The sequence below is a fragment of the Methylobacterium brachythecii genome, assembly GCF_014196345.1.
In the GTDB taxonomy this organism is placed as follows: Bacteria; Pseudomonadota; Alphaproteobacteria; order Rhizobiales; family Beijerinckiaceae; genus Methylobacterium; species Methylobacterium brachythecii.
In genome coordinates, this window is record NZ_JACIDN010000003.1 from 395,185 (window position 1) to 618,298 (window position 223,114).

The 223,114-nt window shown below is 67.2% G+C and carries 224 protein-coding genes, 4 tRNA genes and 1 pseudogene (2 of these 229 running past the window's edge); 118 read left to right on the forward strand and 111 right to left on the reverse strand.

Features of this window, described 5'->3' with window-relative positions; all coding sequences use genetic code 11:
• Together GGR33_RS09490 and glgX are read left to right on the forward strand one after the other, a co-directional pair.
• Positions 1-225 carry the 3' end of an alpha,alpha-trehalose-phosphate synthase (UDP-forming) gene (locus GGR33_RS09490; RefSeq protein ID WP_183504346.1) on the forward strand. 1,197 nt of this gene lie to the left of the window's left edge, so 225 of the gene's 1,422 nt are visible here — the last part of the coding sequence; its start codon lies off the left edge, out of view; the stop codon is at positions 223-225.
• 80 nt (positions 226-305) lie between these two features.
• Entirely contained in the window at positions 306-2,423 is a 2,118-nt protein-coding gene (gene glgX, locus GGR33_RS09495; RefSeq protein WP_183504347.1) for a glycogen debranching protein GlgX, read from the forward strand.
• Positions 2,424-2,435: 12 nt separating this feature from the next.
• On the opposite strand, the gene GGR33_RS09500 is transcribed toward glgX, so the two are convergent.
• Positions 2,436-2,849, reverse strand: coding sequence for a flagellar biosynthesis repressor FlbT (locus GGR33_RS09500; protein ID WP_183504348.1), 414 nt, complete (start codon positions 2,847-2,849; stop codon positions 2,436-2,438).
• Between the two features lie 187 nt (positions 2,850-3,036).
• Between GGR33_RS09500 and GGR33_RS09505 the strand changes: the two genes are divergently transcribed.
• From GGR33_RS09505 to GGR33_RS09530, 6 genes are all read left to right on the forward strand, one after another.
• Entirely contained in the window at positions 3,037-4,155 is a 1,119-nt protein-coding gene (locus GGR33_RS09505; protein ID WP_183504349.1) for a flagellin N-terminal helical domain-containing protein, read from the forward strand.
• A gap of 172 nt (positions 4,156-4,327) precedes the next feature.
• Complete coding sequence (locus tag GGR33_RS09510) at positions 4,328-5,545, forward strand: flagellin N-terminal helical domain-containing protein (protein WP_183504350.1); 1,218 nt, start codon at positions 4,328-4,330, stop codon at positions 5,543-5,545.
• Positions 5,546-5,679: 134 nt separating this feature from the next.
• A complete protein-coding gene (locus tag GGR33_RS09515) occupies positions 5,680-6,030 on the forward strand; it encodes a PilZ domain-containing protein (protein ID WP_183504351.1) in 351 nt (116 codons plus the stop codon).
• Between the two features lie 82 nt (positions 6,031-6,112).
• Positions 6,113-6,745 (forward strand): uracil phosphoribosyltransferase, encoded by a 633-nt coding sequence (gene upp / locus GGR33_RS09520; protein WP_183504353.1) that lies wholly within the window; start codon positions 6,113-6,115, stop codon positions 6,743-6,745.
• A 65-nt stretch (positions 6,746-6,810) separates the two neighbouring features.
• Entirely contained in the window at positions 6,811-7,815 is a 1,005-nt protein-coding gene (locus tag GGR33_RS09525) for an NAD(P)H-quinone oxidoreductase (RefSeq protein WP_183504355.1), read from the forward strand.
• A 190-nt stretch (positions 7,816-8,005) separates the two neighbouring features.
• On the forward strand, positions 8,006-8,272 hold the full coding sequence (locus tag GGR33_RS09530) for a flagellar basal body-associated FliL family protein (protein ID WP_183504357.1): 267 nt from the start codon (positions 8,006-8,008) through the stop codon (positions 8,270-8,272).
• Positions 8,273-8,345: 73 nt separating this feature from the next.
• Here the strand turns inward: GGR33_RS09530 and GGR33_RS09535 are convergent, their stop codons facing one another.
• From GGR33_RS09535 to GGR33_RS25725, 4 genes are all read right to left on the reverse strand, one after another.
• A complete protein-coding gene (locus GGR33_RS09535; protein ID WP_183504360.1) occupies positions 8,346-9,227 on the reverse strand; it encodes a 3-hydroxybutyryl-CoA dehydrogenase in 882 nt (293 codons plus the stop codon).
• A gap of 184 nt (positions 9,228-9,411) precedes the next feature.
• A complete protein-coding gene (locus GGR33_RS09540; protein WP_183504362.1) occupies positions 9,412-10,362 on the reverse strand; it encodes an electron transfer flavoprotein subunit alpha/FixB family protein in 951 nt (316 codons plus the stop codon).
• Positions 10,363-10,437: 75 nt separating this feature from the next.
• Positions 10,438-11,187, reverse strand: coding sequence for an electron transfer flavoprotein subunit beta/FixA family protein (locus GGR33_RS09545; protein WP_183504364.1), 750 nt, complete (start codon positions 11,185-11,187; stop codon positions 10,438-10,440).
• A 204-nt stretch (positions 11,188-11,391) separates the two neighbouring features.
• Positions 11,392-13,584: a hypothetical protein gene (locus tag GGR33_RS25725; protein WP_246412933.1), complete on the reverse strand. Its 2,193-nt coding sequence runs from the start codon at positions 13,582-13,584 to the stop codon at positions 11,392-11,394.
• 164 nt (positions 13,585-13,748) lie between these two features.
• On the opposite strand from GGR33_RS25725, the gene GGR33_RS09555 reads away from it, so the two are divergent.
• Positions 13,749-13,997, forward strand: a complete 249-nt coding sequence (locus GGR33_RS09555; RefSeq protein ID WP_183504366.1) for a hypothetical protein — start codon at positions 13,749-13,751, stop codon at positions 13,995-13,997.
• Positions 13,998-14,017: 20 nt separating this feature from the next.
• On the opposite strand, the gene GGR33_RS09560 is transcribed toward GGR33_RS09555, so the two are convergent.
• The 4 genes from GGR33_RS09560 to GGR33_RS09575 all read right to left on the reverse strand — a co-directional run bounded on the left by GGR33_RS09560 (position 14,018) and on the right by GGR33_RS09575 (position 18,477).
• Positions 14,018-14,590, reverse strand: a complete 573-nt coding sequence (locus GGR33_RS09560) for a cob(I)yrinic acid a,c-diamide adenosyltransferase (protein ID WP_183504368.1) — start codon at positions 14,588-14,590, stop codon at positions 14,018-14,020.
• A 115-nt stretch (positions 14,591-14,705) separates the two neighbouring features.
• The gene (locus tag GGR33_RS09565) at positions 14,706-15,344 is read right to left on the reverse strand and encodes an acyloxyacyl hydrolase (RefSeq protein WP_183504370.1); all 639 of its coding nucleotides are present in this window, start codon (positions 15,342-15,344) and stop codon (positions 14,706-14,708) included.
• A gap of 136 nt (positions 15,345-15,480) precedes the next feature.
• Positions 15,481-15,666 carry a twin transmembrane helix small protein gene (locus tag GGR33_RS09570; protein WP_183504372.1) on the reverse strand — a complete coding sequence of 62 codons (186 nt, stop codon included), beginning with the start codon at positions 15,664-15,666 and terminating at the stop codon, positions 15,481-15,483.
• Between the two features lie 114 nt (positions 15,667-15,780).
• On the reverse strand, positions 15,781-18,477 hold the full coding sequence (locus GGR33_RS09575) for a TIGR02302 family protein (protein WP_183505056.1): 2,697 nt from the start codon (positions 18,475-18,477) through the stop codon (positions 15,781-15,783).
• A 206-nt stretch (positions 18,478-18,683) separates the two neighbouring features.
• On the opposite strand from GGR33_RS09575, the gene GGR33_RS09580 reads away from it, so the two are divergent.
• The gene (locus GGR33_RS09580) at positions 18,684-18,932 is read left to right on the forward strand and encodes a hypothetical protein (RefSeq protein ID WP_183504374.1); all 249 of its coding nucleotides are present in this window, start codon (positions 18,684-18,686) and stop codon (positions 18,930-18,932) included.
• Positions 18,933-18,989: 57 nt separating this feature from the next.
• On the opposite strand, the gene lysA is transcribed toward GGR33_RS09580, so the two are convergent.
• The 6 genes from lysA to GGR33_RS09610 all read right to left on the reverse strand — a co-directional run bounded on the left by lysA (position 18,990) and on the right by GGR33_RS09610 (position 23,802).
• Positions 18,990-20,255, reverse strand: coding sequence for a diaminopimelate decarboxylase (gene lysA / locus GGR33_RS09585; RefSeq protein ID WP_183504376.1), 1,266 nt, complete (start codon positions 20,253-20,255; stop codon positions 18,990-18,992).
• Between the two features lie 49 nt (positions 20,256-20,304).
• Positions 20,305-20,670, reverse strand: a complete 366-nt coding sequence (locus GGR33_RS09590; protein WP_246412934.1) for a hypothetical protein — start codon at positions 20,668-20,670, stop codon at positions 20,305-20,307.
• Between the two features lie 90 nt (positions 20,671-20,760).
• Complete coding sequence (locus GGR33_RS09595; RefSeq protein WP_183504378.1) at positions 20,761-21,030, reverse strand: 3',5'-cyclic-nucleotide phosphodiesterase; 270 nt, start codon at positions 21,028-21,030, stop codon at positions 20,761-20,763.
• Between the two features lie 163 nt (positions 21,031-21,193).
• Positions 21,194-22,033, reverse strand: a complete 840-nt coding sequence (locus tag GGR33_RS09600) for a hypothetical protein (protein ID WP_284210750.1) — start codon at positions 22,031-22,033, stop codon at positions 21,194-21,196.
• A 123-nt stretch (positions 22,034-22,156) separates the two neighbouring features.
• Positions 22,157-22,768 carry a DUF1134 domain-containing protein gene (locus GGR33_RS09605; RefSeq protein WP_183504380.1) on the reverse strand — a complete coding sequence of 204 codons (612 nt, stop codon included), beginning with the start codon at positions 22,766-22,768 and terminating at the stop codon, positions 22,157-22,159.
• An 89-nt stretch (positions 22,769-22,857) separates the two neighbouring features.
• On the reverse strand, positions 22,858-23,802 hold the full coding sequence (locus tag GGR33_RS09610) for a 3'(2'),5'-bisphosphate nucleotidase CysQ family protein (RefSeq protein ID WP_246412935.1): 945 nt from the start codon (positions 23,800-23,802) through the stop codon (positions 22,858-22,860).
• A 163-nt stretch (positions 23,803-23,965) separates the two neighbouring features.
• Here GGR33_RS09610 and chpT point away from each other — a divergent pair, with 163 nt between their 5' ends.
• The gene (gene chpT / locus GGR33_RS09615) at positions 23,966-24,697 is read left to right on the forward strand and encodes a histidine phosphotransferase ChpT (protein WP_183504384.1); all 732 of its coding nucleotides are present in this window, start codon (positions 23,966-23,968) and stop codon (positions 24,695-24,697) included.
• A 128-nt stretch (positions 24,698-24,825) separates the two neighbouring features.
• Here the strand turns inward: chpT and GGR33_RS09620 are convergent, their stop codons facing one another.
• Positions 24,826-25,416 (reverse strand): PilZ domain-containing protein, encoded by a 591-nt coding sequence (locus tag GGR33_RS09620; protein ID WP_183504386.1) that lies wholly within the window; start codon positions 25,414-25,416, stop codon positions 24,826-24,828.
• Positions 25,417-25,687: 271 nt separating this feature from the next.
• On the opposite strand from GGR33_RS09620, the gene GGR33_RS09625 reads away from it, so the two are divergent.
• The 5 genes from GGR33_RS09625 to GGR33_RS09645 all read left to right on the forward strand — a co-directional run bounded on the left by GGR33_RS09625 (position 25,688) and on the right by GGR33_RS09645 (position 31,430).
• The gene (locus GGR33_RS09625; RefSeq protein WP_183504388.1) at positions 25,688-28,390 is read left to right on the forward strand and encodes a hybrid sensor histidine kinase/response regulator; all 2,703 of its coding nucleotides are present in this window, start codon (positions 25,688-25,690) and stop codon (positions 28,388-28,390) included.
• 26 nt (positions 28,391-28,416) lie between these two features.
• Positions 28,417-28,896 carry a chemotaxis protein CheW gene (locus GGR33_RS09630; RefSeq protein ID WP_183505062.1) on the forward strand — a complete coding sequence of 160 codons (480 nt, stop codon included), beginning with the start codon at positions 28,417-28,419 and terminating at the stop codon, positions 28,894-28,896.
• Between the two features lie 31 nt (positions 28,897-28,927).
• A complete protein-coding gene (locus GGR33_RS09635) occupies positions 28,928-29,311 on the forward strand; it encodes a response regulator (RefSeq protein WP_183504390.1) in 384 nt (127 codons plus the stop codon).
• A 104-nt stretch (positions 29,312-29,415) separates the two neighbouring features.
• A complete protein-coding gene (locus GGR33_RS09640; RefSeq protein WP_183504391.1) occupies positions 29,416-30,576 on the forward strand; it encodes a protein-glutamate methylesterase/protein-glutamine glutaminase in 1,161 nt (386 codons plus the stop codon).
• Positions 30,573-31,430, forward strand: coding sequence for a CheR family methyltransferase (locus tag GGR33_RS09645; RefSeq protein WP_183504394.1), 858 nt, complete (start codon positions 30,573-30,575; stop codon positions 31,428-31,430). The genes GGR33_RS09640 and GGR33_RS09645 overlap by 4 nt, the downstream gene beginning before the upstream one ends.
• Before the next feature lie 127 nt (positions 31,431-31,557).
• Here the strand turns inward: GGR33_RS09645 and GGR33_RS09650 are convergent, their stop codons facing one another.
• From GGR33_RS09650 to GGR33_RS09675, 6 genes are all read right to left on the reverse strand, one after another.
• Positions 31,558-32,223 carry a response regulator gene (locus GGR33_RS09650; RefSeq protein WP_425488761.1) on the reverse strand — a complete coding sequence of 222 codons (666 nt, stop codon included), beginning with the start codon at positions 32,221-32,223 and terminating at the stop codon, positions 31,558-31,560.
• A gap of 233 nt (positions 32,224-32,456) precedes the next feature.
• Positions 32,457-34,259, reverse strand: coding sequence for a PQQ-dependent methanol/ethanol family dehydrogenase (locus GGR33_RS09655; RefSeq protein ID WP_183504396.1), 1,803 nt, complete (start codon positions 34,257-34,259; stop codon positions 32,457-32,459).
• 247 nt (positions 34,260-34,506) lie between these two features.
• Positions 34,507-35,376: a substrate-binding periplasmic protein gene (locus tag GGR33_RS09660; RefSeq protein WP_246412936.1), complete on the reverse strand. Its 870-nt coding sequence runs from the start codon at positions 35,374-35,376 to the stop codon at positions 34,507-34,509.
• A 14-nt stretch (positions 35,377-35,390) separates the two neighbouring features.
• Positions 35,391-35,816, reverse strand: a complete 426-nt coding sequence (pedF, locus tag GGR33_RS09665) for a cytochrome c-550 PedF (protein ID WP_183504398.1) — start codon at positions 35,814-35,816, stop codon at positions 35,391-35,393.
• Positions 35,817-35,999: 183 nt separating this feature from the next.
• The gene (locus GGR33_RS09670) at positions 36,000-36,320 is read right to left on the reverse strand and encodes a c-type cytochrome (protein ID WP_183505068.1); all 321 of its coding nucleotides are present in this window, start codon (positions 36,318-36,320) and stop codon (positions 36,000-36,002) included.
• A 23-nt stretch (positions 36,321-36,343) separates the two neighbouring features.
• The gene (locus tag GGR33_RS09675) at positions 36,344-37,627 is read right to left on the reverse strand and encodes a PQQ-dependent sugar dehydrogenase (RefSeq protein ID WP_183504400.1); all 1,284 of its coding nucleotides are present in this window, start codon (positions 37,625-37,627) and stop codon (positions 36,344-36,346) included.
• Positions 37,628-37,897: 270 nt separating this feature from the next.
• Here GGR33_RS09675 and GGR33_RS09680 point away from each other — a divergent pair, with 270 nt between their 5' ends.
• Entirely contained in the window at positions 37,898-39,109 is a 1,212-nt protein-coding gene (locus GGR33_RS09680) for an ABC transporter substrate-binding protein (protein WP_183504402.1), read from the forward strand.
• Position 39,110: 1 nt separating this feature from the next.
• Entirely contained in the window at positions 39,111-40,118 is a 1,008-nt protein-coding gene (locus GGR33_RS09685) for a YVTN family beta-propeller repeat protein (RefSeq protein WP_183504404.1), read from the forward strand.
• Positions 40,119-40,146: 28 nt separating this feature from the next.
• On the opposite strand, the gene GGR33_RS09690 is transcribed toward GGR33_RS09685, so the two are convergent.
• On the reverse strand, positions 40,147-41,667 hold the full coding sequence (locus GGR33_RS09690; protein WP_306483832.1) for a putative bifunctional diguanylate cyclase/phosphodiesterase: 1,521 nt from the start codon (positions 41,665-41,667) through the stop codon (positions 40,147-40,149).
• Positions 41,668-42,039: 372 nt separating this feature from the next.
• Here GGR33_RS09690 and GGR33_RS09695 point away from each other — a divergent pair, with 372 nt between their 5' ends.
• From GGR33_RS09695 to GGR33_RS09720, 6 genes are all read left to right on the forward strand, one after another.
• On the forward strand, positions 42,040-43,209 hold the full coding sequence (locus tag GGR33_RS09695) for an FIST N-terminal domain-containing protein (protein ID WP_183504408.1): 1,170 nt from the start codon (positions 42,040-42,042) through the stop codon (positions 43,207-43,209).
• A 99-nt stretch (positions 43,210-43,308) separates the two neighbouring features.
• On the forward strand, positions 43,309-44,670 hold the full coding sequence (locus GGR33_RS09700) for an ATP-binding response regulator (protein WP_183504410.1): 1,362 nt from the start codon (positions 43,309-43,311) through the stop codon (positions 44,668-44,670).
• Between the two features lie 87 nt (positions 44,671-44,757).
• Positions 44,758-44,842, forward strand: a tRNA-Leu gene (locus GGR33_RS09705).
• A 154-nt stretch (positions 44,843-44,996) separates the two neighbouring features.
• The gene (chlG, locus tag GGR33_RS09710) at positions 44,997-45,899 is read left to right on the forward strand and encodes a chlorophyll synthase ChlG (protein ID WP_246412937.1); all 903 of its coding nucleotides are present in this window, start codon (positions 44,997-44,999) and stop codon (positions 45,897-45,899) included.
• 74 nt (positions 45,900-45,973) lie between these two features.
• Entirely contained in the window at positions 45,974-46,285 is a 312-nt protein-coding gene (locus tag GGR33_RS09715; RefSeq protein WP_183504414.1) for an EthD family reductase, read from the forward strand.
• 16 nt (positions 46,286-46,301) lie between these two features.
• Positions 46,302-46,604, forward strand: a complete 303-nt coding sequence (locus GGR33_RS09720; protein WP_183504416.1) for a hypothetical protein — start codon at positions 46,302-46,304, stop codon at positions 46,602-46,604.
• A gap of 23 nt (positions 46,605-46,627) precedes the next feature.
• On the opposite strand, the gene GGR33_RS09725 is transcribed toward GGR33_RS09720, so the two are convergent.
• Together GGR33_RS09725 and GGR33_RS09730 are read right to left on the reverse strand one after the other, a co-directional pair.
• On the reverse strand, positions 46,628-49,987 hold the full coding sequence (locus GGR33_RS09725; protein WP_183504417.1) for a PAS domain-containing protein: 3,360 nt from the start codon (positions 49,985-49,987) through the stop codon (positions 46,628-46,630).
• An 84-nt stretch (positions 49,988-50,071) separates the two neighbouring features.
• Positions 50,072-51,364 (reverse strand): O-antigen ligase family protein, encoded by a 1,293-nt coding sequence (locus GGR33_RS09730; protein WP_183504418.1) that lies wholly within the window; start codon positions 51,362-51,364, stop codon positions 50,072-50,074.
• A gap of 190 nt (positions 51,365-51,554) precedes the next feature.
• Here GGR33_RS09730 and GGR33_RS09735 point away from each other — a divergent pair, with 190 nt between their 5' ends.
• Positions 51,555-51,749, forward strand: coding sequence for a hypothetical protein (locus tag GGR33_RS09735; protein WP_183504419.1), 195 nt, complete (start codon positions 51,555-51,557; stop codon positions 51,747-51,749).
• Here the strand turns inward: GGR33_RS09735 and GGR33_RS09740 are convergent.
• The gene (locus GGR33_RS09740; RefSeq protein ID WP_183504420.1) at positions 51,743-52,489 is read right to left on the reverse strand and encodes a CDP-diacylglycerol diphosphatase; all 747 of its coding nucleotides are present in this window, start codon (positions 52,487-52,489) and stop codon (positions 51,743-51,745) included. The two genes, GGR33_RS09735 and GGR33_RS09740, sit on opposite strands and share 7 nt — an antisense overlap.
• A gap of 221 nt (positions 52,490-52,710) precedes the next feature.
• On the opposite strand from GGR33_RS09740, the gene GGR33_RS09745 reads away from it, so the two are divergent.
• Positions 52,711-53,052: a hypothetical protein gene (locus GGR33_RS09745; RefSeq protein ID WP_183504421.1), complete on the forward strand. Its 342-nt coding sequence runs from the start codon at positions 52,711-52,713 to the stop codon at positions 53,050-53,052.
• 25 nt (positions 53,053-53,077) lie between these two features.
• Here the strand turns inward: GGR33_RS09745 and GGR33_RS09750 are convergent, their stop codons facing one another.
• Both GGR33_RS09750 and GGR33_RS09755 read right to left on the reverse strand, forming a co-directional pair.
• Positions 53,078-53,302, reverse strand: a complete 225-nt coding sequence (locus GGR33_RS09750) for a hypothetical protein (protein WP_183504422.1) — start codon at positions 53,300-53,302, stop codon at positions 53,078-53,080.
• A gap of 181 nt (positions 53,303-53,483) precedes the next feature.
• Complete coding sequence (locus GGR33_RS09755; RefSeq protein ID WP_183504423.1) at positions 53,484-54,467, reverse strand: CobW family GTP-binding protein; 984 nt, start codon at positions 54,465-54,467, stop codon at positions 53,484-53,486.
• Positions 54,468-54,805: 338 nt separating this feature from the next.
• Between GGR33_RS09755 and GGR33_RS09760 the strand changes: the two genes are divergently transcribed.
• The 3 genes from GGR33_RS09760 (at position 54,806) to GGR33_RS09770 (ending at position 61,013) form a co-directional block, all read left to right on the forward strand.
• Positions 54,806-56,164, forward strand: a complete 1,359-nt coding sequence (locus GGR33_RS09760) for an efflux RND transporter periplasmic adaptor subunit (protein WP_246412938.1) — start codon at positions 54,806-54,808, stop codon at positions 56,162-56,164.
• A gap of 21 nt (positions 56,165-56,185) precedes the next feature.
• Positions 56,186-59,338 carry an efflux RND transporter permease subunit gene (locus GGR33_RS09765; protein ID WP_183504424.1) on the forward strand — a complete coding sequence of 1,051 codons (3,153 nt, stop codon included), beginning with the start codon at positions 56,186-56,188 and terminating at the stop codon, positions 59,336-59,338.
• A gap of 133 nt (positions 59,339-59,471) precedes the next feature.
• Positions 59,472-61,013, forward strand: a complete 1,542-nt coding sequence (locus GGR33_RS09770; protein ID WP_183504425.1) for an efflux transporter outer membrane subunit — start codon at positions 59,472-59,474, stop codon at positions 61,011-61,013.
• On the opposite strand, the gene GGR33_RS09775 is transcribed toward GGR33_RS09770, so the two are convergent.
• Complete coding sequence (locus GGR33_RS09775) at positions 61,008-61,580, reverse strand: TetR/AcrR family transcriptional regulator (protein WP_183504426.1); 573 nt, start codon at positions 61,578-61,580, stop codon at positions 61,008-61,010. The two genes, GGR33_RS09770 and GGR33_RS09775, sit on opposite strands and share 6 nt — an antisense overlap.
• A 252-nt stretch (positions 61,581-61,832) precedes the next feature.
• Here GGR33_RS09775 and GGR33_RS09780 point away from each other — a divergent pair, with 252 nt between their 5' ends.
• The 4 genes from GGR33_RS09780 to GGR33_RS09795 all read left to right on the forward strand — a co-directional run bounded on the left by GGR33_RS09780 (position 61,833) and on the right by GGR33_RS09795 (position 64,674).
• Positions 61,833-62,765, forward strand: coding sequence for a quinoprotein relay system zinc metallohydrolase 2 (locus GGR33_RS09780; protein ID WP_183504427.1), 933 nt, complete (start codon positions 61,833-61,835; stop codon positions 62,763-62,765).
• Between the two features lie 67 nt (positions 62,766-62,832).
• Positions 62,833-63,648: a quinoprotein dehydrogenase-associated SoxYZ-like carrier gene (locus tag GGR33_RS09785; protein ID WP_183504441.1), complete on the forward strand. Its 816-nt coding sequence runs from the start codon at positions 62,833-62,835 to the stop codon at positions 63,646-63,648.
• 7 nt (positions 63,649-63,655) lie between these two features.
• A complete protein-coding gene (locus GGR33_RS09790; protein WP_183504443.1) occupies positions 63,656-64,267 on the forward strand; it encodes a rhodanese-like domain-containing protein in 612 nt (203 codons plus the stop codon).
• 20 nt (positions 64,268-64,287) lie between these two features.
• Complete coding sequence (locus tag GGR33_RS09795; protein ID WP_183504445.1) at positions 64,288-64,674, forward strand: thioredoxin family protein; 387 nt, start codon at positions 64,288-64,290, stop codon at positions 64,672-64,674.
• A gap of 23 nt (positions 64,675-64,697) precedes the next feature.
• Here GGR33_RS09795 and GGR33_RS09800 read toward each other — a convergent pair whose 3' ends face one another.
• Positions 64,698-64,880 carry a hypothetical protein gene (locus GGR33_RS09800; RefSeq protein ID WP_183504448.1) on the reverse strand — a complete coding sequence of 61 codons (183 nt, stop codon included), beginning with the start codon at positions 64,878-64,880 and terminating at the stop codon, positions 64,698-64,700.
• Positions 64,881-65,033: 153 nt separating this feature from the next.
• Between GGR33_RS09800 and panB the strand changes: the two genes are divergently transcribed.
• The gene (gene panB / locus GGR33_RS09805; RefSeq protein WP_183504450.1) at positions 65,034-65,861 is read left to right on the forward strand and encodes a 3-methyl-2-oxobutanoate hydroxymethyltransferase; all 828 of its coding nucleotides are present in this window, start codon (positions 65,034-65,036) and stop codon (positions 65,859-65,861) included.
• On the opposite strand, the gene GGR33_RS09810 is transcribed toward panB, so the two are convergent.
• The gene (locus GGR33_RS09810) at positions 65,843-66,457 is read right to left on the reverse strand and encodes a cytochrome b (protein WP_183504452.1); all 615 of its coding nucleotides are present in this window, start codon (positions 66,455-66,457) and stop codon (positions 65,843-65,845) included. The genes panB and GGR33_RS09810 overlap by 19 nt on opposite strands.
• A gap of 239 nt (positions 66,458-66,696) precedes the next feature.
• Between GGR33_RS09810 and rpmG the strand changes: the two genes are divergently transcribed.
• The 7 genes from rpmG (at position 66,697) to GGR33_RS09845 (ending at position 72,509) form a co-directional block, all read left to right on the forward strand.
• Positions 66,697-66,864, forward strand: coding sequence for a 50S ribosomal protein L33 (gene rpmG / locus GGR33_RS09815; protein WP_183504454.1), 168 nt, complete (start codon positions 66,697-66,699; stop codon positions 66,862-66,864).
• A 286-nt stretch (positions 66,865-67,150) separates the two neighbouring features.
• Entirely contained in the window at positions 67,151-67,771 is a 621-nt protein-coding gene (locus GGR33_RS09820) for a CvpA family protein (protein ID WP_183504456.1), read from the forward strand.
• A gap of 102 nt (positions 67,772-67,873) precedes the next feature.
• Complete coding sequence (purF, locus tag GGR33_RS09825) at positions 67,874-69,364, forward strand: amidophosphoribosyltransferase (RefSeq protein WP_183504458.1); 1,491 nt, start codon at positions 67,874-67,876, stop codon at positions 69,362-69,364.
• Positions 69,365-69,543: 179 nt separating this feature from the next.
• On the forward strand, positions 69,544-70,305 hold the full coding sequence (locus GGR33_RS09830; RefSeq protein ID WP_183504460.1) for an SDR family NAD(P)-dependent oxidoreductase: 762 nt from the start codon (positions 69,544-69,546) through the stop codon (positions 70,303-70,305).
• On the forward strand, positions 70,302-70,718 hold the full coding sequence (locus GGR33_RS09835) for a dihydrofolate reductase (protein WP_183504463.1): 417 nt from the start codon (positions 70,302-70,304) through the stop codon (positions 70,716-70,718). Before GGR33_RS09830 ends, GGR33_RS09835 begins: the two co-directional genes overlap by 4 nt.
• A 69-nt stretch (positions 70,719-70,787) precedes the next feature.
• Positions 70,788-71,912: a carboxylate-amine ligase gene (locus GGR33_RS09840; protein ID WP_183504465.1), complete on the forward strand. Its 1,125-nt coding sequence runs from the start codon at positions 70,788-70,790 to the stop codon at positions 71,910-71,912.
• Positions 71,913-72,080: 168 nt separating this feature from the next.
• Entirely contained in the window at positions 72,081-72,509 is a 429-nt protein-coding gene (locus GGR33_RS09845) for a DUF805 domain-containing protein (RefSeq protein ID WP_183504467.1), read from the forward strand.
• A 36-nt stretch (positions 72,510-72,545) separates the two neighbouring features.
• On the opposite strand, the gene der is transcribed toward GGR33_RS09845, so the two are convergent.
• The 3 genes from der to GGR33_RS09860 all read right to left on the reverse strand — a co-directional run bounded on the left by der (position 72,546) and on the right by GGR33_RS09860 (position 75,344).
• Positions 72,546-73,892 carry a ribosome biogenesis GTPase Der gene (der, locus tag GGR33_RS09850; RefSeq protein ID WP_183504469.1) on the reverse strand — a complete coding sequence of 449 codons (1,347 nt, stop codon included), beginning with the start codon at positions 73,890-73,892 and terminating at the stop codon, positions 72,546-72,548.
• 28 nt (positions 73,893-73,920) lie between these two features.
• Positions 73,921-74,631, reverse strand: coding sequence for a tetratricopeptide repeat protein (locus tag GGR33_RS09855; RefSeq protein ID WP_183504471.1), 711 nt, complete (start codon positions 74,629-74,631; stop codon positions 73,921-73,923).
• 116 nt (positions 74,632-74,747) lie between these two features.
• Positions 74,748-75,344, reverse strand: coding sequence for an NnrU family protein (locus GGR33_RS09860; RefSeq protein WP_183504473.1), 597 nt, complete (start codon positions 75,342-75,344; stop codon positions 74,748-74,750).
• A 113-nt stretch (positions 75,345-75,457) separates the two neighbouring features.
• Here GGR33_RS09860 and GGR33_RS09865 point away from each other — a divergent pair, with 113 nt between their 5' ends.
• Entirely contained in the window at positions 75,458-76,633 is a 1,176-nt protein-coding gene (locus GGR33_RS09865) for a hypothetical protein (protein WP_183504475.1), read from the forward strand.
• Positions 76,634-76,645: 12 nt separating this feature from the next.
• Here GGR33_RS09865 and GGR33_RS09870 read toward each other — a convergent pair whose 3' ends face one another.
• Positions 76,646-79,090: a PAS domain-containing protein gene (locus tag GGR33_RS09870; protein ID WP_210301967.1), complete on the reverse strand. Its 2,445-nt coding sequence runs from the start codon at positions 79,088-79,090 to the stop codon at positions 76,646-76,648.
• 348 nt (positions 79,091-79,438) lie between these two features.
• Here GGR33_RS09870 and GGR33_RS09875 point away from each other — a divergent pair, with 348 nt between their 5' ends.
• The 4 genes from GGR33_RS09875 (at position 79,439) to GGR33_RS09890 (ending at position 87,408) form a co-directional block, all read left to right on the forward strand.
• Positions 79,439-82,594: a hypothetical protein gene (locus GGR33_RS09875; RefSeq protein WP_183504479.1), complete on the forward strand. Its 3,156-nt coding sequence runs from the start codon at positions 79,439-79,441 to the stop codon at positions 82,592-82,594.
• Positions 82,594-84,246: an SWIM zinc finger family protein gene (locus GGR33_RS09880; protein ID WP_183504481.1), complete on the forward strand. Its 1,653-nt coding sequence runs from the start codon at positions 82,594-82,596 to the stop codon at positions 84,244-84,246. The genes GGR33_RS09875 and GGR33_RS09880 overlap by 1 nt, the downstream gene beginning before the upstream one ends.
• Positions 84,247-84,580: 334 nt before the next feature.
• The gene (locus GGR33_RS09885) at positions 84,581-86,413 is read left to right on the forward strand and encodes a reverse transcriptase family protein (protein ID WP_183504482.1); all 1,833 of its coding nucleotides are present in this window, start codon (positions 84,581-84,583) and stop codon (positions 86,411-86,413) included.
• 221 nt (positions 86,414-86,634) lie between these two features.
• Positions 86,635-87,408, forward strand: coding sequence for a lysophospholipid acyltransferase family protein (locus GGR33_RS09890; RefSeq protein WP_183504484.1), 774 nt, complete (start codon positions 86,635-86,637; stop codon positions 87,406-87,408).
• A gap of 9 nt (positions 87,409-87,417) precedes the next feature.
• Here the strand turns inward: GGR33_RS09890 and GGR33_RS09895 are convergent, their stop codons facing one another.
• Complete coding sequence (locus GGR33_RS09895) at positions 87,418-88,335, reverse strand: LysR family transcriptional regulator (protein ID WP_183504486.1); 918 nt, start codon at positions 88,333-88,335, stop codon at positions 87,418-87,420.
• 93 nt (positions 88,336-88,428) lie between these two features.
• On the opposite strand from GGR33_RS09895, the gene GGR33_RS09900 reads away from it, so the two are divergent.
• Positions 88,429-89,679 (forward strand): MFS transporter, encoded by a 1,251-nt coding sequence (locus tag GGR33_RS09900; protein WP_246412939.1) that lies wholly within the window; start codon positions 88,429-88,431, stop codon positions 89,677-89,679.
• Positions 89,680-89,727: 48 nt separating this feature from the next.
• Positions 89,728-91,059, forward strand: a complete 1,332-nt coding sequence (locus tag GGR33_RS09905; protein ID WP_183504488.1) for an MATE family efflux transporter — start codon at positions 89,728-89,730, stop codon at positions 91,057-91,059.
• Between the two features lie 63 nt (positions 91,060-91,122).
• Here the strand turns inward: GGR33_RS09905 and GGR33_RS09910 are convergent, their stop codons facing one another.
• The 4 genes from GGR33_RS09910 to GGR33_RS09925 all read right to left on the reverse strand — a co-directional run bounded on the left by GGR33_RS09910 (position 91,123) and on the right by GGR33_RS09925 (position 93,505).
• Positions 91,123-91,407: a hypothetical protein gene (locus GGR33_RS09910; RefSeq protein ID WP_183504490.1), complete on the reverse strand. Its 285-nt coding sequence runs from the start codon at positions 91,405-91,407 to the stop codon at positions 91,123-91,125.
• A 1-nt stretch (position 91,408) separates the two neighbouring features.
• Positions 91,409-91,648: a hypothetical protein gene (locus GGR33_RS09915; protein WP_183504492.1), complete on the reverse strand. Its 240-nt coding sequence runs from the start codon at positions 91,646-91,648 to the stop codon at positions 91,409-91,411.
• Positions 91,649-91,780: 132 nt separating this feature from the next.
• A complete protein-coding gene (locus GGR33_RS25890; protein WP_246412940.1) occupies positions 91,781-92,146 on the reverse strand; it encodes a hypothetical protein in 366 nt (121 codons plus the stop codon).
• 135 nt (positions 92,147-92,281) lie between these two features.
• Entirely contained in the window at positions 92,282-93,505 is a 1,224-nt protein-coding gene (locus GGR33_RS09925; protein ID WP_425488762.1) for an MFS transporter, read from the reverse strand.
• Positions 93,506-93,649: 144 nt separating this feature from the next.
• On the opposite strand from GGR33_RS09925, the gene GGR33_RS09930 reads away from it, so the two are divergent.
• Positions 93,650-94,546, forward strand: a complete 897-nt coding sequence (locus GGR33_RS09930; protein WP_183504494.1) for a LysR substrate-binding domain-containing protein — start codon at positions 93,650-93,652, stop codon at positions 94,544-94,546.
• Here GGR33_RS09930 and GGR33_RS09935 read toward each other — a convergent pair.
• Positions 94,530-94,919 (reverse strand): tautomerase family protein, encoded by a 390-nt coding sequence (locus GGR33_RS09935; RefSeq protein ID WP_183504496.1) that lies wholly within the window; start codon positions 94,917-94,919, stop codon positions 94,530-94,532. The genes GGR33_RS09930 and GGR33_RS09935 overlap by 17 nt on opposite strands.
• A 318-nt stretch (positions 94,920-95,237) precedes the next feature.
• Between GGR33_RS09935 and GGR33_RS09940 the strand changes: the two genes are divergently transcribed.
• Positions 95,238-96,134: an HpcH/HpaI aldolase/citrate lyase family protein gene (locus GGR33_RS09940; protein ID WP_183504498.1), complete on the forward strand. Its 897-nt coding sequence runs from the start codon at positions 95,238-95,240 to the stop codon at positions 96,132-96,134.
• An 80-nt stretch (positions 96,135-96,214) separates the two neighbouring features.
• Here the strand turns inward: GGR33_RS09940 and GGR33_RS09945 are convergent, their stop codons facing one another.
• Complete coding sequence (locus GGR33_RS09945) at positions 96,215-96,520, reverse strand: hypothetical protein (protein ID WP_183504500.1); 306 nt, start codon at positions 96,518-96,520, stop codon at positions 96,215-96,217.
• 335 nt (positions 96,521-96,855) lie between these two features.
• Here GGR33_RS09945 and GGR33_RS09950 point away from each other — a divergent pair, with 335 nt between their 5' ends.
• The 4 genes from GGR33_RS09950 to GGR33_RS09965 all read left to right on the forward strand — a co-directional run bounded on the left by GGR33_RS09950 (position 96,856) and on the right by GGR33_RS09965 (position 100,093).
• Positions 96,856-98,235: a Wadjet anti-phage system protein JetA family protein gene (locus GGR33_RS09950; RefSeq protein ID WP_183505076.1), complete on the forward strand. Its 1,380-nt coding sequence runs from the start codon at positions 96,856-96,858 to the stop codon at positions 98,233-98,235.
• Positions 98,228-98,863 (forward strand): DUF4194 domain-containing protein, encoded by a 636-nt coding sequence (locus tag GGR33_RS09955; protein ID WP_183504502.1) that lies wholly within the window; start codon positions 98,228-98,230, stop codon positions 98,861-98,863. The genes GGR33_RS09950 and GGR33_RS09955 overlap by 8 nt, the downstream gene beginning before the upstream one ends.
• 89 nt (positions 98,864-98,952) lie before the next feature.
• A complete protein-coding gene (locus GGR33_RS09960) occupies positions 98,953-99,225 on the forward strand; it encodes a hypothetical protein (protein WP_183504504.1) in 273 nt (90 codons plus the stop codon).
• Positions 99,226-99,397: 172 nt separating this feature from the next.
• Complete coding sequence (locus GGR33_RS09965) at positions 99,398-100,093, forward strand: GntR family transcriptional regulator (RefSeq protein ID WP_183504505.1); 696 nt, start codon at positions 99,398-99,400, stop codon at positions 100,091-100,093.
• A 42-nt stretch (positions 100,094-100,135) separates the two neighbouring features.
• Here the strand turns inward: GGR33_RS09965 and GGR33_RS09970 are convergent, their stop codons facing one another.
• Positions 100,136-100,951, reverse strand: a complete 816-nt coding sequence (locus GGR33_RS09970) for an enoyl-CoA hydratase/isomerase family protein (protein ID WP_183504507.1) — start codon at positions 100,949-100,951, stop codon at positions 100,136-100,138.
• 178 nt (positions 100,952-101,129) lie between these two features.
• On the opposite strand from GGR33_RS09970, the gene GGR33_RS09975 reads away from it, so the two are divergent.
• Entirely contained in the window at positions 101,130-101,594 is a 465-nt protein-coding gene (locus tag GGR33_RS09975) for a hypothetical protein (RefSeq protein WP_425488763.1), read from the forward strand.
• A 46-nt stretch (positions 101,595-101,640) separates the two neighbouring features.
• Here GGR33_RS09975 and tenA read toward each other — a convergent pair whose 3' ends face one another.
• Positions 101,641-102,300 (reverse strand): thiaminase II, encoded by a 660-nt coding sequence (gene tenA, locus GGR33_RS09980; RefSeq protein ID WP_183504516.1) that lies wholly within the window; start codon positions 102,298-102,300, stop codon positions 101,641-101,643.
• 188 nt (positions 102,301-102,488) lie between these two features.
• On the opposite strand from tenA, the gene GGR33_RS09985 reads away from it, so the two are divergent.
• Both GGR33_RS09985 and GGR33_RS09990 read left to right on the forward strand, forming a co-directional pair.
• Positions 102,489-102,641 carry a hypothetical protein gene (locus GGR33_RS09985; RefSeq protein WP_183504518.1) on the forward strand — a complete coding sequence of 51 codons (153 nt, stop codon included), beginning with the start codon at positions 102,489-102,491 and terminating at the stop codon, positions 102,639-102,641.
• Positions 102,642-102,739: 98 nt separating this feature from the next.
• Complete coding sequence (locus GGR33_RS09990) at positions 102,740-103,156, forward strand: FKBP-type peptidyl-prolyl cis-trans isomerase (protein ID WP_183504520.1); 417 nt, start codon at positions 102,740-102,742, stop codon at positions 103,154-103,156.
• Between the two features lie 2 nt (positions 103,157-103,158).
• On the opposite strand, the gene GGR33_RS09995 is transcribed toward GGR33_RS09990, so the two are convergent.
• Entirely contained in the window at positions 103,159-103,656 is a 498-nt protein-coding gene (locus GGR33_RS09995; RefSeq protein ID WP_183504522.1) for a DUF427 domain-containing protein, read from the reverse strand.
• Between the two features lie 66 nt (positions 103,657-103,722).
• On the opposite strand from GGR33_RS09995, the gene otsB reads away from it, so the two are divergent.
• Both otsB and GGR33_RS10005 read left to right on the forward strand, forming a co-directional pair.
• Positions 103,723-104,478, forward strand: a complete 756-nt coding sequence (gene otsB, locus GGR33_RS10000) for a trehalose-phosphatase (protein WP_183504530.1) — start codon at positions 103,723-103,725, stop codon at positions 104,476-104,478.
• Between the two features lie 76 nt (positions 104,479-104,554).
• Positions 104,555-105,550, forward strand: a complete 996-nt coding sequence (locus tag GGR33_RS10005) for a glucokinase (RefSeq protein ID WP_183504532.1) — start codon at positions 104,555-104,557, stop codon at positions 105,548-105,550.
• 48 nt (positions 105,551-105,598) lie between these two features.
• Here the strand turns inward: GGR33_RS10005 and GGR33_RS10010 are convergent, their stop codons facing one another.
• Entirely contained in the window at positions 105,599-106,084 is a 486-nt protein-coding gene (locus GGR33_RS10010; RefSeq protein ID WP_183504535.1) for an MmcB family DNA repair protein, read from the reverse strand.
• A 276-nt stretch (positions 106,085-106,360) separates the two neighbouring features.
• Between GGR33_RS10010 and GGR33_RS10015 the strand changes: the two genes are divergently transcribed.
• Positions 106,361-106,780, forward strand: coding sequence for a DUF1801 domain-containing protein (locus tag GGR33_RS10015; RefSeq protein WP_183504537.1), 420 nt, complete (start codon positions 106,361-106,363; stop codon positions 106,778-106,780).
• Here GGR33_RS10015 and GGR33_RS10020 read toward each other — a convergent pair.
• The 3 genes from GGR33_RS10020 to GGR33_RS10030 form a co-directional block, all read right to left on the reverse strand.
• Entirely contained in the window at positions 106,777-107,568 is a 792-nt protein-coding gene (locus GGR33_RS10020) for a cobalamin-binding protein (RefSeq protein WP_183504539.1), read from the reverse strand. The genes GGR33_RS10015 and GGR33_RS10020 overlap by 4 nt on opposite strands.
• 4 nt (positions 107,569-107,572) lie before the next feature.
• Positions 107,573-108,094 (reverse strand): DedA family protein, encoded by a 522-nt coding sequence (locus tag GGR33_RS10025; protein ID WP_183504541.1) that lies wholly within the window; start codon positions 108,092-108,094, stop codon positions 107,573-107,575.
• 68 nt (positions 108,095-108,162) lie between these two features.
• Complete coding sequence (locus GGR33_RS10030; RefSeq protein WP_183504543.1) at positions 108,163-109,287, reverse strand: acyltransferase family protein; 1,125 nt, start codon at positions 109,285-109,287, stop codon at positions 108,163-108,165.
• Between the two features lie 228 nt (positions 109,288-109,515).
• Between GGR33_RS10030 and pdxY the strand changes: the two genes are divergently transcribed.
• From pdxY to GGR33_RS10050, 4 genes are all read left to right on the forward strand, one after another.
• Entirely contained in the window at positions 109,516-110,367 is an 852-nt protein-coding gene (pdxY, locus tag GGR33_RS10035) for a pyridoxal kinase PdxY (RefSeq protein WP_183504545.1), read from the forward strand.
• A gap of 91 nt (positions 110,368-110,458) precedes the next feature.
• Entirely contained in the window at positions 110,459-110,962 is a 504-nt protein-coding gene (locus GGR33_RS10040; RefSeq protein ID WP_183504547.1) for a YegJ family protein, read from the forward strand.
• A 75-nt stretch (positions 110,963-111,037) separates the two neighbouring features.
• The gene (locus GGR33_RS10045) at positions 111,038-111,958 is read left to right on the forward strand and encodes a PhzF family phenazine biosynthesis protein (protein ID WP_183504549.1); all 921 of its coding nucleotides are present in this window, start codon (positions 111,038-111,040) and stop codon (positions 111,956-111,958) included.
• Entirely contained in the window at positions 111,951-112,691 is a 741-nt protein-coding gene (locus GGR33_RS10050; RefSeq protein ID WP_183504552.1) for an NUDIX hydrolase, read from the forward strand. The genes GGR33_RS10045 and GGR33_RS10050 overlap by 8 nt, the downstream gene beginning before the upstream one ends.
• Here GGR33_RS10050 and GGR33_RS10055 read toward each other — a convergent pair.
• Positions 112,646-113,611 (reverse strand): TAXI family TRAP transporter solute-binding subunit, encoded by a 966-nt coding sequence (locus GGR33_RS10055; RefSeq protein ID WP_183504554.1) that lies wholly within the window; start codon positions 113,609-113,611, stop codon positions 112,646-112,648. The two genes, GGR33_RS10050 and GGR33_RS10055, sit on opposite strands and share 46 nt — an antisense overlap.
• A 243-nt stretch (positions 113,612-113,854) precedes the next feature.
• Complete coding sequence (locus GGR33_RS10060) at positions 113,855-114,199, reverse strand: hypothetical protein (protein ID WP_183504556.1); 345 nt, start codon at positions 114,197-114,199, stop codon at positions 113,855-113,857.
• Positions 114,200-114,669: 470 nt separating this feature from the next.
• On the opposite strand from GGR33_RS10060, the gene GGR33_RS10065 reads away from it, so the two are divergent.
• From GGR33_RS10065 to GGR33_RS10085, 5 genes are all read left to right on the forward strand, one after another.
• A complete protein-coding gene (locus GGR33_RS10065; protein WP_183504559.1) occupies positions 114,670-116,226 on the forward strand; it encodes a 2-isopropylmalate synthase in 1,557 nt (518 codons plus the stop codon).
• Positions 116,227-116,325: 99 nt separating this feature from the next.
• Positions 116,326-116,401, forward strand: a tRNA-Lys gene (locus tag GGR33_RS10070).
• Between the two features lie 186 nt (positions 116,402-116,587).
• Positions 116,588-116,755, forward strand: a complete 168-nt coding sequence (locus GGR33_RS10075) for a DUF3309 domain-containing protein (RefSeq protein WP_183504561.1) — start codon at positions 116,588-116,590, stop codon at positions 116,753-116,755.
• Between the two features lie 238 nt (positions 116,756-116,993).
• On the forward strand, positions 116,994-117,470 hold the full coding sequence (locus GGR33_RS10080; RefSeq protein ID WP_183504563.1) for a MarR family winged helix-turn-helix transcriptional regulator: 477 nt from the start codon (positions 116,994-116,996) through the stop codon (positions 117,468-117,470).
• 249 nt (positions 117,471-117,719) lie between these two features.
• Positions 117,720-118,163, forward strand: coding sequence for an NUDIX hydrolase (locus GGR33_RS10085; protein ID WP_425488764.1), 444 nt, complete (start codon positions 117,720-117,722; stop codon positions 118,161-118,163).
• 8 nt (positions 118,164-118,171) lie between these two features.
• Here the strand turns inward: GGR33_RS10085 and GGR33_RS10090 are convergent, their stop codons facing one another.
• Both GGR33_RS10090 and GGR33_RS10095 read right to left on the reverse strand, forming a co-directional pair.
• On the reverse strand, positions 118,172-119,140 hold the full coding sequence (locus tag GGR33_RS10090) for an ABC transporter ATP-binding protein (RefSeq protein ID WP_183504567.1): 969 nt from the start codon (positions 119,138-119,140) through the stop codon (positions 118,172-118,174).
• Positions 119,141-119,170: 30 nt separating this feature from the next.
• Positions 119,171-119,503, reverse strand: coding sequence for a hypothetical protein (locus GGR33_RS10095; RefSeq protein WP_183504569.1), 333 nt, complete (start codon positions 119,501-119,503; stop codon positions 119,171-119,173).
• A 161-nt stretch (positions 119,504-119,664) separates the two neighbouring features.
• Between GGR33_RS10095 and GGR33_RS10100 the strand changes: the two genes are divergently transcribed.
• From GGR33_RS10100 to GGR33_RS10110, 3 genes are all read left to right on the forward strand, one after another.
• The gene (locus GGR33_RS10100; protein WP_246412942.1) at positions 119,665-119,997 is read left to right on the forward strand and encodes a DUF2293 domain-containing protein; all 333 of its coding nucleotides are present in this window, start codon (positions 119,665-119,667) and stop codon (positions 119,995-119,997) included.
• Between the two features lie 65 nt (positions 119,998-120,062).
• Entirely contained in the window at positions 120,063-120,272 is a 210-nt protein-coding gene (locus tag GGR33_RS10105) for a TOBE domain-containing protein (protein WP_183505078.1), read from the forward strand.
• 5 nt (positions 120,273-120,277) lie between these two features.
• On the forward strand, positions 120,278-120,805 hold the full coding sequence (locus GGR33_RS10110; protein ID WP_183504573.1) for a hypothetical protein: 528 nt from the start codon (positions 120,278-120,280) through the stop codon (positions 120,803-120,805).
• Positions 120,806-120,816: 11 nt separating this feature from the next.
• On the opposite strand, the gene GGR33_RS10115 is transcribed toward GGR33_RS10110, so the two are convergent.
• The 3 genes from GGR33_RS10115 to GGR33_RS10125 all read right to left on the reverse strand — a co-directional run bounded on the left by GGR33_RS10115 (position 120,817) and on the right by GGR33_RS10125 (position 123,423).
• Complete coding sequence (locus tag GGR33_RS10115; RefSeq protein WP_183504575.1) at positions 120,817-121,695, reverse strand: aldose 1-epimerase family protein; 879 nt, start codon at positions 121,693-121,695, stop codon at positions 120,817-120,819.
• Between the two features lie 181 nt (positions 121,696-121,876).
• A complete protein-coding gene (locus tag GGR33_RS10120) occupies positions 121,877-122,917 on the reverse strand; it encodes a flippase-like domain-containing protein (RefSeq protein ID WP_183505080.1) in 1,041 nt (346 codons plus the stop codon).
• A gap of 11 nt (positions 122,918-122,928) precedes the next feature.
• On the reverse strand, positions 122,929-123,423 hold the full coding sequence (locus tag GGR33_RS10125; protein WP_183504577.1) for a hypothetical protein: 495 nt from the start codon (positions 123,421-123,423) through the stop codon (positions 122,929-122,931).
• Positions 123,424-123,558: 135 nt separating this feature from the next.
• Between GGR33_RS10125 and GGR33_RS10130 the strand changes: the two genes are divergently transcribed.
• Positions 123,559-124,896 carry a KpsE/RkpR family capsule polysaccharide export protein gene (locus tag GGR33_RS10130; RefSeq protein ID WP_183504579.1) on the forward strand — a complete coding sequence of 446 codons (1,338 nt, stop codon included), beginning with the start codon at positions 123,559-123,561 and terminating at the stop codon, positions 124,894-124,896.
• Positions 124,897-125,009: 113 nt separating this feature from the next.
• Entirely contained in the window at positions 125,010-125,288 is a 279-nt protein-coding gene (locus tag GGR33_RS10135) for a hypothetical protein (protein WP_183504581.1), read from the forward strand.
• Between the two features lie 7 nt (positions 125,289-125,295).
• Here the strand turns inward: GGR33_RS10135 and flbD are convergent, their stop codons facing one another.
• From flbD to GGR33_RS10175, 8 genes are all read right to left on the reverse strand, one after another.
• Complete coding sequence (gene flbD, locus GGR33_RS10140; RefSeq protein ID WP_183504583.1) at positions 125,296-126,660, reverse strand: sigma-54-dependent transcriptional regulator FlbD; 1,365 nt, start codon at positions 126,658-126,660, stop codon at positions 125,296-125,298.
• Positions 126,661-126,705: 45 nt separating this feature from the next.
• Complete coding sequence (gene fliN, locus GGR33_RS10145; protein WP_183504585.1) at positions 126,706-127,053, reverse strand: flagellar motor switch protein FliN; 348 nt, start codon at positions 127,051-127,053, stop codon at positions 126,706-126,708.
• Positions 127,054-127,065: 12 nt separating this feature from the next.
• Positions 127,066-127,662, reverse strand: a complete 597-nt coding sequence (locus tag GGR33_RS10150; protein WP_183504587.1) for a FliH/SctL family protein — start codon at positions 127,660-127,662, stop codon at positions 127,066-127,068.
• Positions 127,659-128,708 carry a flagellar motor switch protein FliG gene (fliG, locus tag GGR33_RS10155; RefSeq protein ID WP_183504589.1) on the reverse strand — a complete coding sequence of 350 codons (1,050 nt, stop codon included), beginning with the start codon at positions 128,706-128,708 and terminating at the stop codon, positions 127,659-127,661. Before fliG ends, GGR33_RS10150 begins: the two co-directional genes overlap by 4 nt.
• 42 nt (positions 128,709-128,750) lie before the next feature.
• Positions 128,751-130,364: a flagellar basal-body MS-ring/collar protein FliF gene (fliF, locus tag GGR33_RS10160; RefSeq protein ID WP_183505082.1), complete on the reverse strand. Its 1,614-nt coding sequence runs from the start codon at positions 130,362-130,364 to the stop codon at positions 128,751-128,753.
• Positions 130,365-130,550: 186 nt separating this feature from the next.
• Positions 130,551-130,826, reverse strand: a complete 276-nt coding sequence (gene sciP / locus GGR33_RS10165) for a CtrA inhibitor SciP (RefSeq protein WP_147045024.1) — start codon at positions 130,824-130,826, stop codon at positions 130,551-130,553.
• Positions 130,827-130,944: 118 nt separating this feature from the next.
• Positions 130,945-131,616, reverse strand: a complete 672-nt coding sequence (locus tag GGR33_RS10170; protein ID WP_183504591.1) for a flagellar hook assembly protein FlgD — start codon at positions 131,614-131,616, stop codon at positions 130,945-130,947.
• Between the two features lie 12 nt (positions 131,617-131,628).
• A complete protein-coding gene (locus GGR33_RS10175) occupies positions 131,629-132,915 on the reverse strand; it encodes a flagellar hook-length control protein FliK (protein ID WP_183504593.1) in 1,287 nt (428 codons plus the stop codon).
• 298 nt (positions 132,916-133,213) lie between these two features.
• On the opposite strand from GGR33_RS10175, the gene mnmA reads away from it, so the two are divergent.
• The 4 genes from mnmA to GGR33_RS10195 all read left to right on the forward strand — a co-directional run bounded on the left by mnmA (position 133,214) and on the right by GGR33_RS10195 (position 137,623).
• The gene (gene mnmA, locus GGR33_RS10180; protein WP_183505084.1) at positions 133,214-134,374 is read left to right on the forward strand and encodes a tRNA 2-thiouridine(34) synthase MnmA; all 1,161 of its coding nucleotides are present in this window, start codon (positions 133,214-133,216) and stop codon (positions 134,372-134,374) included.
• Positions 134,375-134,407: 33 nt separating this feature from the next.
• Positions 134,408-135,073 carry a methyltransferase domain-containing protein gene (locus GGR33_RS10185; RefSeq protein WP_183504595.1) on the forward strand — a complete coding sequence of 222 codons (666 nt, stop codon included), beginning with the start codon at positions 134,408-134,410 and terminating at the stop codon, positions 135,071-135,073.
• Positions 135,074-135,091: 18 nt separating this feature from the next.
• Positions 135,092-135,883, forward strand: a complete 792-nt coding sequence (locus tag GGR33_RS10190) for a TVP38/TMEM64 family protein (RefSeq protein ID WP_183504597.1) — start codon at positions 135,092-135,094, stop codon at positions 135,881-135,883.
• A gap of 252 nt (positions 135,884-136,135) precedes the next feature.
• Positions 136,136-137,623, forward strand: coding sequence for a sensor histidine kinase (locus GGR33_RS10195; RefSeq protein ID WP_183504598.1), 1,488 nt, complete (start codon positions 136,136-136,138; stop codon positions 137,621-137,623).
• 3 nt (positions 137,624-137,626) lie between these two features.
• Here GGR33_RS10195 and bioB read toward each other — a convergent pair whose 3' ends face one another.
• The gene (gene bioB, locus GGR33_RS10200) at positions 137,627-138,634 is read right to left on the reverse strand and encodes a biotin synthase BioB (RefSeq protein WP_183504600.1); all 1,008 of its coding nucleotides are present in this window, start codon (positions 138,632-138,634) and stop codon (positions 137,627-137,629) included.
• 422 nt (positions 138,635-139,056) lie between these two features.
• Here bioB and GGR33_RS10205 point away from each other — a divergent pair, with 422 nt between their 5' ends.
• Positions 139,057-139,353 (forward strand): hypothetical protein, encoded by a 297-nt coding sequence (locus GGR33_RS10205; RefSeq protein WP_183504602.1) that lies wholly within the window; start codon positions 139,057-139,059, stop codon positions 139,351-139,353.
• A 6-nt stretch (positions 139,354-139,359) separates the two neighbouring features.
• Here GGR33_RS10205 and GGR33_RS10210 read toward each other — a convergent pair whose 3' ends face one another.
• Genes GGR33_RS10210 through GGR33_RS10240 form a run of 7 tightly spaced genes read right to left on the reverse strand, consistent with a single transcriptional unit; the run spans position 139,360 to position 145,949 of the window.
• Positions 139,360-140,613 carry a hypothetical protein gene (locus tag GGR33_RS10210; protein ID WP_246412943.1) on the reverse strand — a complete coding sequence of 418 codons (1,254 nt, stop codon included), beginning with the start codon at positions 140,611-140,613 and terminating at the stop codon, positions 139,360-139,362.
• 56 nt (positions 140,614-140,669) lie between these two features.
• Complete coding sequence (locus tag GGR33_RS10215; RefSeq protein ID WP_183504604.1) at positions 140,670-141,584, reverse strand: tetratricopeptide repeat protein; 915 nt, start codon at positions 141,582-141,584, stop codon at positions 140,670-140,672.
• Positions 141,584-142,510, reverse strand: a complete 927-nt coding sequence (locus tag GGR33_RS10220; protein ID WP_183504606.1) for a VWA domain-containing protein — start codon at positions 142,508-142,510, stop codon at positions 141,584-141,586. Before GGR33_RS10220 ends, GGR33_RS10215 begins: the two co-directional genes overlap by 1 nt.
• Positions 142,507-143,529 carry a VWA domain-containing protein gene (locus GGR33_RS10225; protein ID WP_183504608.1) on the reverse strand — a complete coding sequence of 341 codons (1,023 nt, stop codon included), beginning with the start codon at positions 143,527-143,529 and terminating at the stop codon, positions 142,507-142,509. The genes GGR33_RS10220 and GGR33_RS10225 overlap by 4 nt, the downstream gene beginning before the upstream one ends.
• 1 nt (position 143,530) lies before the next feature.
• Entirely contained in the window at positions 143,531-143,983 is a 453-nt protein-coding gene (locus GGR33_RS10230) for a DUF4381 domain-containing protein (protein WP_183504609.1), read from the reverse strand.
• Between the two features lie 12 nt (positions 143,984-143,995).
• Positions 143,996-144,922, reverse strand: a complete 927-nt coding sequence (locus tag GGR33_RS10235; RefSeq protein WP_183504611.1) for a DUF58 domain-containing protein — start codon at positions 144,920-144,922, stop codon at positions 143,996-143,998.
• A 19-nt stretch (positions 144,923-144,941) separates the two neighbouring features.
• Positions 144,942-145,949 carry an AAA family ATPase gene (locus tag GGR33_RS10240; RefSeq protein WP_183504613.1) on the reverse strand — a complete coding sequence of 336 codons (1,008 nt, stop codon included), beginning with the start codon at positions 145,947-145,949 and terminating at the stop codon, positions 144,942-144,944.
• Between the two features lie 226 nt (positions 145,950-146,175).
• On the opposite strand from GGR33_RS10240, the gene GGR33_RS10245 reads away from it, so the two are divergent.
• The 5 genes from GGR33_RS10245 (at position 146,176) to xoxJ (ending at position 151,760) form a co-directional block, all read left to right on the forward strand.
• On the forward strand, positions 146,176-146,892 hold the full coding sequence (locus tag GGR33_RS10245) for an MgtC/SapB family protein (protein ID WP_183504615.1): 717 nt from the start codon (positions 146,176-146,178) through the stop codon (positions 146,890-146,892).
• 116 nt (positions 146,893-147,008) lie between these two features.
• On the forward strand, positions 147,009-147,695 hold the full coding sequence (locus tag GGR33_RS10250) for an SDR family oxidoreductase (RefSeq protein ID WP_183504617.1): 687 nt from the start codon (positions 147,009-147,011) through the stop codon (positions 147,693-147,695).
• A 701-nt stretch (positions 147,696-148,396) separates the two neighbouring features.
• A complete protein-coding gene (xoxF1, locus tag GGR33_RS10255) occupies positions 148,397-150,187 on the forward strand; it encodes a lanthanide-dependent methanol dehydrogenase XoxF1 (RefSeq protein WP_183504619.1) in 1,791 nt (596 codons plus the stop codon).
• Between the two features lie 188 nt (positions 150,188-150,375).
• Positions 150,376-150,909 carry a c-type cytochrome, methanol metabolism-related gene (locus GGR33_RS10260; protein WP_183504621.1) on the forward strand — a complete coding sequence of 178 codons (534 nt, stop codon included), beginning with the start codon at positions 150,376-150,378 and terminating at the stop codon, positions 150,907-150,909.
• Positions 150,909-151,760, forward strand: a complete 852-nt coding sequence (xoxJ, locus tag GGR33_RS10265; protein ID WP_183504623.1) for a rare earth element methanol dehydrogenase accessory protein XoxJ — start codon at positions 150,909-150,911, stop codon at positions 151,758-151,760. Before GGR33_RS10260 ends, xoxJ begins: the two co-directional genes overlap by 1 nt.
• 80 nt (positions 151,761-151,840) lie before the next feature.
• Here the strand turns inward: xoxJ and folK are convergent, their stop codons facing one another.
• The 16 genes from folK to GGR33_RS10345 all read right to left on the reverse strand — a co-directional run bounded on the left by folK (position 151,841) and on the right by GGR33_RS10345 (position 165,662).
• Positions 151,841-152,317 (reverse strand): 2-amino-4-hydroxy-6-hydroxymethyldihydropteridine diphosphokinase, encoded by a 477-nt coding sequence (folK, locus tag GGR33_RS10270; protein WP_183504625.1) that lies wholly within the window; start codon positions 152,315-152,317, stop codon positions 151,841-151,843.
• Positions 152,314-152,691: a dihydroneopterin aldolase gene (folB, locus tag GGR33_RS10275; protein ID WP_183504627.1), complete on the reverse strand. Its 378-nt coding sequence runs from the start codon at positions 152,689-152,691 to the stop codon at positions 152,314-152,316. Before folB ends, folK begins: the two co-directional genes overlap by 4 nt.
• Entirely contained in the window at positions 152,684-153,466 is a 783-nt protein-coding gene (folP, locus tag GGR33_RS10280; RefSeq protein WP_246413009.1) for a dihydropteroate synthase, read from the reverse strand. Before folP ends, folB begins: the two co-directional genes overlap by 8 nt.
• Before the next feature lie 257 nt (positions 153,467-153,723).
• A complete protein-coding gene (locus tag GGR33_RS10285) occupies positions 153,724-154,095 on the reverse strand; it encodes a hypothetical protein (protein ID WP_183504631.1) in 372 nt (123 codons plus the stop codon).
• Complete coding sequence (locus GGR33_RS10290) at positions 154,076-154,732, reverse strand: hypothetical protein (protein ID WP_284210842.1); 657 nt, start codon at positions 154,730-154,732, stop codon at positions 154,076-154,078. Before GGR33_RS10290 ends, GGR33_RS10285 begins: the two co-directional genes overlap by 20 nt.
• Positions 154,733-154,782: 50 nt before the next feature.
• Positions 154,783-155,937 carry a pyrroloquinoline quinone biosynthesis protein PqqE gene (gene pqqE / locus GGR33_RS10295; protein WP_183504635.1) on the reverse strand — a complete coding sequence of 385 codons (1,155 nt, stop codon included), beginning with the start codon at positions 155,935-155,937 and terminating at the stop codon, positions 154,783-154,785.
• Positions 155,934-157,016 (reverse strand): pyrroloquinoline-quinone synthase PqqC, encoded by a 1,083-nt coding sequence (gene pqqC, locus GGR33_RS10300; protein ID WP_183504637.1) that lies wholly within the window; start codon positions 157,014-157,016, stop codon positions 155,934-155,936. Before pqqC ends, pqqE begins: the two co-directional genes overlap by 4 nt.
• 232 nt (positions 157,017-157,248) lie before the next feature.
• A complete protein-coding gene (gene pqqB, locus GGR33_RS10305) occupies positions 157,249-158,148 on the reverse strand; it encodes a pyrroloquinoline quinone biosynthesis protein PqqB (RefSeq protein ID WP_183504639.1) in 900 nt (299 codons plus the stop codon).
• A 41-nt stretch (positions 158,149-158,189) separates the two neighbouring features.
• Positions 158,190-158,279: a pyrroloquinoline quinone precursor peptide PqqA gene (gene pqqA / locus GGR33_RS10310; protein WP_007564431.1), complete on the reverse strand. Its 90-nt coding sequence runs from the start codon at positions 158,277-158,279 to the stop codon at positions 158,190-158,192.
• A gap of 178 nt (positions 158,280-158,457) precedes the next feature.
• Positions 158,458-159,162 carry a response regulator transcription factor gene (locus GGR33_RS10315; RefSeq protein WP_183504641.1) on the reverse strand — a complete coding sequence of 235 codons (705 nt, stop codon included), beginning with the start codon at positions 159,160-159,162 and terminating at the stop codon, positions 158,458-158,460.
• Entirely contained in the window at positions 159,159-160,778 is a 1,620-nt protein-coding gene (locus GGR33_RS10320; protein ID WP_183504643.1) for a sensor histidine kinase, read from the reverse strand. The genes GGR33_RS10315 and GGR33_RS10320 overlap by 4 nt, the downstream gene beginning before the upstream one ends.
• Positions 160,779-160,870: 92 nt before the next feature.
• Complete coding sequence (locus GGR33_RS10325; RefSeq protein WP_183504645.1) at positions 160,871-161,077, reverse strand: hypothetical protein; 207 nt, start codon at positions 161,075-161,077, stop codon at positions 160,871-160,873.
• A 108-nt stretch (positions 161,078-161,185) separates the two neighbouring features.
• On the reverse strand, positions 161,186-161,983 hold the full coding sequence (locus GGR33_RS10330) for a formylmethanofuran dehydrogenase subunit C (RefSeq protein WP_183504647.1): 798 nt from the start codon (positions 161,981-161,983) through the stop codon (positions 161,186-161,188).
• The gene (gene fhcD / locus GGR33_RS10335) at positions 161,980-162,918 is read right to left on the reverse strand and encodes a formylmethanofuran--tetrahydromethanopterin N-formyltransferase (protein ID WP_183504649.1); all 939 of its coding nucleotides are present in this window, start codon (positions 162,916-162,918) and stop codon (positions 161,980-161,982) included. Before fhcD ends, GGR33_RS10330 begins: the two co-directional genes overlap by 4 nt.
• 30 nt (positions 162,919-162,948) lie before the next feature.
• Entirely contained in the window at positions 162,949-164,592 is a 1,644-nt protein-coding gene (locus tag GGR33_RS10340; RefSeq protein ID WP_183504651.1) for a formylmethanofuran dehydrogenase subunit A, read from the reverse strand.
• A complete protein-coding gene (locus tag GGR33_RS10345) occupies positions 164,586-165,662 on the reverse strand; it encodes a molybdopterin-binding domain-containing protein (protein ID WP_183504653.1) in 1,077 nt (358 codons plus the stop codon). Before GGR33_RS10345 ends, GGR33_RS10340 begins: the two co-directional genes overlap by 7 nt.
• Positions 165,663-166,053: 391 nt before the next feature.
• Here GGR33_RS10345 and GGR33_RS10350 point away from each other — a divergent pair, with 391 nt between their 5' ends.
• From GGR33_RS10350 to fae, 7 genes are all read left to right on the forward strand, one after another.
• Entirely contained in the window at positions 166,054-167,031 is a 978-nt protein-coding gene (locus GGR33_RS10350; RefSeq protein ID WP_183505089.1) for a beta-ribofuranosylaminobenzene 5'-phosphate synthase family protein, read from the forward strand.
• Between the two features lie 117 nt (positions 167,032-167,148).
• A complete protein-coding gene (locus tag GGR33_RS10355; protein ID WP_183504655.1) occupies positions 167,149-168,042 on the forward strand; it encodes an NAD(P)-dependent methylenetetrahydromethanopterin dehydrogenase in 894 nt (297 codons plus the stop codon).
• Positions 168,043-168,056: 14 nt separating this feature from the next.
• A complete protein-coding gene (locus GGR33_RS10360; protein WP_183504657.1) occupies positions 168,057-169,265 on the forward strand; it encodes an ATP-grasp domain-containing protein in 1,209 nt (402 codons plus the stop codon).
• Positions 169,195-170,166 carry a methenyltetrahydromethanopterin cyclohydrolase gene (gene mch, locus GGR33_RS10365; protein WP_183504659.1) on the forward strand — a complete coding sequence of 324 codons (972 nt, stop codon included), beginning with the start codon at positions 169,195-169,197 and terminating at the stop codon, positions 170,164-170,166. Before GGR33_RS10360 ends, mch begins: the two co-directional genes overlap by 71 nt.
• Before the next feature lie 15 nt (positions 170,167-170,181).
• Positions 170,182-171,096: an ATP-grasp domain-containing protein gene (locus tag GGR33_RS10370; protein ID WP_183504661.1), complete on the forward strand. Its 915-nt coding sequence runs from the start codon at positions 170,182-170,184 to the stop codon at positions 171,094-171,096.
• Positions 171,093-171,947 carry a triphosphoribosyl-dephospho-CoA synthase gene (locus GGR33_RS10375; RefSeq protein ID WP_183504663.1) on the forward strand — a complete coding sequence of 285 codons (855 nt, stop codon included), beginning with the start codon at positions 171,093-171,095 and terminating at the stop codon, positions 171,945-171,947. Before GGR33_RS10370 ends, GGR33_RS10375 begins: the two co-directional genes overlap by 4 nt.
• Before the next feature lie 237 nt (positions 171,948-172,184).
• Complete coding sequence (fae, locus tag GGR33_RS10380; RefSeq protein ID WP_183504665.1) at positions 172,185-172,697, forward strand: 5,6,7,8-tetrahydromethanopterin hydro-lyase; 513 nt, start codon at positions 172,185-172,187, stop codon at positions 172,695-172,697.
• Positions 172,698-172,833: 136 nt separating this feature from the next.
• On the opposite strand, the gene GGR33_RS10385 is transcribed toward fae, so the two are convergent.
• Positions 172,834-173,511, reverse strand: coding sequence for a HisA/HisF-related TIM barrel protein (locus GGR33_RS10385; protein WP_183504667.1), 678 nt, complete (start codon positions 173,509-173,511; stop codon positions 172,834-172,836).
• A gap of 26 nt (positions 173,512-173,537) precedes the next feature.
• On the opposite strand from GGR33_RS10385, the gene GGR33_RS10390 reads away from it, so the two are divergent.
• Together GGR33_RS10390 and GGR33_RS10395 are read left to right on the forward strand one after the other, a co-directional pair.
• Positions 173,538-174,584 (forward strand): hydantoinase/oxoprolinase family protein, encoded by a 1,047-nt coding sequence (locus GGR33_RS10390; protein WP_183504669.1) that lies wholly within the window; start codon positions 173,538-173,540, stop codon positions 174,582-174,584.
• Between the two features lie 24 nt (positions 174,585-174,608).
• A complete protein-coding gene (locus tag GGR33_RS10395) occupies positions 174,609-175,088 on the forward strand; it encodes an SMI1/KNR4 family protein (protein WP_183504671.1) in 480 nt (159 codons plus the stop codon).
• 18 nt (positions 175,089-175,106) lie between these two features.
• On the opposite strand, the gene GGR33_RS10400 is transcribed toward GGR33_RS10395, so the two are convergent.
• A complete protein-coding gene (locus GGR33_RS10400; protein WP_183505091.1) occupies positions 175,107-175,682 on the reverse strand; it encodes a phospholipase A2 family protein in 576 nt (191 codons plus the stop codon).
• On the opposite strand from GGR33_RS10400, the gene GGR33_RS10405 reads away from it, so the two are divergent.
• Positions 175,681-175,986: a hypothetical protein gene (locus GGR33_RS10405; RefSeq protein ID WP_183505136.1), complete on the forward strand. Its 306-nt coding sequence runs from the start codon at positions 175,681-175,683 to the stop codon at positions 175,984-175,986. The genes GGR33_RS10400 and GGR33_RS10405 overlap by 2 nt on opposite strands.
• 30 nt (positions 175,987-176,016) lie before the next feature.
• Here the strand turns inward: GGR33_RS10405 and GGR33_RS10410 are convergent, their stop codons facing one another.
• From GGR33_RS10410 to GGR33_RS10440, 8 genes and pseudogenes are all read right to left on the reverse strand, one after another.
• The gene (locus tag GGR33_RS10410; protein WP_183505093.1) at positions 176,017-176,982 is read right to left on the reverse strand and encodes a beta-propeller fold lactonase family protein; all 966 of its coding nucleotides are present in this window, start codon (positions 176,980-176,982) and stop codon (positions 176,017-176,019) included.
• A gap of 17 nt (positions 176,983-176,999) precedes the next feature.
• The gene (locus tag GGR33_RS10415) at positions 177,000-177,530 is read right to left on the reverse strand and encodes an SRPBCC family protein (protein ID WP_183504673.1); all 531 of its coding nucleotides are present in this window, start codon (positions 177,528-177,530) and stop codon (positions 177,000-177,002) included.
• 78 nt (positions 177,531-177,608) lie between these two features.
• Positions 177,609-178,163, reverse strand: a complete 555-nt coding sequence (locus GGR33_RS10420) for an SRPBCC family protein (protein WP_425488765.1) — start codon at positions 178,161-178,163, stop codon at positions 177,609-177,611.
• Between the two features lie 24 nt (positions 178,164-178,187).
• Positions 178,188-178,784, reverse strand: a complete 597-nt coding sequence (locus tag GGR33_RS10425) for a DUF447 domain-containing protein (protein WP_183504675.1) — start codon at positions 178,782-178,784, stop codon at positions 178,188-178,190.
• A 6-nt stretch (positions 178,785-178,790) separates the two neighbouring features.
• Positions 178,791-180,281 carry a DUF6513 domain-containing protein gene (locus GGR33_RS10430; protein ID WP_246412945.1) on the reverse strand — a complete coding sequence of 497 codons (1,491 nt, stop codon included), beginning with the start codon at positions 180,279-180,281 and terminating at the stop codon, positions 178,791-178,793.
• 179 nt (positions 180,282-180,460) lie between these two features.
• Positions 180,461-181,009 (reverse strand): annotated as a pseudogene (locus GGR33_RS25895) (amino acid kinase family protein); the annotation flags it as partial.
• A 2-nt stretch (positions 181,010-181,011) separates the two neighbouring features.
• Positions 181,012-181,728: a (5-formylfuran-3-yl)methyl phosphate synthase gene (locus GGR33_RS25900; protein WP_246412946.1), complete on the reverse strand. Its 717-nt coding sequence runs from the start codon at positions 181,726-181,728 to the stop codon at positions 181,012-181,014.
• 35 nt (positions 181,729-181,763) lie between these two features.
• Entirely contained in the window at positions 181,764-182,222 is a 459-nt protein-coding gene (locus GGR33_RS10440; protein WP_425488771.1) for a DUF3280 domain-containing protein, read from the reverse strand.
• Positions 182,223-182,522: 300 nt separating this feature from the next.
• On the opposite strand from GGR33_RS10440, the gene GGR33_RS10445 reads away from it, so the two are divergent.
• The 9 genes from GGR33_RS10445 to lanM all read left to right on the forward strand — a co-directional run bounded on the left by GGR33_RS10445 (position 182,523) and on the right by lanM (position 191,643).
• On the forward strand, positions 182,523-183,782 hold the full coding sequence (locus GGR33_RS10445) for an ABC transporter substrate-binding protein (protein ID WP_183504677.1): 1,260 nt from the start codon (positions 182,523-182,525) through the stop codon (positions 183,780-183,782).
• Positions 183,783-183,916: 134 nt separating this feature from the next.
• Positions 183,917-184,903, forward strand: coding sequence for a YVTN family beta-propeller repeat protein (locus GGR33_RS10450; RefSeq protein ID WP_183504679.1), 987 nt, complete (start codon positions 183,917-183,919; stop codon positions 184,901-184,903).
• A 159-nt stretch (positions 184,904-185,062) separates the two neighbouring features.
• Entirely contained in the window at positions 185,063-185,494 is a 432-nt protein-coding gene (locus tag GGR33_RS10455) for a cupredoxin domain-containing protein (protein WP_183504681.1), read from the forward strand.
• A gap of 53 nt (positions 185,495-185,547) precedes the next feature.
• The gene (locus tag GGR33_RS10460) at positions 185,548-185,784 is read left to right on the forward strand and encodes a hypothetical protein (protein ID WP_183504683.1); all 237 of its coding nucleotides are present in this window, start codon (positions 185,548-185,550) and stop codon (positions 185,782-185,784) included.
• The gene (locus tag GGR33_RS10465) at positions 185,781-186,551 is read left to right on the forward strand and encodes an ABC transporter ATP-binding protein (RefSeq protein ID WP_183504685.1); all 771 of its coding nucleotides are present in this window, start codon (positions 185,781-185,783) and stop codon (positions 186,549-186,551) included. The genes GGR33_RS10460 and GGR33_RS10465 overlap by 4 nt, the downstream gene beginning before the upstream one ends.
• Entirely contained in the window at positions 186,548-187,447 is a 900-nt protein-coding gene (locus GGR33_RS10470; protein ID WP_183504687.1) for an ABC transporter permease, read from the forward strand. Before GGR33_RS10465 ends, GGR33_RS10470 begins: the two co-directional genes overlap by 4 nt.
• Before the next feature lie 21 nt (positions 187,448-187,468).
• Complete coding sequence (locus GGR33_RS10475; RefSeq protein WP_183504689.1) at positions 187,469-188,095, forward strand: hypothetical protein; 627 nt, start codon at positions 187,469-187,471, stop codon at positions 188,093-188,095.
• A 342-nt stretch (positions 188,096-188,437) separates the two neighbouring features.
• Positions 188,438-190,978, forward strand: a complete 2,541-nt coding sequence (locus GGR33_RS10480) for a TonB-dependent receptor (protein ID WP_425488766.1) — start codon at positions 188,438-188,440, stop codon at positions 190,976-190,978.
• Between the two features lie 254 nt (positions 190,979-191,232).
• A complete protein-coding gene (gene lanM, locus GGR33_RS10485; RefSeq protein ID WP_183504693.1) occupies positions 191,233-191,643 on the forward strand; it encodes a lanmodulin LanM in 411 nt (136 codons plus the stop codon).
• Positions 191,644-191,802: 159 nt separating this feature from the next.
• Here the strand turns inward: lanM and GGR33_RS10490 are convergent, their stop codons facing one another.
• A complete protein-coding gene (locus GGR33_RS10490; RefSeq protein ID WP_183504703.1) occupies positions 191,803-193,362 on the reverse strand; it encodes an undecaprenyl-phosphate glucose phosphotransferase in 1,560 nt (519 codons plus the stop codon).
• Between the two features lie 94 nt (positions 193,363-193,456).
• Positions 193,457-194,677 (reverse strand): glycosyltransferase family 4 protein, encoded by a 1,221-nt coding sequence (locus GGR33_RS10495; protein WP_183504705.1) that lies wholly within the window; start codon positions 194,675-194,677, stop codon positions 193,457-193,459.
• Positions 194,678-194,974: 297 nt separating this feature from the next.
• Here GGR33_RS10495 and GGR33_RS10500 point away from each other — a divergent pair, with 297 nt between their 5' ends.
• Positions 194,975-195,208, forward strand: coding sequence for a hypothetical protein (locus GGR33_RS10500; protein WP_183504707.1), 234 nt, complete (start codon positions 194,975-194,977; stop codon positions 195,206-195,208).
• A 12-nt stretch (positions 195,209-195,220) separates the two neighbouring features.
• Here the strand turns inward: GGR33_RS10500 and gyrB are convergent, their stop codons facing one another.
• The 3 genes from gyrB to GGR33_RS10515 all read right to left on the reverse strand — a co-directional run bounded on the left by gyrB (position 195,221) and on the right by GGR33_RS10515 (position 200,394).
• Positions 195,221-197,668, reverse strand: coding sequence for a DNA topoisomerase (ATP-hydrolyzing) subunit B (gene gyrB, locus GGR33_RS10505; RefSeq protein WP_183504709.1), 2,448 nt, complete (start codon positions 197,666-197,668; stop codon positions 195,221-195,223).
• Positions 197,669-198,001: 333 nt separating this feature from the next.
• On the reverse strand, positions 198,002-198,649 hold the full coding sequence (locus GGR33_RS10510) for an MBL fold metallo-hydrolase (RefSeq protein ID WP_183504711.1): 648 nt from the start codon (positions 198,647-198,649) through the stop codon (positions 198,002-198,004).
• Positions 198,650-198,726: 77 nt separating this feature from the next.
• Positions 198,727-200,394, reverse strand: a complete 1,668-nt coding sequence (locus GGR33_RS10515) for an alpha-amylase family protein (RefSeq protein ID WP_183505101.1) — start codon at positions 200,392-200,394, stop codon at positions 198,727-198,729.
• Between the two features lie 851 nt (positions 200,395-201,245).
• Between GGR33_RS10515 and GGR33_RS10520 the strand changes: the two genes are divergently transcribed.
• Complete coding sequence (locus GGR33_RS10520) at positions 201,246-204,266, forward strand: penicillin-binding protein 1A (protein ID WP_183504712.1); 3,021 nt, start codon at positions 201,246-201,248, stop codon at positions 204,264-204,266.
• A 43-nt stretch (positions 204,267-204,309) separates the two neighbouring features.
• Complete coding sequence (locus GGR33_RS10525) at positions 204,310-205,380, forward strand: hypothetical protein (protein ID WP_183504713.1); 1,071 nt, start codon at positions 204,310-204,312, stop codon at positions 205,378-205,380.
• A gap of 7 nt (positions 205,381-205,387) precedes the next feature.
• On the opposite strand, the gene GGR33_RS10530 is transcribed toward GGR33_RS10525, so the two are convergent.
• Together GGR33_RS10530 and GGR33_RS10535 are read right to left on the reverse strand one after the other, a co-directional pair.
• Positions 205,388-205,921 (reverse strand): hypothetical protein, encoded by a 534-nt coding sequence (locus GGR33_RS10530; RefSeq protein WP_183504714.1) that lies wholly within the window; start codon positions 205,919-205,921, stop codon positions 205,388-205,390.
• A 28-nt stretch (positions 205,922-205,949) separates the two neighbouring features.
• Positions 205,950-206,171, reverse strand: a complete 222-nt coding sequence (locus GGR33_RS10535) for a hypothetical protein (RefSeq protein ID WP_183504715.1) — start codon at positions 206,169-206,171, stop codon at positions 205,950-205,952.
• Positions 206,172-206,479: 308 nt separating this feature from the next.
• Here GGR33_RS10535 and GGR33_RS10540 point away from each other — a divergent pair, with 308 nt between their 5' ends.
• Positions 206,480-206,728: a hypothetical protein gene (locus GGR33_RS10540; RefSeq protein ID WP_183504716.1), complete on the forward strand. Its 249-nt coding sequence runs from the start codon at positions 206,480-206,482 to the stop codon at positions 206,726-206,728.
• Between the two features lie 8 nt (positions 206,729-206,736).
• Here the strand turns inward: GGR33_RS10540 and trhA are convergent, their stop codons facing one another.
• Positions 206,737-207,417 (reverse strand): PAQR family membrane homeostasis protein TrhA, encoded by a 681-nt coding sequence (gene trhA / locus GGR33_RS10545; protein ID WP_183504717.1) that lies wholly within the window; start codon positions 207,415-207,417, stop codon positions 206,737-206,739.
• A 260-nt stretch (positions 207,418-207,677) separates the two neighbouring features.
• Positions 207,678-208,811 carry a COX15/CtaA family protein gene (locus GGR33_RS10550; RefSeq protein ID WP_183504718.1) on the reverse strand — a complete coding sequence of 378 codons (1,134 nt, stop codon included), beginning with the start codon at positions 208,809-208,811 and terminating at the stop codon, positions 207,678-207,680.
• A 179-nt stretch (positions 208,812-208,990) separates the two neighbouring features.
• Here GGR33_RS10550 and GGR33_RS10555 point away from each other — a divergent pair, with 179 nt between their 5' ends.
• Together GGR33_RS10555 and GGR33_RS10560 are read left to right on the forward strand one after the other, a co-directional pair.
• Positions 208,991-209,203 carry a DUF2842 domain-containing protein gene (locus GGR33_RS10555; protein WP_183504719.1) on the forward strand — a complete coding sequence of 71 codons (213 nt, stop codon included), beginning with the start codon at positions 208,991-208,993 and terminating at the stop codon, positions 209,201-209,203.
• Between the two features lie 176 nt (positions 209,204-209,379).
• A complete protein-coding gene (locus tag GGR33_RS10560; protein WP_343068465.1) occupies positions 209,380-209,688 on the forward strand; it encodes a hypothetical protein in 309 nt (102 codons plus the stop codon).
• 58 nt (positions 209,689-209,746) lie between these two features.
• On the opposite strand, the gene GGR33_RS10565 is transcribed toward GGR33_RS10560, so the two are convergent.
• Positions 209,747-210,817, reverse strand: a complete 1,071-nt coding sequence (locus GGR33_RS10565; RefSeq protein WP_183504722.1) for a polysaccharide deacetylase family protein — start codon at positions 210,815-210,817, stop codon at positions 209,747-209,749.
• A gap of 186 nt (positions 210,818-211,003) precedes the next feature.
• Between GGR33_RS10565 and GGR33_RS10570 the strand changes: the two genes are divergently transcribed.
• On the forward strand, positions 211,004-212,197 hold the full coding sequence (locus GGR33_RS10570) for a GNAT family N-acetyltransferase (protein WP_183504724.1): 1,194 nt from the start codon (positions 211,004-211,006) through the stop codon (positions 212,195-212,197).
• Positions 212,198-212,305: 108 nt separating this feature from the next.
• On the opposite strand, the gene GGR33_RS10575 is transcribed toward GGR33_RS10570, so the two are convergent.
• Positions 212,306-214,597, reverse strand: coding sequence for a GumC family protein (locus tag GGR33_RS10575; protein ID WP_183504726.1), 2,292 nt, complete (start codon positions 214,595-214,597; stop codon positions 212,306-212,308).
• Positions 214,598-214,784: 187 nt separating this feature from the next.
• Between GGR33_RS10575 and GGR33_RS10580 the strand changes: the two genes are divergently transcribed.
• The 3 genes from GGR33_RS10580 (at position 214,785) to GGR33_RS10590 (ending at position 216,447) form a co-directional block, all read left to right on the forward strand.
• Positions 214,785-215,357, forward strand: a complete 573-nt coding sequence (locus GGR33_RS10580; RefSeq protein ID WP_183504728.1) for a polysaccharide biosynthesis/export family protein — start codon at positions 214,785-214,787, stop codon at positions 215,355-215,357.
• A 73-nt stretch (positions 215,358-215,430) separates the two neighbouring features.
• Positions 215,431-215,823, forward strand: a complete 393-nt coding sequence (locus GGR33_RS10585) for an acyl-CoA thioesterase (protein ID WP_183504730.1) — start codon at positions 215,431-215,433, stop codon at positions 215,821-215,823.
• A gap of 228 nt (positions 215,824-216,051) precedes the next feature.
• Positions 216,052-216,447: a hypothetical protein gene (locus GGR33_RS10590; RefSeq protein ID WP_183504732.1), complete on the forward strand. Its 396-nt coding sequence runs from the start codon at positions 216,052-216,054 to the stop codon at positions 216,445-216,447.
• 105 nt (positions 216,448-216,552) lie between these two features.
• Here the strand turns inward: GGR33_RS10590 and GGR33_RS10595 are convergent, their stop codons facing one another.
• Both GGR33_RS10595 and GGR33_RS10600 read right to left on the reverse strand, forming a co-directional pair.
• Positions 216,553-216,855, reverse strand: a complete 303-nt coding sequence (locus GGR33_RS10595; RefSeq protein ID WP_183504733.1) for a hypothetical protein — start codon at positions 216,853-216,855, stop codon at positions 216,553-216,555.
• 210 nt (positions 216,856-217,065) lie between these two features.
• Positions 217,066-217,141: transfer RNA gene (locus tag GGR33_RS10600), tRNA-Asn, on the reverse strand.
• Positions 217,142-217,406: 265 nt separating this feature from the next.
• On the opposite strand from GGR33_RS10600, the gene GGR33_RS10605 reads away from it, so the two are divergent.
• From GGR33_RS10605 to GGR33_RS10625, 5 genes are all read left to right on the forward strand, one after another.
• Positions 217,407-217,480, forward strand: a tRNA-Cys gene (locus GGR33_RS10605).
• 281 nt (positions 217,481-217,761) lie between these two features.
• Entirely contained in the window at positions 217,762-218,415 is a 654-nt protein-coding gene (locus tag GGR33_RS10610) for a protein-L-isoaspartate O-methyltransferase family protein (RefSeq protein WP_183504735.1), read from the forward strand.
• A 207-nt stretch (positions 218,416-218,622) separates the two neighbouring features.
• Positions 218,623-220,017 (forward strand): TolC family outer membrane protein, encoded by a 1,395-nt coding sequence (locus GGR33_RS10615; RefSeq protein ID WP_183504737.1) that lies wholly within the window; start codon positions 218,623-218,625, stop codon positions 220,015-220,017.
• Positions 220,018-220,183: 166 nt separating this feature from the next.
• The gene (locus GGR33_RS26240; RefSeq protein ID WP_281381142.1) at positions 220,184-220,732 is read left to right on the forward strand and encodes a PopZ family protein; all 549 of its coding nucleotides are present in this window, start codon (positions 220,184-220,186) and stop codon (positions 220,730-220,732) included.
• A gap of 105 nt (positions 220,733-220,837) precedes the next feature.
• Positions 220,838-223,114 carry the 5' portion of a valine--tRNA ligase gene (locus GGR33_RS10625; protein ID WP_183504745.1) on the forward strand. 444 nt of this gene lie beyond the right edge of the window, so 2,277 of the gene's 2,721 nt are visible here — the first part of the coding sequence; the start codon lies at positions 220,838-220,840; the stop codon falls past the right edge of the window.

Sequence of the window (223,114 nt, forward strand, 5' to 3'; positions counted from 1 at the left end):
CAGGAAGCGTTGCTGGTCAATCCCTACGATCGCTTCGAGATGTCGGAGGCGATACGCGAGGCACTCTACATGCCGCGCGACGAGCGGCTGGCGCGCTGGAAGCCGATGAACGAGCGCATGATCCGCGAAGACGTCGACTGGTGGGCCCGCAACTTCATGACGGAGTTGGAGAACTTTCGCGTCCTCGACCGTTCGCCACCGACGACTGCGGCGGCTGCGGAGTAGTCTGGCCGGGTTTCGCAGGGCCTGCGAATCGGGCAAGGCTCGGTTCCCGCTTTGTATGAGAGCCGACCTTTAGGGATCCGATGATCGTCATCGAGGAGGGCGTGCCTGCGCCGCTCGGCGCGCACTTCGATGGCAGAGGCGTCAACTTCGCCCTCTTCTCGCAGAACGCCACCGCCGTCGATCTTTGCCTGTTCGATCCGAACGAGCGGCATGAGCGGCACGTCATCCGGCTGCCCTGCAGGACCGACGACGTCTTCCACGGCTACCTGCACGGCCTGCTGCCGGGCCAGCAATACGGCTACCGGGTGCACGGCCCCTGGGAGCCCTCGCACGGGCACCGGTTCAATCCCGCCAAGCTGGTCATCGACCCCTATGCCCGCGAGATCGCCGGTCGCATCCGCTGGAACGACTCCGTCTACGGGTTTCGCCGGGGCCTGCAGCGCGACGACGCCATCGACCGCCGCGACAGCGCACCCTCGATGCCGCGCGGTGTCGTCACCCGCACGGATACGCCGGACTTCACGCCGAGCCAGAACGCTCGTCAGCTCTCTGAGACGGTGATTTACGAAGCGCACGTCAAGGCGCTGACCATGACCCACCCGGCGCTGTCGGAAGCCGAGCGCGGCACCTATCTCGGTCTGGCGCACCCCGCGATCATCGACCACCTGATCAAGCTCGGGGTCACCGCGCTGGAATTGCTGCCGATCCAGGCCTTCGTCGACGACCGCTTTCTGGTCGAGAAAGGGCTCGTGAACTTCTGGGGCTACCAACCCTACAACTACTTCGCCCCCGAGCCCCGCTATCTCGGCGACGGCGGCACGGGCGGATTGCGTTTCGCGATCCGCGAACTCGCCGCAGCGGGCATCGAAACCATCCTCGACGTGGTCTACAACCACACCGCCGAGGGCGGCCCGACGGGGCCGACCTTGTCGTTCCGTGGCATCGACAACTACAGCTACTACAAGCTCAAGCCCGAGAGCTTGCGCGAAGACGTCGATTGCACCGGCTGTGGCAACACGCTGGACGTCGCCAATCCTCGCGTCATGCAGATGGTGCTCGATAGCCTGCGGTACTGGGTGCGGTCCTACGGTGTCGCCGGCTTTCGCTTCGATCTGGCGACGAGCCTCGGTCGTGCGCCCTACGACTTCTGGCACCGGGCCGCCTTCTTCCAGGCGCTTCGGCAGGACCCGGTGCTCGCCCGCGTCAAGCTCATTGCCGAGCCATGGGACGTCGGCCATGGCGGCTACCGCCTCGGCGGCTATCCTTACGGCTGGAGCGAGTGGAACGACCAGTTCCGCGACAACCTGCGTGGTTTCTGGCGTGGCGACCACGGCATGGTCGGCAAGCTGACCCAAGGCCTCTCGGGCTCGCGGGAGATCTTCAACCCGTCGGGCCGGGCGCCGCAGGCCAGTATCAACTACGCTGCGTCGCATGACGGCTACACGCTCGCCGACGTCGTTGCTTATGAGCAGAAGCACAACCACGCCAACGGCGAAGAGAACCGCGACGGCCACGGCCACAACCTGTCGCGCAACTACGGCGTCGAGGGGCCGACGGACGACCGCGCGATCCTGTCCCTGCGGGCCCGTCAGACCCGCAACATGCTGGCCACCGTCTTTCTCGCCCAGGGCGTGCCGATGCTGCTGATGGGCGACGAGCGCGGCCGCTCGCAGGGCGGCAACAACAACGCCTACTGCCAGGATAATGCGGTGAGCTGGATGGACTGGGCGCACGACCCGGACCCGGAGCTCGCAGCCTTCGTCGGCAATCTCTCGGCATTGCGCCGCCGCTGCCCGTCCCTGCGCCGCCGCCACTTCCTGAGCGGCGCCCGCGTGGACGGCACGGAGCTGCGCGACGTGCACTGGCTCTCGCCCGACGGCACAGAGATGGACGGTGCCGCCTGGGACGATGCCGGCCGCCAGGCCTTCGGCATGCAGATCGGCAACGATATCGAGGGAGCACAGCGCGTGCTCGTGCTGATGAACGCGGCCGAGACCCCGTGCGAGTTCCGGCTAGCCGATGCGATTGGCGGCCCCTGGCGGAGGGTCTTCGACACGACCCTGGCGGCAGGAAGCGTTCCGCCGAACACGGTTCCGCTCGTCAAAGAAGGCGGCAGCGTGCCGGTAGCACCGCGAAGCGTTCTCGTGCTCAAGGCGCCGCCCGTCCCCATCACCGACGAGTGCGGTGGGACGGCCTGAGCCGGCCGATCGTTAGACCGGCATGGCTTCGTCCGCCGCTGGGGCGATCCGTGAGAGAAGGTCGCGCTCGTAGGCGATGAGTTCGCGGCCGAGCTTCAAGGCGCGATAGCGTTCTCCGGACGTCATCGAATCGTGGATGGCGGCGATGCGCGGCGCCATGCTCGGGGCCGCTTCCATGATCTGTGTCGCCAGGGCCGTGAAGCCGTTCTCAGCCTCGAAGGTCTCGTCCACGAGGTAGATCACCTGCAGGAGCACGTAGAGCTTCTTGCAGGGCGTATCCGCGTCGCTCTCGGTGATGATCTCGGTCTCGCGCAGAAACTTGGTGTTCGTCTCGAGGACGAAGCTCGCCCGGCGGTCGCCGTTCCGGATCGCGGCATTGCCGATGATCAGCCGCTCGTTGGGCTTCAGGTCGATCTTGAGGGGCATGATTCGCTCCCGTTCCATTTCGGCCGGACAGTCGCCCGGACGCGTTAAGAAAGCGTCGACCAAGCCGGCAATGACAAGGCGAAGAAGGCGAATCTGATCGATCGAAGTAAGATTTCGGAAGGAGGCCGGGGCGCTTGTTGGGGTCACTCCAAAACGGGGTGCATCAGATCAAAAGGATCTCACGACCATGACCTCCAGCGTTACCCTTTCCTCGGCCGTTCGTTCCAACCTGCTCTCGCTGCAGGACACCGCTTCGCTGACGGCCACGACGCAGAATCGTCTGTCGACTGGCAAGAAGGTCGCGTCGGCTCTGGATAACCCGGTCAACTTCTTCACGTCGCAGGCTCTCAGCGCTCGTTCTGGTGACATCGGCGGTCTCCTCGACGGCATCTCGAATGGCGTTCAGACCATTCAGGCTGCCAACCAGGGCATCACCTCGATCCAGAAGCTCGTCGACTCCGCCAAGTCCATCGCGTCTCAGGCTCTCGCGAGCAAGAACACGCAGACGAACGGCACCGCGGCTACTGCGTTCGCTGCTCCGGCTGCCAACACCACGGTTGCCTTCACGCTCGATGGCTCGGCAAAGTCAATCAACCTGACGACGACGGATACGATCGCCACCACCGTTGACAAGCTCAACACGGCTGCTGGCAGCTCGCTGTTCAGCGTCAGCGGCGGCAAGATCGCCGTCGGCGGCGCAGGCAACGTTGCCTTCGCCGATGCAGAGGGCGCCAAGCTCGGCTTCGCCGCTGCCGGTGCCGACCTAACCGTCGAGGACAAGACCCGCACCGCTCTGACGTCGCAGTTCAATTCGCTGCTGACCCAGATCGACCAGCTGGCCAAGGACTCAAGCTACAACGGCGTGAACCTGATCAACAGCAGCGCAACGACCAACAAGCTGCACATCTCGTTCAACGAAAAGGACTCTTCGAGCCTCGACGTTCAGGGTGTGGATCTGACCTCCTCGGGCCTCGGCCTGTCGGCGGTTGCCACCACCGGCGCCAACTCGAACTTCCAGGCTGACAGTGACGTCAACGCTGCCGTCAGCAAGCTCACCACCGCCAGCAACACGCTGCGCACCCAGTCCTCGACCTTCGGCTCGAACCTCTCGGTCGTGCAGAACCGCCAGGACTTCTCCAAGCAGCTGATCAACGTTCTCGACACCGGCGCCGCGAACCTCACGAGCGCCGACCTGAACGAAGAAGCCGCCAACTCCCAGGCGCTGTCGACCCGTCAGTCGCTCGGTATCTCGGCTCTCTCGCTCGCCAACCAGGCTCAGCAGGGCATCCTGCAGCTCCTGCGCTGATCGAAGCGACAGCTTAGAACACGACTTAGGAGCGGCCGGGGTTTCCCCGGCCGCTTCGTCGTGCTCATTTTTGGGAATGCTTGTTTTCATTAACCAAAACGCAAGTACCGGCATGGTTGATTAACCCTAATACCGGCTTATCCGGTCAACTTTCCGGTTGGGGTCCGAGTCCATGCCTTCCGATATCACCCTCTCGGCCGCCACGCGGCAGAACCTGCTCTCACTGCAGGACACCGCTTCTCTGACGCAGACGACGCAGAACCGTCTGGCCACGGGCCTCAAGGTGTCCTCAGCGCTCGACAACCCGGTGAACTTCTTCACGGCGCAGAGCTTCACGAGCCGCTCGGGCGATCTCAGCGCGCTGCTCGACTCCATCTCGAACGGCGTCCAAACGATCCAGGCGGCCAACCAGGGCATTACCTCGATCCAGAAGCTGATCGACTCGGCCAAGTCGACCGCCAACCAGGCTCTGACCACCCAGCTCTCCACGACCGGCACGGCCAAGACCGCCTACACGGCGCCGGGCGCCGGCGGCGCGACCGTCGATTTCTACGTCAACGGCACCAGCGGCAGCGCCACCATTCCTGCCGGCAGCACGATCGATGCCGCGATCACGGCGCTCAACGGCGCTGCCACCACTGCAGGCGCCGGCAACGTGTTCTCCAAGGATACGACCGGAACGAAGATCGTGCTCAACGCCAGCGCCGACTTCGAGTTCAAGGATACGGCCTCACAGACCGCGCTCGGCTTCCAGGCCGGCACCGTGCCGACCCCGGCGACGAACGCGACCTACGGCACTGGCAACGACACGGTCGGCCAGAGCGCCGACATCACGGTCGCCGGCGTCTCGACCCGCAACTCGCTAGCGCAGCAGTACAACAGCCTGCTCGTCCAGATCACGCAGCTCGCCAAGGATTCGAGCTTCAACGGCGTGAACCTGATCAGCAGCAACGCCACCACCAACAAGCTGCACATCGCCTTCAACGAGAAGGACACGTCGAACATCGACATCCAGGGCCAGGATCTGACCTCGGACGGCCTCAAGCTTAAGGCGATCGGCCCGAACTCGGGTGCCGCCGTGAACGGACAGGGCAACTTCCTGCTCGACGCCGACATCAAGGGCACGCTCGCCGGCCTCGGCACCGCCTCCGACACGCTCCGCGCGTCGAGCTCGACCTTCGGTTCGAACCTCTCGGTGGTGCAGAACCGGCAGGACTTCACCAAGAAGATCGTCAACGTGCTCGATACCGGCTCGGCGAACCTCACCCAGGCCGACCTCAACGCGGAAGCTGCCAACTCGCAGGCGCTCTCGACCCGCCAGTCGCTCGGCATCTCGGCGCTGTCGCTCGCCAACCAGGCGCAGCAGGGCATCCTGCAGCTCCTGCGGTAAGCTCCTCGACCCATTCGACGAAAGCGGCCGGGGCGAGAGCTCCGGCCGTCTTCGTTTTGAGACCGCGTCATTAGAGATCGCGTAACCGATGCCGGGATACACATTTCCGTGAACTGCAAAGTGCAGGAACCGGCATGTCCGACACCACGCTCGATTGGGGTGATGAAAGCCCGGACCTTCCGGCCGCCATCGGCCTCTCCGAGGTCAAAAGTCTGGTGGATCGTCGCGAGGAACGCAGCGAAGCCAACCTGATCGCCGTGATCCGCCTCCCATCCGGCGAGGACATCCGCTGCATCGTCCGGGACGTCTCGAAATCCGGTGCGAGGCTGGGAATTCCACGCGGATGCGTTCTCCCCGAGCGCTTCATGTTCAAGGTGAACGGGCGAAGCTTCGTCTTCCGGGTCCGGCTCGCCTGGCAACGGGATTGCTACGCCGGAGTGCGCATCGAGCGCATCGCACGACTGCCCGCCAAAGCCGCACACTGACGTTTCCTTCGAAGCGGCTTCGCCCGATGGCGCATTCTGCGCATAAGAGGCGGCAGCGCGCAGAATGAAGGAGCCCGCCGACATGGCAGCCAACGTCACGGTGGTGGATCACCCGCTCGTCCAGCACAAACTGACGCTGATGCGCGACGTCACGCGCTCGACGAAGGGATTTCGCGAGCTCCTGAACGAGATCGGCATGCTGTTGGCCTACGAGGTCACACGCGACCTGCCCCTCGAACCCGTGACCATCGAGACGCCGCTGCAGGCGATGGAAGGCCGGCAGATTGCCGGCAAGAAGCTGGTGCTCGCTCCGATCCTGCGGGCCGGCGTCGGCTTCCTCGACGGCATGCTGTCGCTGATGCCGGCCGCGCGCGTGGCCCATATCGGCATCTACCGCGATCCCGGGTCTCTCCGGGCGGTGGAGTATTACTTCAAGAGCCCATCGGACCTCGCCGACCGGACCGTTCTGGTGCTTGATCCGATGCTCGCCACGGGGAATTCGGCCGTGGCGGCCATCGAGCAATTGAAGACGCGCGGCGCGCGCGACCTGCGCTTCGTCTGCCTGCTCGCGGCGCCTGAGGGCATTACCCACCTGCAGCAGGTTCACCCGGACGTGCCGGTATGGACGGCGGCAATCGACAGCCACCTGAACGATCACGGCTACATCGTTCCGGGCCTCGGCGATGCCGGAGACCGGATGTACGGGACGCGCTGACGCGAAACCCCTTGCCGCGGCGGCCAACCTTCGCAACTAGGGGAGACGTTCCGAGGAGTTCGCCGATGCCCGTGCCCGACACCATGCGCCAGATCCGCTTCGAGGGCTCGGGCGCCCCTGAGGTCATCGCCGTGGAGACGGTGCCGGTGCCGAAGCCCGCCCCAGGACAGGTTCTGATCGAGGTGACCGCCGCCGGTGTGAACCGGCCTGACGTGATGCAGCGCCAGGGTCTCTACCCGCCGCCGAAGGGCGCCACCGAGATCCCCGGCCTCGAGATCGGCGGCCGCATCGCGGCCCTGGGGGAGGGCGTCTCGGGCTTCTCGGTGGGCGACGAGGTCTGCGCGCTGGTGATCAGCGGCGGCTATGCCGAATTCGCCGTGGCGGAAGCGGGCCAAGTGCTCCCAAAGCCGAGCCCACTCTCGCTGATCGAGGCGGCGGCGCTGCCGGAGACGGTCTTCACGGTCTACAGCACGGTGATTCAGCGCGGTCGCCTGCAGAAGGGCGAAAGCTTCCTGGTCCATGGTGGTTCGAGCGGGATCGGCACCACGGCGATCCAGATCGCCAAGCAGCAGGGCGCGACCGTGTACGCCACCGCCGGCTCGGCCGAGAAATGCCGGTTCTGCGAAGAGCTCGGCGCCGACGCCGCGATCGACTACCGCGAGGCGGACTTCGCAGAGGAGATCAAGCGGCTCACCGACGGCAAGGGCGTCGACGTGATCCTTGACATGGTCGGCGCGGCCTATCTCGCCAAGAACATCGCATCGCTGGCGGTGGAAGGGCGCCTCGTCCAGATCGCCTTCATGAAGGGCTACAAGGCCGAGAGCGTGAACCTGACGCCGATCATGCTCAAGCGTCTGACCATCACCGGCGCGACGCTCCGGGCGCAGCCGAAGGAGAACAAGGCGGCGATCGCGGACGAACTGCGCCGCAATGTCTGGCCCTTGATCGAGGGCGGCAAGATCAAGCCGATCATCCACGAGACCTTCCCGATGGAAGAGGCGGCCAAGGCTCACGCGCTCATGGAGTCGAGTGCGCATCTCGGGAAGATCATGCTGGTGACCGGCCGGTAATACGGCTGGGCATCTGGTTCACTCATCGGATCGCGCGATTCGCTTCCATTCCAGAGTTCATGTTCTGAGGAAGCGCGCGTCTGCCTCACGACCAGGGCTTATGGCCGCGTCGCGGGATTAGGAACACGCACCTGCAACCAGCGTTTGCCGGCCGTCACCAGGGAATGGTGTCGCGCGAATTGAGGGAACGATGGCCAAGGTCGAGACGGAAACCCAGGCACGCCAAGGCGAGAAGGGGAGGCCAGTTCTCTACATCCTGATTGCCGCCGTACTGCTGGCAGTGGTCGCTGGTGCCGGCGCCTTAACGTGGCAGGGCAAGGTCTCGCCGGCGGATCACGCGAGCCAAAGCCAGGATGCCGCCCAAAAGACGGCTCCGAACCCGAGCGTGCCTCCGGCAGCGCAGGAGCCAGCCACCAATCCGACAAACCCCTCGCCGGCGCAGCCAAAAGCGAACTGATCGGTGCATCGAAGGGTAGGGCGGTTCCTCGGAAGACCGCCCAACCCGCCCGTCGCTGCGAACGCGGCGTCGCTTACCGCGTGGGGACCGGCGTCTCGCCGCGGTAGTCGTAGAAGCCGCGCTTGGTCTTGCGGCCGAGCCAGCCTGCCTCGACGTATTTCACGAGGAGCGGGCACGGGCGGTACTTCGAATCCGCGAGGCCTTCGTAGAGCACCTGCATCACCGAGAGGCACGTATCGAGGCCGATGAAGTCGGCGAGTTGCAGCGGACCCATCGGATGGTTCGCGCCGAGCTTCATCGCCGTGTCGATCGATTCCACCGAGCCGACGCCCTCATAGAGGGTGTAGATCGCCTCGTTGATCATCGGCAGCAGGATGCGATTGACGATGAAGGCCGGAAAATCTTCCGACATCGTCGAGATCTTGCCGAGCTTGGCAATGAAATGCTTGGCCGCCTCGTAGGTCGGATCTTCCGTCGCGATGCCGCGGATCAGCTCCACGAGCTGCATCAGCGGCACGGGGTTCATGAAGTGGATGCCGATGAAGCGCTCGGGCCGATCCGTGGAGGCGGCAAGCCGCGTGATCGAGATCGACGAGGTATTGGTGGCAACCAGCGTATCGGGCCGCAGCGACGGGCAGAGCGACTGGAAGATCTGCCGTTTGGTGGCTTCGTTCTCGGTTGCCGCCTCGATGACCAGATCGCAGGCTTCGAGATCCGCAAAGCTGCGGGCGGTGACGATGCGTCCCAGCGCGCTGCGGCTCTGCTCGTCAGTGAGCGTTCCCTTCTGGACCTGCCGGACCAGGTTGCCCTCGATCGCAGCGAGACCCGCGCCGATGCGGTCGGGGTCGCGGTCGTTCAAGCGGACGTCGAGGCCTGCTGCCGCACAGACATGGGCGATGCCGTTGCCCATCTGCCCGGCACCGATGATGCCGACCGTCCTGATATCGAGGGCCATTGCCGTTCCCGAATCCCCAGACACCGCAAGATCGAAGCGTGATCCGCTGATCAACATGCGGCAGCGCAACAATCACGTCAAACGCGCTCCCTAGACCATTTTTGGTTTCCGGGAAGCCCCTTTTCCGTTTGGACGGTATACGAAATTTGTCCGGCCCGCGTCACGGGCCGGAGACGATTTCGGCTCAGCCTTTGATCTTGGCGACCGCGGCCTGCAGTTCGGGCACGACCTGGAAGAGATCGCCGACCAGCCCGTAATCCGCCACCTGGAAGATCGGCGCGTCCTCGTCCTTATTGATCGCGACGATGACCTTCGAGTCCTTCATGCCGGCGAGATGCTGGATAGCGCCCGAGATGCCGACGGCGACGTAGAGATCGGGAGCCACGACCTTGCCGGTCTGGCCGACCTGCCAATCGTTGGGCGCATAGCCTGCATCCACTGCAGCGCGCGAGGCGCCGACACCGGCGCCGAAGGCATCGGCCAGCGGCTCGATCACTTCCTTGAACTTGTCGGAAGAGCCGAGTGCCCGGCCGCCCGAGACGATGATCTTGGCCGAAGCCAGTTCGGGACGATCGGACTTGGCAATCTCCTCGCTCTTGTAGGCCGAGCCGCCGGCCTCCTGCGCACCTTCCGACACGGCCTCGACGGCAGCCGGGGAGCCGCCTTCGCCGGTCGCCTTGAAGGAGGCGCCGCGCACGGTGATGACCTTCTTGCCGTCCGGCACCTGCACGGTCTGGATGGCATTACCGGCGTAGATCGGCCGCTCGAAAGTGTCGGGCGAGACGACTTTGATGATGTCGGAGACCTGGGCGACGTCGAGCAGTGCCGCGACACGCGGCAGGACGTTCTTGCCGGTGGTCGAGGCCGAGGCGACGATCGCGTCGTAGGGGCCGGCGATCTTGGCGATGAGCGCGGCGATCGGCTCGGCCATGTCGTGGTCGTAGACGGCGTCTTCGGCGTTCAGCACCTTCTCGACGCCATCGAGCTTGCCGGCAGCCTCGGCGGCAGCCTTGCTACCGGCGCCGAGTACCAGGGCGTGGATGGGCGCGCCGAGTTCCTTGGCGGCGGTGAGCGCCTTAAGCGTGCCGTCCTTGATCTCGGAATTGGCATGCTCGACGTAGAGGAGCGTGGTCATCGGTCGGATCTCACAAATCTGGGGAGGCGACGCCGCTCGACCGCCGGGGCGGGAGCGGCGGGGAATGAGCGAGCGTCAGATGACCCCGGCTTCGTCCTTGAGCTTCGAAACCAGCTCGGCGACCGAGCCGACCTTGACGCCTGCCGAGCGGCCCGGCGGCTCGGTGGTCTTCAGCACCTTGAGGCGCGGCGTGACGTCGACGCCGAGCTCTTCGGCCGACAGCGTGTCGAGCGGCTTCTTCTTCGCCTTCATGATGTTGGGCAGAGACGCGTAGCGCGGCTCGTTGAGGCGCAGATCGGTGGTGACGATCGCCGGAAGCTTCAGCGTCACGGTCTGCAGGCCGCCATCGACCTCTCGGGTCACGTCGATCGACTCGCCCTCGAAGGTGAGCTTGTAGGCAAAGGTGCCCTGCGGCCAGCCGAGCAGCGCGCCCAGCATCTGGCCGGTCTGATTGCAATCGTCGTCGATCGCCTGCTTGCCGAGGATGACGAGGTTCGGCGTCTCCTTTACGACCACGGCCTTCAGGAGCTTGGCCACGGCCAGCGGCTCGGTGGTCACGTCGGTCTTCACCAGGATGGCGCGGTCGGCACCCATGGCGAGAGCGGTGCGCAGGGTTTCCTGGGCCTTGTCCGGGCCGATCGAGACGGCGACCACCTCGGTGACCTTGCCCGCTTCCTTCAGCTTGATCGCCTCCTCGACGGCGATCTCGTCGAAGGGGTTCATCGACATCTTGACGTTGGCGAGCTCGACGCCGGAGCCGTCGGCCTTCACGCGGATCTTGACGTTGTAGTCGACAACCCGCTTGACGGGCACGAGAACCTTCATGGGTGCAGCTTCCTCCGGCACGTCGCGGCGGGCCTCAAGCCCTAGGAGCGGGCGGCCCGCAACGGCGACAGTCATCGATCAGGGATGAATTAGGGTACGGACCGTAACGAGCCGATTTCAGGCTTGTCAACGCAGCCAAACGTACGGGAGGTGCCTGCCAGGCTTGCGATTTTGCCGTGTATCCACGAGCCCTGCCGTCCGACGTCACCGCATGGTGCTGATCATGTCCTGTGGCACGCCGGTGATGTCGTCGATCACCAACTGATGCACCGCGCAGATGAACGAGGTCAGCCGGTAGCCGTCGTGGCGCGCGAGGGCATTGTCGAAGGCGCGCATGTTCCAGAACGGGTCGTTGGCGGCGGTGATCGGAGCGATGCCGGCGAACTGAAGGCCATGCAGGAATTCGACTGTGGGAACGCCCTGACCGCGCACGCCGCGCTCGGCGGGACCGAGATTCTCGCTGTCCCAGTACAGGCCGAACTGGTCGTCCTGCCGGCCCCTGGCCCGGGTGAGCCAGCGGTTCGTCGGCTGACAATCGATCGGCGCGTCCGCGAGGGTCGCGTAGGGATGATGCCTCTCCTCACCGGACGCGTGAAGACCGAGCAGCTCGTGGGTCGTGCCGAACGGGGCCGCCGAGGGTTGGGCATCCGCCAGCACGCCTGCGGCCGGCCGTGGCGGATCGAGATTGCCGATCGTGTGGGACGTTTCTCGAGAGGAGTCCTGGAACGGAAACGTTTCCGCGAGAAGGGCCAGGCCGTGGATCGGAAGGGCTTCGAGTCCGGAGAGCCAATCGCCCGGCTCGGTTCGGGCACAGCTCTCGCCATCAGGCCGGCGGTGCTCGATGCGGCCCGCGGCCCGGCGGAGCCAGCCGGCAGCGGGGCGAAAGTCGAACTTGAAGGTCGGAAACAGATCGTGCGTCGCCCAATCGTAGTCGACGCCGGCATCGAACATCGCGTCCGTGCTCTTCAGACGGTCCCGGATCCTGGACCTGGCATCCTGATAGCCGTCGTCTGCATCGAGGCCGATCCAGGCGCAGTCGCCGGCCCGCAAGCCGCCCGCCGGGAAGGCGAGGGCCGCGGTCATCGAGACCATCACCGGCCGCTGTACGGCGGGAAAGAACCCGGTATCGCGCTGAACCTCCGAGAGTGGCGTGTTCGAGTCGGCATGCGTCGCGACCCTGCTCCAGACCTCGCGCTGGATCGCCGTCCACTTCGTCGCCTCCGAAGCGGGGTTGATCAGCAGGACGAGGTTGCCGAGCACCGGTGGCATCACTTGGCCGAGCTTGTGCCGCCGCACCGCCTTGACGACATCGTCCTTCAGGCCCGTGGCGAGCATGTTGCCACCGAGGCTATGTCCGACGACCAGCATCTTGTTGCGCGCACGCGGGTCGTCGGGCTTGTGGCCGAGCGGCGGTGCCAGCACGCTCTCCAGCGTTCGTAACGCCGAGACCGCCGCCGGCGCGATGGCCTCGCTCACGGGCTTGCGGTCGAACAGGGTCGCACCCGCGGAGAGGTTTCCGAGGAAACCACCGACCGTTTTTCCGAAACTCTCCTCCAGGCCCCGTTCGTCGACCCGGGCGCCGCGCCAGCCGACATAGATCGCGGTGACCTTCGTGTCGCAGGCGGTCGGTTCGATCAGGCAGCGCTCCTGGAGGAAGCGCGCGGCATGGGCCGCGTAGAGCCTTAGGTCGGCCACGTTGCCGTCGCCGATCCGCGCGTCATGGCGCCAGCCGTGAATGAACACGATGACGTAGTGCGAGCCTGTCGCGAGATGCTGCTTCAGGGCGTCGAGCTGCGTGATGACCGGCTGCGCCTCTCCATCCTCCCCCGGGGGATGGCCGCCGGCCTGCATCTTGTCCTTCAGCATTGCCGAGGTCATCGCTTCGTCGCGACCCCGAGCGTTCCGGGAGATCAACGCGTAGGGTTCGCCGGTCTCCTGGAACTCGAGAAAGCCGAGATGATAGTCGAGGGGCTTCCCACCCGGCTTGGTCGACGGGACCAGGTGACGTTGCAGCGAGCAACGCAGCCGCGTTCCCCAATTCGCATCCTGGGCGACGGCGGCCCGCTCGTCGTTGCTCGCATCCTCCCAGCCCCCGCTCTCCGGCTTCCGCTCGTCGCCGAGTGCCTTGCGACCGAGATCCGCCAAGATGGACCAGCCCTTGGCGAGCCCATCGCGGCATGGCGGTAAGGACGGATCGAGGTTTCGATACGCGGTCGCGTTTGGGGTTGAAAGGACGACGTAATTGACGAAGAGCACACCGAGGCAGAGCAGCACGATCCCGCCGACCAACGTCGTCAACAACCGGACCAGCCGGCCATAGGCTCGCCACAGCCAGACGAGCGCCGCGCCGACTCGCGACCGTCGAGGATGCTCCCCATCGACTGACTGGACGTCCAAGCGTCACCTCTCTCGGCTCGATACCGAAGGTTCGGCCGGAAGGGCGACGCGGTTACAGGGCTGCCGCCGAATTCGGTCTGCGTAGCTTTTGCAGGTGCGCCAGGAGTTCAGCGTGCTATCATATTGCGATGCACAATGATCGCGAATGCTGCTTTGGACCTGCCATGTATGGTCCTCTGCATGGCCTGATGATGCTCGGCCTCGAAGCCCAGAAGGTGGTCGAGCTCCGCCTCGTGCGGATCGCCTGGGGCGGGGTCGAAGGCCAAGCCGAAATGGCCTCCATGGTCACCGAGAAGATCAGCGCATCCATCGAGGCATTCGGAATGCTGATGACCGGCGGATCGCCCGACGCCGTCGTCGCGCGCTACCGCGAGCACGTGGCCGCGAACACGGAGCGCCTCACGGCCTCCTGAGCCCGCTCAGCGATTCTCGCTCAACGATTCTTGCCGGGCACCCAAAGCACGTCGTCCGCGCCGTTGGCGTTGGCGACTCGGGAGGCAACGAACAGGAAGTCGGACAGCCTATTGAGATACTGGACGGCCTCCGGCGAGATTTTTTCCGAATCGATCGCGGCAAGCGCCACGGTGACCCGCTCGGCCCGGCGGCAGACCGTACGAGCCAGATGCAGGGCCGCCGAGAAGGCCGAGCCGCCTGGCAGAACGAAGGACGTCAGCGGCTTCAGATCGGCGTTCAAGGCGTCGATGTCGGTCTCGAGCCGCGTGACCTGCGAGGGCACGATGCGGAGAGGCTCGTATTCCAGCGGCGTGTCGCTCGGAGGCGTCGCGAGATCGGCGCCGAGATCGAACAGGTCGTTCTGAATCGCCGCGAGCATGGCATCGATCCGCGGATCGGCATGGAGCCTTGCAAGGCCGACGCAGGCGTTCGTCTCGTCGACCGCGCCATAGGCCTCGACCCGTAAATCCGCCTTGGAGCGTCGCTCGCCATTGGCGAGGCCCGTCGTGCCCTTGTCGCCGGTGCGGGTGTAGATCTTGTTCAGCTTGACCACGGCCTGAGATCCTCTCGGGCCAAGAAAAAGCCCGCTGGGCGAGGATGTCTCGCGCTCAGCGGGCCTTTGCAAGCGATCTCGGCAATCGAGGGGCGTCGCGAGACACCTCCGTAGCTCAGAAAGTGTAGCCGATCTTGCCGCCGTAATTGGTCAGGCCGCGGTTGTCGTGGCACAGGCCGGCATTCGACATGTGCTCCACGGTCGCCATGACACTCCAGTGCTCGGTGATGCGGAAGCCGAGGGCGGCGGCCTCGCGGAACAGCGGGTTGCAGCCGAGGCGGTTGAAGCCGAACGGCGCGCCGGCCTTCTCGCCCGTATAGCCGTCATGCGCCGCGCCGCCGAAGAAGCCGTCGAGGAAGACGCGCCGGTTGAGCGTCTCGGGGAAGATGTCGACCGTCCATGTCGCGCCGAGATAGGCATAGCTCGTGCGGCCGCCGGTGCTGTAGCTGCCGCCCACCGTCGGACGCGGCACGAAGGCCTGCCAGAACGGATCGGCGCTGATCTGCGGCTTCGCGAACAGGATCTCGCCGTTGACGTCGATCTTGCTCCAGTTCCCGAGCTTGCCCTCGGGTGCACCGGGATCGTGAACCGCGCCGCCGATCCGGATCTCGGACACGATGCTGTAGGGCTGCACCGGAGCCAGGTAGGGGATCGGGGCCGGAGCGCGCTGGCTCAGATCTGCCGCCTGAGTGGTGCTCGTCGCGACCGCCAGGGCAAGCGTGCCGGCGAGGAGGCGGGAGAAGGTCGTGTGCATCTGCCAGCTATCCGGATTTCAGCCTTCACCAAATATCACGGCCAGGCTTGTCCGGGATGCCAATTCATCCTCGGTGAGAACGTTAACGAGCCTGTGCGTCCTGCCAGTCACACCCCTAGCTGCGTACGCACGCATGTCAGACGGCGCGCCACCACAGGACGCCCATGATCAGGATGATGGCGAGGAACTGAAGCAGCACGCGCAGGCGCATCAGCCGCTGGGAGAGGTTTGCGCTGCCGCCGCGCATCATGTTCGCGAGACCGAGGAAGAGCACCGCGGCGACCGCAATGCAGGCGGCGAGCACGAGTGTGTTGGAGGACATGACCTGAATTTCCCGAACTCAAAGCCCGGCGTGCCGGAAAACAGCGGCGCCGAGCGCTCAAGGAACCCGTATTAGAACCGGAACGGCCCCCGCGCCATGGCGCGGAGCCGGCCGTCAGTTCCGCCGCAGCAGCCGCTCGAAGTAGTCGAGCTCTTCCTGCGGACGGGTCGGGTCGCCGAGCTTGCGCCGCAGCTCTTCCATGATCCGGCGAGCGCGCTGCACGGCCGATTCGTCGGCATTGGGCACGCGCACGTTGCCGTTGGAGAGATCGCGGCCCTTGGTCGGACGCCCGAGCGGATCATCGTCCGCGGCGCCGGCCTGACCCTGCTGGCCGGGATTCTCGCCGTCCTGCTGGCCCTGTCCCTCCGCTTCGGCCTGCTGCTGCATCTGCTGCTGCATGCCCTCGGCACCCTTCTTGAGCCCGTCGAGAGCGCGACCCTGCGCGTCCACCGCCTGATCGCCCTGGCCGCGGCCGAGGGCGTCTTCGGCTTCCTTCATGGCCTGTTCGGCATCGGAGAGGCCCTGCTCGCCCTCGAGGCCCTGTTCCTTCATGCGCCGCTGCAACTCCTGGAGTTGCTCGCGCAGGGCCTGCTGCTGCTGGCCGGTATCGCCCTTGCCCGACTCGCCGCCGTTCTGGCCCTGCTGACCCTCCTGCTGCTGGCCCTGGCCCTGCTGGCCTTGCGAACCCTTCTGGCCCTGCTGTTGCTGACCCTTCTGGCCCTGCTGCTGCCCCTGCTGCTGCTTGTTCTGGCGGGGGCGGCCCTGCTGCTCTTGGGACTCCTTGAAGGTCTGATCGCGTAGCTTCTGCTGGTCGCGCGACATCTGGTCGAGCTCCTGCATCTGCTTGTTCATCTGCGACTGCTGCTGGCCCTGCTTCTGACCGTTCTGGGCGCTCTGCAGATTTTCCAGGATGCCGCGGAGCTGTTCGAGCAGGCGCTGAGCCTCGGCCGTGTCGCCGCGCTTCATCGCTTCCTGCATGTCCTGGATCATTTTCTGGAGCTGATCCGGCGTGACGGTCTTCTGCTTGCCCTGCTGCTGTTGCTCGGACTGCTTCTGCTGACCGTTCTTCTGATCCTTGTTCTGCCGCTCGGCGAACTCTTTCATGAAGCGGTCGAGCGCCTTCTTGAGGTCGTCGGTGAGCTTCTTGATCTCCTCGTCCGGCGCGCCGCGATCCATGGCCTCCTTGAGACGGTCCTGAGCGGCGCGCAACGACTTCTCGGCGTCGGAGAGATCTCCATCCTCAATCTTGAGGGCCATCTCCCAGAGGAGGTCGGCCACGGCGGTCAGATCCTCGTCGGACTTCGCGGCGCGCAAGCGTCCGGCCGCGGTCTTCAACCCGAGGAAGATCGAGGGCTGCGGCGTGAAGTGCTCGGGTGCGATCAGCAGGGCGTCGAGGGCGATCTGCACGCGCTTGCGGTCATCGTCCGGTGCGGTGACGAGACGGCGGCGCTCCTCCGCCAGGGAGCGTGCCAGAGGCTGGATGAAGGGCCTCGCCGGCAGGGTGATCTCGGCGGCTTGCGTTCGCCCCTCCTGGCCGGCCTCGTCCTTGACGACGAGGCTCAGCCGCATCCGGGCGCCCGACCAGGGATTGTCGGTGAGATCGATCAGCGTCTTGGTCTCGGCGGCGCCCGTGGCGTCCGCCGGCAGGGCGAGATTGAGCTTCGGCACCGGCACTAGGGACCGGCCCGGCTTCAGCGGCTCGACGATCCCCTCGGCCGAGGCAATCCCGTAGTCATCCTTGGCCCGGTAGGTCAGGTTGAAGGTGCCGCGGCCGTTCACGTCGAGGCCGCCGACGCGCTCGACTTCGGGCGGCCGGTCGGGGATGCTCTCGATGGTGAGACGCTGCGGCGGCGCGCCCTCGGTCTTGATCTTGAGTTCCGCCGTCCCGGCGCCGAGGCGGAAGCGTTCCTCGCGGAGATCCGACTGTGCAGTCTTGGAGGATACGCCGGCCGGCGGAGCCTTTCGGGTTCCGGCGTCGCCCTTCGCGTCCTTGCTGATCGGCTCGAGTGCGGCATTCGGCGTCAGCGTCGCCTCTCCGTGGCCGGCGATGCGCACGATCAGGGTCGAGTTCACCGGCGCGCGCAGGTGCTGCTCGCCGCCCTTGCCGGCGTCGGCGCGCGACATGGTCACGATGAGAGGCGGCAGGCGGGTATAGAGCGGCGGGTCGATCCAGCCGTCGACACGGAAGTTCGGCCCCGGAAGCGGCGGCTCGCGCCAATCGAAGGCCGCGCCGATGCGCTCGCGCCATTCGGGACCCGCCACGAACAGGGCCGCGATCGCAGCCACCACGAAGCCGGCGCGAAGCGCGAGGGGATCGTGACGCGGCATGTCCGGCCGCGGCGCGCCGATCCTAAGCCTCGCGACCGCAGCCGCGGCGCGGCGCTGATGAAGCGCCCACAGTGCCTTTGTTGCCGGATCGTTCGAGCCGACGGCGAGGGTATCCTCGATCGCGGAGGCCGGATCATGCGAGAGGGCGCCGTCGGCCTTCCCGGTACGCGCCGCCTCGCGATCGATCCGTGCGAGCGCCTGGCGGCGATCGAGCGATCGCAACCTGGCCATGGGTGCGAGCACGACGACGGCCACGAGCGCAAACAGGCCGAGGCCCACCATCCGCCAGACCTGCGGCAATTCCAGCCAGAGCCCCAACCAGGACAGGGTCAGGAAGGCGAGAACCACCATGAGCCCGCGCCAGAGCAGCGGCCAGATCCGCTCGATCAGCCCTGCCGCCCGCGCACCCACCACCAGCCGGTCCAGCCGCACGCGAACCGGGTCTCGTGGAGTTGGGGAGGTCGGTGTCTCGGCCTCGGCCATCATGAACCTGCTCTGGCGGGCCTCGATGCCCAACCTGGTCTCAACCAATGTAATACCGTGGCAGCGCTCCAGCATGGGGTCAAATTGGCCCAGCCACGCTTGACGGTTGCCGCGTTCTCGGGATTGCGTAATCGTCCCGGTGGACGTCGACTATCGTACGATCCAAGCAGCCGGATCGGCTTCAACGCCTTCGGCGCGAAGCCGCCGTGCCAATCGAGAGCCCCGTGCAGACCTTCCGCCTCCGCGTCGCCTTTCGAGATCAGCGCGGCGTCGTACGACCGCCCGTTCGCGACGAGATCGTTCGAGCCGCCAATCTCCGCGAGGCGATCAGCGCGCTCCTGAGCAACGCAGACAGCCTGATCGTCGACGGCACCAATCTCGCCTGGCTGACGGACAACGACCAGAACATGGTCTGGTCGCTGCGCATGGACGAGCACAACGCGGAGACGACCTGAGGCTCTCAGCGGTGCTGACGTGGCGGCAGGGTTACGTGGAATGTCCGCGACGAGACCTCAGAGCCAGTCCGGCATCCGGTCCAGCCCGATCAGTTCCTCGTAGCTCGGGCGTGGCCTGACGACAGCAACCTCCGCGCCCTTCACCAACACCTCTGGCACCAGGAGCCGGGTGTTGTAGGTATTGGCCTGGACGGCGCCGTAGGCTCCAGCAGTCATCACCGCGACGAGATCTCCGGGGGCAACGTCGGGCATGTCGCGACCCAGTGCCAGATAATCGCCGGTCTCGCAGACCGGACCGACGACATCGGCGACGATGCGCTCTGCATTAGGCGAAGGCTCGGCCACCGGGCGCAGGGCGTGGAAGGCCTCATACAGGGTGGGGCGGATCAGGTCGTTCATCGCTGCGTCGACGATGACGAAGGTTCGGCTCGCTGTCCGCTTCACGTAGATCACGCGGGTGACGAGGATGCCGGCATTGCCGCAGATCATCCGGCCGATCTCGAAGACCGGCCGCAGGCCGAGCGGCTGGAAATGAGGGCGCATCACCTCGGCGAGCGCCGTCGGGTCGGGAGGCGTGGCGTTGTCGTCACGATAGGGGATGCCGAGGCCGCCGCCGAAATCGATGTGCTTCAACGCGTGACCATCTGCGATGAGTTCGCGGGCGAGCGCAGAGAGGCGGGCACCGGCCCGGTCGAAGGGCGCGAGATCGGTAATCTGGCTGCCGATATGCATGTCGACGCCGTGGATCGACAGGCCCGGCAGGCGGGCGGCATGGGCGTAGACCTCGCGCGCGCGCTCGATCGGAATGCCGAACTTGTTCTCGGATTTTCCCGTGGCGATCTTGGCATGGGTCAGCGCGTCGACGTCGGGATTGACCCGGATCGAGACCGGCGCATTGCGGTCCACCGACACCGCGACTTCGGACAGCGCGTCGAGTTCGGGCTCACTCTCAACGTTGAAGCAGAAGATCCCGGCCTGCAGCGCCGCCGCCATCTCTGTGCGCGTCTTGCCGACACCAGAGAAGACGATGCGCTCACCCGGCACGCCCGCGGCCAGCGCCCGGCGCAGTTCACCCTCGGACACGATGTCCATACCGGCGCCGAGGCGCGCCAAGGTCGCCAGCACCGCCTGGTTCGAGTTTGCCTTCACCGCGAAACAGGTGAGGGCGTCGTCGCCAGCGAAAGCCTCGGAGAACACTCGGTAATGCCGCTCCAGCGTGGCGGAAGCGTAGCAATAAAAGGGGGTTCCGACCTCGTCCGCGAGTGCGGTCAGGTCGACGTCCTCGGCGTGCAGGCGCCCATCGCGATACTGGAAGTGATGCATGCCCGCGCTTTAGCAGAACCGGCGGCGGAGGCGAGGGGCTCGAGCGCCCTCAGAGGATCGCGTCGAGGATGAACGGATCCTTCGGGATCTTGTAGCCCTTCTTGGCGCCGCGATTGGTCTGGATCGGCGCGGAGTCGATACCGGGCGCCGTGGCGGAGGCCGGGAGTTCGTCGCCGTTGCGCACGGCATCCGAGTCCGAAGTCTCGGAGGCCAAGCCGGTGCCGAGGGGAAGGGAGCGGGCCGAGGCGGGCGACGACGACGTGCGCCCGGACGGGCTCGGCGCGTCGGTCGGCGGCTCGAGTCTGCCGCGGCGGCCGCAGCCGCCGGCCGTCAAGGCGACGACACAGAGGCAGAGCCCGATGGCGATCAGGCGCCTGGGCGCAGGGCGCGACGGGGCGGCGGAGAGGACGAGCATCGACGAGTCCGGCATGAGCGGCGACAGCTTAGCCGTTCGCGGGCCCGGATGCGAGCGCATCGGCGCAACAACGCCGACGCGCGTGTCGGATCAGCCGCGCTTGCCGGTCTTTTCAGCCGGCGTCGGCGTGTAGGCGTCGATGGCGCGGCGGCAATTTTCCGACAGCTTCTTCCAGTTGGTCTTGAAGCAGGCGTCGGTCGCCGGATCTTCGGGAGCGAGGTTGCCGCAATAGGAGAGGTAGTCGCCGGTGCAGTACTTCTTGAGAGTTTCGTTGCCGCGCTTCGTCTCGACCGCCTGCGCGGCGCCGGCGACGGCGAGGATGATCACCGCAAGGGCGAACGGCTTCGGGTTCAAGGCCATCAGTCGTCTCGGAGCGTGCGTGAAAGGGAAGCCGGCATCGGATGCAGCCTCGCCGTGGTCGAAGCGAGGCACAGGCAGGGCGATCGCATGACGATGCCGTCGGTGAGCGCGGACTTATTGTCCCGAACAGCCAGCGGCAAGCGTGACAGCGCACTTGCCTGCATCAGGACTCCGCAACGGCCGTCAGCGGGAAGCTGCCGGTGGACGGAAGGCGGTCGCGTTTGACCAGTGCGTCCGCGACCTCGGAGATGCGCCGGCGCAGGTCCGCGTCGTCGGTGCTGCTCTGGGGCGATCCCTTGGCGTGACGGCCGGAAAGCGCTGTGGCCAGAGCGGCCTCGGCGGCCGCGAGGCTCGCGGCGAGGGTGTCGCGCTCGGAGACCAGGGCGTCGTGACGGGCGTGCAACTCGTGAGGGGGGCTGCCGAGGGCCGCCGTTCCGTCGGCTGCGCCATCCGTGGACGGCCCGCGAGACACTTCGCCGCGCGACAGGGCACCTTTGAGGTCCTCACGCACGGCGTCGCGATCACGCCGCGTCGTCTTGAGGTCGACCAGGATATCGCGATGGGCCTCCTCCAACGCGGTCAGCGCCGCCAGGCTGGCAGCCCCGTCGGTGCGGGAGGTAGAGAGGTCGCGGTCGAGCCCAGAGATGCGGGCAAGCGCCTCCTCCATCTCGGCCTTGCGCGCGGAGAGCGCCGCATCACGGCCTTCCACGTCGCGCTGCAGGGCGGCGACTTCGAGCAGCTTGGCCCCGACGGCCTGCATGTCCCCGTGGCGACCGGCGCGAGCCGTCTCGACCTTGCGCTCGAGACGCCTCTCGGCCACGGCGAACTCGGCGCGCAGCGCATCACGCTCGGCGGCGATCTCCTGCATCGACATCGGAAACAGCCCGTCGATGCGCCGGCGGGCGAGACGGGCCGCCCGACGGTTCAGCACCGGCAGCATCAGAAGCGCGGCCAGGCTTGCCACCAGGAAGCCGAGCGCGAAGCTCATTATGGTCTCGATCACGCCGACGAACCCATGCGTGAAACCCTAGGGACGCGCGACGATGCGCGCGATGCGTGCCGGGGGCACCGGCAGCATCAGCCTCTATTGTTCGTTCTGGCCCGCTTCAAGGCAGGCCCGGCGCCGTCAGAAGGGGTTCCAAGTCGGCCGGCTGGTGAACTTGAGATAGCCGACATTGATGCCGAGCCGGGCGCCGACACCGGTGCGGATCGGAACCACGACGATTCCGTCGTTAGTGACTGCCGTCATGCCGAAGCCGCCGACGAAATAGGCCGAGCCGTCGACTCCACCGAAGCGCTGGTAGAGCTCACGTAGGCCTGGCAGGTTGTAGACCAGCATCATGGTGCGGTCGCCGTCGCCGCCGGCATCGAAGCCGATCGACGGGCCCTGCCAATAGATCCGGCGGTTGCCGGCGTTGCGGGTGTAGAGCGTGCCCTCGCCGTAGCGCAGGCCGCCGACGAAGGCGCCCGAAGCCTCCTGGCCGAGGATGTAGCCGTTCGGCTGGCCCCAACGGCGGGTGGCTTCCTCGACCGTCAGCGCCAGGCCGCGGGACATGCTGCCGAAGAACTTGTGACCGTTATCGACGATCTCGGCCGGGCGGAAATTCTCTGGCCGGCCGAAATCCTCGACGGCGGCGGCGTCGCGGCGGGTCAGCAGCAAGACTGCGGGGGCAGCGACCAGTGCGGGAATGAGGGCGCGGCGCGACAGCGCCTGCTGCGTCACTTTCTTGGTCGACATCGCAGTCCTCCTCGCGCGGCTTACCCGCGCCGAATCCTTTGATTCGGGGGAGTATGGGCACTTAACCGCAAGACAAGGTTAACGAGCCGTCACGAACGAGCAGCGGATTCCTCGCGTGTCGCCTCGCCGGCACGCTGCCGGTCGCGATAGCTCGACGAGCAGGCCGAGGGGAGGTGGACGGACGGCGCTTGCCCGCATTCGCCAAAGGCCGCGAAAGGACCGTTGCGGTAGAACCGCCCGCGATGGCCGTAGGTCAGGCGCGCGCCATCCGGTCCCACCACCCAGCCGCCCGCGACGGCGAGGATATGATCGCCGGCCGCCGTGTCCCATTCCATGGTCGGCACGCAGCGCACGTAGACGTCGGCCTCGCCGGCCGCCAGCAGCCCGAATTTGAGCGCGGAGGAGGTCACGCGCCGCAGCACGATCGGCAAGCTGTCGAGGCAGGTATCGGTTTCGGCATCGCCGTGGCAGCGGCTCACCAGTGCAACGAGCCCGTCGCGCGGAGGGCTGCGCGCGGAGATCGGGCGCGGCTCGCCGAGACGTCCTTCGCGCACCGGCGCTTCGAGGGCACGGCTGCCCGCGTACCAGACCCGGCCGAGACCGGGCGCAGCCAGCGCGGCCGCGATCGGCCGATCGTTCCAGATCAGGCAGATGTTGACGCTGTATTCCGGGACGCCCGCCAGGAAGTCGCGGGTGCCGTCGAGCGGATCGACCAGGAAGAACAGCTCGGCGGCCTTGGCGTCGCAGCTGGTTTCCTCGGCGATGACCGGGATCTCGGGCCAGAGCCTGTTCAACGCAGCGACGATGAACTCCTCAGACCGCATGTCGGCGAGGCTCGCCGGCGAGCCATCGGGCTTGAGTTGATGTGGGCAGTCGCCGCCATGGTAGCGGCGCAGGATCTCGCCGGCGCCGCAGGCGATCTCGGCAAGGCTTGCGGCGACGGCATCGCGTGACGCGTCCGAGACCGGGGCGGTCAGGCGAGGGGACGCCGCCGAACGCGACTCGGACCCCAAAACACTCATCTCCAAGGTCATGCCCCGAAGGCGCCCGCTTGTCGACAGGCGTCGTCAAGGTGAGCCGCCGCTTTTCAAAGCAGCGAACGGTGTCTATCGGTGCCGGACACGCGCACGCTGCGATCTTCGATCCATCCCGGCCAAGCGCGGCGGATATAAGACCAAATTCACCGCGGAGCCGTTCATGGCCAGCCTCAATCTCGACGCCCTCGATCTCTCCGCTCTCCTCTGCTCGCGGGTCTGCCACGACCTGATAAGCCCGGTCGGCGCGATCAATAACGGGCTCGAGGTCCTGGAGGACGACAACGACCCCTCGATGCGGGAATTCGCCCTCGACCTGATCCGGAAGAGCGCGCGCACCGCCTCCGCCCGTGTCCAGTTCGCGCGGATCGCCTTCGGCGCCTCCGGCTCGGTGGGCGCGGCAATCGACCTCGCCGATGCGGAAAAGCTCACCCGCAACATGTTTGCCGACGAGAAGCCCGATATCGCCTGGAGTGCGCCGGTCGCGCTCTTTCCGAAGAACAAGGTCAAGCTCCTCCTCAACCTCGTGGTGATCGCGTCCACCGCGATCCCGCGCGGCGGCCTGATTGACGTCAAGGTCACGGGCGATGGCGACGCGCCGGAGATCGTGATCGTCGCCAAGGGCTCGCATGCCCGCATCCCGCCCCATGCCGAGGAACTGATCGCAGGCACGCCGGAGAACGGCTCGGTCGATTCCCACGGGATCCTGGCCTATTACGCCGGCCTCGTGGCTCGCGCCGCGGCGATGTCGGTGCATTTCACTATCGAAGGCGACGCGGTGACGATCCGCGCCATCCCCGCCGAGAACGCGGCCGAAGCGGCTCCGGCCAATGCCCCCGTTCCCGAAGACGCCCGGCCTTCCGACAGCGAGCCGCCAGATACCGCGCTGGCGTAAGATTTCTCGACTGTCGTTGCGAGGCGAAGCCGAAGCAATCCAAGGGCAGCACCCGCACCTTCAGCCCGGTGGCCCTGGATTGCTTCGCTGAGCTCGCAGTGACGGCGGATATTGCTCGAATACGCCCGTTACAGCACAACCTGCTCGTTGAACGTCTCCGCGCTGAACGGCAGGCGGAAGGCGACGCCGATGCCGTCCTCCTTGTGGCGGATGACGGTGGCGAAGCGCTTGCCGACCGTCACCACGGCGCCGACGCTCGGCTTCTCGGCGAGAACCAAGCCTGCGCCCGACATCGACAGATCCGCGATCTCGGCGTCGATCAGCCGGCCGTCCGGCCATTTTACGGTAGTTCGCCGGTGCTTGGGGACGATGCGCGCACCCACGCGCCTGTCGGCGAGTCCGCGGACGTGCTCGCGCATCCAGGTCAGTCGCGCCTCGATCCGGGCGTGGCGCTCGGCATTGACCTCGACGCCGATCATGAAGCCGGATTCGGTCAGGTCCCGCACGCTGCCCGCGATCAGGCCGATGCCGTCCACGTAACAGATGACCTCCTGGCCGATATCGTCGTCCGAGGCGAGGTAGTCGCAGGAAACCGCCGCGGTCTCGCTATCGGGCATATCGACAACGCAGGCGAATTCCTTGCCGTCGCCGATCGTACAGCGTCCCGCAGCCGTGACACGATCCTGGGTCGCCCAGGGCAGTTCTCCGAAGGCAAGCATCGCGTGGTCCTCAAAGTGCACTGAACGGTGAAGTCGCAAGCTGCACCATAGTTTCAAGCGTTGCGTGCATCCGCGACAAAGACGTTCGACTATGGTAACCGAAGCATTAACGCCGATCGGACAGCTCGAACTGAGAGTTCGTCTCTGCGCTGTTCTGTTTTGACCTGAGGAAGGACGGCACAATCTTGCCGGCGGAAACGCTTCCCTAACCCAATTCGGTCAACAGTCGCTAGGCATGGCACGAGCCTGCGCGTTGACCGAGTATTGCACGATGGACGATCTGCTGCGCGAATTCCTGACTGAGAGCGCCGAGCATCTCGATACCGTCGACGCTGAATTGGTGAAGTTCGAGCAGGATCCCAACAATCAGGTGATCCTACGGAACATCTTCCGGCTGGTTCACACCATCAAGGGCACCTGCGGCTTCCTCGGCCTGCCGCGGCTGGAAACCTTGGCGCATGCCGCCGAGAACCTGATGGGTCGCTTTCGCGACGGATTCCCGGTCAGTTCTGCATCCGTGACGCTGATCCTCGCGACCCTCGACCGCCTCAAGGCGATCCTCGCCGATCTCGAAGCCGGCGGCACCGAGCCGGCCGGATCGGATGCGGACCTGATCGAGGCCCTCGACGCCATGTCGCAGATGCCGGCCGAAGCGGCCGCGCCGGCCCCGGCTGCCGCTCCGCTGGTCGTCCAGGCCCTGGAGCGCGAGCTGAAGCCCGGCGAGGTCTCGCTGGAGGATCTGGAGCGCGCCTTCATGGAGGCCGAGGGTCCGGACGACTTGCCCCCGCTTCCTCCGCTGCCCGCAATTCCAGAGGCGCCGGCTTCCGTCGCCGCCGCCACGCCGGCGCCCGTCGCGCCCGCTCCGGTCGTCGAAAAGGCCCCCGAGTCGAAGCCCGTCGAGATGACGGCCGAGGCCGCAGAGGCCGCGCAGAAGAATCGTACGATCCGGGTCAACGTCGAGACCCTCGAGCATCTGATGACCATGGTCTCGGAGCTCGTGCTGACCCGCAACCAGCTCCTCGAGATCGCCCGCCGCCACGAGGATACCAGCTATAAGGTCCCGCTGCAGCGGCTCAGCCACGTCACCGCCGAACTCCAGGACGGCGTGATGAAGACCCGCATGCAGCCAATCGGTAATGCCTGGCAGAAGCTGCCGCGCGTGGTGCGCGATCTCTCGTCGGAACTGTCGAAGGGCATCGAGCTCGTGATGGTCGGCGCCGAGACCGAGCTCGACCGGCAGGTGCTGGAGCTGATCAAGGATCCGCTGACCCACATGGTCCGCAACTCGGCCGATCACGGCATCGAGTCGACCGTCGAGCGCATCCGGGCCGGCAAGCCGGCCGGCGGCACCATCCGCCTCTCCGCCTATCACGAGGGCGGCACCATCTCGATCGAGATCGCCGATGACGGCCGCGGACTCGACCTCGCCGCCATCCGCCGCAAGGCCGTCGATCGCGGCATCGCCACCCAGGCCGACCTCGAGCGCATGAGCGACTCGGACGTCGCGAAGTTCATCTTCCACGCCGGCTTCTCGACGGCGGCGGTGGTGACCTCGGTCTCCGGCCGCGGCGTCGGCATGGACGTCGTCAAGACGAACATCGAGTCGATCGGCGGCATGATCGACATCGCCACGCAACGTGGCCAAGGCACCACCTTCACCATCAAGATCCCGCTGACGCTCGCCATCATCTCGGCACTCATCGTCGAATCGGTCGGTCAGCGCTACGCCGTGCCGCAGATCGCCGTGCGCGAGCTGGTGCGGATCGAGGCCGAGGGCACCAACCGGGTCGAGCGCATCAACGGCGCGCCCGTGATGCGCCTGCGCGAGCGGCTGCTGCCGATCACCTCGCTCGCCTCGCTGATGGACGGCGACATGGCCTCTGCCAGCTCCGACGCGCCTGTCTCCGGCTTCGTCGTGGTGGCCCAGGTCGGCCGCCAGCGCTTCGGCATCCTGGTCGACGAGGTCTTCCACACGGAAGAGATCGTCGTGAAGCCGATGTCCTCGAAGCTGCGGCACATCCCGCTCTTCGCCGGTAACACCATCCTCGGCGACGGCGCCGTGGTGCTGATCGTCGATCCCAACGGCATCGCCCGCAAGGTCGGCCAGGGTGTCGCCAGCGGTGATGCAGCGGACCAGACCGACGAGGCCGGCGAGGCCGCGCTCGACAAGGCCACGCTGCTCGTCTTCAAGGGCGGCGGCAGCTTCAAGGCGGTCCCGCTTTCCCTCGTCACCCGCATCGAGGAGATCGATGCCGGCAAGATCGAGTGGCTCGCCGGCCGTCCGCTGATCCAGTACCGCGGCAAGCTGATGCCGCTGGTTCCGGCCGATCCGGCCATCGAGATCCGCTCGCAGGGCAGCCAGGCGCTGGTGGTGTTCTCGGATGGCGACCGGGCCATGGGCCTCGTGGTCGACGAGATCGTCGACATCGTCGAGGACCACCTCGACGTCGAGATCGTCGCCGACCGCTCGGACCTCATCGGCTCTGCGGTCCTGCGCGGCCGCGCCACCGACATCGTCGACGTCAGCCACTTCCTGCCGCTGGCCTATGACGATTGGGCTCGCGGGCCGCGCACTCCGAAAGCCAAGAACCCGACGCTGCTGCTCGTCGACGACTCGGCCTTCTTCCGCAACCTGCTCACTCCCGTGCTCAAGGCGGCCGGCTACGAGGTCGCCACCGCAGCGAGCGCCGAGGACGCCCTCCGCCTGCTGAAGTCCGATGCGACGATCAGCGTGGTCGTGGCCGATCTCGAAATGCCCGGCCGCACCGGCTTCGATCTCGTCGCCGCCATGCGCAAGGGCGGCGGCCGCCTCGGCGACCTGCCGGTGATCGCCCTGTCCGGCCAGATCGGCCCCGAGTCGATCACCAAGGCCCGCGCGCTGTCCATCAGCGACCTCGTCGCGAAGTTCGACCGCAGCGGCCTCGTCGCCGCTCTGGGCGAGCTCAACACCACGCCTCTCGACCAAGCCGCCTGATCCCGATGTCTTCAGGAACCCCCGCCATGCAGGCCGCCAACACGAACGCCTCCGAGACCGCCGTCTCGGGTGAGCACGACTACGTCACCGTCTTCGTCGGCGACGCGATGTTCGGCCTCGCCATCGAGCGCGTGCACGACGTGTTCATGCCCTCGGGCGTCACCACCGTGCCGCTCGCCCCGCGCGAGATCGTTGGGCTGATCAACCTGCGCGGCCGCGTCGTCACGGCGCTCTGCCTGCGCCGCCGCCTCGGCCTGCCGGACCGCGAGCCGGGCGCGGCCTGCATGGCGATCGGCCTGGAGCAAGGCTCCGAGACCTTCGCGCTGGTCACCGACGGCGTCGGCGAGGTGCTGAAGCTCGGTGCCGAGACCTGCGAGCCGGTTCCGATCAACCTCGATGCCCGCTGGCGCGATCTCGCCAGCGCCGTCCATCGGCTCGACGGCCGCCTGCTCGTGATCCTCGACATCACCGCGCTGCTCGCCTTCGGCGAAGCGATCGCGGCCTGACGTCCTCTTCGAACCCCTGCCGAGAGCCGACATGAATACCGCCCTGATCGTCGACGACTCCGCCGTGATCCGAAAAGTGGCCCGGCGCATCCTCGAGACCGTGAACCTCAAGGTCTCGGATGCCGAGGACGGCGAGACCGCGCTCGCCCTGTGCAACCAGACGATGCCGGACGTGATCCTTCTCGACTGGATGATGCCGAAGATGGACGGCTACGAGTTCCTGACGGCGCTCCGGGCCACTCCGGGCGGTGCGCATCCGAAGGTTCTGTTCTGCACCACCGAGAACGACGTCGGCGCCATCGCTCGCGCGCTGCACGGGGGCGCCGACGAGTACATCATGAAGCCGTTCGATCGCGAGATCCTGATGACGAAGCTCGAACAGGTCGGGCTCCCCCGCGAGCGTCGCGCCGCCTGAGCACACAAGCCGAGACCGCTGATCCGAACTCGCGCCGCCGCGTCTCCGGCTCGCGGGGCCGACGTCCGAGATCCCCTCGACCCCTGCACCGAAAGCGCTGATCCATGCCGGCCGCCCTCGCCGTCACTTCTCTTCCCGGCGCATCTTCGGCGACCAACGCGCCGGCACGTGTTCTGATCGCCGACGATTCCGCCGTGGTCCGCGGCTTGGTCTCCCGCTGGCTAACGGAGGCCGGCTTCGAGGTGGTCGCCACCTGCTCGAACGGCCGCATTGCCCTCGACGCCCTCAACAAGCACGATCCGGACGTCGTGCTCCTCGACATCGACATGCCGGAGCTCGACGGCACCTCGGCACTTCCGCTGATGCTGGCGCGGGTGCCCGGCCTCCAGGTCGTGATGATGTCGACGCTGACGCAGCGCAACGCCGACATCTCGCTGAAATGCCTCGCACTCGGCGCGGTCGACTACCTGCCCAAACCCGAGAGCTCGCGCGGCGTCACCACCTCGGATGCCTTTCGCACGGACCTCGTCGAGCGCGTGCGCCTGTTCGGCGGTAAGCGGCACCGACGCGTGTCCTCGCCGGCCCCGGCGAGCCATGGGTCCGCTCCGGCGGCAACTCCGGCACCAGCCACCTCGCGCCTGTCCTCGCCGGTCACGCTGCGCCCGAAGCCGCGCACCGTCGTGACACCACGCTGCCTGCTGATCGGCTCTTCCACCGGCGGCCCCCGCGCCGTCGGCGACGTGCTGGAGCGGATCGGCGCGCAGACCCTGCGCAACGTGCCGACCCTCATCGTCCAGCACATGCCCCCGGTCTTCACCGCGGTCTTCGCGGAGCATCTCGGCGCCCGCGTCGGCCTGCCGGCCGCCGAGGGTAAGGACGGCGAGCGGCTGCAGCCGGGCCGGATCTACGTCGCTCCCGGAGGCCGTCACATGGGCCTCGCCAAGGGCGAGCCGGTGATCCGCCTCGATGACGGCCCGGTGGTCAACTTCTGCCGCCCTGCGGTCGACGTGCTGTTCTTCGACGCCGCCGCGGTCTTCGGCGCTGCGACGCTGAGCGTCATTCTCACCGGCATGGGCGCCGACGGCACGCCGGGCGCACGGGCGCTGGTCGAGGCCGGCGGCATGATGTTCGCGCAGGACGAGGCCACCAGCACGGTGTGGGGCATGCCCGGCAGCGTCGCCAAGGCCGGCCTCTGCCACGGTGTGCTGCCGCTGCCCGAGATCGGCCCGGCCCTCAAGGCCCACCTGACGGGGCAGGCACGATGAGCGACGCTGCCTTCGACTACCTGCGGACTTTCCTGAAGGACCGCTCCGGCCTCGCGCTCGGGCCGGAGAAGCTCTACCTCGTCGAGAGCCGGCTGAACCCGATCTGCCGGCGCTTCAACCTCGCCACGCTCAACGACCTGTGCACGGCCCTCAGGACCTCGCGCCGTGACGTCGAGCAGGCCGTGGTCGAGGCGATGACCACGAACGAGACTTTCTTCTTCCGCGACCGCACGCCGTTCGACATGTTTCGCGACGTGCTGCTGCCGCGGGCGATCACGGCACGCGCCGTGACCCGGCGCCTGCGCATTTGGAGCGCGGCTGCCTCCAGCGGCCAAGAGCCCTATTCGCTTGCCATGCTGCTCAAGGAGGCAGCCCCGCGGCTCGCGGGCTGGCACATCGAGATCGTCGCCACCGACCTCTCGACCGAGGTTCTGGAGAAGGCCAAGGCCGGCTTCTACAGCCATTTCGAGGTGCAGCGCGGCCTGCCGGCCCAACTCCTCGTCAAGTACTTCTCGCAGCAGGGAGACCGCTGGCGCATCGATCCGAGCCTCGGCACGATGATCGATTTCCGGCCGCTCAACCTGCTGCAGCCCTTCGACCATCTCGGCACCTTCGACATCGTGTTCTGCCGAAACGTGCTGATCTATTTCGACATGCCCACGAAGAGCGACGTTCTGCGGCGCATCGCGAAGGCGCTCGCACCCGACGGTGCCGTGCTACTCGGAGCGGCAGAGACCGTGATCGGTCTCACCGACGCGCTCGTTCCGGACGGCGCCAATCGCGGGCTCTACCGCAAGGGCGTCACTTCGGCCGCGGCGGCACATCCGGCGCCCCCGATGCGAGCCGCGGTGTAACCACCCGCGGACGACATGCGAGGGGTGAACGGCTCCGGCGCCGCTCTGGGCAGCGCCGGGGCGGCGTCGGGCTCGCAACCGCGTCGGCCTGAGGAGGATGCGCGCTCTCGCGGGATCGGCGCGGCGTCTATCCCGCCGAGAACGACCCGTTGCTCTGGTCGAAATCCATGTAGGCGGTCTCGATCACGATCTGCGTCCGGCTGATCACTTCGAGCTTGCGCAGGATCTCGGAGACGTGGGCCTTCACTGTGGAATCGCCCACCTGCAGCTCATGGGCGATCTGCTTGTTGAGCTTGCCCTGGCGGATCATCATCAGCACCCGCATCTGCTGCGGCGTCAGCAGGGCGACGCGCTCAGCGAGCGGGGTTTTCTTGGCGCGAGCGGGGGCCGGATCGGGGATGCCGGCGAGTTCCGCCGGCATGAACAGGGCGCCGTTCATCACCTCCGAGATTGCCCGGGTCAGCGTCGCCTTGTCGACCGCCTTGGGTACGAAGCCGGCGGCGCCGTGATGAACGGCCTCGCGCATGATGCGCGGATCTTCTAGCCCCGAGACGATCAGGATCGGGATGCGGGGAAAGCGGGTGCGGATCGTGACGAGGCCGTCGAATCCGGTCACGCCCTGCATTGAGAGGTCGAGCAGCGTCAGATCGATGGTCGGCGTCTTGGCGAGCAGGTCGCAGGCCGAGCGGATGCCGTCGGCCTCTTCGAGCCGTGCCTGCGGGAAGGCGAGAGTGATCGCGCTCGCAAGCGCCTCGCGGAATAGGGGATGGTCGTCGACGATGAGAAGGTGCAACGCAACGCCCTCCGGCCGGGTCTCGATGCCCTGATCCGGGGTCAGTATATCTCCAACGGAGGGAGAAATCGTCTCGTTCGCGCGTGCGGTCTGCATGGTCGTTGGCATGCCTACCCGATGATCGTCGAAATGTCCGTTCCGGCCACGCTGGGCCGGCCTGCGGAACGATGTTGGAAGAGGCGATCGGGGCGGGGCATGAGAGCCCCGTCCCGGAAGCGTCTTTGAGCTACGCCTCAGCGCGTGGCGAGCTTCTTCGGCAGTTTGAAGGCCCAGAAGCTGCCGCCCTGGTTGATGCCGGCCGTGGTCTTGGCGACCTCGCCACCCCAGAGCGGAACCGCGCCACCCCAACCGGCGGTGATGCCGATCCACTGCTCGCCGTCCTGCTCCCAGGTGATGGGGGAGGAGACGACGCCGGTGCCGGTCTGGAACTTCCAGACTTCTTCGCCGGTCTTGGCGTCGAAGGCCTTCAGGAAGCCTTCGGGCGTGCCGGTGAAGACGAGGTTGCCGGCCGTGCTCAGAACGCCGCCCCAGAGCGGAGCCTTGTTCTTATAGTTCCACACCACCTTGCCGGTGGCCGGGTCGATCGCCTTGAGCGAACCGATATGGTCCTCGAAGATCGGCTTGATGGTGAAGCCGGCGCCGAGATAGGCCGCGCCCTTCTTGTACGAGACGGCCTCGTTCCAGATGTCCATGCCCCACTCGTTGGAGGGAACGTAGAACAGCTTGGTGTCGGGGCTGTAGCCGATCGGCATCCAGTTCTTGCCGCCGAGGAAGCTCGGCACCGCGAACACGGACTTGCCCTTCTTCTCGTCACCCGTGGCCTTCGACGGATCGCCGGGACGGAAAGCCGGGTCGTAATCCGGGCGGCCGTCATCGTTGATCTTCTTGGCCCAGGTGATCTTCTCGACGAACGGGCTCGCCGAGATGAACTTCCCGTTGGTGCGGTCGAGGACGTAGAAGAAGCCGTTACGGTCGGCGGTGGCGCCGGCCTTGATGGTCTTGCCGCCCTTGTTGAGGTCGAACGGCACGAACTCGTTCACGCCGTCGAAGTCCCAGCCGTCATGCGGCGTGGTCTGGAAGCCCCAGACGATCTCGCCGTTCTCCGGGTTGAGAGCGATGCGCGAGGCAGTCCACTTGTTGTCGCCCGGACGCAGCCAGGAGTTCCACGGACCCGGATTGCCGGTGCCGAAGTAGATCAGGTTGGTCTCGGGATCGTAGGTGCCGCCGAGCCAGGTGGCGCCGCCGCCGTACTTCCACATGTCGCCCGGCCAGGTCTCGTTGACCTTGCCGGTCATCGTCGATTCCTTGCCGTTCAGCTCGCCCATGTGGCCTTCGATGACCGGACGCTTCCAGATGATCTCGCCGGTCTCGGCATCGCGTGCCTCGACGCGGCCGACGATGCCGAACTCGCCGCCGGACACGCCGGTGATGATCTTGCCCTTCACGATGAGGGGAGCGGCGGTGTAGCTGTAGCCGCCCTTGAAATCGTCGATGTCCTTCTTCCAGACGACCTTGCCGGACTTCTGGTCGAGGGCGACGAGCTTGGCATCGAGCGTGCCGAAGATCACGAGGTTCTTGTAGAGCGCAGCGCCGCGGTTCACGACGTCGCAGCACGGCAGGATGCCCTCGGGGAGGCGAGCCTCGTACTGCCAGAGCTTCTCACCGGTGCGCGAGTCGATGGCGTACATGCGCGAGTAGGAGCCGGTGACGTAGATCACGCCGTCCTTGATGAGCGCCTGGCTCTCCTGGCCGCGCTGCTTCTCGCCGCCAAAGGAGAACGACCAAGCGGGAACGAGACCCTTGATGGTCTCCTTGTTGATCGCCTTGAGCGGGCTGTAGCGCTGGGCCTGCGGGCCGAGACCGTAGGAGACGACGTCTTCCGGGGTCTTGGCGTCGTTCAGGATGTCCTGATCGCTCACCCCGCCGGAGGCCGCTGCCTTCTCGGGCTCCTTGGCCTGCGGGGCGGACATCGCCGCCGCGCCGACGAGCAGGGCGAGGGCCCCGGCCGCCGTGAGAAACTGGTCACGCAATCTCATGACATCTCCTCCTCTTGAACGTCTGGCTTGCCGGGGAGCTGATGCTCCTTATTGGACGAGCGGCATGCCTCGCGCAGGACGATAGTCAGAGTCGTAAAACCGGGTTATTGGCCATAAGTATAAGAATACGCTTATTATGATAATATAACTGCAATAACATCAAAAGGCAGCAAAACACTTCCGCCGCCATTGCTGGCATCGGGAGTTTATGCTGCCGATCTCTACTCGAACGCGACTTGCTTGCGGATCAGTATCCTTTCGGGGCCGTATATTCGACGCCGTATTTCTCGAAGATCGACTTCAGGGCACCGTTCTCGGCCATGGCAGTGAGCGCATCGCCGACGGCGTATCCAAGATCGCGAGAGTCGCTCTTCACGGCCCCACCGATCTCCCAGCTCAGCTTCACCGGGCCGCCAAGCGCCAGCTGCTTGATGCCGATCTCGTCCTTCGAAGCCTTGGCGGCGAACAGGGCCGCCTCGATATTCGCGCGCGTCCCGGCGAGGATCGGAGCATCGCCCGCCAGGAAGGCCTTTGCGGCTTCGTCGAAACTCTTGAAGTGCTTGAGGTTCGACCGGAACTGGCCGCCTTGCGCGGTGAGCAACATCGCGTCGGAAGCGCTGTTGCCTTCCACGTCGATCGCCGCGCTGCCGATGTCGCCGACCGTATCGAAGTTCTCGACCGCACTCTTGCGCACGGCGAAGGCGAGCTTCTCGTCGTAATAGGGCCGCGTCATGAAGATTTGCTCGTTGCGGATCGCCAGCAGCTTGTCGGTCGGGACGTGCAGCATCAGGTCGGCGAGCGGGGAACCGGCTAGGTCACCCTTCCAGAGGTTGAGCCGGAAATCGCCGTCGACGTTCTCGCCGGCATCGACGAGGCGGATCTCGGCCTTGACCTTCAGCGCCTTGGCGATCGCCTCGGCGAGGTCGACTTCGATGCCCCAGGGCTTGCCGTCCTTCAGGTCGGAGAACGGCGCGTTCTGCTCGTAGAGCACCACGCGCATCGTGCCGTCCTTGACAACCTCATCGAAGGGCCGCGCAACGACAGGCGCCCCCGTGATGGCGACTGCCGCAAGGCTGACGAGGACAGCCTTGAGCATCGGCGTGACGGTGCGAGTCATGCTGCCCGAGCCGCTCACTGTTCCTCGTGCTTGGATTCGAGGTAGCTGCGGATCGCCCACAGGCCTTCCTGCGAGAGCACGCCGGCGAAGACGGGCATCTTGGTGACGCCGTTGATGATCGCGCCGTGGGTCACGCGCTCCTTGAACCACTCGTCGCCGTCCTTGCCCTTTTCGAGATAGCGCAAGTCGGGGGCGAGGCCGCCGGAGATGACTTCGAGGCCGTGGCAGCGGGCGCAGTTCTGGTTGTATCCCGAGGCGCCGATCTTGATGGCGGTCTCGTTGCCGCGATACGGGTTCTCGTTCTTCCACTCGTCGCCGAGATTCTCGAGACCGTCCGTCTTGATTTCCTGCGGCTGCACGTCGCCGTGGCTGAACACGGCACCGGTCGACACCACGAGCGCTGCGAGAACGCTGCCCACCAGCGCAAGCTTCTTGGTCATCCCGAATTGTCCTCCCTGGACGGCTTTTCCTTGGCGACCGCGTCGCCTGAGCCGTGAGTGAGACGAGCGGGTGAAGAGCAGCCGCCGATCTCGATTGGTTCCAAGCTAGCAAGGGGGTTCAGGCAAACCCATTGTGCTTTGGTACAACCAGAGCTGGGATGTTTCGGCGGGACCGACCTGTGATCACTCGGGCGGCGTCACCTCGACCGGGATACGGGCGTAATGCGCTGCGAGGTTAGCGATGTCGGCGTCGCTCAATTCCTTGGCGACGAGCGACATGGTCTCGTTGCTGCGCGCACCCGAGCGGAAATCCGTGAGCGCTTTCACGAGGTAGCCCTCGACCTGACCCGAGAGGTTCGGCGCATCCGGCATCTTCGAGACGCCGTCGATGCCGTGGCAGGTCTGGCAGGCGACGGCGCGCTTGCGGCCCGCGGCGGAATCGCCGGCCCCAGCGGGTAGGACGGCGAACACTGTCAGGAGAACGGCGGCCGAGACGGCTGCCATTCCCTGTTTCGTGAGAAGGCGCTTCATTTGCCCTCGTAGGAGATGCGGTAGATCGCGCCGGTGGTGTCGTCAGAGACCAGCAGCGAACCGTCCTGCAGCACGGCGACGTCCACCGGGCGGCCGAGATACTCGCCGTCACCCGTCAGCCAGCCTTCCGCGAAGGGCTTCGGCTCGCCGGCCTTGCCATCCTTGACCGGCGTGAACATCACCCGCGCGCCGAGCGGCTGGGTGCGGTTCCAGGAGCCGTGCTCGGCCGTGAAGATGCCGCCGCGATAGCTCTCGGGAAACATCTTGGCGTTGTAAAAGGTCATGCCGAGATCGGCCGCGTGCGGGGGCATCTCCGCTTGCGGGAAGACGATGTCTTTCGGCGGCGTCTCGTCCTTGTACTCGACGGTGCGGGTCTTGCCGCCGCCGTACCAGGGGAAGCCGAAATTCTCGCCGGCCTTCGAGGCACGGTTCAATTCGCCCGGCGGCTGGTCGTCGCCCATACCGTCGACCTGGTTGTCGGTGAACCAGAGCGACTTGTCCTCGCGGCTGAAATCGATGCCGACCGAGTTGCGCACGCCGGTCGCATAGACCTCGCGATCCTTGCCGAGCGGGTCCATGCGGATGATCCCGCCGACGCCGGTCTTGTGGTAGAGGTCGAGCTTGTCCTTCGGCGGCACGTTGTGGGGCTGGCCCAGCGCGATGTAGAGCTTGCCGTCTGGCCCGAACTTGCAGACGCGGGCCGAGTGATTGAAGCTCTCCTCGGAAGCCGGGATCAGCTCGCCCTGCTTCACGACGACGTTCAGCGCGACATCCGGATTCTCGTAGAAGAACTCGGCGGCCGGGAAGGCCAGCACGCGGTTCAATTCAGCGATGAAGAGCACGCCGTCGCGCGAAAAGCAGACGCCATTCGGATCGTGAAAGGTGATGCCCGGCGCGAAGGGGCGGACCTCGTCGGCGACGCGGTCCTTGTCGCGGTCGGTCACCGTGTAGACCTTGGTCTTGCGGGTGCCGACGAAGAGCACGCCGGCATTCGGACCGACGGCGATCTGACGGGCGTCGGGCACGATCGCGTAGAGGTCGATCTTGAAGCCCGCGGGCAGCTTGATCTTCGAGAGCGTCTTGCGGATCGCATCGGCGCGCTTGCCGGTCTGCGGGACCTCGGCACCGGCGGCGGTGCCGGTGGATTGCATTCCCTGGAGCTTCTCGAGGGTGTCCACCTTGCTGCCGGCATCGGCAGCGGGGGGAGCGCTCTGCGCCAACGCGCCGAACGGAGCCAGGAACGCGGCGAGCGCCACCGACGCGAGACCGAACCTTCGCATGTCGTTTCCTCCAGAACCCGCGCATAATTATGGATACGGCGGTTGCCGTTGGTTGTAGCGGGCACCTCGGCCCGAGCAAGAACACGCGCGCTCACGCTTGCGTGTGCGGGCAAAGCGCTTTCGCGAGCTATCGTCCCGGACCGAACCTCGGACCTTGGTCCAATTCCGCGGGGAGGGGGCGCCCCCTATCCTGCCTGGCAAAACGAGACGGGATAGGAAACGAGACCAATCGGGATGCGGTCGAGACGAGACCGGACGTTCGGCCGACGGATGCGCCTTTGCGCAGCCGGGCTTCGATGCGCCCTCGTCATCCCTGGCATCACCTCGCTTTTGGCCGGGCCGGCCGATGCCCAGGCGGCGAAGCCGGCAGCGGCGTCGGTCGCGATCCACTACATCGAACGCCGCATCGAGCGGCCGACGCCCCTCAACAACGAGGACCCGATCCCCGACGACGAGGGCCTCAAGGGCGCTGAGCTCGGCATCAAGGATTCGAACGCCACGGGGCGTTTCGTCGGCCTCTCCTTCACCCTCAAGCCGACGATCGTCGAGGCTGGGGCCGACATCCGCGCCGCCTTCGCCGATATCGCCAAGGGCGGGCCGCCGCGCTTCGCCGTGGTCAATGCGCCGGCCGACGACGTGCTCGCGCTGGCGGATTCGGAGGAGGGGAGGGAGACCGTCTTCCTCAACGTTGGGGCCACGGATATGCGGCTGCGCGACGGCGATTGCCGCGCCCGGCTTCTCCACGTCATCCCGTCGCGCGACATGCTCGCCGACGCTCTGATGCAGCTTCTGGTCTTCAAGCGCTGGACGCGGCTGCTGCTCGTCTCCGGCCCCAACCCGGCGGACGGCCTTTACGCCGAGGCCCTGCGGCGAAGCGCCAAGAAGTTCGGCGCGAAGATCGTCGCGGAAACGAGCTTCGACGCGCGCGGTGCGGATCTCCGCGACTCCGCGTTGCGCGAGTTCGCTCTCGTGACGCGCGGTCCCGAGCACGACGTGGTGGCAGTGGCCGACGAGGCCGGCGAGTTCGGGACGAACCTCGTCTACAACACCGCCTCGCCGCGTCCCGTCGTCGGCACGCAGGGCCTGACGCCTGCCGCCTGGGGCCGCGCCGTCGAGGCCTGGGCGGCTGCGCAGTTGCAGCAGCGCTTTAGGAAGCTCGCCGGACGCACGATGCTGCCGGTCGACTGGGCCGGCTGGATGGCCGTGCACGCGGTCGGCGAGGCGGCGGTGCAACTCAAATCCGGCGATCCGGCCGCGATCAAGGATCTGATGCTCAGCCCGAAATTCGAAGTGGGCGGTTTCAAGGGTCGGTCGCTGAGCTTCCGGCCCTGGAACGGGCAGCTGCGCCAGCCGCTCTACCTGCTTTGGCCCGGCGCCGTGGTGGCGGCCGCCCCGATCGAGGGCTTCCTGCACCGGCGCACCGAACTCGACACCCTCGGCCTCGACCAGCCCGAGAGCGCCTGCAAGGCGATGGGAGGATAGGATGCTCCGCCTCACGACCGTGAGCCTTTTGGCGCTCGGCGCACTCGTCGCGCCGGCGCTCGCCCACGACATCTACGTCACCAACGAGCGCGACAACTCGGTCTCGGTGATCGACACCACGACCTACGAGGTCGTCCGCACCTTTCCGGTCGGCCGGCGTCCGCGCGGCATCGTCTTCTCCAAGGACGGGCAGCACCTCTACGTCTGCGCCAGCGATTCCGATGCGGTGCAGGTGATCGACCCGGCGACGGGCAAGCTCCTCCACAACCTGCCCTCGGGCGAGGACCCGGAGCAGTTCTCCCTCGCGCCCGACGGCAGGACGCTGTTCATCGCCAACGAAAACAACGCCACCACCACCGTCGTCGACGCAGAAACCCGCAAGGTGCTGGCCCAGATCGACGTCGGCATCGAGCCGGAAGGCATGGCGGTCAGCCCCGACGGAAAGATCGCGGTGACGACCTCCGAGACCACCAACATGGTCCATTGGATCGACACCAAGACGCTCCAGGCCATCGACGCCACCCAGGTCGAGCAGCGCCCGCGCCACGCCGAGTTCAGCAAGGACGGCACACGGCTCTGGGTCTCGTCCGAGATCGGCGGCACCGTCGCCGTGATCGACGTCGCCAGCCGCAAGGTGATCGAGACGATCCGCTTCGAGATTAAGGGGATCTCGGGAGATCGCATCCAGCCGGTCGGGATAAGCCTGACCGATGACGGACGCTACGCCTTTGTGGCGCTCGGCCCCTCGGACAGGGTCGCGGTGATCGATGCCAAGACCCTGAAAGTGACGAGCTACATCCTCGTCGGCCGCCGCGTCTGGCACACGGTGCTGACGCCGGAGCAGGATCGGCTGCTGACCACCAACGGCGTGTCGGGCGATGTGACCGTGATCGATGTCGGCTCGCTCAGGGCGATCAAGAGCATCAAGGTCGGCCGCTTCCCATGGGGCGCGGCCGTGCGTCCCGCAGCCAGTGCCGGCGCCAACAAGTCGGCCGGCGCGGCGGAGTAGGTCCGGCCAACCGGGCCCCCGAATTCGCTCAGGCGGCAGCCTGCTCGGCGGCCGTCTCGTCCGACGCGTCGGGGGCACCGCCCTCGACATACAGGTCGGCCTCCGGCTTCGACATCGGCTTACCGAAGAGATAGCCCTGTCCGAAGTCGCAGCCCTGGCCCTCCAGCCAGTCGAGGCTTCCGGACGTCTCGATGCCCTCTGCCGTCATGACCAGGCCGAGGCTCGATCCGAGCTTGATGATCGCATCCACCAGCTTCGCGCGCTCGTCGCTCATCGTGATCGAGTTCACGTAGCTGCGGTCGATCTTGAGCTTGTCGAACTTCAGTTCGCGCAGGTGATACAGGCTCGAATACCCGGTGCCGAAATCGTCGAGCGCGATGCGCACGCCGAGATTCTGCAGCGACGTCAGGGTCGCCCGGGTCGCCTCGAGATCCTGGATCAGCGCGCTTTCGGTGATCTCGATCTCCAGGCGATGCGCCGGGAAGCCGGATTCGTTGAGCACAGCGAGGATCTGCTCGGCGAACCAGCGGTCCTGGAACTGCTGAGGCGCCACGTTGATCGCGAGTTGCAGGTGCGGCGGCCACGCGGCCGCGTCCCGGCAGGCCTGGCGGAGCAGATCGTATGAGAGATCGCCGATCATCCCCGTCTCTTCGGCGATCGGGATGAATTCGCTCGGCAGCAGCGTGCCACGCTCCGGGTGCAGCCAGCGGGCGAGCACCTCGAAACCGATCAGCTCGCGGCCGGGGAGCGAGACCACGGGTTGGTAGAACGGCTCGATCTGGCCGGCGACGATCGCACCGCGCAGCTCCGTTTCCAGCAGCGCGCGCGCCCGCAAATCCTCGTCCATCGCGGTCTCGAAGAAGCGGAAGGTGCCGCGGCCGTCCTTCTTGCCCTGGTACATGGCGAGGTCAGCCGCATGAAGGGCGGCCTCCGCGTCGCCGACGGTCTCGCCCGCGAGGGCGATGCCGATGGTCGCGCCGATCTTGAGCTCCGACTTCTGCCAGCTGATCGGCGCCGAGAGCGCAGCGATCACGCCCTGGGCCACACGGGCGACCGCCTCGCTGCCGGCCGAAGGCGGTAGCATGGCGGCGAACTCGTCACCGCCGAGGCGCGCCGCGAGGCTTCCCGGCGGGAGAACCTGCTTCAGGCGTTCGGCTACGGTACAGAGCACCGTGTCGCCCGCGGCGTGGCCGTAGAGGTCGTTGACCGGCTTGAAGCGGTCGAGGTCGATCAGCAGCACGGCTGTCGCCTTGCCGGTCTCGCGCGAGAATTCGCCATCGACGGCTTCGACGAAACAGCGCCGGTTGGCCAGGCCGGTCAGGGAGTCATGGCGCGCCACCGAAGCGGCCTGCGCCTCGGCGCGATCCCTCTCCTGTTTCGCCCGGCGCAGCTTCAGGGACTTGTGAAGGCCAGCAGCGAAGGCACCGAGCCCGACGAAGCAACCGAGCGTCACCACTTCGGACAGCCCGTGTTCAGTCATGATGGCGTCGAGCACCCGGAAGGCCCCGAACTGAATGCCGACGATCCAGCCGCAGACGCCGATCGTCATCAGGCAAAGGAGATCGGAGAACTCGCTCCCTCTCCAACTCGCCCTTTTCCCACTCGCCATAAGGCTGTCTCCTCAGCGGGAATCATGGGATGGTATGGCGATTAACACGAGTCTAATTCGAGCGCTCGTCTTCGCTCGACCGGACGAGATGTCCGGTTTGACTGATTGGATGGTGACCAAGTCTTGAACGACTGGCCCGCGTAGACTGAGCATGTCGTGTGGGCAGGGACGGAATCCCGTCTTGGGTTAGCGCGGAGATGGGTTGTCCACCACCGCCGGCGCGGCGATTGCCAGTCTTTGCCGATACGGACATAAAGTTCATCAGAATGGGCCGCCGGAGACCGGACGGCCCTCACGCCTGGGAGTGAAGCAGTGGTGCAGGGAACGCAGATGCGCGCGCATCTGTGCGGCATCCAGACCGCGTGGACAGACGCGACCGATGCGCGAGAGGCCGTGATCGCCATCGCGGCCGTCCTCGATCGTGCGCAGATCGGGCATCTGCTCGTGTTCTTCTCGCCCGCCTATTCCACCACTGAGCTCACTGCCGCCGTCGCGGAGCAATTTCCGGGCGTCGGGCTCGCCGGATGCAGCACCTCGGGCGGGATCAGCCCGGCCGGCGCGATCGACCGCGGCTTCGTCGCCATCGCCTTCCCCCGCGAGGGGTTCCGGATCGTCTCCGACGTTCTCACCGACATCGACCGGCTCGACGTGGAGAGCGCCGCCTCGTCGGTCAGGGCGCTGCGCCGGACCCTCGACCAGGGCCGGCCCGACCGCGACCCCGGCCAACGCTTCGCGCTTTCGCTCATCGACGCGCTTGCGAATGCCGAGGAAACGGTGGTCTCCGCCGTGGCCTGGGCGCTGGACGGCATCCCGCTGGTCGGCGGCTCGGCCGGCGACGACCTCGCCTTCTCGGGCACCGTGCTGATCCACCAGGGCGAGGTCCACACCAACGCGGCGGTGCTGATCCTCGTCGAGACCGATTTTCCGATCCGGATCTTCAAGAGCGACAATTTCGAGCCGACGTCGCAGAAATTCGTCGTGACAGCGGCCTCCGAGGAGACCCGGCGCGTCTACGAGCTCAACGCGGAGCCGGCCGCGCGCGAATATGCGATGGCGGTCGGGCTCGATCCCGAGCACCTCACGCCGATGAGCTTCGCGGCCCATCCGCTGGCCGTGAAGATCGGCGGCGAGTACTATTGCCGCTCGATCAGCCGGCTCGACCCGGACGGGTCGCTGACCTTCTTCTGCGCGATCAGCGAGGGCGCGGTGCTGACGCTGGCCCAGCCGCGCGACATCGTCGAGGCGACGCGGGCCGAGCTGTCGAGCCTCGACACGGCGCTCGGCGGCATCGACGTGGTGATCGGCTTCGACTGCGTTTTGCGTCGCGTCGACGCCGAGAGCCGGCAGGTGCGCCACAAGATCTCAGACCTCTACCGCCGCTACGGCGTCGTCGGCTTCGAGACCTACGGCGAGCAGTACCGCTCGATGCACCTCAACCAGACCTTCACCGGCATCGCCATCGGCCGCGGCAACGCCGTCTGACCTTTGGTCTATGAACGCTCGGGATCGTTTCGTGGCATTGTGCGCGCGGAGGCCGACCGGGACGTCGGTGCTGGGGGCCGCAGCGATGATCGAGCAGCGATGAACGGCGCCACCCTCCCGCAGACCGCGCCCGACCCGGTCGACGCCCTGAACCAGCGCGTGCACAAGCTCGAGCGCATTAACGCCTCGCTGATGGCCCATGTCGAGCGGGCGATGGACCAGCAGGGCGGTGCCTACTCGCTGTTCCAGACCGCGATCACGCTGGAGGGGCGCGTTCGCTCGCGCACGGAAGAGCTCACGGCGTTGATGCACAGCCTGGAGCGCTCGAACGAGGCGCTGCAGGCAGCCAAGGAAGAGGCCGAGACCGCTAACCGCTCCAAGACCCGCTTCCTCGCGGCGGCGAGCCACGACCTGCTGCAGCCGCTCAACGCCGCGCGCCTCTCTCTCTCGGCGCTCGCCGACCTCGCGCCGAGCCCCGAGGCACAGACCGTCGCCGGCCAGGTCGAGCGCGGGCTGCAGACGATCGAAGACCTAATCAAGACGCTGATCGACATCTCGAAGCTCGATGCTGGCGTCGTGCGCCCGGTGCTGAAATCCGTCAGGCTCCGCGACCTCGTCGCGAACATCGATGCGAGCTTCCGGCCCTTCGCCGAGCGCAAGGACCTGCGCCTCGTCACGCGCTGCCGCGACGTCTTCGTCGAGACCGACATCGTGCTCCTGCAGCGCATCCTGCAGAACCTCGTCTCGAACGCGGTGCGCTACACGGAAAGCGGCGGCGTCCTCATCGCGGTGCGCAAGCGCGGCAAGCGCTGCCGCATCGACGTGATCGATACCGGCCACGGCATCCCCGAAGCCGAACAGGCGCTGGTCTTCGAGGAGTTCTACCGGGGCAGCAAGGACACGGACGATCCGGAGGCCGGGCTCGGCCTCGGGCTCGGCCTGTCGATCGTGCAGCGCATGGCCTCCACCCTGGATCACCCGATCTCGCTGCACTCGCGCGTCGGCCGCGGCACACGGATCACACTCGACCTGCCGAGCGCCAAGCCGAGGCCCGAGGCCGAGATCCGCATCATGCCGGTGGCCACCACGCTCACCGGCGCCCGCGTGCTCATCGTCGAGAACGACGCCTCGACCTCCGAGGCCCTCGTGCGCCTCCTCAAGAACTGGGACGCTCAGGTGCGCGCCCACCGCGACCTCGCGGGCGTCGTGCAGGCGCTGAGCGAGGGGATGAAGCGGCCCGACGTGATGATCATCGACTATCATCTCGACGACGGCGCAGTTGGCCTCGACGTGGTCGGCTATCTCCGGCGGACGCAGGGCTGGGTGACGCCGGTGATCGTCACCACGGCCGATTACAGCAGCGAGATCGAGCGGCAGGTCATGGAGACCGGAGCCGAACTGGTCCACAAGCCGATCAAGCCGGCGCAGCTGCGCTCGCTGCTGGCCTACATGCTGGCCTGAGCCGCGCGCTCTGGACGCCGTCGGGCCGCATGTGGCATTGACCGGCGACGGCATGGTTCGACTCCCCTCGGGAGGACGACTCCGCTCGCGGGCGTGGTGGAACTGGTAGACGCGCCGGACTCAAAATCCGGTTCCGAAAGGAGTGTCGGTTCGATTCCGACCGCCCGCACCACCTTCATCGACAGGGCTGATCGATCCAGGCGACGCACATCGCCGTCACGGCCGTTTTCAAACGCGATCTGTCAACAGCGCTTTACATGACGCTCTTGCGGCGGTTGGATGGACCCCCGGGGGCGCCGCTCCGGCTGATGGCGAGGAACGCGGGGATGCCAAGCGTCGCGATACCGGCCCGATCCTATCCGGCCCCGTCTGCCGTCCTCGAACTCCTGAAGCCGCTGACCTGGTTTCCGCCGATGTGGGCCTTCGGCTGCGGCGTCGTCGCGTCGGGCGTACCGCTGGCGGGGCACTGGGGCACCGCCCTTGCCGGCATCCTGCTGGCCGGTCCGCTGGTCTGTGCCACCAGCCAGGCGGTGAACGACTGGTACGACCGCGAGGTCGACGCCATCAACGAACCGCATCGGCCGATCCCTTCGGGCCGCATTCCCGGCAGTTGGGGCTTCTTCATCGCGATCGCCTGGACGGGGCTGTCCCTTCTCGTCGCGGCCGGGCTCGGACTCTGGGTATTCGTCTCGGCGCTCGTCGGGCTGGCGCTCGCCTGGGCCTACAGCGCTCCGCCGTTACGGCTGAAGCGCAACGGCTGGTGGGGGAACACGGCCTGCGGGCTCTGCTACGAGGGCCTCGCTTGGATCACCGGAACGGCCGTGATGATCGGCGGCGCCATGCCGCCGGCGTCGACGCTCGCGCTCGCCTTCCTCTACAGCTTGGGTGCCCACGGCATCATGACGCTCAACGACTTCAAGTCGGTCCGGGGCGACAGGGAGATGGGTATCCGGTCGCTCCCGGTCATGCTCGGGCGGGAGCGTGCCGCAAGCGTCGCCTGCTGGGTGATGGCGCTGCCGCAGTTCGTGGTGATCGCCCTGCTGCTGTCCTGGCGCCGCCCGATCGAGGCGGCGATCGTCGTCGTGCTGCTCCTCGGACAGGGGCTGCTGATGCGGCATTTCCTGCGCGCGCCGACCGAGCGGGCGATCTGGTACAGCGGTTTCGGCATCCCGCTCTACGTGCTGGGAATGCTGGCGAGCGCCTTCGCTGTCCGCGGGTTCGTCGCCTGACGAGAGGCCGTTGCCCTCACCGGTGATCGATGGTCTATCCCTCCGCACCGACAACGTATGCGGGAGAAGACGCCATGGTCCTGATCAGCGTGATGTATCCGGGCGGCGCTGGCACGCGCTTCGACATGAGCTACTACCTCAAGACGCACATGCCGCTGGTGAGCGAGCGTTGGTCGTCGAAGGGCCTACATGGCTACGAGGTGGTGAAGGGCTTCGCTACGCCGGACGGCACGCCTCCGCCTTTCCAGGTGATGGCCCTCCTTCGTTTCGAATCCGCCGACGCTTTCGCGGCCGCCGCGCAGGCGAACGGCGAAGAGATCTTCGGCGACATCCCGAACTTCACGGACACGCAACCCGCCGTCCAGATCAACGACTTCGCCGAGTAACGCGGCAGTTCGAGCGATGATCGACATCATCCAGCAGCTTCGGGGGAGTAATCCATCGCTCCCCTCGACCATCATCGTGCTGCGGGCCGACTCGCGGGCGCTCGCCGACCCCGAGACGCTGACGCCCGAGGCCCTGGCCTGGATCGAGGACCGGACGCCCGGTGCCCGTCTCTCGCAAGAGACGGTGCTCCTTGCGCCCTATCCGGGCGCGGTCCCGGCCGAGCGCAAGGTGACGGTGCTCGCCTTCCAAGACTCGCGCCACCTCGCGGCCTTCGCAACGGCCTGGACTGGCGATCCGATCGTCGAGGATCAGGGCTGAAAACCCTTCCGGTAATCCAGGACCTATGCCGCGCGCAACTCCTGGATCGTCTGGATCGCGCCACCGCGCAGCTCGGAGAGGCGGCGGATCAGGGGAACGAGGTCGTCGCCCGCATGGCAGGCCGCCTCGACCTCGCGGCAGAGTCGCGACAGCCCGACGAAGCCGAGAATGCCGGCGGCCGAAACCATGGCGTGTGCATCATGAGCGAGCTGGGCCCGGTCGACCGCGTCGACGCGGTCTACTTCCATGGCCGCGAAGCGCGCCTGGAGCTCCTCCTCCAGCAGCAGCAGCAGGGACTGGATGCGGTCCGCGCCCATGCGCTCCTTGATGCTGGAGAAGGTCTCCTCGTCCAGGATCGCCTCGCGGAGCCTTGCCCCGGCCGCACCTGACGCAGCCGACGGCCCGCTCCGCCGGCTGCGCTCATGCGCGACCCAGCGGTCGATGGCCGCGTAGAGTTCGGCGCGTTTGAACGGCTTGCCGACATGGTCATCCATGCCGGCCGCCCGCAGGTCGTCGATCTGCCTCGGCAGCACGTTGGCCGTCATCGCGACGATCGGCAGCTGGCCGGCATGGCCCTGCATCTGACGGATCAGGCGGGTCGCCGTCAGCCCGTCCATCCCGGGCATCTGCACGTCCATCAGCACGACGTCGTAGGGGTTCGGGCCGTCTGCCGTTGCCCGCACCGTCGCCACAGCGTCAGCTCCGTCCTCGACGATGTCGACGCGGTATCCCTTGATCTCCAGGACGGCCCGGGCGAGTTCCTGGTTGATCTTCACGTCCTCGACGAGGAGCACGCGCACCGGCTTCTCGTCCGCGTCCGCCTCGATTGTCTCCGGCTCTGCGGCCGAGAAGAGCGGCAGCGTCCCCGGTACGAGGTCCGGCACGCTGTCGCGCCGCGGCAGGGCCAGCGTGAACCAAAAGGTCGAGCCAACTCCGATCTCGCTGTCGACGCCGATCTCGCCACCCATCATCGTCACGAGATGCCGGCAGATCGCGAGTCCGAGCCCAGAGCCGCCGAAGCGGCGGCTGATCGAGCCGTCGACCTGGCTGAAACGCTTGAACAGTCGCTCCAACTGCTCCGGCGCGATACCGATTCCGGTATCCGTCACCGCGAAGCGCATCGCCTCCACGGTCTCACCCGTCTCGAGAAGGCGCGAGCCTTCATGCGTCACCGAGAGCTTCACCGATCCGGCCGGGGTGAACTTCACGGCGTTGTTGAGGAGGTTGAGCAGGACCTGCCGCAGACGGCTGGCATCGCCGAGCACGAAGGCGGGGAGGGTGGGATCGATCGCGCAGGCAAGCGAGAGCGGGCTCTTCAGCGCGCTGCCGCGCACGATCGACACGGTGTTGTCGACGAGGGCGTGCAGCGCGAACGCGATCGGATCGAGCTCGAACTGGCCCGCCTCGATCTTCGAGAAGTCGAGGATGTCGTTCACGACCGTGAGCAGGGCGGCGCCCGAGCCCTGGATCAGCTCGAGCCGGCGCTGGTCCTCCCGGCTGTGCCGCCTGCCTTCGAGCAGCAGGTCCGCGTAGCCGAGGATGCCGTTCAACGGCGTGCGGATCTCGTGGCTCATCGCCGCGAGGAACTCGCTCTTCGCCTCGCTCGCGCGCTCGGCCTCCGCGCGCGCGGCCTCGGCGGCACCCATCGCCGCCTGCAGCGCGGCCTCCGCCTGCTTGCGCTCGGTCACGTCGAAGCTGAGGCCGACCATCCGGATCGCGCGGTCGTCGGCATCGTAGAGAACGCGGCCGCAGGCATGCATCCAGCGCTCGGAATCGCCGCCGGTGATCCGGTACTCGGCCACGTAGTCGGTATGGGTATCGACGGCGCGCCTCACCGCGTCCCAGACGCCGAGGCGATCGTCGGGATGGACGAGGCCGGTCCAAACCGCGGTGGGAACCGAGAGTTCGCTCTCCTTGGGCAGCCCGTAGAGCCGCTGGTGCTCGCGATCCAGCGCGACGATGCCGGCGCGCATGTCGAAGTCCCAGGAGCCGGCATCGGCGGCCTCCCGGGCGAGGCGCAGCAGGTCGCCGGTCTCTTCGAGCCGCTTCTGCGTCGTGATGATGTCGTCGACGTCGAGCGCAGTGCCGAGCCATTCCGCAGCCGTGCCGTCCTCGGCCGGCGCGATCGGGATCATCACGATCCGGTGCCAGCGATAGACCCCGTCATGCCGCTGCAGCCGGACCTCGACGTTGAACGGCCGATCGCCGGAGCGTGAGTCCAGCCATGCGGCGTCGAGACGCCCGACATCGTCGGGATGCGCACGTCGGCGGCGATCGGTACGCGACGGGCCGATCGCCCCGTAATACTCGTTGAAGCAGGCGTTGGTGTAGGTTGCCGCGCCGTCCCCGGTGCGGGCGGCCCAGACGAGAAGCGGCAGCGCTTCGGCCAGTATCCGGTATTGCGCCTCGCTCTGGGCGAGCGCAGCCTCCGCGGTCTTGCGGCCGGTAATGTCGAGGATGGTCCCGAATAGGCCGGTGACGTCCCCATCCGGCCCCGTCTCGCAGATGCCGCTCACGGCGACGTCGCGCGGCTCCCCATCCGGGCGCACGACCTTCGCCTCGTAGGCGAAGACGGTGTTGTCGCGGATGGCGCCTTCGACGACGGCGGCGACCCGCTCGCGGTCGTCGGGATGGTAGACCTCGATCACGGCCTCGGCGAGGCTGGGTACCGGCAGGTCGGGGTTGTGGCCGAGAATGCGATAGGTGCCGTCGGACCAAGTCGTCTTGCCGTCGGCGAGTGCCACCCGCCAGTGGCCGACATGCGCCATGGTCTCGGCCAAGGTCAGGAGCCGATTCGCATCGCCGAGCGCCGTCTCGCGCAGCCGCAATTGCGAGGCCTGGGCCTCGATCACCTGTTCGCGCACCCTGCGTGCCCTGGCTTCGCGTTCGCGCTGAGCATCGGCCTCGTGCAGGTGCAGATGCGCGACGACGATCTCGGCGAGGTCGCGCAGGGCCGCGGCCTCGTCGTCGGAAAACCGGCGCGGCATCGTGTCGATCAGGCAGAGGGCGCCGACACGGATACCCGACCGCAGGATCAGGGGCGCACCGGCATAGAACCGCAGGTTCATCGCGCCGGTGACGAGGGGGTTGGACGCGAAACGTGGGTCGTCCCTGGCATCCTCGACGACGAGCACGGCATCGCTGCGGATGGTGTGGTCGCAAAAGGCTACCGAGCGCGGAAGGTTCTGGATCGCCGGGCTGCACTCGTTCTTCAGCCACTGCCTATCGGAAGCGACGAGCGTGACCAGCGCGGTGGGCACGCCGAACAGCCGTTTGGCCGTGCGGCAGACGGCCTCGAAATGCTCTTCCGGCGGCGTGTCGAGAATGTTCAGCGCGCGCAAAGCGGCGAGACGATCCGCTTCGCTAGACGGACACGTGATCACCTGACCATTCCCCCGACAGGCCGACCTGGCTCGCAATTCTGGGTTGTTCGCGTAGCCGTCGAGTCAGTCGTAAATTAACGATGATTAATGCGCGGTTAACACGGTGTCGGCGGCCTGCGAAGAGCGTATTCGACGCGCCGACCATTGCAGCCGTGCCGCTTCGAGACCCCAGACCATGCCGAGCATCATGTAGACGTGCCGCCATTTCTCGATGTCGATCTGCACGGCCTGCAGGAAGAACATCATCAGGGCCGGCCAGACGATCTGCGCATGCGCGCGAAACGGCGTGTCGCGGCTCATCAGCCGGAAGCCGACGAAGGCGGTCGCCAGCACCAACACGATGAACGTGGCCCCGCCGAGCCAGCCGCCATTGGCGAAGCTGCCGATATACGAGTTGTGCGGCTCGAGCTTGAAGATTAGCCGCCAATGCATCGGACCCATGCCGAAGGGCATCTCCAGGAGCATGGCGATGCCGCGGAGCTGGTTACCGAAGCGCCCAGTCTCGCCCTCGTCATAGTCCTGCGTCACCGAGGCACGGGCCTCGAACATCTTATGCACCTGGTCGATCGAGAGCAGCCCGATCACCGCGACGACGCCGAGCGCCAGGGTGACCAGACTCAGGGTCACGATCCGCCGGCGCAGCCGCGGCGAGGCGCTGGTGCGATAGACCGAGAGGATCATCAGGCCGGTCGCAACCACCGTCCCGCCCCAGGACCCGCGCGAGAAGGACAGGAAGATCCCCGCCAGGATGATGAGCAGCGCGCCGAACGCCATCACCGGCCTCCGGGTTCTCCCTGTGAGCAGCGCGTGCATCAGGTAGAGCGCGCCGAGCGTCAGGAACGAGCCGAAGACGTTCGGGTCCTGGAATGTGCCGGAAGCGCGGTCGTATTTGTAAAACAGGTCCTCAATGCCGAGGATCTGCAGGTAGCCGATCAGGCCGAGAAAGGCCGAAAACACGCAGCTCACCGTGTAGGCCTTGAGCGCCAGCTCCATCCTGTCCGTGGTGTCGTCGGAGAAGATCATCGCGAAGACGATGCTGGTGAGCACGAGGTAGATGAGCTGGATCGTCCACGTGACCGGGAAGGCTTCCGCCATATACGGCATCAGGCTGGTGCCGATGGCGACGAGATAGAGCAGCAGCAGGCCGACCAGCGGCATCACTCCGCGATGCAGGCGGATGCCGAGAACCAGCCAGAGCGCCATCGTCGGCAGCGCGATCAGGTCGTAGGGCGAGGTTTCCGAAAACGCGAAGCAGGCGAAGAAGATGAAGGCCGCGAGCATGACCTTCGCCAGCCCATTGAGAGCCGCGACGAGGGGGATCTCGGCCCAGGCGCCCGCGCTGTCGCGCGAGGGCAGGGCGGCAGCCGTGGACGACATGGCTCGACGCGCTCCGAGGACCGCCCGACGCAACACGCGAGACGGCGCCCCGCTTCAGGTGCCCTCCCGCAAACACGCGGTCCCGTACAGGCCGCGATCAAACCATCCAATGGTTGAGATTCACGAAAGGCGATGCTTCGCCTTCGGGACAATTGGCGGCCGCCGCCGTTACCCTCCTTTGGAGGCCTCGATGAAGAACCCGATCATGAGCCTTTGGCTCTCCTCCGCCAACCAAGCCACTTCGTGGTGGATGGGTCATGCCGCGAACGCCATGCGCGCTCAGCAGCGATTGGCGCTCGATGCGATGACGAAGGCGGCCACGGGCGGCAAGCCGACAGGCAAACGCAGACCGAGGAAGGTGCGAAAAGCCATGCGGCGCTACTGAGCCGCCGTTTTGCTGGCCAGCGCGCAATCGTGGTCGAGCAGCCATTCGGCGTGACTGTCGCCCGATCGATAGGCCAGCAGATACGCGCCGTCGGCCGGATCGCCCGGCGAGGTGCTGACCATGGCGAAGCTCGTCGCATCCAAGTCGTGAGGCCCCGGCAACCGGGTGAGTTGCGCGAAGGGGTTCAGGCCGTTCAGAGCCGCCGCAGGAATGAACTTTCCATAATAGCGCTGTCTCTCGAGCGAGAAGGGCAGGGAGCGCCACTCGCTGGTGAAAACGCGGGTATTGGCCCGGAGCGCCGCCCGCACCGCCGGCTGCACGCAGTCGATGTGAATGTGCAACTGATCCTGTGAACGCCCTCCTTGGGAGTTCACGGCGAAGGCCAAGTCGCTGATGTCGATCCGGCCTCGCAATGCATCGGTGACGAAGTGGCGTGCCTCCGTCGCAGCACGCCAGTAGGAGGCACCGGAGGCTGTTTGCAGCGAATGGTCTTCGAGACCGGCGATCCTGTCGGTCGGCATGACCACGACTTCGGTCTTCAGCAACGGTGCCTTCAGCACTGCGAAGCCGGGCCGGTCGTGACTGCCGAGATCGACCTGCAGGCAGGGAAACGGCTTGCCGAAGGTCGCCTGGGCGGCGACGCAGGTTCGCGTGACGACCCACAGCGTGTCGCGGGTCACGCCGGCATAGGCGGCGCCGACGGTCAAGACGAGAGCGAGCGAGGCGAGGGCAGCGCGCATGATGCCGTCTAGCATCGGTCCAAGGGTTTAACACTCTGCGCGTTAGGGGGATGAGCCGAATTTGGCGCTCGATTTGCCTGGGGATTCATCGGCGGCGCGGGCAGGTCTGGTGGTCCATCGTCGCGGTTGCCGGCCTCCGAAGCGTGTCGCATTCTCTCGCTAACTCAGCTCCGGTCGGCAGCAGGCAATTGTCGCACCGAGCATTTCGAAAGGTCGACGTGATGATCCAGTCCTCCTCGTCGCCTCTTCGATGCCTCGCCCTGGTGGGGCTGATCTTTCTGGCGTCGGCTCTACCGTCTTCGGCTCAGGATCTCCTCGACCTCACGGCACCGAAGGCGCCGCCGCCGCCCGAAGTCGCGGCCTTCGTCAAACGTCTGGCCGGCTGCAATCATTGGGCGGGCGAGGAGGCGACCGATCCGGAGCGGGGCGAGCAGATCGCCCAAGCGAGATTCCGGCTGAGGTGCAACACGGTCGCCCAGGACGAGAACCGTCTGCGCGCCCGTTTCGCAAAATTCCCCGCTGCCCTGGAGGCGCTCGACAACGCCGGGAGCAGCGAGGATTGACCGCGTCAGTCGACGGCCGGCCGGCTCACTCGGCATCCTTCAACTGCCCGCGAACATAGCCGCGTGAGATCAGGCGGCTGCGCTCCCTGGCACGGCGTTCGGCCGCCATCAGGTCGGACAGCGCATCGGTCACGGCGCAGCGAAGCGCCAACCGCGCGTCACCGTGGGTGGTCGCGAGATACGCGGTCACGATGTCGTCCACCGGGCAGGGAGGCGGCTCGTGCTGTTCGGCGTGCGCATTCCTCGCCATGACCCTGTCCCTCGAACCAGATGAGAACGAAAGAAGAACAGGACACGGGCCGAGCGCTGCGGTCAACCGCTGAAATGACCGGCTGCGGCCGCGCCGGAGCGGCGGCCGCCATGCGGATTTTCCCCCTTGCGTCGCTAACCCGTTGGCCGGGCTGATACCGGCTCCGGCCGAGTGGCTTGCCCTACGCCTTGCAGGCCAGGAAGCCCTCGCGGATCGCATCCGCATCCAGGTTGCGGCCGATGAACACCACGCGCGACACGCGAGGCTCGTCGTTGCGCCAATCCGCCTGCAGATCGCCATCGAGGATCATGTGGACGCCCTGGAACACGAAGCGCTTCGGCTCGTCGGGAAAGGCGACGATTCCCTTACAGCGCAGGATGTCCGGACCCTGCTCCTGGGTGAGCGTCGAGATCCACGGCATGAAGGTCTCGGGATTCACAGGCCCGTCGATGCGCGCCGAGATCGACTGGATCTCCGAGTCGTGATGCGCGTGTTGGCCTTCCTCCAGGAAGTCGGGTTCGACCTCCAGAATACGGGCGAGATCGAAGGCATTGCGCTCCAAAACGGCGTCGAGCGGCACGGCGCATTTCTGCGTGCGGTGGATCGTGGCGAAGGGGTTGATCGACCGGATCACGCCTTCGACCCGGTCGAGATCGGACGGCTCGACGAGGTCGGACTTGTTCAGAAGGATCACGTCGGCGAAGGCGATCTGATTCCTAGCCTCCGGCGCGTCCTTGAGACGGTCCGTGAGCCACCTGGCGTCGGCGACCGTCACCACGGCGTCGAGGCGTGCGGCCTCACCGACGTCCTGGTCCACGAAGAAGGTCTGCGCCACGGGGGCCGGATCGGCGAGGCCGGTGGTTTCCATGACGATCGCGTCGAACTTGCCTCGGCGCTTCACCAAGCCGTCCATGATGCGGATCAGGTCGCCGCGTACGGTGCAGCAGACGCAGCCGTTGTTCATCTCGAACACTTCCTCGTCCGCACCGACGACGAGGTCGTTGTCGATGCCGATCTCACCGAACTCATTGACGATCACGGCGTAGCGCTTGCCGTGGTTCTCGGTGAGGATCCGGTTGAGCAGCGTCGTCTTGCCGGCACCGAGATAGCCGGTGAGCACTGTGACGGGGATCTTCTCCGAAGAGGGGCGCGCGGTATCGGACATGAGGGCTCGTGGAGTTGCCGGCGGCGATGGCCGTCGTTGGATGACCTAGCACGCTGTCATATTGTGTCATCGGGCTCGCGTTAGAAGGCGTCCAATGCAGGCGAGCCGAGGATCCTTTGCCATTTTCACCCGTCACTGACGGCACTTGTCAGAGACGTTCAAGCTTGGCAGTTCAGGCCGCCCGGCGTCGATCGCCGGGGAGGCAACGAACGATGCCGCTTGCCCTGCCTTATAGAAGCCGGATCAAGGAGTTCTGTGCGTCGCGGCGCGCGGGCTTCATCGCTGATTCGCTCCGATCGACGATGACCGCAGCACCGTGACCACGAGCCCGAGATAGCATGGACGCGCGCAAACCCGTTGAGCCCGAGGCGGATTCCGCCCGCGCCTATTTCGAGGAGACCCGCGAGCGGCCCCGCCGGTCGATGCTGCGTCTCGGCATCCTCCTGTCGATCGTCGTCGCCGTGGTCGCAGCCGTTGCGATCTGGCCACAGCCCGTCCGCGACGCCGCCGAGAAGGCAGTGGCCATCGCGCAGGGCTTCATGCCGGGCAAGCACGAGGCCGAGGAGACGCCTGGCGATAAGCCCGAGACCAAGACCGCCAATGCGGGCGAGCGGGTCTTCCGCCCGACGAAGGAGCAGCGCACCGCCCTCGAGATCAAGCCGGTCGCCCCAGGGACCTTCCGCCCGGAATATGCCGCCGAAGGCCGTATCGCGATCAACGAGGACGACAACGTACCCGTCACCTCGCCCTATTCGGGCCGCGTGACCAAGGTGCTCGCACGCGCCGGCGACGACGTGAAGGCGGGCCAAGTGCTGCTGACCATCGAGGCCAGCGACATGGTTCAGGCCCAGAACGATTACCAAGGTGCCCTCAATGGGCTCAACAAGGCTCAAGCGCTCTACAAGCTCGAACAGAACATCGCCTCGCGGCAGCAGGAACTGTTCCAGGCACGCGCCACGTCGCTCAAGGATTACGAGCAGGCCCAGAACGACATCATCGCCGCGCAGAGCGACCTCAAGACCGCCGAGGCGTCCCTGCAGGCGGTGCGCAACAAGCTGCGTCTCCTCGGCAAGACCGATGACGAAATCACGGCCTTCGAGAAGGCCGGGCGCATGAGCGCGGAGACCGAAATCCGCGCGCCGATCGCCGGTACCATCGTCCAGCGCAAGGTCGGCGTCGGCCAGTATATTTCGTCCTCCGGCGACCCGCTCTTCGTGATCGGCGACCTCTCCACCGTCTGGCTCATCGCCAACGTGCGCGAGAGCGAGGTGCCGAAGGTGCGCATCGGCCAGGAGATCGACGCCCGGATCGTCGGATTTCCGCGCACGATCTTCCGCGCCAAGATCAGCTACGTCGCCACCAGCCTCGACGCGGCCACGCGGCGCCTCGGCGTGCGGGCGGAGCTCGACAATCCCGACCGCTCGCTCAAGCCCGAGATGTTCGCGAACTTCACCATCACGACCGGCGGCGACCGGTTCTCACCGAGCATTCCGAGCGCTGCAGTCGTCTACGAGGGCGAGAAGGCGCATGTCTGGGTGTCGCGCCCCGACGGCGCAATCGAGGCCCGCGACGTCAAGCTCGGCCTGACCAACGGCGACAACGTCCAGGTCGTTGACGGTCTCAAGAACGGCGAGGAGGTCGTCACCCGCGGCGCCATCTTCATCGACCGCGCCGCCAGCGGCAGCAACGCGTCCTAACGGACCGCTACGGGACGCGCCATGAACGCCCTGATCGTCTTCTCCCTCAAGCAGCGCGTCCTGGTCTTCCTGCTGTTCCTGACGACGCTCGGGATCGGTTACGCCAGCTACCTGCAGCTTAACATCGAGGCCTATCCCGACCCGGTGCCGCCGCTCGTCGACGTCATCACCCAGGTTCCGGGCCAGTCGGCCGACGAGATCGAACGCTACATCACGATCCCGCTGGAGGTGCAGCTCGCCGGTATCCCGAACGCCACGGTGGTGCGCACCATCTCGCTGTTCGGCCTCTCCGACGTGAAGGTTCAGTTCAACTACGAGTTCACCTACCAGGAAGCGCTGCAGCGGGTGCTGAACCGCCTGTCGCAACTGCCTCCGCTGCCGAATAACGCCCAGCCGCAGATCTCCCCGACGAGCCCCGTCGGCGAAATCATGCGCTACAAGATCACCGGCCCGAGCGGGTTCACGCCGACCGACCTGAAGACCCTGCAGGACTGGGTCCTGCAGCGCCGCTTCAAGGCGATCCCCGGCGTTGTCGACGTCACAGCTTTCGGCGGCAAGGCCAAGGAATACGAGATCGCGGTCGACCTGAACCGGCTCCAGGCCTACGGCCTGACGCTCGTCCAGGTGATCAACTCGCTGAACAATTCGAGCATCAACGTCGGCGGCCAGACGCTGAACGTCGGCGAGCAATCGGCCGTGGTGCGCGGCGTCGGCCTGATCCGCGACATGGACGACATTCGCGAGACCATGCTGACGCAGGTCAAGGGCGTTCCTGTCCTGGTGCGTCACGTGGCGGAGGTGCGCGTGTCGAGCGCGCCGCGCCTCGGTATCGTCGGGCACGACGACCAGAGCGACGTCGTCGAGGGCATCGTGCTGATGAGCCGCGGCGGGGAGAGCCTGCCGACGCTGCGCCGTGTCGAGGCCGAAATCGATCGGATCAACGCGTCCACCATCCTACCGCCAGGCGTGAAGATTGAACGCATTTACGACCGCAGCGGCTTGATCGAGACCACCACCCACACGGTGATGCACAACCTCGTCTTCGGCGTGATCCTGGTCTTCGTGGTCCAGTGGCTGTTTCTAGGCTCGCTGCGCAGCGCCATCATCGTCGCCGCGACAATTCCCTTCGCGCTGGGCTTCGCCATCGCGATCCTGGTGATCCGCGGGGATTCCGCGAACCTGCTGTCGCTGGGCGCCATCGATTTCGGCCTGATCGTCGATGCCACCGTGATCATGGTGGAGAACGTGTTTCGCCACGTGGCCGAACCGGAACACAGCGAGGGGCAGAAACCGCCCGGCGGCCTCACCGGCCGGCTCGGCATCATCGCCATCGCCGGCTCCGAGGTGAACCGCGCGATCTTCTTCTCGGCGACGATCATCATCGTCGGGTTCCTGCCACTGTTCACGCTGACCGGCGTCGAGGGCCACATCTTCGGACCGATGGCCAAGACCTACGCCTACGCGCTGGTCGGCGGCTTGCTCGCGACCTTCACGGTGTCGCCAGCGTTATCGGCGCTGATCCTGCCGAAGCACGTCGAGGAGCGCGACACCCTGATCGTTCGGGCCATGCGTTTCGGGCACGTGATCGTGCTGCGCATGGCCCTCAACCACAAGATCTTGGCGCTCGGCATCACGCTCGCCGTGCTCGCCGCCTCCGGTATTGCCGGCAAGACGCTCGGCCTCGAATTCCTGCCGAAGCTCGAAGAGGGCAACCTCTACATCCGCGGCACCATGCCGGGTTCGATCTCGCTGGAGGCCGGAAACGCCTATGTCGAGAAGATTCGCGGCATCGTCCGCGAGGTGCCGGAAGTCGTCACGGTGCTGTCGCACCAGGGCAGGCCCAGCGACGGTACCGATGCCACCGGCTTCTTCAACGTCGAGATTCTGGCACCGCTCAAACCCATCGATGAGTGGCGCAAGGGCCTGAGCAAAGAAGAGATCATCGCCGAACTGCAGGCGAAGTTCGCGGCCGACTTCCCCGGCATCGAGTTCAACTTCTCCCAGTACATCGAGGACAACGTCCAGGAGGCGGCCTCGGGCGTGAAGGGCGAGAACTCGGTCAAGATCTACGGCAGCGACCTCGAAGAGATCACCAAGGCCGCCAACAAGATCAAGGCTGTGCTCGCCACCGTTCCCGGCGTCGAAGATCTCGCGGTGTTCACCTCACTCGGCCAGCCGACGGTGCGCATCGACGTCGACCGCCGCAAGGCGGCCCGGTTCGGGCTATCGCCCGGCGACGTCAACACCACGGTTCAGGCCGCCATCGGCGGACAGGCGGCAGGCGATCTCTATGAATACGGCTCGGACCGGCACTTCCCGATGCGCGTGCGCTTGGCTCCGGAGTACCGCCGCTCGCTGGAGACGATCCGCAACATCACCATCGGCGCTCAGCAGGGCGACAGCGTCGTGCAGGTTCCGCTCTCGGAGATCGCAAGCGTCGACCTCGTATCGGGCGCGGCCTTCATCTACCGCGAGGACCAGGAGCGATACATTCCGGTGAAGTTCTCGGTGCGTGGGCGCGATCTCGGCGGCGCCGTGATCGAGGCGCAGAAGCGCGTCGCGGACGAAGTACAACTGCCGGCCGGCTATCACCTCGAATGGGTCGGCCAGTTCACCAACCTGCAGGACGCCGTGGCACGCCTCACGGTGGTCGTGCCGATCACCCTCGCGCTGATCGCGCTGCTCCTCTACGTCAACTTCTCCTCCGTCGTGGACATGGTGCTGACCCTCAGCGTGATCCCGATGGCGATGATCGGCGGCATCTTCGCCCTGGTGCTGACGGGCACGCCGTTCTCGATCTCGGCGGCGATCGGCTTCATCGCGCTCTTCGGCATCTCGACGATGGAAGGCGTGATCCTGCTGGCCTACTACAACCAGCTGATCGACGAGGGGCAGACCCGCAAGGACGCGGTCTGGAACGCGGCCAACATCCGCATGCGGCCGGTGATGATGACCTGCGTCGCGGCCTGTGTCGGCCTGCTGCCGGCTGCGATCTCCACTGGTATCGGCTCGCAAGTGCAGAAGCCGCTCGCTCTCGTGGTGGTCGGCGGAATCACGTTGGCTCCGAACCTCATCCTCGTCGTGGTTCCCGTGTTGATCTCCCTGTTTTCACGACGTCGTCCGCAGCGGGTCGCCGAGGGATCGGGCGCTCGCGCGCATGCGAGCGCGGCCTGAACCGGGGCAACCCGTGCTGCCCCCGCAACACGCGCCGGAAAGGCTCGTGCGCAACGGAAGCTTCGCGTTGACACGCGGCCTGCACGGGCGCCTGTGCAGTGCGAAGACGCCGTGCGTATCGCTGGACGGGGGCATGCTGGGAGCGACGCAGAGATCGGGACGCCTGCGCTCGACCGTCGCCATCCTGGCGCTGGCCTCGGGGCTGTCCGCCTGCGCCGTCGGGCCCGACTACATGGCGCCCGCAGATCCGGCCGTCACCGGCTATACCCGGGAGCCGCTCAAAGATCCGCACGCGGCCAGCGGCATGAAGACGACCCAGGGCGGCTCCGCGGATCAGGATTTCGTCAAAGGCGCCGACATTCCCGGCCAGTGGTGGACGCTGTTCCGCTCCAAGGCTCTCAACCGCCTCGTCGAGGAAGCGCTGGCGAACAACCCCTCGATCGACGCCGCCCAGGCCTCGCTGCGCATGGCGCGCGAGAACGTCGAGGCGCAGAAGGGCACGCTTTTCCCGACGGTCGGCTTCAACGGCCAGGGTTCCTACAACAAGGCGGCCGGCGGCCAGCTGCAGGGCCCGCTCAACGATCCGACCAAGCTCACCTACAGCCTGTTCACGCCGCAGGTGCAGGTCGCTTTCACGCCGGACGTGTTCGGCGGAAACCGACGCCAGATCGAAGGGCTGGAGGCGACAGCCGAGAACCAGCGCTTCCAGCTCGAGGCGGCGTATCTGACCCTGACCTCGAACGTGGTGCTCGCCGCGATCCAGGAAGCCTCGCTGCGCGCGCAGATCGACGCGACGAAGAAGGTCATCGCGGCCCAGGTCGAGGTGCTCAACCTCTACAACAAGCAGCTTTCGCTCGGGCAGATCGCCAGCGCCGACGTCATCCAGCAGCAGGCACAACTCTCGGTCTCGCAACAATTGCTGCCGCCGCTGCAGAAGCAGCTCGCCCAGCAGCGCAACCTGCTGACCGCGCTGGTCGGGCGTCTGCCGAGCGACGAGGTGAGCGAGACCTTCACGCTCGCCAGCCTGCGCCTGCCGACCAAGATACCCGTCAGCCTGCCTTCCCGGCTCGTGCAGCAGAGGCCTGACGTCAAAGCAGCGGAGGGCCTGGTACAGCAGGCGAGCGCCGGCATCGGCGTCGCGGTCGCCAACCGCCTGCCGCAATTCACGATCAGCGCCAATGGCGGATCGAGCGCGTTGCAGATCGCGAAACTCGCGACCTCTGCGGCGGGCTTCTATTCGATCATCGGCACCGTTGCGCAGCCGATCTTCGACGCCGGCACGCTCTACCGCCGCCAGCGCGCCTCGGAGGAAGCGCTGACTGTCGCCCAGGCCCAGTATCGCCAGACCGTCATCACCGCCTTCCAGAACGTCGCCGACACTTTGCGCGCCTTGCAGTCGGATGCGGACGCGGTGGCGGCGGCGTCCGCGGCGGAGAAGGCGACGAGCGAGAGCGTCGGCCTGATCCGCAAACAGTTCGAGGCGGGCGCCATCAACAGCGCGCAGTTGCTGATCGGGCAGCAAGCCTACCTCTCGGCGCTGGTCACCTCAGCCAGCGCCCGCGCCAACCAGTATGCGGACACCGTGGCGCTGTTTCAGGCGCTCGGCGGCGGCTGGTGGAATCGCATGGACGTCGCACCGCCGCGGCCCGAGAAGGAATTGGCGCCGTTCCTATGAGGCGGGCGGCCTGAGGCTGTCCCCGAGCGCCCTCAAGCTGCTCGCGAAACCTTCCGAGCCGGCGAGCAGGCGCTCCAGCAGCAGCGCCCCTTCGAGCGTCGCTACGACCATGCGGGCGCTTGCGGCGGGCTCGACGCTCGCGCGGATGCTGCCATCGGACATGCCCTCGGCCAGGACGCGCTCGAGCCAAGCGATGTGCTTGTCGAAGAAACGGGCGATGTCCCGGCGCAAGGTCTCCGGCAAAGTGTCGAGTTCCACGGCGAGGGCGGCGCATAGGCAACCCAGTCCCTGCTCCACACCGGACAGGTAGAGCCGGCCATAGGCCTCGATCCGCGCGACGCCGTCCGAGTGTCCCTGCAAGATCGCCGCGAGCGCCTCGTCGTAGCGCGCGTCGTAGGCCGCCACGAGGGCGATCGCGAGATCTTCCTTGGTGCGGAAATGGTGGTGGATGCTCGCCTTGCGGATGCCGACGGCGTCCGCGAGGTCGGCATAGCTGAAGCCAGAATAGCCGCGGCCTCGTACGAGAGCCTCGGCTTGCATCAGCAGTTCGCTGCGTGTGTCCCTCATCGCCCGTCGTCTGTGCCCATCGGGATCACGGCCATCCATCTCACGTCATGTCTTCACGACGCCCCGGCAGCGGCAACGTCATGCAAGGCTGGTGCAGATTGCCGATCTTACCCGAATCTTCGTCGCGGATCTTGACCTGATCTCTGGCTACCTACTAAATGGTAGAAAGACAAGATGGAGGAGACGACGGATGAGCGTGCCCGCTGCAAGCGGATCGACTCTCTGTGTCGCGATGGTCGCAAAGGCTACGCGATGAGCCCGCACGCGAACCGCCGCGAGGCCCTGTTCGGCGGCCTCTGCCTCTGCTGCCTTCCGACCCTCGGGCGCTCGGCCGAAGCATTCGGGCTCGACGAGGTCGCTCCGGGAATCTTCGTCCGCCGCGGCATCGACGGGGAGGCGAGCGCCGATAACGCCGACGCCATTGCCAATATCGGCTTCATCGTCGGCCGCGACTCGGTCCTCGTCACGGAATCGGGTGGCAGCCGCGCCGATGGTGCCTGGCTCCGGGCTGAGATCCGGAAGCGCACGGACAAGCCGATCAGTCACGTCGTGCTGACCCATGTCCATCCCGACCATTGCTTCGGCGCTTCGGCGTTCAGCGAGGACAAGCCGGTCTTCATCGGCCATCACGCGTTGCGTGGCGCGCTGGAGGCGCGCGGCGACTTCTACCGACAGCGGCTCGAAGACCTGCTCGGAGCCGAGAAGGCCGGAAACGTCATCTATCCGACGATGGAGGTGAAGGACGCTGCCGAGATCGATCTCGGCGGCCGCAAGCTCAGCTTTCACGCGCACGGGACCGCACACACCAACTGCGATCTTTCGATGCTGGATTCCGAGAGCGGCCTGCTGTTTCCGGCCGACCTGCTGTTCGTCCACCGAATCCCCTCGCTCGATGGCAGCCTGCTCGGCTGGTTCAAGGAGATCGAACGGCTGAAGACTTTCGGCGCAAAACGCGCCGTGCCCGGCCACGGCCCGACCACCGTCGATCTGGAGCCGGCCCTCGCCGACATCACCCGATATCTCACCGCCCTGCGTGACGAGACGCGCAAAGCGGTCTCCTCGGGCGTTTCCATCGAGAAGGCGATGCAGACCGTCGCCCAGGACGAGCGGGGCAAGTGGGCGCTGTTCGACAGCTACAATCCGAGGAACGTCACCCAGGCCTACAAGGAACTCGAGTGGGAGTGATCTCATTCGAACGAGTATTCAAGGCGGCGCGGATCGCGCTAAGCTCATCAGCAATCAGGAGGAAGCCATGAAAGCCTCGATCCTAGCCCTCGGGCTTTCGCTGTCGGTCACCGCGCTCGGTGCGGGAACGGCCTACGCCGCGGGTGCATCGGACACCGACCAGGAGCGCGCGGAACGCTGGAACGACCTCAAGAAGGAGCTCTTCGCCGGCAAGGCCATCGAGCCCAGCGACACGATGGTGAAGATCGATGCGCCGAAGCGTGCGGACGACGCCGCTCTGGTGCCGATCACCCTGACCCTTCCACAGAAGGACAAGGTGAAGAGCCTGTCCCTCGTCATCGACGACAATCCGACGCCCTATGCCGCCCACTTCACCTTCGGGCCGGCCGCAGACCCCGGCGAGGTCAAGCTGCGCGTGCGCATTAACAACTACACCAACGTCCACGCCGTCACGGAGACGACGGATGGAAAGTTCTACGAGTCCGTGGGCTTCGTGAAGGCGTCCGGCGGTTGCTCGGCCCCGATGGGGATGAGCGACGAGGAGGCCATGAAGGGCATGGGCGAGATGCGGATGAAGTTCGGCGAGATGGGTGCCGGCAAGCCGGCCGAAGCGACGCTGATGATCCGCCATCCGAATTTTTCGGGAATGCAGATGAACCAGGTGTCTCGCGACTACACGCCGGCCCGCTTCATCCAGAAACTCGACGTGTCCTACGGCGACAAGCTGATCTTCCACATGGACGGGGACATCTCGATTTCGTCCAACCCGGTGATCAATTTCGGCTTCAAGCCCGAGGGCAAGGGACCGATCAAGGTCGTCGCCTCCGACAACCAGGACGGCAAGTGGGAGCACACCTTCCAGGCGCCGTCGCCGAGCAACTGAGCGGGCGATGCTTCGCGTCCGCCTAAAGCGCCCCGTCGGAGCGACCATCCTTGCGGCGCTGCTCGTGGCGGCCGCACCAGCGGACTCGCCAGTGAACGTCCCGGAGCCCCTGGAACTCTATGAGGGGCCGCAACATGGATACACACCGTCGACGCTGGATGGCGCGACGGTGGTCGATCTCGCGGCCCTCGACAAACTCATTACCGACGACAAGCCGCTCCTTCTCGACGTCGTTCTCGCCGACCGTAAGCCTGAAGGTCTGCCGCCGGGCACGCTCTGGTCACCATCGCACCGCTCGATCCCCGGGGCGGTCTGGCTGCCTGGGGCAGGGGTGGCGCCGATGAAACCCGAGCAGCAGACTGGCTTCCTCAAGCGCGTCGAGGCGCTGACCGGCGGCGACAGGTCGAAGCCGATCGTCACCTTCTGCCAGCCGGAATGCTGGGGGAGTTGGAACGCCGGCAAGCGGCTGGTCAGCGCCGGCTACAGCCGCGTCTATTGGTGGCCGCTCGGTGTGGAAGGCTGGCAGGACAGCCACGACACGGCCGTCGTCAAGGCGGACAAGGCCTGGACCGCAGCAGCTGACGATAAGGCTCCGCCAGCTGTCGAGCCGCAGCGTTGATACGCAACAAGGAGCCGATCATGGTCACGCGCCGCTGCCTTCTCGCTACCTCGGCCCTGATCCTCATCGGTTCGGCAGCATTCGCGGCAGCGCCGGTGCCTTTCGACGAAGCCGCATTCGATGCAGCGCAGGCCGCCGGCAAGCCGGTCCTCGTGACGATTTCCGCACCGTGGTGCCCCATCTGCAAGGCACAGAAACCGATCCTGCTGAAACTCGGCGCCGATCCGCGCTTCTCCGGACTCTCGATCTTCGAGATCGACTTCGACACGCAGAAGGGTCTGGTCCGCCGCTTCAACGCACGCAGTCAGAGCACCATGATCGCCTTCAAGGGTCAGAACGAGGTCGGGCGCTCGGTTGGGGAGACACAACCTGAGTGGATCGAATCCTTCCTTGAAAAGACCCTCTAGTTGCAATCCTCGCTTGTATGCGCCTAGCCTTGAGGCAGATGCTGAGCCGCGCCCAAAAATTCAGCGAATTCAATCGCATCGGCGTCGCCGCGGCTGTTGACACTCGCCGGGATGTGGCGGAAAAAAGGCACGCCCGGAGACGGCTCGAAGTCCAGGGAGGAAACGCCCGAATAAGGGCAGGCGGGACGGTTCACCGTACCACGCATGTGATGCAGACCTCTCCGGGCTGCCTCTCTCCAAAACGATAGTCCTGATTGGATCGGAAGCGCGGTGCGGCTATGCCGCGGAACTGCGTGTATGCTGCGTCGTCCAACGCCAACGCGCGTGGTTGCGGATCTAACGGATCGAGGCAGGAAGTCATGTCGCAGGTCGTCCAATCCAGGCGCCTCCGAGCCGTCGATCTCGCGCGCTGCAAGGCCGAAGGTCGCAAGATCATCTCACTCACCGCCTATCATGCTCACACCGCGAGCATTCTCGACGCCTATTGCGACTTCATCCTCGTCGGCGACTCCCTCGGCATGGTGATGCACGGCATGGAGTCGACCCTACCAGTCACCGTCGAGATGATGATCGTGCAGGCCCAGGCGGTGATGCGAGGAACCAACCGTGCGTTGGTCGTCGTCGACCTGCCCTTCGGCTCCTACGAGGCGAGCAAGGAGCAGGCGTTCCTCACCGCCTCCCGCGTGCTCAAGGAAACCGGCGCCGGCGCGATCAAGATGGAAGGTGGGGCCAAGTTCGCGGAGACGGTGGCCTTCCTCGTCGAGCGCGGCGTGCCGGTCATGGGCCATATCGGCCTCACGCCCCAATCGGTGAACACGATGGGTGGCTTTCGGGTGCAGGGCCATTCGGCCGAAAGCGAGAAGGCCTTGACGGCCGATGCCGTGGCGATCAGCCGGGCAGGGGCCTTCGCCATCGTGATGGAGGGCATCGTCGAGCCGGTGGCGCGTACGATCTGTCGGTCCCCGGAGGTCACGGCGCTCACCATCGGCATCGGCGCCACCGTGGAATGCGACGGCCAGATCCTCGTGCTCGAGGACATGCTCGGTCTGTCAGACCGCGCGCCGAAATTCGTGAAGAGCTACGGCTCGCTGCGCGCCCATATCGAGGAGGCGGTCAAAGGCTACGCCGACGAGGTCCGCGAGGGCCGCTTCCCGGCCATCGAGCATACCTATCCGCCGCGGGGCTGAGGCTTCATCAGCCGATCGGGATTCTGCCGGGGTAGCATCCGGTCGAGCACGTAATCCCGGCGGATCGCCACGTGCCAGGCCGTCGCCAGGATGTGGAGTCCGACGAGGAGGTAGACCGCCCACTGTCCGACGAGATGAGCCTTCTCGAAGGCCTCGTGAAGCTCCTTGTTCTTCTCGAATCCCGGGATCGGGAACAGGTAGAAGAACTGTGTCGCGTTGCCGTTATAGGCGCTGAGCAGGAAGCCGGTGATCGGCATGATCAGGAAGACGGCATAGAGCAGCCAGTGGCTCGCCTTCGCGATGAGGGCGAGGCCATGCGGTTCCGTGACCTCAGGCGGCGGTGGATTGACGATCCGCCACAGGATCCGGATCACCACCAATGCAAGAATCGTCAGCCCGACCGACTTATGGAAGGCGAACAGCACCGGCTTGGCCGGTTCCTCCCGCGCGAGGCTCGCGGCAACCCAGGCCAGCGGCAGCACCGCAACGACAAGGGCTGAGGTCAGCCAATGCAGGACCTGAGCCGTCGCGCTGTAGCGCGGGATCATCGGCGTGAGTTCGGGGGTGATCGAAAGCGTGTGGTCGGACGAGGACATGCAGCCCCTCTCTCTCGTGAGCGGATCGGCAAGCGTCCCGACGACAGAACGCGAATTGCAATAATGTGCAAGGCGACCGACACGATCGGTCGAGTCCGCGGCCACCGTAGCGCCGTCAGCCTTGACGGATGGGGCCCGATCGGGCATTCACCGCGCCGAATTCGGCCGGGGTTTCGCCCGGCCTTTTGCGTTTCGCCCAAGCGGAATGCCCCGTCACACCGCTTCAGGAGCGCCGCGCCATGGCCAAGGCCGTCACCGTCAAGATCAAGCTGATCTCCACCGCCGACACCGGCTACTTCTACGTCACCAAGAAGAACTCCCGCACGCAGACCGAGAAGCTGACCATGCGGAAGTACGACCCGGTCGTGCGCAAGCACGTCGATTTCAAAGAGACGAAGATCAAGTAAGGCATTCGATCTGCCGAGGTTGAGCCTCTTCGACCTCCATCGTCGACGGCATTGCGGATACTCCTCAAAAAGACGTCGCCCAGCCCGGGCGGCGTCTTTTTCGTTGCGGGGCGGCTTCACGGCCTCGCTTGGCTGCCCTTACGAACTGCGTTTCGCCGCTGCGACGGGTGACGGCCGAGGTTGGGCGGGGTATATTCGGTAACCAAGAGACGAAGGCCTGCGGCTCAGGGGGAGCCGTCGTGGTCGCGCTCGTCTGCGTCCTCAGCCCCCACGATTGCCGACAGCGATGCCGTTTTCGATCCTCGATCTCGTGGTGCTCGGCATCGTGATGATCTCCGCGCTTCTGGCCGCCGTGCGCGGCGTGACCCGCGAGGTGCTCGCCATCGTGGCCTGGGTGGTGGCCGCAGCCGTGGCCTGGACGCTGCACCCGATGCTGCTTCCAACGGTGAAGCAGCACGTGTCCAGCGACACCGTCGCGCTCGTTGCCTCGATCGCCGCGATCTTTCTCGGCACCTTGATCGTGGTCTCGATCATCACCGTCAAGATCTCGGACATCGTGCTCGACTCGCGCATCGGCGCGGTCGACCGCTCCCTCGGGTTCATCTTCGGAGCCGCGCGCGGCTTCCTGATCTGCGTGATCGGCTGGGTTTTCCTGGCGTGGCTCGTCCAGGGCAAAATGCCGGAATGGGCCGCGCAGGCGAAGAGCAAGCCGTATCTGGAGAAATCCGGCGACGCGCTGGTCGCGCAGCTTCCGGCCAATCCCGAAGGCTTCCTGAAGAACCTGCGCAAGCCGAAGGGTGACGGCACCGGCGAGCCGGTCGAGCCGCCGGCCGAGACCGATACCGGTGGCCAGAAGCGAAGTGACGCCCAGCCTGCCGCTCCGGCCACGCCGGCATCGGGACGCTGATCTGCGTGGAACCGTTCTTGGTTACGGACGCAAGGCCGACTAAGTAGCGCTTTTCCAAGATCGTCCGGAGCCCGCTTCCGGCAACGAGGACTCGTTATCGGCATGTCTGATTGCGGCGTGAGCGTCCCCGACGTGGAGAGCGACCGCGATCCGCTGGGCGAATACGGAGACACTCTCCGCGAAGAGTGCGGCGTCTTCGGCATCTATGGCCATGAGAATGCCTCGGCGGTCGTGGCCCTCGGCCTGCATGCCCTGCAGCACCGCGGCCAGGAGGCAGCCGGCATCGTCTCCTTCGACGGGCTGGTCTTCCATTCCGAGCGCCGCCAGGGCCTCGTCGGCGACAACTTCTCGGACCGCGCCACCATCGAGCGCCTGCGTGGCCGCGCCGCGATCGGCCACACGCGCTACTCGACCACCGGCGGCACCGTACTGCGCAACGTGCAGCCTCTCTTCGCGGAACTGGCGAGCGGCGGCCTTGCAGTGGCCCATAACGGCAACCTGACCAACGCGCTCTCGATCCGCCGCGACCTCGTGAGCGAAGGCGCCATCACGCAGTCGACCTCGGATACCGAGGTGATCCTGCACCTCGCCGCCCGCAGCCGGAAGCCGCGCATCATCGAGCGCTTCGTCGACGCCCTGCAGCGGATCGAGGGCGCCTACGCCATCGTCGCGCTGACCAACAAGAAGCTGATCGGTGCGCGCGACCCGCTCGGTATCCGCCCGCTGGTACTGGGCGAGCTCGACGGCCGCTACATCCTTGCCTCTGAGACCTGCGCCCTCGACATCATTGGCGCGCGCTTCGTGCGCGACATCGAGAACGGCGAGGTGGTGGTGATCTCGGAAGAGGGCATCGAGTCGATGCGCTTCGCCGAGCGGCAGCCGATGCGGCCCTGCATCTTCGAGTACATCTATTTCGCCCGGCCGGACTCGGTAGTGAACGGCAAGAGCGTCTACGCCATCCGAAAGAACATCGGCCGGGAGCTCGCCCGCGAGGCGCCGGCAGAGGCCGACATCGTGATCCCGGTGCCGGATTCCGGCGTGCCTGCGGCGCTGGGCTACGCGCAGGAGACGGGTTTGCCCTTCGAGATGGGCATCATCCGCAACCACTATGTCGGACGCACCTTCATCCAGCCGACCCAGACCGTGCGCGAACTCGGCGTGCGCATGAAGCACTCGGCCAATCGCGCCGCCGTCGAGGGCAAGCGCATCGTGATGGTCGACGACAGCTTGGTGCGCGGCACCACCTCGATCAAGATCGTGCGCATGATGCGTGAAGCCGGCGCCCGCGAGGTACACTTCCGGATCGCATCACCGCCGATCACGCATCCCGATTTCTACGGGATCGACACGCCCGAGCGCGAGAAGTTGCTGGCCGCGACCTACGATCTCGAGGGCATGCGCGACTATATCGGCGCGGATTCGTTGGCGTTTCTCTCGATTCCTGGCCTGTACCGCGCCATGGGCGAGGACGGCCGGAATGAATCCTGCCCGCAATTCACCGACCATTGCTTCACGGGCGATTATCCGACCGGACTGACCGACCTGAAGATCGCCGGCGAGCGCCGCCTCGCGCTCCTTGCCGAGGCGGATTGATCGGTCGTGCTTGCGGTCGGCACGGCCGTGCTGCATCCCAAACCCGTCATTCCAGGGCCGCGCAGCGGAGCCCGGAATCCACCCGTGATGCCGTCGTTCCCGTGGGACTCGTGTGCCCAGTCGTGGATTCCGGGTTCCGCTGCGCGGCCCCGGAATGACGGTAGGGGAATGATCTTTCGATGACCGAAATCTCGAACAAGCCGCTCGCCGACCGGATCGCCGTCGTCACCGGCGCCTCACGCGGCATCGGCCGTGCCGCCGCCCTCGCGCTGGCGGAAGCCGGTGCGCATGTGATCGCCGTGGCCCGCACGCAGGGCGCGCTCGAAGAGCTGGACGACGCGATCCAGGCCGTCGGGTCGAGCACCACGCTCGTCCCGCTGAACCTCACCGACTACGACGCGATCGACAGGCTCGGCGCGGCGATCGACGAGCGCTGGGGCCGGCTCGACATTCTCGTGGGCAATGCCGGCATCCTTGGCGCACTCATGCCGCTCGGGCATCTGACGCCGAAGGTCTGGCAGCAGACGATGGACATCAACGTCACCGCCAATTGGCGGCTGATCCGCTCTCTGGATCCGTTGTTGCGCCGCTCGGATGCCGGCCGCGCGATCTTCGTGACCTCCGGTGCCGCCTCGAAGTGCCGGGCCTATTGGGGGCCGTACTCAATCTCGAAGGCCGCGCTCGATGCCATGGTGCGCACCTACGCCGCCGAGACCGAGACCACGCCAATCCGCGCCATGCTTCTCAGCCCCGGTCCCCTGCGCACCGCCATGCGCCGCTCCGCCATGCCGGGCGAGGACCCGGAGACGCTAAAGACGCCCGAGGATCTCGCGCCGAGCTTCGTGCGGCTGGCCTCGCCGGACTGGAGCGAGAGCGGAAAGATCTTCGATTTTCCGACCGGGCAGGTACTCGCCTTCCGTACGCCCGAGGCACTGGCATGATCGACGTCCGCAGCATGTGCGCCATCGGGCAGCGCGGGCAGCTCGGCTTGAACGGCCATTTGCCCTGGGAGGGCAACACCGATCCGGTCTTCGTCGAGGACGTGACGCGTTTCTTCGCGATCACCATGGGCCACGTCCTGATCGCCGGCCCCAAGACCATCGCATCGGTCCCCGAATTCGCCTTCAAGGACCGTACGATCGATGTGATCCGTTCGCACGAGGACCCCGAAGAAGTGCTCGCGCGCTATCCGGGCCGGCGCATCTATGTCGGCGGCGGCATCGCCGTGTGGAACATCTACGCCAAGTACATCCAGCAATGGGACATCACTCGGCTGCCCTACGATGGCGAGGCCGATCGTTGGTTCGATCCGGCGTGGCTGGTGGGCGGGGACCATCGCATCGTTCCCACCTGAACCGAACGGCTCCGCTACACGTTCTCAGAGCCCGGCCTGTGCGAGCCGGTCGCCAGGGGAGGGCGCGGAATGGCCGGTCACGGCTATCAGTTCGGCATCGAGGAAGAGTACTTTCTGGCGGACGCGGAGACCCGCGGCACGCCCCGGCGCTCGGTGAAGCCCTTCCATGTCGAGGCCGGAGAGCGGCTGCCCGAGATCGGCCGCGAGCTGCTGCAGTGTCAGGTCGAGGTGTGCACACCGCCTTCCACCGAGTTCGCAAAAGCGCGCGAGGTGCTGCATCGGCAGCGCTGCCAGCTCTCCGAGATCGGCCGCGAGCACGGGCTCCTGGTCTTCGCCGCGGGCACGCATCCCGTGGCGGATTGGGCGCGACAGCTCCCCACCAAGGGCGACCGCTATCGCGGCATCCTGCGCGACGTCGGGCTCGCCGGGCGCCGCAGCCTGATCTGCGGAATGCATGTCCATGTCGAGGTGAAGGAACCGGACAACAGGGTCGCGCTGATGACCCGGCTGCTGCCGTTTCAGCCGCTGCTCTTCGCGCTCTCGGCCTCGTCGCCGTTCTGGCAGGGCAAGCCGACGGGCCTCTCGGCCTATCGCCTCAGTGCCTTCGGGGAGCTGCCGCGCACGGGGTTGCCAGAGCTGATCACCACTGAAGCGGATTACGCGCGTTACGTGCGCATTATGGTCAATGCCGGCTCGATTCAGGATGCGAGCTTCCTCTGGTACTCGCTGCGGCCGTCGATGAAATTCCCGACGCTGGAGCTGCGCATCGCCGACAGCTGCACCCGTCTCGACGACGCACTCGCCATTGCCGCGATCTATCGCTGCCTCGTGCGCCTCGTGGAGCGGCGGCCGGATCTCAACGCCAATCTCAATGGCGTCTCGCGGGCCCTGGCGCAGGAGAACCTCTGGCGGGCCCAGCGCAATGGCGTCGAAGCCGAGCTGATCGACGAGGCCTCCGAGCAGGCTTTCCCCTTCCCGGACTACCTCGACACTGTGCTCTCGCTGATCGCCGAGGATATCGAAGCCCTCGACTGTCGCGCCGAGGTCGAGCAAGCCCATCGCATCGTTCGGGAAGGCACCAGCGCCGACCGGCAGATCGCGTTATTCGAAGAGATGCGCGGGGGAGAAACCAGCAATCGTCACGCCATGGACTCGGTGGTCGACTGGCTCGCGGAGACGACCCGTGGGGAATAGTTGAATTTATCCACACTCAGTCTTGGGCAAGAGGTGCGTTTGTCTTGTTTTTGTGTCCCTATTTTAAGCTTGGCCATTGAGGCGGCCGTCGAACGGCCCTAGCGACGAGGATCGGCCCGAACTCGAAAAATCGGAGGCCGACAACAAGCCGTCTCTGGGGGCTAAAAAATGAAAGAACTTCTGTTTTCGGCGCAGGGCAGAATTGGCCGCGGCCAGTTCTGGAAGGGCTCGATTCTGTTCGGCCTAGCCCTCATGGTCGTCATGACCATCGTCAATCTCGTCATCGGCCGATTCATCGGCAACCAGTCTGGCGAGGCCGGCAACTACTCGGTCGAGGGAGCTGCCGCCGTGCCGTTCATCCTCGCCAACCTGGCTCTGATGATCCCCGCCGTGTGGGCCGGCATCTGCCTCGGCATCAAGCGCTACCACGATCGCGGCAAGTCGGGCCTCTGGATCCTGATCATGTTCGTGCCGTTCATCGGCGGCATTTGGTACTTCGTCGAAACCGGCTTCCTGCGCGGCACGATCGGCCCGAACCTGTACGGCGCCGATCCGGTCCCCGGCGCAGCTCTCGCTCCGATCGCCGCGGCAGCCTGAGACGACGTCCTGATCGGCCGGAGATCTTCCGGCCGATCAGCCCTTGTCGAAGGGATTCTTCGTCGTCCGAAGTGACAGCCGGATCGGCGTCCCTGGCAAGTCGAAGGCCTCGCGCAGCGAGTTGACCAAGTATCGCGTGTAGGACTTCGGCAAGGCGTCGAGCTGGTTGCCGAACAGCGCGAAATGGGGCGGCCGGCTCTTCACCTGAGTGGCGTAGCGGATCTTGATGCGGCGGCCTGAGACGGCCGGCGGAGGATTGCGCGAGGTCGACTCGCTCAGCCAGTCATTGATCTTCGACGTCGAGACACGCCGGCTCCAGACTTCGGATGCGGCCATGATCGCCTGCATCAGCTTGTCGATGCCCTCTCCAGCGAGCCCCGACAGCGGAACCACCCCGACCCCGCGAACCTGCGGCAGCAGTCGCGTGCAGTCTTCCCGGAGCGTCTTCAGCAGACCCGGCTGATCGGCGACGAGATCCCACTTGTTGAGGCCGATCACCACGGCCCGGCCCTCGCTCTCGACGAGGTCGATGATGGTGAGATCCTGCTTCTCGAAGGGGATCGTCGCATCGAGCAGCACGACCACCACCTCGGCGAAGCGCACGGCCCGCAGCCCGTCCGACACCGCGAGCTTTTCGAGCTTGTCGTCGATCCGGGCGCGGCGGCGCATGCCGGCGGTGTCGTGCAGCTTGATCCGCTTGCCGCGCCATTCCCAGTCGAGGGAGATCGAATCGCGGGTGATGCCGGCCTCGGGGCCGACGAGCAGACGCTCCTCGCCGAGCATGCGGTTGATCAGCGTAGACTTGCCGGCATTGGGGCGGCCGACGATGGCGACGCGGAGCGCCTTGCCGCGCGGATCGTCATCGTCCTCATCTTCATCGTCCGACTCCGGGAGCGTCTCCTGGAGGGCAGTGTGCAATTCACCGACACCTTCGCCGTGCTCGGCCGAGAACGGGATCGGATCGCCGAGACCGAGCGAGAACGCGTCGTAGGCACCGGCCAGCCCCCCGGTCCCCTCGGCCTTGTTGGCGATCAGGATCACGGGGCAACCGGAGCGGCGCACCAGCTCCGCGAAGCCACGGTCGGCCGGGAGCACCCCGGCGCGGGCATCGATCACGAAGAGGACGACGTCGGATTCGAGGATCGCGGCCTCGGTCTGCAGGCGCATACGGCCGGTCAGCGTGTCTTCGTCGGCCTCTTCGAGGCCGGCGGTGTCGATCACGCGGAACTTGAGGCCGCCGAAGGCGACGTCGCCCTCGCGGCGGTCGCGTGTGACGCCGGGCCGATCGTCGACGAGGGCGAGCTTCCTGCCGACCAGACGGTTGAACAGGGTCGACTTGCCGACATTCGGGCGGCCGACGATCGCGACGGTCGGCATGTCCATGATGGTGTCAGTCTACAATCGAGAAGGGCTAGCGGGTCATCGGAGGCGGAGCGGCCAATTCGGGTTTGGCCTCGGTGACCGTCACCGTTCCGCCCGAGACCAGCGCCTCGTATACTTCAACCCGCTGGCGCAGGCTCTGGGGGGTCTCGGCATCGCCGGCGATCTGGTCGAACCAGCGGCCGGCGGCCTCGGAGTCGCCCTTTTTGAGGGCGGCGAGGCCAAGCATCTCACGGGCGGTGTGGCGGAAGGTTCCGGTCGGCGCGGCGAGACCCTGGAGGCTGGTCAGCGCGGCGGAGGGGTCGGCGGCATCGATGCGGATCAGCGCCGAGCGCAGGCGGGCGAGATCGCGCAGGCCGTCGCCGAGCGAGGTGTCGGCAGCGAGCTTGTCGTACTCGGCGGCCGAGGCCGCAGCATCGCGCTTCGACAGATCGGCAGCGGTGCGGAAGCGGGCGAGGATCTTGTAGCCGGACGGGGAGTCGCTCCGCAGCGCCGCAAAGGCCTTGTCCGCTTCAGCATCGTTGCCGGCTGTGGCGAGCTTGGTCGCCTTGTCGAACTGCTCGGAGGCCTGCTCGGCGCGTACCAGCTGGGCATGCTGCCAATAGCGCCAGCCGCCGACGCCGGCCGTGAGCAGCACCGCCGCGGCGATGATCAGGACGCTGTAGCGCTTCCAGATCGCGGCGATCTGGTCGCGGCGATAGTCTTCTTCGACCTCGCGAAAGAACTCGTTGTTCTCGGCCATTCCGTTCCGGGCGCCCGTTCGGGCCGAGCCCGCCTCAACCATCTCAAGGCGGCGCGCCTAGCACGACGGCCGGGCTTTGGCGAATGGAATGCGCTGCGCAAAGACGGAGTGACGCCTCAGGCCTGCCCCGGCCACACCGCCACGCCGATCAGCAGCGGATGCAGGAAGCGCGCGAAGACGAACCAGACGACGATGCCGCCGATCACGGCGGTAGCGTCTCGGCGCCAACCGGCGGGGGCCGGCTTCGGAAGCTTGTGGGCGGGCTCGTCCGTGCGACGCTTGAGGCTGATCCGCGCGGCGACCGCCCAGGCGAGGAACCCGCCGAAGAGCAGGATCGAGCCGAGATCGCCATTGGCCAGCAGATGGGCCGTTGCCCAGATCTTGATGGCGAGCAGCATCGGGTGCTTGACCGCCGCCTGGATGTGGCTCGGCTTCGGACCCATCGCCGCGATGCTGATGAACGCGAAGAGCGTGAGCAGCACCGCGAGATGGCGCGTCCAGACCGGCGGGTCCCAGACCGGGATCATGCCATCCGCTCGGTAGCGGCCGAAGCCCCAGATCATCAGCACGAAGCCGAGGAGCGACAGGATGGTGTAGATGCCCTTGTAGCGCTTCTCGCCGAGGCGCCCGATCAGCGCGGCCCGCGGCCCGCGGAGCATGGTGAAGGCATGTGGGCCGAGAAACAGCACCAGGCCGAGGATCAGGATCGCCATCGATTTTCCCGCGAGGCCGCCCGGCCTGTGGACGCCGCGCCGCGACAAGCGAGACGGCAAGCACTCTGTAACGGTTCAAGACTGACTCTGCAGCGGATGTCCAGGCCGTCCCGATGATCCTCCGCGCCCTCGCAGGCCTCGTTGGCCTCCTGGCGCTTGCCAGCGTCGTCCAAGCAGCCGGCGAGCCGCCGCTCTCGGCTCTGACGCTGGTCGGGCCGCCATCGCCCTTGTTCGTGGCCTCCCGCGATGCCTGTGACGGCGCCGACGTTCCGGATGCGCCAGCGCGCGCCTATCGGGATGCAACGGGCGCCGTGGCGCTGTTCGGGATGCACTATCGCAACCGGGCGCTCCGCGGCCCCGACCTCGATCATCTGAAGATCGATTGCCGCATCGTGCTCGATTCCGGCGAGCAGGCCGACCCGGCCCTGTACGACGATCGCTCCTGGATCACCGCGACCTGGACCGATGACGGCAAGGCCGTCGCGGCGTTGCTGCACCACGAATACCAGGCCAACGAGCATTCCGGCCGCTGCCGTTCCAAGCTCTACATGGAGTGCTGGTACAACACCGTGCTCGGCGCGACTTCGACGGATGGTGGGCTGACCTTCTCGCGGAGCAAGCCTCCTGCGGTGGTGGCCGGCGCGCCGTTCCGGCAGGAGATCGACCAGGGCCGGCACCGAGGCTTCTTCAACCCATCGAACGTCTTTTCGAACGGCCGCTACCGTTACTTCCTGGCTTCGACCACGGGCTGGGAGCAGCCGGGCAGCGACCAGGAACACGGCGTCTGCCTGTTCCGCACCGAGACGCCGGCCGATCCGGCGAGTTGGCGGGCCTGGACCGGCACCGGCTTCACCGCCGCCTTCCCCGATCCGTACCGGACGGCGGTGAACCGCACAGACACCTGCAAGCCGATCGCGCCGTTTCCGGCACCGGTCGGCGCGGTGGTACGTCATCGCGGCACCGGAGCTTTCGTCGCGGTGTTCATGGCGAAGGCCGGCGGCCAGTTCCCGCAATCCGGCTTTTACTGGACGACCTCGCGCGACCTCATCGCCTGGGACGAGCCGCGCCTGCTGCTCGCCGGCGCGACGCTGTACGACGACCCGTGCGGGGCTGCGGGCGGCCTGATCGCCTATCCCTCTCTGCTCGACCCGTCCGCGCAGGGGCGCAACTTCGACGACGTCGGCGACACGGCCTCGCTGTTCTACGCGACGCTGGCGACCAGGGGCTGCGAGATCACCTCGCACCGCGACCTCGTCCGCCGGCCCGTGGCGATCAAGGTCTGGCCCTGACTGCGGAGATCCTCAGGCGTTCCCTTCGATGATGCCGCGAATGCGCGCGGCGAGTGCTTCCAGGGAGAAGGGCTTGGTCATCACCTGCATGCCATGCGCGAGATGTCCGTGGTTCAGCGCGGCGTTCTCGGCATAGCCGGTGATGAACAGCACCTTCAGTTCCGGCCGGCTGACGAGAGCCGCATCCGCCATCTGGCGCCCGTTCATGCCGCCGGGCAGCCCGACATCGGTTACCAACAGGTCGATCCGTACGTCGGATTGCAGCACCTTCAGTCCGGAGGCGCCATCCGCCGCCTCGATCGCCGCGTAGCCCAGATCCTCCAGCACCTCAGTGACGAGCATGCGCACGGTGGGCTCGTCGTCGACCACCAGCACGGTCTCGCCGGCCTTGGCACGCGCAGCTTCCGAGAGATCCGGCACGGCCTCCGGTCCAGCGGCAGCGCCGAGATGGCGCGGCAGGTAGAGGCAGACCATCGTGCCGTCGCCGACCTCGGAATAGATCCGCACCTGGCCGCCCGATTGCTTCACAAAGCCATAGATCATCGAGAGGCCAAGCCCGGTGCCTTCTCCGATGGGTTTCGTCGTGAAGAAGGGGTCGAACGCCTTCGCGATCACGTCCGGCGTCATGCCGGTGCCGTTATCCGACACGCAGAGCGAGATGTATTGGCCGGGCTCCAGGTCGCGCTCCTTGGCCGCCCGTTGATCGAGCCAGCGATTGCCGGTCTCGATGACGATGCGCCCCCCTTCCGGCATCGCGTCGCGCGCATTGATGCACAGGTTCAGCAGCGCATTCTCGAGCTGGCTCGGATCGACGAGCGTGGGCCACAGGCCGCCCGCGCCGACTACCTCGACCGCCACCGACGGGCCGACCGTCCGGCGCACGAGGTCGACGATCCCCTCGATCAGCCGGTTGGCATCGGTGGGCTTGGGATCGAGGGTCTGGCGGCGCGAGAAGGCGAGGAGACGGTGGGTCAGCGCCGCGGCCCGCTTGGCGGCGCTTTGTGCCGCAGCGATGTAGCGCTCCAAGTCGGAGACACGGCCCTGGAGCATGCGCGACTGCATCAGCTCCAGCGACCCGGAGATGCCGGCGAGCATGTTGTTGAAGTCGTGCGCCAAGCCGCCGGTGAGCTGTCCTACGGCCTCCATCTTCTGCGACTGCCGAAGCGCCTCTTCGGTCTGCATCAGCTCGGCCGTGCGATCGGCGACACGCTGCTCCAGCGTCTCGTTGAGCGCACGCAGCATCGCGGTGACGCGATCGCGCTCAGCCTCGACGGCGCGACGCTCCTGCACGTCGATGAGAACGCCCGGGAAGCTCAGCGGCGTACCATCCGGCGCGTGGTCGACTCGCCCGTTCGCTTCGAGCCAGTAGTACTCGCCGTCGGCGCGGCGGGTCCGGTACTGATGCGCGTAGACCCCGCCGCGGGCGATCGCCGCGGTGATCGCCTCGGTCAGGCCCGCGCGATCGTCTGGATGAACGGTGTCGATCACCTGCGCCAGGCTCAGGCCGTCGCGGCCCATGGCCGGATCGAGACCGAAGCTCTGCGCAAAGGCCTCGTCCACGGTGAAGCGATCGCTCGGGATGTCCCATAGCCACGTGCCGATGATCGCGCCCGCGGCGAGTGCGAGTTGCACCCGTTGCACGTTTTCCCGAGCCACCCGCTCGCTGGCGCGCAGGGCTTCCTCGGCCCGCTTTCGCCCGGTGATGTCCCGGAACAGCACCAGGACCTGACGCCGGCTCGCAGGTTCGACGCGGGCGGCGGAAACGTCGATGTGGCGATCGGCGGTGACGAAGAAGCGCTCGAACCGGATGGGCTCGCCGGTGCGGAGCACACCGCCATAGAGGTCGAGCCATCCGTCGGCCTCGCCGGGCGCCAGAGTGCGAAGCGTCTGGCCGACGATGTTCGGGATACCGGTGTGGCGCTCGTAGCCGAGATTGGCTTCGACATGGACATAGTCGCTCAGAGGACCATGCGGCCCGTCGAAGAATTCGATGATGCAGAAACCGTCGTCGACGGACTCGAACAGCGCCCGATAGCGGCCCTCGCTCTCGCGCAAGGCGTCGCGGGCCGATCTCTGCTCGGTCACGTCATGGGCCGCACCCGAGAAGCGAACCGGACGGCCGGACGCGTCGCGTTCGATCCCGCCCTTGCGAGCGATCCATCTCAGCTCGCCCGTATCCGGGCGGCGGATCCGGTACTCGACGTCGCGGGGAGGCTCGCCGCGCCTGCGGTTCTCGGCCGTGGAGATCAGATGCCGGTCTTCGGGGATGACGAGGTCCTCGAATGCCGTCGCGGGATAGCTCGCCCGCTCGGGCAGCCCGTATAGGCGGCAGAATTCCGGCGTCGGATTGAGCACCCCGTCGACGATCCCGACCGAAAACACACCGATGCCGCCTGCCTCTTGCGCACGCCGTAGCCGGTCCTCGGCGAGTTGGAGAGCTTCGGCCGTCGGCGCCATCCGGGCGCTCGCCACCTGGCCCGCCTGCGCGCGTAGGCCTGTCGCCTCGTCTTCGAGTTGCTGGGCGCGGTGCAGCAGTTCGTCGGTTTCGGCGTCGCTCACTGTTGGCGACCCGACGTCGGCGCGACAGTCGTCAAGCTGGCGGACAGGGCTCCGTGGCGTGTCATCGGTGCCTTCTGCCTGCCCCGGCGAGACGACGCCAGATCAGACCGGCGATTTTCATACGGATGCAGGCTTTCTCTGCGCCGTCGTCAAGATTGACGAGGAGCGTGCGCGAGCAATCGGTTTGTCAGCCTCCGTACAGCGTTGCTATAGGAGGCGCCCCGCTTCGGAGTTGCTCAGGTCCTGATGCAGATCGTCCGCTCGGCAAGGCTGTGGTTCAAGGGCGGGACGTCCGACAAGGTCTATGAAGTCGATCTCGTCGAGAATGACGGGCTCGTGGGCGATGCCCGATATCTGGTCAATTTCCGCTACGGACGCCGCGGTGCCTCGCTGCGCGAGGGCACCAAGACCACAAGCCCGGCGACGCGTGAATCGGCCGAGAGGACGTTCGACAGCGTCGTCGTCTCCAAGATCAACGAAGGCTATCGGCGGACCGATCAGGCCGCGGCCGGCACGGACGATTCCTCGACGCCGGAACGCTCTGGCTCGACGGTCGGCGGCCGCGAGCGAGAACTGATCGCCCGGCTCGACGCGGCCCTGCGCTCGCCCTGGCCCGTGGAAAACGTCGATCGGCTGCTCTGGCGGATCGGCGAGGTGCGGATCCGCGCGGCGACGGCCGGTCTGCTCGACCTGGCCCGGAAGGCTGGCCGCGAAGCGAGCTATTCGCTGGTCTTCGCCCTGGCGCGTGCCGGCGGCGCGGAGGCCGCCCCGGCGCTTCGGACTATCGCCCACACGGCCTCAAGTCGGCTCGTCGGCGACCTCGCGGGCTTCGCTCTCGTATCGTCGCTCGTGGGCGACGCGCGCGAGATCGTCGGCCTGTCCGTCCCGGACAACCTGGCGCGAGCCTCCGAGTCACGGGACGTCGACGCCATGGTCGCTGCTCTGTCCGAGCTGGCGGCGCCGCGCGACGCGGCGCGCGCCACCGATGCCGGCCGAGCCCTCGTGGCGCTGGCCCAGGCGGCACAGAGCGATGCGCCTCTGCGGGACGCGCTCGCCGCCGTGATCCTGCGCATGCCGGCGCGGCCGCCCTACCTGATCGGCCTGCGGAAGATCTACAAATACGCGGAGATGGCGGACGATGCCGTGCTCTTCGCCGCCGTCGCGCATCGCTTCGAGACCGCGACGCCGATGTACCGGGCCGGGCACGCTTATCGCGGCCAGGTCTACGTTCCGGAACTGAGGCGGCGGGTGAACCTCGCGGAGGTCCAGGGCCGGGATCACGCACCGGTCGGCCTGGCGGATGCGACGCTGCACTATTTCAAGCGCCGCATCTGGCGCACCCTTCGCAAGCGCGGCGAACTCGGCGACCCGAGCTTCGCGGAGCTTGCCGCCGCCTACCTCCTGACCCTGCGCGAGAGCGATCTGGCCCGGCCCACGACCTGGACGCATTTCGTCAAGGATGCCGGCGGCCGATGGTCCCGAGAGCAGCGATCCTCCGGACCGCTCGCCAAGAATTGGACGGCGAGCCAGCTTCTCCAGCGCAACGATCCGCGTGCGAGGGCACGCCTCAGCAGCCTGAGCTTCGCCGAGTTGCCCTCCGGCGCCGAGGCGAGCCGGCCCGAGGCGTTTTCGGAGCTGTGGCAGACCCGGCCGGATCTCGGCCTGCGGCTCGCCGGGCAGAGCCCGATCCCGCCCGTGGGGATACTGGGCGTACGGGTGCTCAAGGCCAATCCCGACTTCATCGCCCGACTTTCCTCTGCACAGATCGGCGAGCTACTCACCTCCGCTCATGCCGAAGTGCTGCAGCTCGGCTTCGAGGAGGCACGCAACCGGCTGGCCGGCGGAGCGGTGGACGAGGATTTGCTCGCCATGCTGCTCCGCGCCGATCTCGTCGAGGCGCGCCGCCTCGCGGCGGACCGGATCTCCCGAGAGCCGAACCTGCCCTGGTCGGGCCTGACGCTCGCCTTCGCGGCGTTGACGGCATTCTATGCCGACCTCGATGAGCCCGTGCTCGGCTGGGCGCGGGAGCGTCGACTTGGGAAGGATGTCGCTAAACCGCTGGCGGACGAGATCGTCGCCTGGTTGCTGGCGAAGCCCGGCGAGCCGAGCGACGCGGAGGCCGCTGTCATCCGAACCGTGCGCGGCCGCCTCCGGCATCTCTGGGCTGACGGCGGGATGCCGCTTGGGGACTCGGAGATGCGCCGACTGCTGGCGCACCCCGCGCCGGCCGTGGTCGCGGCCGGCATCGATCTGCTCGGCCTCAGCGGCATCGATCCAGGCACGTTGCCGGACGGGACCTGGCGCGAACTCCTCGGCTCGCCCTCGGAAGACGTCCAGGAAGCGGCCCTCACGCTGTTCGGCGGCCTGGGCGACGAGGATCTGGCGCGGCACGCGCCGCTGGTGCTGGCCTTCGCCACTTCGGGCTCGACTCGGCTGCGGCAGGCGGCGCGGCCGCTTGTCGCCCGCATCGCCTCGCGCGAGCCGGCCGCCGCCGACAGGCTGGCGCGGGAGCTGATCGACACCCTCTTCGCCACCGCACCGGATGACGACTACCCTGCCGACATCGTCGCGCTGCTCCGCGAGGCGATGCCGGGGCAGCTCGCTGCGCTCGACACGGGCATGGTCTGGCGCCTGCTCCAGGCCCGCGCCAAGGGCGCACAGCTCCTCGGCGCCGAGCTACTCGGCAGCCGAAGCCCCGAAAACTTCTCGGTCCGGCAGATCGCCCGACTCGGCAACCACGGACATCTCTCCGTCCGGAACTGGGCGATGGCCGCCTACGAGGCCGCCCCGCAGCGTTTCCAGGCCGAGGCGCAGGATGCGGTACTGCTCGTCGAATCCGAATGGCCCGAAATCTACGAATTCGCGCGAAAGCAGTTCGATTCCTGGCCGCCCGAAGTCTGGACGCCGGCCACCCTCGCCGTCGTCACCGACAGCGTGAAGCCGGAAGTGCTCGCCTTCGCCCGCCACCTCCTGCGCAGCCGCCTCAAGCCCGAGGATGCCGAGGCGCAGCTCACGCGGCTGCTCGAACACCCCGCGCAATCGATGCATCTCCTCGTCAGCGAGATGCTGATCGGGCAGGCGCAATCGGAGGCGGCCTTCGGCAAGCTCATGCCGCTCGCCCGCATCGTCATGCTGCAGGTGCTGAAGGGCCGCGTGGCCAAGGACCGGGTCGCCGCCTTCCTGAAAGCCGAGGCCCTGCGCGACCGAGCCCGCGCCGAGGCGGTCCTGCCGCTCTTCTCCGATCTGACCCTGTCGGGCACCGAGCGCGACCGGACGCAGGCCGTGCTGACCCTGCGCGACATCACACTCGCCCATCCCGGCCTCGCCGCCTCTCTGCCGATCGGCCGCCGCCCGGCCGAGAACCGTTCGACATCTCGTCGCCCGACCGGACACGCCGCCTGATGAACTTCGTCCATCGCTATTTCGGCGAGACCCGCGCTTCGTCCGACGCCGCCTCGACGCTGCTCGGCTTCGCCCCCGACACCCTGCGCGAGCCGACCTATTTCGTCGGCCGCGTGGCCCGGCACCTGCCGTTCCGCGAGGCGATCTCGGCGCTCCACCACGTCGTCGTGTCGGACCTGCGCTTCAAGCCGAAGGACCGGACCGCCTATTTCGAGTGGCTGAAGGCGCATGAGCAGCAGCTCCTCGCCGAGGCCTTCGCCAATCGCGACGACACCAAGGCCCGCATCGAGGCGCTGCGCCAGGAGATGAACGACATCAACAAGCGCTCCAGCGCGCTGATGACGCCGTTCTACACGGCACGCCAAAAGTATTTCGACTGGCTCTACAAGGCCGACCGCGACGCCTGGATCGTTCTCGACCCGGTCATCACCGTTCATCCGGACGAGGTGTTCTTCGAGTGCTTCAGCCTCGATGAATCGACCTATGGCCGCCTGTCCTGCGATCACGACGTCTTCGAGCGCATCGAGGACATGGCCTGCGGCACCACGAACATCGACTACAGCCACGCGCTGTACGACGAGTTCCAGAAGATCCGCAGCTACCGCGACACCACGCTGTCGATCGACCCGACCGGCTTCGAGGTGCAGACCAACGGCGAGAACACCTATCGCGAGGACAAGATCGAGCTGCCTGACAGCTGGATGCGCGGCTTCCTGCAGGTGTCGAGCGCCATGGCGCAGCCGGTCCATGTCGTCGACCTGCATCCGGTCGACATGCACACGATCATCACCCGGCTCGCCGCCAAGAAGGAGCGGCGCGGGCCACGCTCGCTGCGCTTCCTGCTGGAGCCCGACAAGCCGGTGAGCGTGCTGATCGAGCCCTGGGGCGAGCGGCTGACCTTCCGGCGCTCGATCTATCGCGGCAACACAGGCGCCGAGATCCGGCTCTGGGGCCGCCGGCGCCTCGCCATCCTGGCGCGGGCGCTACCGCTGGCGAAATCCGTGCGGCTGCATCTGCTGGGCACCGGCCTGCCATCCTTCGCCGTGGTGGATTTCGGCGGCCTGCGCTTCACCCTCGGCCTGTCGGGCTGGACCGCGAACGACTGGTCGCGCGCCGGACAATTCGATCTCCTGGCGCCGCGCACGAAGGTCGATCAGTCCTCGGCCGAGCGGGTCTTCGGCGCACTGCGAAAACATCACTTCGCGACGGTCGAAACACTGAGCGCCGAGACTGGCCTCGACCGCACGCTCGTCGCCGGCGGGCTCGGCCTCTACGTCCAGAACGGGCGGGCCATGTACGACCTCGACAAGGGCGTCTATCGCCTGCGCGAGCTGACCCGCGACCCGCTCGCCATGGGCGCCCTGCGCTTCGCCTCCGAGCAGGAGGAGAAGGCCGATCGTTTTATAGAGGCCCGCCTCGTCACCATCGGCTCGACCGACCAGCGCGAGGGGCGTCGCATCGTCCACGGCGAGGTGCTCGACGACGGCAAGACCCGGCATCCGATGATCGCCATAGATGCCGACGACCGACTTGTGGAGGCGCGCTGCGACTGCGGCTTCTACGGCCACAACAAGCTGATGCGCGGACCCTGCGAGCACATGCTGGCGCTCCGCCGGATCTTCCACGCGCAGGTCGAGGGGAAGGCGGCGTGATGGTGTCGATCGCGCTAGCCGGCAGCCAAGCCTTGCCTTCGCTCACCGCCAACCGTAACCATCCCCTTACGAGGGACGCAGGCAGGACAGGACCTTGCAACCCGGGCGGCGCTTCGCCGTCCCTGCTTCTTGCCCTGCAATGCGCCACTGGCCCGGTCTTCACTGGGGGACCCCAGACCACCGGTGCGGATTTACAGTTTGGGTTCCTTGAACCCAAATCCGCACCGGTGGTCGGGGTCCCTTCGAGTGGACCGCGCCAGTCCTCAGATGAGACGAAGGCAACCCGGCCTGCGTCCCTCGTATTCCCATCTCCCTGCGATGCGGGAGCGCGGCCATGACCGTGCAGCCCGGCAGCCTGACGCGGCAGCAGCTCTACGACCGTATCCGCGAATCCTCGAAGGACGAGGTCATCCTCGAGGAGATGATCCGCCTCGGCTTCTGGCCGGGCGATGAGGCACAGCCGAACCTCCCCGCCGAGCTGATCAAGCGGCGTGGCGACATCCATCGCGAGATCTCCGAGCTCCACAAGAAGGAGCGGCTCTGGAGCGATCCCGAGACGGCGCTCAAGGAGATGCACAAGCGCCGCAAGAAGGAGGCGCTGGCCCGTCGCAAGGAGACCAAGCTCCGCAACGCGCGAGGCCGTCACGACCGGGCGCTCGCCTGGCACGAGCGGCGCAAGAGCGACGTGCTCTATCTCGGCGAGGGCGTCTCGGCCGGCCTCCATTCGGACGGCGTCGCCAAGCCACTCAAGCCGGGCCTTCCGGCCCTCGGGAGCCCCAAGGCGCTTGCCGAGGCCATGGGCATCCCGCTCGCAGAATTGCGCTTCCTCGCGTTTGACCGCGCGCTGTCGCGCATCAGCCACTACCAGCGCTTCACGATCCCGAAGAAGACCGGCGGCGAGCGCTTGATCTCAGCGCCGATGCCGCGGCTCAAGCGGGCGCAATACTGGGTGCTCGACGCGATCCTCGACAAGGTCGCGGTGCACGAGGCCGCGCATGGCTTCGTGCCAGGCCGCTCGATCCTCACCAACGCGGGGGCGCATGTCGGCCGCGAGGTCGTGGTCAATCTCGACCTCAAGGACTTCTTCCCCTCGCTGACGTTCAAGCGCGTCAAGGGCAAGTTCCGCGGCCTCGGCTATCCTGAGCCGGTCGCGACGGTGCTGGCGCTGCTTTGCACCGAGCCGGATGTCGACGAGCTTGAGCTCGACGGCGAGCGCCTGTTCGCCGCCAAGGGCCCGCGCCGCCTGCCGCAGGGCGCGCCGACCAGCCCGATGCTGACGAACCTCGTCTGCATCCGGCTCGACAAGCGCCTCGCCGCGCTCGCGGCGTCCCTCGGATTCACCTACACGCGCTACGCCGACGACATGACCTTCTCAGCCTCGGGGGAGGGTGCAGCCAAGGTTTCTGCGCTGCTGAAATACGTGGGCGAGATCGTCACCGCCGAGGGTTTCACCGTCCATCCCGACAAGACCCGCGTCATGCGCCGCGGCCGCCACCAGGAGGTGACCGGGCTGACCGTCAACGAGCGCGTGGCAGTGCCCCGCGAGACCCTGCGCCGCTTCCGCGCGTTGCTGCACCAGATCGGGAAGAACGGCCCCGAGGGCCGACACTGGGGCAAGGCGCGCGACGTGTTCGATGCGGCGCTCGGCTTCTCGTTCTTCGTGCGCATGGTGAGCCCGGCCATCGGCGACCCGCTGATCGCCGAGGTTCGCAGTCTGGCCGCCCGCCACGGCCATGCACCAAAGGCGGTGCCGGAGCCGACGGCGTTCCGTGCGAAATCCGCCCGCGGCGAAGCCCCGCTCGCGCGCTGGTGGATACCGGCCGAGCGACCGGCACCGGAACCGGAAGCGATTCTGATCGAGCCGCCGAAGCCTGCGCCCAGACCGGCTCAGGCGAATGCACCGCGCAGTGCCATCGGCGCCGCGGCCGGAATGCGCGCGCGGATGCAGCAGGAGGGGCCGAGCGGCGCCTGGAATCAGGGTTCGGGGCGGCAGACCGTGGAAGACGGGAGCATCGGCAGCGCCTTCCGCCGTCTCCCGCGGCGCACGTACAAGATCCTTGGGATCCTGATGCTGTTCGGTCTCGTCGCGAGCGTTTCCCCGCGCCTCGCCGCGCTCGGGCTGATCTTCCTGATCGGTTATGTCATCGCCGAGCGAAAGAAGCGTTGAACGGCCAGATCTCGTCGCGGGGACATCCGACTGCTTTTGCGCCTTCGTTGCAGGTGGCGATGCGTAGCGGCCCGCGCTAGATCATGCCGTGCTTCGACAAAATCCGTCAAAGCACGGAAAACATGATCGATTCAAAGAGTTAGAGCAGGTTCTCAGCGAAAAACCGTTGCCACTTTTTCGCAGCCCGCGCTAAAGCGGGCCGTCCAGATCATCAGGTTCCGATGCTCGCCGTCCGTTCGCTCGCCTTCAACACCGCGTTCTATGTCGTGACGGCCCTGTTCGCGATCGTCGGCCTGCCAGTCCTGGTCTCGCAGAAGGCGACGATCCGCTTCGCGAAGGCCTGGGGCCGCACCATCATCTGGCTGCTGCGGGTCATCGCCGGCACGCGGGTCGACTTCCGCGGCCTCGACACGATCCCTGCCGGGCCCTTGCTGATCGCCGCCAAGCATCAATCCACGCTCGAAACCCTGGCGCTGACGATCCCCTTCGACCGCTTCGCCTACGTGCTGAAGCGCGAGTTGATGTGGATCCCGCTGATCGGCTGGTATCTCGGCCGCTCCGGCATGGTGCCGATCGATCGCGCCAAGGGCGCGCGGACCATGGCCAAGCTCAACGAGGCCGCCGCCCAGGCGATCCGCGAGGGGCGTCAGCTCATCGTGTTTCCCGAGGGCACCCGCCGCGCCGCCGGCGCGCCGCCCGCCTACAAGCAGGGCCTGTCGCACCTCTACGTGGCGCTCGGCGTGCCCTGCGTGCCGGTGGCCCTGAATTCAGGCCTCTACTGGCGCCGCCACGGCTTTCGCAGGATGCCGGGCACTTGCCCGATTGAGTTCCTGCCGGCGATCCAGCCGGGCCTGGGCCGCACCGACTTCCTCGAACTGGTCCAGCAGCGGATCGAATCGGCCTCCGACGCTCTTCTGGCCGAGGGCCGCGCCGATCTCGCCAGCCAAGGGCTCCCAGTGCCGGTCACGGTCGCCTCGAGCGTCGCCAGCTCCTGAGCGGGTGAGTCAGGCCGGTTCGGAGACCCTGACAGCCCCTGCGCGGAAATCCTCGCGCAGCGCATCGCGAAACAGCGCGATCGGCCGGCGCAGGCGTCCCGTCACGGGCCGGTGCACCAGCCAGGACCGAATCGCCGGCTGGAAATCCTCGACCGAGATCCTCCGGATGCGATCGCGAAACGGAGAGCGGGCAAGCTTGCCCGGCGTGACGATGCCGAGGCCCATTCCGCGCGCCACCAGCGATAGCCTCAGATCGGAATAGGGTGCCTCCACCCCGACGGTGAGGCTCAGGCCCTGCGCCTCCATCCGGCGTCTCAGGGTCGTGCGGAATCCGCAGCCATCCTGGCTGGTGACCCAGGGATGGCGCGCGAGATCGGCCAGCGTGGCTTTGTCCGGCACGTCGAGATCCTGGCCGGCCACGACGACAACCGTCTGGGTCAGGAGATCGTCGGCGGCGAGGTCCTCCAGCGGACGCGCGGCGTCGGCTAGGGTGATCGCTGCGGCATCGATCTGGTTGCGCGCCACCTGCTCCATCAGCAGCGGCGACCAGCCGGAGGTCAGCCGGATCGTCAGGTCCGGGAACGCCTCGCGCAGCCGGTCGATCGGTGCGGCCAGAGCCGCATCCGCGAGGTCGATAGTCACGCCGATCCGCAGCTCTCCGCTGATCGTTCCGTTCGGCGACGCGCCACTGCGCAAGTCCTCGATCGATTGCAGGACCCGGCGCCCGTGCTCGTAGGCGTCGAGACCGGCCGCGGTCGGTCGGAGCGGCTTCGCCGGCCGCTCCAGGAGCTGGACGCCGAGTTGCTCCTCGAGATTCTGCACCCGTCGCGTCACGCCGGGCTGGGTCAGGTTCAGCCGTGCGGCCGCGCCCATCAGCGAGCCGGTCTCGACTACGGCGAGAAAGGCTTCAAGATCGTTCGTGTTCATGCGAAACTCGCATGTTCAATGATAAGATTATTGATTTGTATCATGGATCGACTCGTTGCACATCCCCGTCAGGATGTTCACCGAGAGGGTCTGATGACCGCGGGCACACACAATCCGACGGCAGCCGAGGCGGAAGCGATGAGTCCAGTCGCTCACGGGCAGGGGATCTCGCGCGCCACCGTCTGGTTTCTCGCGATCTCGGTTGGCGTGATCTTCGTCGATATCACCGCTCCGCAGACGCTGATCGGGGTGATCGCACCCGATCTCCGGATCGGCGAGGGCTGGGCCGGCCTTATCGGCACGGCGAGCCTGCTCGGCTACGCGGTCGGGCTGTTCTTCCTCGTGCCGCTCTCCGACCTGATCGAGAATCGCGGTCTCGTCATCGGCATGCTCTCGGTCGCCGTCATCTCCGCCATCGGAGCGGCGCTCGCGCCCGCGGCGCTCCCGTTCCTCCTGCTGCTCTTCACCCTCGGTGCGGCCTGCTCGGCGATCCAGGTTCTCGTGCCGATCGCTGCCGCGATGGCGCGGGAATTCGAGCGCGGCCAAGTCATCGGCGACGTCATGAGCGGGGTGATGGTCGGCGTACTGCTCTCCAGACCCATCGCGAGCTTCGTCGCCGACACTCTGGGCTGGCGCGCCTTCTACGTCCTCTCCGCGGGCAGCATGGCCGTGCTGATCCCCCTGATGCGCTCGCGCCTGCCCGTGCGCCGCCCCGAGGCGACGGGCAGCTATGCCGCCGTCATCGCCTCGCTCTCCATGCTGCTCGGGACGGAGCCGGTGCTTCGCCGCCGCTCCCTGACGGCAGCGCTCGGAATGGCCGCCTTCACCGTCTTCTGGACGGCGATCGCGCTGCGGCTCTCGCAGGCGCCGTTCAACCTGAACCAGTCGCACATCGCCCTTTTCGCCCTCGTCGGAGCCAGCGGAGCGATCGTGGCGCCCCTGGCCGGCCGGGCCGGAGATCACGGCTGGACCCGCCGGCTGACCGTCGCGGCCCATGTCGTGACGATCCTCGGTTTCGCCCTCGCGGCCTTCGCAGATCGCCTCGGCGGCCCCGTCTGGTGGCCCCTGGCGCTGCTCGGCCTCGCCGCGGTGATCCTCGATGTTGGCGTCATCACCGATCAGACGCTCGGGCGTAGGGCGGTGAACCTGCTCAAGCCCGAAGCGCGCGGACGGCTCAACGCGCTGTTCGTCGGCATCTTCTTCCTCGGCGGAGCTTTCGGCTCGGCCGCCGCGGGCTATGCCTGGGCGCAGGGCGGCTGGCCGCTGGTCTGCGCCGTCGGTGCCGGCTTCGGCGCCCTTTCGCTGATCTCGGATTTCGTAGGAGATCGCGCATCGCGAGGATGAGGCGGGGAGCGCTTGCGGGGACGAGGCCGGTCTCCGCATAAGCCCGGCATGCAGGCCGCGCTTCAGCCCCTCACGAACCGCCGGATGCTGGCCCTCGCCGTACCGGCGACGCTGGCGAGCATCACCACGCCGCTCATCGGCTTTGTCGGAGCGACCGTCATCGGCCGGCTCGGCGACGCCGCCCTGCTCGGCGCAGTCGCCCTCGGCGGGGTGGTGTTCGACGCGATCTTCTGGAGCTTCGGCTGCCTGCGCATGGCGACGGCCGGGCTCACTGCGCAAGCGGTCGGCGCCCGCGACGACGCCGAGATCGCCCGCACGCTGGCCCGCTCGCTCACGGCAGCAGCGCTCGTCGGGCTCACCCTCGTCCTGGCGCAAGTTCCGATCGCGAGATTGGTCGCGCTCGTCAGCGGCGCGAGCCCGGACGTGCTCGCCGGGCTGGCGATCTACTTCCACATCCGCATCTTCGCGGCGCCCTTCACATTGGCGAATTACGCGATTCTCGGCTCCGTGCTCGGGCGCGGCCGCACCGATCTCGGCCTGCTGATCCAGGTGGCGATCAACTTGACGAACATCGCGCTGACGCTGCTGCTGGTGATCGGCTTCGGGTTCGGAATCACCGGGGCGGCGGTCTCGGCCCTGGTCTCGGATGCGGCCGGGACGGGCCTCGGCCTCCTCATCGTCAATCGCCTCGGCACCCGGCCCTTCGCCGTCAGCCGGGCCGACGTGCTCGATGCGGCAGCCCTCGCGCGAACGCTGAAGATCAATGCCGATGTGCTGATTCGAACCCTCGCCCTCGTGGCGGCGATCGTCCTGTTCTCGGCCATCGGCGCCCGCTTCGGCGACGTGACGCTGGCCGCCAATGCTGTGCTCTGGAATCTGTTTCTGATCGGAGGCTTCTTCCTCGACGGCTTCACCGTCGCGTCGGAAGCCGCCTGCGGCCAGGCCGTTGGCGCGCGGGACCGGTACGCATTTACGGTCGCCGCGCGGCTTAGCCTGCTCTGGAGCCTCGGATTCGGGATCGGCGTCAGCTTGCTGTTTGCCGGCATCGGCCACGCCTTCATCGATACGGTGACGACGAATCCGGCGGTGCGCGAGACGGCCTACGCCTATCTGCCGCTCGCGGCGGCGGCCCCGTTCTTCGCGGCCTTGCCCTTCGCCATGGACGGCATCTTCGTCGGCGCGACCTGGACGCGGGCGATGCGCAATCTGATGCTGGCCGCCGTCACGGCCTATCTGCTGGCGCTGGTCGGCTTTCAGAGCCTCGGCTGGGGAAATACCGGGCTATGGGCAGCCTTCCTGCTGTTTCTCGCGGCGCGCGGGATCGGACAGGCGCTGCTCTATCCGAGACTCAGCCGACAGACGTTTCTGCATGGCGCATAAAAAAGCCGCCCGTCGGAAACGGGCGGCCTTTGGCAGACGATGGCAGTCGAGCCGGAAAGAAGATCAGTTCCGGGCGGACATCATGTCGTGGGAGAGCACGGCGAGCTTGCCGATGAGGCTGGCGACGTCGCCGTTGGTGCAGGACCACTGCGTGCCGATGGCGGCGCCGTCGTTGGAGACGGAGACCACGGCAACCGAGCGAAGCTTGCCTTCGCGGGCGAGCTGGAGCTGGTCCTGCAGGACCTGGATCACGGAAGCGACGTTCTCGTCGGCAACCGCCTCGGCGGCACTGAGCGGGAACTGCACGACGGTGGCGTCGGCGGAGAGCATGCGATCGGGCTTTGACATTTCAGGCGACTCGTCGGGGCTTGAGTTGCGTCTGACCGAGCGGACCTGCCTGCAGGCGCTCGACGAGGGAGGCGAGAGTTTCGGGAAGAGCGGCGTCGCGATCGACGGAGAGGGACTTTCCGATGGCGGTGGCGACCCCCTTGGTCACCCGTCCCACGGCGAGGCCCGTCTGGATCTCACTCGTCGGCTGCCCCATTCGGGAGGCACCGACATTCAAGAAACTGGCGGCGGGATCGATCATGGCATCCTTGCTCGCTGTCGCTTTCGTTCATCGATCCTGCGCCGGGCATCGCGTCATGAAAATGGCAGCGGGGTGATCATGGTTCGTCATTTCGCCGGGTGTGTTTTCTGAGAGACAGGTGGCTTTGGTGAGCTAGTTCGGATCCTGCCAGCCCTTCGATTCAGATCGAGGCTGCGCGCTGATCTCGGACGCCGCCGGCCTGACGCGGTCCTGGATCGGCGCCCGTTCGGCGACGCGGGCGGGCCGTATCTCGGGACGGGCGGCGCGGCGGCGATAGGCGTATCGGGAACGGCGAGCGTGGCGCGCGCGGGTGCTGCGGGTGTTGGAGCCGATGAAGCCACCCGCCACCGCACCCACGACGGCACCGACCGGGCCGCCGACGAGGGCACCCGCAACCGCTCCGGTTCCAACGCCGACGACCGTATTGTCGGCAGCCGAGGCCGCTACGGGACTAGACAAACCCGCAAGCAGCACCAGACCGAAGCAAGCTTTTCTCAAGGCGACTGCCCCCCGACCAAATCGATGTCGTCGTGTCGCGCGACATCTTGACGAAACATTGACCGGAAATGCTTGGCTGGACGAGAGAAAAGCTGTGCCGTTCAGAAAATTTCGGTCTGGCGCCGCGCGCAATGCTCAGGCTTGTTCGACAGCCGCGGCCGTCGCGAGGGCAGGCCGCAACCCGAGCACCAGCGGGACGATGGCGAGCGCCGTGAGCGCGGCAGCCAGTACGCCGAAGGTCTCGCCGGTATGGTCGGCGAGCGCGCCATAGGCGATCGGGGCGAGGCCGCCCGAGCCGATCACCGCCGTGTAGAACAGCGCGAAGGCCCGCCCGACGTCGCCGCGCGGCGCCAGCTCCGGCACGGTGCCGTACAGGACCGAGGAGGTGCCGTTCAGGAAGATCCCGATCACCGGCAGCACCACGAGCGCAGCGGTGAGGGGGAGGGGGATCGTCACGGCGATGAGCAGAGCGGTCGCCAGCTCCGTCGCGACGACGCTGCGCACGACGCCGAGATGCTCGCCGAGCCAGCCGCAGGCCGCCTTGCCGAAAGCCCCGCCTGCGAAGACGAGGGCGAGGCTCAGCCCCACCGTGGTCTGGTCGCCACCCTTGGCGTGGAGCAGGAAGGGTAGGAAGAGCAGGTAGCCCATGCGGGTCGCCGTATCGAGGCCGCCGATCGCCAGCAGCAGGCGAAAGCCGCGGCGATCTCCTGCGCCGTCCTGCGAGGCCAACTCGTCATGGCGCACGGGATTCGCGCGCGGCAGGATCACCAGCAGGGCGATGGCGACGACGATGCCAGCCACCGCGATGAAGCCGGCCGCCATGCGCCAGGCGACGAATCCGAGTAGCAGCGCCACCACCACGGGAAACACCGCTTTGCCGAGGTCGCCCGAGAAATTGTAGATGCCGAGCGGTCCGCGCGCGCCGTTGCCGAACGCCTGCGTGACCAGCAGTGATCCGCGCGGATGCTGGATACTCGATCCGATCCCCGCCAGCAGCAGGCCGGCACAGAGCCCCCAGAAGCTCCCCGTCAGCGCCATCACGCAGAAGCCCGCCGCCGCCACCAGCGTCGACAGGACGAGCGCATTGCGGATCGGCCAACGGTCGACGAGCCGGTCGGCCGGCACCTGCAGGCCGCCCATTGTGCCGTAATAGAGGCTGCGCATCGCGGCGACGCCGGCATAGGACAGGCCGAACTCGGTCTGCCAGACCGGCAGCAGCACGTAGAGCAGGTCGGTGTAGCCGTCATGGAGCGCATGGGCGGTGCAGGCGCCGATCAGGCTGCGCCGCGGCTCTGTCGACCCGGTCTCCTCCTTGCGGAAAGCCGATTCCGACCGCGCGAGAGACGCCGACCCGTTCACACCGATTCCTTTCCCGGCAAAACATCGTGATCTAGCTCTACACCCGTGAGTTTTCCGGGATGAGAGGGTATCGTCTCACGACATTCGTGAGCTCAGCTCACGGAATATCCGCATCGACCCATCGTCATCCGATCGGAATCCAAGATGCGCCGCCTTCCTCCGCTCCACGCGCTCCGTGTGTTCGAAGTCGCCGCCCGAACCGGCAGCTACGCCGCGGCGGGGAGGGAGCTCGGGCTGACGCATGGGGCGGTCAGCCGACAGATCGCCGCGTTGGAATCCTGGCTCGGGCAGCGGCTGTTCGTGCGGGTCGGACGGCGCATGGCGGCGACGCCCGCCGCGCGCGCCTTCGCTGCCGAGATCAGCCTGACGTTCGACCGCCTCACGGCGGCGGCCGAGGCGTGCGGACGCCCCGAGACGACACGTGTCATCCGGGTCAACGCACCATCGACCTTCGCCATGCGCTGGCTGATCCCGCGCCTGGACCGGTTCCGCGCCGAGCGACCGGACACGGAGATCACGGTGGCCACGGTCACGACGCTGAACGACGAGTTGCGCGGGGGGTTCGATCTGGCCATTCGCAGGGGCCCCGAACCCTGGCCGCAGCATCGCGCGGTGCCGTTTCTGGAAGAGACCGATACCCTCGTCGCGAGCCAATCACTGCTGGCGCGCGCGCCGCTGGCCTCGCCCGAGGATCTGGCGGGGCGCGTCCTGCTCGCCACCGAGACGCGTCCGAACGACTGGACGGAGTGGATGCGAGCGGCCGGGCTGCCGCAGATTCGCGGCACCCGGCGACAGGTCTTCGACCACTTCTTCGTGACGCTGCAGGCGGTCGAGGATGGGCTGGGCTTCGGCATCGGGCCGTTTCCGGTCCTCGACATCGCGCTCACGGACGGACGGCTCGTCGCGCCGTTCCCGCAGATCGGCGTCGCGCGGCCGGGCTACTTCGCCCTGACACCTTACGACGCCGACAAGACACCCTCGCTCAAGGCGTTCGTCAATTGGCTGGTCGAGGAGGGGAAGAGCGCTACAGTTCGCCGGTGAGGAACTGCGCGCGGCCGTGGCCGAAGCTCCAATCCTCGTCGGTGTTCTCGATGGTCGAAACCATCACGTCGGCCGGGGAGATGCCGCAGGCGGCCTGCAGCTTCTCGGTGAGCAGGCGGTAGAACAGCTCCTTCTTCTCGCGGCCGCGCGGCCGGGTGATCATCTGCACGACGACCACGTCCTTGGTGCGAGGAATGCCGAGGCCCGTATCCTCGACGATCATCCGCGAGGGCTTGTGCTCGGTGACGATCTGGTAGCGGTCGCCTGGCGGCACCTGAAACGCCTCCAGCATCGCCTCGTGCGCCGCGTCGAGCAGCGTCTTGAGTTCGGTCTTGGAGCGGCCCTCGATCAGGTCGAAGCGAAGCAGAGGCATGGAATCCTATCCGATAGTGAGGACGACACGGTGAGGCCGACTTCCATCGGTGGTCGTGGCGGCCATGGGTAGACTTTGGTATCCGCGCCACCAACCGTTCTCAACGCAAGTCACGGCCGCAGCAGCGGAATTCTCCAAGCGTCGCCATTCGGGACGCTGCCGGCCGCCGTGGACAATCTTCGATCCACTGGCAGATACGGTCGCCAGCGACTTACAGTCTCCGTGCACTGTCGTCGATTCCTATGCATTTTGAATGCAAAGCGCTGGAATCGGTCTCAGGGCACGTTAAGGGTCTGCGCCATGCCAAAGGGAACCTCGATGTCGGACCTCCGCCTGCGCCGCAGCGTGCTCTACATGCCGGGTTCGAACCAGCGCGCCCTCGAAAAAGCAAAGACCCTTCCGGCCGACGCCCTGATCCTCGACCTCGAGGACGCCGTGGCGAACGAGGCGAAGGACCTGGCGCGCGAGCAGGTCTGCAACGCCGTGAAGGGCGGCGGCTACGGCCACCGGGAGCTCATCATCCGCGTCAACGCTCCGCAGACGCCCTGGGGCGAGGCCGATTTGCGCGCCGCGATTCAGGCCAAGCCCGACGCGATCCTGATGCCGAAGGTGTCCTCGCCCGCCGTGCTGGAGAGCATCGCGGACCACCTCGAGGCTCTGGACGCGCCGGAATCCATCGCGATCTGGGCGATGATCGAGACGCCGGCCGCCATCCTGAACATCGCCGAGATCGCCAAGGCACGCCGTGATCGACGCACCCGGTTGACCTGCTTCGTGCTCGGCACCAACGACCTCGCCAAGGACACATGGGCTCAGCTGGTGCGCGGGCGCGTGCCGATGCTGCCCTGGATGATGTTCGCTCTCGCGGCGGCCCGCGCAGAAGGCCTCACCATCCTCGACGGCGTCTGGAACGACATCGCAGATCCGGAGGGCTGCCGCGAGGAATGTCGGCAAGCACGCGACCTCGGCTTCGACGGCAAGACGCTGATCCACCCCAACCAGATCGAGCCGGCAAATACCTCGTTTGCGCCGACCGAAGAGGAGGTGCGCCGCGCCCGCCTCGTGATCGAGGCGTTTGACCTGCCGGAGAACGAAAAACGCGCCGCCATCAAGGTCGAGGGCCGCATGTACGAGCGCCAGCATATCGGCATGGCCGCCCGCGCTGTGATCTGGTCGGAGACCATCGCAGCCCGTGACGCGGCGTCGTTGGGCTGAGATCGGTACGCTGGCTGCGAGACACAAAAAAACGGCCGTGCCCGAAGGCACGGCCGCTTCGCATTTCGAGGTCTCAAACCTCAGTAGCCATAGCCGTAATAATCGTAGGCCGGACGACGATAGCGCGGGCCGTAATCGTAGGCGCCATAACCGGCGCCACGGTAGCCGCCACCGTAATAGCCGTCGTCGTAACCGTAGGCCGGACGACCATAGCCGTAGCCGTAACCTGAATTCGCCGCGGCTCCGGCGGCGAGGCCACCGAGCGCGAGACCACCGATAACGCCCGCTGCGACGGCACCGCCGCGTCCGCGTGCCTCTGCACCGGTCGATGCGAGGCTGCCGGCACCGATCAGCGCCGCGGCGGTCATGACTGCGATTCTCTTCAAAGTTCGCTCCATGTCTTCGACCCTCGGCGGGTCAACATGTGTAGCCAACGATGGTCGCCGGGATGGGTTCAACTTCGAGGGCTCGAATCCAGGCCAAGCGGGACAATGCGATCAAGATAAATTATTGATTCTGTTCGAATAATCTTGGCGATGAGGTGCGACGTTTCTACGCCCCGTTCGAGAAATCGAGGCCTCCGACCGCGATTCCGGCGCGTTCGCAGATCATGAGACAGGGGATAACGACGACGCGCTCCGTCCCCTGTGTCAGAGGTGGCACGCTGTTGCCTTGACCTGAGGCCGTGCGGAGGCTTGTCCTCGCGCATCCGGTCGAGACGATGCTGTTCACCCACCTCTCCGACGATCTGTTCAAGCCGCTGGCCTCGCCGAGCCGGGCCTTCAATGCGGCTCTGCTGCTGCACCTGCGCGCGCGGCTGTTCGGCGAGACCATGGAGCCGCTTCGCAAAAGCGAGTTGCTCGCGGCGATTGGTGATTTCTGCGCGGACTGGACCCAGGCCGAGATCGCCGACGACGAAACCACACCCGTCGATCCCATCGAGCGACGTTCCGCCGTCTACCGGCGCCTGCTCGATGCGGGTTGGCTGGTGGAGCGGCGCGAGCGCTACGTGCCCGTGGTCGACCTCGATCCAGAGGCGCGGCTGCTCCTCGACGATCTCGCCCGCCTCGATCGCGGCGAGACCCGCTCCTATGGCGGTGCGGTGCTCGACGTGCTCAGCGCGTTGGAGAGCGCGACGTCGAACCCGGGCGAGCGCTCAGAGGCCCTGAACAACGCCGCGAAATCCTCACGCGAGTTTCTGGGGCATCTGCGCGGGCTCGCCGGCTCGATGCGCAAGATCGAGGAGCGCATCCTCGCCGAGGACGACCTGCGCGCGGCCTTCCGGCTGTATTTCGAGGAATTCGTCGAGCGCTATCTCGTCAGCGACTACCGGACGCTGCACACCCGCTTCAACCCGTTCCGGTTCCGCTCCGGGATCGTCCGCGAGGCCGGCCGGGCTCTGCGCGATCCGCTGACCGTGCGGGCGCTGGCGGACGGCGCAGTGCGGGAGGGCAGGGCGGCCGGGATCGAGGCGGCCGAACGCGGCGTGCGCGCCGATCTCACCGAGATTCTCGCTATCTTCGAAGGCCTCGACCGCCATCTCGACGTGGTGGCCGAGATCGTGGCGCGGATGGAGCGGCGCATCGCTGCGGCGCTCCGCTACGAGGGCAATCGCGACAGCGCCCGGATCGAGCGCACGGCCGCCGCCTTGCGAGCTGTCGGCGCCGTGGCCGACCCCACAAAGGCACCCCAGCCGCCGATCCTATCGCTGCGGCCGCCCATCGGACCGCCGCATCTCTACTCGCCGCGCCTGAAGCGCCGCGCCATCGTCACGGAGCCGCTGCCGGACGTGGCGAGCGATGCTTCGATCGAGGCCTTTGCCATGGCCAAGGACGAATTTCGCCGCCGCACGACCGTCACGCCGCAAACCATCGCCGCCTTCCTGGAGTCGCGCTTCGCGATCGGAAAACCGATCCGCGCCTCGGAGATCGAAATCGACGACGTCGATTCCTTCGTGGTCTTCCAACGTCTTCGCGAACTCGACGTGCTGTTCGACGGCGCGCTCTCAGGCCGCTATCGGCTGACCCGCATCGAGGGCCGTATCGAGAACGGCTGGCTCGATTGCCCAGACTTTACCGTCGAGCGCGCTAAGCATGCTTGAGCCGTTCCGCGCCATCGTCGACGGAGACGAGCCGCCCCCTTCCGGATCGAGGGCGCCCGGGGAGGAGGATCTGATCCGCGCTCTCCAGGCGCTGCTGAAGATCCAGGTGATCTATGCCGACACGCCCGGCATCGGCCGCTCCTACGAACTCGCACGCCACTACGCGCCGTTCTTCCGCGATTACTTCGCCTGCCTCGGCTACGACTTCGAGATCTCGCACCGCGACCAGATGATTTTTCTACGCGTGCCGGCGGAGGGCGCCAGGCTCGATGCACCTGCCGAGCGGTTGCGGAAGGACGAGACGCTGGTGCTGCTGTCTCTGCGGCTCGTTTACGAAGAAGGCCTGCGCGATCACCGCGTCACCACCGACGGCATCGTCGAAAGCACCACCGACGACATCGCGGAAAAAATCCGAACTGCCGCGCGCAGCGACCCGCCCGAGGAGACTCGGCTGATCGACATTCTTCGGCTTTTCGCCCGGAAGGGCGCCGTGAAGCTCGGCGAGCGCGACCGCGCCGAGCGCGTGACGCCGCTCATGGTGCTGCCCGGCATCGCAGTGCTGTCGCCGGATGCCTGGATGGACCAGGTCCAGGCCTGGGCCGCTTCGGTTGGTGACGGAGAAACCTGAGTCGGCGCCTCTCTGTGCCTCCGGCACATCACGCGCGCTTCGGAAACCGGGTTATCATCCGGCAGCGATCCATCGAGCGGGTTCACACCATGCGATCCATCCTGGCCGGCCTCGCCCTGATCTTGCTGCCGAGCCTCGCATCGGCGGAGTGCCAATGCGTCTGCGTCCGCGGGAAGGCGATCCCGGTCTGCCAGCCGCAGGCGATGGTCGAGCCGATCTGCCAGCAGATCTGCACCGACAAGATCGAGCAATCGCTCGGCACCGCGGGCATTGGCGGGGGAGGTATCGATGGCCCCGCCAGCAGGGGTGCGGGGGCCGGCGGTATCGACCCATCGTCGCTGAACGCGATCATCGGTCGCTAAAGGGCATCTTAAGTAGCCGTCTTAAGTCTAGTTGCAGGGCTTGGGGCTCCTGTGACATTTGATGTGGCTGCCGCATTCAATCACGGGTAGTCGCCTCGACATGCGTCACGGCTCAGCCTAGCGTCCGGTGGCGTGGCGCTTTTCGGGAAGCCCTCCAAACTCTTATGGGTCTATGACGAAGATCGAGGCCGGGATCGGCATCAACCGGCGCTACCTGCACGACGAGGTGGCCGAGCGCATGCGCGAACTCATCCAGACGGGTGAGCTCGAGCCGAAGGCGCGCATCAACGAGGGCGAGCTGACCGAACGCTTCGGCATCTCCCGCACGCCCCTGCGCGAGGCCATCAAGATCCTCGCCACGGAAGGACTGCTGGAGCTGCTCCCGAACCGCGGCGCCCGAGTCGCCAGCATCTCCGAAGCCGAGATCGAAGAGATGATCGAGGTCATCGCCGGGCTCGAGGCGACGGCCTGCGACATCGCCTGCCGGACGATCGGTGAGGAGGAGGTCGCAGCGATCGAGGACAAGCACGCCTGCATGATCGGAGCCTGGAAGGCGCGCGAAGAGATCGAGTATTTCCGCCTGAACCGCGAGATCCACGAAGCGATCATGAGCGCGAGCCGCAACGCGACGCTGCAGTCGATCTACGGCAGCCTCTCGGGCCGCACGCAGCGCTCGCGCTACCGGGCGCACCAGACCGACGAGCAATGGGCGCAGGCCGTGGAGGAGCACGAGGGCCTGATGGATCGGCTACGTGCCCGCGACGGCGAGGGCCTGGCCAAACGGATGCGCGAGCATATCCGCGGCAAGAAACCGGTGATCGTCGCGAATTTCGGCGATCGCGACGCCGAGCCGGCCGAAGGCGTCTGACGCCTCCGACCCGGCTTTTTTCGAGAGGGTCTGGCCCTCGGCTCAGCGGCCTTCCCACTTCGGAGGGCGCTTGCCGAGGAAGGCTTCCATGCCCTCGCGGAAGTCGCGGCTCATGTAGGTCATCAGAATGAGGTCGTTGCCGGGCTGAGCTGCGTCGTCGGTGGATGGCTTCTCGGCAAGCCGGCGCAGGCCTTCCTTGGTCGCCTGGAGCGTCAGTGGAGCGTGGCTGGCCAGCAGCGTCGCCAACTCCGAAGCGCGCTGTCCGAGGGTGCCGGAGTCCTCGACCACTTCGTTGACGAGACCGATCGCCAACGCTTCCTCCGCTCCGACGAGCCGGGCCGTGAACAGGATGTCCTTCACGCGGGCCGGCCCGATCAGACCGGACAGCCGCTTCAGGTTGCCCAGCGAGAGGCAGTTGCCGAGCGTACGCGCGATCGGGAAGCCGAAGCGCGCGTCGCGCGTGGCGATGCGCATGTCGCAGGCCGCAGCGATGGCAGCACCGCCCCCGGTGCAGGCGCCCGCCACCGCCGCGATGGTCGGAACGCGCAGGCGTTCCAGCGCGCCGAGCACGCGGTCCATGAAGCGCTCGTAGCCGAGCGCGTCCTCGGCCTTCTCGAAGCTGCGGAACTGGGCGATGTCGGTGCCCGCGGCAAACGCCTTCTCGCCGGCACCGGTGATGATCACCGCCTTGATCGAGCGATCCTCCTCGATCTGCCGGCTCAGGGTGATCAGACCCTCGTACATCGCGAAGGTCAGCGCGTTGCGCGCCTGCGGCCGGTTGAGCGTGATACGAGCGATGCCGGACTGGTCGGTCTCGAACAGTAGCTCGTTCGTCGGAGTCGAATCGGGTGCGCTCATCGGCAGGGCATACCTCGGATGGTGATCGGGTCGCTGTGAGCCCTGTCGCGCGTTGCCCCCCGGCGATCAAGCCCGACGCACTACGGCGAAGAGCGTGGCCCAGCGATCCTTCCGGCACCCCGGCGTTCGTGCTACCGCCGTTCGAAGCGGAATTTCGGCACTTCCAGGGATGACGGACGTGAGAGCGACGACGATCGGGTTCATCGTAACCGGGCTGCTCGCGGGGCTGGCGGCCGCTCCGGCCGAAGCGGGCTGCACGCGCAAGATCGTCAACAAGTCGGCGTTGACGGCGCTGATCAGCCGTGACGGCGGCCCGTGGGTCACAGTGCCGCCGCATCATTCGCAATCGATCGTCTTCAGCCAGCCGGGCAAAGTGGATGTCGCCCTGGTCTGCGGACGCGGCGGCCCCGAGGGCGCGGTCTACCGGTCCTCGCTCAGCTACTCGGCGATCATCGACCGATGCTACTACGAGATCGGCAACGGCTTCTTCGAAGAGCAGCTCGGCCCCGGCTTCGCACTCGGCACCGAGGATACCGCACCGCTGACCGTCAATACCCCGCGCCAGGGCGACGTGGTGATCGGCCCGCGGGTCGAGGCACGCTGCCCGGCGGAGTTCCGGGCGGCGGTTCAGTCGCGTTACTGACCGGTTTCAGTCTCTCCGCCTTCATGCCGGCGTCGTCTTGGGCGGCTCACACCGGCCAGGCCGCCTCGCGATAGGCCGAGTCCCAGAACATCCATTCGAGCTGACATGCGCGGGTGAAGCCCGCATGCATCCCGGCGAGCTCCTTCGGACCGGCCTGCTCGGCGACTGCGTCCGTCACTGCGATCATCGCGTCGACGGCCTGCGAAAAGTCTTCGCCGGCGTAGGTATCGATCCAAGATCGGTATGGATTGTCTGCCGCCGCGCTCGCATGGATATCGTTGCCGATTTCCCGGTAGATCCAGAAGCAGGGCAGCATCGCTGCCAGATGCACGCCGAGCGGCTCGCGAAACCCGCTGGCGATGAGGAAGCTGAGGTAGTGGTGGGCCACCGGGGTCGGCGGGGTGGCCGCGACCTCGGCATCCGTGACCCCAAAGCGGCGGAAATAGTCAGTGTGCAGCGAGCGCTCGACTTCGATCGCCACTGACGCTGCGCCGGAGAACTGCACGATGTGGTCGGGATCGTCGGATTTCGCCGCGGCCACGGCGAGCGCCTGCGCGAAGGCGACGAGGTAATGCGCATCCTGGATCATGTAGTGGCGGAAGGCCGCCATCGGCAGCGTGCCGGCGGCGAGCTCCCGGTTGAACGGGTGCGTGCGAGTCGCCTCGTAGATCGCGGCGTTTCGTGTCCAGGCATCGGTCGAGAACACGGGCGGCTCCTCTAGGGATCGTCGGCGGCAAAGGTTGTGCGGCCCCGCAAGGGCCGACGCCAGCCATTAACCCCGATGTGCGCAGCGGCACAGCCCGAATGGCCGCGCTGATCCACACAGGAACCGCAAGTCCAGGCTGTCTGCGAAAGCAGTCACCGGGGGAGCCGAGACCATCGAGGAGTGTGCCGATGACGTCCAAGCTGTCTTTCCACTGGCTGCTGACACTCTTGGCCTTGGCGGTGCCCGCCGCCCTCGGACCCTGCCGTCCCACGAAAGACAGTGAGGCCCCAGCGACCACGCAGCAGGCCGCCTCGGACGTCGTGTTCCGGCACTATCTTTGACGAGTCGGACCGAACGATCGACAGGGCGGCGGTTGGGTCGCTGCGCGCGCCGTGCTAACTCGCGGCCCGTTCAGCAGCAGCCAGGACATCAACGATCCATGCGCTCGACCCTCTTTGCCGGAGCACTCGCCCTCGCCATGACAGCCGCCGCTTCCGCCGCCTCTCCCGTCACCACGGCCTCGGGCCTCACCTATACCGACGAGGTCGTCGGCACCGGTGCGGAGGCCAAGCCCGGCCAGCAGGTCAGCGTTCACTACACAGGCTGGCTCGATGAGAGCGGCAAGAAGGGCAAGAAGTTCGACAGCTCCCGCGACCGCAACCAGCCCTTCGCCTTCCCCCTGGGCGGCGGTCAGGTCATCCGCGGCTGGGACGAGGGCGTCGCCGGCATGAAGGTGGGCGGCAAGCGCACCCTTCTCATCCCGGCTGCCCTCGGCTACGGCGCCCGCGGCGCCGGCGGCGTCATCCCCCCGAACGCGACGCTGATCTTCGACGTAGAACTGCTCGGCGTGAAGTAAGCCTACCAGCCCATCATCCCCGGCCCACCCTTGAACGGGCCGGCGACGTCGGGCGTGATCCAGCCACCATAGAAGCCGCCGGGCTGGGGCTCGGCGCGCATCTCGCCGACCCAGCAAGCCTCCATTGGCCCGGCGTAAAATGCCACGGCGCCCGCTATGTCGCGGAAGCCCGTCGTCGGATCGGGATAGGCCCAGGCCGCTCCCGCCGCAGTCTGCCCACCTGCCGTGACATCGAACAGCACCGCGCGGCCCTTCCATTCGCAGATCCCAGCGCGCTGAGGCACGCCGAGTACGCCCGGCGCGACGGCATCCCGCGGGAAGTAGTAGGTCGGCGGATGGCTCGTCTCGAGCACGCGCCAGCCCGACGTCGAGTCGGCGATGACCTGGCAGCCGAAGATCACCTGCAGCCGCCGCTCCACGCGCTCGAGCCTGGGAGGGCGCGGGTAGTCCCTGACGCTTTCCTGTCCGGGAGCCGGCGGGATCGGATCGGGTCTGCGCATCCGCATATTGCCTTTCGAAGCCTCCGCCCAAGCTAGCGCTTTGACGACACTCCGAAAGGACACCGCGTGAGCGAGCCCGACGCCTTCGCCGTTTTCCTCGATTTCGACGGCACGCTCGCCGAGCTCGCGCCGACCCCCGACGCGGTACAGGTCGACCCGACGCTCGTCCCCAATCTCGAGAGCCTGAAGAGCCGCCTCGGCGGGGCTCTCGCGATCGTGACCGGGCGGCCGGTCAGCGTGATCGACCATTTCCTGGTACCCTCACGCTTCGACGTCGCCGGCCTTCACGGCGTCGAACGCCGAGTCGACGGCCAACTCAGCGGCGGCCGTCCGGAGGATCATCCCGCACTGCGCGCCGGCGTCGAGCGGCTGAAGCAGCAGGCCGCCTCCCTCGACAAGGTGCTGATCGAAGACAAGGGCGCCTCCGTCGCCGTGCACTGGCGCCTCGCCAACGAGGCCGACACCGAGGCCGCGCAAGGCATCGTCAAGGCGCTCGCGGCCGAACTCGGCTCCGCCTACCGGCTGCAACTCGGCAAGGCGGTGGGCGAGGTCGTTCCGGCCGATGCCACCAAGGGCCACGCCATCCGCGCCTTTCTGGAGCGGCCGCCCTATGCCGGGCGACGCGCAATCTTCTTCGGTGACGACAAGACGGACGAGCTCGCCTTCGAGAGCGTGAACGCCGATGGCGGCGTCAGCGTGCGCATCGGCGACGAGGAGACCATCGCGCGCCGACGCCTAGCTGCCCCCGCCGATGTCCGCGCGCTCATCGCCGGCTGGGCCAACGGAGCGCCGATCAACCCCGACGCCTTGCCGCCGGCCTGAAGCGACCGAAATTCCATTCGATAGCCTGCCCCACAGAACCGGTCCGACCGGCGGGGCGAAGCGAGACGGCGACGCCATGTTCGAATTTCCGGTCCTCCTCGGCGACATCGGCGGCACGAATGCCCGCTTCGGCTTGATCGAGCAGGCTGGCAGCACGCCGCGGATGCTGTCCCACGAGCCCACCAAGGGTCATCCCGACATCAGCGCCGCGATCCGCGCCTCCCTCGGCAAGGGCGGCGACGCCAAGCCGCGCTCGGCCGTTCTCGCCATCGCGGGCCGGGTAGACGCGCCGTCCGTGCGCTTGACCAATGCCGATTGGGTGATCGAGGCCGAGCGCATCGGCAAGGATTTCGGGCTGACCCGCGTCGTTGTCGTCAACGACTACGTGCCCGTGGCGGCCGGCGCTGCGCACATCACCGAGAGCGATCTCTCGATGATCGGCGAGGTCAAGCATTCCGGCCAGGGCGCGCGGCTCGTCCTCGGCCCTGGAACCGGCTTCGGCGCCGCCGCGCTCGTGCCCTACGAGGAGCGCCTCGCCATCGTCTCAACCGAGGCCGGCCACACCGATTTTGGCCCGACCGACGACGAAGACTTCGAGATCTGGCCCGGCCTCGAACGGCTGGAAGGCCGTATCACCGTCGAAGCGCTGCTCTCCGGCCCCGGCCTCGCCCGGCTCCATGCGGCCGTGACGCGGGTGCGCGGCGGAGGGGGCGGCTCGGCCATCGACCCGTCGAAGGTCACCGAGACCGGCCTGTCGGGCGAAGACCCCCATGCGGCGGAGGCGATCCGGCTCTTCTCGAAGTATCTCGGCCGGGTCTGCGGCGACCTCGCCCTGACCTTCCTCGCCACCGGCGGCGTCTATATCGGCGGCGGTATCGCGCCGCGCATCCTGCCGGTGCTGAACCAGGGCGGCTTCCGAAAGAGCTTCGAGCACAAGCCGCCCTTCGCCAAGATGATGCACGGCATCCCGACCAGCGTCATCACGGTGAACGACCCGGCCCTCAATGGGCTCGCGGCCCTGGCGAGCGAGGGCGACCGGTTCATCTATCACGGCCAGAATTGGCACGGGTGAGCGGGGCTGCCGTCATTCCGAGCACAGCGAAGCAATGACGGCATCGGGTCAGAGCGCCCCGTCTCCGATCGCCCCCGGATCGGCCAGCGCATGGAGCAGCCCCGCCGCCGCGTGGGCGAAGCGCAGCGTCACGGCCTTGCGCCGGGCTCCGCTGAGGGCGTGCTCCTCCGGCTCCCGCAGGATCGCCGCGCCGAAGGCATCGGCGACGATGAGGCCGCATTCCTCGGGGATCAGACTTTCCGGCACGCTCTCGGGGATCGCAAACAGGAAGCGGTCACAGAAATCACGATAGTCCGGCCATTTTCGGTCGGCGCGGAAATCCGCGACGCTCGACTTGATCTCGACGATGGTCAGTCGCCCAGCCGGGCAGAGCGCGATCACGTCGGCTCGGCGGCCGTTCGCCAGCGAGAATTCCGGCAACGAGACGCAGCCCATTCCGGCGAAGAGCCGGCGCACGCCGCGCTGGACATGGAGCGCCCTCGCCGATTGGCGGCGGTCCGGCGGCAAGACGATATGAGCGAGGGCAGCTGACATGGACGGCGACGCGTGATGGTGGCGCTCGACTGAATCATCTGCGGCCCGGCTTGTCATCCCCGGTTTCACGCGACGTTTCACGTAAAACATTTATTCCTATTATCAGCTATAAGGCCTGTCGCCCGAGTGGGCAGCCGCGACACGATTGGATTGAGCAAGGACGCCGCCGGTTCGTGCCGCAGCGGCCGATGGCTCCCGCTTCGGCCGCTTGTCGGGCTAGAAGCTTGCCCGCGGGTCGTACCGCTGACGACCGCGCAGCCGAGGGAGGAGCCTTCCATGGACGAGCCTGATGCGTCGGAAGTTCGCTCTCCGTCGGAATTGATCGATACGCGCATTGCCGAACTCGGTGACTGGCGTGGCCGGATGCTCGCGCATGTCCGCACGCTGATCCACCAGGCTCATCCCGATATCGTCGAGGAATGGAAATGGCGCGGCGTTCCCGTCTGGGAGCATGCCGGCCAGATCTGCACCGGCGAGACCTACAAGGCCGTCGTGAAGCTCACCTTCGCCAAGGGCGCCGCGCTCGACGATCCCAAGGGGCTTTTCAATTCCAGTCTCGACGGGAATGTCCGGAGGGCCATCGACATCCGCGAGGGAGACGAGATCGACTCGACAGCCTTCCAGTCCCTCGTGCGTGCGGCGATCGCTCTCAACGTGGCGTCGCGAAAGTCCAAGGCGAAGCCTGCGGCGACCTAGACCTTCGACCAGCCGGCAAGAGCCGCCCGGATCGCCGCGAACCCATCGGTCAGCGCTGCCGGCCCCGGCTGTAGGATCAGAGGCGATTTGATCTCGTGGATGCGTCCCGCCACGATCGCCGGGATCGCCGCCCAGCCCGGCCGCATGCGGATGCGCTCCACGTTGACCTTCTTCCCGCACCAGGAGGCGAGGATGATGTCCGGCGCGGCAGCGATGACCTGCTCCGAGGTGACGATCCGGCCCTTCGCCCCTTGCGCCCGGGACAGCTCCGAAAAGACGTCGTCGCCACCGGCCGCTCGGATCAGGTCGCTGACCCAGCCGATGCCGGAGATCATCGGCTCGTCCCACTCTTCGAAGTAGACGCGCGGCCGCGGCCGTCCCCGGATGGTCTCGGCAGCGGCGGCGAGATCTCGCTCGTAAACCTGCGCCAGGGTCTCGGCCTTTTCGGAGGCGCCGACGAGCGCGCCCAGCGTCCGGATCATGGCGAGACAGCCGGCAAGGTCGCGCTGATTGAACAGGTGCACAGCGATGCCGGCGCGAGCGAGATCGGCGACGATGTCGGCCTGGAGGTCCGAGAACGCCAGGACGAGGTCCGGCTCCAGCGCCAGGATTTTCGGCAGATCCGCGCTCGTGAAGGCCGAGACCCGCGGCTTCTCCCGGCGCACCTGAGGCGGGCGCACCGCATAGCCGGAGACGCCAACGATGCGATCGTGTTCGCCGAGCAGATACAGTGTCTCGACGGTCTCCTCCGTGAGGCAGACGATGCGCTCGGGCGGAAAGCGCCGCATGCCGCTAGCCTTGGAACCAGGAGAGCAGCCCGGCTCCCGGCGCGAGCAGCACGAAGGCCCAGAGAGCCGCCGACAGCACGTTCGCCACCTGGAAGGGCAGGCGGTTCACGCCGAAGGCGCCGGCGATGAGCGGGATCACTGCGCGCACCGGACCGAAGAAGCGCCCGATCGCCACCGCCCCCGCACCCCAGCGGCGCAGGAAATCCTCGGCGCGGCGGGTCGGCTCCGGGTAGCGGCTCATCGGCCAGAAGGTCTTGGCGCCCTCCTTGAAGTATCGGCCGAACTCGTAGGAGACCCAGTCGCCGAGCGCCGCGCCGATGGCGGCGGCCGTCACCACCGGCCAGAACGGGATGTCGCTCGCCCCGATCAGCGCGCCGATCGCGATCAGGATCACGGTCGCCGGCACCAGCAGCGACAGGAAGGCCAGGGATTCGCAGAAGGCCAGCACGCCCGCTACCAGCGGCGTCCAGGCTTTGTGCAGCTCGACGAAGCCGAGGACGGATTGGCGGATGGCGTCGAAATCCATGCTCGGCGGATTCTCCTGAGGGAGCGCAGCATGTGGCCGGAGCGGGCGTGGCCCGCAAGCGCCGGCGATCAGGCGATGCGGGGCTCGGCAGCCGGCGCTAGCGCGGGGAGGCGGCCGCTCGTTTCCATCGCGCGATAGCGAGCGAGCAGCGCCCTCGTCATCGGCCGCTCGACATAGCGATAGATCAGCAGGCTCGCGAGCACCGCCGCGAGGCTCGACGCCAGCATGAAGAACGGGACGGTGGCGGCGCTCAGCCAGAGCCGCTTCCAGACCAGGAAGACGCCGCGCAGCACGAAGGTATGGGTCAGGTAGAGGCTGTAGGAGGCATCTCCGACCGCCGCGAACCAGCGGCCCGCAACGGTTTCGCGTGGCGGCGGCCGCAGCGTAACGCCCGCGACGACGAGGAGTGCCGGCACGCCCGCGACCCAGGGCGCGGAACCCTGAAGATTGGCGAGCAGCCAGGCGATGCCGGCGACGATCGTGGCGAGCGCGATCGGCCAGGACAGCCGCAGCCCCTTCTCGTGGGCGAGGCCGAGCCCGCAGCCGAACAGGAACACCACGAGCAGCCCGTCGGTGACGCTGTAGAAGATCGGCGTCGCCACCGTGGCGTCCCGACCGATCCAGGCGAGCGCCAGGAACGCGGCGGTTAGCGCGGGCAGCCCGAGGCGGCGCGGCAGCAGCATCGCCAGGGCGAAGCAGAGGTAGAAGAACATCTCGTAGTTCAGGGTCCAGCCCTGGCCGAGGATCGGCCGCACGTCGCCGGCCGCGCGCAGCGTGGGGATGAACAGGTAGGATTTGACGACGTAGGCGAGCGTACCCGTCTCGATGACCTCACTCGATGGGATCAGAATCACGGCGATCACCGAGAGCGTGGTGAGCAGCCAATAGAGCGGCACGATGCGGATCATGCGGCGCGCGAGGAAGCGCCGTGGCGCGCCCGGCACGCCGAAATCCGGGCTCGCGCGCACCATCAGGAAGCCGGAGATCACGAAGAAGATGTAGATGCCGAACCACCAGCAATGGAGGCCGAGAAAATCGGCCGACGGCAGATCGAGGGCCTCACGCAGCCCGTTCCAGTGGAAGTTCGCATGGTGGAACACCACCGTGATGGCCGCGACGGCGCGCAGCCACTGGATCTGAACCAGGACCTTGGCGTCCGAGCCTGCGGGCGGCGCAACCACGGATGTCGACACGGGCCAGATCCTCTCGCGATCCATGGAGAGGCTCGCTCAGGCTCACGATCCGTACGCGGATTTCATCCGGCGCCTATCACTTCGTTGTTTTAGGATTAACGGCGTCGTTCGCCTTTGTCCGAAATCGGGGCATCCCGTCGATCGCGGTGCGCGCCACCGTCCAGGCCGGGTGTGCCGCTCGCCGAACTCGGCTATCAGGCGTCGGCTCGGCTCATCGGCGGGAGCGCCATGAAGGTTCTCTCCATCCAGTCCCACGTCGCCTACGGCCATGTCGGCAACGCCTCGGCGGTGTTCCCGATGCAGCGCATGGGCGTGGACGTCATGCCCATCCACACGGTCCAGTTCTCGAACCACACCGGCTACGGCGCCTGGCGCGGCCGCGTCTTCGACGGGCCGGCGATCGAGGAGGTGGTGCAGGGCGTCGAGGAGCGCGGCGCGCTGGGCGACTGCGACGCCGTGCTCTCGGGCTATATGGGCTCGCCCGATATCGGCACGGCCATTCTCGACGCGGTCGCCAAGGTCCGCGCGGCGAACCCGGGGGCGCTGTATTGCTGCGATCCCGTGATCGGCGACACCGATTCCGGGGTCTATGTCCGCCCCGGCATCGCCGAGCTGATGCGAGAGCGCGCGCTGCCGGCCGCCGACATCGTCACGCCGAACCAGTTCGAGCTGAACCTGCTCTCCGGCCTGCCCACGCGGACCCTCGCCGAGGCCAAGGCGGCCGCCTCCGCCATCCAGGCTTTTGGTCCGCGCGTCGTGCTCGTCACCTCCCTCACCACCGACGCCACCCCGGGCGATGCCATCGACATGATGGCGGCCGAGGGCGGCCACTTCTGGCGCGTGCGCACGCCGCGGCTCGACCTGAAGGCAGTGAGCGGCGCCGGCGATGCGGTCGCCGCGCTGTTCCTGGTCCACTACCTGCGCAGCGGCTCGGCCGCGACGGCGCTCGGCATGGGCGCCGCCTCGATCCACGGCCTGCTGAAGGCGACGGCCGAGGCCGGCTCGATGGAGCTTCTCACGGTCGAGGCGCAGGACGAGTTCGTGAACCCGACCAAGACCTTCCCGATCGAGGCCGTGTGACAGGCCGCCCGCCGTCACGGGTCGAGCGTCGTCAAGGCGTCGTCTTGCCCGATGATCTTGCCGGATGACCGCCGCCACGCTGAGGTCGGACATGCTTCGCCGCCCGCTTCTCGCCATCGCGCTCACCGCCGCTCCCCTCGGCGCAATGGCGCAGCCCGTCTACGAGACGAGCCAGCGCGGCGGCGTGATCAACGTGGCGAAGAGCGATCCCGAGATGGGCGCCGCGATCGAGAAGGGGCGCGCGACCTTGCCCGAGTTTCTCGCGCTCGCCGCCGCTCCGCACCAGGGCCAGACCGGCTTCGCAGTGAAGGTCGGTTTCACGGGGCCGCAGGGGCGCAACGAGTTCTTTTGGGTCATGCCCTTCACGGCGACGGGCGACCGGGTCAGCGGCACCCTCGACAACAACCCGGTCTACGCGACGCAGTTGCACAAGGGGCAGACGGTCAGCTTCGGCCGCGACGAGGTGATCGACTGGAGCTACCTCGACTCTGCCGGGCTGCACGGCCACTACACGACCTGCGTGATTCTGCGCCGCGCCTCCGAGGCCGACCGCGTACAGTTCCGCAAGCGGATGGCACTGAACTGCGAGCGGTGACCGCCTGCGCGACGCGGCCTTGACGCGGCCCTCCGATCTCTGTCGCTTGGCGGCCCGCAGACCGGGATGAACCGTATGACCCAGCGCCGCTTCGTGACCCTCGACGTCTTCACGGAGGAGCCCTTCACGGGCAATCCGCTCGCCGTGGTGCTGGACGCCGAAGGCCTCGACGACGCGGCGATGCAGACCATCGCGCGGGAGTTCAACCTGTCGGAGACGGTGTTCGTGCTGCCGCCCGAGCAGCCTCGGCACCGGGCGCGGCTGCGCATCTTCACGCCGCTGAGCGAACTGCCCTTCGCCGGCCATCCGACGGTCGGCACGGCCGTGCTCCTCGCCCTGCGCGACCGGGCCACGCATCGGGGCGAACATCACGCCGACGCCACCGCCTTCGGGCTCGAGGAGACAATCGGCGTCGTGCCCTGCGTGGTCGAGACCGGTACGGGAAGGGGCCGCGCCCGCTTCAAGGTACCGAGCCTGCCGGTCTTCGCCGGGGAGGGGCTGGAGGCTAGCACGCTGGCCGACATGCTCGGGCTGAAATCCGAAGACATCGGCTATTTCCGGCACAAGGCGAGCCGACACGGCACCGGTGAGCCCTTCACCTTCGTCCCGATCGCGAGCCGCGCGGCCCTGGACAAGGCGAGGCTCGACACGGCCGCCTTCGATCGTGCCCACGCAGCGCGCAAGACCGGCGCCCTCTATCTCTACACGCCGGAGCCGGCTCCGACCGGGCGGCGCTACCAGGCCAGGATGTTCGCACCGCATCGCGGCATTCCCGAAGACCCGGCGACGGGCTCGGCGGCGGCCGCTTTCGCCGGTGTTTTGATGCAGTTCGAGCAGCTCGGCGATGGCACGCATGACGTGGTCATCCGACAAGGCTACGCCATGGGCCGCCCGAGCGAGATCGGCCTGCAGGTCATGGTCGAGGGAGGCGCGCTGCGCTCCGCTGAGATCGGCGGCACCGCCGTCGTGGTGAGCGAGGGCAAGCTGCTTGTCTGAGACCGCTCCGCTCGGCTTCGCCCTCACGCGCCTCACGCAGATTTCCGCCCGCCTTGCCGAACACGATTGGGCCTGGGCGCGCGAGAACGCCGAGGCGATCGAGCGCAACTGGCAGCGGCGTATCGCCGAGCGACCGAGCATGTTCGACGGCCCCGTGCTGATGAGCCAGGGCTGCGCCATCGCGGACGGGACCTGCGAGATCGCGTTCTTCGAGACCCGCTACTCGCGCTTCATCGCCTCTCGGGACTGGAGCACTGTGCGGACCGGGGTGCTGAATGCTTTCGCGGCGATCGTGCCGCATACCAGCGACGGCGCGGTGCTGCTCGGGCGAATGGGTGCTCACACGGCGAATGCCGGGCAGATCTACTTTCCCTGCGGCACCCCCGATCGCGAGGATATCCGCGAGGGCGGCATCGTCGATTTAGCCGGCAGTGCCGCGAGGGAATTCGAGGAAGAAACCGGCCTGGTGCTGCCCGCAGCCGGCCATACCGCACCCTGGATGCTGCTGCGCCGAGACGAGCTGCTCGCCTTCCTTCGCCCCGTGCGGTTCGACGGCCGCGCCGAGGATCTCGTCGACCGCATCGCTGCGTATCACGCAAACGATGCGGAGCCGGAACTCGCGGGGATGGTGGTCGTGCGTGGACTCTCGGACATCGATCCCGACAGAATGCAGCCTTACGTCCGCGCCTATCTCGAATCCGTCTTCGAACCGGCGCCGATCTCCTTGAGGTAAGCGACCGTCGCCGGATGCAGCCACTCCACCTTGGTCGCGCCCGGCAGGTTGCGCGGATCGCTCTCGCCGCCCTGAGCATAGAGCTGCGCCAGCCGCGCCTTGCTGTGGTCGATCGCCCGCACGAGCCGTGAGACGACAGCCGGGTCGAGGCCCGGCTTACCCATCGTGAAGCTCCAGGAGCCGACGGTCTCGATCGCCGCATCCTGCCCCTTGAAGGAGTTTGCCGGAATCGTGAGTCGCCTGAGCGAGGGCCGAAGGGCGAGAATGGCCTCGACCGCTTCCGGCGCCGGTCCGAAGAAGCGCGCACCGCCGGGCGCAGCGGCCATCGTCTTGAACCCAGGCCAACCGACGCTGCCACCCCAGAGCGCGGCCGCCTTGCCTTCCAGGACCATCGTCGGCCCGTCGCCGGCGCGGTCGAGCAGGATCGGCGTGATGTCGTGCTCGGGATCGATGCCGGAGCCCTTCAGCACGGTCCGGCCCATCACCGTCAGGCCGGAGCTGTGCGTGCCGAGCGCGATGGCCTTGCCGCGCAAGTCGTAGACGGCGTGAATCGAGCTCGCCGCCGGCACGACGAACATGCCGGGCGTGGTATCCACGGGTGCGACCACGGTCAGGCCCGGCGTGTCGCCCTGGGCGGCAAGTACATCGAAGGCGTACTCGCCCTGGACGAGGGCGAGATCGAGTTTGCTCTCTTTCAGGAGAACGAGGTTTTCGGTCGAGCCCTTTGTGGTGCGCAGCTCGATGGTGAGAGCCGGATCGACCTCGTGCACGGCCTTGGCCAGCGCCTCGCCATAAGCTGGGAAGCCCCCGCCCGGCGTCGCCGTGCCGAGGACGACGTGGAGCGCGGGCGCCTGTTGCGCCTGGGCGGACGAGAACAGCGCCATCACCGAGAGGACCGCGAGCGTGAGCCGTTTCGCCATCGATGAACCAGCCTCCATTGGGCGACGTCGCGTCGTCCGGCGGGCGTTGATGTAGCGCTTGCTGACGGGAAGAGGATGACGGCCCGGCTCAAGAGAGCGTGTGCGTGCGACGGTCTCCAGCCGTCATTCCGGGGCTCGCTGGAAGCGAGAGCCCGGAATCCACGACTGGCCGCTACGGTCGCAGCCGCCTCGCATCACGGGTAGATTCCGGGTTCGCCTCGGGCGCCCCGGAATGACGGATGCCTATCGATACCCGTACCGCGACTTGGCCGCTGCGAGCAGATGCATGCCCTCGGCGCTGCGCCCGGCCGCGCAGGCGGAGGCCGCAGCATCGAGATCCGCCGTGAAGCGCTTGCCGACCGAGGCGTTCAGGTTCTCGGTGGCGATGTCGCTGCTCACGATGGCCTGGGTATGGGCGATAGTCGGGCCGCAACCGCTGCCCGAGGGCAGGGCAGCGACTGCAGCAGCCTCCGCAGGGAGTGCCGCCGCAGCCGTTGGGCCGGGAACGCTGGAATCGCTGTTGCAGGCACCGAGCGAGCCGGCGGCGATGAGGGCGGCGAGGACGAGACCCGAATGGCGGATCGACATGGCAGACGTCTCCGGAACTGCGAGGACGTGGAGGTTCACTTCGTCCGCGGAAGCTGAGCCGCTGCCCTGGGCCGGTCAATCGCGCGACCTGCGGAGCAATGTCGCAAACGACCCGAATTCCGGCTGCTGCGGCCGGCGCGCATCACTTGTCGGAAACCGCACGCTTGTCAGGCTTTCGCGCCAAAGTTAGATACGGCGTTCAGGGATCGGCGATATGCCGGGTTGCCCACACCGAGGAGAGACGAGCCGTGGCTTTCGCCGGCTCAGCGCTGACGATCTCGACCACCGCTTCCGCAGCGGCGAGCGCGCGCGCCAAGCTCCTTATCGCAGGCCTTCTCCTTACCCGCCCCTGAGGGCCGTCCGGGCGTGGCCGCCTGGGCCTTCAGGGGACGCGCTTCGGACAACCGATCCAGGGTTTCGGTGCCTCTCCCGCTGATGGAGAACAGCACCGCGAGAAGGTAGCAACGACCATGACCAGCACCACCGACAAAGACCGCGTCGTCATCTTCGACACGACGCTGCGCGACGGCGAGCAATGCCCCGGCGCCACCATGAACCTCGACGAGAAGCTGGCCGTCGCCGAGTTGCTCGACACGATGGGCGTCGACATCATCGAGGCCGGCTTCCCGATCGCTTCCAACGGCGACTTCGAGGCCGTCAGCGAGATCGCTAAGCGCACCAAGCGCGCCACCATCGCCGGCCTCGCCCGCGCCATTCCCGCCGATATCGCCCGGGCCGGCGAAGCGGTGAAGCACGCTCGGCGCGGACGCATCCATACCTTCGTCTCGACCTCGCCGATCCACCTCGCGCACCAGATGCGCAAGAGCGAGGACGAGGTCGTCGAGATCATCCTGAAGACCGTCGCCCAGGCCCGCGACCTCGTCGAGGATGTCGAGTGGTCGGCGATGGACGCCACTCGCACCGGCATCGACTACCTGTGCCGCTGCGTCGAGGCGGCGATCCGCATGGGCGCGACCACGATCAACCTGCCCGACACCGTCGGCTACGCAACGCCGGAAGAGTACCGGAGCATGTTCCGGCAAGTCCGCGAGCGTGTGCCGAACGCCGATAAGGCGATCTTCTCGACCCACTGCCACAACGACATCGGCCTGGCCGTGGCGAACTCGCTCGCCGGCGTCGAGGGCGGCGCACGGCAGATCGAATGCACCGTCAACGGCATCGGCGAGCGCGCGGGCAACGCGGCGCTCGAAGAGGTGGTGATGGCGCTCCGCACCCGCGGCGACGTGATGCCCTACGACACCGGCATCGATTCCACGATGCTGACCCGCGCCTCGAAGCTCGTCAGCCATGCGACGAACTTCCCCGTGCAGTACAACAAGGCGATCGTCGGCCGGAACGCCTTCGCGCATGAGAGCGGCATCCACCAGGATGGCATGCTCAAGAATGCCAACACCTACGAGATCATGACCCCAGCCTCCGTCGGGCTGACCAAGACCTCGCTGGTGATGGGCAAGCATTCGGGCCGCGCCGCCTTCCGCTCCAAGCTGACCGAGCTCGGCTTGTCGTTGTCTGACAACCAGTTGCAGGACGTGTTTGAGCGCTTCAAGGATCTCGCCGACCGCAAGAAGCACGTCTACGACGAGGATATCGAGGCCCTGGTCGACGAGAATCTCGCCACGGCGCATGACCGCATCAAGCTGGTCTCGCTCTCGGTGATCGCCGGCACGCGCGGCCCGCAGCGCGCCACTATGAAGATCGACATGGACAGCCGCACCTTCACCGAGGAGGCCGACGGCAACGGCCCGGTCGACGCGGTCTTCAACTGCATCAAGGCGATGGTGCCGCATGATGCCGTGCTGGAGCTCTATCAGGTCCACGCCGTCACAGAGGGCACCGACGCTCAGGCCGAGGTCTCCGTGCGCCTCAAGGCCGGCGAGCGCTCGATGACCGCGCGCGGCGCCGATCCGGACACGCTGGTGGCGTCTGCGAAAGCCTATCTCTCTGCGCTGAACAAGCTCTCGGCCACCTCCGTGAGGCTGCATGCGCAGCACGCGGCGACCGTCTGACGAAAACTGAGCCGTCGGGGGTAGACAGCCCCCGGCGCCGTTGCTATCAGCCCCCCACTCGCGGGGGACTGGTGGCCCCCGCGTCGTCGTTTCGGCGACGGGCGCATAGCTCAGTTGGTAGAGCAGCTGACTCTTAATCAGCGGGTCCTAGGTTCGAACCCTAGTGCGCCCACCAATCAATCCCAATACTTGGACGAGATGATCGGAGCCGGCTTCGGCATCCGCCTGACCTGCCGATCGGCAGATCGTCCCATGCGATCACCGTCACATCTTGCAGCTGATCGGCGACGGAAGCGTCGCCGGCACGAAACCGTCATGCCCTGAACGCCGTTGCCTCTCCGATTCAGAACGGAGCGCATTGATGGGCCTTGTCGAAATCCTCCTGATCATCCTGATCCTGCTCGCATTCGGAGGAGGCAATCTCGGCTTCCGCGGCGCCTATCGCGGGCCGGGCAACATCGTCGGATTGCTGCTCACCGTACTGCTGGTGATCCTTATCGTGCGCGCGCTCCAGGGCGCGGGCGTCTAGTCGGGTCGGGGCGGCGCATGTTGCCCTGCGACCCGGCGGGATGGCGTCGCGCGTCGGAACTGCGCGACGCATCGACAGATCATCCATGCGGGAATATGAAAAATTTCCCGGGAGTTTTGTGCATGGATATCAGGGGCTTCCTTCCTCGATCGTGCTATGCCCAGGTCACGGCGGGGGTGCCGAAGCATCGGCGCTCGCCCCCCCGGCAAACATCGCCACGGGCGGGGGGCCCAGCGAGATGGTGAGGACGGTGAAGGAGCAGACCGAGCAGACGGGAGAGCTTCGCGATCCGCTGCTTCTCGACAACCAGCTCTGCTACGCGCTCTACGCCGCCGCCCACCGCATGACAAAGTCGTACCGGCCGATGTTGGAGCGGATGGGGCTCACCTATCCGCAGTACCTCGTGCTTCTGGTGCTTTGGGAGACCGACGGCGTGACGGTCTCGGAGATCGGCCGGCGCCTCCGGCTCGACTCGGGTACTTTGACGCCCGTGCTCAAGCGGCTGGAGACGGCGGGTTTCGTCGTCCGCAGCCGGCGGCGCACCGACGAGCGCGAGGTGGAGGTCGGCCTGACCATCGGAGGGCGCGAGTTGCGGGCCGAGGCGCTTGCGGTGCGGCAATCCGTGATGTGCCAACTCCACATGACCGAGCCGGAAATCCAGGCCATGCGCGCCGATCTCAACGCCCTGATCGAGAACCTGAGCATCACTCCCTGACGGGTGAACAAGCCGGTCGGCAGGACAAATCCTGCACTGCGGCACGAATTGTCGCGAACCCGTCACTTGGCCGGCCTCGTATTGGGAACGAGAAGCCGCAAAATGCTTTGCCAGATAAGTTTCTGCTTGAGCGCTCGCGCTAGGCTTGGATACTGAGTTCATGGTGCCGCGCACGAGACTGTTCAACCGATCGATGCCCGTCATGGGCCGGCGCTGGCCGGCCGCCCAGGCGGCATGAGTTCTGTCCAGATGGAATCGGTTTTCGAGCCACGCCGCCAGGTCGGCGCGCTTCCTTTTCGACGGATGCCGGACGGCAGCTTCTCGATCTTTCTGATCACCTCCCGCGAGAGCCGGCGCTGGGTGATCCCCAAAGGCTGGCCGATGAAGGGGCGCAAGCCCTACGAGGCGGCGGCCCGCGAGGCTTACGAGGAAGCGGGGCTCGTCGGCCATATCGGCAAGCGCCCCCTGGGCTTCTACTTCTACGACAAGCGTCTCAAGAGCCGCGATTCCGTGCTCTGCCAGGTGAAGGTGTTTCCGTTGGAGGTGCGCAAGCAGCTCAAGGCATGGCCCGAGAAGGGCCAGCGGGAGGGCCAGTGGTTCTCGCCCTCCGATGCGGCCGATGCCGTCGCCGAAGCCGGGTTGTCGGGCATCATCCGCGCGGCGAGCAAACGCGAAGCGGGCGCCGCCGGCTAAAGGGCAGCTTAGGCCTCGCTCGCCGTTCCGGCGGCGGGCGAGCCGTCCTCCCGGACGGCCGCCCTCACGGCGTCGAGGGTGAGCACCCTGGGCGGACCGCCACCGTCGAGCGCGAGCCGGTCGGCGCCGGAGGCGAGCATCAGGGCGAGCGCATCTTCGAGCGAGGCTTCGGGGCCGATCTGCGCCGCCCCGAGCGCCTCTCCCGGTTCCGCCACATCGCGAGCCGCGACGAGGGCGAGGCGCCGCAGAACCCGGTCGGCCCCGATGAAATCTGAAGCGAAGGCGTCGGCGGGCTTGGCCAGGAACCGCTCTGGCGTATCGGCCTGCACGATGACGCCGTCGCGCATCAGCACAATCCGGTCGCCCATCAGCAGTGCCTCGGTGAGATCGTGCGTGACGATCATCACCGTCTTGCCGAGTCGTTCGAGGATCGCGCCGATCTCGCCACGAAGCCGGCTGCGCGCCACGGGATCGACAGCGCCGAACGGCTCGTCCATCAGCAGGATCGGCGGGTCGGCGGCCAGGGCACGCGCGACGCCGACCCGCTGGCGCTGGCCGCCCGAGAGCGTCTCCGGGCGCCGGTCGCGATACACGCCCGGATCGAGCCCAACGACAGCGAGCATGGCGTCGACGCGCTCCTCGATCCGTCGCCGCGGCCAGCCCAGGAGTGCCGGCACCGTCGCCACGTTCTGCGCGACGCTGCGATGAGGAAACAGCCCCACCCCCTGCAGGACGTAGCCGATGCCGCGCCGCAGCCGCACCGGGTCGACGCCCGCCACGTCCGTGCCGTTCACCAGCACGCGGCCCGCATCCGGTTCGACGAGCCGGTTGACCATGCGCAAAGTCGTCGACTTGCCGCAGCCCGAGGGCCCCAGCAGGATGCAGGTCGACCCTTCGGGTACGGTCAGATCGAGGCGCTCGACGGCTGGCCTTTCGGCACCCGCGAAAGACTTGGAAACGCCCTCGAACCGGATCATGGCGCGCGGAGGCGAGAGCCGGGACGGACGTCAGCAACCCGAGCAGATCGAGCCCATCGTCCGGCGCATCTTCGAATCCCAAGCCTTCTCCCGCGCCGCGGAAGCCTTCTGCGCCTTCAGCATGTCGGCGGCCACGGACGACTCGCTCGAGCGGCGGTCAGCGGCAGCCGGACGGCCGGTCGGCGGCGGCATGACGCGGCCCGTTGCCGCGACGTTGCGGCCGGCGCTCGGAGCAGCCGGCACGCCCGCGCTAGGCGACGGAGAGGCCGACGGCGTGCCCTGCGCCAAAGCCGGCGATCCGAGGCCGAGACCCGTCAGCGCGACGGCGAGGATGAGCGGGGATGCTCCGAGGAGGCGGCGCATGGCATCATGATTCCGAGAGACGGGACGCGGCGGCACCAGGATCTGCAGCGACGGCCCAGGGGTTCGACGACAGTGACATCGGCGCTGCCGGGTCGCAAGCGTGAGCGGCCGCCGAAGCGCGGCCGAAAGAGGTTCTTGGCGCGATGAGTTCGACAGGGCACATGTCCACGATACCCCGAAACCGCCGCGAGGCCGTCGCTGAGGCCCTGATGCGGCTCGCACCGCGTCTCCCGACGTTCGAGGCCGAGGCCACGATCGAGCGCGCCCTGTCGAGTGCGGGCCTGCGCGGTGCCGTCCCGGAGACGGCGGCCTGGCTCGCTCTCGTCGCCTACGCCCGACACGTCTTCACCGAGTACGACTCGCTGCTCGACGACGGCTACGACCGCGACAGCGCACGCCATTTCGTGCTCGACGACCTGAACGCGATCCTTTCGGAATGGGGCTGCCGGCGGACGGTCTCGGACGAGCCCGAGGAGGAAGAGGCCGCGCCGTGAGACGGCTTGATCCCGGACCCGGGACCGATCAGAAGGTCGCCGAGTATCGCAAGAACGGACATGTCATGAAGATCAGCGCACGCAACGTCATCAAGGGCAAGATCGTCTCGGTCGAGAAGGGCGCCACCACGGCGCATGTGAAGATCGAGGTCGCCCCGGGCCAAGTCATCACCTCGTCGATCACCAACGAGGCGGTGGACAGCCTCAAGCTCACCGTCGGGTCCGAGGCCTATGCGGTGGTGAAGAGCTCCGACGTCATGATCGCGGTGGACTGAACCCCATGCGGATGACCGCCTCGGCCCTCCTCGTTCTCCTCGCGCTCGCCGGCGGCGCAGCGGCGGCGGAGGATCCGGTCAAGCCCGGGGCGGACGTCTGCGCCAGCTTCGACTGGCCGCTGGCGCGCGAACTCGCCTGGTTCTCCGCGCCCGACCTGCAGGCGGCGGCCTCGGGATCGACCCTGGCGGCCGACCGCCCGGCCGCGTTGCTGACGCTGAAACCCGCGGCCGAGGCAGGCCTGCCGCAGGCTCCGAGCCGCGAGCCCAAGCCCGGCAGCTTCGCAGGTTATGTCCGCGTCGCCGCACCCGCCGCTCCGGGCGAGATCCAGGTGACGCTCTCGGGCGAGGGCTGGATCGACGTGGCGCCGGAGGGCGGCGAAGTGCTGAAGCCCGGCGCCCATAGCGGCCGCAAGGGCTGCGCGACCTTGCGCAAGAGCGTGCGTTTCAAGGTCGACGCCAAGCCGCTCGTCGTCAGCGTCAGCAATGCGCCGTCCGAGGCGGTCCGCATCGCGGTGACGGCGGTCGGGAAATAGCCGGACCGGCCTCAGCCCTGGAGGCTGAGGCCTACTCCGTGCAGGGCCTGGGCGCCGGGCGCGAGCAGGCGCTGCGAGTCGCGCTCGGCCAACTCGCCCTCGAAACCCGCCCGGTCGGCATGTCCGGTCCAACATTCGAGGGAGAGGAACGGAGCCGTCGGCTTCGTCCAAACGGCGAGGTGCGGGAAATCCTGCACCGCCATGGCGATCGCCTTGTCGCCCGGCCCGACGAACCGCATCGAGCGGCTCTTCGCATCGAGGAAGACCAGCGCTTCCTTGAACATCTCGGGATCAAGCGGAAGCGTGTTGTCCATGAGCGGCACCGCGCGCGTCTCGGCGGCGATGAGGCCACCCTCGGCGATCTCGGGCACATCGGGGGTCTCGGCCTCGTCGAACACCACGTGATAGCCCCCGCCAGCCCGGCGCTCACCGTCGGCGAACGGCCAGGGAAAAGCGGGGTGGAAGCCGACCGAGTAGGGCAGCGCCGCCTCGCCGGTATTCTCCACTTTCACAACGAAGAGCAGCCGCGCGGCATCGACCCGCACGTCGATGTCGAGACGGAAGGCGAAGGGATAATGGGGGCGGGTCTCGTCGCTGTCCTCAAGCCGCAGGGTCACGGAATCCTCGGACTGCGCGACGACGCCGAAGGGCAGATCGCGAGCGAAGCCATGCTGCGCCATCGGATAGGTCTGGCCGTCCACACGCACCATCCCGCCGGCCGAGGCTCCGACCACCGGGAAAAGCCACGGCGCATGCCGGTTCCAATGCTCGGGATCGCCGTTCCAGAGATACTCGCGCCCACCGACCTGCCAGGAGACCGGCTCGGCACCGCGCAGCGCGATGCGGGCGATCGTACCGTCCGCGGCCCGGATCTCGATGGTCTCGCTCATGCCTCCGCCCTCTCTTCGACGCCACTCGCCGGGTTCGGTCTCCTCCGTCGCGCCGGACGCCCGCACTGGATCGACAGCGGAGCAGAATCCCAAACCCGGTAATGATGCATAACCGATCATCGCCCTGGCAGGCGAGTGCATCGGGATAGGGGCTCGCCGCAGGCGCCGAGACCTGGTCCGGCTATCGAGGGCGCACGACCGGATCGGCCGGCAGAACTGTCGCACGCCGCGCCTCCAGGACCTGCCAGGCGATCAGGGAGGGCAGGCCGAGCACCACGTCCGGCACGCGCTTCACCAGCGACAGCGCGATGGCGGTGCCCGCATCGATCCCGAACAGGGCGCCGATGATCACGAAGCCGCCCTCCTGGACCCCGAGTCCGCTCGGGACCGGGAAGGCCGCGGATTTGATCGCCTGGGAGAGCGATTCCAGCACGATCACCTCGGCGACGCCGATCTCGATGCCGAGGCAGGCCAGCGCGATCCAGATCTCGGCCGCGCCGAGGCACCAGGCGGTGAGATGCAGGAGGAAGGCCTTGGCGAGACCGAAGCGCCGGCCGCGCGCCCAGACCGCATCCAGGGCTGCCTGAACGCCGGGTTCGGCACATTCATGGTTTGCCGGGGCCTCGGAGACGTGCCGACCCAGCGAGACGATACGGCGCTCGATGAGCCGGGCCGCCCCGGAGCGCTGCAGGGCGAAGAAAGCCGCGAGCAACAGCGCCGCCACCGCGAGGGCTTCGAGCGTCCAGCGCGCGAGAGAGGCTGCCTGCTCGCCCTCGACCTTCTGGAGCAGCAGCACGCCCACGACGACGAAGGCCATCTCGGTGGCAACCTGGATCAGCATGTCCGCCATGACCGATGCGGCGGCCAGAGTGCCGGTGATCCCCCAGAACGTCAGAAGCCGCCCACCCACGAACTCGCCGCCGACGGAGGCCACCGGAAGCAGCACGTTGATGCCTTCGCGGACGAAGCGAAGGATGACGAAGGGCGCGCTCCCGGTCGATGCGAGGCCATCGAGGGTGCGCGCCCAGGCGAGGCCGCATAGGAGAATCAGCCCGACGCGCACCAGGACGACGGCCGTCAGGCCGAGAAAGCCGATCCGGCCGAAGGCCGCGCCGATGGCGGTGACGTCGTTGGTGGAGATCAGCCAAAGCGCCAACGCGACGCCGAGCACCGTGCCGGCGAGGGGCAAACGGCGCAGCAGCGCCCGCCCGAGGACGGCCATTCCATGCGAACTCACGAGTCGCGGCCCCCGCCGGTCGTTTCCGGCGACCTCGCGGCAGCGTCGAGGCCGAGATCGGGGAGCAATCCTCGGATCTCCGGTGCCGTCAGCGCGGGATCGAGCAACATGACCCGCCTGCAACTCATCGAGGCCGGGGTGGCGACGGCGATCAGGCGCTTCGGGCACGGGCCGAAACAGCCGGTTTCCACGACCTTGATTTTCCGGCCGCGAGTCTCGCGCCGGAATGCTTGCTTCAACGAGCGGCAGAAATCACGCTTGGCGAACCCCTGGCGCTTCGCGCATTTCGCGCAAACGACCACGATGCCTTCGAAATCGGCCTTCGCCGCGCGCATCGTCGTTCGGGTCGCGGGCATCGCGCCCTGAACTGCCTTCTTGCCCAAGCGGCCTTCTCCTCGCGCATCCCGGGCGCTGTGACGTCTGTCTCCCACCCTCGTATCGCGGAAGCGCCGTTTCGGTACCACCACCGCGACGCCGCCCCAGCGCCGCATGCGCCACAAAAAGGGCCGAAAAAAACGAGACCTGACGATGACGCGAGAGCGATCCGGCCCGGCGACCGTGGTAGGGCTTTCGTATCCGGGCGCGACGGCTCGTACCCGTCGATGGATCCGCAGGGACCCGATTGAATGAACGCCGACGAGGTCAGGGACCGCGAGGCCAAGACGAGGCCGAGTGATGGTCTGCAAGGCCTGATGGACCTAGCCCGCCGCTCCTTGCCGGAGTTGCGCCGCGACACCGAGACTCTCGAGCCGCTCGAGCAGAAGGGCGCCATGGCGCTGTTGCGCCGCGCCCGGGAGAAGCTCGACTGGCAGCGTCTGCCGGGCCTCAGGCCGAGCGCGCCCAAACCCGAAGAAAAGCTTCAGGTGGTTCTCGCCAAGCGCGTGGCCGCCTTCGTTCTGCTGCCGACGGCGCTGATGGCCGTCTACCTGTTCGTCTTTGCGTCCGATCAGTACGTTGCCGAAGCCAAGTTCGCCGTGCGCGGCAACGTTGAGCCGATGGGCGAGGCCTCGGGCGGCGGCGAGTTCGCCGGCCTCATCGGCAAGCACAACAGCCAGGACAGCTTTATCGTCCGCGACTTCGTGCAGAGCCGGGCCATGGCGGAGATGGCGCAGACCGAGCTGAACGTCGCGGGGATGTTCTCGCGCCGCGAGGCCGATTTCTGGTCGCGCTACCGCAACGGGCAGCCCATGGAGGAGCTGGCCAAGTACTGGCTCCAGCACGTCAACGCCCATATCGAAATGGTCTCGGGCGTGATCACCGTGACGGTGCGTGCCTTCACCCCGGAGGATGCACTGGCGATCTCCAAGCTGGTGATCGAGCGGTCCGAACGTCTCGTCAACGACATCTCGCGGCGGGCCCAGGCCGATCTCGTATCCCATGCCGAGAAGGACGCACTGGCCTCCGAGGAGCGTCTCAAGAAGTCTCGGGTTGCCCTCCAGAGCTTCCGCAACACCTGGGGCATCATCGACCCGGTCAAGTCGGCCGAGTCGACGCTGAAGACCATCACCGAGCTGCAGAAGGACAAGCTGAAGGCCGAGAACGACCTGCAGGTGCTGCGCGGCTCGCGGCTCGACGAGAATTCCCGCGGCATCCAGACCCTGGTCGCGACCGTGGCGGCGGTCGATGGCCAGATCACGCGTCTGAGGAACCAGCTCACCAACGAAGGCCTCGCCGCAGGCGCGCCGAACAACATCACCCAGGCGCTGCTCGAATTCGAGGGGCTGAAGGTCGAGCAGACTATCGCCGAAAAGCTCCACGAATCCCTGCAGCTCATGCTCGACCGGGCGCGCATCGCGGCGGCCAAGCAGCAGGTCTATCTGGCGACCTTCGTACCGCCCAGAATTCCGGCGTCCTCGATTTATCCCGAACGGGGGCACGTCCTCCTGATCACGTTCTTCTGCTGCTTTGCCCTTTGGAGCTCTGCATCGCTGCTGATCAGCGGCGTCAAGGACCAGAGGCTCTGATCGCAACGGCCGGCCTGCACGGGTAACGCGTCGCGCGGCCCGTTCGCCGGCTGGATCGGGGGCCGGCTCCTCTGATAGAGGCTCGCCGAGGGACTTTTGCCGTCACAGGCCTCATGTCGGATTTCACAGATCTCGTTGCGCGTGCGGTCAACCCGTCGATGAGCCGGGAAGAGCGCGACGCCGTCTACGACGTCGTTCGCCAAGCCGTCCTGCGCCTGCAGGAGCGCGAGAACCTCGATCCGAACGATCCGCGGCGGAGTCTGCAGCGGCACCTCGTCGAGGAGACGATCCGCGACATCGAGATCGACATCGTCCGGTACGTCACGCTCAAGAAGCTGGCCGACGTCGCAGCCAAGCAGGATGCCGAGGCCCAATCCGGACGCCGCCGCTGATCCCGTCTCAGCCGTAGGCGGCGACTGCCCGAACACTTCCCGGCTCGGCCACGCCGATCCCAGCCTGGACGTACTCGTTCAGCTTATTGCGCAAAGTGCGGATCGAGATCCCGAGGATCTTGGCCGCATGGGTGCGATTGCCGAGGCAGTGGTCCAGCGTGTCGAGGATCAGATCGCGCTCCACGTCGGCGACGGTGCGGCCGACGAGGCCGCGCGTTGCAGCCTCGGCGACCTGAGCCGCGCGTTCAGCCGGGCCGGCCGCTGCGCCGATCGCATCGCCCTCGGGCGTCAGGACCGCGTCCTCCCCGATCTCGGCACCCGAGGCGAGCAGCACGGCGCGGTGTATCGTATTCTCGAGTTCACGCACGTTGCCGCGCCAGGGGCTCTTGGTGACGAGCGCCATCGCCTCGCGGGAGAGCGGACGCATCGGCAGGCCGTTCGCCTCGGCGTATTTCTTCGCGAAGTGCGCGGCGAGTTCCAGGATGTCGGCCGGGCGCTCGCGCAGGGCCGGGATGCGCAGGTGGACGACGTTGAGCCGGTAGTAGAGATCCTCGCGAAAGGTGCCCTTCTTCACCTCCTCGGCGAGCTGCCGGTTCGAGGTGGCGAGCACGCGGATGTCGACCTTGACCGGGGCGGAGCCGCCGACCCGGTCGATCACCCGCTCCTGGAGCGCGCGCAGCAGCTTCGACTGCAGGCGCACGTCCATCTCCGAGATCTCGTCGAGGAGCAGCGTGCCGCCGTTGGCCTCCTCGAAGCGGCCGATCCGGCGGGCGACCGCGCCGGTGAAGGCCCCCTTCTCGTGGCCGAACAGCTCGGATTCGAGCAGGGCCTCGGGGATGGCCGCGCAGTTCACCGAGACGAAGGGCTTGTTCGCCCGGTTCGAGCGCGCATGGACGTGGCGGGCCAGCACCTCCTTGCCGGTGCCGCTCTCACCGGTGATCAGCACGGAGGCGTCCGAGCGGGCGATCTGCTCGGCGAGCTTGACGACGCGCTCCATGGACGGATCGCGCCAGACGAAGCTGCGGCCGTCGGCGGCGACAGCCTCCAGTACCGCGGCGATCATCTCCGGATCGGGCGGGAGAGGGATGTACTCCTTGGCACCGGCCTGGATCGCGGCGACGGCCGCCTTGGCGTCCGAGGTGATGCCGCAGGCGACGACCGGCGTGCGGATCCGTTCCTCGGCCAGGGCGGTGACGAAACGGCGGATGTCGAGGCTGACCTCGATCATCACCAGGTCGCCGCCGCGGGCGCGCAGGACGGCGAGGCCCTGCTCGATGCCGTCAGCGTGCGTGACGGCCGCGCCGCGGTTCATGGCGATCTTCGAAGCGGTGACGAGTTCTCCCGAGAGCCGTCCGACGATGAGGAGCCGCATGGGTCAATCTTTCCGTTCGCGCAAGCCTCTCGGCCCGGCTTCGTATCAGTGATCGTTCTTGATGATCTCGGTCATGGTGACACCGAGGCGCTCCTCGACCAGCACGACCTCGCCACGGGCGACGAGACGGTTGTTCACGAAGATGTCGATGGCCTCGCCAACCTTGCGGTCGAGCTCCAGCACCGCGCCGGGCTCGAGCCGGAGAAGATCGCCGATCGGCATGCGCGAGGAGCCGAGCACCGCGGACACCACCACGGGCACATCGAAGACCTGTTCGAGGTCCGAGGCCGTCTTGGGCGTCGTCGGCGCGTCGAGCACGGATTCCGGACCGGCCCCGTCGAAGGAGTGGTCCAGGTCGCCGAGCTGAGGCAGGTGGAAATCGTCGCTTGCCATGGATGCGGTGCCTCAGCCGTGCCGTGATGAGAGAATTCCGGCGGCGTCGAGCGCCGCCTCTTCGACCCGGGCGCGCTCGCGGACGATGCCGCCGTCGGCCCATTCGATGCGCGCGTCGCCTTCCGGGAGATCCGGTTCACCGAGCACCACGAGGCGCCCCTCGAAGCCGCGCTCGCGGGCGAGGCGCTTCATCAGGGTTTCCGCGTCCTCGACGATGGCTTCGTTCACTCGGACGACGAGATGCGGCACGCCGCGCACGTGCTGGAGCGCGGAGCGCGCCGCCTCCTCGACGGCGGCGAGCGGGCTCGCGGCGAGGGCGTCGCCGGCGAGCTTGCGGGCGAGCGCGGTTGCGAAGGTGAGAGCTTGGTCCTCGCGCTCGGCATCGCGGGCATCGGATTGCGACAGCAACCCGGAGGCGGCGAGCGCGAGCCGGTTCAGCGCGTCGGAGAGACGAGCCTGTGCCTGGGCTTGCGCCTGGGCACGCCCCTCTTCGAGACCGCGAGCGTAGGCGCGCGACTCGGCATCGGCGACGGCCGCAGCCTCGCGCGCGGCGCCCTGAGCGTTCGGTCGCCGGAAGTCCGTGTCGAACAGGAATGGCCGCGAGTTCAATAGACCAGTTCCTCTTCGCCGCCGTTCTTGGCGATCATGATCTCACCCTTCTCGGCGAGTTCCTTGGCGAGCTCGGTCATCCTGGCCTGCGCCTCGTCGACCTCCTTGAGGCGAATCGGGCCCATCGAGCTCATCTCGTCACCGAGGTTCTTCGCGGCGCGCGTCGACATCTGGGCCAAGAAGAACCCGCGCACGCGCTCGTCGGCGCCCTTCAGCGCGCGGCAGAGTGTGTCATTGTCGACCGTGCGCATCAGCGTCTGCACCGACCCAGGATCGAGCTTGAGCAGATCCTCGAAGGTGAACATCAGCTCGCGGATGCGCTTGGCGGAACCGCGATTGCCCTGGTCGAGGGCCGCGAGGAAGCGCGTCTCGGTCTGGCGGTCGAAGGCGTTGAACACGTCGGCCATCAGCTCGTGGGCATCGCGGCGTGTGCTCTGCGCGATGGTCGAGACGAACTCGACGCGAAGGGTCTCCTCGATGTGGCGAAGCGCCTCCTTCTGCACGGTCTCCATACGCAGCATCCGGTTGAGCACGTCGATGGCGAACTCTTCCGGCAGGATGGTGAGCACGCGCGCCGCGTAGTCCGGCCGCACCTTAGAGAGCACGACGGCGACGGTCTGCGGGTACTCGTTGCGCAGGAAGGCGGCGAGGATGTCGGGGTCGATCTGGGTCAGGCTGCCCCAGACGCGCTTGGCCGAGGCGCCCTTGATCTCCGCCATGATCGAGGTGACCTGGTCGGACGGGAAGATCTTCAGCAGCAGCGACTCGGTGCGCTCGTAGTTCGACGTGATGCCGCCGCCCGAGGGCAGGCGCGACACGAAGTCGACGATCAGCCGCTCGATGGTCTCGGCTTCGAGCGAGCCGAGCTGCACCATCGCGTGCGAAACCTTCTTGACCTCCTCCTCGTCGAGCAGGCGCCAGATCGCCGCGCCCTCGGCCTCGCCGAGCAGCAGGAGAAGCGTCGCGGCGCGCTGAGCGCCCGTGAGCTGGTCGAAGCCGCCACTATCGCCGTTGGCGAGCGTGGCGAGGTTCAGGCCGGCTGACATGACCGGTTCCTCTCAGGGCGGGATGGGGTGAGGGTGCTCATCTCAGTTGTCGTGGATCCAGTTGCGCAGAACCTCGGCGGTCTCGTTCGGGTTGGCGCGCACCATGTCGACCACGCGCTCGACGGTCTCGGCCTGGATCTTTCCGTTCAGCTTGGCGTGTTCGAGGAAGGTCGCGGTCCGGTTCTCGGTGGCGATGGCCGGAATCGGGATTTCGCCGCCGGGGCCGGCCATGGCGACGGGGCTGCCGAGCATCGCGACGGGCGCCTCGGCTTCGAGGACGCGCTTCAGCAGCGGACGCACGACGGCCATCAGGACGAGCACGGTGAGCGCGGAGAGCACAGCGAGCTCCACCCAGCGCATGATGTCTTCCTTCGTCGGGCTGAGCAGCGACTGCACCAGCGTCGGCTCGGAGAATTCCGGAGTGGTCGGCGCCTCGGCGAAGCGCAGGTTGACCACCTCGACTTGATCACCGCGCGCCTTGTCGAAACCGATGGCGGTGCGGACGAGCGCCGTGATCCGGTCGATCTCCTGGGCGGGACGCGGCTGGTAGGTCGGCTTTCCGTCGGCACCCGGCACGTAGACGCCGTCGACCAGAACGGCCACCGAGAGACGCTTCACGCGGCCGGCCTCGACCACCTCGGTCTTGGTGACGCGGGAGATCTCGTAGTTCGTGGTCTCCTCGTTCTTCTGGTTCGAATCCTTCTGGCTCGGCTGCTTGTCCGGCTGGTTGGCGCCCGGCAATTCGTTGCCGACGCTGACCTGGCCTTCGTTGCCGCCGGTCAGCGCGTTCTCGCTTCGGGTCTGGCTCGAGCGGACGACGCGGCTCTCGGGATCGAAGGTCTCGGACCGGCTCTCGATACGGTTGACGTCGAGGGCGGCCGAGACCTGCACGCGGGCGCGGCCCTGGCCGACGATTCCCGCGACGATCTCCTCGATCTGCGAGCGCAGGCGGCGCTCGATCCCGGTCTGCTTTTCCTCGTAGCCGATGCCGCTCTCCGATTCGGCGCCGCGCGCGCCGTCGGCCAGCAGCCGGCCGCGCTCGTCGACGATCGAGACGCGCTCCGGCTTGAGGCCTTCCACCGACGAGGCCGCGAGGTGGCGGATGGCGCGCACCTGCGAGGAATCGAGGTCGCCTGCGAGTTTCAGCACGATCGCAGCGCTCGGCGCCTCGCGGTCGCGCTCGAACAGGCGGCGCTCCGGCAGGACGAGGTGTACGCGAGCGGCCTGGACGCGGCCGATGGCGCGGATCGAGCGGGCCAGCTCGCCTTCGAGCGCCCGCAGGTGATTGACGTTCTGAACGAAGCTCGTCGAGGAGAAGGCGTCGCCTTTGTCGAAGATTTCGTAGCCGACGCCGCCCTGTTGCGGCAGGCCCTTGCCGGCGAGGTCCATGCGCAGCCGGGCGAGGTCGGCGCGCGGCGCCAGGATGGTCTGGCCGGCATCACCCCTGGTCTCGTAGACGATGCCGCGCGAGTCGAGATCACGGATGACGGAAGCCGAATCCTGCATCGACAGGTCGGAGAAGAGGACGCCCATGTCGGGGCGCGACATCCGCAGGATCACGAAGGCGAAGAAGCCGACGAGCGTGAGCGTCACCGCCGCCATGGCGGCGAGCCGTGCCGGCCCGAACTTCGTCACCAGATCGAGGACCGACTTCACTGACCATACGCCCACGAAAGCGATCGCGGCGCCCGACGGGCCGCCCGGCAAGATTTGCCGGGTCCATGGTTAGCGGGTGGTTAAGAAAGCACTTTTCACGCGTCGAAACGACGTGAGCCGCGCCCGCAGTTGCGGGCACGGCTCACCAATGCGGATCGGAGCTTTGGACGGCCCGAAGGCCGCGTCTCAGTGCCGGTAGTGCTGGATGCGCGTGGTGCGCAGGCCGGCAAGGCCGTGCTGGTCGATGGAGAACTGCCAGCTCAGAAACTCTTCGGTGGTCAGCGTGTAGCGTTGGCAGGCCTCTTCGAGGCTCAGCAAACCGCCACGGACGGCAGCCACGACCTCCGCCTTGCGGCGGATGACCCAACGACGGGTGGAAACGGGGGGAAGGTCCGCGATCGTCAGCGGGGACCCGTCTGGCCCGATCACGTACTTAACTCTCGGGCGGGGTGTCTCGGTCATGTTACGCTCTACACTCGACTGACCTGTCGAGATCGAAGCTACTTGCGCCCGCTTAAAATATGTTGAAGCAGCCCGATCGAATCTGATTCGAATTCGCGCACAATATGTGGACAACACGCTAAGCACCTGCTGCAGAAAGGTTTTTCACGCTCGACAGCGGCAGCTTTGCCGTACCGACCGAGAGCACCGGCTCGCTTCCGCTCAGGTCGACGCTGTCGACGGTGCCGGTCACGGAGGTGCTGACGGCGACCGCAGCGCCCGTGGCGTCGGAGGCGTCGACCTTGATGGAATAGGTGCCGTCGGCCTGTGTGAACCCGGACGAGCCACGGCCGTCCCAGCTATAGGACTGGGCTCCCGCTGCCAGCGTCGTGGACTTCGTGGCGACGACGTTGCCGTTGGCGTCGCTGATCGTGATGGTGGCCTTGGTCGCCGCGCGTGCGGGCGTCAGCGTCCAGGTCGCGTTGCCGTCCGCCAGCGTCGATTTGGTGCCGTCCGCCGTGATCGACTTGCCGATGAAGCTGGACGCCGTCGCCGAGGCCGAAGCCTTGGAATTGGTGAGAATCGAATCGAGCCGGTCGTTGGTCTTGAGCTGCTGCTCGACGCCAGCGAACTGCACCAGCTGCTGAGTGAACTGGTTGGTGTCCATCGGATCCAGCGGGTTCTGATTCTTGAGCTGCGTCGTCAGCAGCGTCAGGAACTGCTGGAAGTTGCCGGCGATCGCCTGGGTGCTCGTCCCCGCGGCGGCGGAGGACGAGGCTGCGCTGGCGATGCTCGAAATGCCTGAAGCCATGATCGTGTCTCCTCAGATGCGAATGTCGACGCGACCGAGCCCGGCAAGCGAGCGGAGCGGCACGAGATCGGTGAGAGTCTGGTCGGTTCCGGCCTGCTGGCCGGTGTGATCGTGTCGGCCGGCGCCCTGCTGCTGGCCGTTGGCGCCGAAGGCGTTGCCGTTGCCCTGGCCGGAGCCGTCGCCGCGCAGGGAAAGACTGATGCCGGCGCTGGCGTCGAGACCGGTCTGGGACAGTGCCTGCTGAAGGCTCGACGCGTCGCGCTGGAGAAGCGCGAGCGTCTCCGGCCGGTCCACGACGAGGCGCGCGCCGACGGTTCCGCTCTGTTTGTCGATGTCGATCGATACGTCGATGCGGCCGAGTTCCTTCGGATCGAGCCGGATCTCGAAGCGGTTCGACTCGCCGAGCGCGCGCAGTCCGATCGTCATCGGCACGGCGCCGAGCGGCACCGGAGCCGCCGTCGGTGTGGCCTGCGCCGGCTGATGCGCCGCCACGGCGGCCTTTGCCTCGGTCGGACCAGCCGGTGCCGCTGTGATACCCGCCGCAGCGGCAGCTTCGTCACCTCGCGAGGCGACCTGCGGACCTGCATCGCCGGGCTGCGCTGCCACGGCCGAGTCGCCGAGCATCGCCTGAAATTCGCGCCCAGCCGCGCCTGCAGCGGTGGACGCCACACCGGACTTGAGCTCGGACGTCGAAGCGCCCTTCGTCGCACCCTCAGCGGCCTCGACCTCGGATGCGTCTTCGGGAGCCGCATCGCCGCCGCCGAGGGCCGTCGCAGGCGGCGGCGGAGCGGCGGCCGGCGGAGCGATCAACAGGGCGACGATCGAGGACGTATCGGGCACCGTGGCTGCCTCAGGCGTCGCAGCGGACGCGGCGTCACCGCCGACCGCCTCCGACGTTCCAGGACTGTCGGCGGTCGCTTGGCCTTTCGACGCTTCAGTGGATTCTGCCTTCGCGGCGGAGGCATCCTGCGATTTTCCGGCTTGGCCAGGTGCGGCTGGCTTCTTCGGGGCATCTGAACGATCGGCGCGTCTAGCCTCGGGCTTGGTGTCCGTGCTCCGCTCGGCTCGCGCCGGATCGTCCTGGCGCTTGGGATTGTCGGTCCGGGATCGTTGCGTCCTCGCGGCATCCGAGTCGGCGGATGAGGGCCGGGTCTGGGCTGCCGGCCGTTCGGAGGTGTCGACGGAAAAGCGCTCGCCCCGGCTCTGGCTCGCAGAGCGCGGATCGGCGGCGTCCCGACGCAGGCCTGATGCGCGCAGCCGCATCTGGTTCTCCACCACATCCTTCAACGTCAGCGACATCCGGCACGCACTCCTTCGTCGAGACATCAGCAAGGGCCGAGCCAGCCCAAAAATTTTCTAAGCCCCTACAAAGTCGACATAATCTCCGAAGGATCCGCCGGCATGCTCGGTGGAGATTGCCGCAGCCCGGCAGATTCTTCCCGGCTGGGCAGCTCTCGCTCGTGCAGTGGCGGTGCGGGAGAGCGGCCCCAGGTCATTGCAGACCTATGTCTTTGTGCCGCCGTGTGATCGCTGGAAACCGGGCCTCCGGCTCGCTATACCGGCGCCCATCCGGCCCCGCCGGCCGCATGCTGCCGTGATGAATTCGCTCGACCTCCCGAAGTCCCCGCACGAGACGCGCGTTGTCGTCGCCATGTCCGGCGGCGTCGATTCCTCCGTCGTGGCCGGCCTCCTGAAGCGGGAGGGCTACGACGTCGTCGGTGTGACGCTTCAGCTCTACGACCATGGCGCTGCGATCCATCGCAAGGGCGCCTGCTGCGCCGGGCAGGACATCAACGATGCCCGCCGCGTGGCCGAGGCCCTGGGCATTCCGCATTACGTGCTCGATTACGAGGACCGGTTCCGCGAGGCGGTGATCGACCGTTTCGCCGAAAGCTATCTCGCAGGCGAGACGCCAATCCCGTGCGTCGAGTGCAACCGCTCGGTGAAGTTCCGCGACCTGCTCGGCATGGCGCACGATCTCGGCGCCGACGCGCTGGCGACCGGCCACTACGTCGCGAGCCGGCCGCAGGCCGGGGGAGGGCGCGGCCTCTACCGCGCGCTCGATCCGGCCCGAGACCAGAGCTACTTCCTCTACGCGACCACGCCGGCCCAGCTCGACTTCCTGCGCTTCCCCCTCGGCGAAATGGGTAAGGACGAGACTCGCCGGCTCGCTCGCGACCTCGGCCTCTCGGTTGCTGAGAAGGCCGACAGCCAGGACATCTGCTTCGTGCCCCAGGGTCGCTACGCCGACGTCATCGCCAAGCTGCGTCCGGATGCGACGCGGCCCGGCGAGATCGTCGATCTCGAGGGCCGCTCGCTCGGGCGGCACGAGGGCATCATCCACTACACCATCGGCCAGCGTCGCGGTCTCGGGGTGGCGGCCGGCGCCCCGCTCTACGTCGTGCGGCTGGAGCCCGACACCGCCCGCGTCGTGGTGGGGCCCCGCGAGGCACTGGCGACGAGCCGCATCCGGTTGGACGACGTGAACTGGCTCGGGGAAGGCCCGCTGCAGGAGCTGCACGGAGCGGAGGTCGCCGTGCGCGTCCGGTCCACGCGTGCGCCGCGCCCCGCGCGGCTCGACTGGAATGCCGAGGCCAGCTGCGCCGAGGTCGTGTTGGCGACGCCGGAGGACGGCGTCTCCCCTGGTCAGGCCTGCGTGATCTATGCCGACGCCAGCGAGCGGTCCCGCGTTCTCGGCGGCGGCACCATCCGCCGCGTCCAAACTCTCGCCGCCGAAGCTGGCGCGCGGGCCGCCTGACGGCACAAAATCCTTTCGGAGACGATCGACGACATGCTGAGCGAGCGAGTGCCCGAGGCGAACGCGGCTGGACCCAGCACGGCCCTGATGCGCAAGGCCTATGCCCGCTGGGCGCCGGTCTACGACGTCGTCTACGACAAGCTCACCGAGCCCGCCGCCCGCGCCGCCGTCGAGGCTGCCGTCGAGCACGGTCCCCGCATCCTGGAAGCCGGCGTCGGCACCGGCCTGTCGCTCGGCTACTATCCGCCGGGCAGCTTCGTCTGCGGCGTCGACCTGTCCGAGGACATGTTGAAGCGCGCCCGCGCCAAGGTGCGCCGTCGCAGCCTCTCCCACGTCCACGGACTCCAGGTGATGGACGTCTGCCGCCTCGGCTACGCCGACAATGCCTTCGACGCGGTGGTGGCTCAGTTTCTGATCACGCTGGTGCCGGACCCCGAGGCCGCGCTCTCGGAGTTCCTGCGGGTGGTGCGTCCTGGCGGCGGCATTGTGCTCGCCAATCATTTCGGTCAGACCGATGGGCCGGTGGCACGAGTCGAGGAGATCGTGGCGCCGCTCTGCACCAAGATCGGCTGGTCTTCGGACTTCAAGTCGACGCGGATCGAGGCCTGGGCGCGCCGCAACGGCGTGGAATTCATCGGCGTCGCGCCGACCTTCCCGGGCGGGTTCTTCAAGATCCTGCGAATGCGCAAGGCGGCCTGACGGGCTGGTTCCCTCGCCATGACCAGCGCCGACGAACCGCGCCCGGAGACGCCGCGCAAGGCGTGGCTGCGCTGGCTTCCGCTCGTCCTCCTGGTCTGTCTCTCGCTGGCGATCCTCGTCTCGGGTGGCGCGCATCTGCTCGACATGGACCGCCTCATGGCGTCGCGCGCCTGGCTGCACGAGGCCGTCGCCGAGAACCGCCCGCGGGCGATCGCGGTGGCGGCGGCCGTCTACGTTGCCTGCGTAGTCGTCTCGGTCCCCGCGAGCCTCGTCCTCAGCATGATCTGCGGCTTCCTGTTCGGCACCGTGACCGGGGCGCTGACGGCGATCGGCTCGGCGACCACGGGCGCGGCGATCGTCTTCTCGATCGGGCGCTACGCTGCGCGCGACCTGCTCCTGCGCCGTGCCGGCTCCCGTCTCGGCCGGCTCGCAGAAGGATTTCGGCGCGACGCCTTCGGCTACGTGGCCTTCCTGCGGTTGCTGCCCCTGTTTCCGTTCTGGATGACCAATCTCGGCCCGGCCATCTTCGGGGTCCGGCCGCGCACCTTCATTCTCGCCACGATGCTCGGCATCGCTCCGGGCGCCTTCGTCTACGCTGCCACGGGGGCGGGGCTCGAGGAGATCGTGGCCGCGCACGAGGCCGCCAAGACCGCCTGCCTCGCCCGCGGCGACGCGCCGTGCGACGCTGCCCTCGACCTGCGTAGCCTCGTCACGCCGGGCATGATCGCCGGCCTGGTCGCGCTCGCACTCTTCGCGCTGCTTTCGGTCGGTCTGCGCCGATGGCTGGCGCGCCGGGGCTTGAGAGCCTGAAGACAGAAGCGGCGCGCGACTAGACTGTGCGCACGGGGTCGCCGCCGACCACGAAACTTTGGCGGCCTCTGCGACGTAGTGCCGCCGACCGGATCGTATTCAGTCGAAATTCCCCGCGTTCGCATCGAATTATGGGGATACACACATGTTATCATTTGTTAAAAGTCGATTTACGGCGTCGAAGTCGTAGAGCGTTCGCGACGACGCGTCGGGTGTCGTTGTAAGCGCTTGCACGGGCTGCCAGGGGTCTGGATGGAACTCAGCATCAGTCGCCAGTTCGCTTCGGATCGGGTGGTTCCGACCGCCGATCCGCTTGCGCCGCGGCGCAGCGTTCGCCGGGTCGGGCTGTCGGTGCGCCTGTTCCTGCTGACGGTCGCCTTCGTCGCCATCGCTGAGATCATGATCTTCGTGCCGGCCGTCGCGAGCTACAGGACGAGCTGGCTGACGGACCGGATCGCGGCAGCCGAGATCGCCGCGCTGGTGCTCGATGCGACGGTCGATCACCCGATCTCCAGCGATCTCACCCAGCGGCTCCTCACCGGCGTCGACGCGCGCGAAGTCGTCGTCGAGAGCGGCAGCAGACGTCGGGTTCTCTCGCTGGGGCTCGCGGCGACCGAGCGTGCCGACCTCGTCGACCTTCGTGGCAGCGGTTGGCTCGACGGAGTCGCCGGCTCGTTGCGGGCGTTGGCCGGCACCACGCCCGCATTGATCGAGGTGATCGGACACGGGCGCGACGGCAGCGGCACGATCAGGGTCGTGCTCGACGAGCTGCCGCTTCGGCGGGATCTGGCGGCCTTCTCATCGCGCCTTTTTCTGACCTCGCTCGCGGTCGCGTGCATCGCGGCCGTCCTGATCTTCGTCATCCTGCAGCGGCTCTTCGTTCAGCCGATGCGCCGGCTCGCGCGCAACATCGCCGATTTCGCGGACGATCCGGAAAGCGCCGACCGGGTGATCGCACCGTCGAGCCGAGTCGACGAGATCGGCGATGCCGAGGAGGCTCTGGCCCGGATGGAGATCGCCTTGGCGGGTGAGCTGCGCCACACGCGCCGCCTCGCCGGCCTCGGTCTGTCCGTCAGCAAGATCAGCCACGAACTGCGCAACATCCTGACCACCGCACAACTGCTCGGCGACCGGCTCGAGGGCGTCGCCGACCCGGTCGTGCAGCGCGTGGCGCCGCGCCTCGTGCAGACGCTCGACCGTGCGAACCGCTTCTGCGAGGCGACTCTGGCCTATGGCCGGGCTGCGGAGCGGCATCCGCAGCGGCGGATGGTGCCGCTCGCGCCGATCCTCGACGAACTCGTCGACCTCGCCGCGCTCTCGCACCGGGTTCCCGTCGGGATCGTCGTCCGATCGCAGAACGACCTCATGGCCGATATCGACCCGGAACAACTGTCGCGGGCGCTGGCCAATCTCGTTCGCAACGCGGTCCAGGCGCTCGATATGACGAGCGAACTTTTTCCGACGGTCACGATCGAGGCCGCCCGAATGGGACGCCGTGACAACGGCGTGGTGACGATCACGGTGTCGGACAACGGCCCCGGCGTCCCGGAGCGGGCCAAGCCCCATCTGTTCGCCCCGTTCCAGGGCTCCATGCGCGCCGGCGGGAGCGGCCTCGGTCTCGCCATCGCCTCGGAGCTGGCCGAACTCAACGGCGGCACGCTCAGGCTGGATCCCAGCGAGCGGGGGGCACGCTTCGTCCTCACCATTCCCGATCGGCAGACGCTGGCCGAGGCCGCGTGAGACCTACTCGGCAGCCGCCAGCGTCATCTCCGGCACGGTGACGCCGATGTCGCGCAGCAGCGCCGCATCCTCGTCGGCCTCGTTGTTGGCGGTGGTGAGCAGGCGCTCGCCGTAGAAGATCGAGTTCGCCCCGGCCAGGAAGCACAGGATCTGCGCTTCGCGGGTCAGCCCCTTGCGGCCGGCGCTGAGACGAACCCGCGCCTTCGGCATCACGATGCGGGCTGTGGCGCACATCCGCACGAGGTCCAGCGGATCGACCGGCGGCCGGTCCTCCAGCGGGGTGCCTTCGACGGCCACCAGCGCGTTGATCGGCACGCTCTCGGGATGCGGCGCGTGGTTGGCGAGAAGTTGCAGCATCTCGACACGGTCGCGCACACGCTCGCCCATCCCGACGATGCCACCGCAGCAGACGCCGATGCCGGCATCGCGAACATGCTGCAGGGTCTGCAGACGGTCCTCGTAGGTTCGCGTCGAGATGATGTCCCCATAGAATTCGGGGCCCGTATCGAGGTTGTGGTTGTAGGAGGTCAGCCCCGCATCGGCGAGGCGCTCGGCCTGGGATGCCGTGAGCATGCCGAGCGTGACGCAGGCCTCCATGCCCATGCCCCGCACACCGCGCACCATGGCGAGCACCGAGTCGAACTCGGGGCCATCCTTCGGCTGGCGCCAGGCCGCGCCCATGCAGAAGCGGTGGGCGCCCTGCGCCTTGGCGGCGGCAGCCTCACGCAACACCGCATCGACCGGCATCAGGCGCTGGCGCGTCATGCCGGCTTCTTTGTGATGGGCCGATTGCGGACAATAGGCGCAATCCTCGGGGCAGCCGCCGGTCTTGATCGACAGGAGCGCCGCGCGTTGGATGTCAGCCGGGTCGTTATGCGCCCGATGCACCGTGCCGGCGCAATGGACCAGATCCAGCAGCGGCAGGTCGTGGATGGCCTGCACCTCCGCAAGCGTCCAGTCGTGACGGATCGCGTTGGCTTCGAGGCGGGGGAGGGCGGCTGGCTCTGTCATGCGCCCATCAGGCGAATCTCGGCTCGAAAATCAAGCGGGGGCGACGAGATCCGGCCGAGCTTCGGTTGTCGGCGAACGACAACGATCCTAGATCGATCCTCCCCGCAGCCGATGCGCCTGCGACGGTTTCGCGAGCTCGAACGGGCCTGCGTGGTGGTGGGGCTTGCAGTGACGGAGCGGCGCGGACCAGTTCTCTGCGCCGCCTCTGTGAGGCTTAGTGGGCCGAGTCGCTGTCGGCGTGTCGGGCGCGCGGGGAACAGGAACCGCGATCCCGGCGCATGGCCCACAGAATTCGCCAGGCCTGTATCAGGACGAGACGCCGATCACGGATGCGTGAGAAGCTTCATTCACGCTTCCGCGCAACTCTAGCCATGCCGCGGGGAACCCTCCGCGTCGTGTTGCGTCTCCTCGGGCCATCGATCATGCGGCGCCTACTCACGGGCGGCATCAAGGCGATCCTCGCCATCGCCGCTCTCTCCACTGCGGCCCACTGGGCCTTGCGCATCCAACGCGACCCGGCCGCTCCGGCGTCGGCGGCGGCCATGGCCGCAATTCCCGATCCGGTGACGACCGGCTCGATCACGCCGCGCAAGGTCGAGCGTGTCCAAGCCGTGGCGCAGCCGGTCACGCAGGGCCTCGACCAGGGGCATCTGCTGAAGCTGATCTCCGGCGCAGCACCCGAAAAGAAAGCGCAGAAGTCGGTCGTCGCGAAGCGCTGAGCACGCTCAGCGCGCGGGCCGGCCCCAGCCGTCGAGCGGAGCCAATCCCGGCTCCTCGGCGAGCACGCTCGCGACCGCTTTCCGACGTTGCGAAAACAGCTTCGCCAGTTTGTGTAGATCGGGCGCGGATGTCGGGACGGCGCCGTAGACCGTCCGGTCGAGCGCCGACAATGCGGCCGCCGCCTGCGGATCGGCGTGCCATGCCCGCGCGAGATCCGGTTCGGCCTGCATCGCCCTCCCCAAGGCCGCCCGGAAGGCGACCGGGTCGTTCGATCCCGCAGCGCGTCGCAGCGCCCGCCGGTCGGGGCGGCCGAGGCGCAGCACCGGCCGGCGCGCGCCGAAGCCTATGAGGGCCAGCCCGAGTCCGAAAGCCGCAAAGGCGGCCGCTCCGATCGTCACCCAGGAGGCGGGGCTCGGGGGCCTGAGGTCGTCCTCGCGGTCGGGGAGGCCGCCGCCGATTTGCCGGGCCGGGATCTCGCTGACGCGCATGGTGCGCGAGACGGTATCGAACCAGGGGATCTGGATGCCGTCGAGGGCGATCACCTCGGCGACGCCCTTCTTGAGATCCCACTGATAGGTCGCCCGCGCGATCGGCCCGGTGGGCGTGATGATGGTCTCGCGCTTCACCGGCCCCGCGAAGGTGACGATGCCGCGCGTGCGCATCACCGGCCGCGGCGGCAGACCCTCCGCGAGCATGCCCTGCGCTTCGAGGGTGACGATGCGGCGGGCCGTGTCTCCCTGGTTGACCGTCTCGGGATCGGGATCCCAGGAATCGGTGATCGTTACGTCGCGCGCCGGCAGCCACCAGGGCTCGGGCGCTTCGGGGCCGCCGTTTTCGGCCGTCCATTTTGCAACAGGGAACTCGATCGCCTCCGAGCGCACGTCGATCACCTTGCGATCGCCGTTGTCGTTGATGGTCAGCTTGTGGGTGAACGGCTCGATGGTGAAGGTGCCGGTATGCTGCGGGAAGATCGCGATGGTGCGCTCGAACAGCAGCGCCATCTGCCCGTCCGGCATGCGCGTGCGGTCCCAGGTATCGCGGCCGAGTTGGGTCCAGGAGAAGTTGGTCAGCGCGGGCTGGCGCATCTCCTCGAGCAGGATCTGCGTGCGATAGACCCCGCGCAGCTTCAGCAGCACCATCTCGCGGGCATAGGGCTGGGCGTTACCGGACAGCTCCGGCGTGACGGTGAGCGTGAGGTCGGTAGGATCCAGAGCGTAAGCGGGGAGGGGGACGAGCACGAGAGCGACAAGGAGCGCCAAAACCCTCTCCCTTATGCGGGAGAGGGTGGCGCTGCGCAGCCGTGTCGCCAAGAGAATCACCACGGGTTGCTGCCTCCCGGGATCGCCGTGCCCACCTCGATCCGGCGCGCCTGCTCCGCCTTCAGCCGCAGCTTGAGAAAGCGGCCGGGCTCATCGGGCAGGGTCTGGAGCCAGAGCCGGTCGGGATGGATCTCGTGGGCCTCGAAGCTTTTGGTGACGCGGCGCGCCTCGCGCTCGGGAGCGGCGGCGACCATCGCGGACCCGGAGCCCTGGCGGCCGCGGCCGGCCGCATCGCTGGCGGAGCCACGGGCCTGCCCCTTACCGGAATCGACGGCCTGCTGCTCCGAGCGGCCCCGGCGAGCCACCGGACTGGTGCCGGGCAGGGATTCGCTGGAGCCGGCCTCCTTGTTGCCGGCCAGCCCTTCGCCGCTGGAGGTGGCCCGGATGTCGTCTGCCTTGTCCTGGTTCTGGGTCGTGCCGAAACGGGCGCCGTACTGGGCCGAGGCATTGGCGATGCCGCCGCCCTTGCCGCGGTCGATCTCCTCTTCGATCAGCTTGGCCACGAGGGAGCGGTTGGCCTGCGCGTCGGCGTCACGCGGATTGTAGGCGAGGGCATCGTCATAAGCATCGACCGCGCCCTTGAGATCGCCCGAACGAGCCAGGGCGTTGCCGAGGTTGTAGGCGCCGCGCTTGCCCTGAGCGCGGAAGATCGCGATCGCATCCGCATAGCGGCCGGCCTCGTAGAGCGCAGCGGCGCGCCAGCCCTCGTCGGACATTATGCCTGCAGCGAGAGAGGGCAGGCCGCCAGCCATGAGCAGGCGCCCGAGGCTGTTACGCGGGTTCGAGACCAGCATGAGCGAGAGAATGCCGGCGCCCACCAAGCCGAGCCCGGCGAGGCGCGCATGTCGACGCCATCTGCGCGCGACAGGAAGGGCCGCGAGGAAACGGCGATGATCCGGGGCGAGGGCCATCAGGCGCTCCTCCGGAAGAGGGCCAGCGCGGGCAGCAGCGCCAGCAACAGCAGCCAGCGTCCGAGATCCTGAAACGCGAGAACGCTGTAGCCGCCGGCGGCGAGATGCTGCGCCGTGCTCGCGCCGACGCGATCGAGCACCGGCTCGGCGGACGCGACATCCGCCACCCGGCCGCTGCCCTGCGAAGCGAGGCGGTCGAGAGCGGCGCGGTCCGGCCGCGGCGTACCGGGTGGCAAGGCCTTTCCGGCCGGAACGAAGAGGGCGTGCAGGTGCCAACCCTTGTCTCGGATGGCGGCTGCTTCGCGTTCCGCGGCTTGGCCGATACCGTCGCCGTCGCTGATCAGCACCACGTCGGCCGCGACGACGTTCGCTTCACCGAGGATTTTTCGCGCCAGGGTCAGGCCGCGCTCGGGATGGCTGCCGCGATCCGGAACGGTGTCGGAGTCGAGCGCGAACAGCGTGGTGCCGATTGAGTCGCGGTCGGTGGTCGGCGAGACGGCGGTGTAGGCATCGCCCGCATAGATCACGAGTGCGATGGATCGGCTGCCGGCTGCCAGGGCCACGGCCTCGGCCGCCTGCCGGGCTTCCTTGAAATGCCCCCCCTCCGTGACCGAGCGTGAAAGGTCGAGCACCACCACGGTCGCGTCGAGATTTCGGAAGGTCGTCGCATCGGGGCGCTCGAAGGCCGGCCCGGTTAGCGCCAGGGCGATCAGCCCGGCCGCCAAAGCCGCGACGACGTTGGCCTGACGGCGTCCGCCGAGCACGGCGCCGCGACGCGACAGCATCGCCATCAGCGCCGGATCGACCGCTTTCACCCAATCGCCGAGCGGCGCCGAACGCCAGGCGGCACGCAGCGTCAGCAGCGCGATGACGGGAATCGCCAGCAGCCAGAGCGGCCGGAGGAGGGCGTAGGCGTCGAGGCTCATGCGTCACGCCTCACTGCGAGCAGGCCGCAGGCGCAGAGCAGGGCGAGGGCGGCCGGCCAGGGCCATAGGTCACGCCGCAGAGGCACCGGCGGAGCCTGCGCGCGGCCGCCCTCTAGCTGGTCGATGGAAGCGGCCACGGCGTTGAGATCGTCCGTGGTCTTCACGCGAAAAGCCTTGCCGCCGCTGATCTCGGCCATCTCGCGCAAAGTCTCGACGTCGACGACGTCCTGCTCGTTGTTCGGATTGTCGGCCATGTCGATCGGCCCGAGGGCGATCGTGTAGATCCGGACGCCGAGCTCCTTCGCGAGAGCCGCGACGTCCTTCGGCGCGGTCTGGCCGGCATTGTTGGCACCGTCCGAGAGCAGGACCACGACCTTGTCGGAGGAAGGCGGCGGCCCGCTGCCGTCCGCGCTCGCGATCTGGGCCGGAGCGAGCCGTTTCAAGGCGAGACCGAGCCCGTCGCCAATGCCGGTGGAGCGCCCGACGAGGCCGATATTGGCCTCCTCCAACGTGCGGGCGACGGAGGCCGTGTCGAAGGTCGGCGCGGCAGCTACGTAGGCCTGGTCGGCGAAGGCGACGAGACCGATACGGTCTCCCGCCCGGCGGCGAATGAAGCCGGCACCCACGCGCTTGACCGCCGCCAGCCGGCTGACGGTCTCGCCATCCAGCGAAAAATCCTTGCGCTCCATGCTGCCCGAGAGGTCGAGCGTCAGAATGATCTCGCGGCCCGAGGCGGGCAGGGCATTGGCCGAGAGCACGATGCGCGGGCCGCTGAGCGCCGCGACCAGGGCAAGCCAGAGCGTCCAGATCAGCCAGGTGCGTCGGCGACCGCGGGCGATCAGGCTCTCGCCGCGATCGGCCCCGCCGACGAGGGAATGCGGCACACGCAGCGCGCCGCTGGTGCCCTCACGCTCGGCCGGCATGAGCCGGGCGACGATCAGCGGCACGGGCAGCAGCAGAAGCGCGTAAGGCGTCGCCAGGTCGAAGGCCGAGACGAGGGCGGAGAGCCAGGACGGCATGTCAGCCCTTGATCCGGGAGAACAGGCGGGCGAGTTCGGCTTCGATCGCAGCTGGGTCCGTGGCGCCGGGCCGACGATAGAGCCCCTCGACGAGGATCTGGCCCGCACCGCGGCTGAAGAAATCCGTGGCGAAGGTGCGATCGAGGGTGCCGGCCCAGGCGGTCCCACGCGTGGTGGCGGCCTCGTCGCCGGCGAGTGTGCGGACCACGCGGCGCAGCAGCCGGGCCTGCGCCGTCAGCTTTGAGTCTGGATCCAGGCTGCGCACGCGCCTCAGCTCATTCAGGGCCGCCCGCCGGATCGTGGTCTGTGCCCGGAGCCACATTACCCGCGCGAGCCCGACGATCAGCGCGGCAGCGAAGCCGAGGGCGATCGCAGCGACGAGCTCACCCTGCACGACGTTCCCGCCGGTCGACGGGAGGTGAAGGCCACGCAGGGCAGAGAGGTCGGGGTTCATGACGACTCCCGCTCACAGCATCGCATCGAGCCGCTCCATCAACGGCGCATAGGCTTCCGGTCCGGTCTCCACGTCGATGCGCAGGCCTTCGATGCCGCGGCGGTGCATCTCGGCAAGGCGGTCGTCGGCGGCCTTGGAGGCGGCATCCGAACGCCCGGCCTGGATCGTACCGCGCACACCATCCGGTGTCGCGAAAGGGTAGAAGCCGGGCATCCGCGTCCGCTCAAAGGCGTCCGAGATGAGGAGCAGCCGGATCGAGAGACGCTCGGCAAGGACGGTCAGCAGACTGTCGAAATCCGCGCCCGGCTCATCGAGAGACGTCGCCATCACGAGGTGGCCACCGGATGGCAACAGCGAGCGGGCGAGCGTCAGCATCGCGCCGAGCGGCGGGTCTTTCTTTTCAGAGGCGGCGAGCGCCGCAGCGTGAGCTTGGGCCATGGCGCCGGTGATCGCGGTCATCGCGCGCTCGCCGCCGCTGGGACGGATCACAACCGGTTCGCCCCCGCTCGCGACGATCAGGCCGACACGGCCACCATCCCCGACGACGCGCCAGCCCAGCAACGCCAGGGCCTCGGCCGCCGCGACCGAGCGGAGCGCCCGGCGCGTGCCGAACAGCATGGAGGGGCGGAAATCGGCGAGCAGCACCACGGACCGGTCGCGCTCGTCGTGATGGGTGCGCACATGTAGCTCGCCCGTGCGCGCGGTGGCGTTGCGGTCGATGAACCGCATGTCGTCGCCCTCCGACCACAGGCGCACGTCGTCGGGCTCCGAGCCGCGCCCGCGCTTCTTCGTGACGATACCGCCGGGCAGACCGGCCAGCGTGCGCGACGAAGGCGAGACACCACGCCGGGCGAGATGGCGCAGGCCCATCAGCGTCTCGCCGGAGAGATGAATTCCGGGAGAGAGGTACGGGTCGGCGGGATTGGGGGAAGCGGTCATGGGCGCGCCACGCGAACCCTCACAACGCCCGCGTCTGTGCGACGAGCCCCTCGATGATGCCACGCGCCGTGCGCCCCTCGGCGGCCGCCCGCCAGGTCAGGCCGATACGGTGAGCCAGCGCATCGCTCGCCAGCGCCGCGACATCCTCGGGGATGACGTGGTCGCGGCCATGCAGGTAGGCGCGCGCCTTGCCGGCCACCATCAGGGCGAGGGTGCCACGTGGCGAGGCGGGGTGCTCGATGGCGGCGCGCAGCTCGGGCGAGACGGAGTCGGTGCGCGTGCCGGCGACGAGGCGCACGAGATAATCCTTCAGCGCTGGCGAGACGTAGGTGGCGAGCGCCGCCTCGCGCGCCGCGCGAACCTCCTCCAGCGACAGCTTCACCGGCATTGCCTCGGCATGGTGGGTCAGCTCGCCCTCGACGAGGTCGAGGATTTTCCGCTCGGAAGCCTCGTCGGGCATGTCGACGACGACGTGGAGCAGAAAGCGGTCGAGCTGCGCTTCGGGCAGCGGGAACGTACCAGCATGCTCGATGGGATTCTGCGTCGCGACCACCATGAACGGGTCCGGCAGCTTGTGGGTATGGCCGGCCACGGTGATCTGACTCTCGGCCATCGACTCCAGCAGGGCCGACTGCACCTTGGGCGGAGCGCGGTTCACCTCGTCGACGAGGATAAGGGAGTGGAAGAGCGGACCCGGCAGGAACTCGAAGATCCCGGCATCCTGGCGCCATACCGTCGTGCCGGTTAGATCGGCCGGCATCAGATCGGGCGTGCACTGGACGCGGGCGAACGAACCGTCGAGGCCTTCCGAGAGCCGTTTCACGGCGCGGGTCTTAGCGAGACCTGGCGCGCCCTCGATCAGCAGATGGCCGCCGCTGAGCAGGCCGATCAGCAGGCGCTCGACGAGACCGGTGCAACCGATCAGGCCATGTTCGAGACCGTCGCGCAGCGCGAGGACGCGGGAATGGACGCCGTCGGCAGCGGATGAGGGTGCCGCCGGGCGTTCGGCCAAAGTCGCACCGCTCATGAGCAAGTCGCCCCCGTGACGAGGGCTGGGCCGGTTGCCGGCATATGACGCGTCTCCTCGATGTGGCTTCTTAAGAGGTCCACATGCAGCGGATGTGCCTGCTGCCCGGGCCGGGCGTCAATCCCGCGGACCTGTTCCGAGGGCGACTCGGTCAATTTGCCCGAGGGAGGAGGCATGCGATGCCGCCTTCACCGAACCGTCACACCGCTGAGCCAATCAGAGCCCGATGCCCGGTCCCTTCGCCTATCCCACCCCCGAAGCCCTCAACTCCGCGATCAGCCTCGCCGTCGCCTTTGGCCTCGGCACGCTGATCGGCGCCGAGCGGCAGTATAGACAGCGGACCGCGGGCCTGCGCACGGCGGTCCTCGTCTCCGTCGGTGCCGCCGCCTTCGTCGATCTCGGCATGCGGCTGACCGGAGGCGACGGCGCGACGCGCACGGTGGCCTACGTGATCTCCGGCATCGGCTTCCTCGGCGCCGGCGTCATCATGAAGGAGGGCATGAACGTTCGCGGCCTCAACACGGCCGCCACGCTCTGGTGCTCGGCCGCGGTCGGAGCTTTCGCGGGAGCCGACCTGCCGCTGGAGGCCTGTTTCGTCACCGCCGCGGTCCTAGCCGGCAACACATTGCTGCGCCCGCTGGTCAACCTCATCGACCGCATCCCGATCGACGAGAGCTCGACGGAGGGAACCTACGAGGTGCTGGTGACGACGGATGCCGAAGCGGCCGGCCCGGCGCGCGACCTGCTCGTCGAGCGGCTGGAGGAGGCGTCCTATCCAGTGAGCGGTGTCGAGGTGGAGGAGCGCGGCGAGGAAGCGGTCGAGGTCGTCGCCACGCTGACCGCGACCACCGTCGATTCCAAGGAGCTCGACGCGGTGGTGGCCGAACTCGCTAAGCAGCCAGGCATCCGGCACGCCACCTGGTCGGTGCAGACAGGCGATTGATCGGGATGCGCCGAAGCGCGGCCAGGGGATCACCTCGGGCCTTTCCCTGACCATAGGCGCGCCCATCGTTCGTTCGGCTGTACGACCTTCGAACACCGCCTTCCGGGAGATCGACCATGACCGAGCGACGCAGGAACGCCTTGATCGTCGGAGCTTCGCGCGGGCTCGGCTTCGGACTCGTCGAGACGCTTCTGGGGCTCGGCTGGCGCGTGACGGCGACCCAGCGCAAGGCTTCGCCGCAGCTCGCAGCCCTGGCGAGCGAGGCGCTCACCGTCGAGACGGCCGACATCGACGACGATGACGCCGTCTGCGCGCTTCGCGAACGGCTGGACGCGCAGAGCTTCGATCTGGTGTTCGTGGTGGCCGGCGTGGCGACCGCGATCGCGGACCCGGTTCACGAGGTCCCACGCGAGGTCGCCGCCCAAGTCTATCTGACGAACGCGGTCAGCCCGGTCCGCTTCGCCGAAACCTTCGTCGACCGGGTCGCGACGGGGGGCACCATCGCCTTCATGAGTTCGATCCTGGGCAGCGTCGCGCTCAACGAAAGCGGCGGCTCCGAGACCTATCGGGCGAGCAAGGCGGCGCTGAACACGTATGCGCGCAGCTTCGAGGCACGCCATCGTGGACGGCCGTTCGGCGTGCTGTTGATCCATCCTGGCTGGGTCCGCACCGACATGGGCGGTGCGGATGCTGACATCGACATCGCGACAAGCGTCGCTGGCATGGCCGAGGTCATCGAGGGGCAGATCGGCAAAACTGGAATTGCCTACCTCGACTACGAGGGCCAGCCGCTGGCTTGGTAGGCGAATTCCGGGACCAGGGAATCAACGAGGTTTCGACGCCAGAGAGCAGCGTTTCGCTTCTTGAGAGGCTCAACAGCGCCCAACGAGCATTCGACGGCTCAGTGAAAACCACCGAGACGGCGCTGCGGCGACAAAGCGCAGCGCGCCTGTCGATGACCGTCGGACCGTCCAGACCGTCGGATCTGACCGGCTCGCGAGACCCGCCCTGATGCACTGCACGGGACAATTTGGCATACAAAATACGTCTGCCAAGCCGCTCCTGCCGCTATCCTGTCGCCAAAATCATAGGACGCTTGGATCGCCACGCGGCGCATGCGCCGGTCGCATGCGCGAAGGCAAATATCATCAAACGGCTTTTCTATGAGAATTCGTTACAGTGCGATGCAACATAATAATTGTGCAGAGCAACCATAGCTTGACCGTGAGTTCATCATTCACAGCGACTTGACCGTGTCTTTGTCGCAGCTTGTCGAAGCGAGTTGACGGCGTCGGTTTTTTTCTTAGAGTTCGTTCAAGCTTCGGAACCAGAGGGGTCCGTCCAGGGATGGCGGCCCTAGCCCGATAGGCTCTTAAACGTTGTCCGTTGAAGAGCTTACCGCGAGCTGCCGAGGCGAAACTCGATCCCTGTCGCAAACAGCAGGCCGACCTACGCCCGCGGCATTTTGCCGACGGTCGAGGCATAAGGCTTGCCGGAGGAATCCATGAGAGCGGTACATCTTCTCGCACTCGGTGCGGGCATCGCGGCGGCAACGCCGGCGCTTGCCAACGAAAGCGTTCTGAAGGGCATCGCCAACCCGGCGGAGCAGGTTCTCCAGACGGTTGACTACGCCAACACCCGTTATTCCAAGCTCGACCAGGTCAACGCCTCCAACGTGAAGAACCTCCAGGTTGCCTGGACCTTCTCGACCGGCGTGCTCCGTGGTCACGAGGGCTCGCCTCTCGTGGTCGGCAACATGATGTACGTCCACACGCCCTTCCCGAACATCGTCTACGCTCTGGACCTCGACCAGGGCTCGAAGATCGTTTGGAAGTACGAGCCGAAGCAGGATCCGTCCGTGATCCCGGTCATGTGCTGTGACACGGTCAACCGTGGTCTGGCCTATGCCGACAACGCCATCCTGCTTCACCAGGCCGACACCACGCTCGTCTCGCTCGATGCGAAGACCGGCAAGGTGAACTGGTCGGTGAAGAACGGCGACCCGTCCAAGGGCGAGACCAACACCGCCACCGTTCTCCCGGTGAAGGACAAGGTCATCGTCGGTATCTCGGGTGGTGAGTTCGGCGTGCAGTGCCACGTCACCGCTTACAACCTGAAGGACGGCAAGAAGGCTTGGCGCGCTTACTCGGTCGGCACCGACGACCAGCTGCTCGTCGACCCCGAGAAGACCACCGATCTGGGCAAGCCCATCGGCAAGGACTCCTCGATCAAGACCTGGGAAGGCGACCAGTGGAAGACCGGCGGCGGTTGCACCTGGGGCTGGTACTCCTACGATCCGAAGCTGGACCTCTTCTACTACGGCTCGGGCAACCCCTCGACCTGGAACCCCAAGCAGCGTCCGGGCGACAACAAGTGGTCGATGACCATTTTCGCTCGTAACCCCGACACGGGTAAGGCGAAGTGGGTCTACCAGATGACCCCGCACGACGAGTGGGACTTCGACGGCATCAACGAGATGATCCTCACGGATCAGAAGATCGACGGCAAGGAGCGCCCGCTCCTGACGCACTTCGACCGTAACGGCCTCGGCTACACGCTCGATCGCGCCACCGGCGAACTCCTCGTGGCTCAGAAGTACGACCCGGCCGTGAACTGGACCACGGGCGTGGACATGAAGACCGGCCGTCCGGCCGTCGTCGCCAAGTACTCGACCGAGCAAAACGGCGAGGACGTGAACTCGAAGGGCATCTGCCCGGCGGCTCTCGGCTCCAAGGACCAGCAGCCTGCGGCTTACTCGCCGAAGACCGAGCTGTTCTACGTGCCGACCAACCACGTCTGCATGGACTACGAGCCCTTCAAGGTCTCGTACACCCCGGGTCAGCCGTACGTTGGTGCTACCCTGTCGATGTACCCCGCGCCGAACAGCCATGGCGGCATGGGTAACTTCATCGCTTGGGACGGCAAGGTTGGTAAGATCAAGTGGTCGAACCCCGAGCAGTTCTCGGCTTGGGGCGGCGCGCTCGCCACGGCCGGCGACGTGGTCTTCTACGGTACGCTGGAAGGCTACCTGAAGGCGGTCGACGCCAAGACGGGTAAGGAACTCTACAAGTTCAAGACCCCGTCGGGCATCATCGGCAACGTGATGACCTACGAGCACAAGGGCAAGCAGTTCATCGCCGTCCTGTCGGGCGTCGGTGGCTGGGCCGGCATCGGCCTCGCGGCCGGCCTGACCGACCCGAATGCTGGTCTCGGTGCCGTCGGTGGTTACGCCGCTCTGTCGAGCTACACCAACCTCGGTGGCCAGCTGACGGCCTTCGCTCTGCCGAACAACTAAGTCGCACTTCCAGCGTGACTAACGGATGCCGGCGCGGGTTCCCGCGCCGGCATCTTTATGATTATGTCCTTACGACCAAGGTTGGCGCGGCTTCTTATGTTGCGGCGCAACAAAAAACTGGGAGAAACTCGTTGCGTTATACTAAGAAGTCTGCGCTTCGGACGGCCGCAGCCGTTCTTGCACTTGGAATGATCTCGACGGCTGCTGTGCGCGCGGAAGACGCGGCGCTCGCCAACAAGCTCGATCCCAACGCGAAGGAGATCGACGACAAGGTGCTCGCCGCCAGCGCGGCCGTGAAAGTCGAAGACGGCAAGTACAAAGACAAGGACGGTGACCCGACCTTCCACATCGTTAACGATGGCAAGAAGGTCGATTGGTTCATGTATTCCGGCTACCGCCGGTATCACGCCGAATGCCACGTCTGCCACGGCCCCGACGCCATGGGCTCGACCTATGCCCCGGCTCTCAAGGATTCGCTCAAGCACCTGAACTACAGCGAGTTCATGGGCATACTGGCCGGCGGCAAGCAGGACGTGAATTCGTCCGACCAGAAGGTCATGCCGGCCTTCGCCGACAACAAGAACGTGATGTGCTACGCGGACGACCTCTACGTCTACCTGCGCTCGCGCGCCGCCGGCGCCTGGGGCCGCGCACGTCCGGGTGAGCACGAGGACAAGCCCGACTCCGCCAAGGCGACCGAAAAGGATTGCCTGGGCGGCTGATGAGCACCCGCGCATCGCTTCACGCTGCGCTCGGCGCGCTCCTGCTGGCAACGGCAGGAGCGCGCACTGCTTTGGCGCAGCATCTCCCCGACATGGTCACCACGGACACGCTCCGCGTCTGCTCCGATCCCGGCAACATGCCGTTCTCCGAGCGCAAGGCCGACGGCTTCGAGAACAAGATCGCGCAGATCATCGCCGACGAGCTCAAGGTCAAGCTGCGCTATTACTGGCTGACGCAGGGGCCCGGCTTCGTCCGCAACACCCTCGGTACGGGCCTTTGCGACGTCATCATCGGCACGTCGGGCGGCGACATCGTCCAGCCGACCAACCCCTATTACCGCTCTTCCTACGCATTGATCTCCCGTCACGGCGAGTTGTCCGGCGTGACCTCGCTCGACGACCCGCGGCTGAAGGACAAGCAGATCGGCATCATCGCCGGCACGCCGCCCGCCGACCGGATCGGTACCCTGGGCCTGACCGCTCAAGCCCATTCCTACGCGGCCTATTCCTTTGGGGCGGACCGCAAGTTCCAGACGGTGGCCGCCGAGGTCATCGCCGACGTGGCGTCGAAGAAGATCGACGTGGCGCTGCTCTGGGGACCCTCCGGCGGCTGGCTCGCCAAGCAGAGCGGCGTCGAGATGGACGTGGTGCCGTTGCTGAAGGAGCCGGACCGGCCGCCCATGGCCTTCCGTGTCTCGATGGGCGTACGCCTGAACGAGAACGACTGGAAGCGCACGCTCAACACGGCCCTGCGCAAGCGTAAGACCGACATCGAGGCGGTGCTGCGCGAGTACCAGGTTCCGCTGCTCGACGAGGAAGAAAATAAGCCTCTTCAGTCGTCAGCGGAGTGACTTCTCCGTAGTCGCGAGCGCCGGCGCAGCGATCCACAACCAACGGGCGAACCTCGCATGTGAGGCTCTGGATTGCGTCGCTACGCCACCGGCACGATCCCGGTGGCATCGAGCTTCGCCAGCGCCTCACTCACCGTCTCGCCGCCGATGACGAGATCGGGAGCGATCTCCACGAGCGGCACCAGCACGAAAGCCCGCTCTCTCACGAAGCGGTGTGGCAGGATCAGGCGCTCGTCGCTGACCTCCGCGCCCTCGTAGGACAGCAGGTCGATATCGATCAGGCGCGGCCCCCAGCGGCGCTCGCGCACGCGGCCGAGCGCCGCTTCGATGGCGAGTCCGGCTTCGAGCAGGTCGTGAGGCGTCAGATCGGTCTCGACCCCGATCGCCGCGTTGAGGAACCAGTCCTGATCGGTGTCGCCCCAGGGCGGGGTGCGATAGTCGTGCGAGCGAGCGACGACCGCGACGCCGGGCGTCGAGCCGAGCCGCTTTACGGCTTCGGACAGCATCGCAGCCTTGTCGCCGACATTGCTGCCGAGCCCGAGATAGGCACGCGTCATCGAGCGGATCCTGCGCGGAACCGGGTGATCTCGACGCTGACGCCGTCGATCACCGCCGGCACCGGCGCAGACGGCTTGTCCACGCGCACGCTCGCCCGCTCGATCGCTGAAAAGCGCCCCAGGATCTCCGCGGCGATGGCTTCCGCCAGCGCCTCGATCAGCGCGAAGCGGCGCTGGGAGGCGATCTCGACGGCGATCTCGGTGAGATCGGCGTAGCTCACCGTTCGCGCGACGTCGTCGGAAGCACCCGCAGCGGCGAGGTCGAGGCCGCAATCGAGCGAGATGAAAAAGCGCTGCCCGAGCCGCGCCTCCTCGGGCAGCACCCCGTGATAGCCGAAGACCGCGATACGATGGACGAGGATGCGATCAGCCACGGCCGGTCTCCGGGCGCATCACGGCATCGACTACGCGCAGGGCTTCGACGTGGGGCCGCACGTCGTGGACGCGCAGGATGTCGGCGCCGAGCGTCCCGGCCAGCACATGGGCCGAGATCGAGCCGAACAGGCGCTCGCGCGGATCGGTCTCCTTGTCGTGCAGCCGGCCGAGCAGGGATTTTCGCGAGACGCCGACGAGCAGTGGAAAACCGAGCGCCTTGATCTCGGGCAGCCGCCGCAGGGCTTCGAGATGCTGCTCCCAGGACTTGCCGAAGCCGATCCCCGGATCGAGGGCGATCGCATCATCGGAAATGCCGGCGCGTCTGGCGATCGACAGGGAGCGCTCGAAGAAAGCGAGCATGTCGGAGACGATATCGATCCCCGGATCGATGGTCTCGCGGTTATGCATGGCGATCACGGGAGCGCCGTGGTCCGCGGCCACTCGGGCAATGTCCGGCTGCCGTTGCAGGCCCCAGACGTCGTTCACGATGGCCGCGCCCGCCTTCAGCGCCGCATCGGCCGTCGAAGCCTTGTAGGTGTCGATGGAGATCGGCACGGACAGCCGGCCTGCCAACGCCGCGATAACCGGAACGACCCGAGCCTGCTCCTCCTCCGCCGAGACGGGAACGTGGCCAGGCCGCGTCGACTCACCGCCGATGTCGACGAGCGCCGCGCCCTCGCTCACGAGCGCGTCCGCCTGCTCGCGTGCGACCTCCGGCTTCTCGAAGAGTCCGCCATCCGAAAACGAATCCGGCGTGACGTTGAGGATGCCCATGACCAGGCAACGCCGGCCCAATCCCGGCAGCAGGTCGCGAAGGCTTCGTCGCTCGGTGGACAGGTTGGGGGACACTGTGGCTCCGGGAGGACATTCAGATCCGGTCATGCCTCGGGTGGGCCAATCCGGCAATGTCCGTCCCGCGCGTCGGACGACCGCGCGGTCATGCGGGCGACGGGCCAGGGCGCCAAGGCGAACCCATGATCGAAGATAAGCGCGGAGCCCTCAATCCACGAAAGGTCTCGACAGCGTTTCGCTCAAGCGCCGCCGCGATAGCAGCGGATCTCCGCTTCGGCCTGAGCCCGTCGCAGGTCCGCGACCTTGTCGTCGTAGATCTTGGTGGATTTAAACGCGGTCTGGCGCTGACCGCCGACGCCCTGACGCATCGAGAGGATGGTGCTGGCCGAGACGTATTTGTCATAGGGCAGGATCGCCGCGAGCTGGTCCACGGAGCAGGAGCACTTCTCCATGGCCTCGCGGGTCTGGCCATTCGCGGCCATGCAGCCGAAGACGTAGTCGACGCGCGCATCCGTCGGATAGTCGTTCTCGAGCCCTTCCGACGCGGCCGGACCCGCCAAGGCGGCGAGGCAAGCCAACAGGGCGCCGCTCTTAGCCAGCGTTCTGATCATAGTTCACCTTTTCGTCGAGCAGTTCGCCCCCGTCCGGCTTCTTGGCCTGCGCCTCGATCGAGACGATCTCCCCCGGAACCTCCGGCGAGGTCACGAAGGTGTAGGTAAGGCCATCGAAGCCGCGCATCTTCTCGGTCTGCGGATCGCCCTCGAAGGGCTTGGTGACGATCGTCCAGCCATCGACCTGCCGACCCTTGAAGTCGATCTTGGTGGCCGTGACCGTCGCCTTGTCGCGCAGGCCCTTGCGGATGGCGTTCTTGATGTAGCGCGGGTTTGCCTCAAGCAACGCGGCGAGCCCCTTCATGTGGTTTTCCAGGAAGAGCGGCAGGATCGGATTGCCCGGCATGTCGTCGAACGGGCCGGCTGACGCCCGGTTCGCACCGGAGAACATCTGCACCTGGATGTCGCGGCTTTCGGCACTCTTGCCGGCATCGATCTTGAACTTGATCTCGTCGTCCAGAGGCGGACCGTATGGACCACGCGCGATGCCGCTGCGGCGCGTGTAGACATAGCGGATGGTGCTGCCCGGCGGCGTATTCTTCATCTGCGGCTGGTCGAACAGCACGTCCGACGCGTTCGGCGTCGCGGAGGCCGCGGCCTTGATCGGCACCGGGCTTTCGCCTTCGGCCGCTCCCACGAGCGTCGGTGATGCGAGGAGGACGAGCGCAGCGGCGAGGGCGATCGGTTTCAAAGAGGTGCCTTTTCCTTCAGGGGAGATTGCACGTTACTCCCGATCGTCCGGTAGATGTAGTCCGGCGGCGTCTCTGCAGCCTCTTCTGTGGCAAGATCTCGCATCTTTCCGTGGAGCGGCGAGAGCGAGCAGGCCGGATCGGTCGCGGCAGCATCGCCCGCGAGCGCGAGAGCCTGACACCGGCAGCCGCCCCAATCCTTCTCGCGCCGGTCGCAGGAGCGGCAGGGCTCCTTCATCCAGGACGTCCCGCGATAGGCGTTGAAGGCCGGAGACTGCGTCCAGATCTCGCCGAGGGAATGCTCGGTGACGTACCAGAATTCGAGATTCGGGATCGTCTCGGCCGCGTGGCAGGGCAGCACCTTCCCCTGCGGCGTGACGTTCATGAGCTTGCGGCCCCAACCGCCGGCGCAGGCCTTGGGGTACTTCGCGTAGTAGTCCGGCACTACGAGATCGATGACCAGCTCACCCTTGAGCTGCTCCCGCGCCTTCTCGACGATGCGGATCGACTCGTCGACCTGGGCCTTGTTCGGCATCAGCGCGGCGCGATTCACATAGGCCCAGCCGTAATACTGGGTGTGGGCGACCTCGAGCCGCTTCGCGCCGAGCTTCACCGCGAGATCAATGAAGCCGGGCACCTCGTGGATGTTGCCGCGGTGGATTACCGAATTGAGGGTCAGCGGCAGCCCGAGTTCGGTGACGCGCGCGGCAAACTGCATCTTCTGCGGCTGCGCGTTCTTCAGTCCGCCGATCTTTTCCGCATTCGCCGCGTCGACGCCCTGCACCGAGAGCTGCACGTGGTCGAGGCCGGCATCGTAGAGCGCATCGAGCTTCTGGAGCGCGCCACCGACTCCCGACGTGATCAGGTTCGAATACAGGCCGAGCTCGGCGCATTTCGCCGTGATCTCGACGATGTCCTGGCGCGCCGTCGGCTCGCCGCCGGAGAGGTGGACGTGGAGAACGCCGAGCTTCGAGGCCTCGGCCAGCACCCGCAACCACGTCGCCGTATCGAGTTCGGCCGAGCGCCGGTCCAGCTCCATAGGATTTGAGCAGTAGGGACAGCGCAGGGGGCAGCGATGGGTCAGCTCCGCGAGCAGACCAACCGGTGCCGGGATGACCTCGGCGGGGACGGGGGCGGGTGTCGGTGCGTTCATCGCTCCAGGACCCTTTTCTGTGCGAGATCGGCCAACATCACGCCGATGTCGGCCTCGATGAGGGAACGGTCGGCGGCGTAGATGGTGGCAAGCTCACCCGCGATATCGCCGACCGAGCGCTTGCCATCGACGAGCTTGAGAACGGCGACGGCGTTGTCGTCGAGATCGAAGGTGCGCTCGGGCGCTAGCAGGACGTGGTTGGAGCGCACCTCGTCGAAGCGAAGACGGACGCCGCGGGGGAGGCGAGGCACGTCACTCCCGACGAAAGGGCCGCGCCGCCCTCCGGTTGCCGCACTGGTCTCCTCGACGAGGCCTTCGCCCGGCTGCCAGGCATCGGGCGGCACCATGCCAGGGGCGACATAGGCGAAGTACAGAGCGTCGAGCTGGGTCCAGAGCACGTTGCACTTGAAGGTCAGCGCCGCCATCGCCTGGCGCTGCAACTCCGGCGTGGTGGCATGCTGCTTGACGTAGTCGAGGGCGAAATCGGCATCGCGCGGCGCCTGGGTGAGGCGCTTCTCGAAATAGGCGAGCGTGTCCTTGGTGATGAAGTCGTAGTTTTTCAGCATGCCCGAGACGCGCTCGGAGATGATGGTCGGCGAGAACATCTCGGTGAGCGAGGAAGCGATCGCTTCGAGCAGCGACTTTTCCTTCACGAAGTGGACATAGGCCTCGACCGAGAACTTCGTCGCCGAGAGAATGCCCTTGGTCGAGAGCACGTAGTCGCGCGAGAAGCCGACACCCTGGGCGAGCTTCAGCCAGCGCTCGATACCGCCATCGCCGGGAGCGTCGCCATCATGGTCGACGATGCGCTGGCGCCAGACCCGGCGCAGTTCGGCATCGTGCATTCGAGCGAGGACGGCGGCGTCCTTCACCGGGATCATCGCCTGATAATAGTAGCGGTTCAGCGCCCAGGCTCGGACCTGATCCTTGTTCAGCTTGCCGTCGTGCAGCAGGCGATGAAACGGATGCAGGTTGTGGTAGCGGCGTGCGCCGATGTCGCGCAGGGCCGCTTCCAACTCCTCGGGGCTCAGGAGGCGCTGATCGTCGCCGGCAACGGGAGTCGGGAATGGTGCGGTCATGGCGTTCGGCGCGTCCGTCTCGTTCGTTTCCTGGAGCTTTTCTTAAATGAGCCTCCAGCGATGCCAAAGCATCGTCCCGAAGCCCTCAATTGTATCGTGCAAAATATAGTCTTACGGAGCGATATTTCCAGATCGTCCCGTCTGTTGCAGCGGCTTCAGAGGACTACGTCAAACCATTGCGTCCATTGACGTTATAGCGCGCACTTGCTTTCAGGGCGCCCTGAGAAAGCTCTTAGAGTTCCAGGCTCAAACCATCATGCGCGACGGTCCAGCCGCGCTCCTCGACGCTTTTGCGCTCTGTTGAGCCCTCAACCAGCACCGGGTTTGTGTTGTTGATGTGTACGAAGACCCGCCGCCCGATCTCGACATCGGCGAGCGAGCCGATCGAGCCGGTCTCGCCGTTCATCTGGATATGACCCATGCGCCAGCCGGTCTTGGTGCCGACGCCCGCGCGGATCATGTCGTCGTCTTCGAGCACCGTGCCGTCGAAGAGCAGAGCATCGACGCCCGCGATGCGGTGCTTCAAGCCATCGGTCACGCGGGCGCAACCAGGGATGTAGGCGAGGCGCTTGCCTCCGGCCTCGATCATCGCGCCGACCGTAGTCTCGGTCTCGGCGCCGATCTCCATATTGGCGTCCTCCAGCCAGAGCGGCACCTTGCCGGGCACGGAGAACAGGGTGACGCTCAGTCCCGGAACGGGCTCGAAGGCTTGGTTCACGGCGATCGGCTGCCGCGTCACGACATTGGCAGCCATCACGTCGAAGACGCGATTGTCGCTGACCGAGCTGAGGATGTCCGAAGTGCCGTACAGCGTGAACGTCTGACCTTCGCGAAGGGTCAGCAAGCCGGCCACGTGGTCCACATCGCCGTTCGTGAGCAGCACCGAATGGATCGGCGAATGCCGCAGACCTTCGCGCGGAAACATCGCGCCGTTGGCCTGGATCTGCTGCCGGATATCGGGAGAAGCATTCACGAGGAGCCAGCGTTCTCCGTCCGGAGAGACTGCGATGCTCGACTGCGTGCGGGGTTTTACGCGGGGATCACCTGCCCAAGCCATTGAGCAGATGGAGCAGCGGCAATTCCACTGAGGAACACCGCCGCCGGCAGCCGAGCCGAGGATCACGACATGCATGGATGAACCCGCTGCCTGCGATCCCCGGCCGGCGCTACACCTTAGTTGAAGGTGTCGATCTCAGCCGACTCGTAGCTCGTGACTTCCATGCCGACGCAGATCTCGGAAACGACGGGGGCGGCCCACTTCATGGCATCTCTCCAATTTTTCTAGAACGTCAGCAGCATCTGCATGGCTCTATAAGAGAATGCTAAGATACTGACGGCGCTAAGATTTCTTGCGCGAGAGCTATATCGCCAATTCCACCCGGCGCTGCAAGAGCCAAATTGCCGGATTTACCCAAAATACCGTGAGCTGGATTGCCGAGCGTCAATGACGGAAGTCTTGGCCGCGCAGGTCGAGCATGAATCCTTTGCCGCGCACGGTCGTGATGATCGGACCGCCGAACCGCACGAAATCGGACAGCTTGCTCCGAAGGTAACCCACGTAGACGTCGACCACATTGAGCGAGAGACCGCCTTGGGTCGCCCAGAGCTTGTCGAAAATCGTTCCGCGCGCGATCGGCTTGTTGACCTCTTCCATCAGCAGGGCGAGCAGCTCGGCCTCGCGGGGGGTGAGACGTGCCGACGCATCCCCAAAAGACACCTGGCGAACATTGAGATCGAGCACGAGACGGCCCGCCGTCACGATCGTTCGGGGCGAATCGGCCTCTCGCCGACGCAACAGATGCGTCTGCAGGCGGGCGAGCAACTCGTCGAAGACGAAGGGCTTGACGATGTAGTCGTCGGCGCCGAGCGCCAGCCCCTCGGCCCGGTCGCGGATCTCGTCGCGGGCGCTGAGAAACAGGATCGCACCGGGATAGCCACCTTCACGCAGAGAGCGGCAGACGTCGTGGCCCGAGCCGTCGGGGAGGGTGATGTCGAGGACCACGGCCTCGGGGGACTCGTCGCGCGCTGCGCTGAGCGCATCGTCGACCCGCTCGGCCATGCCGACGGAGAAGCCCTCCGCCTCAAGGCCGCGGGCCAGCATGCCGCGGATGTCGCTGTCGTCCTCGACGATCAAAACGCGCGTCATGCGACCACTGTCCTCACCCGTTCGCGACCGTCGTCAACCGCCGCCATGTCGGCGGCCGGCAGCTCGATCGTCACCCGAGCCCCGCGTCCGTCAACGCCGGCACCCAGACTTATGATGCCATCATGCCGCTCTATCACCCATCGCGCTAGAGCTAGGCCTATCCCGAATCCCGGCTCTCCCGAATGCGCATCGCGCCGGAATCTCTCGAACAAGCCTTCGCCCTGATCCGGGAAGCCCGGCCCGTCATCGGTGACGGTGATCCGTGCCCGGACGCCGCCGGCACTCGGATGCTCGGCCAGCGCGATCACGATCCGGGTCAGGCCGGTGGCATGGCGGAGCGCGTTGTCGGTCAGGCTCTCCACGACCTGGCGGAGCCATTCGGGATCCGCCCGCAGCTCCACGTCGCGCTCGCCCGGCTCCAGGGTCAGGGCGACGCGACGCTTCGAGGCCTCGCTCACGGCCCCCTCGACGGCAGCGGTCAGGACGGCCAGCGCGCTGACCGGGCGCCGGTCCAGCTCGATCTGGCCGGATTCCGAACGCGCCACGCGCAGCAGGTCCTCGACCCGGCGCTTCAAGCCCTGAGCCCGCTTGCGGATCGTGGCGAAGACAGGCGCGTAATCGACCGTGCGGCCGGCCGAGCGGCTGGCGAGATCGCATTCGCCGAGGATCACGGTGAGCGGCGTGCGCAGTTCGTGGCTGACATCGGCGAAGAAGCGGCGCCGAGAGCGATCGACCATTTCGAGCCGCTCGTTCGCCGAGCGCAGATCGGCGGTGCGCGCCTCGATCGTATCCTCCAGAGCCGCGCGATCGGACGCCACGTGGCGCTCGCGGCGCCCGAGCCGAGCCGCCATGCGGTTGAAATTCGCAACGAGCAGGCCGAGCTCGTCGCGCGTCGCCACCGAGAGCCGCGTGTCGAGGGCGCCGCTGCCGACCGCGCCGGCGGCCTTACGGACCTCCTCGATGCGCGCCAGCGTCGGCCGCGTAACGCTCCTGTAGAGGATCGCCACAAGCGCCAGGGCGATGACAAGACCGAGAATCGACAATGTTCGCATCCGCTGGGCGATGGCGTTGGCCTCGTCCGAGCCCGCCGTCATCGACCGCCGCTCCGTCTCGATCAGCAGGGAGAGCGGCTGCCCGGTCATCGCGCCGAAGGCGTTGAGGGCACCCTGGATCGAATCCTTGCGCTTGTCCGGGTCGAGCTCGCGCTGGATCTGATAGACCTGCCGATCGAGGATCACGCGGGCGGCGCGGAGCCTCATCAGCGGCCGAGTCCGCGCCATGTACTGAATCTGCTCGGCCCGGTCCTCGCTGGCGGCGAGGCCTCCGCCGACCGCCGCCTCGACGGTGTTCAGGGCCTTGTCGACCGCCTCTCGGGTGACGGAGAGGGCCTCGGGGGGCGTGTCCGGGTTCCCAAGCGTCTCGACGGCGGCGAGGCCGTACTGGGTGAGGCGCCCGGACAGCTCGGCCAGCAGCTCGAGGCGATGCTGGGCGGCGAGCACCCGGTCGATCGTCCGCTCGGACAGGGTCGTCGACCAGAACACGCCTGCCGCTGCCAGCACGACGAGTAACGCCGTGCCGACCAGCAGCAGCGCGAACCGTACCTTCAGCGAACGCATCGACACCTACCTACCGGCCACGGGCCGTAGGAAGGACAGTGTCACCGCGTGCCGCCGGGGGGCAAGCGCCGGCTAGAGACGGGATGCAATCCTCACAAGTCGTTCTGGAGCTTGGCCTTGCTCGCGCAGCGCCACGACTTGATCGTCAGGTCCGGATGCTCGCCGGCCCATTGGGCGAGCGTGGCCTGCGAGTTCCGCAGGCAGATCGCCGGGTTCTGGTTGTCGAAGGACAGGTTGATCCGTTCCTCGTGGCACTTGGAGGGCTCAGCGAGAAGGCACACGGACAACAGCAGGAACATGAATGCAGGCCTTGCGTCCCAAGGTATGGGCGCGCGAGGCCCGACGCCATGAAACTGGGACGAACCAGCAGGCCGGCAAGAGATATTGTGCCGGTTGATCCGGCAAAATCACCCGGCCGGCGTGAACAGCTCACCCTTACCGATCGTGGCGAGATCGCCGGAATAGCGACGCATCGTGCCCTTCAGCAACTCAGCATGGCCGGCGCCGAGATGCGCGAGCGAGCGGGCGAGGAGCCGCAGAAAGACGAGGTCCGGCGTGCCAGTCTCGGCGAAGGTCGGCAGCAGGGTGCCATGGCTTCCCGCGACGATGGTGCCGCGGCGCATGCCGTAGCCCGGCTCGTCGCCCACCGAGCCGGCAACGATCGTTCCCGCAATCATGCGCTGGCCGGCACGAGCACCCGCCTTCTCGACGAAAATGATGCCGCGACGCATGCGGTCTCCGAGACCGTCACCAGCACTCCCACGGACGATCAGGGTTGCACCGTCGAGACCGGCCTTGGCGGCATAGACCGCACCGCCGGCATTGTCGCCGGCATCGCCTTCAATGGTGATGGTGCCGCCGGTGGCGCCGGTCCCGGCAAACGGGCCGGCCGAACCGGTCACGGTCAGGCTGCCGCCGGCCATTCCATCGCCGAGGCGCTGGCCGACATCGCCCTCGACGCGGATCGAGCCCTCGGACAGGGCCGCACCGACGCGATCGAGCCGCGCGGAGCCGCCCTCGAAGACGAGGCTATCCGAGCCGTCGAGCTTGATCGCGAAGACGTCGCCCAGCGTCAGCCCGCGCCGGCTGGTGCCGACGGGAAGCTTGCCGGCCTCGGCCTCGGACAGCTTGCTCAAAGCGAGCGGCGTGATGTTCAGGAGGTCGATCCGCTCGACCGGCTCGGAGCGCAGGGTGAGGATGCTCATGCGATCGGCGCCTCTCCGAGCAGGTCCTTGAGGTGGTAATGATGGCGTCCGAGGTTGCCGCCGTAATTGCCGGCCGTCACCGCAATCAGCCCGTGGGCGCCCCCCGCCTTGGTGGAGGCGTGGAGGGCCTGGCGCATCGATTCGGCCACTGCCTTCGAGGTCAGGGCGTCGATGACGATCTCGAGCACCACGCCGCATTCCGGCGGCAGTTCGGAGCCGGCGCGGCCTTTCAGCGTCGGGCAATAGGCGTCGTTGGTCGAGGCCATCATGCCCTTCGTGCGGGCGCCGACCTTCGAACCGGAGCGGACGATGCCACCGGGGAAGGGCAGGATCGCGCCAGGAACGGACCGTGCCGCCTCGACCGCGATCTCGGCGACCTTCAGCGTCTCGGAATGGACGCGGCCGAGGAAGAGCAGGTTGCCGCCGCCGACCGCACCATCGACCGCGCGCACCGAATCCTCGCAGAGGAACTCGCCATCCATCACCGGGACGCGCCAGTAGCGGCGCATCTTGCCCTGGGCATCGGGCAGGCGTTTGGCCACCGAGAACCCATCGCCGAAATAGCGGATCGCGCCGCCCAGCTTGATCTTGGTGGGGCCTTCGACGCCCGCGTAGCAGGCGGTGCCGGGGCAGGTGAGGATGCACTGGCCGACCCGCTTGAGGAGCTGATCCTTGAGCCCGTTCGGCTCGAAGCCGAACAGCAGGATTCGCACGCCCGGGCGACCATCCGGCGTTTCGTCGGGCGAGAGTTCGGCATCGATGCCGGCCTCGGCGCCGCAGCCGATCACCGAAGTCGCGAAGCCGGTCATCACGGTGGCCGCGATCATCGCCCATTTGGGCGTGTCGTTGGTCACGATGATCGCCGTGCCGGCAACGTCGAAGGCCTCGGCAAAGGTGTCGACGACCCGGATGCCGTTGAGGGTGAAGTCAGCCATCTCAGCAGCCCACCCCGGTTCGGTCACGCATCACGCCCGGCATGCGACGTCCTCGAAGTTCTCGGTCTCGGGGAAGGCCGCGTCGGGCACCGCGAAGCTGTCGAGCCCCTGGCCGTAGCGGTCCTGTAGGTAGGCCTCGCTGCGCTTGACGATTGCCGAATCCGTCTCGACGTCGAGCTCCAGCGTGCGGCCGTGGCGCCACGCAGTGATCTCGCCGTCCTCGACGATGGTCTCGCCGTCCTTCAGCACCAGCCGGGCGCGCGAGAACATCGCCGTGCGGTCCGTGCTGTCGCGGTAGACCGCGACGTCCGCCTTGGCGCCGACGCGCAGATGGCCGCGATCGGTCAGGCCGAGGAGCTTGGCCGGGCCCGAGCGAGTGAGCTGCGCGATCTCGCTGAGCGTGTACTCGCGCTCGATCGTCGGCAGGCTCGACCGCTCGCCGACCACGGACGGCAGCGTCGCAATCTCCTTTTCGCGCTCCTCGCGGCTCATCAGCAGGTGGATGATGCGCGGATACTCGGTGAAGACGCCGCCATTCGGGTGATCGGTGGTGAGGATCGTGCGCTCCGGGTCCTTCGACAGGAGCATCAGCTCCAGGCCGATGGCCCATTGCAGCGACGAGACGCCGCCGCGCGGCTTGTAGAGGAACGGCACCACGCCGCCGCCCTCGGCATCACCGGCGCTGAGCGCCCATTTCTTCGGGTTCGCGCCCTTGCGGCCGGCGAACTGGCGCAGGATGTCGAGCGAGATCGTCACGGTCTGGCCGAACACCACCTGGCCGACGTCGAACGTCGCGTTCGGATGCGCCTCCATCGCCTCGGTGATGCGCTCGGCCGCGGAGCGGAAGCCGCCCGTCAGCGGGTTCTCTTTGTCGACCACGCCATAGGCGTAGAACTGGGCATGGGCGAAGTGGATGCGCCGCCCTTCCGCTGCATCCAGCGTCGAGACGAAGGAATCGTCCGCGCCCGGCAGGCCGAGATTGTTGCAGTGGACGTGCAGCGGATGCGGCACGCCGATCTCCTCGACCGCGTCGAGCAGCGCCGTCATGATCTTGCGGGTCGAGAGACCGTAGACCGGGATCTCGTCATCGAGACTCAGCTTCAGCACGCCGTCCTTGAAGGCCGAAGCGCCGCCGGCGTTGATACACTTCACTCCGAGGCCGCGGGCATGGGCGACGGTGTGCTGCACGAGGTCGCGCACAGCAGCCTTGCCTTCACCATCGCGAAGAATCTGCAGCAGGTGGTCGTCGTTGCCGAGCACGGCGAGCGCGCCGCGGTCGAGCAGCGGGATGTCGGCGAGTTCGAGATGGGTGGCGAGCGCGTTCGAAGGCGGCAGGGCCGGCTCGACGGCCGTCGTGTAGCCCATCTTCGCGTAGTTCGCGCCGACCCAGGAACCCGAGCCGCCGGCATGGGCGAAGGGGTGGCCGTTAGGCGCGGATTCGCTGACGTAGAGGTCGGGCAGCAGCAGGCGGCTCATCACCACGTTGCCGCCGGCGATGTGCGAGTGAACCTCGACGCCGCCGGCCATGACCACGCAGCCCGTGGCGTCGACGGTGCGGTCGGGCGTGTGCTCGGAGGGAGCGACGATCTTGCCGTTCTCGATCCACACGTCGCCGACGGCATCGCGCCCGTCGGTCGGATCGACGACCCGGCCGCCCTGGATGCGGATCAGCATGAGGCACCCTTCTTTTCGATGTTTTTGGTGATGCCGGCGATGACGCCCGCAGCCGTATCGGCGACGGCATGGCCGGTCGCCTCGACATAGCCGATCACGCCGCGGCGCTCGTTCCAGACGGAACCGCCAGCGGAGGCGCCGGGCACGCCCACCGTGATGACGATCTCGGCCGTCTCGGGTCGCGCATCGGCGGAGCCTTCGCCGACGATGGCGATGGCGGGCAGGCTGCCGAGCCAGCTTGGGCGCGGCGAGGGGAGGGAGGCGAGCCAGAGGGCGGCATCGGCCTCGCCCGCGGCGACCTGCCGGGCGCTGTCGAAGCGCCAGGGATCGTGCTCTGGCATGTGGCGGCCGAATCCGACGCGCGGAGCCTGACCCGTGGTCCAGGCGGAGAGCTGCGTCACGGCGCGGCCCTGGAACGGGTCGGCCAGCGGCAGCGCGAAGAACCGGGTGGTCTCGGCCAGATCCTTGAGCAGGCCGAGCAACATTTCCGTGCCGGCCTCACCGATCTCTCCGGCATCGTAGATGACGACGCCGAACTTCGCGGCGGCGAGGCGCTTGGCGAGCTCACCGAAGGCTTCCTCGGCGGCGAGATTGCCGCGCACGAATGCGCGCAAGTGACCGATGGCGACGTCCAGACTCGCATTGCCAATGCCGTAGGCAACATGGCGGCTGGCGCCGTTGGCCGGGCCGCCCAGAGAGAGCACAGAGCGCTCCTCGCCGGCCGCGCGGCCGCGCACCGGCTTCGAACCCGCCACTTCGGCAACGAGGTCGCCGGCCCAGGGGCGATTGCCAATGACGAGGACGGTGTCGGCACGACCGAGAGTCTCGGGCGCCGTTGTAGTCAGGGCGCCCCCGGCAGCGATCGTAGCGAGTTCGGCATAGAGGCCATCACCGGCAGCCGGATCGAGCGAAGCGCCGATCCGGTCGGCGAGGCGATAGGCGGCGCGAATGGCAGCGAGCTCGGCGCTCAAACCGGCGAAGACCGGCGTCCGTGCGGTTGCGAGCAAGGTTGCGGCGGCATCCACCGCCGCGTCCGTATCGGCCGCGTTTCCGTTGATCCAGGCTGCCATCGTCCTCCCCGTCCGAGCCTTGAGCCCCGACCACTTCGGATCGAGGCCGGCCGCCTCTCCCCGGCGCGGGAAGGAGCGTTCCGAAACGTTTGCTTCTGCACGAGGCAGGCGAACCGGGTTTTGCATCGGCAACCCATGCCCCGGCAAGCCCTGCCGGGGAGATTTCGCAAGCAAGGTCCGTGGGATCGGTCAGTCTCGAGGACTTGACAAGACTGGACTTTTCAGAGGCCTGAGCGGTCCGAACGCGTCGGTCGACAGGCTCGATCTTGGCGTAACGGCCGGTTGTTCGCGGCGGCTCCACGTGGGAGAAGCCGGCGAGTTCGACCCGGGCGAGAGGCCCGGGCCGCTCGGGATGAGAGAGGGGATCGTCGTGGCCGAATCCGCGGACAGGATGGGCGCAACCACGACGGGTTCCGTGAGGAAGGCCGGAACCGCCGCCGTGCGGGTGCGCGCGCCAGCCCGGCTTCATTTCGGCTTTCTCGACATGCATGGCGGCCTCGGCCGGCGCTTCGGCAGCATCGGGCTCGCCATCGACAGCCCGGCCGTCCAGATCAAGGCGAGCGCGGCTCCGCGCGCTTCGGCCAAGGGCGCGGAGGCCGAACGCATCCGCACCTACCTGCTCGCCGCCGCCGCCCATCTCGACGTGCCCGATGCCGTCGCCATCGAGGTCGAGGAGGCGATCCCGGCTCATGCCGGTTTCGGCTCCGGCACGCAGCTCGCCCTTTCGGTCGCGGCCGCGCTCGCCCGGCTGAACGGCCTCTCCGTCGACCTGCTCGACTTCGCCGACGTGCTCGACCGCGGGAACCGCTCCGGCGTCGGCCTCGCCGCGTTCACGGAAGGCGGCCTCATCGTCGATGGCGGCCGTGACGGCACCGGCGCGCCGCCGCCCGTGATCTCGCGGTTGCCCTGGCCCGAGGCGTGGCGCGTGGTGCTGATCCTCGATGAGGGCGCAACCGGCGTGCACGGCCATCGCGAGACGGAGGCTTTTCGCGATCTTCCGCCTTTCGAGGAGACGCGGGCGGCCGAAATCTGTCGCATCACCTTGATGCAGGTACTCCCGGCCGCTGCCACGGCCGACCTCGACACGTTCGGCCGGGGCATCACGACGATCCAGGATCGGATCGGCGACTATTTCGCCCCCCATCAGGGCGGCCGTTACGCCAGCGCCGCGGTTGCCGAGGCGCTGGGAGCCGTGGCGGCGCAAGGCATCTCCGGCTACGGTCAGAGCTCCTGGGGGCCGACGGGTTTCGCACTCATGCAGTCGGAGCGGGACGCGCAGGCGCTCGTTTCATCCCTTCAGCGGCCAGGCCGCTTGCGCTTCGTCGTCGCGCAGGGGCGCAACGACGGTGCATCGGTTTCCGATATCTAGAGTTTTTCTTTCCCGCCGTTCAAGAAACCTACGCTTGACCGGCGGCGGCCCCATCGGCTTTGCACGGGGGGTCTTTTCCGAACGACAGACGCGCCCGGGACAAGAGGACACCGCATCATGGCCCGCTCGATCCTGCACATGCTGACGCCGCTCAAGTACATGAGCCCGTTCGACGTGAACATGGCGGTCGATGCCGGCTATGAGACGATCGTCACCTATGCCGAGGTCAACCTCGCCGACGTCGTCTCCATCACTCAGGATTCGATCTTCTCGCGCGCGCCGGAAGACGGCGTGCGCACCGGCATCTTCATTGGCGGCAAGAACGCCGAGGACGCCCTCGACATGGTCGACCGGGCCAAGAAGGCCTTCGTGCCTCCCTTCGCCAACCACATCTTCGCCGACCCGGCCGGCTCCTTCACCACGGGCGCGGCCATGGTCGCGGAAGTTTCCCGCGCGCTGAAGTCGAAGTTCGGCACCGATCTCAAGGGCAAGCGTATCGTGATCTTCGGCGGCGCGGGCGTGGTTGCCTACGTCGCGGCGGTGATCGGCGCGCTCGAAGGCGCCAAGAGCGTGCTCGTCGGGCATGACGGCGAGGAGCGGGTCTCGAAGATCGCCTTCACCATGAAGTGGCGCTTCGGCATCGAGGTCGACGCCGTCGACGGTACGACGCCCGACGATCGGCGCAAGGCGATCAAGGATGCCGACGTCATCCTCTCGGCAGGCCCCGCCGGCATCCCGATCCTCTCGACATCGGATCTCGAGTCCGCACCGAACCTGCTCGTCGCATCGGACGTCAATGCCGTTCCTCCCGCAGGCATCGCCGGGATCGACGTGAACGCCAAGGACGTGGCGCTGCCCACCGGCAAGGGCGTCGGGATCGGCGCGCTCGCCGTCGGCAACGTGAAGTACCAGACGCAATCCCGCCTGTTCCAGCGCATGCTGTCATCCGACGAGCCGCTCTGCCTCGACTTCCGCGACGCCTACAAACTCGCCGTCGAGGTGGCGGGCTGAGCTCGTCGAGCCCGATGCGCGACGCGGTCCTGATCGCCGCCCAGTCGGGCCGGGCGCTGGCGCAGGCTGCGCGGCGTGCCGGGCTGCGGCCCTTCGTACTCGACCTGTTCGGCGACGAGGACACGCTGGACCTCGCCGAGGAGCATCGCGTGCTGCCCGGCCGCTTCGGTATGGCGCGGCGTGGCGCCGAGGCGGTACTCTCCGGGCTCGATGTCCTGGCCGAGCGTGCCGGCAACCGAACTTTGGGCGTAGTCCTCGGCAGCGGCTTCGAGGACGCGCCGCGGCTGATGGCCCGGATCGCAGCCCGGCATCGGCTGATCGGGGCGGGCCCCGGCACAGTGGCCGCGCTCAAGGATCCGGGGCTCTTCGCCGCTCTCTGCGCGCGCCTCGCGATCCCGCATCCCAGCGTCACGACCGATCCGGTCGAGGATCGCCGAGGCTGGCTGATGAAACGCGCCGGCGGCTCCGGCGGCAGCCATATCCGGGCGGTGACGGCCGGCCGCGCGCCTCCCGATCACTACCTCCAGAAGCGCGTGACGGGCCACGCGTGCGCCCTCAACTTTCTGGCCGGCGGCCGGGGCATCGCCGTGCTCGCCCTCACCGAGCAATGGAGCCATCCGAGCGCGGTGCGCCCGTTCCGCTATGCCGGGGCCATCGCACCTGGACGCGGCGAGCCGGCATCTCTCCCGACAAAGCTCTTCACCGAGATCACGGCCGCCGTCGCGCGCATTGCCGAGGCGACCGCGCTCCAGGGGCTCGCCAGCGCCGACCTGCTAGTCGATGGCGAGACCTGGTGGCTCCTCGAGATCAATCCGCGCCCCGGCGCCACGCTCGACCTGCTGGACCGGCGGCCGACGCCGCTGCTGCTTCAGCATATCGAGGCGAGCCTCGGAACCCTGCCGGCGCTCGATCCATCACCGGTTGATGCGGCCGGTTCTGAAATCTGTTACGCGGCACAGCGTTACGCTTCCATGCCGCCGCTCGACTGGTCCGATTTCACGCGCGATCGACCGCGCGCGGGCTCCCTGGTGGCGCGGGACGCACCGTTCTGCACGGTCACGGCAAGCGGCCCGAATTCCGAGGCCGTCAAACAAACATTGCGGGACAGGGCCGGCGCCATCGCCGCCCTGCTCGATGGGAGAGAGGACACCCATGGCTACCGACATCAAGCCGCCGAGCATCAACGCGCTGGCCGCGCCGCTGGTCGACCGTCTGGTCGCTGACGCGGAGGTCCTGCGCCTCGCCGTCTCGCACGAGGGCGGCGCGCGCATGGTCGATGCCGGCTCGCAGGTCCGCGGCTCGATCGAGGCCGGGCGCCGTCTGGCGGAAATCTGCCTGGGCGGCCTCGGCACGGTGACGATCGCGCCGTCCGGGCCGGTCGCCTCCTGGCCCTACTCGGTCGTCGTCCACTCGGCCGATCCGGTACTGGCCTGTCTCGGCAGCCAATATGCCGGCTGGAGCCTCGCCGACGAGACCGGAGATTCCGGCTTTTTCGCCCTCGGCTCCGGGCCCGGGCGCGCGGTCGCCGTCGTCGAGGAACTCTACAAGGAGCTGGGCTACCGCGACACCGCCGACAGCACCGTTCTCGTCCTCGAATCAGGCAGCGCCCCGCCGGCATCGGTCGTGGCGAAGGTCGCCGAGGCCACCGGGCTGCGGGCCGAAAAGCTCACCTTCGTCTACGCCCCCACCCAGAGCTTAGCCGGGGCGACGCAGGTCGTCGCCCGCGTCCTCGAAGTGGCACTCCACAAGGCGCACACGGTCGGCTTCGACCTGCACGCCATCGTCGACGGCATCGGCTCGGCGCCGCTCTCGCCGCCGCACCCGGACTTCGTGAAGGCGATGGGCCGCACCAACGACGCCATCATCTATGGCGGCCGTGTCCAGCTCTTCGTGGATGCCGACGATGCCGACGCGCGCCAGCTCGCCGAGCAGCTTCCCTCGACGACGTCGAGCGACCACGGCGCGCCCTTCGCGGACATCTTCGGCCGCGTGAACGGCGACTTCTACAAGATCGACGGCGCCTTGTTCTCGCCAGCAGAGGCGATCGTCACCTCGATCCGCACCGGCAGTACCTTCCGCGGTGGCCGGTTGGAGCCGAGCCTCGTCGACGCCTCGTTCGCGTAAGACATCAACAAGCACATGCGCATCGGGCTCGCCGCCGATAACGGCAATTGGCACAAGGCGCGGCTGCGCGGCGCTTTGGAGTCCTTCGGGATCGAGCCCGTGCTGTTCTCGCTCGCCGACGTGGCCATCGTTACGGGTGGCGGCGAGCCCCTGCGCGTGCCGGGCTTCGAGGACGGATTGCCCGACGGCGTGCTGATGCGGACGATCGCAGGGGGCACCTTCGAGGCCACCACCATGCGCCTCGGTGTGCTGCACGCGCTGGTGTCGGCCGGCGTAACGGTCTGGAACTCGCCCACCGCAATCGAGCGTTCGGTGGACAAGGCGGCGACCAGCCTCGCCATCGCCCGCGCCGGCCTGCCGACGCCGGACACCTTCGTCTTCTCCAAGCGCGAGGCGGCGGCCGAGTTGATCGCCCGCGAGGCCAGCCCCACCCGGCCCATCGTCTTGAAGCCGCTCTTCGGATCGCAGGGCGAGGGGCTGATGCTGATCGAGCGGCCTGAAGACCTGCCGCCGGAAGAGGCGGTGAACCGCGTCTACTATCTGCAACGCTACGTGCCGCGTCGCGACGGGCTCTGGCGCGACTACCGGGTGTTCGTCTGCGAGGGCCGGGCCATTGCCGGCATGATCCGGGAGGGCGACGGCTGGATCACCAACGTTCACCGCGGAGGGCGGCCCTTCGCCTGGGCCGTGCCGGCCGAGGCCGCGGAGCTGGCCGAAGCCGCAGCCGCTTCGATCGCGGTCGACTATACGGGCGTCGACCTGGTCGAGGACGGGGAGGGCGGCTTCCTGGTTCTCGAAGTGAATTCGATGCCGGCCTGGTCGGGCCTGCAGCAGGTCACCGAGGTCGACATCGCGGCCAGCGTCGTGCGCGGATTTCTCGGCGCCATTCGCGCCGCGCGGCCGCCGAGACTCGTGGCGTCGCAGGCGTGAGCGGCGTTGCGCTCTCGGCCGAGATCGTCGCCGATCTCTACCGCGCCGCCTGCCTCGCCGAGCTCGACGCCCTCAAGGTCGGAAACGTCCACGCCTATGCCGCCGGCCATCGGATGGAAGTGGCGGATTTCGTTGCCAGCGCCGAGGTCTCCGCGCCGCATCTCGCACGGGCGGGCGCACGCGTTGGGCAGAGGGTGCGCGGCGGCGTCGAGGCAACGATCTCGGCAGTAGGCCAGAATACGAACCTCGGCATCCTCCTGCTCTGCGCTCCGCTCGCCCTGGCAGCGGAAACGGCTGGGCGACTGCAGCCAATTCTGAGCGCCGCCCTCGCGGCCCTCGACGAGACCGACGGCGCCGATGCGTTCGCGGCGATCCTGCGAGCCAATCCCGGCGGTCTCGGCAGGGCGAAACGGCACGACGTCACCGCCGGGGGCGCCGGAGTCACACTGGCGGCCGCGATGGCGGAGGCTGCCCCCCGCGATCGAATCGCCCGGGCCTATGTCACCGGATTCGAAGACGTCTTCCGCATAGGCCTGCCGGCCCTCGACGCGGCGCGGCATTTGGGGCTCTCGACGGCCTGGACCACGACCGCCGTCCACCTCGCTTTTCTTACGAGCGTCCCGGACAGCCACATCGCCCGAAAGCACGGTGCGGAGACAGCCGAGCAGGTTCGGGCCGAGGCTGCGGTGGCACTGGGCGGGATCGACTTGCGGAGCGAGCCCATCGACGCGCTCCTCGCGCATGACGAGATGCTCAAACGGGCCGGTCTCAACCCTGGGACGAGCGCCGATTTCACCGTCGCGACCCTGTTTGCCGACGCAGTGTCGGCCGCGCGCGGAGACGTTCGCTAAGGTGTTCACGGTCCAGATGCGAACGGTTCCCTGACCCATCTCCCGAAACGCCGAAAAATTACCGATTTCAGGGTCTTGCTCGGGTTGTTCCCGCAAATGGCCCGCTGTAGGGTCCGCGCCGCTGTCCGGGATAACCGGCTCGGCTCCTCATCGAGCGCCGACAACAAGGATGGCTTTGGCCGCACCTTTTTACGAGAGGGTGGCCTTTCTCCGAGGAAATCCAGGGAGAATCCCCGAATGGCAACGATCAACAAAGTTCAGGTCGGCGAAGCACTCGTCGGCGACGGCAACGAAGTCGCTCACATCGACCTCATCATCGGACCTCGCGGTTCGCCGGCCGAGACGGCTTTCTGCAACGGCCTCGTGAACAACAAGCACGGCTTCACCAGCCTGCTCGCGGTCATCGCGCCGAACCTGCCGTGCAAGCCCAACACCCTGATGTTCAACAAGGTCACCATCAACGACGCCCGTCAGGCCGTCCAGATGTTCGGCCCTGCCCAGCACGGTGTTGCCAAGGCCGTCCAGGACGCGGTTGCCGAAGGCATCATCCCGGCTGCTGAAGCCGACGACCTGTTCATCCTGGTCGGCGTGTTCATCCACTGGGAAGCGGCCGACGACGCCAAGATCCAGAAGTACAACTACGAGGCCACCAAGCTGTCGATCCAGCGCGCTGTGAACGGCGAGCCGAAGGCCGCGACCGTGACCGAGCAGCGTAACTCCGCGCAGCACCCCTTCGCAGCCAACGCTTAGATCGGGGACAGTCCTGGGCAGAGCGAGCCTCCGCCCGCACCGCGGGGCCTGCTCCAGCGACTGGCCTCCATCTTCCTTGGACGCTGATGCAGATCGGGACGGCGAAAGCCGTCCCTTTCTTTTTGCACGCAAAGACTTAGCGGCGAAGCTTGCCGTCGTGGATCGCCGAGGCGACGAGGGCGCCGGCCACGCCGATTTCTCGTAGCGCCCGTAGGTCGTCCGGGCCTCGCACGCCCCCGGCCGCGTAGATTCTGCGGGTCGGTGCCGAGAGCGCCACGCGACTCAGTGCCGTGACATCGGGTCCGTCGCTCACTCCGATACGCGACAGCGTCATCACGATGACGTCCTGCGGCCAGCACGACGGGTCCTCGTGCAGTTCGCCCGGGCCGAGCGTGGCTCCGGCCCGACTGTCGAGCGATAGGACCGCGCGGTCTCCGAGCGCGCGGACGAGCCTTGAATCGGCCTGGCTCTCGCTGCCGAGCACCGGCCTTCCGAGACCTTCGGCCAGAAAAGCGCCGACGGCCGCCATCGTCGAGAACCCCGCATCGAGCCAGAGATCAACGGAGGGACAGGCCGCGCGGATCGCCCGCAGACTCGCGAGATCGGGCGCGCGGCCATCCACGATGGCATCGAGATCGGCGACGTAGAGGATCTCTGCCGGACAAGTGGCGAGCAAACCGCGGGCGACGTCGGCCGGAGCCGATCCGCTGGCCAAAGGGGTGCGGATCGGGGCATAGGCGTCGCGGTCGCCCGCACGCGCTCTCACGACGAGGCCGCCTCGCAGGTCGATCACCGGGATTACCCGGAAGGTCATCCGTCCACCGCCTCAGCGAGCCGCCCGTGAGCCAGCCCCGGCACGACCCTTCAGCCCCGACGGTGGGGTGGGATCTCGGCGGGGTGCATGTCAAGGCGGCGCTCGTCGAGAACGGCCGCGTCAGAGACGCGGTACAGGCGCCATGCAAGCTCTGGCGCGGTATCCCTGCACTCGACGAGACCCTTTCGACGCTGCCGGAGTGGGCACGCGACGAGGCCAGCCATGCCGTCACCATGACGGGCGAGTTGACCGATTGCTTCCGAGACCGCGCGGACGGCGTAGCGCAGCTCGCCGCCTGGGCCGCCGCCAAGCTGAAAGGCACCGTGCGGATCTATGCCGGCCGCTCCGGCTTCGTCGCGCCGGACGCCGCCGAAGGGCTTGCCGCCGACATCGCTTCCGCGAACTGGCACGCCACCGCCGCCCTCGTCGGGCGGCATGTCGGCAGCGCACTCCTCGTCGACATCGGCTCGACGACCTCCGACCTGATCCCGATCGTCGACAGCCGGCCCGCGGCCTCCGGCTACAGCGACGCCGAGCGGCTGGAGACGGGCGAACTCGTCTATTCCGGCGTCGTGCGAACCGCGCTGCCGGCGCTCGCCACGCATGCGCCCTGGCGTGGCCGGCGTACTGCGCTGATGGCCGAAGCCTTCGCCACCACCGCCGACATCCACCGCTTGCTGGGCGATCTTCCCGAAGGCGCCGACCAGCAGCACAGCGCGGACCTCAAAGGAAAATCCATCGCGGAATCGGAGACGCGTCTCGCCCGGATCATCGGCCGCGACCACGGAGAGGGCTCGTCAGCGCAATGGCGGGCGCTCGCAGCCTGGTTCGCGGAGGCGCAGCTCCGTCCGCTCCACGACGCCGCGGCCACGCTCCTGTCGCGGGTGGACCTCCCGGAGGACGCGCCGCTCGTCGTCTGCGGCGCAGGCGCCTTTGTCGCCGAGCGTCTCGCCCACCGCCTCGGCCGCCGCTGTCTCGCCTTCACCGACGTCATCGCCGATGGTCTGACGGATCGCGATGCCGATTGGGTTTCGACTTGCGGACCGGCCGTGGCGGTGGCGCTGATCGCCTGAGGTGCCTGGATGAACCTGCGAGACGTGAGCGTGATCGGCGGTTCCCTCTTCCTGTCTTCGGACGAGGAGGTTGCCGCCGCCGAAGCAGCCCTCGGCACGCGGTTTCCGGAGGGCTATCGCGCCTATGTGACGACGCTCGGCGAAGGGATCCTCGGAGGCGACCTCGTCCGCATCTATCCGCCGCATCGCATCCTACATGGGCCAAACGATGTGGCGACGTGGCGCGAGCGGATCGCGCAGTACTGGTTCTGGGGAGACAATCCGTTGCTCCGGAAGCCCAGCGCGGCGGAATGTGTGATCGTCGGCGATACCACCCAGGGCGACGAGTTGGTGTTTCGTCCGAGCGATCCGGATCGCATTCTCGTGCTGCCGCGCGACTCCGAGGAGGTTCACGCGGTGGAAGGCGGCCTTCTTGCTGCGGTCGAGTGGCTGTGCAGCTCGGGCGCCGTCGCCGAGCCGTTCACCGATCGCGAGTTCGAGCCCTTTAGCACGCGCACCGCTTAGACGCAGGCCCGGCTCCGCTCACGGCGACTTGCAGGAAAGCACCCCGGCGGCTTCGACGACGCTGAGCGCCTTGCCCCGGACATCCGCAGTCACACTCGGCTGGTCGGCCACGGCACTCGCCTCGCGGCCGAGCATCTGGTCGCAGGCGCAGGACGCGTAGCCGGCCGCGTCGTAACAGGCGTCGTGGCGCATGCAGGCGGCATCGAGCTGATCCGTCGGCGGCAAGCCCTCGCCGCGCTGGCCGGCACCGCAGTAATTGCCGTGGAACAGTTCCTTGCCCGTGAGCACGTTGGCGAGGTTGCTGCGCGACTGAGGCGTTTCGTTCGAGCTGCGAGCATTGAGATCGTTCGCAGGGCCGCCTGACTTCGATCCGGAACCGCGGAGCGCCTTGGGAATAGTCGAGTTCGGTCCCGGCTCAGACAGACTCTCGGCGTTGCGCGCATTCGGATCGGAGAGATCTGGCAAAGGTGGCGGCGGTCCTGGGACCGGCTCCTCTTGCGCGGGCGCGGGCGCAGGCTCTTCGGTTTGCGCCAGCGCCCCGGAAGCCGCGAGCAGCAGGACGAGGGCGAGGGTCGATCTGTAAGGAGGCAAGATGGCGGTACTCGGCGGCCCAGCACCAGAAAGCGCCGGCTCGACAATACGGTTCCGCTCGTGCTTTGCGGATGTCGCCCTGCGGCGAGTCATTCTCGACCGTCATCCGCCCACCCACGAGGCCCCGCGCATGAGCGCTGCCAAGAAACTCGTCCGCATCCTGGCCGCGCGGAGCGGCGATTCCATCGAGCTCGCCTTCGCCACGGCCGACGGCGACACCGTCAAGGTGCTGGCCAGCGAAGATCAGATCGACCAACTGGTGGACGAGCTGGAAGACATCCTGAACTCGCCTGCGGATAACGATTGAGACACCCGCCCGTCACGGCAGGCCGGCCTGCTACCGCAGAAAATCCCCGAACGCCCGCGGCCCGTCCGGCACCGCGATCTTGCCGGTGACCTTCAAGGTTGCGGCATCGATCACGCTGAGCGTGTTGTCGCCCCAGTTGGCGACGTAGAGCCTCTTGCCGTCCCGCGAGGCGGCGATGCCCTCGGGATGATCCTCGACATCGATGCTGCCGGCCGGCTTGAGATCGTCGAGGCCGAAGGCAGTGACGCTGTTCGAATACTGGTCGGTGACGAAGCCGCGTGCACCGGCCAGAGCCACAACGTAGGGCCTGTCGCCGGTCGGCACGCGGCCGATCTCGCGGTGACCGGGGACGTCGATCACCGACACGTCGTTCGAGGTCACGTTGGCCGTGTAGGCCCGGCTGCCGTCGGCCGACAGCGTGAGGCCGAACGGGTGCCGCCCCACCGCGACGACATGGGTTTCCTTGGCCGTAGCGAGGTCCACCACGGAGACCGAATCCGCCTCGCGGTTCGCCACCAGGAGGGTGCTGCCATCCGGCGTGACGGCGAGGCCGGAGGGCGACTTGCCGACGGCAATCTCGGCGGTCTGCTTCAAACCTTCGGGGGAGGGTGTCAGCACGACGACGCGGGTCGCATACCAGTCGGCGACATAGACCACGCCGGTCTTCGGGTTGACAGCGATGCCGAGCGGTCCGCCATGCACCGCGATGCTGGCCGTGACCGCGGGCTTGTCGAGGTCGAGCACCGCCACCGACTGCCCCTCGGGCCGCGTGACATAGGCCGTCCTGCGGTCAGGCGAGAGCGCGATGCCGGCCGGCGCACCGTCGACAGGAATATGAGCGATCACCTTGCCGGCGCCGAGATCTACCACGGCGACCTCGTTCGCGAGCTGCGCGGTGACGTAGGCCTCCTGCGCCAGCGACGGGCCGGCGGAGACGAGCAGCAGGGCGGCGAGAAAGAAAGGGCCGGCTTTGGGCCGACCCTTCCGAGACGTCATCCCGCAGAGGCGGGGTCTCACGATCCCTTCTCGACCTTGGCCTTCAGGTTGTCGAGGCTGGCGCGATAGAGGCCGGACACGGCCTTCTTGGAGGCCTCGTCGTTCAGCTCGGGCGGCGGATCGTTGTTCATATAGCCGCGGTAGAAGGCGCCCTTCCAGGTCACCTTGGTCTTGCCGCCGGCATCCTCGACCTCGATCGTCGAGGAATAATCGTTCACCGGCAGAACCTTCACGTCGACCTTGTTGATCCGGTACATGAAAGTCTTCTTGCCGGCATCGTACTTGGCGAGCTCCTCGTCGACGGTGGCGCCGCCCTTGAGGTGCAGGGTGCGGGTCGCCTTGACCTCGTTGCCGCCCTTGCCCTCGGTCTTTTCGACCACTGGAATCCAGCTGCCATCCTGGAAGTTGCCGACCACGGCCCAGACCTTGTCGGCCGGCGCATTGATCTCGACCTCTTCCGACACTTTCTGACGGCTCGGGCCATGCGCCTGTGCGGCGAAGGACACTGCGGCCAGCACCGCTACGGCGGCTGTCGTGTAGTATCTCATCGTGATTGTCTCTCTCCCTTATGCGCCGCCACGGCGGCTGCGCTCGTTATCGTCGTCTCAAGCGCAGGCGTCACCCCGTCAGGAGGCGCCTTTCTCCAACTGGGCCTTGAGATTGGCGAGGCTCTTCTGAACCCAGGCCTTCACCGCCTTCTCGGAATTCTCGTCGTTCAGTTCCGGCGGCGGATCGTTGTTCATGTAGCCGCGATAGAACGCCGCCTTCCACTCGACCTTCGCCCTACCGTCGCCCTCGGCCTCGACGGTGACGTTCGACGAAAAGTCGTTCACCGGAAGATCGGCGACGTCGATCTTGTCGATGAAATAGCCGAACAGCATCCGGTCCGGCTTGTAGTTGGTGCCTTCCTCTTCGATCGTGTGACCGTTCTTGAGGGTGAGCGTGCGCTTCGACTTGCCCGGATCGTCGCCATGCGCCTCGGTCTTGGCTACGTTGTCGACCCAGTTCGAGTCCTTGAAGTTGCCGACGACCGCCCAGACCTTGTCGGCCGGCGCATTGATCTCGATGGACTCACTGATCTTCCGCCGGGTCGGGCCATGCGCCTGGGCGGTGGCTGCGACAACGCTCGCCGTGGCGAGAGCGACCGCAGCCGTTAGGGTCCGTCTGGTCTTACGCATCATCGGTGATCTGCTCCATCTGCCGCCTCACGCGGCGGGTTCAGCTCGTGGGAGAACGCGTTCGCTGCGCCCGAGGGCCGCAGCGACCTTGTCCTCGATCCAGTCCCAGGCCTCGCGCTCGGCGGGACCGGCGGTCTTGGAGATCGCGATGGCGTGGTAGGCCATCTCGGTCAGGATCTTCTCCGGCTCCAGCATCTTGAGACGTGTTGAGAGGATCGCCGCCTCCAGCACCGCCGCCTGCGCCCGGTTGTAGCCGAGGAACGGCTTGTGGCTGGCCGAATGCACCATCCGGCCGCGATAGCGCGGCCGCTGAGCATCGTCGTCCTTGTCGATCACCTCGAACTCGGCATGGCCGAAGCAGGCGGCCAGCCGCTTGCCATGAATCGTTTCGCAATCGACCACCGGCCATTCGCGGCGTCCGGTGACGACGCCCGCGATGACGCGTACGTCGGTCGGCGCGGAGGCTGCGAAGAACGGTGAGGCTTCGAGGTTGAGGATGGTCGGGGAGGGCCGGAACGGCGCCAGCACGTAGTCTTCGCCCTCGCGGATCAGCCCGAACGGCACGAGGTGCAGCTCGCCCTCCGGCGACAGTGTGGTAACGATCGTCTCGAGAATGAACGGCACCGTCTCTCAGCCCTCGTCGGGAACGAGTTTGCCGCATACGATGCGGCCCTTGGACTGCTCGGAGGCGGGAGCCGCGTCGCGCGTTCCGGTTGGCGGTGCGTCGGCGCCGCCCTGCTTGGTGTGACCGGCCTTCTTGAACGCGGTGGTGTCTTCCTTATCGCGGTCGGCCGCGCAGCCCCAGTCCAGCGGCTCGTCCTGCACATAGCGCTTGCCGAGCCGGAATGCGGTCTCGGCCTTGGTCAACTCGCCGCCGAGGTAGAAGGCATGCGCGCCATCGCCCGCCACGTCGAGATCGGAGAAGAAAGCCATCGCGTTGGTGCCGACCTTGTGGATCGCGCGGTTGTAGACGTGGATGCCGTCCTCCGCGATCTGGATGCGGTAATTGGGATCGCGAACCTCGGCCGCCAGTGCGGCGATTTCGTCCGGGGTCTGCACGAAGGGGCGCTTGTCGTGAAGTGCCAATAGCTCCCGGCCATAGCCCTTGGGCAGGGCGGAGTCTGCCTTCGCGGCGTACATCACGCGCCGGGCCGCATCATGCTCCTCCACCGTGCGGCGGGTATGGTTCGAGACCTGCACGATCAGCACGTTGCGGATCGAGAGCTCCGAGCACATGCCAGCGAGCAGCGCGGTGACGCCGAGGCTGTCGGCCTCGGTCAGCTCGGTGAGGTTGCCGGTGCCCATCATCATCTCGATGTCTGGCCAGCGCTTGCGGACGTCGTTGTAGCGCGCGATCGACTCGACGAAGCCGAAATGAATCGGTTCGAGGATCGGGTCGGCCATGTAGGGCAACCCGGCCTTCTCCATCCGCTCGATGGCCCGGTCGAGGGAGGGCATGTCGTCGGGCCGCATCGGCACCAGCACCGGGACGGCGCCGATCTCGAAGGCGAGGTCGAGGGTCTCCTCGTTGAGGCTGAGCAGGTAATCCGCGCCGGCCTTGGCGCCCCGGGTCAGCTCGTCGAGAGAGAAGGAATCGACGCTGACGGTCAGGCTCGCGCGCTTCATCTCGCGCACTGCGTCTTCGAGATGCGGGAAGGGTGTGTCGGGCAGGCCGCCGAGGTCGATCACGTCCGAGCCGCGCCGCGCGAGGTCGAGACCCTTCGCGACGATCTGGTCGACGCTCATCTTCGAGGCATCGACGATCTCGGAGAAGATGCGCAGGTCGTGTTTCGAAAGATCGACCTTGCGGCCGGCGAGACCGAGATAGGCCGGCAGGTCCACGATCTCGTCCGGGCCCAACTCGACGGGCAGCTTGAAGTGCTCGGCCAGCGCCTCGCGGTTGGCCCGGCAACGGCCCGGCAGGATGATGCGCGTGGCTCCCTCGGGCATGGCGACACGGCGCTTGATGATCTCCTCGGTCATCAGAGCGGCGACCTTCACGCCGGCATCGGCGATCGACCAGGTGAAGCGCTCCGCCGGGAGCGTGTTCGCGATCTTTTCGAGCCGGGCGTGGGCGAGTTTGCCGGTAATGAAGACGAGGTGCTCGGGGCGGTCGCTCATGCGGCGTGCCCCCTGGCGAGAGAGCCGCTCATCCGAGTCTCATCCTCATCCCGAGACGAGAGGCATTGCCGCGCCTCGTAAGAGAGCCGCAGCGACCGTTGCGATCCCTCGAACTCTGTTTCGAGGCATCCACTTCGCTCAGTCGCCTCAGGAAGAGTGTCTGGATGGAATGGCGCGTTCGGGCCTCTCAGAACGATCTCACCAGGAAAGTATCGGCGGAAATCTGGGAATCCGCGATCGACCAGTCCCAGCCGCACGAGATCGTCCGGCGACACGTTGGCAGAGCAGGCGGCCGATTTCACCAGCACGCATCGCGCTGCGCCGAGCGCCCCGGCAAGCCACAGGGCGAGGCTGTCGGAGGTGACGTCCCAGGTCTCGGGGATGTCGGGATGTCCGTCGCGCAGACCCACGGGATCCCAGAGACCGACGCCGTCATGGGCTCTCGCCGCCTCGATGCTGCGGACGATCGCGAGCCGCGGCTCCAACTCCGAAAAGACCTCGGCCGTCTGGCCCATCGCGTCGAGGGCGAGCCGGTGGGCGAGAGCATCCGAATAGCCGAGCGATGCCTGCGAAGCGCGTACGGCATCGGCAAACGGTCCGCCCCCTGGCACGATGACCGCACGGCCTTCGGCTCCGTCAGCGAGCGATGCCAGCACGGCACGCAGCCGGTCAGGGTCCGACACGAGACTGCCGCCGACCTTGACCACGCTCAGAGGGCCGTCCGCGATCGTCACGCGGCGTCGCGCCGGTGGAGGGCGCGCAGGGCCGCCACCGCGGCGCTGACCTTCAGTGGATCGAGTGCGTTGCGGCGGTCGCCGTCGCGACAGAGGCCGCCGCGGAATCCGAGATAGCCCGGCGCGTGGGCGGCGAGGGCCGGGATGTCGTCGACACTCAGCGAACCCGCGAGACCCGAGAGCAACCCATGCGCGCGGCAGGCCGCGACGAAGGCGGCGAGATCGTCGGGCAGCAGCAGGTCGCCGAGGCGTTGTCCATCCTTCGCCCGTGTGTCGATCATCGCGCCGCGGAACCCGGCGGCGGCGAGTCGCGAGACGATGTTCAGTCCGAAGACGTCGCCGGCGAAAAGCACCCCGATCAGCCGCCCGGGGGCGGCCTCGGCCGCCTCCGCGAGGGCGAGATCGGGGTGATCCGCCCGCACCGCGACCTTCACGTAGTCGACGCCGGTGCCGGCCATGGCGGCGACGCAGGATGCGAGCGCGGCCGCATCGTCCGGCTCTCCCGCCACGGCGCTCGTGGTCACCGAGGCACCGACGCACTTCACGATCTCCCGCACGGTCTCCACGGGCAGCGCGCCGAGGGCGCCGTTGGCAGGGTCTTTCGCATCGACGAGACCGGCGCCGGCCGCGCAGGCGAGCGCGGCTTCGTCGGCATCGCGCACGCTGACGAGGAGGCGGGGATTGTTGTCGGATGGCTCGGACACGGGACGCATCGGGACTCGGGGATCGCGAGCCGTCTTCCTCCGGGTCAGGAGGGGTTCGGCAGCGGCTCCGCCAGCAGGCGGTTCTTGACCACGGAGCGCGCGGCATGCGCCCAGTCGTCGTCGGAATTGGCGTTTATCACGACGATGCCCTTCCGCACGACCTTTCCGGAGGCAACCTCAGCGATCGTCACGGAGAGGTTGAAGAGCTGTGGGCCGCCTTTCTCGGCGACCGTGGTGATGGCGTAGTCCGCCCCCAGCGCCTTGGCGATGTCCGGCACGCAGCCGTTGCACTTGTAGAGCGGCGCCTGTTTCTCGATCTCCTCCGCCTGCGGGCCGAGATCGACGCTCACGAGACCGCCCTTGTCGGCCAACGTCTTGCGCAGCTCCTCGGTGATCAGGTCGAGCCGCTTCAGGAAGGCCGGCGGCGGCTTGCGGCCATAGGGCAGCATGGGGTCGTCGAGTTCGGCGGTGAAGATCGCGGCCTTTCGTCCCGTCTCGGCCATGGCGGCAGGCGTGAGCAGCGGCGTCAGCACGACGATGGCCAGCGCGAGACGGCCAAGCGTAAGCATCGGGCGCTGGTTCATGACGGATGCCTCCAGGCGAGCGACTAAGAGACGGATCGCCCTCGTCCGGCCTTAGGTCGGGCGCGGGGAGCTTTTGGCAACGGCCAGCGCGGAGGGCTCGCGTTTCGGGTGGCCTGATTTGCCGCAGCGCAACCGCGCCTGCGCCGCGTTGCGAGCTTAGAAAATCCTTATACATCAACCGTTGAGGGTCACGCCGAGATGTTGTTAGCGTCCCCTGGCATGCGTTTTTCCACCCTCCGCCTCCTCGCCGTTCTGCCCGCTCTCGCCACCGTCATGGGCGGCGCGGCTGTCATGGCTCAGGAGCCGAAGGCGGAGACCGGCGAGCCGGCGCCCGGCTCGCCGAATGCCCAGCAGCCCGCAACCATGGCGGGCAGCGAGACCCGCATCGCCTTCCTCTACCGCCCGGTTCCCGCACCCTCGTCCTACGACGCGGAGGCCGATCCCGAAGATCTCGGCGTCGCCGGCGCGCGCATGGCGGTGAAGGACAACAACACCACGGGCCGCTTCACCAAGCAGACCTACGCCCTCGACGAGGTCGCGCTGGACGAGGGCAAGAGCGCCGTCGACGCCGCCAAGGCGCTCGCCGGCAAGGGTGTGAAGTATTTCGTCGTCGCGCTGCCCGCGGCCGAAGTCCTCGCCGTCGCCGATGCGCTGAAGGGCGATGGGGCGGCGGTGTTCAATGCCGGTGCGCCCGACGATTCCCTGCGCGGGGCCGATTGCCGCGCCAACGTCTTCCACACCATCCCCAGCCGCGCGATGCAGACCGACGCGATCGCGCAGTACATGACACTGATGCGCTGGCGAAAGATCTTCCTGATCGTCGGCCCGAGCGATCGCGACAAGGCCTATGCCGAGGCCATGAAGAACTCCGCCAGGAAGTTCGGCCTCAAGATCACGGCGGAAAAACCCTGGACCTTCGGCCCGCTGATGAAGGCGCGCGGCGACACCCCGACCCGCGCCGAGGCGATGATCTTCACCCGCGGCATCGACTACGACATGGCGATCGTCGCCGACGAGGAGCAGGATTGGGGCGAGTACGTCCCGTACCGCACCGTCGATCCGCGGCCCATCGCCGGAACCGCCGGACTGGTAGCGACGACCTGGCATCCGACGTTGGAGACCTGGGGCGCGGCCCAGGCCCAGAACCGCTTCCGCCGGCTCTCGGGCCGTCTCATGCGTCCCCTCGACTACCAGGCCTGGGCCGGCGTGCGCAGCGTCGGCGAGGGAGCGACGCAGAAGAAGAGCACCGATGCCGCCACGCTGATCCCGTATCTCACCGATCCGGCCTTCAGCCTCCCGGCCTACAAGGGCGTCTCACTGAGCTATCGCCCCTGGGACCACCAGCTGCGCCAGCCGATCATCGTCGTGCAGCCGAAGGCCATGGTGTCCGTTGCACCCGAGCAGGGCTTCATCCACCAGCGCACGCCGCTCGACACGCTCGGTACGGATCAGCCGGAGACGACCTGCAAGTTCAAGTAACGCTCCGCTCGATGCGGCAATGAAACGCTATGGATTCGGACGATCCCGCCGAATGGCCAATGTCCCCGTCGGGAAATTGCGCTAGATCGCCGGGGCGAATGCGCGGAACAGCGCGCGCGACAGGGAGGATGTTGATGAGCCGTCGCCTCAAGGCGAGCGTGAGCGTTGCGGTGCTGGCCGGAGCCTGGCTCGGGCTGTCGGAGGCCGCACAGGCCTTCACTGCCTACGTGACCAACGAGAAGGGCAACTCCGTCAGCGTCATCGACACGACCACCATGGCCGTCACCGCCACCTGGAAGGTCGGCCGCCGGCCGCGCGGCGTCACACTGTCGAAGGACGACAAGGAGCTCTTCGTCTGCGCCAGCGACGACGACCGCATCGACGTGCTCGACACCGCCACCGGCAAGGTCACCCGCTCCCTGCGCTCCGGCCCCGACCCGGAACAGTTCATCCTCGCGGCCTCGGGCAACCCGCTCTACGTCGCCAACGAGGATGACAGCCAGGTCACCATCATCGACATCGAGAAGAACAAGGTCCTGGCCGAGGTCCCGGTCGGCGTCGAGCCGGAGGGCATGGGCCTGTCGCCGGACGGCAAGGTTCTCGTGAACACCTCCGAGACCACAAACATGGCCCACTTCATCGACACCAAGACCTTCGAGGTAATTGACAACGTGCTGGTCGACGCCCGCCCGCGCTTCGCCGAGTTCTCGGGTGACGGCAATACGCTCTGGGTCTCGGCCGAGGTCGGAGGCACCGTCTCGGTGATCGACGTGGCGACCCGCAAGGTCGTGAAGAAGGTTTCCTTCAAGATCCCGAGCGTGAACGACGAGCAGATCCAGCCCGTCGGCGTGCGGATCACCAAGGACGGCTCCAAGGCCTTCGTGGCCCTCGGGCCGGCCAACCGAGTCGCGGTGGTGAACACCAAGACCTACGAGGTCGAGAAGTACCTGCCGGTGGGCCAGCGAGTCTGGCAGCTCGCCTTCACGCCCGACGAGAAGCAGCTCTACACGACCAACGGCAGCTCGAACGACGTCTCGGTGATCGACGTCGAAAATCTGAAGGTGCTCAAGAGCATCCAGACGGGCCTGTTGCCCTGGGGCGTGGCGATTTCGAAGAAGTAAGACGCGGCAATCCCGCCAGCAGCCTCACGCCGAGTTGCCCGCGTCAGCGGGCCTCGAAAGAGGGCTTTGCTTCGCTGCGGAACCTCAAGACGAGGGGCTAGGGTGGAGCACTGGGATCATACGATCGGATCGCCGGAGAACGGCGGCAGGAGGATACGAATGAAGGTGTGGAAGCTCGCCGCTCTCGTCGGCTCGGCTCTGATGCTCGCGGCGCCTGCACATGCGCTCGATCTGACCAAGAAGCGTCAGAACCTGCCCGACCTCGTGCTCGGCAACGAGGACGGCAACGACTTCGTGGTCGAGAACAAGGACATCGAGTTGGAAGCTGGCAAGGCCTATCGCCTGCGCATCGTCGCCAAGGGCCACCAGGAGTACAAGTTCTACGCGCCCGAGTTCTTCCGGAACATCTGGTTCAACCAGATCGTCATCGAGCACAAGGAGATCCACGGCGGCGGCCCGCCGGATCACCTGGAGTTCGACGATCCGGGCGAGATCGCCATCGAGTTCGTCGCCATCAAGCCGGGCGAGTACAAGTGGTATTCGCAGGGCCTGGAGGCCAAAGGCATGACCGGTACGATTTCGGTGAAGTGATGCGAATGCTGAAGTTCCGCGACGCTCAATCCTCCGACGGAGCAGAAAGAGTTATGGCGGGCGCGCTCCTTGGTGCGGCGCTCCTCCTCGCCATCCCCGCTCTCGCCGACGACAAGGCCGATTGCTCGGCCGGCATCACCATGATCCAGGCCGAGATCGCCAAGGCGCCGGCCGAGCCCGCTCTCGCCAAGCTCAAGAAGGCGCTGAAGAATGCCCAGCGCGAGCAGAAGGAGGGCGAATTCGACGAGTGCATGGACGCCGTCGGCGACGCCAAGCGGGCATTGAAATGAACATAGAGCCGCGCGAGGGCGCCGCCCTCGACATCGTCGACGTCAGCCACAATTTCGGGCAGCGCGCGGCCCTGTCGAATGTTTCGCTCACGGTCGAGCGCGGCAGCTTCACCGCGTTGCTCGGGCCTAACGGTGCCGGCAAGACCACGCTCTTCTCCGTGGTCACGCGGCTCTACAACAACCAGCACGGACGGGTTTCGATCTTCGGCCACCCCCTCGACCGCGAGCCGTCCCGCGCGCTCGCCCGCCTCGGCGTGGTGTTCCAGGCGCGCACGCTCGATACTGACCTCACCGTGGCGCAGAACCTGTTCTACCACGCCAGCCTGCACGGCATTGCCCGGCGCGCGGCGGCCGATCGCATCGACGTGCTCTTGAACCGCGTCGGTCTCGCCGACCGGCGCAACGACAAGATCCGTACGCTGTCAGGCGGGCAGTCTCGCCGAATCGAGATCGCCCGCTCGCTGATCCACGAGCCGCGCCTGCTGCTGCTCGACGAGCCGACGGTTGGCCTCGATCTCGAATCGCGTGCCGACATCGTCTCCATCGTCCGCGCTCTGGTGCGGGAGGAGGGGCTCTCCGTGCTCTGGGCCACGCATATCTTCGAGGAGATTGCCGGCGAGGACGACGTCGCAGTGCTTCACAAGGGCCAGATCGTGGCGCGCGGCCTCGCCAGCGGCATCGGAGAGGCCGGCGAAAGCCTCGAGGCCACCTTCCGCCGGCTCGTCGCCGAGCCCGCCAAGAGCGCACCGACGAAGGTCGCCGCATGAGCAATTCTCTCGAAGCCGCCGCGCCAGTGAGGGCCCCGTCGAGCGAAGCCGCCAAGCCCGTGCCGCATCTCGGCCGGCTCGATTTCGTCGGTTATCTGAGGGCGCTCGGGGGCATCGTCCGCCGTGAATTGCTGCGCTTCTTCAACCAGAAAGAGCGCTTCTTCTCCGCGCTGGTGCGCCCGCTGGTCTGGCTCTTCATCTTCGCGGCGGGCTTTCGCAACACGCTCGGCGTCTCGATCACGCCACCCTACGAGACCTACGTGCTCTACGAGGTCTACGTGGTGCCGGGGCTCGCCGTGATGATCCAGCTCTTCAACGGCATGCAATCGTCTCTCTCGATGGTCTACGACCGCGAGGTCGGCTCGATGAAGGTGCTGCTGACCTCGCCCTATCCGCGCTGGACGCTGCTGCTCGCCAAGCTCGTCGCCGGTGTCTCGGTCTCGATCGTCCAGGCCTATGCATTCCTCGCGGTCGCCTGGTTCTGGGAGACCGACATCCCGCCGCTCGGCTATCTCACCGCGCTGCCGGCCTTCATCGCTGCCGGCATGATGCTCGGCGCCATCGGCCTGTTCCTGTCCTCGCTCGTGCGCCAGCTCGAGAATTTCGCGAGCGTCATGAACTTCGTGATCTTCCCGATGTTCTTTGCCTCTTCCGCCCTATATCCGCTCTGGCGGATCCGGGAATCGAGCGAGACGCTCTACTGGATCTGCGAGGCCAACCCGTTCTCGCACGCGGTCGAGCTGGTGCGCTTCGCCCTCTACGCGAAGTTCGAACCGCTCGCCTGCGCCGTCGTGATCGGGACCGGTCTCGTCTTCTTCACCCTGGCCGTCATTGCCTACGATCCCGGCCGCGGCATCATGGCCCGGCGCGGTGGACCGGCAGGCGCGGCGAGCTGACCCTCGATGGGGGAACCCCGCATGATCCGTTCGATCCTCGCCGCCAGCCTGGTCCTGATGGCCGTCGCCGCGCCGGCCCTCGCGCAGCCGAAGCCCGATCCCGACTGGCCTTGCGCCCAGCGCAAGGTGTCGACCCTCGGCTACGGCTCGTTTTGGACCGGCCCTGATCTGGCGGCAGCCGGCGAGTGGGGGAACGATCGCGAGGCGGCGCAATTCGCCCGCAAGCTCGCCTCGCGGCGCACGGAGCTGAACGACGTCGACGGTCTGATCGACGACTTCACCAAGGATATCAAAGACAAGGACGAGAAGGACAAGCGCCTGACCCGCGTCTTCGCCGGCGTGTTCGAGGTGCTCAACGGCGAGCGCAACACCGTGGTCGCCGGCATCGTCCGCTACGCGCAAGGTCAGCAGCGACTGGCTCAGCGCATCCGCGACGAAGCCGACAAGATCGGCGACTCGCGCGAGGGGCCGGTCGAGGATGCTGCGAAGACGGCGACCAAGGAGGGCAAGGACCTCGAAAACGCTTTCAACTGGGATCGCCGCATCTTCGAAGAGCGCAACCACTCGGTCACCTATGTCTGCGAGGTGCCGACCTTGCTCGAGCAGCGTCTCGGCGAGATTGCCAGGAAGCTTCAGGCGAAGCTCTGAGATCCCGCTCGGGCCCGTGAGACCCATCCCCTACGATTCGGCAGCGGGCGAGGCCGCTGCCGGTCATGGCCGTGGCGGCGATCCATGCATGCGTAAAAACCACCGCCGCGGGCGTAGCCCGCGATTGCCGAATCATCCCAAATATTCTGCCTAATTATCCCTAACCTACTGAAATTGCTTCGAAAATATGTTGCGCAAGCGCCACGCGCGACCACCATCGCCAGTATGGGCCACGTTAGCAGCCTGAATGTGCCGCACCGACAATTGCTGAGCTTCAAAACCCCGTGAAAAGTCCCGGCACACCCCGAATACGGGGGCGCCATATAAAAAGGGGCTGGGGAAATGACGATGCGTGTGCTGCGAGGCAGCCTAATTGCTTCGGTCGCGCTATTGCCGGGAGCAGGCTACGCTCAGGAACAAGCAACGCTCGATGAAATCAGCGTCGTCGCAACGACGCCGGTTGGCGTTACCGGGACCGGCTATGGTGGGCGCGGTGGCGTTGCCCCCGGTCCGCTCGGAGTGCCGGCCGAGCCGCGCCTGCGCGGTGGCGCCCAGCCGCTCTACAAGATCCCGAGCACCGTCGAGACGGTCACCGCATCGCAGATCGAGCAGGATACCGGCACGTTCAACGCCGTGGCGACGCTCGCCCGCGTCACGCCCGGCCTGAGCCTCTCGGACTCGCAGGGCAACAACAACCGCGTCGACGTCACGTACCGCGGCTTCACCGCGTCGCCGGTGCAGGGCGTCGCGCAGGGCCTCGCCGTCTATCAGAACGGCGTGCGCATCAACGAAGCCTTCGGCGACACCGTTCAGTTCGACCTGATCCCGCCCTCGGCGATCCAGCGCATCGATGTCGTCACCGGCAACCCGATCTTCGGCCTCAACGCGCTCGGCGGTGCGGTGAACATCCAGATGAAGAACGGCTTCAACTGGCAGGGCACCGAGATCACGGCGCTCGGCGGTTCGGACGCCCGCATCGGCGGCAGCCTGCAATACGGCAAGCAGATCGGTGACTGGAGCTTCTACTTCAACGGCGACGGCCTGAACGATCGTGGCTGGCGCTACCAAAGCCCGAGCACGATCGGCCGCATCTACTCCGACCTCGGCTATCGCACCCAGGATTCGGAATTCCACATCATCGGTAACTTCGCCCGGACCTATTTCGGCGCGGCCGCAGCGACTCCGGTCGACTTCACGCACCTCGATCCGCGCGCCATCTTCACGTACCCGCAGACCACGACGACCCAGATGGGGACGCTCCAGGTCACCGGCCGCGTCGACATCTCACCGACCTGGGACCTGTCCGGCAACGCCTATTTCCGGCGCTTCAGCAACCAGTATGTCGACGGCAACGACGGCAACTTCGAGAACTGCAGCACGCGCTCGAACTTCCGTGGCCGCCTCTGCTTCGAGGATGACGGCTTCTCACCGGCACCCGGCCAGACGCAGGCCCAGTTCCGGAACCAGTTCCTGATGCTCGGCCGCGGCACCCCGGCGAACGGCATTCCGTTCACGGCCGGTGTCCCCTACGGCACCATCGACGTGACCAAGACCGAGGCGACCGGCTACGGCGGCTCGTTGCAGGCGGCCAACCGCGACCGGGTCTTCGGCTTCGGCAATAGCTTCGTCGTCGGCGGCAGCATCGACGTGGCCGACTACTCGTTCAAGTCATCCAGCACGCTCGGCGTGATCAACCCCGACCTCTCGGTGACCACGAACCCGGCCAACCCGACCTACGGCAACATTCCGGGTCTCGGCACGGAGTTCCTCCGCACGGCGGCTGCGCTCGGCATCGCACCGAGCTCCGTGATCGGATCGTCGCTGTCGATGGGTCTGTACGTCACCGACACGATCGATCTCACCGATCGCCTGTCCCTCACGGCCGGCGCCCGCCTGAACTTCTCGCGGATCTCGGCGACCGACCAGACCGGCTTCTCGCCGGACGTGAACGGCACGCACTACTACTCGAAGATCAACCCGCTCGCGGGCCTGACCTATCGCGTGAACCCGGGTCTGTCGCTCTACGGCGGCTATTCGGAATCCAACCGCACGCCCACGCCGCTCGAGCTCGCCTGCTCGAACCCCGACCGTCCCTGCCTCCTGCCGAACTCGCTCGTGGCCGACCCGCCGCTCAAGCAGGTCACCGCGCAGAACTACGAAGTCGGTATCCGCGGCTCGATCCCGAACTTCTACGACGGCGGATTGTTCAGCTATAAGATCGGCGCCTTCCGCAACGATCTCTCCAACGACATCCTGCAGCTCGCCACTCCGGGCAACGCGGCACGCGGCTACTACGTCAACGTTCCGTCGACCCGCCGTGAGGGCATCGAAGTCGGCGGCGAGTACACGAAGGGCGACCTCTCGCTCTACGCCAACTACGCTCTGATCGACGCGACCTTCCAGTTCAACGGAACGCTGTCGTCGCCGAACAACCCCTCGGCCGACAACGATGGCGCGATCTTCGTGCGGCCCGGCGACAAGGTGCCGTTGGTCCCGGCCCATCAGATCAAGGCCGGCTTCGACTACATGGTGCTGCCGGGCTGGCGCGTCGGCATGAACGTCCAGGCCTTCTCGTCCTCGGTCTACCGCGGCGACGAGTCGAACCTGAACCGCAAGCTGCCCGCCTACTACGTTCTCGGCCTGAACACGTCGTATCAGGTCACCAAGAACCTGCAGGTGTTCGGCCTCATCACCAACCTGACCAACAACCGGTATGCGACCTTCGGCACCTATATCGAGGGTGGCACCGTCGCGAACCGTTACCCGATCAACGACCCGCGCACGACGACGCTGGCCCAGCCGCTCTCGGTCTATGCCGGCCTCCGCTACCGGTTCGGCGACGATCCGGTCCCGATGGAAGAGCCGATCATCCGCAAGTACTGAAACGGATTGGATCGTTAGGCGGCGCGGCTCTCACGAGCCGCGCCGTTTTCGTTCTCGGGGGCAGAGGGATGCGATCACCCGCCGTAACGTCCAGAAATCCCTCAACGGTATTGCCAAATCATCCCGGGCAAGTTACGCAATTTCCGTTAGGTCGGGGTCGCGCCCTGCAGCATCGGCTGCGCCGGACGTTGCCTCGAACCGATCTTCTCACGTGGGCCGCCACGGCGGCCTTTTTCTCCCGGAGTGATCAATCCATGGCCTTCAAGCTCACCAGCGCAGCTCTTCTCGCCGCGATCGTCACCGTCGGCGCGGCCGCCCCGCTCGCCGCCGCCCCGTCCATGACCAAGATCGACATCGCCGCCTTCGATCCCGACAAGGACGGCACCATCGACGCCAAGGAAGTCGAGACGGCTGCCGCCGCTGCCTTCGCCAAGCTCGAGAAGGACAAGGACGGCACTCTCGACGTCAAGGAACTCGAAGGCCGCTTGACCGCCGCCGACCTCAAGAAGGCCGATCCGGATGGCGACGGCACCCTCGACCAGAAGGAATACGTCGCCCTCGCGCTCGGCCTGTTCAAGGCTGCCGATCCGGACAACGACGGCACCATCGACGCCAAGGAGCTCATGAGCCCCGCCGGCTCGGCTCTGGTTCAGGTCATCCGCTAACATCGACGTGCACGCCGGCAGGGGATCGTCACCAGAGCAACGAGCCGCCTGAGCGGCCGACCATTCCCACCGGACGGCAAGGGGCGCGGATCTCACGATCCGCGCCCCCTTTCGTTGGCCTGCCTCGATGTCTGCAGAGCGCTTGCCGGCAACCCTCGCTCAGTAAGCGTTCTCGGTCTTGAGAAGCGCGAAGGGTGTGGTTGCCAGGATCTGGATGTCGAGCAGGATCGACCAGTTTTCGATGTAGTAGAGGTCGTGCTCGACACGGCGCTGCAGCTTCTCGGAGGTGTCGGTCTCGCCGCGCCAGCCATTGATCTGCGCCCAGCCGGTGATGCCGGGCTTGACCTTGTGGCGGGCGAAGTAGCCGTCGACGACCTGGTCGTAGAGCGCGTTGGCGGCCTTGGCCTGCAGGGCGTGCGGCCGGGGACCGACCAGCGAGAGGTTGCCCTTCAGCACGTTGAAGAGCTGCGGCAACTCGTCGAGCGAGGTCTTGCGGATGAATCGGCCGACCGGTGTCACCCGAGGGTCGCCCTTGGTGACGAGCTTGGCGGCGCCGGCATCGCCCTGGTCGACATACATCGAGCGGAACTTGAAGACCTCGATCAGCTCGTTGTTGAACCCGTAGCGCTTCTGCTTGAACAGCGCCGGCCCCTTCGAGCCGAACTTCACCGCGAGCGCCACGGCGAGCATCACCGGTGCCAGCGCGATCAGCGCGGCGCAGGCCACCACCTTGTCGAACACGTTCTTCAGGATCACGTCCCAGTCGGCGAGGGGCTTGTCGAACACGTCGAGCACCGGCACGGCGCCGAGATACGAATAGGCGCGCGGGCGCAGGCGCAGCTTCGTCGCATGCGCCGAGAGGCGGATGTCGATCGGCAGCACCCAGAGCTTGGCGAGCATCTGCAGGATGCGCGTCTCGGCCGAGATCGGAATCGTGAAGACGATGAGATCGATCCGTGCCCGACGGGCGTAGGCGACGAGGTCGTTGACGTTGCCGAGCTTCGGATGCCCAGCGACGACGTCGTTGGAGCGCGCATCGCCCCGGTCGTCGAACACGCCGACGATCCGGATGCTGCTGTCGGCGGAGGCCTCCAGCGAACGGATCAGCTCTTCTGCAGCAGCGCCTCCGCCGACGATGGCGGTCCGGCGATCGAACAGGCCCTTGCTCATCTGCCGACCGATGAACACGAAGAGCACGACCCGACCGATGGTCAGCAGGCCGAGGCCGCCCGCGTAGAAGCTCGTCAGCCAGATGCGCGAGTAATGGTCGGACAGCTTGGTCAGCACCATGGCGGTCGCGACGAGGAGGAAGGCGAGCGACCAGCCGAGCGCGAGCTTCGCGAAGGATTTCGGGATGCTGCGGAAGGCAGCGATGCGATAACAGCCGCTGATCTGGAAGGCGGCGCCCGCGAGGCCTGCGATCGCGAGAATGGCCGCGACGTAGGACCAGCCGAGCGGCACCACGCCGCCGAGGGTGATCTCCTGAGCGACGAAGCCGAGCACGACGAGCGACAGGATCTCGAGGCCGCGCACGCAGCCCGAGAGCACCACCGGCGTGAGCGCGGGGCCCTTGAGCACGGGCGCCAGCGCCTCGGCCGGCGGCTGGGCCGAGGCGGGCGGCCCTTGCATCGGGGCGCCCTGATCCTCCGGACCGGACTGGCCGCCGATGCCGGGGGCGCCCGCTACGTCGAGGAGATCACGAACTCCGAAAGCACTCATGGCTCAGGTCCAGGCCCATGCGCGAGGAGGTGAAGCGCCGGTTGGCGAGCCTAGCGCGCCGACGCTCTCGGAAGGTTTAATGGCGCTGCCGCAATCAGGCCGATTGCGGGGCGGTCGCGTGAGCCTTGGCGCGGGACGGTACGGCTGCGTCTCGCGCCGCGAAGGCCGCGACGTAGCCCGAGAGCACGTCGGCGCCCATGCGCCTCATGGAGAAGCGCGCCTGCACGAAGGTGCTCAAGGCGCCGAAACGAGCGTCGCGGTCCTCCGGTGTCGCATCGAGAACCTTGGCGATCGCGTCGACCAACGCCCGAGCGTTTCGGGGAGCCACGAGGTCGAAGGCGCTCGGCCCGAAGATCTCGGGGATGCCACCCACATTCGTCGCGATCAGCGGCTGTCCGGCGGCCGCCGCCTCCAGGACAACGTAGGGGAGGGACTCGGCCAATGACGGAACGACCATGAGCCGGCCGCGCGCGAGCACGGGACGGATCGGCTGCGGCGGCTCGAACGTGACCGCCTCGGCCAGCCCGAGATGCGCGGCATGAGCCTGCAACGTCTCGGCATCCGGGCCCGATCCAACCATGAGGAGCCGCAGGGCGCGCCCCTGGCCCCGCAGCGAGGCGAGCGCATCGAGCAGCCATGGGATGCCCTTCGCTTCGCGCAATTCGCCGACATAGACGAGGTCATACTGATCGTCGGCCGGGATGATCGGCACGAACTCGGCCTCGCTGATGCCGTTATGGACGATGCGCATCTGGCATCGCGGCTCGCCGACGAAGGTCCGGTGACGCGCGGCCACGTATTCGCTCTCGAACAGGAACACGTCGGTGTGCCGCGCGAGAAATCCCTCGGCCGCCATGTAGACGCGGTGCGACAGGCTGCCCGGCCGATAGTTGTAGCTGCCGCCATGCGGCGTGTAGGCGCGGATCGGCTCCGGCACTCCATCATCGGAGCGGACGGGAGCGAGGCGGGCGTAGACTCCGCCTTTTGCGCCATGACCGTGCAGCACGTTGGCGCGAACCCGCTCGGCGACGTCCCGGACCGCCATCAGCGCAGAGAGATCCGACGGATGCGGGTTTCTCCGCATGGGAATGCGGGTCACGCCGAGCGCCAGGCTCGGCATCAACTCGCGCAAGGCCTCCTCGGCGCGGGCTCCCCCGGTCGTCGAGTCGCAGACGATGCCGACGCGATGCCCGGCTTCGCTCTGAAGGCGCGCAAGGTCGACGACATGGCGAAACAATCCGCCGATCGGCGCACGAAACACGTGCAGGACCCGGTCGACCTGAGCGGGCTGGTGCGGATGTGCGGACGCGACCACGGCGTGCTCCCTCGGTGACGGCCTTGGGCCGGCTCGGGGAGTTCTGCAGCACGATGCGTCGGCCGTCGGTTAAAGCGGGCGCGGTCGCAGCCGCTCGAAGCCATTCCTGCATGATCTTTCCGAAAGCAGGGTAAGCGCCCGGCTAACGCCGCATGAGGCCTTCGACCGAACCGGATCAGCTCCGGTTCCACACGGCGCCGATCCAATTTTCGCCGGCGAAGCACCACCTTCCGCTCTGTCAAGCATGGTTCGACGTTGGCGCGGCACTAGCTTGGCCGTTCCAAAGCGGAGACGGCGATGAGACAGTGGGCAGCAGGCAAGGTCATCCGGACACGGAATTCGCTCTGGCCCGCTCCGCGTCGCTTGATGCCGGCAAGCCCCCCGATCCCGGCCGGCGGAGTACGCGCGAAACCGCTACCGGCGACGGCGCTGACGGCTGCCGACCTGATCGCGATGGCGCGCGCCGCGCGCGCCGCGTCCGACGTCAAGGCCTGCGAAGGAGACCAGGAGCCGGGCGCCTCCGAACCGTGAGGTCTGCGGCGGCTAGACGTCGAGGTTCGCCACGCTGAGCGCGTTCTCCTGGATGAACTCGCGCCGCGGCTCGACGATGTCACCCATCAGCTTCACGAACAGGTCGTCGGCGTCCTGGGTGTCCTTGACCTTGACCTGGAGCAGCGAGCGCGTCTCGCGGTCGAGGGTGGTCTCGAAGAGCTGATGCGGGTTCATCTCGCCCAGGCCCTTGTAGCGCTGCAGCTGCAGGCCCTTGCGGCCGAAGGCCATGATGGTCTCGAACAGCCCGACGGGACCGTGCAGCACCTGCTCGTCGCCCTTCCGGGCAAGGGTGACGGCCTCGTCGTAGATCTCGCGCAGGGAAGGCGCGCGGGAATGCAGGCGCCGCGCCTCCTGCGAGGAGATCAGCGGAGCGTCGAGGGTCGACACCTGACGCACGCCGCGCAGCGTCCGGCTGAAGGCGTAGCCGCCCTCACTGGCCTCGCCGACCCACCCACGTTCGATGTCCTCGGCGATCCGGTCGAGGCGCTTGGAGACGACGTCGGCCAGGGCCTCCGCCTCGCCGATGTTCTCGGCGATCTCAGGCGAGAGCGCTCCCGCCAGCACCGTCTGCTCGACGACCGAGCGGTCGTAGCGGGTATGCAGCCCCTGGAGCGTGGTGCGGAAGGCGCGGGCCTCCTCGACCAGCACCTTGAGCTGGTCGCCGCCGAACTCGGTGCCGGAGGCGAGGCGCAGGACGGCACCCTCGATGCCTTGGTCGATCAGGTAATCTTCGAGCGCGCGCTCGTCCTTGAGGTAGATCACCTTGCGGCCGCGCTCGGCTTTGTAGAGCGGCGGCTGCGCGATGTAGAGGTGGCCGCGCTCGATCAGCTCCGGCATCTGCCGGAAGAAGAACGTCAGCAGCAGCGTGCGGATGTGCGAGCCGTCCACGTCCGCATCGGTCATGATGATGATGCGGTGGTAACGCAGCTTCTCCGGGTTGAAGCCCTCGCGGTCGGTCGACGAGCGGCCGATACCGGCCCCGAGCGCCGTGATCAGCGTGCCGATCTCGGCGGAAGACAACATCCGGTCGGCGCGCACGCGCTCGACGTTCAAAATCTTTCCGCGCAGGGGCAGAACCGCCTGGAAGGTCCGGTCGCGGCCCTGCTTGGCCGAGCCGCCGGCGGAATCGCCCTCCACCAGCAGGATCTCGCATTTGGTCGGATCGCGCTCCTGGCAATCGGCGAGCTTGCCGGGCAGCGAGGCGATGTCCAGCGCGCCCTTGCGGGTGATGGTCTCGCGGGCCTTACGCGCCGCCTCGCGGGCCGCGGCCGCGAGGACGACCTTGGCCATCACCGACTTCGCCTGCGACGGGTTCTCTTCGAGCCAGCTCGAGAGACCCTGGTTGAGAATGTTCTCGACCGCCGGGCGCACCTCGGACGAGACGAGCTTGTCCTTGGTCTGCGAGGAGAATTTTGGATCGGGCACCTGCACCGAGACGATGGCGGTCAGGCCTTCGCGGCAATCGTCGCCGGTCAGCGAGACCTTCTCGCGCTTGGCGACGCCGGAGGATTCCGCATAGCCGGTGAGCTGCCGCGTCAGCGCCGCGCGGAAACCCGCCATGTGGGTGCCGCCGTCGCGTTGTGGGATGTTGTTGGTGAAGGGCAGCACGGTCTCGTTGAACGAGTCGTTCCACCATAGCGCGCATTCTACGCGGATGCCGTCGCGCTCGCCGAGCACGACGAGCGGCTTGGTCACGCCGTCGATCGGCTTCCGGGAACGGTCGAGATAGCGCACGAATTCTTCGACGCCGCCCTCGTAGCAGAGCTCCTCGCGCTTGTGCTCGGCATGCCGCGCGTCGACGATGACGATGCGGACGCCGGAATTCAGGAAGGCGAGCTCGCGCAGGCGCTTCTCCAGCGTGCCGAAATCGAACTCGACCATGGTGAAGGTGTCGGTCGAGGGCAGGAAGCTGACCTCGGTGCCACGGCGGTCGCCGGCCGGCCCGACCACGGCGAGGGGAGCCACGGCATCGCCGTGGCGGAATTCCATCGAATGCTCCTGACCGTTGCGCCAGATGCGCAGGCGCAGCCATTGAGACAGCGCGTTGACCACCGAGACGCCGACGCCGTGCAGGCCGCCGGAGACCTTGTAGGAGTTCTGGTCGAACTTCCCGCCGGCATGGAGCTGGGTCATGATGACCTCGGCCGCCGAGACGCCTTCCTCCTTGTGGATGTCGGTCGGGATGCCGCGACCGTTGTCGAACACCGTGGCCGATCCGTCGGCGTTCAGCGTCAGCGTGACGAGGCTGGCATGGCCGGCGAGCGCCTCGTCGATCCCGTTGTCGATGACCTCGTAGATCATGTGGTGGAGGCCGGAGCCGTCATCGGTGTCGCCGATATACATTCCGGGACGTTTGCGGACGGCGTCGAGGCCCTTGAGCACTCGGATCGACTCGGCGCCGTAATCGTCGGCGCCGGCGGGATTCTCGTTGTCGGACATGAACTTCCTCTAGCAGGCGAGGTGTACGCTTGAGGGTTATCCGGCCCGGCGACGTGAGGGTGGTGCGCCGGGCGCGCGCCTGCGAATTGTGTGCTCGGCTGATATAAGCGTTCCGCCTTGCGAATGCATCGATTTTCGACCGGGGAGGACGGAGCGGCGGGGATACCTTTTGGAGGCCCCGTCACGCCCGCCGCCGGCCTACTCAGGCGGCATCATCCGCCGTCGTCGTTGCAAGCGTAGCGAAGCCATCCAATGCCACCGCTCCAACGCTTCCAACGCTGGGGATGCGGCACCGGATCGCCTCGTAAGGGCGGCGCGGGGCAGTAAGCGGCCTCAGTCCTGAAGGAATGGGTTGGTCTGTCGCTCCTCGCCGAGCGTACCGGTCGGACCATGACCGGGGATGAAAGAAACGTCGTCGCCGAGCGGCAGCACCTTGTCGAGGATCGCCCGGATCAACTGCTCGTGGTTTCCGCCGGGAAGATCCGTGCGGCCGACCGAACCGCGAAACACCACGTCTCCGACCAGCGCGAGGCGCTCGTCGCGGCTCATGAACACGACGCTGCCGGGTGAGTGCCCGGGCGCATGCAGGATGTCGAAGGTGAGCCCCGAGACGCTGACCTGATCGCCCTCGTCGAGCCAGCGGTCGGGCGTGACCTGACGCGCACCGGCGATGCCGTATTCGGCACCGGTCTGCGGCAACCGGTCGAGCAGAAAGCGATCGGCCTGGTGCGGCCCCTCGATCGGCACGCCGCCCAGCCGCTCCTTCAGCTCTGCCGCGCCACCCGCGTGGTCGATATGGCCGTGGGTGAGCAGGATCTTCTCGATCGTCAGGCCCTGATCCTTGATCGCAGCCTCGATCCGGTCGAGGTCCCCGCCCGGATCGACCACGGCGCCGACCTTGGTGGCATCGTCCCAGATCAGGGTGCAGTTCTGCTGGAAGGGCGTGACCGGGATGATCCCGGCGCGAAGGGTTGCAGTCATTCGGTGTCCGAATAGGCGCGTGCGAGAGGCTGGCGCCCTTCTATCCGCAATGCGCGCGCCGTGCACCCATCGCCGTGTCAGCTCGTGCTGCGCCGGAGCAGGGCGTCGAGGCCGCCGACCCGGTACCAATGATAGCCGTAGCCCTCGATCAGCACCCGGTGCCGGCCGTCCTTGCCGGCCTCCGCGCGCTCGCCGGTGAGGAGGTCGACCAGAAGCCGGCCCTGCTCGCCCTTCACGCCCGTCTCGAAGCGCAGTTCGAGCGGCTTGGCGTCGAGATTGTGCAGGCACAGAACCGAGTTGTTGCGCCAGTCGTAGCGCAGGCCGAGCACCGCGTTCTCGCCGGTCTCGATCACGCTGAAATCGCCCCAGCCGATCTCCGGCACCTCCTTGCGCTGGCGGATGATGCTCTGCATCCAGTGGAGCAGCGAGCCGTGCTCGTGTCGCTGGCTCGCGACGTTGACGTGCTCGAAGCCGTAGGCCCCCTCGCTGATGGGCGGGCTCACCGGCCGGGCGCCCTTGGTGAAACCGCCCTGGGCATCCGCGGTCCACTGCATCGGCGTGCGGGCGCAGTCGCGCTCGGGAATCGAGAGGTCGTCGCCCATGCCGATCTCGTCGCCGTAGCGCAGGACCGGTGTGCCGGGCAGCGAGAACATCAGCGAGTAGGCCAGCTCGATCCGGCGCCGGTCGCCGTCGAGCATCGGCGCGAGCCGACGGCGGATGCCGCGGTCGTAGAGCTGCATGTCCTTGTCCGGTCCGAACGCGTCGAAGACCGTCCGGCGCTGCTTCTCGGTCAGCCGGCCGAGATCCAGCTCGTCGTGGTTGCGCAGAAACATCGCCCATTGCGCCGAGGGCGGCCGGTTCCAGGTCTTGTTCAGCGCCTTGACCAGAGGCCGCACGTCCGAGGCCGCCAGGGCGTAGAACAGAGCCTGGTTGACCTGGAAGTTGAACATCATGTGCATGCGGTCGTTGTCGTCGCCGAAATACTCCATGTCGTCCTTGGGCAGGACGTTGGCCTCGGCGAGGATGATGGCATCACCCGCACGCCATTGCAGGAATTCGCGGAAGTCGCGCAGCCAGTCGAAATGCTCCTTCGGCGCGCCCTTCACCTCCGGCCCCTTCGCGGCGATCACGAAAGGCACGGCGTCCATGCGGAAGCCGGCGACGCCGAGTTCGAGCCAGAAGCCCATGATCTTCAGGATCTCGGCCTGAACCTCGGGATTGGCGGTGTTGAGATCGGGCTGGAAGTCGAAGAAGCGGTGGAAGTACCAAGCCTTGGCCGTCTCGTCGTAGGTCCAGGTCGTCTTCTGCACGCCCGGAAACACCATGCCTTCGTCGTAGTTGGCGGGCCGCTTGTCGGACCAGACGTACCAGTCGCGGTAGCGCGAGGCGGGGTCCGAGCGGGCTTCCTGGAACCATCGATGCTGGTCCGAGGTGTGATTGACGACGAGGTCGATGATGACCTTGAGGCCGCGCTGTTTGGCGGCATGGGTGAAGGCCACGAAATCGCCGAGCGAGCCGTAGATCGGGTCGACGCCGTAATAGTCGCTGATGTCGTAGCCGTGGTCGCGCTGAGGCGAGGGCTGGAACGGCTGCAGCCAGATCGCGGTGACGCCGAGGCCGAGAAGGTAGTCGAGCCGCCGCTCCAGCCCGGCGAAATCGCCGGTGCCGTCGCCGTCGGCATCCATGAAGGTGCCGACCGACAGGCAGTAGAACACTGCGTTCTTGTACCAAAGGTCCTGGATCACGCTGGGCTTCACTCTGGACCTCCGGCTCTGGCGGCACCCCAACGGTGACCGCAGCTTGAGCGTTCCAGTGTGTGCGTGACGCGATGGTCGGCTCACCGGACCAGCCTGCGCCGGTCGGCGCCATGCACACCACATTGTAAGAAAAATATCTTATTTATTGACAACTATCTTATTTTGTGATTGAAGTTCGCCACCAGCCTCCCGATCATCGGGGGAGCGCCGCAGGGTCGAGGGCGGGGTTCCGAGGGAGGTCTGGGCGATGCCCGCGTCGGTGGTCTCACCCGCTGCCGCCCCGGGCGGGAAAGGTCGATGCAAGGTCTGCCCGGGTCGTGGCGGGGTTCGGCGAGGAAATGCGCCGGGCTTTGGCCGACCCTGCCTGGGCGACACCGAGATGCTGTCGGCGCCGTCCACCACGAGACGGCGCGCACGGAAGGAGGTGCCACGCAACTTCCTCGGGATGGTGGCTTCGAGAAGGAGCCCGGCACCGGGGCGTGTTGAGCGACAGGTCGACATCACCGAAGACATCGCGACGCAAAACCGGTTCGGCCGCCCCTCACGAAGGGCTTTCGGACCGCGGGACGCCGGGGACCCCCGCTTCTCGTGACCACGCGTGTCGACATGGGTCCGCGGCGTCCCGCGTCTCCCCGATCCATCTCCCCGGCGGACCTTTTTCCGCGCGGGGACGCGAGCGCTCGTCCCGAGGGAATCCGGGATCTCATCGGTGCTCGGGAGCACCGCGGCAGACGGCGCGTGATCTTAAAACAGCCGCGTTGTGCACCGCATATGCGGAGCTCGGGCGTTGTCTTCGGAGAACGCCTTCGTTGCGTCCTTGCCCCGGTGCCCATCGCCCGATGAACGCCATCCTGATCAAGCTGTTCGCGACCGCGCTGACCCTCAGCCAGGTCACGACGCGGCCGGACGCGGTGAAGACGCAGTTTGACCCGGTGGCGGACCGCGACCAGGTCGTGCAGGTGCTGCGCGACGGCTGCGCGCATATGCGCAAGGCCTTCGACATCGAGGACATCAACCTCGACGAGCTGATCTCCACGGCGATGGAAGACCCGACCACCGTCGCCGGGGACAACGCGCCCAAGATCCTGCACGGGCTCGATCTCGGCGAGCTCAACACGAGCTACAAGCAGTTCTGCAAGGGCGAGAACCCGGCGAATTCGCCCTTCGACGCCCGCGCGGTGATCGAATTCTACAACAACGCCGTGAAGGACTTGCCCTCCGCAGAGGTGCTCAAGGATTCGAAGCTGCCGGGCGCGAGCACGATCCTCGACAATGCCGGAAAGACCTATTCCGAGGCCTTCGAGACGAACGGGCGCCGCCGGGTGCTGCCCATCGGCGAGATCCCGGAGATGGTGCAGAAGGCCTTCGTCGCGGCCGAGGACAAGCGCTTCTACCAGCACCACGGCATCGACGAGCGCGGCGTGATCCGCGCCTTCATCGGCAATCTGGCCTCGCCGGGCCGGCCAGCGGGCGGCTCGACCATCACCCAGCAGGTGGTGAAGAACCTCTCGGTCGGCGACGACGTCACCTACGAGCGCAAGATCCGCGAGATGATCGTCGCGGCACGGCTGGAACAGATCCAGACCAAGCCGCAGATCCTCGGGCTCTACCTCAACGGCATCTATCTCGGCCGCGGCTCCTACGGCGTGGAGATGGCCGCCAGGAGCTGGTTCGGGAAATCGGTGACGCAGCTCAGCGTCGCGGAGGCGGCCCTGCTCGCCGGCCTGCCCAAGGGCCCGAACTACTACAGCCCCGAAAAATACCCCGACCGCGCCCGCGAGCGCCGCGGCTACGTCCTCTCCCGCATGAAGGAGGACGGGGTCATCACGGACGAACAGCTCGCCGAGGCGCAGAAGAGCGATCTCGGCATCAAGCCCTTCGAGCAGGTCCGCCGCGATGCCGGCTTCTACTTCGTCGAGCATCTCGGCCGCGAGGCGCGCACCTTCGCCGGTTTGGAATCGCTGACCAGCACTTCCTACACCGTGCGGTCGACGGTGAATGCCGGCCTGCAGACGGCCGTCGAATCCGCTTTGCAGGACGGCCTCGCCAATTACGAGCGGGGGACCGGTCGCGTCTTCTTCGACGGACCGGAGATGAACCTTGCGGAATCCGTGAAGAAATTCGAGGCGATGCCTCCGGTCGTGGAAACGGCGCTGCCTCCCGCGACGCCACCGGAGCCGACGCCTCCGCGCGGTAAGAAAGCCGCCCTCAAGCAGCCGCTGCCCCCGAAACCGGCCGGCCCCAAGCCCGCCTGGCAGCGTGCCCTCCAGACGGCGCGGCCGCTGCTCTACGACGTGCACTGGCCGCTCGCCGTCGTCCTCTCCACCGGGAAGGCCGGCACCAAGGTCGGCCTCGCGGACGGACGTGTCGCGAGCCTCGATGCCGGTGCCGCGCGCGGACGGCTTCAGCTCTACGATGCCGTGCGCGTGAAGCTCGTCGATCCGTCCGCCCGCACGCCGCGCGCGCAATTGCGCGTCCGCCCGGCCGTGCAGGGCGCAGCGATCGTGCTGGAGAACAAGACCGGCCGCATCCTGGCGATGACCGGCGGCTTCTCCTACCCGCTGAGCCAGCTGAACCGCGTGACTCAGACCGTCCGCCAGCCCGGCTCGACGCTGAAGCCCCTGACCTATCTCGCGGCGCTGAATGCCGGCCTGCAGCCCAATACCCTGGTGATGGATTCTCCGGTGACGCTGCCGCCGATCGGCGGGGCAGGGGATTCCTGGTCTCCGAAGAACTACGACGGCGGCGGCTCCGGCCCGACGACGCTGCGGCGCGGCCTCGAATTCTCGAAGAACCTCGTCACCGCCCGCCTCTTGCAGGGCGGTATCGCCGAGAAGGCGCCGGCCAGCCTCAAGCGCGTCTGCGACATCGCCCTCGAAGCCCAGCTCTACGCCGAGTGTGAGAACTACTATCCCTTCGTGCTGGGCGCGCAGCCGGTACGGCTGATCGACCTCGCCAGCTTCTACGCCGCCATCGCCAACGAGGGCGCACGCCCGAGCGCCTACGCGCTGGAATCGGTGGAGAAGGACGGCAAGGCGGTGTTCACGCATCCGGCCAAGGCGCCGGTGCGGATCGGCTCGGCCGACCGTGTCGCCTTCTACCAGCTCAAGACCATGCTGCAGGGCGTGACCCAGCACGGCACCGCCGCAGCAATGTCGGCGATCTCGCCATACGTGGCCGGCAAGACCGGCACCTCTGAGAACGAGAACGACGCCTGGTTCGCCGGCTTCACCAACGAGATCAGCGTCGTGGTCTGGGTCGGCTATGACAATGCCGACGGAATCCGCAAGACGCTGGGCCGCGGCCAGACCGGCGGCCACGTCTCGGTGCCGATCGCCAAGGCGATCTTCCAGGCAGCCTGGGCCAACGGTGTGCCGCGCACCGTGCTCGCTCCGCCATCCCCCGAGACCATGACCCAGATCGCGGACCTACCGATCGATGCCAGGAGCGGGCAGCGGCTCTCCGGCGGCGGTTTCCTTGAGCATTTCCGCAGGAAGAACGGCCAGATCGCCGACACCCAATACAACCTCGTACCGCGCGAGACGATGTACGCCATGCGGCCGGATTCGGAGGACGGCGATTCCGGGAACTCCGAAGACGGAGCGGACGTCGCCGGAGACTATTACGGCAACCGCCCTGGCCGCAGCGGAAGCGACCTGCTCGATCCCTTCGCGAAGAACGACACCGATCCCTACGCTTCGCGTCGCACACAGCAGCGCTACGATCCCTACCAGAATTGGCCCGGCCGCAATCGCTACGGACAGGCACAGCCTTCTCCGTTCGGGGATGACGCCGACAGCTATCCGCGCCCGCGCCGGCGCGATCCTGACTACCTGTTCGGCGACGATCCGCGCTACTGAGCGCCGCCGCCGCGCATAGCCTTCACAACCCCGAGGATTCGACGTGCTGAAGCAGCTTTCGGCGACCCTTTTCTTCGCCCTTGCGGTGGCTGGGCACGCCTTCGCGCAGGAGACCATCAAGCTGCAGGGACCGGCAGCGCCGACCGCCACGGTGCCGGCCAACGTGAAGGATGTCGGTGCGTTGGACGCCTCGGACCTCGCTACGCTGAAGCCCGGCACGATCCTGTTCACGGACCATCGCGACAAGGCCTCGGCGAATCCCGAGAACGGACTCATCTCCTATAACGACTGGGTGAAGACTCGTCCGGCCGAGGCCGCGGCGCTCGCCCCATTCCCCGGCTATGTCGAACCCGACTACAGCCAGACGCTCAACGGCGTCACGAAGCAGCGCCACGAGACCCTGAAGGTCTACGTCGCTGAAGGGCGCTTCGTCGTGAACAAGGCGCCCGGCACCATCGACCTGTCGCGCTACGCCAGCCTCGACTTCGTCTCGAAGATGGACGGCGCCATCCGGCACAAGGCGCTGAACCCGGCCGACGTCACCCCGACCAAGGATCCGGCCGCCGCCTTCGCCAAGCGCCCCGACAGGGCCTGGTGCGACACGCCGGGCGCGGTCTGTCTGGAGTCGCGCTATGATCTCGAAGGCAAGCTGCCGCTCGGAGTCCGGCTCGCCAACAAGCTTGAGCTCGGCACGACCAAGAAGGTCGCCGAGTTCGTCTCGTTCCAGAGCGAGCTGCGTGTGGTTCAGCCAGGCGAGGCAGCCGGCCTCAACGCGCTCACGAAGATCGACACGCCGGTCGCCGGCGGCCTCGAACAAACGATCTTCTGGGTCAACCAGATCCTGCGCTTCGGCAAGTTCCTGGCGATCGTGCAACCGCTGCCGAACGATCCAGGCAAGTCGGTGGTGACGACCTACATGGCGCTGGCGGTGAAGGCCGACGTGCTCGACCGCAAGCAAGAATATGCGCGCGTGCCGGTGCTCAAGAACCTGCTCCCGGTGCAGGTGCTGATGGGGAACTCCTCCTTCAACACCGGCACCTCGATCAGCGCCGGGTTGCCGACTTACTCGCGCAACCGCATCGGTGCCTTCGCCGAGGCCCTGGCGAAGAACTGACCGCCCTTCAGCCCGCCGGGTCCGGTTCGGCGATCCGGCGAAGCCGTCCATTGCGCTTCTCGTAGCGGAAGATCGAGGTCAGCGCCTCGCTCGCTTCCCGCGCTTCCGCGGTCTCCACCGCGGGGCCTGCCGAGACCCGCGCGAGGGCGCCGAGGGCGACCTCGCGATCCCGGTGCAGCGCGGCGATCAGTCCCGGTGGCATCCGCACGACGATCGTGGTGCCGTCGGCGAAGGCGATCTCTACCGCGATGGGCTGGGCCACGTCCGGCGTCAGCCCTTCCTCGATCACGCCGAGCCCGGCGCGCATGGTCGAGACGGCAAGCCGCGCCGGCATCGCGAGACGGCCGGAGGAGGGCAAGGCATCGCGCAGGCTTCCAAGGAACCCCGGCAGCGTGCCGCGGCGCGACCGTGGCGCGCTGGGGCTCAGCCGCGCGATCGTCTCGACGCCGCGCGCGGTGCCGTCCGGAAGGGTCAGCAAGCCGGCCTCGTAGGAACCCGCTCCCGCGCCGCAGGCACCATCGTCGACCGAGAAGCCGCTCATGCCGTGCACCGTCGCATCGAGCGCCGATTCAGAAGCCGCGGTTCGAGATCGTCGGCAGCGTCGGCTGCGTGAACTGGCGGTTCACGTCCGGCCGGGTCTGGGTTCCGTTGGTGTTGCTCGAGCGGCGGTAATTGTCGGGGTTGAAGCTCTCCGAGAGCCCGCTGCCGCCGGGTCCGGAATCCGTGCTGTTGCAGCCAGAGAGCGCGGATGTGGCGAGAACGACGGCGATGAGAGCGAGGGTCAGGCGCATCGGTGGATTCCCGTTAACAAGATATGCGGCTCACTGGCCGTCGCGCGACGGCCGTGCAAAGCTGCATGGCCTGATCGATGTCGGACGGATCCCGTCGCCCGCCCCTGGCCTGCGACCCGGCGCCGTCCCCGTCAAGCAACTCTGTACCGTTCCCTAACGGTTTCGCTTGGATGTGATGTCGAGCGGCCACGCGGGGCTTACCACGCCGATCGGAAGTCGGGGGGATAGGCCACGAGACCTCGGCATTCGTGTGGAGGAAGCCGGGCGGGCAGTGGCAGAATGGGGCGAAATCGCGAAAGGCTCGCCCCATGAGCAACGTCGTTCCCTTCCGCCGTCCAGCACCCGTCACCGTCAGGCCGCGCTGCGACGTGGTCTCGGTTGCCGACGACCTGTTCGTGGCGCTCGACGGGCTGCAGGATCTGGCCGAACGAGCCGCACTGATGAACCGCCCAGCATCCGAGGTGGACGCGATGGTTCAGGGCCTGCTTGAAGCGGTCGGCGCCGTCGAGCGCGCACTCGACTGCCTCGGCGAGGGCAGCGAGGCCGCCCCGGGCTGAACGCCCTCTCAGTTGCCGGCGGCGAGCACGCTGGTGATGATCGTTCCGTAGTGGCAGCAGGCCGCGGCCAGCACGAAGCCGTGCCAGATTGCATTCTGGAAAGGCAGGCTGCGCCAGACGTGGAAGACCACGCCGAAGGAATAGAGCAAACCTCCGATGGCGAGCATCCAAAGCGCTGCCGGCGAGAGCCCCGCGATCGTGGATTCATAGGCGAGTACGCCACTCCAGCCGAGCATGAGATAGAGCACGATCGAGAGGCGATCCCAGCGGCCCGGCATCAGCAGCTTGATGGCGATGCCGATCGCCGCCACCGTCCAGATCAAACCGAGCAGGCTCCAGGCGACCGGGCCGCTCCCGACCAGCACGACGAGGGGCGTGTAGGTGCCGGCGATCATCAGATAGATGAAGGCGTGGTCGACCCGGCGCAGAATCCATTTGCGCGGCGAGACCGGCCACATGTTGTAGGCGGCAGAGGCGCCGAGCATCGCAACGAGCGCGCCGGAATAGACCAAGATCGAGGCGCGCTCCATCCATCCGAGATGAGTGAGCGTGGCGATGACGACGAGCGTGATGGCGCCGGCTATACCGAGGGCGACACCCAGGAGATGGACGGCACTATCGGCCATCATCTCCTCGCGGGTGTAATGCCAAGTCAGGGCCAGCGGCCTTCCATCTTCCGCCAGGAACATCGCGAGCTCCTCACCAATCGGTCAATCATAAGTCACAGGCAGTCCAAGTTGTTCCGGACCCGAAATACCGAGCTGCACTAACACTGTGCGAAACTCGAACGAACAATCGATTCGATACGCGTGTGCAGTGCGGCAACGACTATTACGCAATAGCGTGCTGTCGCAATCGACGGGCGTCACGGCCGATCTTCTGCCGGTCTCCTTGCCGAGCTTGCATGAGCCGTGCCGGAACGAAGTCCCAAATCGGCACTTCGGGTCGGTCAGGTGGTGCGGCCAGCGAGAGGCTCGAAGCCGAACGGCACGGTCGGCTCGTCTGCCGCCGTTGCGAGAGCGGCATGGCCGCGGCTGAGCCGCGCGTGAGCCGTGGCCATGGTCAGGACCGCCATGGCGAAGACCTGATGCGCGAGCGCCGCCCAGAGCGGGACCGCGAGCAGCAGCGTGACGATGCCGAGCCCCATCTGTCCGAGAGCGAGGATCGCGACGCCTGCGGCTCGGCGCCCCGCGCCAGTCCCGTGGGCGATCAACCGTGCATCGAGGGCATGCAGAACCGCCACGAGCACCACCAGATAGGCCACGACCCGGTGGTTGAACTGCACCAGGGTAAGGTTGTCGACGAAGTTCTCGATCCAAGGCGCCGTCGCGAACAGCGCATCCAACGGCGGCACGAGCAGGCCGTTCATCGTTGGCCAGGTGTTGTAGGCGAGGCCGGCATGCGAGCCGGCGACGAGACCGCCGAGCGCGATCTGTACGAGCACCAGAACCATCAGGGCGACGGCACCCGCGCGGAGCCGTCCAGGTGCCGGCGAAAGCGCTGTGGAGCGGGTGCCGGCTGCGAGCCAAACGAGACCGGCCAGAATCAGGCTCGCCGTTGTGAGATGCAGCGCGAGTTTCACCGGAGCCACCGCGGTCATGCCGGGCTGGAGCCCCGAAGCCACCATGATCCAGCCGATGGCGCCCTGGAACGCGCCGACCACGCCGAGCGCCACGAGGCCGAGGCCGAGCCGCCGGTCGAGCGCGCCGCGCAGCCAGAACACGATCAACGGCAGGAAGAAGGCGAGGCCGATCAACCGCCCGAGCAGGCGATGCGCCCACTCCCACCAATAAAGCGCCTTGAAGGACTCGAGGCCGATGCCCTCGTTGAGGATCTTGTATTGCGGCGTGCCGCGATACTTGTCGAACTCGGCGGCCCAATCCGCTTCCGAGAGAGGCGGGACGGCGCCGGTCACCGGCTTCCACTCGGTGATGGACAGGCCGGATCCGGTCAGACGGGTCGCGCCGCCGAGCGCCACCATCGCGACGACGAGAGCGGCGAGCCCGTAGAGCCAGATCCGCACCGCGCGGCGATGCGGGCGGAGGGCCGCCGTCGGGACGGCGGGGAGGGGGGAGGACGGCATGAGTCTCGGGAGTGTGTGAAGCATGGCGCCGGACGGTCCGGCATGTCGGGATGCTTTAGGCCGGGCGCGGGTCGCGGAGCAACGCCGACGGGGTCGCAGCGGCACCGCGTGCGTTGCCAGGCCCGCGCGGGCGCTTTAGGCCTGCCTTCATCGTCGAGACACGCCTTCGGAACTTCCCCATGCGTCGCCGCACACGCGCCCTGATCGGGACCATCGCGATCCTGGCCTTCGTGATCATCTACGCGCCGCTGGCGATGGCGCTCGCCGACAGCCGCATCGCGGAGACGCCGGCTCTGGTCCAGGCGCTTCTCTACTCGATCCTCGGCATCGCCTGGATTTTTCCCCTGATGCCGCTGATCCGTTGGATGGAGCGCCCGGACGATCCTGCTTGATCCTCCTTATTTCGCCTCACTCCACCGGCAGAAGGCGGCGATCCTCGACCAATCCGTGCCGGAGCCGACCGCGCCCGATGCCCCGTCCGCCCGTATCGACGATCGTTGCCCTCGGAACCGCAGGCCTGTTGTCCCTTGTCGCGTCCGTTGCCTTCGCTCAGAACGCACCCCGGTCAATGGCGGATTGCGAGCGGCTGAAGAACGACCTCGCCTATAACCAGTGCCTCGCGATGTTCGGACCCGCCGCCAAAGGCGTTTCGGGCAGCGAGGGGACGGGGCCCGGCCCCGCGATAACCGTCCCGCCGCCGACTCCGTCGGCCATTGCCGGCATGCCGGCCCTCGAAGAGCCGGTGATCGACGAGACTCCGCGCCGCGGCCGGCGCGGCCGCTATTCACGCGGTGGAGGGCGGCAGAGCGCGAGCTTCGAGGTCGGAGGTTCAAGCGAGGAGGGATCGCGCCGCCGGAGACGGCATCGCCGTCATTGAACGAGCAACCGGGCAGACGCTTCGCCCGGTTTCCTGTGAAAGCGCCGCGCCTGACGGCCTAGCCAACATTGACCCTCCTGCCGCGGTTCCAGGCCAGGAACGGCACGCCCGAAATCAGGCTCGCCAGCGCCGCGTCGGTCTGATGGAGGCCGTTGATGGAGACCCGCGGCAGCGCGTGGAGGTGACCGGCATGGCCGGCGAAGAGATGGCCCGGCCGCGTCGTGACCGCGGTCGAGAAGCCTAGCTCCCGCGCGATGGCGAATTCGCGCGGCCCCGCCGAAGTCGGATCTCCGACCGGGAAGGAGAGGTGGCGGATCTCGCGACCGAGCCGTGACGCGATCCGCGCGCGGCTCTCGGCGATCTCGCGCAGCGCGAACGCCTCATCGTGCTTGGCGAGCATCGGGTGGCTGATCGTGTGTGCGCCGATCGTCACGGCGGGATCGGCGGCGAGGACGCGCAACTCGTCCCACGACAGGCAGAGCTCTTCGGCGACCCGTCCGGGAGCGAAACCGGCACGCTCGCAGAGCGCCGCGATCGTCGCGAGCAGGCGGTCTTCCGGAGCCGACCGAAGGGCGCGATAGACCGCATCGAAGGCAGCCGACTTCTCCGCTGCGTCGCGCGCCGGCAGGTCGAGGGAGAGCCCTCCGGTCTCGTCGGGAGAGAGGCGCACGCGCTCGAGCCCTCCGATGGCGCGCTCCAGTTCAATCCACCAGAGACGACCGCGTCCCTCGGCGAAATCGCTCGCGACGAACAGCGTCCACGGCGCGCGATGGCGCGCGAGGACGGGCGCGGCGAAGGCGACGTTGTCGCGGTAGCCGTCGTCGAAGGTGAGGACGGCGAAGGGCGCATCTGCGGCCGGCCCACTCAGCCGTTCCGGGACGTCGTCGAGCCCGATCAGCGCGAAGCCGCGAGCCCGCAGCAGCGTGAGCGTGTGGTCGAGGAAGTCGGGAGTGATGGCGAGCAGCCCGTTCGGCGCGTAGGCAGCCGGCGCCTCGGGGCGGACGTGGTGGAAGGTCAGGATCAGCCCGCGCCCGCGCGCAGCAGGCGCCAGCCAGCGATCCGCTCCGACGAGCGACACGGCCGAGAATGCCGCCTTGAACAGCCGGTGACGGTTGCGCGACGACAGCATCCTCGAGCCCTGCGGAGGGAGATCCAGCGGCGACCGTAGCGGACGAGTGCACAAGCTTTCGTTACCCATCCGGCGAGATCGCCGGTGACGGCCCGCGGCGGTTCGGGCTCCTTCAATCCCGAGTTCAGGTCTCCCGGGCTATGCCGGCGGGACCGGTGACGAGAGGTCTCCGGCGAGGGCGGGGCGATGACGAGTCTGGCACAGGACCTGACGGGTGCAGGCATGATCCGTGACAGCATGCGCGAGGGCCTGACGGCGGAGATGTTCGCCGATCTCGCGAGCGTCGAAGCGCTCTGGCGTGCCATGGAGACGGCGCCCGATGCCCTGGCGACGCCCTATCAGCGCTTCGATTGGGTCGCCTCCTTCGTCTCGGGCCTGCAGGCGCAGGATCGCCTGCGAGTCCTCGTGCTGCGCGACGCGGCCGGGCGGCCGGCGGCTCTGCTGCCGTTGCTGATGTCGCGGATGCGCGGGCTGGCGGTGGCACGCGTGGTCGGCGCCAAGCACGCGAACTACCACATGCCACTCTATGCCTCTCGCCAGGCGGCAGGCTCGTCCGCAGAGGAGGTCGAGGCCGCGCTCGTGCGGGCCGGCCGCGCGGCGGGTATCGATGCCTACGCCCTCGACCATCAGCCGCGCTTCTGGGACGGTATCGCCAACCCGCTCGGCGCCAAAGGCGCTCCCTGCGCCAGCGACGCCTACGGCCTCATGCTCGGCCCCGACGCCGAAGCGACCGTGAAGCGAGCCTTCAGCGGCGACGCCCGGAAGAAGCTGCGCGCCAAGGAGCGCAAGCTCGTCGAGGCACTCGGTCCCATTGATTACGTCCAGGCGTCGACGCCCGAGAGCATTGCCGCGATCCTCGATGCGTTCTACGAGCAGAAGCGCACGCGCTTCGCTGCCATGGGCATCGCCAACCCCTATGCCGACGACGACGTGAGACGCTTTATCGTCGCCGCGACAGCTCCGGGCGTGCCGCATCCGGCCATCGAGCTGCATGCTCTGATCGCAAAGAACGACGGACGGGTCCTCGCGACCTTCGCCGGTGCCGTGAACGACAACCGCTTCAGCGGGATGTGGACCTCATTCGACCCTGATCCCGAGATCGGCCGCTTCAGCCCCGGCGACCTGCTGCTGCACCATCTGATCGGCCAGCAGACGAGCGCGGGTCGCCGCGCTTTCGACCTCGGCGTCGGCGAGGCACGCTACAAGTCCAGCATCTGCGACGAGACGATCGAGCTTGTGGAGGTGCTGATTCCGGTGACCGCATCAGGGCACCTTTTCTCTCTCGCAGCGGATACCGCCTCGCGGCTGAAGCGGCGCATCAAGCGCTCACCGCGGCTGTGGCAGGCGGTGAGCCGTCTGCGCAAACTGCGGCATTCCTAGAGCCATATCCGACCTGATTGCATCAGGCCGGCGGCTCGAGGTCTTTGAGTTGACGCGCTTTCCTTCGACGAACCGGCGTCCGCTTCGTCGGAAAGCGCTCTAGCGCTGTCAGGCGGAGAGGCGGAGCTCCATCTCCGGCTCGGCCGCCTCCGCGTGCGGATCGCGGGCCACGAGCACCTGTCCCGCGCCAGCCGTTGTGGCGATGCCGTAGAGGGCGACGAGACCGGCATCGTCCGGTTCGGCGTCGGAGGCGATCACCACCGAGTCCATGCAGGCCGACAGAGCGGACATCAGGTCGTCGGCCGGCTCGGCCGTCGTCGCGACCAGACGGCAGATCACCCAGTCATAGGCTTGCGCCATCGCGTTGAGGCCGATGGCGAGGCCGTGTGGCTCGTCGAGCAGCACCGAGCGGTCGGCGAGGCCGGTCCGGATCACGTGGTGGCGCGAGCCGGCGACCCGGTGGATCACGTCGAGGAAGGCGGCCTCGCCCACGACGAGGTCCGTCAGACCTGGACTGCCGCGGCCGATAGACTTGCCACTGACGTCGACGAGCAACGTCGAAGCACGGGGCGCCAGCACGCGGACGAGGGCTTGCGAGAGCCCGTCGGCCGCTGCTGCGGGCTCGGAAGTCTCGACGACGAGGACGCAGCGTCCACCCTGGCTGGCAGCGGTACCGAGCCGATCGATCAGGATCTGCAGGGCATAACGACCGTCCTGCGCGGCGGCGGCCTGTGCCTGCAGCGGGGCCTCGGCAGCCGGCGCTGCGGGCGCCTCTGCCACGAGCCGCGGGAAGGCAGCATGGGCAGTGACAGGCGCCTCGAAGCTGCCGTAGGCAGGCGCGAGGCGTGGCGCGTCGAAACGGCGTCCGGGCGGCATCGGCTCGGGATAGTCGCTGCGATCGGCTGCCGGCTCAATGGGGCTGGACGGCTCGCGGCCAAGTCCATTGTGGGCGGTGCGCCGGTCGAGGTGATCCTCTGGCGTCGCGAGCAGGTGACGGCCGAGAACGGCTGCGACGGCGAGCATCAGCGTCAGCACCGAGGCGAATCCGACGATCGGGATCTTCTTCGGGAAGGAGGGCAGCTCCGGCACCATCGCCCGAGAGACGATCCGCGCATCGGCGGGTGTCGCGCTCTCGCCGTCGCGGGCTGCAGCCTCGCGGTAGCGCGAGAGATAGGATTCGAGCTGCTCGCGCTGCACCTTGGCCTCGCGCTCGAGGGCGCGGAGCTGGATCTCGCTGGAATTGCCCTTGGCGACGACGTCGCTCTGGCCCTGCACCGTCGCCTGGAGGCTTTCGACGCGGGCGCCGGCGATCTTGGCGTCGTTCTCCAGCGTGCGCACGATGCGCTCGGCGGCCGCCTTGATCTGGGAGTCGAGATCCTCGACCTGCGCGGTCAGCTCCTTGATGCGCGGATGCGCCGGGAGCAGCGTGCGGGATTCGAGCGCGAGCTGGGCGCGCAAAGTCATCCGGCTTTCCACCGTGCGGCGGATCAGCTCGTTGTTGGCGACGTCGGGGATCTCGAAGGCGCGACCTTCCTTGATCATCTCTTTCAGCAGCTTCACGCGGCCACCGAGGTCGGCTTTGATCGTGCGAGCCTGAGAGAGCTGGCTCGACAATTCACCGAGTTGCTGACCGCCCAGCGAGGTGCCGGCGGTGTTGACGGCGCCGATCAAGCCGTTCTTGGCGCGGTAGGCTTCGACCTTCGCCTCGGCGTCGGCGACGCGGGCACGCAGGGTGTCGATGTTACCGCCGAGCCAGGTCGAGGCGTAGCGGGCCGTATCGACCTTCGCGGCCTCCAGCGAGGCGATGTAGAGTTCGGAAATCGTGTTCGCGGCCTTGGCGGCGAGTTCCGGATCGCCCGACTTGAACTCGACCTGCAGGATGCGCGACTTGCCGGCGGGATAGACCAGCAGCCGGTCGAAATAGGTATCGAGGACACGGTCCTCGGGCTTGGCGTCGAGGGCAGGCTTGCTCAGACCGGCCAGCATGAGGAGGCGGCGGATCGGGCCAGCCCCACCAGCCGTCGGATCGAATTCGGGATTGCCGACGAGGCCTAGGCGGCGCACCGCCTCACGGGCGAGATCTCGCGACATCACGACCTGGACTTGGCTCGCCACCGCCTGCTCGTCGATCGGCTGCGCCTGGTCGCCGCGCTCGGTCGCGGTCCGGGCGAAGGATGGGTCGCGCGTCTCGAGCAGGATCTTGGACTCCGCCGTGTAGCGGGGCGGGACCACCTGCACGAAGACGCCCGCGCCGGCCGCGACCAGGAGCGTGGGAAACAGGATCCAAGCCCAGGAGCGCCGCAGGATCGGAGCGACCTGCGACAGCGTCAGCCCATCCCGCGCCGTGGGCGGATAGGCCAGATGCGGCGAGGGGTCGATGGTCGAGGAACGGCGAGGCATGGCAATCGTCTTTACGCAAGGCAAGACTTCGGAAGCCCGTAGGCTCGTCTTAAGCAATAAGACCCGCCATGGTTTACTGACGGTTAAACTAGTTGATTGGATTCCTGTGCGAATGCAGGACGTCAGCTTTCATTAACCATATCGCCTTAGACCCGGGTCAGTCATTTCGTAACGACGGCGTATTCGCATGAACCGGCGAGCACTGATCCTGGCTCTCTCGTCGACGCTGGCGCTCGGCGGCTGCCTTCGCCCGGATTTCCGGACGAACGAGCTCGACGCCACCGGTACCGGCTCCATCGCCGCGCGCTACACGCTTTCCGCAGGCGACAAGCTGCGCATCATCGTGTTCGGCCAGGACAATCTCTCGAACATCTACGCCGTGGATGGCGGCGGCCGCGTCGCCCTCCCGCTGGTCGGCACCATTCAAGTCGGTGGCCAGACCACGGCCCAGGCCGCGCGCCTGATCGAGAGCAAGCTCTCGAACGGCTTCCTGCGCGAGCCGCACGTCACCGTCGAGATCGACGCCTACCGTCCATTCTACATCCTCGGTGAGGTCACCACCTCGGGCCAGTATCAGTACGTGAACGGCATGACGGTGGAGACGGCCGTCGCCATCGCCGCCGGCTTCGGCCCACGTGCGGCACGGGACTACGCCGTGCTGACGCGCGACGGACAGGGCGGCCTCGTCAACGGCATCGTGCCGATGAGCTATCCGGTGCGGCCTGGCGACACCATCGTGATCAAGGAACGCTTCTTCTAGGGGGCGCGCCAACTGGACCCGAACGAACGCGCGGCGCATAAAGAGCGCGCGGTCGAATCGGGGGAAAGCGCAGATGGATGAGGCGGTTGCTGGGGCCGAGCCGAAGGGCGAGCTCACCGTCCGCACCATCGCGATGCCTGCCGACACCAACGCCAATGGCGACATCTTCGGCGGCTGGGTCATGTCGCAGATGGACCAAGCCGGCGGCATCGCCGGCGTCGACCGAGCCCAGGGCAGAGTGGTCACCGTCGCCGTCGATGCGATGACCTTCATCCGGCCGGTCCGGATCGGCGACGTTCTCTGCGTCTATACGAGGATCAGCCGCGTCGGCCGCACCTCGATGACGATCGAGGTCGAGGCCTGGGCCCGCCGTTTCCGCACGCAACTCCGCGAAAAAGTCACCGCGGCTACATTCGTCTTCGTGTCGATCGACGACGAAGGAAAACCCCGGCCCATCCCGCAGTGACGGGTCGGCGACCAGGATCGCACCCAGGCCGCCGTTTTGGCGCTTCCTCCATCCGGCTTTTCGAGACCTCTGATCGGGCAGACGCACTCGTCATTCGCGCATTTCCACGTGAGAATTTGATTTCCACTGGAGCGCGCGGACCTTTCGCGGGCTAACGCCGTCTCGAGCGAGCCTTCGGCAGGGCAGTTTGCGGACGCCCCTCACGCTGAAGATCCTCGACAGTAAGCCATGGCTCTCTCCGCGTCAGACAAGTGGCGCAGCACCAATCCCGATGATTCTGTCGGGTTTGGCAGCGGCTTTCGAGCCGAGCACAGGCTGGCCCCCGTTTCCCAGCAGATATGCCTGGTCGATCAGGAAACCGAATGCGGGTCCAATCGTTCGCCAGACAGCCAAAGGAGACGAATGATGGATCGCGAGCGCGACCGGGACGTAGCGGAAGAACTCATCGAGGAGCACGACGACAAGGTCGGCCGCAGCGAGCCGGAGAGGGCGCGGCCTGGCCAAGGCGACACCGAGAGCCGCCCGGTCGATGGTCAGAAACCGCCACAAGGCGGTGATCGGAAGCCGAAGCCCGAGCCGGAACCGGCACCAGGTTCGAACCCGGGGCCGTTCACTCCTCACTGACGGGGTCGGCTCTCAGGCGCCGTTTCACCGCTCCGCCCTCAGCACACGAAAAAGCCCGGCTCAGCAAATGCTGGCCGGGCCATTCTTTGAGGACTGCCCGCTGGCTTACTCGCAGACGCGAACCCGGCGGAAGAGAACGTCGCCGTAAGCGTCGATGTAGCGGCGGCGCTCGAAATGGCAGACCGGGCCGACATCCTCCTCGACATAGACGGGCCGGGGCGCACGATAGACCGGCTGGCCGGGATAATAACCGTTGTTCGACGAGGCGATGGCTCCGCCGACGGCCAGGCCACCGAGCACGCCCAAAGCCGCGGCGCCGCCGGCACTGATGCCGTCGCGAGCCTGCGCGGCAGGAGCAAGAGCCGTCAGGCTCCCCAAGATCAAGGCCGTCGCGATCGTCTTCTTCATGTCGTCTACCTCGCCCCAAGCCGAGTGCGAATCTCGGTCGTTCCAGACCCGGATCTGCGAGGGTTTTTACGGCGAATGTTCGGCGAGTCGATCAGGTGTCCCCGCGCTGAGGAGCCGCCTTTCAGCGTGGCCCGAACCGAGATCGACGCAGCAGGCAAGGCTCGATCTAAACATGCCGGCCGAGGCGAAAGCGCAGAATGTCTGGAAAATTGGCTCCCCGAGCAGGACTCGAACCTGCGACAAGGCGATTAACAGTCGCCTGCTCTACCAACTGAGCTATCGGGGATCACCGGTGCCGCTTTCGCGATCACGGCGCGGTCCTTAGCCCATCGCCGACGAACAAAGCAAGTGGCCTCGGCGCCACGATCGCACGAGACGTTGCCGGTACCGAGAGCCGGCTCAGGGGCTCGAGGCGAAGCGGATGCGAATCCATCGTCACGGTTCGGGAATTCCCGTTGCCGATCGGCCTGCGGCTCTGCTAGAGACCCGTCCTCCCCGATCGGCCGCCCGGTCGGAGGCGACGGTTGCACCACGGTGCGGCCATCGGGAAAGGCCTCGTGGCGGAGTGGTTACGCAGAGGACTGCAAATCCTTGCACCCCGGTTCGATTCCGGGCGAGGCCTCCAAACTTCTTCCGGCGATTGCACCGATCGGGGCCTGCAGGCCGGTATCGCGAGCTTAGCGCGACACGCCTTACTCTCTATGCGTTGCGACGGAAGTTCGCTTCCCTGACCAGGAGCGTATCTCGCCGGTCGTCCCACGCCCGCGCCGGCCGGATGCCTTCGCAGCGCGCGAAAATCTTGCCTTTTTGGAACCGATCCACGACAACCCGGCGCGTCGGAGCGGCGAGCGGCCACGGGGGTCGCCCGAAGCCTGCACCGAAGCCGTCCAAAGGGTTGCAGCCTCCATGCTCGATTACGCTCAGGCTCGGCAGCTCATGGTCGATTGCCAGTTGCGCACGTTCGACGTGAACGACGTCGGAGTGCTCGACGCCTTCGCCACCGTGCCCCGCGAGCGCTTCGTGCAGCCGGGCGCAGAGGACTTCGCCTATATTGATCGGACCTTGCGGCTCTCGAGCGGCGGCGAGGCCGCGCGTTCGATGCCGGCGCCGATGGTGCTCGCTCGCATGATCCAGGCGCTGAAGATCCGGCCGGGCGCCCGCGTGCTCGACGTCGCCGCCGGCTATGGCTACGGCACCGCTCTCCTCGCCGAACTCAAGGCGCGCGCGGTGGCTCTCGAATCCGACCTGGGGCTGGCGCAGGTGGCGCGCGAGCGACTCGGCCAGACCGCCGAGGTGATCGCCGGGCCGCTCGGGGAGGGGGCTGCAGCGCAGGGTCCTTACGATGCGATCCTCGTGCAGGGCCGAGTCGAGACCAGGCCGCAAGCCCTGCTCGACCAGCTTCGCGACGATGGCCGCCTGGTCTGCGTGCTCGGCCAGGACCGTGGCGCCAAAGTCACGCTCTTCGTGCGGGCTGGCGACGCCTTCGGCGCGCGTCCGCTTTTCGACGCTAACCTGCCGGCACTGACGGATTTCGCCGCCGCGCACGGCTTCGCGTTCTGACGCGCGAATGCATCACAGGTTAAGCGAGTGTCGCCTTTATGCGCCACCGTTAAGCAATCGATGACGGCAGGCCTGCACAATATAGTCCGCGGCACCCTGGATCGGTTAAGCTCGCTCTGAGGCGGGCAAGCCGGCAACGCGCTTCAGGCGTGTCGAAGGTCGCAATCTTGATGCGGCCGCTGGTTCATTCAGAAACCGCAAGGGCTGATGAGCGTGAGTGTACGGACACCTGCGGCGCGGTGGGCGCGTCGGTTGTCGAGCGCTGCCGTTTTGGCGCTCGCAACCGTCGGACCAGCTGGAGCCGAAACCCTCGAAAGCGCGCTGTCGCGGGCATACGCAGCGAATCCGATTCTAAACTCGGAGCGCGCCCGGCTGCGCTCGGTCGACGAGACCGTGAACCAGGCGCAGGCTGGCTACCGGCCGACCGTCTCCATCGATGCCGATATCGGCCTGACCCGGACTCAGGGCCAGGTGTCAGGGCAGCGGCTCGACCAGACGACGAGGCCCGGCGGTGCCGGCATCACCATCAACCAGACCCTGTTCAATGGCTTTCGGACAGACAGCCAGACCCGTCAGGCCGAGTCGAACGTGTTGTCGAACCGCGAGGCGATCCGCCTCACGGAAATGACCACGCTGTTCAATGCCGCCCAATCGTACATGTACGTTCTCAGCGGGACGGCGAACCTCGAGCTGCAGCGTAACAACGTCGAGGTGCTCGAAGAGCAGCTTCGGCAGACTCGCGACCGCTTCAACGTGGGTGAGGTGACGCGCACCGACGTCGCCCAGGCCGAGGCCCGCCTGTCGGGTGCCCGCTCGAACGTGAGCGGCGCCGAGTCGCAGCTGCGGTCGGCGATCGCCCAGTATCGTCAGAACATAGGCGTCGAGCCGCGCCAGCTCGCGCCGGGGCGTCCATTCGACCGCTACGTGCCGAAAAGCCTCGAAGAGGGCGTCGAGATCGGCCTGCGCGAGCACCCGCAGATTTTGGCGTCGCTGCATGCGGTCGATGCCGCCGAGCTGCAGGTGAAAGTCGCCGAGAGCATGCTTTCGCCGACGGCCGCCATCCAGGGCCAGGTGCAACAGCGCTACGATTCTCAGTTTCCCGGCGACAATTTCGCCGCCGCGTCCATCGTCGGCCGTCTGTCGATCCCGCTCTATCAGGGCGGCACCGAATATTCGCAGATCCGTCAGGCCAAGGAGTTGGTCGGGCAAGCCCGGCTGATCGCCGAGCGCGACCGCGACAGCGTGCGCTCGGTGATCGTGCAGGCCTGGGGCCGGCTCGAGGCCGCGAAGGCGCAGGTTCTGGCCTCGCAGGCGCAGGTCCAGGCCAACGAAGTCGCGCTGAATGGCGTGCGTGAAGAGGCCCGTGTCGGCCAGCGCACGACCCTCGACGTGCTCAACGCACAGCAAGAATTGCTGAGTTCGCGGGTGAACCTGATCCTGGCCCAGCGCGACCGCGTCGTCTTTTCCTACGATGTCGTCCAATCCATCGGCCGGCTCACCGTGCGCTTCACCTCGCTGCCGGTCACGCCCTACAGCGCCAAGGAGCACTACGACCAGATCAAGGATCTCTGGTACGGGGTCTCGACGCCGGACGGTCGCTGACGCAATCAGTTGGACGGGGAAGCGATTCCCCGTCACATCTTCGAGGCCCCTGCGTCTTCTTCGACACCCTACGTGAATTGTTAACCATCTTCTCCGATTCTCTTCTGCACCCCTCGCGTGAGTTGTCGTCAGGATGAGTGCTGCAAGCCCCCGATTCCCGGAGACGATGAAGGAGCCCGCCGCAGGCGAGCCCTCCATGGAGGAGATCCTCGCCTCCATCCGACGCATCATCGCGGACGATACCGGCGACGAGGCCGAGCCGGAGCCGGCGCCAGCGCCGGCCGCGAAGCCTCGCGCCGACGACGTTCTCGACCTCGCCCAAGTCGCCAAGCCAGTGCGCAAGCCCGAGCCGGTCGCCTTCGAGCCGCCCGAGGTCGATTTTGGTTTCGACGACGTCGATTTCGCGATGGCCGAACCCGAGCCGATCGCGCCGCCGAAGCCGGCCCCGGCTTCAGAGAAGGCGCCGCAGCGTCTTCAAGCCGCGGTCGAGGACGAGGTCGTGGAGCGCCTCGTTTCGAAGGATACGGACGACGCCGTCGGCCAGCACTTCACGATGCTCGCCCACACCATGCTGACGAGCAACACGCGCACGCTGGAAGACCTCGTCAAGGACATGCTCAAGCCGATGCTGAAGGCTTGGCTCGACGAGAACCTGCCGAACATGGTCGAGCGACTGGTCCGCGCCGAGATCGAGCGGGTCGCAAGGGGCCGGTAGTCTCGGGCGGTAATCGCACGCGCCTGCGGTTGACGCCGGGGCGGCGAAGGGTTGAAAGCGGCGGCTTCCTGAGAAGACCGCCCGCACCAACGGCCCGACCGCCCCATGATGGACAAGACCTTCGATCCCGCCGCCGTCGAGGCGCGCGTCGGCGCAGCCTGGGAGGCCGAGGGCGCGTTCCGTGCCGGCCGGCCCGAGCGCGCGGGCGCCGAGCCCTATTGCATCGTCATCCCGCCGCCGAACGTGACGGGCTCGCTGCATATCGGGCACGCGCTCAACAACACGCTGCAGGACATTCTCTGCCGGTTCGAGCGCATGCGCGGTCGCGACGTGCTCTGGCAGCCCGGCACCGACCATGCCGGCATCGCCACGCAGATGGTGGTCGAGCGCGAGCTCATGAAGGCGCAGCAGCCCGGCCGGCGCGAGCTCGGCCGTGAGGCCTTCCTCGAAAAGGTCTGGGCCTGGAAGGAAGAGTCGGGGGGCGCCATCGTCGGGCAGCTCAAGCGCCTCGGCGCCTCCTGCGACTGGTCGCGCGAGCGCTTCACCATGGACGAAGGCCTGTCCGAGGCCGTCCTCAAGACCTTCGTCGACCTGCACGCGCAGGGCCTGATCTACCGCGACAAGCGCCTCGTGAACTGGGACCCGAAGTTCCAGACCGCGATCTCGGATCTCGAAGTCCTGCAGGTCGAGACCAAGGGCAACCTCTGGTACTTTGACTATCCCGTCGTCGACGAGACCGGGGGCCTCACCGGCGAGACCATCACGGTCGCCACCACGCGCCCGGAGACCATGCTCGGCGATACCGCGGTCGCGGTGCATCCGGAGGACGAGCGCTACACGGGCCTGATCGGGAAGAAGGTGCTGCTGCCGATGGTCCGGCGCGCGATCCCGATCGTCGCCGACACCTATTCCGACCCCGAGAAGGGCACCGGCGCGGTCAAGATCACCCCGGCTCACGACTTCAACGACTTCGAGGTCGGCAAGCGCCACGGTCTGCGCGCGATCAACGTGCTCGACGAGGAGGGCCAGATCCTGCTGGCCGGCAACGAGGCCTTTCTCGAGGATGCCGATCCCGAGCCGGAGGCGCTGGAGTTGCACGGCCTCGACCGGGAGGTCGCCCGCAAGCGCGTCGTCGCGCTGATGGAGGAAAAGGGGCTGCTCCTCAAGATCGAGCCCAACGTCCACGCCGTGCCGCATGGCGACCGCTCGGGCGTCGTGATCGAGCCCTATCTCACCGACCAGTGGTACGTGAACGTGAAGCCCCTAGCCGAGCGCGCCCTCCAGGCCGTGCGCGACGGTGAGACCCGCTTCGTCCCCGAGAACAACGAAAAGGTCTTCTTCCAGTGGCTGACCAACATCGAGCCCTGGTGCATCTCGCGCCAGCTCTGGTGGGGCCACCAGATCCCCGCCTGGTTCGACGAGGACGGTGGCATCTACGTCGCGCTGAACGAGCAGGAGGCGCAGGCCAAGGCCGAGGCGGCCCGCGGCGGCCCCGTCACCCTACGGCGTGACGAGGACGTCCTCGACACGTGGTTCTCCTCGGCGCTCTGGCCGTTCTCGACCCTCGGCTGGCCCGAGGCGACGCCGGAACTCGCCCGTTACTACCCGACCAACACGCTGGTGACCGGCAAGGACATCCTGTTCTTCTGGGTCGCCCGCATGATGATGATGGGCCTGCACCTCACCGACAAGGCGCCGTTCTCGACCGTCTACCTGCACGCCCTGGTGCGCGATGCCACCGGCGCCAAGATGTCGAAGTCGAAGGGCAACGTGGTCGATCCCCTCGGCCTGATCGATGAGTACGGCGCCGACGCCCTGCGCTTCACGCTGGCCGCATTGGCTGCGCCGGGACGCGACATCAAGCTCGGGCCGAACCAGGTCGAGAGCTACCGCAACTTCGCGACGAAGCTCTGGAACGCCTCGCGCTTCGCCGGGATGAACGGCTGCCAACTCGATCCCGCCTTCCGGCCGGAATCCGCGAAGGCCGTCCTCAACCGCTGGGCGTTTGGCGAGGCCGCGCGCGCCGTCTCCGAGGTCGCAACGGCGCTCGACGCCTACCGCTTCAACGACGCGGCGGCCGCCGCCTACCGGTTCGTCTGGAACATCTTCTGTGATTGGTACGTCGAGCTGGCCAAGCCCGTACTGCAGGGGGAAGGCGTCGATCCGGCGCTGAAGGACGAGACCCAGAAGTCGATCGCCTACCTGATCGATCAGGTGGCCAAGCTTCTGCACCCCTTCATGCCGTTCCTCACCGAGGAGCTCTGGGCGATCAAGGGGGAGGGTATCACGAACCGCGGGCTCCTCACGCTGGCTTCCTGGCCCGATCTCTCCGGGCTTTCGGACACCGCCGCCGAGGCAGAAGTCGGCTTCCTGGTCGAGCTC

Coding starts and splice junctions, on each gene's coding strand:
- glgX (WP_183504347.1), top strand. CDS start 306: ATGATCGTCATCGAGGAGGGCGTGCCTGCGCCGCTCGGCGCGCACTTC.
- GGR33_RS09500 (WP_183504348.1), bottom strand. CDS start 2,849: ATGCCCCTCAAGATCGACCTGAAGCCCAACGAGCGGCTGATCATCGGC.
- GGR33_RS09505 (WP_183504349.1), top strand. CDS start 3,037: ATGACCTCCAGCGTTACCCTTTCCTCGGCCGTTCGTTCCAACCTGCTC.
- GGR33_RS09510 (WP_183504350.1), top strand. CDS start 4,328: ATGCCTTCCGATATCACCCTCTCGGCCGCCACGCGGCAGAACCTGCTC.
- GGR33_RS09515 (WP_183504351.1), top strand. CDS start 5,680: ATGTCCGACACCACGCTCGATTGGGGTGATGAAAGCCCGGACCTTCCG.
- upp (WP_183504353.1), top strand. CDS start 6,113: ATGGCAGCCAACGTCACGGTGGTGGATCACCCGCTCGTCCAGCACAAA.
- GGR33_RS09525 (WP_183504355.1), top strand. CDS start 6,811: ATGCCCGTGCCCGACACCATGCGCCAGATCCGCTTCGAGGGCTCGGGC.
- GGR33_RS09530 (WP_183504357.1), top strand. CDS start 8,006: ATGGCCAAGGTCGAGACGGAAACCCAGGCACGCCAAGGCGAGAAGGGG.
- GGR33_RS09535 (WP_183504360.1), bottom strand. CDS start 9,227: ATGGCCCTCGATATCAGGACGGTCGGCATCATCGGTGCCGGGCAGATG.
- GGR33_RS09540 (WP_183504362.1), bottom strand. CDS start 10,362: ATGACCACGCTCCTCTACGTCGAGCATGCCAATTCCGAGATCAAGGAC.
- GGR33_RS09545 (WP_183504364.1), bottom strand. CDS start 11,187: ATGAAGGTTCTCGTGCCCGTCAAGCGGGTTGTCGACTACAACGTCAAG.
- GGR33_RS09555 (WP_183504366.1), top strand. CDS start 13,749: ATGTATGGTCCTCTGCATGGCCTGATGATGCTCGGCCTCGAAGCCCAG.
- GGR33_RS09565 (WP_183504370.1), bottom strand. CDS start 15,344: ATGCACACGACCTTCTCCCGCCTCCTCGCCGGCACGCTTGCCCTGGCG.
- GGR33_RS09570 (WP_183504372.1), bottom strand. CDS start 15,666: ATGTCCTCCAACACACTCGTGCTCGCCGCCTGCATTGCGGTCGCCGCG.
- GGR33_RS09575 (WP_183505056.1), bottom strand. CDS start 18,477: ATGGCCGAGGCCGAGACACCGACCTCCCCAACTCCACGAGACCCGGTT.
- lysA (WP_183504376.1), bottom strand. CDS start 20,255: ATGCATCACTTCCAGTATCGCGATGGGCGCCTGCACGCCGAGGACGTC.
- GGR33_RS09590 (WP_246412934.1), bottom strand. CDS start 20,670: ATGCTCGTCCTCTCCGCCGCCCCGTCGCGCCCTGCGCCCAGGCGCCTG.
- GGR33_RS09595 (WP_183504378.1), bottom strand. CDS start 21,030: ATGGCCTTGAACCCGAAGCCGTTCGCCCTTGCGGTGATCATCCTCGCC.
- GGR33_RS09605 (WP_183504380.1), bottom strand. CDS start 22,768: ATGTCGACCAAGAAAGTGACGCAGCAGGCGCTGTCGCGCCGCGCCCTC.
- GGR33_RS09610 (WP_246412935.1), bottom strand. CDS start 23,802: ATGACCTTGGAGATGAGTGTTTTGGGGTCCGAGTCGCGTTCGGCGGCG.
- chpT (WP_183504384.1), top strand. CDS start 23,966: ATGGCCAGCCTCAATCTCGACGCCCTCGATCTCTCCGCTCTCCTCTGC.
- GGR33_RS09620 (WP_183504386.1), bottom strand. CDS start 25,416: ATGCTTGCCTTCGGAGAACTGCCCTGGGCGACCCAGGATCGTGTCACG.
- GGR33_RS09625 (WP_183504388.1), top strand. CDS start 25,688: ATGGACGATCTGCTGCGCGAATTCCTGACTGAGAGCGCCGAGCATCTC.
- GGR33_RS09630 (WP_183505062.1), top strand. CDS start 28,417: ATGCAGGCCGCCAACACGAACGCCTCCGAGACCGCCGTCTCGGGTGAG.
- GGR33_RS09635 (WP_183504390.1), top strand. CDS start 28,928: ATGAATACCGCCCTGATCGTCGACGACTCCGCCGTGATCCGAAAAGTG.
- GGR33_RS09640 (WP_183504391.1), top strand. CDS start 29,416: ATGCCGGCCGCCCTCGCCGTCACTTCTCTTCCCGGCGCATCTTCGGCG.
- GGR33_RS09645 (WP_183504394.1), top strand. CDS start 30,573: ATGAGCGACGCTGCCTTCGACTACCTGCGGACTTTCCTGAAGGACCGC.
- GGR33_RS09655 (WP_183504396.1), bottom strand. CDS start 34,259: ATGAGATTGCGTGACCAGTTTCTCACGGCGGCCGGGGCCCTCGCCCTG.
- GGR33_RS09660 (WP_246412936.1), bottom strand. CDS start 35,376: ATGACTCGCACCGTCACGCCGATGCTCAAGGCTGTCCTCGTCAGCCTT.
- pedF (WP_183504398.1), bottom strand. CDS start 35,816: ATGACCAAGAAGCTTGCGCTGGTGGGCAGCGTTCTCGCAGCGCTCGTG.
- GGR33_RS09670 (WP_183505068.1), bottom strand. CDS start 36,320: ATGGCAGCCGTCTCGGCCGCCGTTCTCCTGACAGTGTTCGCCGTCCTA.
- GGR33_RS09675 (WP_183504400.1), bottom strand. CDS start 37,627: ATGCGAAGGTTCGGTCTCGCGTCGGTGGCGCTCGCCGCGTTCCTGGCT.
- GGR33_RS09680 (WP_183504402.1), top strand. CDS start 37,898: ATGCGCCTTTGCGCAGCCGGGCTTCGATGCGCCCTCGTCATCCCTGGC.
- GGR33_RS09685 (WP_183504404.1), top strand. CDS start 39,111: ATGCTCCGCCTCACGACCGTGAGCCTTTTGGCGCTCGGCGCACTCGTC.
- GGR33_RS09690 (WP_306483832.1), bottom strand. CDS start 41,667: ATGACGATCGGCGTCTGCGGCTGGATCGTCGGCATTCAGTTCGGGGCC.
- GGR33_RS09700 (WP_183504410.1), top strand. CDS start 43,309: ATGAACGGCGCCACCCTCCCGCAGACCGCGCCCGACCCGGTCGACGCC.
- chlG (WP_246412937.1), top strand. CDS start 44,997: ATGCCAAGCGTCGCGATACCGGCCCGATCCTATCCGGCCCCGTCTGCC.
- GGR33_RS09715 (WP_183504414.1), top strand. CDS start 45,974: ATGGTCCTGATCAGCGTGATGTATCCGGGCGGCGCTGGCACGCGCTTC.
- GGR33_RS09720 (WP_183504416.1), top strand. CDS start 46,302: ATGATCGACATCATCCAGCAGCTTCGGGGGAGTAATCCATCGCTCCCC.
- GGR33_RS09730 (WP_183504418.1), bottom strand. CDS start 51,364: ATGTCGTCCACGGCTGCCGCCCTGCCCTCGCGCGACAGCGCGGGCGCC.
- GGR33_RS09735 (WP_183504419.1), top strand. CDS start 51,555: ATGAAGAACCCGATCATGAGCCTTTGGCTCTCCTCCGCCAACCAAGCC.
- GGR33_RS09740 (WP_183504420.1), bottom strand. CDS start 52,489: ATGCGCGCTGCCCTCGCCTCGCTCGCTCTCGTCTTGACCGTCGGCGCC.
- GGR33_RS09745 (WP_183504421.1), top strand. CDS start 52,711: ATGATCCAGTCCTCCTCGTCGCCTCTTCGATGCCTCGCCCTGGTGGGG.
- GGR33_RS09750 (WP_183504422.1), bottom strand. CDS start 53,302: ATGGCGAGGAATGCGCACGCCGAACAGCACGAGCCGCCTCCCTGCCCG.
- GGR33_RS09755 (WP_183504423.1), bottom strand. CDS start 54,467: ATGTCCGATACCGCGCGCCCCTCTTCGGAGAAGATCCCCGTCACAGTG.
- GGR33_RS09760 (WP_246412938.1), top strand. CDS start 54,806: ATGGACGCGCGCAAACCCGTTGAGCCCGAGGCGGATTCCGCCCGCGCC.
- GGR33_RS09765 (WP_183504424.1), top strand. CDS start 56,186: ATGAACGCCCTGATCGTCTTCTCCCTCAAGCAGCGCGTCCTGGTCTTC.
- GGR33_RS09770 (WP_183504425.1), top strand. CDS start 59,472: ATGCTGGGAGCGACGCAGAGATCGGGACGCCTGCGCTCGACCGTCGCC.
- GGR33_RS09775 (WP_183504426.1), bottom strand. CDS start 61,580: ATGAGGGACACACGCAGCGAACTGCTGATGCAAGCCGAGGCTCTCGTA.
- GGR33_RS09780 (WP_183504427.1), top strand. CDS start 61,833: ATGAGCCCGCACGCGAACCGCCGCGAGGCCCTGTTCGGCGGCCTCTGC.
- GGR33_RS09785 (WP_183504441.1), top strand. CDS start 62,833: ATGAAAGCCTCGATCCTAGCCCTCGGGCTTTCGCTGTCGGTCACCGCG.
- GGR33_RS09790 (WP_183504443.1), top strand. CDS start 63,656: ATGCTTCGCGTCCGCCTAAAGCGCCCCGTCGGAGCGACCATCCTTGCG.
- GGR33_RS09795 (WP_183504445.1), top strand. CDS start 64,288: ATGGTCACGCGCCGCTGCCTTCTCGCTACCTCGGCCCTGATCCTCATC.
- GGR33_RS09800 (WP_183504448.1), bottom strand. CDS start 64,880: ATGCGTGGTACGGTGAACCGTCCCGCCTGCCCTTATTCGGGCGTTTCC.
- panB (WP_183504450.1), top strand. CDS start 65,034: ATGTCGCAGGTCGTCCAATCCAGGCGCCTCCGAGCCGTCGATCTCGCG.
- GGR33_RS09810 (WP_183504452.1), bottom strand. CDS start 66,457: ATGTCCTCGTCCGACCACACGCTTTCGATCACCCCCGAACTCACGCCG.
- rpmG (WP_183504454.1), top strand. CDS start 66,697: ATGGCCAAGGCCGTCACCGTCAAGATCAAGCTGATCTCCACCGCCGAC.
- GGR33_RS09820 (WP_183504456.1), top strand. CDS start 67,151: ATGCCGTTTTCGATCCTCGATCTCGTGGTGCTCGGCATCGTGATGATC.
- purF (WP_183504458.1), top strand. CDS start 67,874: ATGTCTGATTGCGGCGTGAGCGTCCCCGACGTGGAGAGCGACCGCGAT.
- GGR33_RS09830 (WP_183504460.1), top strand. CDS start 69,544: ATGACCGAAATCTCGAACAAGCCGCTCGCCGACCGGATCGCCGTCGTC.
- GGR33_RS09835 (WP_183504463.1), top strand. CDS start 70,302: ATGATCGACGTCCGCAGCATGTGCGCCATCGGGCAGCGCGGGCAGCTC.
- GGR33_RS09840 (WP_183504465.1), top strand. CDS start 70,788: ATGGCCGGTCACGGCTATCAGTTCGGCATCGAGGAAGAGTACTTTCTG.
- GGR33_RS09845 (WP_183504467.1), top strand. CDS start 72,081: ATGAAAGAACTTCTGTTTTCGGCGCAGGGCAGAATTGGCCGCGGCCAG.
- der (WP_183504469.1), bottom strand. CDS start 73,892: ATGGACATGCCGACCGTCGCGATCGTCGGCCGCCCGAATGTCGGCAAG.
- GGR33_RS09855 (WP_183504471.1), bottom strand. CDS start 74,631: ATGGCCGAGAACAACGAGTTCTTTCGCGAGGTCGAAGAAGACTATCGC.
- GGR33_RS09860 (WP_183504473.1), bottom strand. CDS start 75,344: ATGGCGATCCTGATCCTCGGCCTGGTGCTGTTTCTCGGCCCACATGCC.
- GGR33_RS09865 (WP_183504475.1), top strand. CDS start 75,458: ATGATCCTCCGCGCCCTCGCAGGCCTCGTTGGCCTCCTGGCGCTTGCC.
- GGR33_RS09870 (WP_210301967.1), bottom strand. CDS start 79,090: ATGGCGCCGACGGCCGAAGCTCTCCAACTCGCCGAGGACCGGCTACGG.
- GGR33_RS09875 (WP_183504479.1), top strand. CDS start 79,439: ATGCAGATCGTCCGCTCGGCAAGGCTGTGGTTCAAGGGCGGGACGTCC.
- GGR33_RS09880 (WP_183504481.1), top strand. CDS start 82,594: ATGAACTTCGTCCATCGCTATTTCGGCGAGACCCGCGCTTCGTCCGAC.
- GGR33_RS09885 (WP_183504482.1), top strand. CDS start 84,581: ATGACCGTGCAGCCCGGCAGCCTGACGCGGCAGCAGCTCTACGACCGT.
- GGR33_RS09890 (WP_183504484.1), top strand. CDS start 86,635: ATGCTCGCCGTCCGTTCGCTCGCCTTCAACACCGCGTTCTATGTCGTG.
- GGR33_RS09895 (WP_183504486.1), bottom strand. CDS start 88,335: ATGAACACGAACGATCTTGAAGCCTTTCTCGCCGTAGTCGAGACCGGC.
- GGR33_RS09900 (WP_246412939.1), top strand. CDS start 88,429: ATGACCGCGGGCACACACAATCCGACGGCAGCCGAGGCGGAAGCGATG.
- GGR33_RS09905 (WP_183504488.1), top strand. CDS start 89,728: ATGCAGGCCGCGCTTCAGCCCCTCACGAACCGCCGGATGCTGGCCCTC.
- GGR33_RS09910 (WP_183504490.1), bottom strand. CDS start 91,407: ATGTCAAAGCCCGATCGCATGCTCTCCGCCGACGCCACCGTCGTGCAG.
- GGR33_RS09915 (WP_183504492.1), bottom strand. CDS start 91,648: ATGATCGATCCCGCCGCCAGTTTCTTGAATGTCGGTGCCTCCCGAATG.
- GGR33_RS09930 (WP_183504494.1), top strand. CDS start 93,650: ATGCGCCGCCTTCCTCCGCTCCACGCGCTCCGTGTGTTCGAAGTCGCC.
- GGR33_RS09935 (WP_183504496.1), bottom strand. CDS start 94,919: ATGCCTCTGCTTCGCTTCGACCTGATCGAGGGCCGCTCCAAGACCGAA.
- GGR33_RS09940 (WP_183504498.1), top strand. CDS start 95,238: ATGTCGGACCTCCGCCTGCGCCGCAGCGTGCTCTACATGCCGGGTTCG.
- GGR33_RS09950 (WP_183505076.1), top strand. CDS start 96,856: ATGCTGTTCACCCACCTCTCCGACGATCTGTTCAAGCCGCTGGCCTCG.
- GGR33_RS09955 (WP_183504502.1), top strand. CDS start 98,228: ATGCTTGAGCCGTTCCGCGCCATCGTCGACGGAGACGAGCCGCCCCCT.
- GGR33_RS09960 (WP_183504504.1), top strand. CDS start 98,953: ATGCGATCCATCCTGGCCGGCCTCGCCCTGATCTTGCTGCCGAGCCTC.
- GGR33_RS09965 (WP_183504505.1), top strand. CDS start 99,398: ATGACGAAGATCGAGGCCGGGATCGGCATCAACCGGCGCTACCTGCAC.
- GGR33_RS09970 (WP_183504507.1), bottom strand. CDS start 100,951: ATGAGCGCACCCGATTCGACTCCGACGAACGAGCTACTGTTCGAGACC.
- GGR33_RS09985 (WP_183504518.1), top strand. CDS start 102,489: ATGACGTCCAAGCTGTCTTTCCACTGGCTGCTGACACTCTTGGCCTTG.
- GGR33_RS09990 (WP_183504520.1), top strand. CDS start 102,740: ATGCGCTCGACCCTCTTTGCCGGAGCACTCGCCCTCGCCATGACAGCC.
- GGR33_RS09995 (WP_183504522.1), bottom strand. CDS start 103,656: ATGCGCAGACCCGATCCGATCCCGCCGGCTCCCGGACAGGAAAGCGTC.
- GGR33_RS10005 (WP_183504532.1), top strand. CDS start 104,555: ATGTTCGAATTTCCGGTCCTCCTCGGCGACATCGGCGGCACGAATGCC.
- GGR33_RS10010 (WP_183504535.1), bottom strand. CDS start 106,084: ATGTCAGCTGCCCTCGCTCATATCGTCTTGCCGCCGGACCGCCGCCAA.
- GGR33_RS10015 (WP_183504537.1), top strand. CDS start 106,361: ATGGACGAGCCTGATGCGTCGGAAGTTCGCTCTCCGTCGGAATTGATC.
- GGR33_RS10020 (WP_183504539.1), bottom strand. CDS start 107,568: ATGCGGCGCTTTCCGCCCGAGCGCATCGTCTGCCTCACGGAGGAGACC.
- GGR33_RS10025 (WP_183504541.1), bottom strand. CDS start 108,094: ATGGATTTCGACGCCATCCGCCAATCCGTCCTCGGCTTCGTCGAGCTG.
- pdxY (WP_183504545.1), top strand. CDS start 109,516: ATGAAGGTTCTCTCCATCCAGTCCCACGTCGCCTACGGCCATGTCGGC.
- GGR33_RS10040 (WP_183504547.1), top strand. CDS start 110,459: ATGCTTCGCCGCCCGCTTCTCGCCATCGCGCTCACCGCCGCTCCCCTC.
- GGR33_RS10045 (WP_183504549.1), top strand. CDS start 111,038: ATGACCCAGCGCCGCTTCGTGACCCTCGACGTCTTCACGGAGGAGCCC.
- GGR33_RS10055 (WP_183504554.1), bottom strand. CDS start 113,611: ATGGCGAAACGGCTCACGCTCGCGGTCCTCTCGGTGATGGCGCTGTTC.
- GGR33_RS10060 (WP_183504556.1), bottom strand. CDS start 114,199: ATGTCGATCCGCCATTCGGGTCTCGTCCTCGCCGCCCTCATCGCCGCC.
- GGR33_RS10065 (WP_183504559.1), top strand. CDS start 114,670: ATGACCAGCACCACCGACAAAGACCGCGTCGTCATCTTCGACACGACG.
- GGR33_RS10075 (WP_183504561.1), top strand. CDS start 116,588: ATGGGCCTTGTCGAAATCCTCCTGATCATCCTGATCCTGCTCGCATTC.
- GGR33_RS10080 (WP_183504563.1), top strand. CDS start 116,994: ATGGTGAGGACGGTGAAGGAGCAGACCGAGCAGACGGGAGAGCTTCGC.
- GGR33_RS10085 (WP_425488764.1), top strand. CDS start 117,720: ATGGAATCGGTTTTCGAGCCACGCCGCCAGGTCGGCGCGCTTCCTTTT.
- GGR33_RS10090 (WP_183504567.1), bottom strand. CDS start 119,140: ATGATCCGGTTCGAGGGCGTTTCCAAGTCTTTCGCGGGTGCCGAAAGG.
- GGR33_RS10095 (WP_183504569.1), bottom strand. CDS start 119,503: ATGCGCCGCCTCCTCGGAGCATCCCCGCTCATCCTCGCCGTCGCGCTG.
- GGR33_RS10100 (WP_246412942.1), top strand. CDS start 119,665: ATGTCCACGATACCCCGAAACCGCCGCGAGGCCGTCGCTGAGGCCCTG.
- GGR33_RS10105 (WP_183505078.1), top strand. CDS start 120,063: ATGAAGATCAGCGCACGCAACGTCATCAAGGGCAAGATCGTCTCGGTC.
- GGR33_RS10110 (WP_183504573.1), top strand. CDS start 120,278: ATGCGGATGACCGCCTCGGCCCTCCTCGTTCTCCTCGCGCTCGCCGGC.
- GGR33_RS10115 (WP_183504575.1), bottom strand. CDS start 121,695: ATGAGCGAGACCATCGAGATCCGGGCCGCGGACGGTACGATCGCCCGC.
- GGR33_RS10120 (WP_183505080.1), bottom strand. CDS start 122,917: ATGGCCGTCCTCGGGCGGGCGCTGCTGCGCCGTTTGCCCCTCGCCGGC.
- GGR33_RS10125 (WP_183504577.1), bottom strand. CDS start 123,423: ATGCGGCGCTGGGGCGGCGTCGCGGTGGTGGTACCGAAACGGCGCTTC.
- GGR33_RS10130 (WP_183504579.1), top strand. CDS start 123,559: ATGAACGCCGACGAGGTCAGGGACCGCGAGGCCAAGACGAGGCCGAGT.
- GGR33_RS10135 (WP_183504581.1), top strand. CDS start 125,010: ATGTCGGATTTCACAGATCTCGTTGCGCGTGCGGTCAACCCGTCGATG.
- flbD (WP_183504583.1), bottom strand. CDS start 126,660: ATGCGGCTCCTCATCGTCGGACGGCTCTCGGGAGAACTCGTCACCGCT.
- fliN (WP_183504585.1), bottom strand. CDS start 127,053: ATGGCAAGCGACGATTTCCACCTGCCTCAGCTCGGCGACCTGGACCAC.
- fliG (WP_183504589.1), bottom strand. CDS start 128,708: ATGTCAGCCGGCCTGAACCTCGCCACGCTCGCCAACGGCGATAGTGGC.
- sciP (WP_147045024.1), bottom strand. CDS start 130,826: ATGACCGAGACACCCCGCCCGAGAGTTAAGTACGTGATCGGGCCAGAC.
- GGR33_RS10170 (WP_183504591.1), bottom strand. CDS start 131,616: ATGGCTTCAGGCATTTCGAGCATCGCCAGCGCAGCCTCGTCCTCCGCC.
- GGR33_RS10175 (WP_183504593.1), bottom strand. CDS start 132,915: ATGTCGCTGACGTTGAAGGATGTGGTGGAGAACCAGATGCGGCTGCGC.
- mnmA (WP_183505084.1), top strand. CDS start 133,214: ATGAATTCGCTCGACCTCCCGAAGTCCCCGCACGAGACGCGCGTTGTC.
- GGR33_RS10185 (WP_183504595.1), top strand. CDS start 134,408: ATGCTGAGCGAGCGAGTGCCCGAGGCGAACGCGGCTGGACCCAGCACG.
- GGR33_RS10190 (WP_183504597.1), top strand. CDS start 135,092: ATGACCAGCGCCGACGAACCGCGCCCGGAGACGCCGCGCAAGGCGTGG.
- GGR33_RS10195 (WP_183504598.1), top strand. CDS start 136,136: ATGGAACTCAGCATCAGTCGCCAGTTCGCTTCGGATCGGGTGGTTCCG.
- bioB (WP_183504600.1), bottom strand. CDS start 138,634: ATGACAGAGCCAGCCGCCCTCCCCCGCCTCGAAGCCAACGCGATCCGT.
- GGR33_RS10205 (WP_183504602.1), top strand. CDS start 139,057: ATGCGGCGCCTACTCACGGGCGGCATCAAGGCGATCCTCGCCATCGCC.
- GGR33_RS10215 (WP_183504604.1), bottom strand. CDS start 141,584: ATGGCCCTCGCCCCGGATCATCGCCGTTTCCTCGCGGCCCTTCCTGTC.
- GGR33_RS10220 (WP_183504606.1), bottom strand. CDS start 142,510: ATGAGCCTCGACGCCTACGCCCTCCTCCGGCCGCTCTGGCTGCTGGCG.
- GGR33_RS10225 (WP_183504608.1), bottom strand. CDS start 143,529: ATGCCGTCCTGGCTCTCCGCCCTCGTCTCGGCCTTCGACCTGGCGACG.
- GGR33_RS10230 (WP_183504609.1), bottom strand. CDS start 143,983: ATGAACCCCGACCTCTCTGCCCTGCGTGGCCTTCACCTCCCGTCGACC.
- GGR33_RS10235 (WP_183504611.1), bottom strand. CDS start 144,922: ATGACCGCTTCCCCCAATCCCGCCGACCCGTACCTCTCTCCCGGAATT.
- GGR33_RS10240 (WP_183504613.1), bottom strand. CDS start 145,949: ATGAGCGGTGCGACTTTGGCCGAACGCCCGGCGGCACCCTCATCCGCT.
- GGR33_RS10245 (WP_183504615.1), top strand. CDS start 146,176: ATGCCCGGTCCCTTCGCCTATCCCACCCCCGAAGCCCTCAACTCCGCG.
- GGR33_RS10250 (WP_183504617.1), top strand. CDS start 147,009: ATGACCGAGCGACGCAGGAACGCCTTGATCGTCGGAGCTTCGCGCGGG.
- xoxF1 (WP_183504619.1), top strand. CDS start 148,397: ATGAGAGCGGTACATCTTCTCGCACTCGGTGCGGGCATCGCGGCGGCA.
- GGR33_RS10260 (WP_183504621.1), top strand. CDS start 150,376: ATGATCTCGACGGCTGCTGTGCGCGCGGAAGACGCGGCGCTCGCCAAC.
- xoxJ (WP_183504623.1), top strand. CDS start 150,909: ATGAGCACCCGCGCATCGCTTCACGCTGCGCTCGGCGCGCTCCTGCTG.
- folK (WP_183504625.1), bottom strand. CDS start 152,317: ATGACGCGTGCCTATCTCGGGCTCGGCAGCAATGTCGGCGACAAGGCT.
- folP (WP_246413009.1), bottom strand. CDS start 153,466: ATGGGCATCCTCAACGTCACGCCGGATTCGTTTTCGGATGGCGGACTC.
- GGR33_RS10285 (WP_183504631.1), bottom strand. CDS start 154,095: ATGATCAGAACGCTGGCTAAGAGCGGCGCCCTGTTGGCTTGCCTCGCC.
- pqqE (WP_183504635.1), bottom strand. CDS start 155,937: ATGAACGCACCGACACCCGCCCCCGTCCCCGCCGAGGTCATCCCGGCA.
- pqqC (WP_183504637.1), bottom strand. CDS start 157,016: ATGACCGCACCATTCCCGACTCCCGTTGCCGGCGACGATCAGCGCCTC.
- pqqB (WP_183504639.1), bottom strand. CDS start 158,148: ATGCATGTCGTGATCCTCGGCTCGGCTGCCGGCGGCGGTGTTCCTCAG.
- pqqA (WP_007564431.1), bottom strand. CDS start 158,279: ATGAAGTGGGCCGCCCCCGTCGTTTCCGAGATCTGCGTCGGCATGGAA.
- GGR33_RS10315 (WP_183504641.1), bottom strand. CDS start 159,162: ATGACGCGCGTTTTGATCGTCGAGGACGACAGCGACATCCGCGGCATG.
- GGR33_RS10320 (WP_183504643.1), bottom strand. CDS start 160,778: ATGCGTTCGCTGAAGGTACGGTTCGCGCTGCTGCTGGTCGGCACGGCG.
- GGR33_RS10325 (WP_183504645.1), bottom strand. CDS start 161,077: ATGTTCCTGCTGTTGTCCGTGTGCCTTCTCGCTGAGCCCTCCAAGTGC.
- GGR33_RS10330 (WP_183504647.1), bottom strand. CDS start 161,983: ATGAGCATCCTCACCCTGCGCTCCGAGCCGGTCGAGCGGATCGACCTC.
- fhcD (WP_183504649.1), bottom strand. CDS start 162,918: ATGGCTGACTTCACCCTCAACGGCATCCGGGTCGTCGACACCTTTGCC.
- GGR33_RS10340 (WP_183504651.1), bottom strand. CDS start 164,592: ATGCTGATCCGCATCCAGGGCGGCCGGGTCGTCGATCCGACCGACGGG.
- GGR33_RS10345 (WP_183504653.1), bottom strand. CDS start 165,662: ATGGCAGCCTGGATCAACGGAAACGCGGCCGATACGGACGCGGCGGTG.
- GGR33_RS10350 (WP_183505089.1), top strand. CDS start 166,054: ATGGGCGCAACCACGACGGGTTCCGTGAGGAAGGCCGGAACCGCCGCC.
- GGR33_RS10355 (WP_183504655.1), top strand. CDS start 167,149: ATGGCCCGCTCGATCCTGCACATGCTGACGCCGCTCAAGTACATGAGC.
- GGR33_RS10360 (WP_183504657.1), top strand. CDS start 168,057: ATGCGCGACGCGGTCCTGATCGCCGCCCAGTCGGGCCGGGCGCTGGCG.
- mch (WP_183504659.1), top strand. CDS start 169,195: ATGGCTACCGACATCAAGCCGCCGAGCATCAACGCGCTGGCCGCGCCG.
- GGR33_RS10370 (WP_183504661.1), top strand. CDS start 170,182: ATGCGCATCGGGCTCGCCGCCGATAACGGCAATTGGCACAAGGCGCGG.
- fae (WP_183504665.1), top strand. CDS start 172,185: ATGGCAACGATCAACAAAGTTCAGGTCGGCGAAGCACTCGTCGGCGAC.
- GGR33_RS10385 (WP_183504667.1), bottom strand. CDS start 173,511: ATGACCTTCCGGGTAATCCCGGTGATCGACCTGCGAGGCGGCCTCGTC.
- GGR33_RS10405 (WP_183505136.1), top strand. CDS start 175,681: ATGGCGGTACTCGGCGGCCCAGCACCAGAAAGCGCCGGCTCGACAATA.
- GGR33_RS10410 (WP_183505093.1), bottom strand. CDS start 176,982: ATGACGTCTCGGAAGGGTCGGCCCAAAGCCGGCCCTTTCTTTCTCGCC.
- GGR33_RS10415 (WP_183504673.1), bottom strand. CDS start 177,530: ATGAGATACTACACGACAGCCGCCGTAGCGGTGCTGGCCGCAGTGTCC.
- GGR33_RS10420 (WP_425488765.1), bottom strand. CDS start 178,163: ATGATGCGTAAGACCAGACGGACCCTAACGGCTGCGGTCGCTCTCGCC.
- GGR33_RS10430 (WP_246412945.1), bottom strand. CDS start 180,281: ATGAGCGACCGCCCCGAGCACCTCGTCTTCATTACCGGCAAACTCGCC.
- GGR33_RS25900 (WP_246412946.1), bottom strand. CDS start 181,728: ATGCGTCCCGTGTCCGAGCCATCCGACAACAATCCCCGCCTCCTCGTC.
- GGR33_RS10440 (WP_425488771.1), bottom strand. CDS start 182,222: ATGGCCGAGACGGGACGAAAGGCCGCGATCTTCACCGCCGAACTCGAC.
- GGR33_RS10445 (WP_183504677.1), top strand. CDS start 182,523: ATGCGTTTTTCCACCCTCCGCCTCCTCGCCGTTCTGCCCGCTCTCGCC.
- GGR33_RS10450 (WP_183504679.1), top strand. CDS start 183,917: ATGAGCCGTCGCCTCAAGGCGAGCGTGAGCGTTGCGGTGCTGGCCGGA.
- GGR33_RS10455 (WP_183504681.1), top strand. CDS start 185,063: ATGAAGGTGTGGAAGCTCGCCGCTCTCGTCGGCTCGGCTCTGATGCTC.
- GGR33_RS10460 (WP_183504683.1), top strand. CDS start 185,548: ATGGCGGGCGCGCTCCTTGGTGCGGCGCTCCTCCTCGCCATCCCCGCT.
- GGR33_RS10465 (WP_183504685.1), top strand. CDS start 185,781: ATGAACATAGAGCCGCGCGAGGGCGCCGCCCTCGACATCGTCGACGTC.
- GGR33_RS10470 (WP_183504687.1), top strand. CDS start 186,548: ATGAGCAATTCTCTCGAAGCCGCCGCGCCAGTGAGGGCCCCGTCGAGC.
- GGR33_RS10475 (WP_183504689.1), top strand. CDS start 187,469: ATGATCCGTTCGATCCTCGCCGCCAGCCTGGTCCTGATGGCCGTCGCC.
- GGR33_RS10480 (WP_425488766.1), top strand. CDS start 188,438: ATGACGATGCGTGTGCTGCGAGGCAGCCTAATTGCTTCGGTCGCGCTA.
- lanM (WP_183504693.1), top strand. CDS start 191,233: ATGGCCTTCAAGCTCACCAGCGCAGCTCTTCTCGCCGCGATCGTCACC.
- GGR33_RS10490 (WP_183504703.1), bottom strand. CDS start 193,362: ATGAGTGCTTTCGGAGTTCGTGATCTCCTCGACGTAGCGGGCGCCCCC.
- GGR33_RS10500 (WP_183504707.1), top strand. CDS start 194,975: ATGAGACAGTGGGCAGCAGGCAAGGTCATCCGGACACGGAATTCGCTC.
- gyrB (WP_183504709.1), bottom strand. CDS start 197,668: ATGTCCGACAACGAGAATCCCGCCGGCGCCGACGATTACGGCGCCGAG.
- GGR33_RS10510 (WP_183504711.1), bottom strand. CDS start 198,649: ATGACTGCAACCCTTCGCGCCGGGATCATCCCGGTCACGCCCTTCCAG.
- GGR33_RS10520 (WP_183504712.1), top strand. CDS start 201,246: ATGAACGCCATCCTGATCAAGCTGTTCGCGACCGCGCTGACCCTCAGC.
- GGR33_RS10530 (WP_183504714.1), bottom strand. CDS start 205,921: ATGAGCGGCTTCTCGGTCGACGATGGTGCCTGCGGCGCGGGAGCGGGT.
- GGR33_RS10535 (WP_183504715.1), bottom strand. CDS start 206,171: ATGCGCCTGACCCTCGCTCTCATCGCCGTCGTTCTCGCCACATCCGCG.
- GGR33_RS10540 (WP_183504716.1), top strand. CDS start 206,480: ATGAGCAACGTCGTTCCCTTCCGCCGTCCAGCACCCGTCACCGTCAGG.
- trhA (WP_183504717.1), bottom strand. CDS start 207,417: ATGTTCCTGGCGGAAGATGGAAGGCCGCTGGCCCTGACTTGGCATTAC.
- GGR33_RS10550 (WP_183504718.1), bottom strand. CDS start 208,811: ATGCCGTCCTCCCCCCTCCCCGCCGTCCCGACGGCGGCCCTCCGCCCG.
- GGR33_RS10555 (WP_183504719.1), top strand. CDS start 208,991: ATGCGTCGCCGCACACGCGCCCTGATCGGGACCATCGCGATCCTGGCC.
- GGR33_RS10560 (WP_343068465.1), top strand. CDS start 209,380: ATGGCGGATTGCGAGCGGCTGAAGAACGACCTCGCCTATAACCAGTGC.
- GGR33_RS10565 (WP_183504722.1), bottom strand. CDS start 210,817: ATGCTGTCGTCGCGCAACCGTCACCGGCTGTTCAAGGCGGCATTCTCG.
- GGR33_RS10570 (WP_183504724.1), top strand. CDS start 211,004: ATGACGAGTCTGGCACAGGACCTGACGGGTGCAGGCATGATCCGTGAC.
- GGR33_RS10575 (WP_183504726.1), bottom strand. CDS start 214,597: ATGCCTCGCCGTTCCTCGACCATCGACCCCTCGCCGCATCTGGCCTAT.
- GGR33_RS10580 (WP_183504728.1), top strand. CDS start 214,785: ATGAACCGGCGAGCACTGATCCTGGCTCTCTCGTCGACGCTGGCGCTC.
- GGR33_RS10585 (WP_183504730.1), top strand. CDS start 215,431: ATGGATGAGGCGGTTGCTGGGGCCGAGCCGAAGGGCGAGCTCACCGTC.
- GGR33_RS10590 (WP_183504732.1), top strand. CDS start 216,052: ATGGCTCTCTCCGCGTCAGACAAGTGGCGCAGCACCAATCCCGATGAT.
- GGR33_RS10595 (WP_183504733.1), bottom strand. CDS start 216,855: ATGAAGAAGACGATCGCGACGGCCTTGATCTTGGGGAGCCTGACGGCT.
- GGR33_RS10610 (WP_183504735.1), top strand. CDS start 217,762: ATGCTCGATTACGCTCAGGCTCGGCAGCTCATGGTCGATTGCCAGTTG.
- GGR33_RS10615 (WP_183504737.1), top strand. CDS start 218,623: ATGAGCGTGAGTGTACGGACACCTGCGGCGCGGTGGGCGCGTCGGTTG.
- GGR33_RS26240 (WP_281381142.1), top strand. CDS start 220,184: ATGAAGGAGCCCGCCGCAGGCGAGCCCTCCATGGAGGAGATCCTCGCC.